The organism is Myceligenerans cantabricum (assembly GCF_054777735.1).
Window position 1 is genome coordinate 57672 of record NZ_BAAHAJ010000011.1, and the last position, 230686, is coordinate 288357.

The following is a 230686-nucleotide window of genomic DNA, read 5'->3' on the forward strand; positions in this document are numbered from 1 at the left end:
ACCAGACCCTGGCCACCAACACCATCGACCCCACCCGCAGCTACTGGCGCAACAACGAACGAGAGCCCGGCCGATGGCCGGGCCCTCGAAACAAACGACCCTGATATGAACGATGACGCGAGACATCTATGAACGATGTCCCGCGTCATCACAGGGTGGAGCTAGGGGGATTCGAACCCCCGACCTTCTCAGGCTGGGTCGAATCTCTTCACCTTCCGGGTGGGATCACAGCATGTTGGTGCGGTGTCTCTGGTGAGAGCGCTAGAACCCCGGAATGCTGCGGATTTCTGGCTCTCACGAGCCATTCTCACGTACCAGGCATTGGCCGTCAATTGCAGGCGTCACCGGTCAACGACCGTGTGGATCAGCCGTGGATTCAGGTATCTACGACCGCCCGTGTGGATGGATGGTGGATCGACTCGAACCGCAACCCTCAGATGCCCGACGGCCGTTCCCTTGCACGACGCCGAGGTAGGGAGCTGCTCCTCGGGGCGGTCTGCTCCGCTACTCATCGGCAAACCGTTCCACAGGGGCCACGGAGAAGGGGACCCGACGCACGGCAGAGTCCTGCTTCTTTCGGACCTGGGTCGCGACACGAGTCCACCGACGGACAGGTTCCGGCGCGTGCACAATCTGAGTCTGGAGGTTCGGATCATTGCTGGACGGAACGAGAGGCGCGGATGCACGTTCCGGACTCTGCGTCAGTTGGCAATGATCCCTTGATGATGGTCTCGCAGCCGCCAAATCGGCCATGCTTCCATCCGCTGAAGCCTTTCCGGTTGCATCTGGCCAGCCAGGTAGTCAGCCTCCTCAACTTCTCCGAGAAGGATAGCGCAGGCCAACTCGACCTCTTCCGCAAGTTCTTCCGAAGTAGCCGAAACAGTATGTTTGAGTTGGCGGATCTCATAGCGGTCCTGGGCAGTTAACATGTCATCTCGGTACTCAATCTGCCACCGGTTTACGAGATGGGTCGGCCCGCTGCCGTTCTTAGTGATGACCCACTCGTTCAATTGTTTCGCTCCGCGCAAGAACTCTTGCTTGCGCTCGGGGCATTCGTCTGCGGCTGTGATGAGATCAAGCACGAAATAGTTCGCTCGCGAGACGACTCGTTCGAAATCTGCTATCGCATCGTATGCGGGGACAGCTGATTCGAGACGTAGGTTGAGAATCGTGGGAAGGTTGTCTTTGTCGATGATGTCGTAGGCCGTGAGAATGTCGAAGCCTTGTTCTGGCGGCTCGCGATGCCCCCGAAATGACTGCGGAGCTTCCGAATCAAAGGGGTCGACAAGCCGCCAATGATTGGGCGCGTCGCCAGGTAAGGCAACAACCATTAGTTTCCATCGACCAACATTGATTACGCTCCAGCCTGTCTGGCCGTCATATTTGATCATCTGCGCGCCCTTGACGAAGACGTCATAGAGCATACGCAGCATGCGGCCCTGCTCGTCACTGATCTCGCCCAGGTCGATGAGTGCACCATCGACGCTCATAAGCACAAACAATTCATGCAGATTTCGCAGTAGCGCGAGATGTGCTCGAATTTCGGCTATCTCTTGCGCTGGGTATTCGTCGTCAGGTACGGATGTGAGGTCTACGAGATTCCCGTTGATCTCAAGCCGGTGGTTGTCGATGAGCGCGATCACGAAGGAGATCGCCCTATGACGCTCGGCGAAGTTGCTGTGTGGAGTGATGTCGATCTTGAATCTCTTCTCGTCTCCACTTGCCAGCACCAGGGCCACGCCTCCGATTAGCTTCACCTCAAATGTCTCGGAGTCGATGCGCCTGACAGTCGCGCGATCATAGCTGACCTCACCCGCTCGGAGGAAAACTTCAATCTCGTGCGCTACGTAGTCCGCTGGGAAAACCGAAAACTCACCAGGCATGGCCACCAGCGCCCCACTGGAGGTCGCCATCTCCAGGACGAAATCATTCTCCCCCGGGATGAGTTTTACGGGGGCGCTCCAGTCTACGCCACCGACAGTAGTGATCGATATACGCCGAGCATCGCTTGGCGCTATGGGCGTGAAGCCGAGCAAGGGGTTTTGATTTTTCCCCTTGAGTGCAACGAGTACAATTTGTTCAAATTCTGCAGCCCTCGTCGGCAATGGCTTTAAAGGCACCGAGATGTTCGCCTGCTTGGTCGAGGCTTTGCTCAGGAGGGCATCGATAGCGAACGGTGTGAGTAGCGCGTGATAAGGAGCCGTTTCCCCATTGCTCTTGACGAAAACGACAAAGTATAGGACCCCACGTTCCTGCTGATAGGCGAGAAGTTCCGTCCGGTTTATCGAGAACGACTTGCGCTTTTTAGGGTTACTCGGCGCCTTCCGCCCTTTCACTTGCACCAAAACGCGACCCATCCAGTCGTCTTTTTTCTTGCTTTCATTCCGGTACATTTCAATATGCCCGTCGGTGAAGGGAACCTTGTCCCCCAGCGCGATGAATGGCTGCAGACGTGGGCAGAGGGCGACCACAGATTGAACCGCGGACACAGCTAGCGCTTCGATATCCATGAGGCCACTTTTCCAGGGTCGTGCGACGACGCCAAGAGGCGCGCCGTGGATCACCCACGCACCCACGTAAGGATGGGCGACAACAAATGACGGTGACTCCCGCGGGGACCGCGCCGTCCGCGGTGCGCTCGCACCCGCGGGGCTTGCAGTGACGCGCGAAGGGCCGAGGTCTCGACGACCCACGCATGAGGCACGGCCCGCTCGTCCTGCTCGGCCAGAGAGCGCGGATCGGGGCGGCGGGGCAGGGCGGACACCTCTGGGATAACAAAGCCCGCCCTGCGCCAAGACCGGCACTGCCATCGTCCTGACGCTGCTCAGAGAGGTCGCCGGTCATGTCCGAAGCTCGTCCAACTGTTCGGCTGTCCGCGATCTTGCAGGAGACGCCCGGCCTGATCGGCACCACGCTGGAGCAGATCGAGTGGGCCGAGAGTGAGATCGACGCCGCCGTGGCGCGGCACCCGGACCATGCCGATCTCCTGTATCACGGGTTCGGCCTCCTGATACCCACGCATCGGTTGATGGCGACCGAGTTCGTGAGCCGTTCGCACTACCGGGAGCTCCTGGACCGGCTGGCATCAGGTCAGGACACCCGGCTCGGTACGGCGGCCGAGGTGTGCTGTGCGTGCTGCGAAGCCAGTCTGGTCGCTCCGTTGAGCTCGCCCGCTGCTGGCCTCTACTTCCGGATGTGGGAGGTTGCGTTTCCCGACATGCCGCCGGCCAGTGATCTGGCCCAGCACCACGAAGCGCTCGAGGGTTCCTCAATCGATGCCCTGGAAGCCGCCAGCAGGCGAACTCTGGCACGCAGCGATCGCATGGTCGGTGAGATCTCCTGCACGGGCATGCACCACGGGGAACCCGTGCCCTGCGCCTACGCCGCCACCGGTGCCGACGCCTCTGGGCTCACCGGACGCACACCGCCACCTCCAGATGCCCCGGCGCCTGCTGAGCACCCTGCGGCCCTGGTTTCGGACGGTGCGCCTGAGTTTCTCTTCGAACTGCCCGACGAGCCGAGTCCGGACGGCCTGGAGTTGTGAACCAACTCGCACGGAAGGGGCCCGGATGATCGAGCCGTACTACGCCGATGCGACCGTGATCCTGTACCACGGAGACGCGGCAGCGACACTTGCCCGCCTGGAGTCGCAATCGGCCGCCTGCATCGTGACGTCGCCACCCTATTTCGGGTTGAGGAACTACGAGGTAGAGGGACAACTGGGCGCCGAGGACTCGCCGACCGAGTTCGTTGCAGCGCTCCTCAGTGTCTTCCGCGAGGCACGGCGAGTGCTAGCCGATGATGGCACCTTGTGGCTCAACCTGGGTGACTCGTACGCCGGCTCCTGGGGCGCGCAGGGCAAGGCCCGACAGGGCCTGCACGGCAAGGTCACTGAGCGCGGTAGCAACCGTCTGCGCGCGTCGGGCACAGGCTCGATCCGCGCGGGTATGCCGTCGGCGAAGAACTTGATCGGTATTCCGTGGCGCGTCGCGCTCGCGCTCCAGGATGACGGCTGGATCCTGCGCAACGACGTCATCTGGTCCAAGCCCAACGGCATGCCGCACAGCGTGACCGACCGGCTCACCAACCGGCACGAGCACGTCTTCCTGTTCTCCAAGTCGCCACGCTACTGGTTCGACCTCGACGCGATCCGCGAGAAGTACGACGGAGACCGCACGCCATCGCGGCGAGCCCGAAGCGGTCACGCGAACAAGCCGAACACGATCGCTCGCCCCTGGGGCGGGGTCGCCGCGCCTCAGCCTCGTATGGAGGCGACAGGTGTCGCGCACACCGCGGTCCACGAGCGCGGCCGCAATCCCGGCGACGTGTGGACCATAGCCACCCAGCCATACGGAGAAGCTCACTTCGCCACGATGCCGCCCGAGCTGGCCAAGCGGTGCATTCTCGCCGGCTGCAGACCCGGTGGCACGGTGTTGGACCCGTTTTCCGGCTCGGGCACGACTGGCCTGGCCGCGACCGAGACGGGCCGACGCTTCGTCGGGATCGATCTGAACCTGGACTACCTCAAGCTGTCACTGCGTACGCGGCTGCAGCAAGGAGTACTGGATCTGGGCTCGGGCATGTGAGGACGGCAGGACGCCGCTGAAATCTGGCCGCGCCGAACGAGCCCGGCTCATGCACTGACTGGCCCCGTTCGCGTTCGGCGCCGTCGTCCAAGCAGGCGCCCGGCGACCAGGGCGACCACGCTGAGAGGTCCGGCAATGGCGAACTTGGCCATGTTCCACAGCCCCCAGAGCATCCCGAGGACGTAGATGTCGTTGCCGGTGGTCGCGTGCTCGAAGAGTGTCACGCACAGCGCGTAGAACATGCTGGCCAGCGCGGCAACGGGCATGCCCCAGGCCCGGTTCGGACGTCGGAACATCCACAGGACCAGCAAGGTCGACGGGGTCCACGCGACCGGCAGACGCACGGGTTTGCCGTGGTCGGCCCCACTGCCTCGGACGGGCTCGAGGTTCGCCCGTGTCTGGTAGGTCGGGAAGGTCGACGGCGGCAGGACTGCCGGTCCGGCGCCGGGGTGCGTCGCGGTGTATCTGGCCCATTGGGGTGTCATGGCTCCTGCCTCTTTCCGTCCGCGTGCCCGTGTTTGACGGTATGTGGATGTTCGCTGGGTGCGTCGCGGGTCGGCTCCGCGGCGCGGCGTGGCATCGCCGCTGTGCGCGGCCAGGCGGGAACGTCACGATGTACCCGCAGGACGTGTGCGCCTGACCGGGTGACTCTCCAGGCACCGCGGAGTCCGAGATCGGTCGTGGCGTAGCCGTACCCGGACGCGGTCAGTGCGTGTTCGACCTGCCGCATCGTCATCCCGACGGCAGCCGAGAGGTCTGCGGCCAGGCTTGCGGTCGGCCGCTCCCCGGTCGTGATGGCCAGCACACGGCACGCCGCGAGCCCATGCCCGCAGCCGTGGATGGCGTGGACGACGACGTCGGGCCCAGGCGGGATCTGGGCCATCGCTGCCCGGATCTGTGCGATCAGCGCGTGCAGGTCGGCCGTCCGGGTCATCACGGCGCCTCCCTGTCGGGGAGATCGAGTCGCACACGGAAGCTGTCACGATCGCGGACCAGGACGGCCGCCAGATCCTGGGTCCGCGGGGCTCCCGCTGCTCGCCATGCCGTCTCGAGTGCTCGCAGGCGGTCAGCGGCGTCAGCGGCCTGGGGCCGTGTGATCAGCCGCGTGCCGCAGAGCATCGCCACGTCTGCTCCCCTGCCGTCGTCGGTTGCGGTGTTGCCGAGGCCGATCCCGGTGCCGATCTCGGTGGTCGCGGTGAACAGGCCGACGGGGTTAGTGGCGATGATCCAGTTCTTCAGGTGCGGGTACTCGCCGGCGTCGTTGGTCCAGGTGGTGACCTGTCCGATGCGTAGTGTCGTCAGCCAGGTGCGGGTAGTGGCCGCGTCGGTGTGGGCGGCGAGGGCGTAGACGCCGTCTTGGACCTCCACGGTGCACGAGGGCGCGGCGGTCACGGGCTCGGCGTCGTACAGGTCGGCGAAGGCGACCACGTCGAACCGGCCCTCGGTTCGGGTCACGATGACGCGCACCTGCGTGGCGGGCAGGCCCGCGAGCGTGCACCGGGTCACCAGGTGACCGTTGTCGGACAACGCCGCCAGCGTCGAAGCAGGCAGGCAAGCCCCTCCTGGAGCCCGGCCGCCGGTGGCCGTGGCGCTCATAGTGTCGCCGCTAGATCTCGCAGGACCTCGACGGCGCCGTTCCGGTCGATCGGTCCGGTCACAACGTCGGCTGCTGCCTGGACGCGTTCGCCCGACTGGCCCATGGCCACGGCGGTGGCAGCCCATTCGAACGCGGACAGGTCGTTCAGGGAGTCCCCGACGGCGACGGTTGCTTCGCGTTCGACGCCGAGCGTGAGCCGCACCCGCTCCAGCGCGGCGCCTTTCGAGGCGCCCTTGGCGGTCAGGTCCAGCCAGTCAGGGTCGGCCGGGGTCACGGTTGCGCCGCAGCAGGACAGTTCGTGGACGAGTCCGTCGGCGTCGGTGGCGTGGACGACGGCGCGGGTGGTGGGAGTGTTCCACAGGTCGTGTTCCCACCGGGCGCGTCGCTGCCTGCCGTTCAGTCGCCCGCGGGGGAATTTCTGGCTGACCAGCCATCCGCCCCGGCCGATGTCCTCGACCGCGAGTAGTGCGTCGGGAGCGGCGCCCAGGGCGCGTAGCAGCACCGGCGCCGGGTCGAATCGGACCTGTTCCTCGACCACGAGCCGGGGACGACGCGTGAGCGGGGTCGTCTCGATGCGAGCGATCGAGGCGCCGCCCGACAGCACGACGAAGCCCTCGCGGAGTCCGAGTTGGCGTACCACGTCCAGTGCTCCGGCCGGGGACCGGCCCGTGGCGAGGACGAGGTGGTGGCCGGCGGTGAGGAAGTCCCGCGCCGCGTGGATGGTGACGTTCGGGACCCGGTGGCCGGTCTGCAGGATCGTGCCGTCGATATCGAGCGCCAGCATCGCAGTTGTCGCTGTGGCGAGTTTCGGTGTTGCCGAGTGCATGTGCCTTCTCCTTCACGGGGGAGTCGTCCTGCTCGGCGTCGGGGGCAGTGCCCGGCGTCGGGGCGGGTAGGAAGGTCCGCGACGCGGCCTGGCCTCCAGGTGTTCGGGTTTCGGGCCACCGCCACGAAGGCGGTGGGGTCTACGGCCGGGCTCGGGGGCGGTCTGGGTGAGCCCGGCCGCAAGCAGGAAGGGCCCTATGGGCGGGTGAGGGAAAGCTCGAATCCGGCCGGGCGTCCGTCGTCGCGGTCGGCATCGGCGGTGCTGCGCCACCAGGGTCGGCGTCGGCCCTCGACGCCACGCGGGTAGCCCAGCCCGGCATCGCGTGCTGCCTGTTCGACCTCGCGCATCGTGGCACCGCATCCGGCCCGTATGGGTGCGTGGCGCACCCAGCCGTGCTTGCGCAGGGCCCAGACCTCCGCCCCGGCCAAGTAGGCGTGGTCGCCGTGCCACACCCGCACCACCGCCCCCGGTTCGGAACCGGTCGCCGGTGCGGTCATCACGGCGGCGGTCAGTTGCGCCGCCAGCGGCGAGAGTCCGAGCTGGAGTGCCTCGGGTGGGACCAGCGCGGTGACACTCTCCTTGAGACTGTCACTGGCCGCGACGGTGGCGTGGACCGGGAGGCCGAGCCGGGCGCACACTGCGTCGTCGGCCGCGTTCCGTGACGCTTCCTGAGCGGTGACGTCGCACGAGTCAGGTCCTGTCGGGATGACCTTCAGACCGGTATTGGCGGCCAGCATGTCCGCGTACTCGCGGATACCCGGGGTATGCAGCCGCGCCAGACTCGTCGCCTTGCCCCGCGACCGGGTACGTGGCTGCTCGTGGGCTCCGCTCGGGAGCGCAGTGTCCAATCGTCGGTTGATCCGTCGGCCGGTCCCGACGTCCTCGGCTGCGACCAGGGTCCCGGCCGGAAACTGGAGGTCCTCCAGCGCCAGCCTCAGCACGGACAGGTCGAACGTGACCGTGTCCAACAGCTCGTACCCACCGGGCATCGCTGCATCCAGGCGCACGGCCAACGCCCCATGCGAGCAGAGCCCGAACCCCTCACGGACCCCGAACCCCCTGGCCATCTGCAGAAGCCCAGACAGCGACTGGCTCGTGGAGAGCACCATGTCGCACCCGGTCGCCAGCAGCAGCTCCAGCGCTTCCAGGACCCCGGCAGCATCCTCCCGGTCGCTGACCGCGAGGTCAGCATCCGCGTCCAGGACCACCGCCCGCACGGCGCTCCCGGGAGTCACATCGACGGGGACGGTCGCGTCGGCCCGGATCACCGGAAGGCTCCTGACCCGAGGTATCCCGGGCCGCGAGTGCCGGCCGGATCGCGCAGCTGCGACCGCACCTGAACCTCCAGCCCTTCGCGACGACCCGTCCACAGCGTGGAGCCGGGCACCGTCAAGCGATGGTCCAGCGGAGCATCGCAACCCAGCAGGCGAGCGATCCGCTCGCCATCGGACAAGTCATGCGGCTGCAGGCACAGCCAGCCGCGCGCGGTGGTCACCATCGCGACCCGGTCGCGACCAGCGATACGAACGAGTTGTGCCGCGGTCTCCAGCGACCGCAGCAACGCGTCGTCGGTTGGCTGGTCCTGCTCGTCGAACTTCGGTCTCATGCCGTCTCCTCCCCCGCTGCCCGACGCGTTGGTCAGGTCCTGGGTGCTGCCGTGCGGTCAGATGCGACTCGCGCTTCACCCACAAATCGGTCAAGCTCGAACCATTCGTTCCACTTATTGGTACGAGTGGCATGACCAGAGTGACCGGACTCATACGTCGTGTCAAGAGGTGCCGCGTATCCTCGGTCGTGTTGTGGCATCGACCAGCAGGAAGGAACCACTACGTGGCCCGGAACGCGACCTACCAGCGGATCGCCGATCAGATCCGTGACCGGATCACCACCGGGGAACTCGCCGAGGGGACGAAGCTGCCCAGCGAGTCCCAGCTCATGGAGGAGTTCGCGACCTCGCGCAACACGGTCCGCAACGCGCTGGGCGAGCTGGAATCCGAAGGGCTGATCAGCACTGCGCAAGGACGCGGCAGCTTCGTGCGTGAGTGGAACATGCTCACCTTCCGCGCCACCCGCGCCGAGCACATCGACCGGCCCGCCTCCTGGAGCCACGACTCCTTCGTCTCCGAGACCCGCGAAGCAGGGCACGCACCGTCGACCGAGTTCACGATGCGCATCGAGCCCGCCGTGCCCGAGGTCGCCGACCGGCTCAAGATCGAAGGCAACAGCCTGGTCGTGTTCCGGCGCGTGGTCCGCTACGCCGACAGCAAGCCCGTCTCCCGGCAGGACTCCTGGTACCCGATGGAGGTCGCCGAGACCGCCGGGCTGAACGTGCCGCACGACATCCCCGAAGGCACCGTGCGCGCCATGGCCAAGGCCGGGCTGAAAGAAGTCGGGCACTACGACGAGCTCACCGCGCGCATGCCCACGCCCGAGGAGTCCCAGACCCTCGACGTCCCCGTCGGCGTCCCCGTGATCGTGTATGTGCGCACCGCGTGGACCGAAACCGAGCCCATCCGCGTCACCCGCACCACGTTCCCGTGCGACCGGAACAAGATCGTCTACGAACTCGGGAGCCTCGACAAGATCACCAACCACGACGCATGAGGATCTACCGCGCCACGGAGGACGACGTCCCCCTCCTGTACGAGATCCGCAATGAGTCCGTTGCCTGGCTTGCCACCCTCGGCACCGACCAGTGGTCCAGCCACTTCCCGACCGAGGAGACGATGCTCAAGGGCTTCGCCGAAGCCGCCCGCTCCGGCACCGTCTGGCTCGTCGACGACGCCGACGGCCCGCTCGCGACCGTCACCCTCGATACCGTCGCCGAACCCGTCCTGTGGACCACCGAAGAGATCGCCGAACCCGCCCGCTACGTCCACCGCCTCACCGTCCGACGACGCGCCGCTGGGGTGGGACTGGGCAGCGAGATCCTCAACTGGTGCGGCAACCGCGCCTACCATGAAGGCGCCCGCTGGCTGCGCCTGGATGCGTGGACCACGAACACGGCCCTCCACCGTTACTACCTCGACGAGGGCTTCACACATGTCAGAACACGAGCACTGCCCGACTATCCGTCAGGCGCCCTCTTCCAGCGCCCCGCCGCACCGGCGGTCACGCCGCGACTCCACGAAGGAGGTTAGGGGCGCTCCTCGAGCGGCAGATCCGACCGTGGCTTCGAAGCTGCCACCACGTCCGATGCAGGTCAGCCCTGTTGCGGCGGCACTTGCACATACGGCACTCACCGCGCGCCCGACGTGATCTCAACCCCTGGGTGCGAGTTCGGCGACGGCTGGTGAACGGCTGCGATGCGCTGTACCTCTTCAGACACCGCGTCGGGGCCGTACGTCATCAGCGCATGCAACGCGGTAACCTTCCGGGCACCCCGCCAGATGCCTTCGGAAGGCGTCACGAACGGGATGACGGTTGTAGCTTGATCGGCGAACGGCTCGGGACGGAGGTACGTCATACCGCCGGGACCGCAGAGGTATCCATCTGCGTGAACAGCCTGTACCAGGTCAGCGAGCCGAAGTGAGCGTTCGGAACGGACGGTGAACTGGCTGCTGCGGACGGACCTGCCGGTCCATCCGAGGAGTTGGAGTAGCAGGCGGGTTGACGTTTCGGTGACAGCTGCGATCCGATCAGTGCGGTCCATGGGGTCTGTGACGGCGTCGAGGAGCGAGCACAAGTCCGGCCAGTAGGGGCTGGACCCGTACAGGTGGGCGAGCGTCTGGCGCATACGACGACGCGACCGAGCAGGGTCGACGAGGCGCGCCTGCCGAATGATGGTTGCGCGTCCCTGCGGCAGGTGGGTGGGCAGGGTCAGCCACTGGTGCTGTTCAGGATGGTCGAGCGAGGCGAGCCGGGCACGGTGTTGGTAGTCGCGGCGGGCGAACTGGACGTCGTCCAGAACGATCCAGCAGTCCGCCGCGAAGATCTTGGCGAGCGTGCTGAGCCGCGGGAACAGGTTGGGCTGGTGGATTGCACACAGCCGGAGACCCGGTGGTGCGTTAGGCGGCGATGAGTCTGCTGGTGAAGCCTTCTCGGATGAGGTACTCGTAGGCGGCATGCACGTCCTCCGGGATCGTCTGCTCGATGGCGAACCCGAGCGCGGGATACTCGATCACCCGCTGGAGGTCGCCCACGAGCATGTCGACGACGAGCTTCTCGTCGCCGATGCTCTTGAGATAGTCGTCGAGGTTGAGGGGTTCTGAGGTGCAGACGATGTCGATCTCGGGCCACACCTTGCGGGCGGTGGCGTAGGAGCGGCGCTCCATGTAGGGCTTCGAGATGAGCAGGACCGAGGCGGGGTGGATACCGGCTGCGGCGAGGGCATCGCGGGAGAGCTTGATGTTCTCGCCGGTGTTGCTCGCGTTCGGCTCGAGCAGAACGGCGTCCTCCGGGACTCCCAGCTCCAGGGCGTGTTCGCGGTAGTGGACGGCCTCGCCACGAGGGAAGCGTTCCGCGGTGGTGGGGCTGTTTCCGCCGCTGAACACCAGCACCGGGAACAAGCCCGCTCGATACAGTTCCGCGGAGTAGGTGGCGACCCCGAGGTCATGGCTGCCCAGGCCGAGGGCGACGTCTGTCGGCCGCACGGTGTGGTGCATCTGGTGGTAGTCCCAGATCAGTTCGGCCGCGTGCCACTGGTTCTCGCTGAGGGTCTGCTGCTGATCGGTCACTCTCGTCCGTCTCCCTGGTTCACTGTGCGGCGGGCACCCCCTGGCTGAAGGCACGGATTCCCTCGATGCTGCGTAGCTGGTGGGTCAGCCCGAATTCGGCAGCGACGCGCTGGGCGCTATCGAGGGTCCGCAGTCCATCTTCCAGGGTGCTCGGGGCGGAGACCAGGATATGGCCGTAGGCAGTGTCAAGACGTACTCGTTGCATGGGGGAATCGGCGACGCCGGCGCTTCGGGCAACGTCGATCAGGCGCAGCGCGCCGTCAAGGTCACCAACGCCCCGGGCTGCTAATGCGAGCTTCTGGTGCGCGACCGCCCAGTCGTCTGGTTCTGCGAGGTGCTCGAAGTCCTGGATGGCGGCTCGCATGGCCTGGGCTGCGTAGTCATACTCACCGTCCTTGCTCAACGCCGTGCCGACCCACAGCCGCGCCCTCGCACGGTCCCGGCCGGTCAGGCGATCATCGGTCGCGAGGTCTTCATAGCTGTGGGCCGCAGCATCCAGGTTGCCGCCCATCTCGGCGACGACAGCGAGCGAAAGGTCGAGCTGGCCGACGCGCCGGGGGATAACCAACTGATCGAAGATTGAACGGGCTGCCGTGTAGGAGCGTTGCGCCGACAACGGTCCGAGGACCTGCCCTCGATCGCGTCGGAGGTCGCCGAGCAGTGCCGTGGACCGCGCCAGGAGATAGAGGCCACGGTCGTCCAGGTCGGACGGCTTGAACCTGGGGGTCCACCGGCGTAACAGTTCCTCCGCGAAGGCGAACTTCTGGGAAGACAGGGCGACGATCACGCGGTCGAGGTCGTCTGTCCATTCCTCGTACTCCCATGCTCGTGGACGCGGAACCACGACGCGACGGGCTGTGCCTGGAGAGTCTGGCCCTGCTTGAGACAGGAACGTCTCGAGGCGTAGATGGACGGCCGCATCTGCCCTGGCCAACGCAGTGTCCAGGATCGCTTGGCTGTCGCCGTTGGGCTTGGTTTCCGCGAGAAGCTTCTCCCATTTGGAGACCGTGTTGATCGCAACTCCGAGGTCCTCAGCGAAGCGGCGAACACTCAGCCGGAGGGCATGGCGCAAGGCGCGGGCCTCCAGGCCCGTCCACTGATGCACCGTCGCCATATCCGTCTCCCTTCCTCTCGCTCATTCAAGCAACCCAGGCTCCGTCCAGGGGGTGGAAGTGGGACAGAAGTGGGACGCCAGTTGATTCCCTCAAATGCCAGGTCGCCACAGGCTTGTCCTACCGAGTTCGCCGATCTTCTGGACGGTCACGACCATGGATTCTCTTACCGAACAGAACAGCGTCGCCTGGCCGATCGTCTGTGGATACTTGCGGCCGGCGGGCCTGTCTACAGCAAGGAAACGAGCTCTTACCAGTGCCATAAGCCAATACTGCATTGACCACGAACTAGTACTCGGAGGACTGTTTTACGAGAATCGCGCGTCGCCTGACGTAGCTTTTCTCGGTCTCCTTCAAGCACTCGATTCACACCGTTCATACGGAGTCATCGTACCGGCGGCAACACACTTGGGGCCGAAGGGTGTAGCGCTCAACCGTCGGCGAATGATCGACGCCGCCGGGGCGCAACTCCTGCTCATGACTGGAAGGCGGCAGTTTCAAGCGACCGACCACGTCCGCAACCAAACCCATGCCCTCGGAGAATGATCACGGTTCCCCAGGTGTCGAGAAGACATAGACAAATCGGGCCCGGTTGACCGTCGCGCGGTCGCAGAGGGCATCTGGGCTAGCTGTCCCCGCGTTGGATCGGGGCGCGACGGACAACAGTCGTCAGGTCGCATAGGACGTGACGTTGCCAGGAGGTGCCGGGACATCGATCACTCTTCCAGTCGCTCCACCGAGCGTCAGCCAGACCAGGGTGACGGCCGATGGCCACCATGCGGCAGTGAAGCTCCAGCCATCCGCAAGCTCTCGAACTTCGATCGACCGGAGCACGACATGCTGACTCTCCTACACGGTCCCACTACAGGAGGCCCGACCCTGGTCAAGGCCGCACTCGCGATCTGGGCGCGCCGCCTCGAAGAGGAAGCTTTGGGCTCGTGCGAACTGTGGGGCCGGGGCGAGCGCAATATCAACTCGCGCTGGCGGCGCACTGGAAGCGGTCGTCTTTGCGCGGATGAGCCTCTAGGCAGCGGTGAGATCGCGGACGCGTTCGGCGTAGTCGGCTACGAGCCGATGCCCGCCGAATGTCTGCATACGGCGGTGGATGTCCAGGGCTGCTTCGACGGCGCGGGAGGACTTGACCTGCCGGGCGAGGCCGATCGTTCGTATGCCGGCGGCGTGTGCGGCGTCGAGGTCGCCGCGCTGCAGGTGGGAAACAGCGACGACGGCCTGGGAGAGCGAGCCGCGTCGTGCCCGCTTCTGGGCTCTGGCGTGTTGCATCGAGGTGCGTGCGTGCTCGGCTGCGGCTGCGGGATCGCCGAGGTCGCGGAAGGTGTGGCCGTACTCGCCGTGGAGGTAGGCGGGGTCGATGAATTCGGCCCAGGCGGGTTCTTGGTCGATGTTGACGCTGGCATGGGCGTTCTCGGACTGGACCACGGCGCGGGCGGCCGCGGTCTTGTCTCCGAGGTGGGCCAGGGCTCGTGCTTCGAGGCACCACAGGTCGGCGAGGCAGGCGGCCGAGTCGCCGCGGCTCAGGCCAAGGCGGCCGGCCTGAGCCAGGCGGCGTCCCTCAGCTGGATCTCCCAGCAGGGTGGCCTGGTCGGCCATTCCGGCCAGGACGTGCGCGCCCAGGGCGGTGTTGCCGGATTCCTGGGCCAGGCGCAAGGATTGGATCAAGTAGCGCTGCGCGATCCCATGCAAGCCGTCGTCGTAAGCCATCCAACCCAGGAGATACGTCTGTTCCGCGGCGGCCTCGCACAGCGCTGCGCGCACGTTCTCGGAGTGGGTGCGGCGCAGCAACGGGTATACATGATTGTTCATGTACTGAGCCAGGACGAGACGTCCGGACCCGCCGCCCTGCAAAACGTCGACGCGCTGGAACTCGCTGAACATGTTCTTCACGGCGGTCACGTCTTCCAGCCGGACGCGGGGGCCGGGTGCGGGCTGGGTGTCCAGGACGTTCATCAGCCAGTCTCGCGAGGGTCCGACGGTGGCGAGGACCGCGAACGGGGCGCCGGTCAACAGGGTGCGTCTGTCCACGTCTGCCTTTCCCAGGTCCGAGACGATGTCAACGGTCGTGCTATAGGACGGGTCGTAGCGCAGCGCCTTTTCCACGCTCTCGCTGGGGCCAAACCCAAGGTCTTCGGTGCCGACCCGGTAACCGGCCGCGTCGGAGAAGACCGCAGCGAGGATGTCGGGCACTGGAGGGCGGGGCTGCTGGCCCTCGAGCCAGAACCGTATACGTGTCGCGTCAGGGGCGATCTGTGTCTGGCCCCACTCGATGGCCTTGGCCCGGATGCGGCGCGCGAGTTCTTTGCGGCTCATTCCGGACCGTTCGAGCCATCCGGCGAACAGGTTGTTCGTCATGCTCAGCCTCTCTGCGACTCCGGGGCGCGCGAAAGCGACACCCTTCGACACCTCCCCGACCATACCGGTCACACCCCAATACCCGGTTCGCTGGATGCGGGACGTCGCAGATGCGTGACGCGGCGACCTCACCGGGCATGTCGCGGCAGTGACCACACCGCCACGGTCCGACATTCCGACCACACACCGAGATCGCGCATCACGACCAGGGAGGCGCCATGACGACACCCAAGCCAGTGGCACTGGCCTACCTGGGCGGACGCACTCAGCAGCACCGTTGCCGGCAGCACGCGCTGGTGGCCGAGTACGCGCGCGAAGAGGGCTACACGCTGGCTGATGACCTCATCGACGTGCGGGATCGCACGACGATCAGCGAACTGGCCACCTCCGCACTCCTGCAAGGCGCCTCAGCCGTGATCGTGCCCAGCGGGACCCGTATGGCCGGCGTCAGAGTTCGCCTCACTCAGGAGCTGGAGCCACACGGAATCAAGTGCCTCGTGATCGACGCCCCCAATGCCACCACGTCGGTGGCGACCACACGACTAGCCCGTGCACTGCCGCGAGGGCGCTCGGGTGCAGACATCGGACGGAACATCATGAACCACACCCAAGCCCACCTCCAGGGCGAAGTCAGCCAGTGGCTGGTCGGGCTCGACATCGACGGCACTATCACGACCGAGGGCTCGGTACACGTCCCAGTGCGGACCAGGAACGCAGTGGCCGCGGTGCGCGCTGCGGGCGGCGATGTCGCGCTCGCGTCGGGCCGGTCACTGGCCGGCATCCTCCCGGTGGCAGCCGCGTTGGGTCTGACTGAGGCCTGGGTGGTGGCGTCCAACGGCGCGGTGACTGCTCGTCTGACTCCGGGAATGCCGGGAGGGTATGAGGTCGTCACCGCCGACATGCTCGAGGCCGGTCCGGTCATCGGACTGGCTCTTCAGCATCTGCCCGGCGTCTGGATCGCTGTCGAGGATGTCGGCACCGGCTACTGGGTCTCGACAAGGTTCCCCGCAGGCACGATCAACGGTCGACAGACACAGCGGCCGATCACCGGCCTGATGAACACCGACACACCCCGACTGATCCTGCGGGCACCCGGCGTCGTCGACGTCCTGCTGGAGCGGGTGCGCGACCTGGGCGTGACGGCGCACGCGGGCACCGATTCGATCGACGTCACTCCGCCACTCTCGTCGAAAGGCACGGCTCTGGAGCTGGTCCGCGAGCGGCTGGGCGTTGCCAGGTCGCGGGTCGTGGCGGTCGGTGACGGCGCGAACGACCTCGACATGTTCGGCTGGGCCCGCGGCGGTGGCGGGAGAGCGGTGGCGATGGGCCATGCCAGCGAGGCTGTCCAGGAAGCCGCGGGTGAGGTGACCGGCGACCTGGCCGACGAGGGCGTGGTCGCGGTGCTGTACTCGCTGCTGGGGGCCGAACGAGGCGTGTTGGAGGTCGTCCGATGACCGAGTTCAACGCGGCGATCGGCGAAGCAGTCAAGGCGTGGGGTGTCCCGGGCCGGCAGCTGGTCATCCGCGTCACCTGTGCTCCGGATGCCCGCTCGACCCTGGCGACCTGTCAGTTCTGGTCGACCACACCACAGGGCGACTTCGAGCACCGCGCCGACATCCAGGTCAGCGGCACCGAGACCCGCCTGGAGGTCGCCCGCGCGCTGGTGGCGGCCGCTCACGGCTACCCGCTGACCAGCTCCGGCGAGCCGAGATGGCGCGTGGACGCCAACGGCACCACCACCTACATCCTCGACGTCCACCGGGGGAATCAATGACCCGCCACCACAAGGAGCGTCAGATGGCGCGCGTCGCCGGACAACGACCGCTCACGCTCACACCGCCCGTCGCGGCCATCACCGTACGGCTGACCAGACCGATCAGCTCGCGTATACGCCACCGGATCGCCCCGGATGAGGCAAGGAGCAGTGCATGAACGCACCAACCGGCACCACGGCGCTGGCCACCCGGCGGCGGCTGAGTGCATGGGGTCACGCTCGCTGGGAGCCGCTGTCTCTCCCGGAGGATCCGAGGGCCTGGTTCGAGCTGCCGTTGAACGTTCCCGCGGCTGGGCACGGCGAGGCCGCCTATGGCTTGGGGGTGGCGCGTTCATGCGTATGAGCAGGAGCACTGCGCGCACGGTCGGGGACCTGCACCGGCTACTGCGCGTCGCGGTGACCGGCCTCCCACCCGATGCCGCACCGAGGATTCGGGTGCGCCACGACCAGCGGGGGCAGGTGGACGCCTGCGAGCTGTGGGGAGTCGTGGGGCGCAATCCGAACCACCGCTGGCTGTGCGGTCTCACGGTGGGGATCGGGCTGTCGATGCAGTTGGTTGCGAATGCCGCCGAGAACGCCCGGCTCACCTACCCGATAGGCGACCCCCAGAGGCGTGGGCACTGGCGTCAAATCCAGCCCCTCCTGGACGGGAACCTCACAGCGTCGTGGTTCGACCTGGAGCTTGTCCTCCCAGACGTGCCGTCGAGCCGTGACAACCCGGCCCTGCAGTACCAGTGACCGAAGACCGCTACAGCAACGGAAGGCGACCCCATGACCACTTCTTCCACCCCCATCGTGCTCGACCCTGCCGGTCAGGATCTGCACGGCGAGATCGAGCGCGTCCGTGCAGCCGGCCCAGCAGCCCGCGTCGAACTGGCCGACGGGCTGCAGGCGCGGATGATCACCGACTACCACGCCATCGTCGCCGCGCTGAGGAACAACGACGTCTCCAAGGACGCACACCGGTACTGGGGCGACCTGGCCGCGGGGAAGGTGCCCCAGGACTCGCCGTTGCGGCCCTGGACGATGGACTCGTCGTTCTTCACCAAGGGTGGGAAGGCACACCGACGCGAGCGCGCGCTAGTGTCCGGCACATTCACCCGGTCCCGCGTGAGCGAACTGGAGCCGATGATCCACGACATCGTCAAGGAAACGCTCCAGGAGATGACCGCACACGCCGAAAAGCCTGCTGTCGTGGATCTGCGGGAGCAGTTCTGCTTCCCCGTGCCGATCAAGACGATCGGCGCCCTGATTGGCCTGGACGACGACCTGCTCCCAGCCGTGCGGGCAGGTGCCGACGCGCTGTTCGACGCGACGGTCAGCAAGGAGGAGTTCTTCGAGCGGTTCGGCAATCTGGAACTCGCGATCGCCGAGCTCGTCGACCGCAAGATGCACAACCCCGGCGGGCAGGACCTGACCAGCGCCCTGCTACGGACCACCTACCCTGACGGCAGCAGCTACCCCCGTGATGACCTGCGAGCCACAATCCGGGTCATCGTCGTCGCTGGCTACGAGACCACGGTCAATCTGATCGACATGTGCGTCTTCGCCCTGCTCACCCACCCAGAACACCTCCAGGCCGTACGCGAGGGACGGATCACCTGGGCGGATGTGATCGACGAAACCCTGCGCTGGGGGAGCCCAGCCGCCAACCTACCCCTGCGCTATGCGGCTGCAGGCATCGACATCGACGGCGACACGATCGAACCCCACGAGGCCATCCTCATCTCCTACGCAGGCGCCGGCCGCGACCCCAAGATCCATGAGCGTCCCGAGGTGTTCGACCCGACCCGCAGCGATAAGCAGCATCTCGGATTCGGGCACGGGGCGCACTACTGCCTCGGCGCGAACCTCGCCATCACCGAGACCGAGATCGCCCTGGCAGCCCTGTTCAAGGCCTACCCCGACATGAAGCTAGCCGAGCCCGCGGAAACGATCCCGGCGAACCTCGGCTACATCACCAACGGCCACGCCCGCCTCCTGGTGCACCTGGCAGGCCGGTAGACGCGCACCCCCCACCCCCCGTCCGGTCCTGCCTTTGTCTCTTCCGGGGGCAGGGCCGGACGGGGCCTCCGTGAAGAAGAGAAGGACCCCGTGTTTGCTACCGCCTCGACCAGTCCTCGGCTGGACGACCTGACTCACCTGACGCCCCTGGCCGCCGCCACCGCCGCACGCGACCCCCAGCCGATATACGCCGCGCTGGAGCGCGAGTGGGGCCCGGTGGTTCCGGTCGAACTCGAGCAGGGCGTTCCGGCGTGGCTGGTCCTGAAGTACGACGAAATCGTGAGCGTCTTGAAGGACCAGGTCACCTTTTCCCGCGACGTCACCTACTGGCGAGCCTTCTGGGACGGTCGCGTCAAGCCGGGATCCGGCCTGCACGCGTTCTTCGCGCCCAAGAAGAACGCGTACTTCAGCGACGGCGAGACCCACCACCGCTACCGGCGCGCTGTCGAGGATGCGTTCGACCGCGTCAACGAACGTCGCCTGGCTCGCGCCGTACGGCAGGTGTGTGACCACATGCTCAACCAAATCTGCGCTGACGGGGAGGCAGACCTTGTCGCCTCCTATACAGGCGTCGTGCCGTCGTTGGCGGTGGCAGCGATGTATGGGCTGGGGATGGACGAGGCGACCACGATGCTCCGCCTCGCGCACGACATTTTCTCCGGTACCGAGCGTGCCGCGCCTGCGTTCGTTGCGATGAACACCATGCTGGCCGACCTAATCGACGACCGCCGTCACCACTCCGGCCCGGATCTCCTGTCCTCCCTCGTGCACCACGACGCGAAACTCACGCAGGAAGAGCTGATCGACACCGCGCAGATGATCCAGTCTGCGGGCAACGAGATGGCCGTCGCGTGGGCCACGGCCGCGATCGTGCATCTGGTGACGGACGGGGACTTCGCTGGTCGGGTGACCGGTGGCCGGCTCATGGTCGACGAGGCCCTCAATACCGTCCTGATCCACCAGTCGCCCACCCAGCACACCCCCGCACGGTTCGCCACCGCCGACGCCGAACTGGCCGGACGCTTCATCAAGCAGGGCGACGCCGTCGTAACTGCCGTCGCCGAGGCCAGCGCGGCCAAGCACCGCGACGCTGACCCACTGGAGACCTCCGGCAGCCAGGCCCATCTGGCGTTCGGGACCGGACCTCACCGCTGCCCAGCCGCCCGCCTGTCCCACATCATCATCAAGACCGCCGTCACCCGCGTCATGGAACGACTGCCCGGCCTCAAGCTGGCCGTGCCCGCCAGCGACCTCGAGCGCGCCCGCACCCTGTGGTCCCGCTACGCCCCGAACCTGCCGGTCACGTTCACACCCACCCAGCCGTACGTACCCGCCAACCGGCCCGAGGGGATCTTCCACCTTTGATCCTTCCCGTTCGCGTCGCCTATGGCGTCTCGCGGAACGGGCAACGACTCCGTCGCATCCTGCGGCGGGCTGGACCGGAGGCTTCGCGATTGCCCCCGGGCCAGCGTGCAACACCACCTGAGAAACCCGAGAAACAGGAGGAACTGATGAGCAGCACGAACACCCGTGAGGGCGACCTGAACCTGAACGTGCGGATCGTGACCCGTGGTTCGGTGAACGCCGCTCTGCTGGGCGACACCGACGACGGCTGCGACACGCTCAAGAACGGCGACTGCTGACCGTAGCCAGTCCCTGGGTGCGGCCCCGTCATCGGGGCCGCACCCAGGCTCTGGACCTGACTTCGCAGCGAAAGGGGGGCGAACCACGATGGGATCCTGGGTGCCGGACATGCATTCTGGGGTGCTGCGCGCCAGCGCTCACCTCATCAACCGTGCCGACCTGGCCGAATGGCCCGGTAACGACGCCGGCTATGGGTCTTGGCGGGACTGGATCGCGGTGGCCTGGAAACAGTCAGAGATCAACACCGCGGTCAGGCTCGCCAGCCCGTCTCTGGCCGACCGGATCGAGGGTCTGCTGGCGGGTCAGGCATGCTCTCGGCGGGCTGCCCGCCGTGCCGCGACGTCCCTTGCCGGATACCTCCTGCGAGCTCATGGACGTGCCACTCCTTTCGGCCTCTTCGCCGGTACCACCACGGTCATGTTCGCCGCCGACGCGGCCTGGTCCTGGAACCCCGTTCACCCGGCACGCCTGCGTCCCGATGCTCGCTGGCTCTCCCACATCGTCCACCGGCTCGAGGCCGATCCCGGTGTCCTGCACCGCACTCGTGTCCAGGCCAGCAATCTCCTGATCGTCCGTGCCGGTGACATCGTGGTGTCCTGGCAGCCTCACCTGTCTGCACCGCCCGTGGACGGCCAGGAGGCAGACATCCATTTCCAGCGTCTGGACATCGTCGAGCGCATCCTGCACCTGGCGGCCGCTCCGATCCAGGTCGAGGACCTCACAACTCAGGTTGCCGCCAGCCAAACCGGCTGCACGCCGGAGACCGTTGGGCGGCTGGTCGCGCAACTGGTTGAGGTCGGTGCCCTGATCACCGCCTTGCGACCACCCGGTACTGTGACCGACCCGCTCGCCCACATCATGGATCACCTGACCCGGGCTGGCGCTGCACAGACGAGGACCGGGCGAGACCTGGATCGTGTACAGGCTCATCTGTCTGGACCGCTCACTGGCACGCTCGAGGATGCGGCTCGTGCCGCTGCCGCTGCAGAGGTAACGATGCGGGAACTCGCTCCGACGGCGCAGATCACGCCGGTCGGGGTCGATGTCCAGATCGGTGCGCAGGCGGTCCTCCCGGCTGCCGTCGCCGCGGAAGCAGCCGCCGCGGCCGAAGCGCTGGCGAGCGTCGCGCCGCCTGCCCACGCGGGATGGGACGCCTGGCGTGCTCAGTTCCTCGACCGGTACGGGCCAGCCACACCGATACCAGTGACCCGCGCGATCGATCCGGTCACGGGACTTGGACTCCCAGACCATTTCACCGCTCCGAGCACCTCGGTCGTGTCGCAGCGAGACGAGACGCTGCTGGCGCTGGCTGGGCAGGCCCTGCTGGACCGACAGCCCACGATCGAACTCGACACCGCGACGCGAGACACATTCAGGGCACGAGCCGGCGGGGAGGTGTCCGACGGCCTGAGCGCCGACCTGTGGGCCGATGTGCGATCACGGTCGCTACAAGCGCTGCAGGCAGGACAGTTCCAGCTCGGCGTGACCGGGTTCGGCCGCCGGACGGCGGCAGCCGGCCGCTTCGCAGACCTGCTCGACATCCAGCCCCACACGACGCCGACGCAGGACACGGAGGGCAACGACGAGAGCGGGCCGCTGATAGCGCAGCTGTCCTTCCCCTCCCGGGACCTGCGGACCGAGAACGTGCTGCGGGTGCCCCGGCTGTACGACCACGTGATCGCCCTCGGCGAGCACCGGCCACCCGACCGGCACGTTCTGGAGCTGGAAGACCTGGCCGTCATGGCAGACACGTCCGGCCAGCTCCACCTGGTCTCCTTGCGCCACCAGCGCCGGGTCGAGGCTCACATCCCGCATGCCGGCGCTCGGCACACCATGCCACCACTCGCGCGATTCGTCTTCGAGATCTCCCGGCTAGTCGGCCCTGCGATCACCGGGTTCGACTGGGGAGCCGCCACTGCGCTGACTCACCTGCCCCGCGTCACCTCCGGTCGTTCGATCCTGACTCCCGCGCGATGGCGGCTGCGCCTGCAGGGCGGTCTCGACGCCGTGGACGCGGCCCGTGACCGGTACAGACTGCCCCGGCATGTGGATGCCGGGAACGGCGACCAGTGCCTGCGGCTGGACCTGGACGCCGCCATGGACCGTGCACTGCTGCACGCCCGAGCGGTATCGGCCGGGGGCACGGTGCTGGTGCGCGAGGCGCCCGCGCCGGACGACTACGGCTGGTGCGACGGCCGCGCCCACGAAATCGTCGTCGCGGTGACCGCCCGCGGGCGCGCCCGGACCACACCTCCGGTCACGTCTGCAGGTCCACAAGCCGCCGACGTGCCGCGGGACGTGGTGTTCGCGCACCTGGCCGCGCCGCCCGAGATGCACGAGGAGATCCTCACGGGCCACCTCGCCGCACTGGTGGAGTCATGGCCGGCGGGCTCGTGGTGGTTCACGCGCGCACGCGACCGGTTGCGGCTTCGCGTGCACGACGCAGATCCTTCTGCCGTCGCAGGCCAGATCGTCGCCTGGAGCGGCCACCTGCGCGACCAGGGACTAGCACGAGCGGTCACCCTGGAGGAGTACCTTCCCGAGACCGGCCGCTACGGGACAGGCACCGCACTGGCCGCGGCCGAGGCGTTGTTCGCCGCCGACTCCCAGGTCGCGCTCGTGCTCCTGGAGCAGCTGCACACCAATCCCGGCATCCACCGCCGAGCGATGCTGGCTGTCAGCCTGGCTGACCTCGCCGCCGCATTGACCGGCGGGCGCGACGCCGGGATGCGGTGGCTGATCGAGCATCCAGGCCTGGCCGAGACCTCGCAGGCCCCCGAGCGGGCCACACGGTCCCAGGCCTTCGCACTGGCAAGTTCCACGTCGGACGACCGGCTCGCTGCCGCCTGGCATCAGCGCACAGCAGCGGCCCGTGCCTATATCGGGCAGTTGCATGCCCGCGACGTCCAGCTGGCGCCGGTGATCGGGTCCTTGCTGCACATGCACCATGTGCGCGTCGCGGGAATCGACCCGCAGGAATCGATCACCCACAAGCTGGCCCGCGCTATCGCGCTGAGGCACGCCGCAACCCAGGAGGCCGCCGGATGACGCTCCCGAACGACCCGGACCTCAAGACCCGGGCAGCCGAGCATGCGGCCCACATCATCACCGACCTGACCCGGCCGGTCCGGGTCGATACCGGCACCGATCACGGCCCGGCCAGCCCGCGCTGGCGAGACCAGTCCCTGTCCCAGGGCGCCGCCGGCGTCGCACTCGTGCACGGCATCCTCGCACGCGAGACCCGCGGTCCCGACGACGTCGCTATCGACTGGCTCAGGCAAGCCGTACGTGAGGAGCTGGCCGCCGGCCCGGGCGCAGGCCTGTGGTTCGGTGCTCCCGCCGTCGCGTTCGCCACTCGCTTCATTGGCACCACACAGCTAGCGGCCGTGTTGGACGACGCGGCCGTGGACGTGACCCGCCGCAAGATCGAAGCCGCCCACCGGCGCATGGACACCGTCCGCCGCCCTGTGCAGTTCGAGTTCGACATCACCCGCGGCCTGGCCGGGATGGGCGCCTACCTGCTGACCGCGCCACACCACCGGGGGCTGCTGCAACAGGTGCTGGAGTGTCTGGTGCGGCTGACCGAACCGGTCGACGCCGCCGACGCGGGCGGACGCGACGTCCCGGGCTGGTGGGTCACCGATCAGCCACGCACCCCTACCCGCGACCGGTTCACCCACGGGCACGCCGGTCTCGGCATGGCACACGGCATCACCGGAGTCCTCGCGCTGCTGGCCACATGCCTGCGCCGCGGCATCCACGTGGACGCACAAGTCGACGCGATCATCCAGATCCGGGACTGGATCGAAACCTGGCGGCAGCCCGGCACCGCCGGACCATGGTGGCCCGAACGGATCACCCTCGCCGAACTTGACACCGGCATCCTCGTGCAGACCGAGCCGCGTCGTCCGTCATGGTGCTACGGCACACCCGGCATCACCCGCGCCCTGCAGATCGCCGCCATCGCGCTGGGCGACACACGCCGCCAGCGCGCCGCCGAGACCGCGCTCGCCCGCTGCGTCACCGACCAAACCCAGCTTGCCCGCCTGACCGACACCAGCCTGTGCCACGGCTGGGCCGGCCTGGTCACCACCGTCCAACGCGCCAGCGCCGACACGATCACACCAGACCTTGCCTCGACGCTTCCATCCCTGACCAGCAGCCTCATCCACCACACCCAATCCCTCAAGGCCCGCAGCACGCCTGGACTCATCAACGGCGCCGCCGGAGCAGGCCTGGTCCTGCACGAGATCGCGACCACCGAACACCCCGACTGGGCGACCTGCCTCCTGATCGATTGAGCCGAAACAAAGGAACCGCGCCGTGACCAACGAACCCGCCTGGCACCAGCTCAACCTCACCTTCGAGACACCCGCCGCCGCCGAACGGTGGGCAACCCAGCACGCCCGCGACATCCTCGCGGCCGCCCAGACGAACGACACGATCGACTCGTGGTGGTACATCCGCAAGCACCCCGACTGGCGCATGCGGATCCACACCCCCACCACGTACCTGCCCGACGAACTCACCAGCGCGCTGACCACTCACGCCGCCGTACGGGAACACGCGGCCGTGATCTACGAGCCCGAGACCTACCGCTTCGGCGGCCCGGCCGCCATGGACGCCGCCCACCACCTGTTCGCCACCGACAGCGGCCACATCATCAACCACCTCGCCGACCACCCGAGCAGGGATGAATCCCGACCCGAACTGGCCGTGCGACTCATCACCCGCATGATGGACGCCGCCGGACTCGAACTGTTCGAACAAGGCGACGTATGGCAGGCCGTCGCCGAACGCCGCGAGACCGACACCACCCCCGACCCCACACCAGCCACCGTCAGCGCACTACAGACACTCATCACCGCGGCCGGCGACGCCCCCGACAGCCCGCTGACACGTAAGGCCTCGTGGGCAGACAGCTTCGAGGAAGCTGGCCGCCGACTGGCCCGCCTGGCCGCGACCGGGCACCTCACCCGCGGACTGCGCGCCATCCTCGCCGACCACGCGCTGTTCACCTTCAACCGATTCGCCATCCCCGCCAGCACCCAGGCAGTCCTGGCCGCTGCCGCCAGGACCTTCATCTTCCACCACACGCACACGACAACCGAACCGAGAACAGACAGGATGACCGGCATGCCCGACGTCTCACCCACCACCACCGACCCGGCCAGTCTGCGCGAAGCGCTCGTAGCCAAGATCGACAGCCTCGGCATCTTCCACTCCCCGGCCGTCCGCGACGCCTTCAGCACCGTGCCCCGCCACGTCTTCCTGCCCGAGGTCGACATCTGCGAGGCCTACGTGCCCCGCCAGGTCGTGACCAAGCGTGCCCCCGATGGCACTGCCACCTCCTCGGCTTCCAGCCCGAGCATCGTGGCGATCATGCTCGAACAGCTCGCCGTCCAGCCCGGACACGACATCCTGGAGATCGGAGCTGCCACCGGTATCAACGCCGCCCTGCTGTCCGAACTCGCTGGCGAGGCTGGGCACGTGACGACCATCGAGCTCGACCAGGACCTGGCCGACGGCGCCCGCGCCCACCTGACCACAGCGGGATACGAACGCGTCGAGGTCATCTGCGGTGACGGCGCCCTCGGCGCACCGGCCACGGCCCCCTACGACCGGATCATCGTCACCGCCGGGGCATGGGACATCCCCGAGGCGTGGTGGCAGCAACTCAAGGTCAGCGGACGACTCGTGATCCCCTTGAGCTTGCACGGCAGCGGACTGACCCGCTCACTGGCCTTCGAACGCACCGGCGAGAACACCATGGTCGCCACGAATGCCGCCACCTGTGGATTCGTCCCCATGCGCGGCAGTATCGAAGCTGGCGCCGGACACATCCGCCTGGCAGACGAGATCATCCTCAAGTGCGAGAACACCGACGACCAGCTCGAGACCAGGCTGGCCGCGCTGCTGGACCAGCCCGAGCGGCATACCTGGACCGGCCTGCACGTACGTCATGGTGAACCCGTGGCGAACCTTGACCTGTGGCTCGCCACCCACTGCAACGACAAGCAGTTGCGCTTCGGCAAACTCTCGGTCACCGAGACCGCCCGCCGCCTCCACCTGGCCGACCCGGCCCGCCGCTGGACCGGAGCTGCCCTCTACGCCGCAGACGGCACCGCGATCGCCTACCTGACCACCCGACCGGCAGGCGACGACAGCGATGAGATCGGCCTGGCAACACGCGGCCACGCACACATCACCGATGACCTTCAGGACCTCCTGAACACCTGGAACAAGACCCGGCCAGCGCACCCCACAGTCACGGCTACCCGCACTGACTCCGCACCCGCCCCCCGCAGCGGATGGCCGGTCCACCTCTCCTCCACCCGCTTCACCATTGACTGGTGAGAGCAGCACCCGGCTGAGCTGCGGAGCCCCGCCATCAGGGCTGGCCGCCGGATGCTGTCGCCAAGCGGGACGGACATCCACGCTTGCGGCCGCCACCAGCTTCCCGCGCGGGATACGACCGACTACAGCAGCATCTCCTGCACGCCGCTGTCGAGTTCGTCGCCGACGTCGTCTGCGGCGCGCGCGAACGCGGCCCGGCTGACGGCGGCCTGGGCGACATGGTGGTCGCGGCGCTGTCGGGACTGGTTCGGTGTGGTGCCGAGCGGTTCAGCACCGGTAACGCCGTAGGCGTCGCGGTAGGCGGCCACCGTCGCGACGGCACCCGCCCATGCTTCGCCGGCTGTCGGGTCGGCGGGCTGGGGTCCGAGGCGCCCGATCCAGTCGGCGTGGTCACGGATCGCGATCTCGGCCAGCGTGCGCGCGCGTTCCTCAATGAGCCGGGCGCATTCGTCCAGCGCGATGCGCGCGTCCGCGGGCATGTCCCCCACCGCGGGTGGGATGAGCCCGGCGATCAACGGGGCAGGGTGGCGGGCCGGGGTGCGGCGCGAGGTCGCGCGGGTCAGGCGGGTGTGGACGACGGCGCACACGTCGTCGGCGGTCAGCAGTTCACGCTGGCCGACGACCTGTGCGAGGAGCCGTTCGACGTCGTGCCCGGCGGCTTCCGTTCGACGCAGCTCGGTGCACAAGGACCAGAACGAGTCACGCCCGACGGCGCCATCGGTCTCCTCGAGCGTGAGCCGCCCGGACTCACGGAGGGTCCCGACGACGAGGCTCGTCCAGCGGTCGCGCTGGGCGAGCGTGGCGATGGTGTCGTACTCGTCGGCCAGGCGGGCGATGCCGGTCCAGTACTCGTGCTCGGCGTGCAGCGTCTGATGCGCCGAGAGCTCGGCGCCGGTGTGCTGGAGCACGCCGTACAGGACGGTGCGGGCGCTGTCGTGCTCGTCGACGGGCGGGGTGTGGTCCGGGCCGGGCTGGTCGAGCGCGACGTAGGCGTGGTTGGCGTCGCGGCCGCGGGTCATCGCGACGTACAGGTTCTCTCGTGTGGTGGTGCGGGTGACGAGCACGTGAGCGCTGTCGACGGTCAATCCCTGCGCCCGGTGGGCGGTCACGGCGTATCCGAGGTCGAGGTGCTCGGCGACGTAGTCGGCGGGCAGCACGACGGAGGCCGCCAGGTACTTGCCGGCACGGCGTACTTCGACCGACCCATCGTGTCGCACGTCGGTGATCTGCCAGCGGTCGCCGTTGCGCACGAACCCGCCGCGGATCGTGGTCAGGTCGCGATCGTTGCGGCGGGTGATGACGATGTCCCCCACCGAGGCGCGGTTCTCGTCGGCCAGCTGGACGTCGGGGCTCTGGCTGGTGCGGCCGGTCAGGATGCGTTCGGCGCGGGCGCGCTGGTTCAGTTCGCGGACGATGTCGGCCGCCTCGGCGACCAGCACGCTCGCCTTGCCATGCTCGGTGGCGTGCTTCCAGGTGGTGTAGGCGGCGTCGGTCATCTCGTTGGTGTCCCCCTGCTGGACGCGCCCTTCGGTGATGTAGGTGTCGATCACGTCGGGGTGGCCGTCGCGCAGGGCGAGGGAGGCGTGCTTCTCCCAGTCGTCGCGGAAGCGGTGCACCCCCGTGAGCGTCGGCGGGCCGTCCTTGTCCCCCTCGTTCCGGCAGGCGTCCACGAGCATGTCGAGTGCTCCCCCGGCGTCCACGGACTGGAGCTGGGCTGGGTCGCCGACCAGGAGGATCTTCGCACCGGCGTGCTCGGCCGCGGCGGTGATGCGGTCGAGCGTGCCGGTGCCTGCGAGGGACGCCTCGTCGAGGATCACGAGTTGCCCGGCCACGAAGTCGGCGTGCCCGTGCTGGTGGCTGGTCAGCCACCGGGCCACGGTGTCGCAGTCGATGCCGAGGTCGGCGGCCAGCACCTTAGCCGCCGCGGCCGACGGCGCAAGCCCCACGACGCTGCCGGGACCGTGCTGGTAGGTCCAGGCGGCAAGTAGGGCGCGCATTGCGGTGGTCTTCCCCGTTCCGGCCGGGCCGACCAGCATGTCGGTCATCCGTCCGGACATCGCGATGTGCGCGACGGCGTGCTTCTGCTCGCCGGACAGGTGATGGCCGCGGTAACGCCGCCGCAGTGCGGTGTGCAGGCCGACGTCGGTGGTGGTCGGCCCGGTCCGGAGTGCGGCACGGCGCAGGAGACGGTTCTCGGCCGCCATGACGAGGGCGCCCGAGTAGACGGCGTGGTGCTTGGGTCGCAGGGTGCTGGATCCGTCGCGGCGGGTCAGCATCCGCGGCGTCGAGGCGACCTCGTGCGGGGTCAGGCGCACGGAGCGGTCCTGCGCCTCGGCCACGATGCGACCGGTCAGGCGCTCACGGTCCTCGTGGGAGGCCAGGCGCAGTCCCATGGTCTGGCGGGAGGCTTCGGCCCACAGGTTCCAGTGCCGCCAGGTCGAGCGCTTCGCGGCGACGTTCGCGACCACGATGTCCGCGACCTGGGCGACCTGGTCCGCGGCGACGTCGTCGGCCACGAACGCCCCGGACAGACCGGCCGAGATCACCTGCTGTGCCCAGGTGGACGCCTCGCCCACGTGCTCGGCGGCGCGCTGGCGCCACTCGGAGGTCAGGTCCGCCAGCGAGCGCAGTTCTTTCTCGGGGCGGGTCTCGAGCGTGGCCTGTGAGCGCAGTCGCGTGATCGTGCGGGCGCTGGGGCGGCGTCCGTGCGTGGCTTGGTGTGCGGCGATGAGTTGGTCGGTGCGCACGTCGACGTCGCGTGATCGGGAGGAGAACTCGGAGACCAGTGTTTCGGGTACGCCCTTGATTTCCCAGGCCATGTTGCGGTTGCGGCCTCGATCGCGTTGTTCCCATTCGAGGCCGAAGGTGCCGGTGAGGCGGTCGGCGAGGACGGCGTTGTAGTGCTCGGAGATCCCGACGATCGCGTCGTGCAGGGCCCGGGAGTCCAGGGACCGCCACTGGCCATCGGTCAGGGTGCGGACCTTGTTGGAGACGACCACGTGGGTGTGCAGCTGAGGGTCGTGGGCTCGGGAGTCCCAGTGGTCGTAGGCGGCAGCCGCCACTCCGACGACCTCGGCCTGGACGGTGCCGTTGTGGCCCATGCGGGTAGCGGCGACCTCACGCTCGATGAACCCGACCGTCTCGCTGATGGCCGCGTGATGCGCCGCGACGATCATCGCCTGCGCCTGCCGGTCGGCCAGCCCCCACAGCACCGAGACCGACTTCGGAACCGAGAACGTCAAGTCGAAGCCCGCGGTGACCTTGCCGCGCGGCGCGATCTCGGCCATTTCCGGGAACGAGAGCCCCAGCGGCTGCGCCGTGACGGGATCCAGGCCCGCGCCGATCAGACGCTTGAGTTGCGTCGCGGTCACCGTGTCCCCCTGACCGACCGTGCCCGACCCGAACTCCGCGATCCCCGCGCCCAGCCACCGGCCCGGCGGTGTGCCGGCCTCCGCGTAGTACCGCAGCACCGCCTCCTCGTGGGCTCCCTCTCCATCCCCGCGCACCACCGACCGCAACAGGTACGCATACCCGTCCCCGGCCGAGATCGACTGAATCGACACCGTCATGCCGGACAGGTGTCCAGGCAGCGCCTGACAACAAGCAAACCTGCAGCAGTTCGACAATCATCCGCTACATGAGACGACCAAGACGCTCTAACAGCCATTGATGCCAGAGGTGTGAACGCTCGAAACAGTCAGCCTCGGAGGGGCGGTGGCGCCGACCAAGGCGGACATCTCGGGCGCCGTATGAGCGTGACCGAGAGCCGCTACGATGAGAACAGTTGTTCGAATGAGGGTGAGCATCATGCAGAGAGAGTCAGCGGTCAGGCGTCGTGAAGTTCTGGACCAGGTGCCGATGCGGGACCGGGCCGACGACGCTCCCCTTGAGGCGCGCGATGGTCAGCAGAGCACGACGGCGTCGTCCCCCATCCCGGTGCGGGTCTGGCTGAAGAATCCCCGGGGAGGGTTCCAGGCTGACGGTGAGGCGCTGTCCTGGACGAGCACTCAGGTCCGCGTCCGGTACATCGATATCCATGGTCGTGAGGGCTGGGCATGGGTGTGGGCGTCGGCGGTCACGCGGCGATGAGGGACGGAAGTTCTCGTGGCGCACGAGAAGGCCGGGGCACCCATCAGGAGGGTGCCCCGGCCTTCTGGTGCCGGATGGTCAGGCGGTGGCGGGTCGCGCCTTCCTGGTTGCCGGGGAGCGCTTCGGCTGCGAACGCTTGGCACCGGGCCTCACGGTGTTCCCCGCCGTGCCTGACGGCGACGCCGGCCGCGCCTTGGGCAGTCGGCGTGCCGCGACCTTGGCGACGCGCGTCGTCCCGTCCGTCGCCCTGGTCTTCGACGTGGTGGGCTTCGTCGGGGCATCGACGACGGGCTTGTCTCCGACGGCGTCGTCGCCCGTGCGGGTGGCCTCGCTGTTACCGGTCGGTGTGACCTTGCCGGTGGGCGTGGTCGTTCCGGTCGGCTTGGTCGTCGCCGGGCGGGTCGGCTTGACGGCCTCCTTCGTCTTCGTCGGCCGGGTCGCCTTGGTCGGCTGGGTGGCCTTCGTCGCCGTCTTGGCGGGGGCGGCCTTGCTCTGGCCTCGGGCGGTCTGCTCGATGTCGGCGAGGGTGTAGCCCCAGGTTTCCAGGGCGGTCAGGTAGCGGGCCTCGCTGCCGGGGTTGCGCCAGGTGAACTCGTCCAGGCGGGCCTCGATCGCGGCCAGGGCCAGGACGAGGGCGAGGTGCTGGGCGCGGGCGGGGGTGGTGCGGTCGATCATCTCGCGCAGCCGGTCGCGGTCGGTGAACCCGTCCTTGGTGGTCGCCCCAAGCCATTCGGCGGCCAGCGTCCAGCCCTTCGTGCTCGCCTTCTCCAGGGTGCGGGCTTCGGTCAGGACCGTGGTGGCGTAGAACGCGGCGGCGTCCTTGGGGGCGGTGCGCCGCTTGGCGAAGCCGGCCAGCCATCCGCGACGCACGACCTGAGCCGACCGCCACGCGGCGTTCCCTTCTCGCACCCGGGCCTTCTCGGCCCGCGCCTTCTCTGCCTCCTCGGGTGAGACCGGCTTGGCAGGCCGCCCGGAGCCCAGGGGCGTGTGCTTGTTCGCCATCCACGCGTCGCACACGAACACGGGTCTGAACGCCTCGTCGTTGTAGGAGCGGCGCACGTAGGCGGCGTGTCCGGGGCAGTCCTTGTGAGACTCAGGCGTCAGGACGGTCCCGGCAGCGTCGGTCAGGTCCGCCAGGCTGCGGACCTTCTTGTCGTCGAACTTGGGCGCCGGGATCTGGCGGACACCGGCCTCCTGCAGCGTCTTGACCACGACGACCTTCTTCGCCTCCAGCTCGCGCCGGTCGCGCAGCTGCTGGGCGACGTGGTCGAACTGGCCGGGGTTCTCCCTCGCGGTCACCGCCAGCGCCTTGACCGCCTCGGCGTCGCCGTCGAACTCCGCCACGACGGCGGCCTGCGCCAGGTCCAGGTCGTACTTGCCCTGCACGGCGGTAGCGACCTTCGACTTCGCGACGCCGAGCGCGGTCGTGACGTCGGCCTTCTTGTGACCGGTCTTCTTGGCGATCTGCGCGGCCGGGAGCCCCAGCAGAGACAACTGCTCGAACGCCGCGCCACGGTCCGCGTCACGCAACTGCAGTCGAGCGTCATTCTCGACGAGCTGATCGATGATGAGCTGCGCCTTGTCGCCGTCGTCGGACACGATGCGTGCCGGGATCGTGGCGATACCCGCCTCGATCGCGGCCAGCGTGCGCCGCTGCCCGGCACGCACCGCCAGGCTCCCGTCCCCGGCGCGCTGGACCACGATCGGGGTCTTGACCCCGTGCATCCGGATCGACTCGACGAACCCCGCGTCGAGGCCCACCTCGCGGCGCACGTTCGCCTCGATCGTCAGCGTTCGCGGGTCCAGGTGGGCGAACTCGACGTGACCCTCGGGCGGGTTGCCACCCTGCTTCTGGTTGGCGTTCTTCTCGCTCATGATGGTCGGCTCCATTCTTGCCGTTGCACTCAGGGCTGATCCCCGAGCCGTTACCACCATTCTATTTCACTATCAGCGAGAAACCGCGCCGTAAAGCATTGTAATTCTACGCTTTCGAAGCGTTATCCACAGGCCCTGCCCCGGGCTCGCGTGCTCCCTCCGGGGTGCCGCCAAGGGCGTCGAACTCCGCCCGTGTCCCGATCCGCGTACCCGGCACGCGCGCGGCGGCTCGTGCCGCCACGGCTCGCCACCAGCTGACACCGAACCGCTCCACGTTCGCGCGCTTTTCGGGCAGGGGCTCATGCTCCTGGCGGTACACGACGATCCTCGGTGCGCGCTCCGTGCGAAGCTCGGCGATCAACTGCTCCACGGTCTCGTCGGTGACGGCGGCGATGGCCGCCAGCTCTTCGCGGACTGCGACAGGGATCGGGTCCTTGCCGACTTCCCAACGTCGCACCGTGGCCTCGCGGACCGACAGCAGCCGCGCCAGATCCTCCCGCAGCAGCCCGAGCCGCTCGCGCTCCGCCCACAACTCGCTGCCCGTCATCCGCTCCATGACGGTCGATCGTAGATGCGCCTGCCGAGCCCGAACGGATGGCACGCGCGACAGCGACTTCCTGCCCATCTCAGGAATCTCATCATTCGAGCGCCGACCGTCCGCGCCTGTCATGACTGGAGGAGTTTTTCGGAGGCACCTCAGAGCGACGATCCGGGACCCGAAGCGCCATACATGGACGATTGTCCAAGAAAGCGGTCGATCGAGTTGGGGGACACCAGTCCACCAGCACCGATGCGCCCTACACAGGGTGGGGGACACCACCCTGGGGGACGTCACGGAGGACATCGGGCTGGCACTGTCAGAGCCATGCACACACGAATGCACGGCGAAGCCCGGCAACGATTTCTCTTGCGCGCCACGCGAACGGGTGTCACAAAGGTGAAGGCCCCTCACACGGATGGCGGCCCTCGCGGCATCCCCCGCTCCGCGCGAGGAAGGGAGACCCAGATGCGTCGAGGCAGGCAGGCCGGTCTCGCAGCAGCGCTGCTGTCCGTCGTCGTACTGGGCGCGTGCACTGACGCGGGCGCGGCCGACCCGACACCACCGGCCGAGACCACCGACTCCGTTTCGCCAGGCCCCGAGCCCTCGCCGAGTCCGACCTCGACGATGGACATCGCGGCCGTCAGCGCCGAGAGCCTCGTACGCGAGTTCTACCGCGTGAACGACGTCGTCCGCTCGAACCACGATGTCCCCCTCAACCGGCTCCAAGAGGTCGCCGTCGGCGCGACACTGAAGGGCTATCGGGGCCTGTACGAGCGCGAGCGCCAGGACGAGCGTCACCAGACCGGCACCACTCAGGTCGTGGACCTGGCCGTGCAGTCGGTCAGCCTGGACAACTCCGACCCGGAGGTCGGAAAGGTGCCCACGGTCGTGGTCGACGTGTGCATCGACATCCGCGACGTCGACGTCGTGGACAAGGACGGTGCGTCGATCGCAGACCCCGACCGTCCCGAGACCTTGTGGGACCGACACCACGTCGCCAACTACTCCTGGGACGACAACCTGGAGAATGGCTGGCGCGTGGTGTCCAGCGAGACCCTGGACAAGACGCCATGCGCCGCCGAATGACGCCGAGCCTCGGGCTGGTGGCCCTGGTGGCGAGCGTCGTGGTCGTGCTCAGTGCGCCGTCTGCTGAGGCCGACGTCAAGTGCCTCAAGCTGGATCCGCTCACGGGCGAATGCCTCATCTCGGCTTTCGACCCCGGTTCCCCGCCCGGTGATGGCGGTACACGCACAGGTGACGGCGGGTCTTCAGGTACGTCTGCCGAGCCGGCCGCAGATCGTCCTGGGAACTCCGGGCCGGGGAACCCGTGCTTGTACGAGCCGATCGTCAGGGGTGCGGACCACGCGAGGTTCGAGGACCCCGAGCCCGTGGACTGCTCGTTGGACGGCATGCCCTGGTCGAACCAGTGGCAGTGCTACGTGGCCCCTGCGGCTCCGCAACCGCCGGCGTCGGATGCTGTGTGGGAGGGCCGGGACCCGTCCGAGGGCGGCGCGATCTACGACTGTCACAACACCTCCGGCAGCTACATCGGCAGCGTTTGGCTGGCCAACCCGCCCGAAGCGGCCGCTGATGGACCGACCCCCGCCGAGGTGGCGCAACGCGCCGTGGAGGCCATGGGTCTTCGAGCGATCACCATTGGTTCCAGCATCGAACCGGGCGAGGTCGGGATCGTCGGGGTCCCGGTGTGGCTGTGGGTCGCTGATCCCGCCGAGTCGACGTTCGGCCCGAACACGCAGACCGCGACAGCGGGCGGGGTCAGTGTGACGGCCAGGGCGCACGTGGACCGGATCGAGTGGGAGATGGGCGAGGGAAGTTCCGTCATCTGCCACTCGCCCGGCACCCCGTGGACGCCGTCGAACGGCCTGGAGCCGTCGCCCGACTGCGGGCACACCTACCAGCGCGAGTCGGGCGGCCTGCCCGGGGGCGCGTTCACTGTCACGGCCACGTCGTACTGGGTCGTGGACTGGGAGGGAGCCGGGCAGACCGGCACCCTCACCCTCGACGGCCTGGTCGCCGAGACCGAGGTCACGATCGGAGAAGCGCAGCTTCTCGTGCAATGACAGCGCGCCTGACAGGGGGAAGCGCAGATGACCACGACAGCAGCTGAGGGAACGACGCCGGTTCCGGTGCCACAAGTACCGGTTGTGCCTCCGCCGAAGCTCCGACGACGACGCTGGCTGACCGGTGCGGCGATCCTCGCCTTCGCCGTCGGCGGCGGGCTGGGAGCCGTGGCGTGGACGACGGCGTCCACCAGCGACCAGGTGCTCGTGGCGGCCCAGGGGATCGAGCGAGGCGAGCAGATCACGGCATCCGATTTGACGCGTGCAAGTCTCAACCCCGACCCCTCGGTTGCCACCATTCCAGCCGGCCAGCTCCAGGACGTCGTCGGGCAGCGGGCTGCCGTCAGCATCCCGGCCGGATCGCTCCTGGCCCCTGGGGCGGTCACGAGCGACCTGGTGCCGTCGGCCGGGCGGGCGGTCGTCGGCGTCGTGCTGCCCGCCCCTGTCGCGCCGGGCACTGCCCTGCATCCCGGGGACGAGGTGCGCGTGATCGTCACCCCGTCCGGTGGCGAGGGTGAGCCGGCCCTGCACGAGGCGAGCGTGGTCGCCGTGCACGCCGACCCGACCGGGCAGGCCGGTGTCGTGGTCGACGTCGAACTCCCCGAGCTGGAAGCAACAGCTCTGGCGACGGATCTGGCCACGGGGACCGCGACCGTCGTCCTGGGTTCGCGGGAGGCATCATGAGCGTCATCGCCCTGTGCTCGGCCTCGGGTGCCCCGGGGGTGACGACGACCGCCGTCGGGCTGGCGCTGCTGTGGCCTCGGCCGGTGCTGCTGGTGGAGGCAGATCCCGCCGGGGGCAGCATCCTGGCCGGATGGTTCCGGGGACAACGCGAGTACACGCACGGGCTGCTCGACCTGGCGTTCACCGCGCTACCCGTGGATGACGCGCTGCGCGACGTCGCCCAGCCGCTGTGGCAGCCCGCGGACGGACCGGGTCCTGCCCTCGATGCAGCGGTGAGCGAAGCGCGCTTCGTCGCTGGCCTGCGGTCCCACGCCCAGGCCGCGGCGCTGCGCGACCTGTGGCAGCCACTGGCCGACGCGCTCGCGGGCCTCGAGGAGACGGGGCAGGACGTGATCGTGGACGCCGGCCGCCTCGGCCATCCCGGCCCACGTCGCTTGCTATCGGCGGCGGACCTGACACTGCTGGTCACCACCGGGAGGCTGCCTGCCCTGGCGCATGCGCGCGGCTGGGTCGACACGGTCACGGCCGCCGACGGTGGATCCCTGGGCGAGGCGGCGCCGTGGCCGCATCAGGGGGTGCTGCTGATCGGTGCCGGGGATCCGTACCCGGCACGGGAAGTGTCGAAGGTTCTGGGTCTGCCGGTCGTGGCTGGGATCGCGCGCGATCCCGATGGTGCGGCGGTCTATTCCGACGGAGCGCGCCCGCCGCGCCGGTTCGCCAACGGCTCGTACGTGCGCTCGCTACGCGCCGCAGCTGCCGGCCTGATCGACCGTGTCGAAGCCGACCGCCGCGTACTCGGCCGCCCCCGGCTGGTACCGCCGGCCGTACGTGAGGTGTTCGCCCAGGGAGGTCCGCGATGACGGCCGAGGACCTCCGCACCACATCCGGCGAGCGGCCGACGTCCGAGACCAGTTCCGCTGGAAGCTCTGACGCGAGCCCTGCCTCGCTGCCGTACTTCCTGCAGTCGGCATCCCACGAGACGACACCGCGGGCCGCGCCCGCTGTTCGACGGAACCCTTGGGTCGGCCCTGGCCTGTCCGACGACGGCGACGTGGGCCGCCGGCAGAAGGCGGCAGGTCCGGTCGTCATGTCTGGTGGGGTGGCACTGCCGTCCCGTGCGGTTCTATCGGTCGACTGGGCGCTGGTGGCCGAGTTGCGCACGCAGGCGTCCGGGCGGTTGTCCGCAGCCGCGGGCGCGGACAGGGGCATGTCGGAGGAGAGTCAGGAGGAGTTCGGCCGCACGGTCATTCTGGACTTGATCGAAGCGCACCTGGCCGAGCAGGCCGCCGCCGGCATCCCGGCCATGCCACAACCTGCGCAGCGGGAGCTCGCGGGCGCAGTGTTCGACAGCCTGTTCCGGCTCGGGCGCCTGCAGCCGCTGGTGGACCTCGAGCAGGTGGAGAACATCCGGATCACCGGAAGTGAACCGGTGATCCTTCAGCTGCCCGACGGGAGCGAAGTGGCCGGGCCGCCGGTGGCGGACTCCGACCAGGAGCTGATCGACTTCCTGGTGTTCGTGGCCTCGCGTTCCCAGGTCAACGCCCGCCCGTTCAGCCAGGCCCATCCCTACCTTGACCTGCGTCTGGACGGTGGGGCGCGCCTGACGGCCTGCGCGTGGGTGACCCACCGCCCACAAGTGGTCATCCGTCGTCACCGGCTCGTGAAGGTGACGCTGGAGGATCTGGTCGGCCTGGACATGCTCTCCCCGGTCGCATCGTCGTTCCTGGCCGCTGCCGTGCGGGCGCGCAAGTCGATCGTGGTCTCCGGAGCGGCTGGGGCGGGCAAGACCACACTGGTGCGCGCCCTGTGCCACGAGATCGGCGCGGCCGAGCATGTGGGCACGTTCGAGACGGAGTACGAACTGCACCTGAACGAGCTGCGCGACAACGTGATCGCCTGGGAAGGTCGCCCCGGGTCTGGGGAACGCACCAGCGACGGTGGTACGGCCGGGGAGTCAACCATCGACGAGGCCCTGTACCGGTCCTTCCGGTACGGCCTGTCCCGGCAGATCGTCGGCGAGGTCCGCGGCGCGGAGATCTGGGCCATGATCAAAACAATGGAATCCGGCACCGGCTCCCTGTCCACGACCCACTCCACCGACGCGGTCGCGGCCATCCGCAAACTCACCACGTGCGCCATGGAGGCCGGCTCCCACGTCACCCACGAACTGGCCACCTCCAAGCTCGCGGCCACGATCGACCTGGTCGTGCACATCGACCTGTCCTACGACCCCGGCGCCACCGGGCCGCGGCGTCAGGTCACCGAGATCGTCGCGGTCGACCCGGGCGAGCACGCCACCGGATTCGCCACCACCCACGTCTTCGCACCTGACCAGCACGGGGCCGCCCTCCCGGCCGTGCTGCCGGACACGTACCGGGAACTTGTCGGGCACGGGTTCGACCTGGCCGGATTTGTGGCCCGCTCGCAGGGAGCGCGCTGATGCTCGCCGCGACTCTCGCCGGCGGGTTCCTCGCCGTCGGACTCCTGCTCGCCGTCGCCGCCGTGCGAGGTATCCCGGCCGACCAGGACGGTCCGAGCCTTCGGCGGCGCCGGTCATCTCGCCCGCGCATCTCGCGTCGTACCGCCCTGCTGCTGGCCGCGGGACTGGTTGCCGGAATCCTGGGGTGGCTGATCACGGGTTGGGTACTGCTCATTCTGGCCGGGCCAGCCGCCAGCGTGGTCGTGCCAGCGTTGCTGTCCGGGCGGGACGCGGCCGAGCGGATCGCCCGGGTGGAAGCGATGTCGGAGTGGACCCGGTCCCTCGCCGGGGTACTGACCGTGGGGGTCGGGCTCGAGCAAGCACTGGTCGCCTCACAGCGGTCCGCTCCCCCAGCCATCGCCCCGGAAGTCGGGCGCCTGGTGGCCCGACTGCATGCGCGCTGGCCTGCCGAGGCCGCGATCCGTACGTTCGCCGACGACCTGGACGACGCCACCGGAGACCTCATCGCCGCCAACCTGCTCCTGGCCGCCCGACGGCGCGGCGCCGGACTGTCCGCGGTCCTGGAGTCCCTGGCGGACTCGGTCGCCGCCGAGGTCCGTGGTCGTCGCCAGGTCGAGGCCGACCGCGCCAAACCCCGCGCGGCCGCACGCTGGACCACCATCATCTCCGCCGCCGTCCTGACCATCCTGGCCCTCACCGGCACCTACACCGACCCATATCGCACCCCGCTCGGGCAGGTGATCCTGGTGGTGCTGCTGGCCGGGTACGTGGCGGTCCTGGTGTGGATGAACCGCATGGCCCGCGGCACACCTCCGCCTCGCCTGCTGAGCGAAGACCGCCCGCACGGAAGCGTGTCGGCGTCCCGGCCCGGCGCCGTGACGCGATCCCTGGCACGAGTACAGGGGGCATCATGACGGGATTGCAGGTGGCGCTGCTGAGCGGCGGGCTGATCGGTCTCGGCGTGGTGCTGGTGGTGGCGCGGCTGATTCCAGCGCGCCCCGACGCCGCCGATGTGGTGGCCAGGGTGGGGCCCACCCGGGCTTCGGGACCATCGAGCAGGACCGGGCCGGTGACGCCGTCGGGCAGCCTGGAACGAGCCGGGGCATGGGCGCTGCGCACGCTCCCCGACGGCGTGTGGACGCGCACCCCGCGGCGGGAGCTGGCGCTGCTGGGCACGCCGCTGACCCGGTACTGCGGGGAGAAGGTCGCCTACGTCCTCATGGGCCTGGTCGCCGGACCGAGCCTGGTCGCCATCGTGACCGTGCTAGGCCTGGACCTCCCGTTCGTCGTGCCCGCCGTCGCGTCGCTTGCGTTGGCCGGGGTGCTGTTCTTCATCCCTGACTACAACGCCATCGAGGACGCCAAGACCGCCCGGACACAGTACCGGCGGGCACTGACCGCCTACGCCGACCTCGTGGCGCTCGAACGCGCCGGCGGGTCCGGGGTACGCCAGGCCATGGAGAACGCCGCGGCCGTCGCGGACGCGCCGCTGTTCGACCGGCTCGCCGAGGAACTGGCGCGCTCACGCTGGTCGGGCATGCCGCCGTGGGACGCCCTGGAGGCCCTGGCCGACGAACTGGGCCTGCCAGAGCTGAACGATTTGGCCGGGATCTTGCGCCTGTCCGGCACCGAGTCCACCGCGATCTACGAGTCCCTGCGCGCGCGCTCGTCCGCGATGCGCACCGCGATCATCAACGACGACCTGGCCGCGGCCAACGCCGTCGGGGAGCGCCTGTCGCTGCCAGCCTCCGCGCTCGTGATCGTGTTCATGGCCCTGCTCGTCGCACCGTCCGTCCTGCGGCTCCTGGGACACACCTGAACCCCGGGAAGACTCGCACACCACGCCGCATCACCGACCGGAGAGGAGGACGTTCTGTCAGGCCACCGCCGTGAGAATTCCCATCGCTGGAAAGGACCCCATTCCATGTTTCCTCTTCTGTACGCCACCCTGACCCTCGCTTCCACCCACGCCGCCGAACGAGTCCACCAGGCCGTGCGCCGCGCGGCGGGTGAGCGCGGCGGCGTGTCGATCGAGGCCGTCGCGATCACCGTCGGGCTGCTCGTCATCGCCGGCGTAGTGCTGGCCGCGATGAACACGTTCGTCGAGGCCGAGACCGGCCGCATCCTCAGCCCCAACGACTGACATGCACCCCACGTACACCAGCGACCGACCGCACACCCTCACCTCCCGCGCCCCCCGACGGTCCAGGTTGCGGCAGGGCGAGGCGGGGTCGACGTCGATCGAGATCGTCGTCATCTTGCCGGTCCTGTTCGGCCTGATCTTCGCCGGTGTCCAAGTCGCCCTCATCCACCACGCCCGCTCGATCGCGCTGAGCGCTGCTGCTCAAGGTGCCCGGGCCGCGGGCGCAGAGTCCGGCACGGCACCGGCGGGGGAAGCAGCCGCACGGGCCTACCTCGAAGCGGTCGGCGGCGACGCACTCACCGCCACCACGGCGCACGGTGACCGGGACGCGGCCGAGGCGAGCGTCACGGTCTCGGGAACCGCGCTCTCCGTGATTCCCGGGTGGGAGCCACGCGTGGAACAGAGCTCCACGGTTCCCGTCGAGCGGCTCACCGTGATCCCTCCTGAACTCGCGGGAATCGAGGGAGGCAGCCCATGATGCGACGCCCTCCCCCACGGTGCCGAGCCTGCGAGGCCGGATCGGCATCGATCGAGGCCGCCGTGCTCCTGCCGGCAATCGGGCTGCTGGTCCTGCTGGTCACGCTCGGCGCCCGCGTGGCAATCGCGGAACAGTCGATCCAGACCGTCGCCGCGGAAGCCGCACGGGCAGCCTCCATCGCCCGCACACCTGCAGCCGCCGAGCACGACGCGGCTACGGCCGCCGCCGCTTCGCTCGCTGGCCAAGACCTCGAGTGCGCCGAGACCTCCACGCTCGTCGACACCAGCCAGGTCGCCCAAGCCCCCGGAGTGCCCTCACTCGTGTCAGTCACGGTCACCTGCGTCGTGCGGCTGGCCGACCTCGGCATGCCAGCCGTCACCGACCACACGATTTCCGCCACCATGACCAGCCCCGTGGACCAGTGGGTGAGCAAACCATGAACCACACCTCCCGCCGACGTCTCGCTCGTCCCTCGCGCAGTGCGGCGCGAGGAAATGTCGCCTCGCTCCCTTCGCAAGCACACGCCGGGCACAGCGAGTCCGGCTCGGTCTCAGCCTGGACCGTGGTGATTTCAGGCGTGCTGATCGTCTCGGCAGGACTCGCCGTCGACCTCGGCGGGCAAGCCACCGCACACCAACGCGCCTACGACCTCGCCGCCCAAGCAGCCCGCACCGGCGGACAAGCCATCGCCGCAACCGCCGCCGGAGGCGATGAGCTCGCCCTCGACCCGTCCGCAGCCCTCACGGCCGCTGACGGTTACCTGAGGGCGGCAGGCGCCGACGGGCACGCCACCGTCACCGGCCCGGCGACAGTCAGCGTCACTGTCACAGAGACATACGAGCCGGTCCTGCTCAGCATCCTTGGCATCGACACACTCACCGCGACAGCGACCGCCGACGTACGCCTGGTGCGATCCGTGGGAGGAAGCGAGAGATGACCACCACTGAATACGCCGCCCCGAGCACCCATCACCGGCTCGGTGGGCTGCTGGCTGCCGCAGGGCTCCTCGCGCTGGTGGCCGGCGTGCCCGTCCTCCTGGTCGCCGTCGGCCGCCTGTTCTGGCTCGGCGATCTGACGTGGACCTCCTTCGAGCTCCTGGTGACCAGCCCGGACGACGGGACGCTGCTACTGATGGCCATGATCGTGACCGGCTGGGCGGTCTGGGCCTGGCTCACCGCCGCCGTCGGCATCGAAGCCGTCGCCCGACTACGGAACGTCCGCGCACCCAGGATCCCCGCACTGCCGCAGGGCTTCGCCGCTCGCGCGCTCGGAGCGGCCTGGGCGGTCGGCGCCGGTGCCCTCACCGCATCACAGGCCGCAGCCGCCCCCACCATGGCAACCTTCGCCGCCTCTACATCCCCGATCGATGCGACGGCGACCGGTGACGCGGCAGCTCTCGACGGAACCGACGCCGGTGGCAACGCCGAGACGGCCACCGACACCAGCACGCCGTCGTCGACGAACGAGTACGTCGTAGCTCGCGGCGACAGCCTCTGGAAGATCGCCGACCGGCTCTGGAGCGACGGAACCCGCTGGCGCGAGATCTTCGACCTCAACCAGAACCGGCTCGGCCAGCCCGACTTCATCCTGCCCGGCACCCGGCTCCAGATCCCCACCCCGACCGAGCCCAGTCCCCCGGCCCAGCCGGACATCAAGACCTACACCGTCCAGCACGGCGACACCCTCACCGGGATCGCCCGCGATATGCTCGGCGACCCGAACCGCTACCCAGACATCGTCGCCGCCTCCAAGAACACCACGCAGCCAGACGGCCGCCGGCTCACCGACCCCGACCACATCGAACCCGGTTGGACGCTGACCATCCCCGCGCCCGACGGCGGCGTCGAACCCACCTCCTACGAGCCTCCGAGCGACTCGCCCAAGACCGATCGCACCTCGAGCCCCGTCGAGATCAGGCAACCCGCCGAGGATGCCCCCGCTGACCAAGCGGGTCCGTCGAACACCGCGCCGGACACGCCCTGGAGCAAGCCGCACACAACAGCCCCGGACCGCACTCCGGCCGACACCAGCGGGCCTGAGACCGAGCCGGCGCAGCGTGGTGCTCGCGACGCAGCAGAAGAGGAGTCCGAGCTCGACGTTCCGGGTGCGCTCGTGCCCGGGCTGACCGGTGCTGGCGCGATCCTGGCCGCCGGGCTATGGCTCTCTCTGCGACGCAAACGCGCCCTCCAGCTCCGTTACCGGCGTCCCGGCCGAGCTATCCAGCCCGGCCTGTCCACACCGCTCCCGGTCGAGCACACCCTGCGCGCCTCGGGCGCGCCAGTCCTGCCCGACGTCGAACGCCTCGACCGGCTACTGCTCGCCCTGGCCGGAGTCACCGAAGACACCACCACGCCCCGCCCGCCACTGACCGCTGTCGAACTCACGGAGGCCGACGCGATCCTGCATTTCGCCGAGCCCGTCGACCTCCCCGAGCCCTGGACCGGCCAGAACACCCGCTGGACCACGTCCCTGGCCACGGCCGACGATCTACCGCACCACCTGCCCGGCTACCGCCCCTACCCAATGCTGGCCACACTCGGGCAGGACGAAGCCGGACACCTCTGGCTCCTGGACCTTGAGCGCACCCGCCACCTGCTCGTGACCGGTGATCCCGACCAGGCCACCGACCTCGCACGCGCGATCGCGGCCGAACTCGCCGTCAACCCCTGGACTCAGAACCTCGCGTGTCACCTGGTCGGCTTCGACCACGCACCGACGAACCTCGGCTTCGACGCCACCCTCCACTCCCACGATCCTGCCGATCGGACATGGATCGACCAGATCACCGAGAACGTCCAGTGGCACTACGACGCCACCGGTGACGACCGCGAGGAATTCCACGCCGTGATCGCCACCGGTAGAGCCGCATCAACACCCGCGATCGCCAGCCTCGCCACGGCCCTTGGGGAGCATCCCGGACGGCCCGGCGGGGTGGTCATCACGATCGGTGCCACCCCCGATCCGGGCGACACCGTCGCCCACGTCACCGCTGGGCGCGTACGGTACGCCCCGCTCGGCCTCGACCTGACCTCGACCGGCCTGACCGAAGCCGAACTTGCCGCCGCCACCGCCATCGCCTCGCTCACACAGAAGACGTTCGAGGACGTACCCATGCCTGTCGGGGAGGCCGCCGACGGCCCTCCGGTCACCGACGTCGCCGGTGCCCCTGCGCCCGCCGTCGTCGAACCTCGGCCCGAGACCCCTGACGAGCCCGCTGGTCCTCGGTCGATCCTGCCCGCGCCCGGCGCTGAGTACGAGGCCACCGGGGTGACCGATGCCGAGGAGCTCGACCGCATCGCTCCCATCGTGGCGTCCAATACCGCCGAGACCATGGCCGGGAGCGATCCGCAGCTGAACGACGACGTCGACGAGTGGCTCGGTGGCCGGATCATCCGCCCACGCCTCATGCTCCTGGGACCGGTCGCTCTGCACGTCGCCGGCGGCGTGACGGAGGACGCCGCCCGCCACAAGGCGCGCCTGATCGAATACGCCACCTACCTGTGGCACCACCCCCACGGCACCGCCACCGAACGACTCTCCGATGCCCTCGGCATTACTCCATCACGCATCCGCAAGGACATCGGCGACCTGCGCAAATGGCTCGGTAACAACCCCCGTACCGGGCAGCCCCGTGTCCCCTCAGCCCGCCAGGGGGACACCTACCGCGACACCGGGAACACCGGCTACCAGATCCACGACCTCCTGGTCGACGCCGACCTCCTGCTCCGCCTGCGCAAGCGCGCACACGCCCGCGGAGCCGACGGAATCACCGACCTCCACACTGCACTCCGCCTCGTCCGCGGCCGTCCCTACGACATGCTCCGCACCCACGGCTGGTCATGGCTCCTCGACGGCGAACGCCACGACCTCACCCTCACCCACGCCATCACCGACATCGCCCACACCGTCTATCTGCAGGCCATACACGACGGCGACCACGACCTCGCACGCCACGCCTGCAACGTCGGCCTCACGGCTGTTCCCGAAGACGAGATACTCCGGCTCGACCTCGCCAACCTCGAGAACACACTCGGACATACCGACGCCGCCGAACGGATCGTCCGCGACGACATCGAAGGCTGGGAACACCACGGACTTGCTGGCACCGACCTACCCGCGCGCACCAGCCAGGCGCTGAGTCGCAGACGGGGCACGTGGGACGCCATGGAGTAAAGCTCGGGGCGTTAGGGGGTACTCGCTCGTGCAGGCGACCATGCGCGGCAGCAGCGCCAAGGAGCGTATGGCCCGCCACGCTGCAGCCTTTAAGTGCAGCGGTCGGCCGCTAGGTTCCTACTGCACTCGGGCCACCCGGCCCGGCAGTCCGAGGGAATTACAGGTGATCAGGGCCGAGCCACTACGGTATCGACATGGCCGACGTCCCAGCCTCGAGCTCGGGGCCCCCTGCATCGGCGGACCCAGGGACTAGGGCGACATCGGGGTCGTCGGTTGCCGGGCTCTTCCTGTACTTGGCAGGGCTCGCGACCGCGACCGTGGCGGCCGAGTTCGGCTCGTCCACTCTTCTACGCCTACTTGCCCCAGTCATGGCACTGCTCGGTGTCACGATCGTCGCCCGAGCTGACGCGGCGTTCCATCGCGACCGGCTCCGCGACGCCCGGTGGAAGCTATGGGTGGCCTGGGGCGCAACCGCCGCACTCCTCGTGATCTACTTCGCGCTCACCGTATGGGCCAGTCAGCAGGATAGATTCTGGCTCACCTTCTTCACGGCAGCTTGTCTCACCGTCGCGGCGACCATCAGCCTACGGACCGTACTACCCCTCGCCCAGCCCTCGATGGCACCATCGTGTCCCTCACATTCCTGCTGTTCGGCGTCGCGATACTGCTGCTCGGCATCGACGGGGAACCTACGCCCGACGTCAACCCGAACGTACGAACCGACGTGTTCCCGTTATCCAGGGCAACAAACCTGCTCCTGGGGGTCGCGGTTCTACTGGTCGGAGCCGCGATCCTTGGTAGGGCTGGCCGGAAGCTGCTGCTCCGAGGTGCAATCCTGATCAGCAGCCTCGCAGCGCTGCCGGGCGGCGCTGTGTTCCTGGTCGTCTGGAACCTGTCGGGGGACGTGGGTCAACTGCTACGTGGCGTCGCGCTAGTGCTAGTCGGTGGTTCAATCTTGCTCGCTGGGATCGGACTTCAGACCGATCGAAGGCTGCTGGCCAGCATCGGGTATCTGCTGGCCGGAGTCGCGATTCTGACGATCAGTGGCACGTTCCTGTCATACGGGCGCCTGCTGTTGGCTAGCTCAGTCCTCCTGGGCGGCGTCGCGATCCTGCTTGCGGGCGTCTCTACGCTGCCCGGTGTCCACCGGAAGCGACTGCCCGGCATGGTGATGCTGCTGGCGAGTGGCGCAATGCTAGTTGGAACCGCGGGCCTGGTTGAGGAGAGCCTGTTGGGGGCAGTTGCGACCCTGCTGACAGGTGTCGCCCTCCTACACGTCGGACTCGTGCTTCTGACCGATCGCGGACCCGCTCTCAACTGGACTCGGCGTGTCGCCCGGTATCTACAGGCACCTGTTCGCGTCGACAACGAGCCCTCGGAATGAGCACCATATGGCACCGGACGAGACAGTCACGTCCAGGCCGAGACAACTGTGGCGCGGGGCACGGTGAAATTGCCACGTAGGGACGGATGGCGGCGACGCACAACGCGAACGCTCGAATTGCTTGAGTTCACCGAAGATCAAATCAGTGGACTGCAGACTCGCGAGTTGACGCGTTTGGCCCGCTGGGTCGCGCCCATGCCCTATCGAAACTTCATGATCGCTGGCGCCGTCTTTGGCACTCTGCTTGCAACGGCCGTCTTCGTCCGCCGTACGAGCGGAACGCGGGACCTCCCCGAAACCGTCACGGCTTCAACCGTCGCCGCCGGCTTGGGCCTCTACCTGTTCGCTTTCGTGGGCCCGCTGCTCGCCTACTGGCTGAAGTGCCTCCTGGACCGGTCCCACGCGTTCGGCGACGCGGGGGCGAAGATCCTGCGCTGGTTGAAGCATCCCGTCACGAGCCGGCTCTTCCGCAAGGAGCAAGCCATCCAGCTTACGCGCCGGTGGAGTCGCGAAGGCCGCAGGAACGGTGTCGATGTCGCGTGGAGGGAACAGCGTGTCATGGACCTTCTTGGCGGTCACCTGACGGAGACCGCGATCGACGAGATCCATGACCTGATCCGCGGTTCTCTCCTTCGTGCCGCGAGCGGCGACATCGACCCACGGGCCTACGAAGTGGGTGGTCGGTGGACCGCACGTGGCTCGTTGCGGCTCGCAGCCGAGGTGACTGCATCCATTGTGCTTGTCGCGCCTGCCCTCTACTGGCTCGGCAGCATTCTGACCGCGTGGCTCCGGGGAGAGGCGTGAGGGGCCAGGCCCACGAGAAGTTGGGGGACACACTTTGACCTGCGCTGAAGCCATGTCCCCCACCGTGGGGGACATGGCGATGGGGGACCTCGCGAGGTAACTGTCAGCTTCATGGTCGGGGCATGGACATCACGTCTCGCCTCGACCTGCGGCCGCTGGCCGTTGTGCATCGTGCCGCCTCCTCCAGGACGACGGGTGAGGCCGCTCGCGGACTGGCTGACGCGGGTGTGCCGGTGTTCCCGTGCGTGCCCACGACCAAGCGGCCGGTAACGACCCATGGCTTCCGTGACGCGTCGACGGACCCGGATCGGGTGGCGTGGTGGTGGCGTCGTTGGCCGACGGCGAACGTCGCGATCCCCACTGGCGCCACCTCTGGGATCGACGTGGTGGACATCGACGTCCACGCCGACGGGAGCGGCTTCCCTGCCGCCCGTCGAGCACGCGACGAAGGTCTGATCCCCGGGTGGAGTCTCGCGGTTGCTACCCCCAGCGGCGGGATGCACTTGTACTTTCCGCATGCCCCGGACTCGGAGCAGCGGTCGTGGCAGTGCCCTGGGGTTCATGTCGACTTCCGCGGTGACGGCGGGTACGTGGTGGTGCCGCCGTCACTCGTCGTCGATGACGACGGTCGCTTGGGCACGTATCGCGTGGCCGTGACCTCTCGTGAGGCGCCCGCGCCTGTGGATGCTGCCCAGTTGCGCCAGTTCCTGGATCCGCGCCCCACAGCTCCGCCCGCCCGCAGGAGCTCCCCTGTGCCGTCGGAGGCCAGTGCGGATCCTGACCGTCTGGCTGACTGGGTCGCGACCCGGCGTGAGGGTGGTCGGAACGCGGGGTTGTTCTGGGCGTCGTGCCGGATGGTCGAGGCCGATTTCGACTACCACTCCACCCTCGGCTCGGTCGGATCGGCCGCCGTCCAAGCCGGGCTGGGCGAGCGAGAAGTGGTCCGGACCGTGCAGTCCGCATACCGGCGAACGCAGCCCCGCGACCCGAGCCTGCACTCCCCGTACCCCGACGGCGCCTCCGGTGACGCGTCGGATCTGTCTCTGTCCGATCCCGGTGACGACGAGAGTCATCCGAGCGATGAGGTGGTGAGCATCTGATGCAACGTCTCCCGCGCGAGCACGGCCCGCGCTACGAACCCCCGCAACAGCCCATAAGTCCTCCCGAGGGCCCTGACCCGATGGCATTCGACGATCCGTCTCGCCGTGAGGACAACTCCACAAAGCCTGACGATGGCCGCGACCCGGGCCGCCTGACGTGGGTGCGCGCTCGCGATCTGCCGGCCCAGGTCACGAGCAGGAAATTCGTGACCCGTGCGGTCCGGGCCCACGACCAGGCGATGCGTGCGCTGCCGCGACTGCCGTTCAAGGCCGCGGAGTGGGCACGTACGAAGCACGACCAGAGAGCCGCCGCCCGCGAGGAACGCACAGCCGTCGAGCTCGACCCGTTCAGCACCTCGGATGCGGTCACCGACCCGTCTGCCGACCCGGAAGGAATCGACCTGCCATGAACACCCTCACCACGGCCGCCACGACCAGCCCGGCCGACTCCCCCGAGTCCGAAAGCGGCGTGCTGGACTTCCGGACACCGCACGGCTTGCGCCGGCTGCTCCTGCGCCTGCACATGGACCAGCAAGAGGCCCTGGACCGCAAGAACGACACGGACGGCAAGAAAGACGCGGACGACAAGGACGACGGTGCCGAGGAGAAGGTCTGGGTGCACGACGACGAGGTCGCCGACCTGATGCGGTACTGCATGGACAAGTACGGGCACCTGGCGCGCAAGTACCGGCAGACCCCGGAGGATGCTGCGGTCGCGGCGTTCGAGGTGCTTCGTGCCCGGGCGACGGTCGAGGCCGACGACCCATGGGGGTCGGTCACCCGTGGCGTGAAGCTCAGGCTGATGGCCGAGGACCGCGCCGACGGGCTGCTGTGCGACCAGTCCCGGGCTCGTCGTCTGCTGACCTCGGACCTGCACGAGGCGACGCGGTTCAGCGAGTACGAGATGGACGGGGCCCGCTCGGTGGACACCATCGCCGTCGACCCGGCCTGGCTGGACACGGTCGACGCCGAACCTGCCACCAGCGCAGCCCGTCCGGGCGACGTCGCCCCGCGCGAGACCCGGATCGCGCTGGAGAACGCGACCGCGATCCTGGTCCAGCTCGGCTGGGACGAGCCCGCGGCGCGGGCGTGCCTGGAGTACATCTGGGAGCGCCTGGCCGACGCCGGCGACACGGCGCGTGCGTTCGAGAGCCTGCGGCGCGACAAGACGCCGCAGGGTAGGTTCGACATCACCCAGCGGCGATGGACGGCGCTGTGCTCGGTCGTCCTCGGCCACGCGCACCATCCGACCTACGCGGTGCGCGATGGTCTCCTGCAGCGCCTGATTCGCGGGGACCGCGTCAGTCAGCTCATGGCCGATGACCGCCTCGTGCGCGCGCTGCTGGCCACCTGCCCCCAGGTCGCCACGGTCACGAGGCTGGGGGTGCGCTGTGCCTGAGCAAGCGGCCCGGAGCCTGGATGAGAAGGCCGGCTACCTGCGCCTGGACATGGCGGTCGATGCGATCGTGGTCGGTGCCCGGCACCGCCGCGACCTGGGCGACATCGACGAACTGGCGGGGTCGATTGACCAGTTGGGGATGCTGCAGCCGATCACCGTCACGCCCGACGGCGTCCTGGTGTGCGGATGGCGCCGGCTGGAGGCGATCCGCCGGCTGGGCTGGGCGACGGTGCGCGTGTGGGTCCGGCAAGGCATCTCCGACCGCCTGCACGGAGTCCTGGCCGAACGCGACGAAGAGGCCCTGCGCAAGCCCCTGGACGACGTCGAAGCAGCATCGCTGTACCGGGAGGTCAAGCAGCTCCTGGCCGAGGACGCCGCCCGCCGCCAACAAGCCACCCAGTTCCAGGCCCAGAACAACCCATCGGGCACAGCCACGCCGCCCGTCACCGAACCGGGAAGCGACGGGGACGATCCGGACACCCGCGGTGGTGCCAATTTGGCACCACCGTCCGACCAGCGACGACGTTCCCGGGACCAGGCGGCCCGGCTCGTGACGGGCAGGAAGTCGTACACGCGCCTGGAACGGGTCAACGCTCTGCAGGACATTGCCAAGGACGCCGCCCGCCCGGACCGGATCCGCGCGATGGCCACCGATGCGTTGGCGCGGATCAAACGTGGCGAGTCGGTGTTCAGCCTGTACGACCAGGTCAAGGCCGAGCTCGCGGCCACCGACCCCGCCGCCCAGGCCGTCGAGCCAGTCACCACCGAGGACGTGGCAGACGTCGTGGCCGCCGCCGTCGACCGCGTCACCAACGGGCAAGCGACCCCTCCCACCGAAGCCGAAGACGAAGCCGAAGCCGATAGGCCGGAGGCGGCGCGGCCGGGCCGTCGGCATTCGCTGCGGGCCTGGGTCCTGCTGTGGGAGGGGATGGACGGCTGGTGGGAGCACTACGACCCGGCCGACGTCGCCCACGGCATCGACGAGGACGCCTGGGAGACCTTCGAACGCGTTCTTGCTCACACCGACGCGTTCGCCACCACTGCCCGCGCGGTGCGCGACCGGGCCGCCGCCGCAGCCCGGGATGCCGGGAAGGAGTGAGGACCATGCGAACCACGATCGCCACGCTGTTGAGACGACGCCGACTGCTCGTCGCCGTGCTCGCCCTCATCGGCCTCGTCGCCGCCGGGCTCATCATCGCGCGCTTGACGTCGCCGTCGGCAACGGAGCACTCCCCGGCGCCTCGCTCGTCCTCGAGTCCGGCGCCGTCGGCCGACATCCCTACCCCTGCCCCTCACCGGCCAGAGCCCACGGACACGGCGGAGCTGAACACGAGCGATCCGGACGAGTTCGCCGCCGCCGTCGCTCAGGTACTACTCAGCTGGGACACCACCGCCGTGGACGAACGACCGGACCTGACCCTGCGGCTCCTCGACGTCGCTGACCCGACCGGAGCCGAGACACCCGGGCTCCTGACAGACCTGCGTACATGGCTGCCCGACGACGCCACGTGGGCGCAGTTGCGCGAGTTCGAGACCCGGCAGTGGGCCGAGATCCGTGAGGTGATTGTGCCCGCGCAGTGGTCCGAGGCGGTGGCAGCCGCGCCCGAAGGATCGATGGCCCCAGGGATCACGGCGCGCACCGTGACGGGCGCGCTCCACCGCGCCGGCTTCTGGGAAGGCGAGCCGGTGGCCCGGCAGCACGACGTCGCGCTGACCATGTTTCTCGCGTGCGAGCCCGCTTTCGATTCCTGTCGTCTGCTGCGCCTGTCTGCACCCGGACAGCTACTGCACTGAGGAACAGGAGAACGGGATGCGGTACGTGATCCTCGCCGGCGTCTTGGCCGTCCTGTTCGGACCCGCCACGCTGCTGACCGGCTACGCGGTCTGGAGCCAGTACGCCTGTGCCCCGCAGGGGGACATCGCCCTCGGGGAGGTTCCGGACGGGCTGAGTGCCCGGACTTCGGATGGAACCGTGGTCGAGCTCGAGGCGACCCAGATGGGGCACGCGGCCACGATCGTGGCCGTCGGTGCCCGGACCGACGGGGTGGGTCGGGACGGCGTGATCGTGGCGGTCATGGCGGCGCTAACCGAATCTCGGCTGCGGATGCTGGCCAACGCGACCGCCTACCCGGACTCAGCGTCCTACCCGCACGACGGCGACGGGTCCGACCACGATTCCCTCGGGCTGTTCCAGATGCGACCCGCCGCTGGCTGGGGAACGGTCGCCCAGCTCATGAATCCCGAGTACCAGGCCCGCGCCTTCTTCGGCGGTACGACCGGTCCGAACCACGGCTCACCACGCGGCCTCCTGGACATCCCCGACTGGCAGGCGCTGCCCAAGGGTGTCGCCGCTCAGGCCGTGGAAGTCTCCGCCTTCCCCGACCGGTACGCCACGTTCGAACCCGTGGCCGAAACCGTCGTCGACGCTCTCACAGCCAAACCGGAGCCCGTCGGCGGTCCTGACACGTCCGTGAGCGATGGGCCGAGCGGGTGGCTCACCGTCGCTGCGGAGGGCGATGAGGCTCGCGACCCCTCTGCTCGGCGCGCGAAGCCAGCTCGTGGAGGCAACGGCCAGGCCGCAAGACATGGTGCAGCAGCCGCTGAGCAGGTGGTGTTCCCACTCCCCGAAGGCACGGGGACGAGGACGTCAGGGTTCGGATACCGGGTCCATCCGGTCACCGGCGAGCATGCCCTGCACGCCGGAGTCGACTACGCAGCCCCCGAAGGCACGCCAGTACTGGCACTGGCAGCCGGCGTGGTCACCTACGCCGGACCCGACCCGCTCGCGGGGAACCTGCTCGTCATCGAGCACACCATCGACGGCGAACTGATCGCCTCGGCCTACGCACACCTGGTCGACGGCACGATACGGGTGTCCGCCGGGGACCGGGTGGTCGCCGGGCAGCATGTGGCCGCCGTCGGCAGCACCGGCAGATCCACCGGCCCCCACCTCCACCTCGAACTCCGCCCCGGAGGATTCGACCGGCCCGCCATCGACCCGGAACCGTGGCTTCAGACCCACCGGGCGGCCCATCTCGACCAGGCCGCTGTAGGTTCTCATCCAACCTGTCGGTTTCTCAGTGATTTGTCGGAGTAGTTGTCATTTCCGACATTTCGTTGAGAATCTGCGGCGTGGCTGCAGGTGGCGGGAGGACCTGCTGAGGATGATCGTAGGCGTGTCGATGGCCTCCGATCGATTTGACTCGCTGCAGCTGACGTACTGCGCGGCAAACGGGGAGCGGGTCGAGACCAGCCTGGGTCGGGTCGCTGTGGCGGAGCTGGTGGCGGCGGGGCCGGTTCGGCAGTTCCGCTGGTACAAGGGCCGCACGTTCTACTCGGGCTGGTACTGGTCGTCCACGACGGGCGCGATGGTCGTCTACGAGAGCCGCCTGGAGCTGGCGCGAATCTTGCTGGCCGACTTCGATCCGGGCGTGCATGGCATCGTCGCGCAGCCGTTCCTGATGCGAGGACAGGTCGGTGGCCGGGAACGCAGCCACGTCCCTGACCTGCTGCTGTCGCACGCCGACGACGGCGTGACGGTGGTCGATGTGAAGCCGGCCCACCGACTGTCGGACCCGAAGGTGGTTGAGGTCTTCGACTGGACGGCGGCAGCGGTCGGTGGGCGCGGCTGGGCGTTCGAGTCCTGGTCAGGGACCGACCCGGTGCTGCTGGAGAACGTCCGGTTCCTGGCGGGGTACCGGCGCCGGAGCGTCATCGATCATCGGCTCAGCGATGAGGTAGTGGACCTGGTCGGCGAGCAGTCCACCCTGGGCGGGGTTGAACGCGCCGCCGAGCCCGCCGGACCACCGCAGCGAGTTCGGCCGCTGCTGTTGCATCTGCTGTGGGCGGGCGTGCTGGCGACCGACCTGTCGCTGCCATTGGGAACCGGCTCGCCGGTCTGGCGGACGCAGACGGGGATCGGCTGATGGGCGGACAGAGTGGGAACGTGATCGACCTGCGGGTCGGCGCACAGGTGGTGTTCGACGGTGACCTGGTGCAGATGATGGAGCTGGACGGTGCGGCGGCGGTGATCCGTAACGAGCGCACGGGCCAGTTCACGTCGGTGACTCTGGGGCGCTTGGTAGCCGGCTGCGTCGCCGCGGCGGACCCCTCAAGCGGGACGGTCGGGCCCGTCAGCGTGGGAACGACCCTGGCCGGGCTGTCCAGGCTGCAGCGCGAGCAGGTCTCCCAGCGCGCCGGACACGTTCGGCAAGTGCTGGCCGGTGACGGGTCCTCGCTGCAGGAGCGGATCGGAGCCAAGGCCGCCGAGCTGTCGGTCACAACCAGGACGGTGGAGAGGTGGGTCGCCGCGTATCGTCGCGACAGCGAGGCCGGTCTCGTCGATGCCCGGGTGATCCGCGGCCGAGGCAGCAGGGTCGATCCACGCTGGGATGACGCGGCCCGCACGGTGATGGCCGAGATGGTGAGCGACTCGACACCGAGCCGGGCGGCGTTGCTGGCCCGCGTGTCGGCCCGGCTGCTGGATGAGCACGGACAGGGCGTGGTCCCGGAGCCGTCACGCGCGACCGCGTACCGCCGCCTGGGCGAGCTGGCCAAGGGCACGAACGCGGTCGCGGGCAGTGCGAAGGCCCGCCGTTCGATCGCCGACCGGCCCACCGGCGTCTACGGCAGACTGCGGGCGACCCGGCCGGGTGAGTACGTGGTGCTCGATACCCAGGATCTGGATGTGTTCGCGATGGAGCCAGTGACGGGCCGGTGGGTGCGTGCCCAGCTCACCGTGGCGCAGGACCTGTTCACGAGATGCATCGTGGGTCTGCGGGTCACCGCGGTGTCCACGAAAGCGGTCGACGTCGCCGGCGTCCTCTACGAGGCGGTGGCAGGCCGGGCGGCACCACCGTCGTGGCCCAAGGAGGCGACCTGGCCCTACCACGGGGTCCCGGCCTACGTCGTCTTCGACGAGGACGGGCCGGCGTTGACGGGGCCGGTCTGCGCTCCGGAGACCCTGGTCGTGGATCACGGCAAGGTGTTCTTGTCGACGCACGTGATCTCCGTGTGCACCCGGTTGGGGATCTCGATCCAGCCCGCGCAGCCGCACAAGCCGACCGACAAGCCGACGGTCGAGCGGTTCTTCCGCACCCTGCGTGGGGGCCTGATCCAGCATCTGCCCGCCTACAAGGGACCTGATGTGCACTCACGGGGACAGCGGGTGCAGGACGAGACGTTCTTGTTCCTGAACGAGCTGGAGGACGTGATCCGGGAGTGGGTGGCAGGGGTCTACCACCTGGCCAAGCATGACGGGCTGACGGTGGCGCAGGTGCCGTACGTGAGGCTGTCCCCGGCCGAGATGTTCGCCGCCGGGGTCGCTACCGCCGGAGTGCTCCGGATCCCGTCGAGTCCCGATCTGGCGTTGGACTTCCTGCCGGTGATGGCCCGGACCATCCAGCACTACGGGGTGGAGGTGGGCGGGCTGCGTTACAACGGGCTCGCTCTGGACGGATACCGCAATGCGGCCAGCCCCTACGGCGGCGCGTTGGCGGGCAAGTGGCCGATCCGGGTCAACCCCGACGACGTGCGCCACGCCTGGTTCCAGGACCCGCACGACGACACCTGGCACCGGCTGGACTGGGAGCACAGCCCGCTGCTGGAGGCCCCGTTCTCCGCCGACGCGGCCGCATACGCCCGCCGCCTGGCCACCGCGGACCGACTCGACACCGCCCAGGCGTTGGCAAGTCTGCTTGGGCGGTGGAAGCGCGGGCTGGTCACCGACCGGCGAGAACGACACCTGGCCGTGCGTCTGTCGGCCGAGTACGCCGCGCTCCCGCTTCCCGGTGACGTCACCAGCAGCGACGCGCCCGCAGCAGACCACGACGCAGGTGCGCCGATCGACGCCCCTGTTGTGGTCGGCGAGGACGACGACGGCGACGATCTGGACGAGGCGACGGACGAGGACTACTACGAGGACGCGTTCGAGGTGCTCCCGTGAGCGGCCTCTACACGCTCTCGCGCAAGGAAGGCTGGCGGCGGTGGACCGACGCTCCCGCGCGAGTACGGCCCGAGCCGTTGAGCAAACTGCAGATCAGGCGGCTGAGTCAGGATGCCCGGGAGGATTACGACGATGCCCGGGCCGACTGGCATGCGAACTTCGGCACGATCAAGACCCCGCAGTTGGCCGCGATCCACGACGAGCTGGACCAGATCGTGGAAACCAACCGGCAAGACCCCGACCGGGTCCGCGGCGCAGCGGTCATCGACGCGTTGCCGGGCCTGGGCAAGACCACGATCGCGAACACGTTCGCCCGGGACGTCGACCGCGCCCAGCGGCGTCGGCACGGACCGGTCACCGACGAGGGCCACGAACGCCTTCCCGTGTTCCGGGTCGGGCTGACGTCGCGGACCACGCTGCGCACGCTGAACCGGATGATCTGCGAGTTCTACGGGCACCCCGGTACCGAACGTGCCAGCGCCGCCCAGCTGGCCAGCTGGGCGGTGGACTGCGTGCTGTCCTGCGACACCCGGGTCGGGGTGATCGATGACCTGCACTTCGTCGACCCGCACCGCCGCGACGGGATCGAGGTCGCCAACCACCTCAAGTGGCTAGCCAACGAGCTGCCCGTGACGTTCCTGTTCGCCGGCGTCGGGCTGTCCGAACGCCGGTTGTTCGCCGAGGGTCTGACCGGCGACAGCGCGGTCATGGCGCAGACCGCCCGGCGGTGGACGCGGCTGGAGCTGCCGCCGTTCACCGTGACCGACGAGTCCGGCAGGCGCCAGTGGCACAGCCTGCTCAAGTCCACCGAGCGGCAACTCGTGCTCGGTGCCGCACGCCCGGGGATGCTCACCGGCCTGGGCGACTACCTGTTCGCGCGCACCGGCGGCCACATCGGCTCGTTCATCACGCTGATCACCCGCGGATGCTACAAGGCCATCCGCACAGGCGCCGAAGAGCTCACCCGTGACCTGCTGGACACGATCCGGATCGACGAAGCATCCGAAACGGTCAGGGCGCAGCTGGAGGCCGCGTTCACCGCCGGTCGCCTCAGGTCCACACCACGCAAGCCGGCCGCGTGACTGATGCCGAGTGAGGTGATGCCGCTGGCACCGGTGCCGGGATGGCCGCGAACCCTGCCGTTGCGGGTCCGGCTCGCCCCAGGTGAAGCGCTGGACTCTTGGCTGCTGCGCCTGGCGCACCGCAACCGTGTCCCGCTGCGGCGGCTGGCGCCCCCGCTCGGGCTGGACGACTGGCTACGGATCTGGCGCAACTACGCCCTCACCAGGGGCATCCCGTCTGCGACGCTGCGCCGCATCGAGACACAGACCGGCCTGGTCGCCGGGACGCTCGATAGGGCGGTGCTGGACCAGTTCGACCCCCTGGGCTGGTCGCCGATCCCCGGGTCCCGGTACTGCCCCAGATGCCTGGCGCAGAACGGCGGGTGGTGGCCGCTGCGCTGGCAGCTGCCGCACACTTTCGCCTGCCTGACCCATCGTTGTCTGCTGGTCGCGGTCTGCCCTGTCTGCCACCGCACCCCGCACTCCCGGGTCTCGGACCGGTCCGGGCTGGCAGGCTCGACCCGGTGCGCCCTGGGCGCCACCCGCCACGGCCGGCCCTGCGACGCCGACCTGTTGTCTACCGACTGGCCAGCGCCCCTGCCCGACGACGACCCACGGCTGGAGGCACAGGCCTGGATCAACCAGCGCCTGGACCGCATGGACCCGGCCGCGGTCACCGACCTGCGGGACCTGGACGCCATCACCGGCTGGCTTCCGCAACGCGTCACGCTGAACGAGCTGGAGCACCTGGGGCCGGCGACCCTCGCCGCCGTCAGTTCGCACCGCGAACACAACAACGCCCTGAAGCGACACAACCCCGCCGCCTGTTTGGTGGCCGCGGCGATGGCGTGGCGCGCCATCGACATCATCGCCTTCGACCCCTCGAACGGGCGCCCGGCGACGTTGGCACCGCTGATCCGGGACGTCCACTACAAGCATCGGGTCGGGCAGGTGCCCACGAAGGGCGGCGTGAGCATCCTGTCGGTGAAGCGGCTGACCACCCTGTCGCCGCCGCTGCAGCGCAAGGTGCTCCACGGAATCGACCAGGACCTGGGTGTCTCGGAACGGCTTCGCTACCGCACACGCACCGTCTCCCCGCGCCCACCGGACCAGAATCCGGACGCCGCCGCCGATCGGGCTCGACATCTCCCGCAGCGTCTCTGGCCGGACTGGCTCGTCCGATTCCACCCGACCCACGGGGCGAACGCTGACGAGGTAGCGGTCACGATCGCGGGCGCCCTACTCATCCCGGGGAACCCGGAACGCAACACCCACGCCGCCACCGAGCTCACCACGTGGCGCCCCCACATGAGCAACTTCCTGAGCACGCTGGCCCGAGAGCACGCCGATGTCCTGACCGCGATCTGCAACATCGCCGAGCATCTGGACGACCACCTCGCGCCGATCGACTACCGCCGGCGGCGCGAGGTATTCGCCACCGTCGACCTCGCCGACAGCGAGTGGGAAGCCCTCTGTGTCGCCGGCCGGTACCCGCCCGGACGAGGTCCGCGACTGCTGCAAGCCCGACGCCACCTGTTCGCGCTACTGACCGGTGCCGACCTGGGCGACCCTCGACACCACCTCGCCCTGACCAAGGCGGACGATCGCGTCGGCTACCAGGCGTTCGGACTGCAGATCCCCACCGCGCTACGCGCCGCGCTGCACGACCACGCAGCCAAGCTGCTCACCGCCGCCGGTATCGACGAACCAGTGACCTGGAGCCCGCCCGCCAGCTGCGCTGCCGGACTGGCACTGCCCGGCCGAGAGCCCGACGACATCGACACCGCGTCACTGCGGAATCTGATCATCGGCGGCGGCGTCAGCCCCAGCGCTGCCGCCGACCTGCTCGGGGTCAGCACAGAACACGTCCGCTACGCGATCGGCCGACTGCACCTGCCCGCGCTGGAGCACCGGCGTGAGGGCCCGCATCGTCCGACCAAGAAACGTGCCCGGGCCGAACAGCTCCTGACCGCCGAGTTCTTCCATCGCGAGCACGGCCAGGCAGCCAAGGGCATCGCGACCCTCGCGGCCGAGACCGGGTTCTCCCGCACCATGATCAACCAGTACGCCAAGCGCGCAGGCGTGCAGCTCGCCTTCCGACGAATCAGTGACCGGATCACGAACCACGACGCGGCCCGCGATGACGGCATCGACCCCGACTGGCTCCACGAACAAGCCGGAACACTGCGCCGCACCAACACCGACATCGCTACCGAGCTCAGGGTCAACCAGGCGACCATCGCCAAGCTCCGAAGAGACCTCGGTATCCCACCCCTGCGCCCTGGCACCTACAGCGACCGGCTCTACCCCACCCTGCCCACCGAGATCCGCCGCGCGGTGGAGGGCAACCGCGCCGGCTGGCAACGACTGCGCCGCTTCGAAGAAGTCGTCGATCACCACAGCATCAAACGCGCCGCCGCCACCCTCGGACACCACCACCAGAACCTCAACCGGCAGATCCGCAGGCTCGAAGCCGACCTTGGCGCCCCGCTGCTCGTCCCCGGGCACCGCTACAAGCCGCAGACCACCACCCCGCTCGGACAACGCGTCCTGGAACAGCTCCTGCGACTCGAAGTCCGCGCGCTCCTCGACACACACGCGCCGCCTGGCGCGCACCAGCACCGTGAACCCCTGAATCGGCGCAGCCAGCAGCACGATCGCTGACGCGTTGGTCGTCCACAGCCACCCTCAAGACGATCCACGCCACGGAAGCAGTCACACGGGCGGCGGCCACAGTCCCCGGCGCAAGGGCGGGTGGGGAGGCGGCGGCCGGGCAGTGCCCTGGGCCGGGTTCAGCGCTGGCGGGTGAGGATGTGGCAGATGTCGGTGTCGGTGCAGTCTGCGGGGTCGAGGTCGTGGCTGCGTTCGATGAGCTGTTCCAGTTCCTGTTCTAGGAGGGCGAGCTCGGCCTGTCGGGCGTGGACGGCATCAAGCTTGGTGTGCAGCACGCTGGTGACGTGGGTGCAGGGCCGGTCGCCGTTGTCTCGGAGGTCGACGATGCTGCTGATCTCGACCAGGGTCAGGCCGGCGGCCTGGGCGGTGCGGATGAACCGGACACGGGCGAGGGCCGTGTCGTCGTAGGCGCGGTAGCCGTTGGCCTGGCGGCGCGGCTGGGGTAGCAGGCCCTGGCGTTCGTAGAACCGGATGGTCTGGGCGGGCAGGCCCACGGTGTCGGCGAGTTCTCCGATCAGCATCTGTTCAATCTACGCCCTTGACCTTGTAGTGCGGTGCAAGGTTTACGGTCCTTGGTATGGAGATCGTGCTGCAGTACTTCGACGGGTGCCCGAACTGGAAGGTCGCCCAGGAACATCTCGAGGTCATCGCTGCGGAACGGCCGGATGTCACGGTGACTCGTCAGCTGGTCGAGACGTTCGACCAAGCCGAGCGGGTCGGTTTCCGCGGGTCGCCGAGCATCCTGGTCGACGGCGCCGATCCTTTCGCGGACCCGGATGCCGGTGTCGGGCTGGCGTGCCGCATCTACCAGACGCCGGACGGCCCGGCCGGTGCCCCCACCATCAACCAGCTCCGGGCGGCACTCGAGCGTCCCTGAGATCCCGCCACCGCCGACCTCGACGGTGTCGCCGGTGCGCCGCCCGGACCCGGGGTTGTCGGAGCAAGGAGAAGCCGTGACCACGAGGTATGACCTGATCGTGATCGGTGCCGGGATGGCCGGGATCGCCGCGGCGCACAAGTGCGCGTCGCAGGGTTGGCGGGTGGCGATCGTCGACGTGCTGCCCTACGGCGGCACGTGCGCGTTGCGGGGCTGCGACCCGAAGAAGATCCTGCGGCGTGGCGCCGAGATCATCGACGCCGCCGCTCTGATGCGCGGCAAGGGCATCGACACCGCCGGCCTGTCGATCAACTGGGGTGACCTCGTGGGGCACAAGCACGGGTTCACCGACCCGGCCCCCCGAAAGGCCGAGGACGGTCTGGCGCGCAACGGCGTGACCACGCTGCACGGCCCGACCACGTTCACCGGCCGGAACCGGGTCGAGGTCGACGGCATGCCATACGACGCGACCCACTTCCTGGTCGCCACCGGAGCGCGCCCCCGGCCGCTCGACTTCCCGGGCCACGAGCATCTGGTCGACAGCACCGGCTTCATGGAGCTGGCGGTGCTCCCGCGGCGGATCCTGTTCGTCGGCGGCGGGTTCGTCTCCTTCGAGTTCGCGCACATCGCCGCGCGCGCCGGGGCCAGCCCGGTGATCATCGATCGTGGTCCGCGGCCGTTGAAGGGGTTCGATCCCGACCTGGTCGAGCTCCTCGTCGCCCGCGGCGCCACTGCGGGTGTCCAGGTGCGGCGCTCGACGACCATCACGCGGATCGACAAGACCCCGGTCGGTTACCAGGTCACCCTCGACCGGGCAGGCAACGCCGAGACGGTCGAGTACGACCTGGTGGTGCACGGCGCGGGACGGATCCCCGAGCTGTCCCGGCTTGCCCTGGACGCTGCCGGCGTCGCTTGGGGCGAGCGTGGCATCACGGTGGCCGGTCACCTGCAGAGCACCACCAACCCCGCCGTCTACGCCGCGGGAGACTCGGCGGACACCCCGGGGATGCGGCTGACCCCGGTCGCGGTCATCGAGGGCAAGGTCGCCGCGTCCAACCTGCTGAAGGACGCCATGACGGTGCCCGATTACACCGGGATCCCGACCGCGGTGTTCACGATTCCCGAGCTGGTCCGGGTCGGCCTGCTCGAACACGAGGCCCGGCAGGCCGGTCTGGACCTCGAGGTCCGCTACACCGACACCAGCGGCTGGTACTCCAACTACCGGACCGGGGAGACCACCGCGGCCAGCAAGATCCTCGTCGACCGGACCACCGACCAGATCGTGGGCGCGCACCTGCTCGGGCCCGGGTACGGAGAGCTGATCAACACCCTCGGGCTGGCGATGAAGCTCGGCCTGACCACCCGTCAGCTCAAGTCGACCACGGCCGCCTACCCCACGGTCGGGTCCGACCTCGGCTCCATGCTCTGACAACGCCTCGACGCCGGCCACGCAGATGCGGCCGAGTACACGTAGGACAAGGCAGGTACGACTGCACGGGTAGGACAGAACGGGAAGGACACAGGGAGGACGGCGATGACGAGCAGCGTGCTCCAGGACCACATGACCGTCGGTGAGCTCTCGAGCCGCACCGGCGTGTCGGTCAAGAACCTGCGCCAGTACACCGACTGGGGACTGATCTACTCCGTCGGGCGCTCCGCGACCGGGTACCGGCTCTTCGACGACCAGGCCCTGTGGTGCGTCGAGCTGATCGGCCTGCTGCGCGGGCTCGGCCTGACCATCGCCGAGATTCGCGACCTCACCCACACCCTGACCCACCCGCCGCATCGGGGCCAGGGTGCCGGGACGCTGCTGGCGCGGCGTCTGCACGAGTCCCGGTCACGCATCGATGGCCGGATCAGTGACCTGCAGCAGACGCTGGCGCGGATCGACGCCTACGAGAGCGACCACCAGGCCGAGCTGACCGGGCAGGCCGAGGCCTCCTGGGCGCGTGGTCCCCGGTCGTGCCCGGACTGTGCGTGACGTGCTTGACCCTCACCCCGGGGGCAGACCGTAGCGTCGCGGTCACAGGAACAGCACGACGGGAACAGCACGACAGCTGACACAGTCCAGGAGGGTGATCGAAGTGAGCGACGAGCAGATCCAGGCAGGCGTGCAGAAGCTGACCGGGGTCGTGAACGCGAATCTGGGGATGACGGACATGTTCGTCCGCCTGTGGCGGCTGCTGGCCGAGACCGGTGAGCCGGTGTCCGTGGCGCGGCTGGCCGGCGACGGCGGGTGGCCTGTCGAGAAGGTTCAGGCCGAGCTCGAGAGTCAGCCGGGGACCGACTGGGCCGAGGACGGCCGGGTCGCGGGCTTCGGGCTGACACTGCAGCGCACACCGCACGCGTTCACGTTCGAGGACCGGACGGTGTACGGGTTCTGCGCCACCGACGTGGTCAACTTCCCCGTCATCCTCGGCCGCGCCGGCACCATCGAATCCAGGTGCCCGGCCACCGGGCAGCCCATCCGCATCGAGCTCAGCCCCGACGGGGTGCTCGACGTGGATCCGCCCGAGGCGGTCGTGTCGAAGGTGCACCTGACCCAGGCCGTGGCAAACATCCGGGACCTGTGCGACCTGGGCCACTTCTTCAGCTCACCACAGTCAGCCGCAGACTGGCTGACCGCGCACCCCGACGGCCAGATCGTCCCTGTCGCCGAGGAGTTCGAGGTCGGCCGGCGCGCGATGGACGAGCTGGGCTGGATCGCACCTGCGACAAACCGACCCTGATCAGCGCCGGCTCCGCCGCGCTTCGACAGCAGGCCGACCCATCGGCCTGCTGTTGTGCGTGCCGCACATGCGCGAAGCCGGTAGCGACCTCCAGCAGCACCCCGCCACCGTTCAGGAAGCTTCTCCACGGAACCTGTCGGCAGATGGGTGGCCGCGAGGTGCCGATACCTGCGGGCTCATTCTTTCGGTCGTTCCTTCTGGCCGTCCTGGAGCAGGCGAACGACCTCGGCGATCCGCACCGGGCGTTGGTCGGGGCGGCGCTTGGTGGCCTCGATCCAGCGCAGGTAGGCCTTGCGGTAGAACTGGGCGAGCGAGTCGAAGAAGGCACCGGCGTCGGGGGCAGCGTCCAGGGCCGCGGCGAAGTCCGCGGGTAGGTCGGTGCGTTGCGGCCCCTCGGGGACAAGGACCACCTGCACCTCGTCGCCAGTAGTCAGCCGCGCGTCCCGGCACCACGCGGGCCCCAGGACGAGCACCGACCTGTCCGTGGTCTGGTCGAGCACGCCCCGCAGCCCGAGCCCGTTCAAGGTCCCGGTGACGTGATGACGTGGCTTGGCACCCCAGGCCGTGTCTGGCTCGAACGGAAGAGGCACATGGGTGCGCCCGCGCGCATCGATCCGAACGACGGCCGTGAACTGCATCGCTCGCACTGTTCCCACCGGACCCACGGTATCCGGGCCACCATGTAGTAGCCGCGCCAGCCCACCCGCGCCGGGTCCCGACGGCGTGGATGGTCGCCGTCGAAGAGCAGCGGCACGCGCAGTGCCTCTGGTCTCGTATCGATCGCGCAGACCTGGTCCGCACGCTGTTCGTCGCCGCGCGCGCGGTGGCCGTCGCGTTCGGTCTTGACCTGGCCGTGGCCGACGGTCCCGGTCCTCGCGCTGGTCGGGCTGGTCGGGCTGGTCGTGGGCTGATGGCCGATCCTGGTCGAAGCGTGGGGGAACCTACGGGCCCGGCGGATGAGCATGGAGCTGCCCGTGTTCATCGCGATCGTCGCCGCAGCGATCCGGGAATGGTCACGGCTCTGGCGATCACTGCCTTCGTCCTGGCCGTGGAGATGCCACCGACGTACCGCGCGGCGCCGTTGATGGCGCTCCGCGGGGATCGGGCAGTAGTGCGTGTGCGCGTCCAGCCTGTCCGGTGCCGATCACGACGCGATCGTGGTCGGTACCGACGCTGCGGGTTACAACAGCGAGGAGATGTGGGACAAGGTTCCGGACTCGAGCAGGATGTACACGCCGAGGCCGATGAACACTACGGGCACGAGCCAGTGCTCGACCTTTTCTAGTGCCTCGGTGACCTTCTCGTGGGTGCCGATCGTCTTGGCGAGCAGGCACCACCCGGCGAGCAGGACGAGGAAGACCACGATCGTGACCAGTGCGTCGGTGGTGGACATGGTGCGGAACACCGGGGTGTAGATCGCGATGTTGTCCCCGCCGTTGGCGATCGTGATCCCGGCGACCCCGAGCAGCCCGACCGCCTTGAGCGCGGACTCGGCCTCATCGTCGTCGTCCTGCCCACGCAGCGTGCGCACCAGGGCCAGGACACCGATCGCCAGCGGGATCAAGCCGAGCAGCCCGACCCACTCGTCCGGCACGATCGTCAACCCCAGGGCGGCCAGGAAGCTGACCGCGATCAGGGCGATCAGGCCGAGATACTGCCCGGCCACGATCTGCCAGCCACGCAGCCGTGACGATCGGGCCGAGGCGGCGAACAGGACCGTGAGGACCACGATGTCGTCGATGTTGGTCGCGACGAACAACCCGGCCGCGGCCGCGATCGTGCTCAGCATGCCGAGCCCTGCGCGTCCACGCCGTACGTCGGGCACAGCGCCACCACGCTGCCGGTGGCCGCGAGCAGCGTCTCGGCCGCTGCGAGCAGGTCCAGCAACTCCGGGCGCGCCAGGGAGTAGAACACCCGCCTCCCGTCCATCCGCCCGGTCACCAGCCCACAGTCCTTCAAGCACGCCACGTGGGCGGACACCGTCGACTGCGCCAGACCCAGGTCTGCCGTCAGCTCCGCGACCCGCGCCTCACCCGAGGCGAGCCGGCGCATGATCGCCAGCCGCGCGGGATCGCCCAATGATCGGAACAACGCGACCGCCGGCTCGATGTCCACCGTGCTCGCCGCACGCACTTCCGTCTCGATGATCGTCATGGAACGATAATACCCGGTAACTGGCGATCATAAGCACCAGCGGCATCGCGCTTGAGTCGAGAACGCTTCGGTATCACGGCCGACGGCGGCCGGGCTCGACACGGAAAGTCGGCGTCACGGACGCCGCCGCACACCTAAGGCACGACGCAGCAGGCCCACTACAACCAGGCCAGCCAAAGCGCGAAGTCCGAGGGAAGCGACAGATCGGTGAGACGAGATGGCCGACAAGACGTTGAGAAAACCCTTCGAGACTCACGTCCCCCGGCCTGTCGACCGACAAGTGCGACGAGAACCTACAGCCGCCGTCGTTGACGCCCTGCCCGGCCGGGCGTGCTGGGCAGGAGCGCGGCCATGATCGCCGTCGTCGACGATCGTGCAGCCGGGCTCTTGGCGAGCGATGTTGCGCCAGACTTTCGCGCGGTGGGCGGCACCGAGTTCAGCGAGGTGGTTGGCGCGCTGCTGACGTACGGGCTGCTGACCTCGGTGGTGATGCTGGTGGCGTGCGCCGCCGGATGGGCGCTGGGTGCCGCGGCCGGAGACTGGCAGAGCACGACCCGGGCCCGGGCCGGCGTGCTCGTGGCCCTGGGCGGTGCGGTCCTGACCGGTGGGGCGCTGGCCTGGACCGGCTGGCTGATCGACCTCGGCTCCCGGCTCTGACACCGCCTGTCGCGGCGCTAACCGTGATCCGCCGTCGGTCTCCCTCGGTGCACCTACGTCGCGACAGCAGCCGCACGCGTTGGAGGCTCCCATGCACAGTCAGCCCCAGGCCCCGCAGCCCGACCCCCGCGTCGGCCCGGACTACGAGACGATCCTGAACGCAGCGCCCGAAGACGCCCTCACGCTCGGCGTGGACGGCCACGACATGCGGGCGAACGCCCAGCGGGCGCAGATCGCCGCCAGGCTCGACGTCGAGTTCCAGCGCCGCGAACAGCGCGCGTGGGCGGATGCAAGGCGCCCCCAGGCACCAGATCTCCTCATGCCGTTCGGTGCTGGGCTGGTCGCCGATGCCGCAGGAGACCTGCGCCACGTCCTGGACACGCACGAACCCGAACTGATCCGCCAGGTACTGCACCGGCAGGGCAAGTACCGACAGTACGTCGACGTCGAAGGGGACGGTTCGATCCGGGATAGGGTGCCGTCCGCTGAGGAACGACGAGTCGCGGAGCGGGAAGTGGCTCGGGTCCGCGCAGTCCTGGCCGAGCGCGGTGCGCTGGGCCCTGAACGCCAATCCGCCGAGCGCGCAGCAGTGACCACTCAGCCGGCCTGCCGGGCCTATCACCCGCCCGGCGCCGACCCGTACCAGTCGCCCGGCAGCGTCAGCGACGAACCCTGGGCCTACCCGCAGTATGGGCACGCCGACGAGGCTCACGACGACGCCGAGATCGATCCACCGTTCTGATTCCCGTGGCGCTCATCTGCTGCTCTTCACGGCGGCAGGTGTAGCGCACCTGCCGGGTATGAACACGAACCTCGCGACACGGTCTGCGGCCGGTCAGATCGACATCGATCCCAACACGGATGGGCTGCCTGGTATCACCCAGCTCGAAGAGATCGTCGGTGCCATTATGACCATCGGGCTGATCCTGGCCGTCCTGGCGCTGATCGTCTCGGCGATCGTGTGGGCCTTCGGGTCCAACTCCTCCAACCCGCACCTGGCCTCGCGCGGAAAGTCCGGCATCCTGATCGCCGCGGCGGCAGCCCTTCTGTGTGGGGCGGCAGTGGCGCTGGTCAATTTCGGGTGGGATCTCGGTCAGACGATCGCGGCAGGTGCCTGATTGTAGGGATCCATCGAAGATGTCACCTGGAGCGGGACACTTGTCATCGAGTTGTCCCTCGAGCGCTCCTACTCGTCACTTTCGGCGCGTCGCACTGGGTGATTTTCCCCGTTTGGACATGTTGATGGTTTCCGCCGTGCTGGTGGGGTCCTAGACGGGGAGGGCTGGCCATGAGTGCTGGCAGCACGGTCAGCTTCAGAGACGGCTCGGGCCGGCACGCGGGACTCCGGTCTCGTCGATCTGTGGAGCGACCGATTCCATCGGAGCTCCGTACTGCCTTGCCACAGGCCTGGCGGTTCGGCGTGTCGCCGACGACACACCCGTCCCCGGAAAGGCTCACCGTGATTCATGGACGAGCCGGGCATCTACGCAGGAGAATCCGCCTGTGCAGTCAACGGTGCAGTCGGGAGTCGAGCAAGCACTCGAGCGATCACTTGAGCGTCAGCGCTGGCGTGTTGACGGTGCAAAGGTAGTGGTGGTCTTCGCGGGTGGCGCGGGATCCACGTTCGTCACCGCTGCGTTGCAGAAGCTCGGCGCTACTGAGATGACCGTCGCGTCCCTGGCGGTGCTTGCGGTGTCGGTGGCGCTCCTCATCGCGTCATTCTTCGCGGATCGGCTCCACGAACCAGATGTGCCAGGCGTCCTGGCTGAGGCGACGTTGCTCGACTGGGATGGTGAGCTGACGTCGACCGAGCTGCTGGTTCGTCTCTACAGATCCGTACAATTCAATGAGTGGATCGTTCGCCTGGTGCTGGGGCTCAGCCTCGCCCAGGTGATGATGGCCGTTGTTGCCTCTGGCCTTGCGGGTCTGGCAATGCTCAGCGCTTGATTCCCGGGAGGTTTACCGATGCGTGACGGATTGAGGGCAACGGGGTGGGGGCCAATCGCGATACCTGGCGAGAAGGCCCGGTTAGCGAAGGTCAACGAGGAGGTCGCCGAGTTTCTTCGCGGGCTCGATCGGGATGTCGGTGACCATCCCGACTCGGCGGGAGCGGCGGAGGACGTCGGCGAGGCAAGACCTCAAGCAGTATCCGATGAATATGCGATTGGATCCAATCGCCGCCCGACTGATGCGAAGAGCGTCTGGGACATTGATGCCAATGCAGTAGTCCCCGACCCGACGGCCAGCGTTTCAGCATACCTACGTCTCGTTCCAACTCGAGAGCACGACCTTGTTCGCGATGGCGAGGTGCTCTATTTAACCCAGGGCGCGCCCCTGAGTGACGAAGCGATCCCTTGCGCGGCAGATCCTGATCTCTGGTTTTCCGAACACCCCTCGGCCATTGAGGAGGCGAAGCGCCGGTGCCAAGACTGCCCCCTGCTGCACCCCTGCCTGCAGGGGGCCCTGGAACGCCGCGAGCCTTGGGGCGTGTGGGGTGGCGAACTCGTTGTAGACGGCGTGGTACGAGCGAAGAAGGCTCGCAGGGGGCGGCGGAGACCTGCGTCCTGAGTGGAAGGAGAGGCGCAGTCGTCCTGGTCCGAAAACGGCATGAGCAGCGGATCCCGCCGGCGGCAGCAACATCAACCGGCACGCCACAGGCGGCCGACACCCCTCACAGTTGCCCCAGCCGCTGCGCGACGCGCTCCGCGGGACAGGCGCCCTGCTCCGCCTCGAGCGCTTCGTGACGCTGGCCCACCAGCCCAGCATCAACCAAGCCGCCCAGGTCCTCAGCTGCACCGGGCCGAACCTGCTCCATCAGCTGACCCTCCTCGAACGCGCCAGCGGAGGACGACTCCTGCAACGAAACGAGAACCGTCGAGGCGCGACCCTCACACCTCTCGGTCAGGACCTGTGCCACCAAGCACAAGAGCACCTCGGGATCACGCCGATCCGCCCGACGACATGAAGAGAACCGCTCATGGCCGAGGAAAGTGACAACTTCGATGCACGCTCCACGCCAGCAGACCTTCCAGAACTGGGCCATCAGCGGCCTACCGGCCAGCTACTGGGTGACAACAACGCAACAGAAGGGACAACTCGGTGGACTTCCTACACTGATGAGTCCGTGCGACCTGCCGATCGTGTCCGGCGTCTGCCTCGGCTCCGAGGCAGACGCGGACACCTGGGGGCCTATGCAGTGGCTGGCCGACCTAGTAGGTGGCGGTGCCGAGCTCGTGGTGCAGGTGATGTGGGTGCTGCTGGACTCCACCACGTTCGTGGACGTCACCTCGGGCCACTACACGCGCGTGTACAACCTCGTGTTCGGCATCGCGGTCCTGGTGATGCTGGTCTTCTTCCTGCTCCAGGTCATCACCGGGATGCTGCGCCGCGAGCCGGGCGCGCTGGCGAGGGCTGCGCTGGGGCTGGCCAAGTCCGTACTCGGGAGCTTCCTGGTGATCACGCTGACCGCGCTGCTGCTGGAGATCACCGACCAGCTGTGCATCGGGATCGTGCGCGCGGCCGGCACCACGATGGAGCAGATGGGCGCCCGCCTCACCGTCATGGTCGGCTCGGTCACCGGCGCATCCCTCGCCCCAGGCGCGGGGGCGCTGATCCAGCTGTTCTTGGCCGGTCTGGCGATCGGGTCGGCGTTCATCGTGTGGATGAGCCTGTTGGTGCGCAAGGCGCTGCTGCTGGTCACGATCGTGCTCGCCCCGCTCGCCCTGGCCGGCGCGTCGTGGGACGTCACCCGCGGGTGGGTGGGCAAGTGGCTCTCGTTCGTCGTCGCGCTGATCCTGTCCAAGCTCGTGCTCGTCGTGGTGTTCCTGGTCGCCACCGCCCAGGTCGCCGCCCCCATCGACACCGACCTACGCCCGATCGCCGATCCCGCCGCCGGGATCGTACTCATGCTGATCGCGGGCTTCGCCCCCTACATGACGTACAAGCTGGTCAGCTTCGTGGGCTTCGACATGTACCACGCCATGTCGGTCGAGCACGAGGCCAAGGACGCCCTCAACCGGCCGGTGCCCATGCTGCCCGGCGGGTGGAAGCACGGAACGGCCTCCGGCGTCCTCGACGGCGACGGTAGTAAGGACGGCAGCCCGCGCGCAGGCATCGATCGGCCGGCGAGCCCGGCCCCAGCATCGGCAGCAGCCCGAACGCCAGGTGCGGCGCAACCTGGGCTGGCTTCGAGCCCGACGCCGTCCTCTACGGCTGGTGCTGCGGCGCCGGTCGGTGGGGCCAAGGCCGCCGGTGCATCGGGGGCGGCCGGCGCGGCAGGCGGTTCGGGCGCGGCGGCTGCGGTCGCACCGGCCGCGGTTCCTCTGATCGCCGTCGCCGCCGGGAAAGCTGCGGCCACAGCTGGGCCGAAGGCGGGCCGAGCGGCCGGCGCCCAGGCCGGCCAGACGAGCGATGCAGCAGGAGACACCGATCCCGGGAGGGGGGCGTCGTCGGGCGCGGGGCGGCGTGGCCGGTCGGCCCCGGCTTCGGCGGGCGGCAGTCAGCCTGCCGCAGCTGTGCCGGGCATCCTCGATGAGCCGAAGCGGAGGTGAGCGGTCATGACGGACTCGGCCCATGGCGCCGTGGGACAGCTGGCGCCGGTGAAGTTCTCCCGGCTGTCGCGGCGCGGCGTGATCCTCGGGTTCACGGCAGCCCAGCTCATCACGATCGGGGTCGGCGCGATTCCGGTCCTGGCTGCCCTGTACCGGGGTGGCGGCCTGGAACTTGCTCTGCCGGTCGCCGCCGTCGCAGTCACCGTCGCCGTGGTGCCCGTCGGCGGACGGCCTCTCATCGACTGGCTGCCGGTCCTTGCTTCCTGGACGTGGCGGATCCTGACCGGGCAGCTGGAGTTCCGCGCGCGCACGACCCGGCCGCGCCCCGCCGGGACGCTCGCGCTGCCAGGAGACGCCGCCGCGCTGCGCCAGTACGTCGACCCGGTCACCGGTGCGGTGCTGGTCCACGATCCGCATGCCGCCACCGTGACGACCTTGCTCGAGGTGACCCATCCCGCGTTCGCCCTCCAAGACCCGGCCGACCAGCAACGCCGCGTCGCTGGATGGGGACGGGTGCTGGCCACGGTGTGCCGGTCGGGACACCTGGCCCGGATCCAGGTCGTCGAACGCACCCTGCCCGGATCGGGCTCCTCTCTGGCCGACTGGTGGCACACCCACGGCAACGATGACGGCTCCTGGGCCGCCAACGCCTACAAGGACCTGATCGCCCGTGCCGGCCCTGCCGGGGAGCAGCACGCCACCACCCTCGCCCTCACACTCGACATACGCGCCGCAGCACGCACCGTGCGCGCCGCCGGCGGGGGCGTGACGGGAGCCGCGGTCGTGCTGCGAGCCGAGACCGACACCCTGACCACCGCCCTGCGAGCCGCGGACCTCACACCGTCGCCGCCGCTCGGGCCCGACGAGCTGGCGATCACGCTGCGCACCGCCTACGACCCATCCATGGCCCCCGCGCTGGACCGCCACCCCGACGTCGGCCGCGACCTCGCCACGGCCGGACCCATCGCCGTGGCAGAGTCCTGGGGAATGCTCCGCTCGGACGGCGCCTGGCACTGCGTCCTGTGGATCGCCCAATGGCCCCAAGCCGGGGTCCATCCAGGATTCCTCGCACCACTCCTGCTGACCTCCGGCATCCGACGCACCGTCTCCCTGACCTACGAACCCGTCCGGGCCGACGCCGCCGCCCGCGACCTGCGCCGACGACGCACCGGACACCTGGCCGACCGCGCCCAACGCGCCCGACTCGGCCAACTCACCGACGCCGCCGACGCCGCCGAACTCGACGACGTCCTCACACAAGAAGCCGACCTCGCCGCAGGCCACGGACTCCTACGCGTCACCAGCCTGATCAGCATCACCGCCCACGACCCCGACGAACTCGAACGCTCCGTCGCCGCCGTCGAACAAGCCGCGATCCAAGCATCCTGCGACGTCAGACGCCTATGGGGACAACAGGCCCAGGCATTCACCGCCGCGCTCCCCCTGGGCCGGTCTCGCTGAGCAGCAGCGTGCATACCTGAAACCGCGTCTACCTGATCCGTCGTGCTCGCTACTCGCCGACACCTGCACCGGCCGAGGTGCTCGCGCCGCCAGCCACCACACCCTCCCGAAGTGTGAACGACTGTGAACAGCGAACTCCTTCCCAGCTGGGAGACCAGTCGACAGAGTTGAAATGTGACGACACGGGACACTACCGACGATCCGGCTGGACAGAGCGGCGAGCCAGACATGGAGCACGATGCCTTGCTCAACGTGTCCAAGCGCCTTGCCGCGTCAAACGAGCATCTTCGGGCAATCGCCCGCCTGCTCGGCGAGCACCTCCAACACACCAAGGGTGAGGTAGCTACGGCCCGATGGCTCCAGCGCGCAGAAATTGAAGATGCCAATGCGGAACGCCGACGCGCCACACGGAACGAGGTCGGCATGTGGGTCGGAGTCGGGCTTGCCGCGGTCAGTGTTGCAGCAGCGTTGCTCGGACGTTGATGAACGAGCCGGTGGCCATGGCACACCTGAAGCCCGAACATCTCGCGTTCTGAGGAGGACCCCATGCCGACCGACGACAGCATCGCGACGCATGCCGTCGCCGCGAATGAGGCGATGCAGGCTCTGGCTCGTCTCACGCGGGAGATGACCGACCCGAACGACATGGAGCTCCTGGTCGGCACGCTCGCCGGCACGGTGCGCAGCCTGCGCGACGTGCTGCGGCAGACCGCCGACGCCTACCAGTGGGAGGGCAGCCAGGAGGTCCGTCTCGGCCGGCCGACGAGCGTGCGCTATCCCGAGGACACCGAGGTTTGGCTGCGGCAGACCGCGGACCATCTGAACAACTCCCAAGTGTTCCTGGAAGCGCGCGTGATGGCGGTCGAGCACTCCGCGCAACAGACCGCCGCGTCGCCGCCGGATGTCCTGGACACCCCGGCCGAGGTCACGCCGGACGACTTCATCGAGCTCTGAGGGGAGGCCGTCATGCCACGGTTCAACAGCATCGCCGACGACGCCGAGGAGTCCTACCAGGCGATGCGCGCCACCGCGCACCAGACGGTCACGGTCGACGATCCGGCCGAGCTGTACTGGCTGCTGGGCACCCTCAACGGGACTGCCCGCCTGCTACAGCAGGTGCTGTACCAAGCCGCCACCGCACACCGCCACCATGCCGGAGCCGCGTTCACCCATTCCGGCGACCACGAGGTGGGACGCCGGCACGCGACCAACGCCGCCCGTGAGATCCGCCAGGCTGCCGGACTGCTGACCCGCGTGCAGTCGCACCTGGACAAGTCGCAGACCCACTCGGGCACGATCGCCTGGCACCCGCCGCAGACCGTCGACACCGACCGCCCCAACACCCTGCCCGGTCCGCCCAACCCGGACGATGATGCGGCCGGACGCGAGGCACCACCTGAGGACCGGGTCGAACCGTGAGGGCCGTGGGAGAGGTGTGCCCGCGATGAGACCGCGCATCCACACCGCACCGTTCGTGACCAGGCCCGACGACGGCTGGCGGGCACGACGCCAGCGCCGCCGGGCAGCCCATGATGCGGCCCTCCATGCCCGCGAGGGCACGGACTCGCTCGCGCACGGCCGACCAGACTCCGGTGAAACCACCAGTTCGCCAGCCCGCTACCTGCCGCGCTCAGGTGAGCGGGGTCCTGCCACGTTGCGGACCTCGATCCGGTTCCGTCTGCCCAAGCATCAGGACACCTCGGCCGTCTGGCAGGGCGCCTACCCCTTCCTCGCCGAAGGCGGCCTCGGCACGGATGGGCTGTTCATCGGGCGTGACCTGTACTCCGGGTCCTCGTTCGTGTACGACCCGTGGGTGCTCTACCAACGGGGTCTGATCACCGCGCCCAACGTCGTGGTCGCTGGGATCGTGGGGGCCGGGAAGTCCGCGCTGGCCAAGTCGCTGTATGTCCGGTCGCTGCCGTTCGGGCGGCGCGTGTACATCCCGTGTGACCCCAAGGGCGAGCACACCGCCGTGGCGCGCGCCGTCGGCGGCACGGTGATCGCGCTCGGCCCGGGGATGCCCGCCCGCCTCAACCCGCTGGACGAAGGCCACCGGCCCGCCACCGTCACCGACGCCGAATGGGCCGCGCAGGTCACTGCCCGGCGACGCAGCCTGCTCGGTGCGCTGGCCGAGACGATGCTGGAGCGACACCTGTCCGCTGTCGAGCACACGTGCATCGACACCGCCCTCACCACCGCCACCAACACGGCCGGCGGGACGCCGGTACTGCCCGCAGTCGTCGACCGGCTCCTCGAACCCGACCCTGCCGCCGACAGCGGCGTTGGCGCGCGCCTCACCGAGGACGGCCGACACGTCGGCCACGCGCTGCGGCGCCTCGTGCACGGGGACCTGGCGGGGATGTTCGACGCGCACTCGACCGTCGCGTTCGACGCGTCCGCGCCAATGCTGAGCCTTGACCTGTCGCGCGTGGCCGAGAATGCCACCGCCATGAGTGTGCTGATGACCTGCTGCTCGGCCTGGATGGAAGCTGCCCTGGCCGACCCCGACGGCGGGCAACGCTGGGTCGTGCACGACGAAGCCTGGCGCCTCATGGCACAGCCCGCGCTCCTGCGCCGCATGGACGCCCACTGGCGGCTCGCGCGTCACTACGGCATCGCGAACATGCTGATCTTCCACAAGGTCACCGACCTGGACAACGTCGGCGACGCCGGATCCGCCAACCGCGCCCTCGCCACCTCACTCCTCGCGAACGCCGAAACCCGCATCATCTACCGGCAAGAGACCGACCAGCTCAGCCCGACGGCCACTGCCCTGGGGTTGACGGGCACCGAACGCGCGCTGCTGCCCGGACTCGGCGTCGGCCAGGGCCTGTGGCACATCCGCAACCGAGCCTTCGTTGTCCAGCACCAGATGGCACCCATCGAAGCCGAACTCTTCGATAGCCGCCAGCGTATGCTTTGAGTTTCCCGTGAGCTCAGCAATTCATGATCGGGGATCTGGGGCATGCGAGTGTTCGTCTGCCTCGGACCGACCCTGCGGGCCTCCGAACTTCTATTCTGTGGATAACGGTGGGCTAGTTGTGGATAACCCGGCTGCTTGTCGTGGACCGCCCGTACCCTGGACCCATGCTGATCGCGCACGTGGACGAGTCCTACGAGGGGGACCTCTACTGCATCGGGGCTGCGGTCGCTGAACAACGCGTCTGGGAGACGGTCGAAGACGGGTTCGAGAAGCTGCGCCAGCTCAACAACGACCTGCACGGGACGCCGCTCGATGCCGAGTTCCACGCGCATTGCATCATGAACGGCAGGGCCGACTGGAAGCCGTTGCGCGGTCGCCACCGCGAGGCCACGCAGCTTTACAAGTCCGCGCTGGAGGTGGCCCGGGACGCCAACGTCACCTACATCCTCCGCGGCATGAACGTAGCCCGCCAGAAGGCTCGGTACCGCTACCCGAACCCTCCACATAGCGTAGTCCTGGGACACCTACTCGAACGGATCAACGACTACGCCAAGGCGACTACCCCTGGCGAGCAATGCATCGTCGTCGCCGACGACATCGCTTCCAAGCAAGCGCACCTGCGCGAGTTCGAGGAGTACCAACGGATCGGCACCGGCGGGTACCGGACCAGCAGACTCGAACAGATCTCAGCGCCGTTCACCTTCTCGGACTCCCGCCGAGTCGATGGAATCCAGGTGGCAGACCTCGGCGCCTACATCTTCCGACGCCACAGCGACCCGACGCCCGTGCACCCGAAAGCCAAGAAGGCTCAGCGGATGCTCTGGACAGTCATCGCGGAGACCTGCACTCATAGCAACATCTGGCTTCCATAAGAACTGAGGCCCCGCAACGCGGGGCCTCAGGCTGACAACGTTCCGCAAGCGGCCCGTCGTACTTTCACAGTACCCAGTTCATTGTCCTACGACAACCAGCCACGCTGCTGCGAGTTGTCAACGGACAAGTCACCAAAGGTCGCCCGTCTCCGCAGCACCCTTCCCCGACCCGAGCGGGTCCCGCGCACCTTGCACGCATGGACACCAACGAAGCGCTCAGTTTCCGCCAGCGCGCGGGCACCCTAGCCCTGACAATCTGGTACGACGGTGAGGACATCAACGAGGCCGGTGGCTTCCGCCGACGGTACGGGCTGAGGATCTTCGACGCGGACCAGCCCGATCGCGTATACGAAGCCAACGATCTGCGCTCGGGCGTCGGGGCGGAGATCGACCTCATCGACACGATGCGATCCCTGTGCTCGTTCCTCGCAGCCGCCGCCGACGCCTACTGGGCGACGACAAGCCGTCCCGGCGTGTACTCGGACAACGTGCGCATGTTCCCGGACTGGCTCAACGAGGCGGCCTATCTCAACTCGGACGAGATCTCGATGCTGGGCGCAGAGCTCGACCTTCCCGACGAGGTCGACCCGGAGGCCGGCTTCAGGGCGGCGATCGAGAGCAACGACGACGTGACCGGTCCGAAGCCGGATGACGCGGCAGCCCCGGTTCGATGGTTCTCGGTGGTCTTCCAGCAGGACGGAGATGCCGACGAGACTCTCGCGATCATCGACCGGGATGGTGTGGATGCAGGCATCGATCATCTGGCCCAGTGGGACTTCGGCGACGAGACCGAGGACGCGGCGCGCATGCTCGGGCACGTCTACGACTCCCCACCCTCGGGCAGCATGGACCGTGAGCATCAGCGCGGTGACTATCTCCTGTCCTACAACCACGCGCTCGGGCACGCCGGCCTGATCCGTCGTTGCACGTCGCCCGACTCGGAGCCGTCGACCGCCGCGATCGATGCGGGAGCGTCGACGACGCAGTCGGTGAGTACCGACGAGGATCCAGATCTCGAACAGGACAGCGTCGAAAGTCCATAACCCAAGCCCGGCAAGTCCGCTCCCCCGCACTGACGAGACCGAGCGCGTTCAGGTTCTGTCGTCGCGCCGATGTCCGGATCCTCGCGCCTTCACGGCAGCTGGACCGCACCTCCCGGGCAGACCACGACGCCGGGAGGTACCCATGTCCGAGCATCCAGTCCGCAGCGATCTGCACGCACTGCGCGAGCATGATGGGACGCCAGCCCGCGCCGGGCACCGGCTCCTGGCCGGGAAGGTGTGGCCGATGCTGCGGGATCTCGGTGTGGCCGGCGGGCGGCTGTTGGCCTCGGGGAACGAGGCGGGGGTCTTCACTGGCCCGCAAGTGTCTGGTCGGCACAGCATCCAGGCGGGTGAGTACACCGCCGCGATCCCGGCGCAGCCGGCCGAGCAGGTGCCCGTTCACCGCTGGCCGCAGCGACAGGCCCCGGGACGGTTCGACGTGGTCGTGCTGAACCTGCCGTACGCCGATCTGCGGCTGCACGACCCGCACAGCGCCCAGACGCTCCTCACGCTGCAGAACAAAGCTCTGCTACGCGGCCTGGACCAGACCAAGCGCGGCGGAATCCTGACGGCGGTGGCCTCGCACGAAGTGCTCGACGATCCCGACGACCGTGCCCGGCTGGAGACGCGGGCACGGGCCGACCTGGTCGGGGCCGTCCGCCTGCCTGAAACGCTGCTGCGCAACGATCTGGACCGTGCCGCACCGATAGACCTGCTGGTCCTGCGCCGCCGCGAGGCCCGCTCCCACTATCGGGGGCAGCCGTTCACGGATATCGAGCCGGTGCTTGCCGGGGACGACGCCGGGTTCGTGAACGAGTACTTCGCAGCCCACCCTCAGCATGTCGTCGGCACCCAGTACTTCGAAGCCAGGCCGGACGGCATCCAGGACTTGAAGGTCATCGCGTACCCCGACGAGCGGGTGGTACCGAAGCTCGACCGGGTGCTGTCCCAGATCGTCAAACACGCACGCATGTTGGACCTGACCGTCCGGCCATCAAGGTGGGAACCGCTCGGCCCGGAGCACCCGGTCGACGAGCCCAGCGCCCCGACCGCTCCCGTCGACGACGCAGGCCCGCGGCCGAACACGCCCGACGTCGACTTCTCTCCTGATCTTCCCGAGGACGACGACGCCGTGGACCTGTAACAGCGTCCCGCCGTCGGCGTCTGGCACTGCACGCGCACCTTCCGGGCAGAGACCTGCTGGGAGGCCGTGATGCGTAAGGACACCCGCTCTTTGGAGCAGAAGAAGGCTGACCGGGACGCGAAGCTGGAGGCTCTGCAGCGCAAGCTCACCGGAGCCGTGGAGAGTCTCGTCACCGGCCAGGACTGGCAACGCGCCTTAAGGTTCGCCGCCCGGTTCCGGGCCCGCTCGTTCGGCAACACGCTGCTGATCTGGGTCCAGCATGCCGCCGCCCACGAGCAGGGTCTGGTCCCCGACCCCGACCCGACCTACGTCGCCGGGTTTCAGCGGTGGAAGGCCCTGGGCCGGCGTGTCATGAAGGGACAGCCGGGCTACCAGATCATCGCGCCCGTGACCGCCCGCATGGCGGGACGTGAGGACGACCCGGGCTCCTGGCGCCGCCTGGCCCGCGGGGAGAAGCCGGATCCGGGAGAGGTGGTGCGCTCCCGGATGGTGGGCGTGCGGCCGGCCTATGTGTGGGACATCAGCCAGACCGACGGCGCCCCGATTCCCGAACGACCACAAATCGAGCTGCCTGCCGGCCAGGCACCGCCGGGACTCTGGGACGGCCTCGCCGCCCAGGTCGCCGACCTCGGCTACGACCTACGCCTGGTGCCGAACGCCGCCGCACTCGAGGGAGCCTACGGGCGCACGACCTACTCCGAACACCTCGTCGAGGTCCGCGCCGACCTCGACGACGGCGCACGCACAGCCGTCCTGGCGCATGAGCTCGCGCACGCCATGCTGCATGCCCCGGGCCGCGACACCGCGCCCGACGACGGCACCACGGTCGAGCCCGGGCAGGAGGGCCGTTCCCCGCACCGCGGCATCCGGGAGGTCGAGGCCGACTCGGTGGCGTACATGGTCTCGGCCGCTCACGGCCTGGACCTGGCGGACTCGACCGTGCCCTACGTCGCAGGCTGGGCGTCCTCGGTTCGCGGCAGCAGCCCAGTCGAGACGATCCAGAACACCGCCACCCGCGTGCGCTCGGCCGCCGTGACGATCCTAGACCGGCTCGACACCCGCCAGGTACCCGACGGCAACCCCCCTGACCTGGCCCGCCACGACGCACACCCAGAGCCCCAGACCACGCCGACAGTAGACCCCACCGCCGAGCCACCCGACGGGCCGCTCGCCGATGGGCCCGACGTCACCGACGATGAGGGCGTGGAGCTGTGAACGGCCACGCAGCAGGCGTTCCGGCCGTGTTGCCGCGGGTGCGGGTCGACGTCGATGACAACGGGCAACTCGCGGTCCAGGCCGACGGCCGGCCATGGACGCCTCCCGCATCCACATCGGCCCCGGGCAACAACGACGCCTCGCCACTGAGTCGGGGCGACCTCCCGAGGATCGTGACCCAGGTAGCTGAAGCGCTGGGCTCACCGATCCGCGTCGAAGTTCACGACTCCGGCCACACCTACGCCGACGTCGTCGTACCCGCAGCCCCCGCGACGCCCACCGCCCTGCACGAGACCGCCGACGACGGCCGACCTCTGACCACGCCGTTGCCCATGCAAGCAATGACCGGCGCTCCTTCCACTTCTGCGCTGCGGGGGCGCGGGTTCGCGTCCGAGGAACCGGTCGCGATCGCCGTCGTGGTGGCAACCACCCAGGCAGACGCAGAAGGCAGTGTCCAACTGCGGATGCCACCCGCGCTGCGCGGCCGTGCGACGAGCTTGCTCCTGTACGGCACGCGCAGCGCGCAGGCGCGATACCTCCCACCGGCGCACAACCCGCATGTCGACCCGGGACACGCTCCCGAGCCTCAAAACTCGCAGCCGGCAAGGACCGCGGACCGCGATTCCAGTCCGACGACGGACCCTCTGCAGCCGGTCGACGACGCCGGGCTCGCCGACGAGACCGCCCTGAGCGACGAGGAGGTCGGTGCCCCGTGAACGCCCGACAGGCGCGACCGGTCGGTGACGAGCTGACCAACGCCGGCCTCTGGCTACTGCTCGCCCTCACCGGGCTGGCCGTGGTGCTGCGGCTGGCCGGAACCGTCGCCGCGGTCCTCACCGGGGTCGATCCACCCGACGGCGGACCTGCCACGGGCCTGCGGGTACTGGCCCGGCCGGGCGAGCCGGGTGAGGCGCTCGGTGCCAGTGACCTGGGTCCGGTGGCGTACTGGCTCACCGTGATCGTGCTCCTCACGCTCACAGGCGCGCTGGGCCGGAGCATCTGGTGGGTATGGCGCTCAGATCGCCGTCGGACCGACAACAGCGCGGACCCGATGGCTGGGACCGCCACCAGAGCCGACGTCGCCAAGACCGCTTCCCGGCTCGCCCTGACCCGCCGGTCGCGCAACCTACGCCCGTCCCTACGCCGGGCCCGGCCGGAACAGGTCGGCTACCTGCTCGGGCACGCGCACAGCAGGCAGATCTGGTCCTCGGTGGAGGACTCCACGATGGTGCTCGGCCCACCCCGCTCCGGAAAAGGCCTGCACCTGGTCATCAACGCCGTGCTCGACGCGCCCGGCGCCGTCGTCGCGACCGGAACCCGCCCCGACACGCTCGCGATCACGATGAAGGCACGCGAGAAAATCGGCCCGGTCGCCGTGTTCGACCCGCAGCACCTGGTCCAGGGCGTCCCAGCCGGCGTGCGCTGGTCCCCGGTGCGGGGATGTGTGGATCCGCTGACCGCGATGATCCGCGCCAAGGGATTCGCCGCCGGCACCGGCCTGTCCAAGGGCGGAGCCGAGAACGGCACCTACTGGGAGAACCAGACCGCCATCGTCCTGCAAGGCATGCTGCACGCCGCCGCCCTCGAAGGACGCAGCGCCCGAGACCTGTTCACCTGGTCCAACTCCCCCGCCGCCGCACGCGACGCCGCCGCCATCCTCGCCTCCCACCCCGACGCCACACCCGGCTGGGCCCAAGCCCTCGAGGCGCGGATCAACGCCGAACCCCGCAACCGGGACTCCACCTGGTCCGGCGTCCAGCAAGCGCTGTCCTGCCTGGCCGACCCCCGCGTGCTGGACGCCGTCACCCCGGCGCCGGGCGAGCAGTTCGACCCGGCCACGTTCCTGCGCGAGAACGGCACCCTGTACATGCTCGCCACCGCTACGGGGTCGACCACCTGCGGATCCCTGATCGCCGCGTTCATCGAAGACCTGGCCGAAACCGCCAAGACCCTGGCCGCAGCCTCACCCGGAGCCCGGCTCGACCCGCCACTCCTGCTCGCCTTGGACGAGATCGGGAACCTCGCGCCCCTGCCCTCCCTGCGCACGCTCATGTCCGACGGCGGCGGCACCGGCATCACCACCATGCCCGTCCTGCAGTCACTCGCCCAAGCCCGAGCCGTCTGGGGAGCAGAAGAAGCCCAGGCGATCTGGGATGCCGCGATCGTCAAGATCGTGCTCGGCGGAACGTCATCGGCGGGCGACCTGCGCGACATCTCCGCGCTCATCGGCGAACGCGACGAACACGCCGACACCTACACCACCGGCGACCACGGCACCCGCTCCATGCAACGCACTCTCCGCCGCGTCCCGGTCATGCCACCCGAACGCATCCGCACCATGCCCTTCGGCACCGGACTGATCCTCCTGCGCTCCGCCCCACCCATCGTCACCCGGCTGCGCGCCTGGCCCGACCGCCTCGACGCCGACGACCTCACAACGGGCAAGACGGCGATCGAGCACATGATCCGACGACCTGGGACCTAGCGCTAGAGGCCGGTCCTCGACACTCGGCGCCGCGTAGCAGAACTCAACCACGTCCAGGCACGTGATGCGCACCTGACATTCGAGCAGCGCCCGTCGTCCAGACGGACGCATCGAGGCAGGGAGCACGCGATGACCAGCAGAGCCAAGATCCCCGTCGAGCAGGGCCTTGAAGGGATGCTCGAGACCGACCTGACGTGGTCCGAGACCCGCGACGGCACCGCGATGCTGCGTGGACGGGTGCGTGTGGAGCGGTGGCGCGCCAGCTCGGGAGGGCCACCGCACCGGTTGCCGCCGGTGTTCTGCACCCTGGTGGTCTTCAACGAGCACACGCAGAAGGCGCGCGCCCACTTCCAGGCCGGGGACGCGATCCTCGCGTCCGGACGCCTGCGCGCCTTGCCCTCCGACGAGCAGGGCAAGGAACGCCACGTGTTCGTTGCCCGCCGCCTCGGACACGACGCCGCCCGCACCCGCTACCAGGTCGTGCGCACCCTCGCACAGGCCCGGGCGAGGCGGGCGGCAGCGCGACGCCGTCGGGGAAGCCTGCAGGCTGCGACCGGCCTGTCTGAAACCGCCGGGAGCACGTCATGAGCGCCGCGCCCGATCGCGGTCTCGACGACGTCCCGCCGCACGTCGTGAACTGGGCGACCCTGCCGCCCCACCAGGCGGCAGAGGAGTGGATGCTGCTGGACCAGTGGGTGTACTGGCTGCGCGACACGTTCGGCCTGACCCCGCAGGAACTGCCCCCGCTGTGGCACCGTCACTCCGAGCTCGTCTGGGAACTGTCCGCACTGCACACCGCGTTCCAGGCCGCACACGCTCCGAAGGCAAACCCGGGTGCCTCACTGGTGTGGATGCGCGATTTCGCCGCGACGCGCACCCGGCTCAAGCGCTGGGTCCAGGACTGCGGCACCGAGCTCACCCAGGACCGCGAGACCCGCCTCACCACCTGGCCCGGCGAACCACCTGCGCCCAGCCCCGCCGTGGTCCCGGTCACCGACCGTGCCGCCGACTTCCACGCCCACGTCGCCCACGACGTCGCCGCGCGCCGCGCCGCGCAGGACAGCGAATCGAACGGGAGCTCGACATGAACACCTGGCCCGGACCGGAAGCGGCCGAGGTCGCCGATCGGGTCGCCATCCACGACCACACGCACACCCCGGCCAGCGACGCCCACGAGATCCTCGCCAAACGCATCTGGACCGCGATGTACGACCTGGGCGCAGGTCTGCGCCCCGGCAGCCAGTGGATGACGCTGGGGGTCGACGCCGAGATCTTCGCCGGCGCACCCGCCGGCCAGCGAAGCTACCCCACCGGCGCCGTGGAGGCTTTCATCGGGCAGATCCCTGTCACCACGAGCTGGCCACCGCACGACACCCGAGCCCGATCACTCGACGCCCTCACCGCCAGCGACGACGTCAACTGCGACGTCGTCATCGTCAATGCCCCGCACAGCGACGTCGACCTGCACACCCCCGAACGCCGCGCCGACCGCCTGCGCACGGACACCGAAGGAATCTCCACAGGACTCATCACCACCCGGCCAGGCGGAATGCTCGCCGCCGTCGTCTCCACCGACTGGCTCGACTCGCCCAACCCTCGCCTTCGCGCAGCCGTGGCCGACCACACCGACTTCCTCGGCGCGGTCCGGCTACCGGGCGCAACACTCCGGCAGGCCCCCGGAACCGATCGACCCGTCGACCTGATCCTGCTGCGCCACCGGCCTCACGACCGCAAACCCCAGCACGGCCCCACGATCCAGCCGTTCCAGAACACCTACCAGATCCCGCTCGACGGGCACCAGGTCCTACTCAACGAGTACTTCGACGCCCACCCCGAGCACATCCTCGGACGCCTGACCAGCGAACACACAACCTGGTCCGACGAGGCCCGCACCACCGTACTCGCCGAAGGCTCTCATCCCCTTGGCGCCCGGTTGGAGATCGCGCTCGCGCACATCGTGCACGTCGCCCACCGCGACGACCTCGCCATCCCCTTCGACGCCACGCCCACGATGCAACCCCGCCCGGACCGCCCGCCCGACGACGGACCCGAGCAACTGACTGAAGCCGATCGAGACGTCATCCGCGCCCTGCACGCCAAGCGACACGACCTCGGCCCGGACCCACTGCTGCCCGACGATCCGATCCACGGCGGCCCCGGCCACGACGACGGCCCCGAGGCAGTCGAGGACGACTCGCCCAGCCTCTGACCGGCTCCGCCAGGATGTGCTCCCGCACAGCCAGGACGGAAACCGTGCCGAGGCTGTGGACAGCCCCACTGATGAACAGCCCGCGACCGCCCCCATGCGCGTACCTCAACGACAGGACCAGGCTGCCAGCGCCCGGTGTCGCACCCACGAGCAGGTTGCCTCGCCGCGGGCAACCACGTCGACGCTCCTCATGACCGAGTCGACGCCGCGATTCATGACCGACCGCAGGAGGCACCCATCATGACCAGCCACCCCACACCGCACCGGGACCCCGACCCCGGCACGACGCCCGCCGCCCCGACGCCGCCCGAGGGAACGCCTCTCCCCGTCCGGCACTACGACACCTACCAGGCAGCACGATCCCACCTGTGGGCGCTGGCCGTCTCGCTTCCGCCCACGATCCCGCATGGCTATTGGGACGTACTGGACCGGCTCGACGACCTGCACGCCCCTCTGTGCCGGCCACCGATCGACGCCGACCCACCCCCGCCCCGAGCCGAGCACTACGCCGCTGCACGCAAGTCCCTGGCGGCCCTCGCCCGCCTGTCCAGCGCCCCGCCGGGAATCGGCCACTGCATCGAGATGCTCCAGGACTGCTGGAGGCACGACCCGGGCCGCGTCACCGCCCCCAGTCCGCAGGACGAGCCGTGACCTACGGACAGGCCGCCGCCACACTGCGGTCGGCGATGACGCACCTGCTCAGCGGACTCGGGCTCGACGACATCACGATCGCTGCGGCCGACGGAACCGGGCAGGTCGAGGCGATGAAACGCTACCGGGCCGAGGTGCACAAGTACGCTCTCGGCCTGATGACCTTCGTCCACGGCGGAGTGACCCATGAAGGCCGGGTGCTGGTGGAGCGGACGCTTACCGAGTTCGGCCAGGTGCAGAAGGCCGGGACCTCCTGCACCGCAGAACAGCTCGCGGAGCAGCAGACCAACCCGCTGACCGAGGCATGGCGGCAGGCCGCTATCGCCGCCGTCGTCGTCCGCGAGCGCGAGCTACCCCACCTGGCCGACATCTCCGTCGAGGAACGCCTCCTGCTGACGATGGACGCCACCAACCTCGTCAACGCACTCCTGCTGGCCGACGCACGATTCATCCGCATTCCGGGCTGGCAACCGATCGGCGGCGACGTTCTCCTGCGCCGGGTCCAGCGGGGCAAGGATCCCCTGCGCAGCAGGGTCTACCACTCGGTCGCCCAGGCGCTCGACGAGTGTTCCCAGTGGGCTCGATCGAGGATCACGGCCGCGTCGTACCTCGTCGACGATCGCGGCTACCGCCCCGGTCCACCACTGCACCCTATGCCCGGCGCCAGCGCAGGCCCGTGCGATCAAGCGGCGTCGCTGGTTCAGGAGGCCGCAAGCAGGCTGCGTAATGAGTACCCGGACGCCCACCACCTCGCCCTGCTGCTCAGCACCAACCAGTTCCTGACCGCGCACGGCGCGCGGCTCACGAAGGACTCCGGCCCCAAGCCGCGCGCCGACGCCTTCGCCACGCGTGCCGTGACCTACCAGGTACTCGCCGCGACGTTCCGCGCGAACATCACCGGCCGACGCTCCCAGGACGTCTCCCCCGTCTCACTCGCCCAACGCGCGCTCGCCTTCCTCCAGAACGTCCCGCGTGCCTCGCGAGAACAGCTCCGCAAGCTCGACGACGCCTTCGACCAGATGGACCGCCACGTCGCTACCACGATCCAGCGCGGCATCCAGGAGGCCCGCTACGTCACCTCACGACGCAAGCGGCTCGCTCACGTCCCCGGAGGCGGCGCACGCACCCACTTCGTGCCGGTCTACGAGGCGATCACCGACGAGACCCACCCAGACCTGCTGCGTCGCGCCCGCCAGATGGGACAGGAGAAGAGCAACGACTGGTTCCGGGCCAAGCCCGGACGAGTCCGTTCGGACTCCGTCGTGGAACGCCTCCAGTTCGACGCCCTCGTCGCCGGCCGCCTCCGCCGCTCCGAACACCCCGCAGGCGCCCTCCAACCACACGTCGAGATCCTCAGGGACGACGCCTCAGTCCTCGACACGCCAGACGAGTGGCCGGGCCTCGAGATCTAGCGAGCCGACTGGCTGGCCACGAGCGGAACGGCGCTCGGTCCCGTCAAGACACTATTAGGGCTGAGCCCGACCGCGGCCACAGGAGTTTCGCAGGTCAGAACCTGCGCCTACCAACCGGTGCTGTCCTCGACGGCACCAATCGCGGCGTGCGCCATCTTGTCGGTGTCGCTTCCGGCAACGCGGGTCTCCTCGTTCGACTTCTGGTACTCAGCATCCCCGATCTCGACCATCTCCTGCAGCACGGCAGACGTGTCCGGCGCCAGGCGCAACCGATCGATGTAGTGCCGTGCCGTGACCCCGGCATCGATCTTGTGCCCCAGCAGGGCGGCGGCATCAGCCAGTCTCATCTTCCGGGCGACGCGCGTCGCGACGGTCTTGCGCAGCAGGTGCGGGTACACCTCGCCGGTCATTTCGGCCTTGTCCAATGCCATGCGCAGCGTCCGGCGGATGTTGTGCGGCGTCTGCGCTCGGGTCGCGTTACGCCCGTCCCGGAATCTCCGGGAAGGGAACACCGGCATGTCCGCGGTGGTCACCGCTGGACGGATCGAGACCAGAGCCTCCGCGACGAACGGCGGCAGAATGATCACCCGGTCGCCGGCGTCGGTCTTCGGCTTGGGCTGCCTGACGGTGCCCTGCCCCTTGACGTCCGTCAGCGTCGCCTCGACTGCGATCGTGGGCAGCCCGTCCGGGGACAGGTTGACCTCGCCCCAACGCAGCGCCATCACCTCGCCGATCCGCATCCCCGTGCCGAGCATCACGTCGACCACAGCGGGCAGGTGCCCCGTCGGCCTCGGTCCTGGTTGCCCTTCCCGAGACCTCTCCCAGGAACGCACGGCCGCCCGCAACCGGCCGATGCCGAACACCGTCATCGCCTTCGGTTCGGGCCGCTTCTTGGAGGGCGCCTGCGTCTTGCGTGCGGGATTGTCCCGCAGCGCGTCATGCACGACGGCGCGGTCGAGCACGCTGATCAGGTTCCCGCGCGTGGCTGCCGTCGTCGTCACCATGTCGTGCGGGCCGTCCTTGCCCCGCTCGATCATCCCGTCGATCCACGCCTGGATGATCGCCGGCGTGAGCTCCCGTAGTCGCCGCTTCCCCAGGTGCGGAACCACGTGACGTCCGAGGTTCCGCTCGTACTCGTCCACCGTCTGTGGACGAACCGGCGGGTTCGGCCACGCCTGACGCACCCGCAGCTCGTTGATCCACTGCCGACATGCCAGCCCGACCCGCGAATCCGGCTTGAGCGCCTCCGAGCCACGCGGTGCGCTGAGCAGGTCGGTGGCGGCCTTCAGCACGCGGTTGCGAGCCTCTGTCTTCGTGTCGGCGTTACGGCCCGGCTGTTCCTCCGAACCGTCGTAGAGGCAGACACGCACCCGTGCCTGCCACACGCTCTTCCCCCGCGCACCGGTCCCCTTCAGCGGGATCTCCCGGTAGGAGACCTCGCCTACGTCGCCAGGGCGCAGCTTCCGCCTAGTCATCACTCACCACCCCCACGACGAGGCGTCGGAGTCATCGCCGGTGTCGATGGACCCGTCGCCGTCCGAGGCGCGCTGCTCGAGCCAGGCCCGCACGTCCGACTCCTCGAACAGCAGGTGCTTGCCGATCTTGTAGGCCCGCGGCGCGACGCCGTGCTTGCGCCATGTGTAGACCGTCTCGCGTGTGCAGTGCAGCTTGCGGCAGAGGTCGTCCAGCGTCCACATCGGACCGCGGTCCAGCGGGGTATCACGCGAGTCACTCATGCTCGACAGGTGCTCGAAACACGCCTGCGGACGAGTCCTCAGACAGGCGTTGCGAGGCGTTCTCGGTCGAACGCCGTGAGGATTAATGCGTGCACTCAAGGGTGTCACCTCTCAGGTTCGGGTGACCCCTCCGGGAAGCAAGAAGGCCGCTGACCTGGCGTGATGCCAGATGCAGCGACCCTCAATCGGTGGAGCTAGGGGGATTCGAACCCCCGACCTTCTCATTGCGAACGAGACGCGCTACCAACTGCGCCATAGCCCCGAGTGCTGGAACAGATTAGCACTCCACCGGCCGGGGTCCGCAAATCAGAACGGGTGGTACGCACCACACAACGCCAGGCCACAGGCCGATCGGCGGCTGACCGGCCGCCAGGCGACGGCCCGTCGGCCGCCACCCGGCACAGCCACCCGGCCCAGCCGACCCGCCCAGCCGACCGGCCCACCGCAAGCCCGATCCGGTCATCCCGCCGCGCGGCGGCGCGCCAGGATCCGCTCCAGCGGCTGGGCGAGCGTCTCGTCCGGGACGCGCGGCGCCGGCCGCATCAGCTCTTCCTCGTCGGGGTGCGCCGCCGAGTCCGATGACGCCGCCCGCGCACGCTCGGCCGGCTCGTCGCCCGCAGGCTCCTCGCTGACGTGCTTCTCTCCCGTCGACATCCCGGCCGATGCGCGCATGGCGGCCGCCAGCCGGGCCGAGGCGTCGTCGGTCCGGTTCGCACCGGCCCCCTCGGTGGCAGGCTTGCCCGCACCGGCTCCCCCGGCCCGGACCCCGTCGCCCCCCGCGCCGCTCTTCCGGGCGCCGTCCGACGCCCGCGCGCTGACGCTCCCCGACGTCACCCGTGGCGCCGCCGGCTTGGTCACGTACGTGGGTAGCGGCACCGGGACCGGGTCCCAGGCGCCGCCTCCGACACCGGGGCTCTCCTCGCCCGCGCCGTCGTCGTCGGCCCGCTCGGCGGCCGGGGCGCCGCTCTCGTCCACGACCTTCGCGCGTACCGGCTCGGGCACCGTCAGCAGCTCGTCGAGCACACCGCCCTTCTTCGTCGCGAGGACCACCTCGTCCGTGGCCTCCGTGACCCGCATCCGGTTGCGCGGCGCGTACGGCCCGCCGTTCGCCAGGGCGCGCGCCTGCGTGGCCCGCTGCCGCGCCGCGCGGCGGCCCGCCTCGACCGCGTCCTCGGCCCGCCGGGCCCGGATCGCGGCGCGCCGCCCCAGCACCAGCGCGGTGACCAGGACCGCGGTCGGAACCACTCCGACCACCCAGTGCAGCGGAACGGCGACCACGGCGGCCCACGCTGCGAGAGAGGCCAGGAGAAGAAAGAGGGTCAGCACGAACCGCCGTCGGGCACGGACCGCCCGGCGGGCACGCTGCACCGCCAGGACCCGGCGCTGCGCCGGGGTCTCCATGTCCTCCGGGTCGAGCGCGAGCGGAGCCGGGCGCGCGCCGGTCAGGCGCGAACCACCTGTGCCGGTCGTCATGGCTCCTCCTCGTTCCTGTCCGGTGGGTCTCGTGCTGAAGACCGTGCCGCCGCTGACCGCGACGACACGCAACCCACCGGAGAACCGGTCGCCGGCCCGTGCGGCCGCAAGCTCCGTGCGGTCACGGATCAGGTGCGGTGCCCAGTACCCCAGCCACAGGACGAACAGCGCGACGACTGTCACCCCTGCGGCCGATTCCACAACACGACGTTAGGCGCTCGTCAAGGAACGTCCCCGGCGACACGCCCGGGCATCAGGTAGTGCCCGATATGCCATACGGATCGGTCAAGATGCGGTGGGCTCCTCACGATGTCCGACGACGGCGCCGACGGCCAGCCAATATCGCCCCGGTTCCGCGCCCTCACGCGGCCAGGAGCTCCGCCGGCGGGATCGGGAAGTTCGACCGGAACACGTTCGACGGGTCGTACAACGCCTTGATCTCGCGCAGCCGCGAGAGCGCCGGCTCGGGGAACGCCTCCAGCAGCCGCTCGGGCCGGGTGTCGGTGTCGAAGGACAGGTACGTGCCGTCCTGCACCGGGCCGATCACCGCGTCCCACACCTCGTCGATCGTCGCCTGCCTGGCGGACAGGCCCGCGAGCGCGAAGTTCTGGTGCCGGTGGGCGTAGGCGGTGGCGCCGGGGTCGACGTCGTGGGCCGCACCGCCCGTGGCTCGGATCGCCGTGAAGTGCGAGGCACCGGAGGCGACCAGCTTCTCGATCCCGCGGCTCGTGTCCCGGTCGAGGTGCGTGAGCAGGCCTGACCGCGACGCCGGGCTCCCTCCGCCGGAGTGGTGCCGGGACTGCCGGGAGACGACGGCCGAGTACGGCAGGAGCTGGGCCTGGTGGCCGAGCAGCGGACCGGCGTCGGCGAGTGTCTCGAGCGCGGCGACCGCGGCCTCCGGATCGACGTCCGCGCCCTCGGCTGCGTACATGCTCATGAGCTGCGCCACCGGGCCCTGGTCTGCGCCGGCGGAGCCGAGGATCAGGAACGACGTGAGCTCTCGCGGCGCCGCCTCGACGGCCGCGCCCCACTTCTCCAGCAACCCTGCGGTGTCCGTCGCGTCGAGCACCATCTGCGAGAACACGACGTCGCCCACGGCGCCGGCCTCGATCTCCAGCCACGTCACCACGCCCATGTTCCCGCCGGCGCCGCGCAACGCCCAGAACAGGTCCGGGTTCTCGTCGGCGGACGCGCGCAGGACGTCGCCCGCCGCGGTGACCACCTCGGCGGCGACCACGCGGTCGATGGTCAGGCCCTGCAGCCGTCCGAGGAACCCGATACCGCCGGTGGTGGCGAGACCGCCGACGCCGACCCCGCCGTAGTCCCCCGACGTGATCGCCCAGCCGCGCGGCGCCAGGGTCTCCGCGACCTCGCCCCAGGTGGCTCCCGCGCCGATCCGCACGCGGCGGGTCGCCTCGTCGACCACCTCGACGGAGCGCAGCGCTCCCAGGTCCAGGACGATGCCGCCGTCGTTGGTGGACCGGCCGGAGATGCCGTGCCCGGCCGACCGCACGGCGAACGGCACCGCCTGCTCGCGCGACCAGTCCAGGGCGGCGACGATCTCCCCCGCACGACGTGGCCGGAGCACGACGCCGGGCGCTCCGGCGCGCAGGTAGTTGTGCCGCACCGACTCGTACTCGCGATCTCCGGGCTCCACGGCGCGCTCGGCGAGGTCGGCGGGCAAGGACTCGTAGTCGATACCGGGACGGCGGGCGGCGAGCGCCTTCGTGCCACGCCGGGCCGACGCCGGGGTGGTGCCGCCCGCGCGCCGCTCCGCGGCGACCGCCTCGCGCACGGCGGGTGCGATCTCGTTCCCGAGGGTCTCGATCAGCTTCGGGTCGTCGCCCATGACGATGAACGTGCCGATGCCGTCCTCCAGCGCCAGCCGCGTGAGCTGCTCGACCCACTGGTCCACCGGACCCTGGAGGAACCCGGCGCTCGTGGCCTGGATCCGGCCGCCGAGGTTGAGCAGGCGGCGGACCTCTGCCGGGGCGCGCCCCGCCTCGGTGGCCGACTCGTCGATGACGGCGTTGCCGCGCGCCAGGTCACCGTCCTTCAGGTAGGGCAGCGAGGGCAGCCAGCCGTCGGCCTCACGGCCGATCAGCCGCAGCATGCGCGGCTTGTAGGCGCCGAGCCACACGGGGATGTCGTGGGCGGGCGCCGGGCCGCGCTTCGCACCCGCGACGCGGTAGTGGTCGCCCGCCACCCGCAGCGGCGTGCGTTCGTGCGGGTCCCAGATGCCACGCATGATCTGCAGCGCCTCCTCGAGCGCGGTGACCGACTCCCCCGCCGTGCGGCGCGGGCCGCCCATGGCGGCGATCGGGTCCCAGAAGCCGCCCGCGCCGAGACCCATCGCGAACCGGCCGCCGGAGAGCAGGTCCAGGCTGGCCGCGGCACGAGCGAGCACGGCGGGCTGGCGCAGCGGCAGGTTGAGCACGTTGCCCGACACGGTGATGCGCTCGGTCGCTGCGGCGACCCAGCTCAGGAGGGTCCAGGTGTCCAGGAAGGCCGCCTGGTACGGGTGGTCCTGGAACGTGGCCAGGTCGAGCCCGGCGCGCTCGGTGAGCCGCGCCAGCTCGACCGGTACCTGCGGGTCCGCGGCGGTCGGGGTGAGGAAGGTGCCGAACTGCAGCTCGTGCCCGTAGTCCGTCATGGTGAGGTGCCCTGCGATTCTCTCGGTGGTGTCCGGTGGCGTGGCCGTCCCACGGCCACCGGAAATCGTCTGTTCTACAGACGATATCAATGACAACTCATCTGGTCGACCGCTGATTCCGGTAGGCTGGTCACATGTCCACGTCCACCCCCGCCGGCGACGTGCGCGAGCCCGCCGCGCGAGCCTCGCAGCGCTCCCCGCGACGCGAGCGCACGGCAGGTCCGACGATCCCGGACCCGGGCCTCGGCCTGAGCTGGTCGCTCGTCGCGCTGCTGCGCGAGTGGAGCGTGCGCGTCGATGCCGCGACCGAGGATCTGCCCCACGGCATGCGCGGCTACCAGGTGCTCCGCGTCGTCGTGCACGACGCACCGCCCACGCAGGCCTCGCTCGCCGCGCGGCTCGGCATCGACCGGACCGTCATGACCTACCTCATCGACAGGTACGTCGAGTGCGGGTTCGTCGAGCGGCAGCAGGACCCGTCGGACCGCCGTGCACGGCGCATCGTCGCCACCGCGCACGGTCGGGAGATGCTCGCCGACGTCGACGTCCGGGTCGCCGCCGCCGAGGAGGACCTGCTGGCCGGCCTGCCGCCGACGGACCGGGTTCGGTTCCGTGACCTGCTAGAACGCGCCGCCCGTGGTGTCACCGAGGACGATGACCCGTGTGGCGTGGTCGCCCGCGCGGTGACGCCCGTCGAGCAGGGCTGACACCGGCGCACCGTCTACCCCTCACGCACCTGCTGCCACCTGCCCAGCAGGCCGCCCGGGACGTCCTCCGTGGTGAGCGCGAACGTGCGGTGGTCGCGCCAGCCGCCCTGGATGTGCAGGAACCGCTCGCGCACCCCCTCGTCACGGAACCCGAGCTTCTCCACCACCCGCAGGCTCGGCCTGTTCTCGGGCCGGATGTTGACCTCGATGCGGTGCAGCCCCAGCACGAACCAGCAGTAGTCCGTCGCCATGGCGACGCCGGTCGGGGCCACGCCCCGCCCTGCCACGTGCTCGGAGACCCAGTACCCGATGCTCGCCGAGCACAGCGACCCGTAGGTGATCGACGCCACGGTGAGCTGGCCGACCAGCTCGCCGTCGAGCTCCACGCCGAACGGCAGCAGCGTCCCGGCCCGCGCCTGCGACGACAGCGAGCGCACGTACTCGCTGAACGACGCCACCGTCATCCGGTTCTCACCGGTGACGGGCGACGTCGCCTCCCACCGCTCGAGCCAGCCGGCGTTGTCCGCGCGCAACTGCGCCCAGACCTTGCCGTCCCGGCGCCGCAACGGTCGCAGCACCACCACACCGCCCGGCGTGTCCTCCCGCAGCGTCACCGGCCATGGCTTGGACACGGTCCATCCCTTCACGACGAGTCCCGTCGTCTCCGACATTCGTTCCCTCACCCAGTTGTGCCCGCCGACCTGGCGCCGCGGTCCGTCTGCAGTGGGTCTACCACGAGCGGCCGCCTCTGACCTGCCGAAGCACGCGGCGCCGGGTCATCCGGGGAATCCTGGAACAATAGCGCTCATGAAGGGCGCTCGGATTCCGACATCGCAGCCGTACCCGGTCCAGACGGGAATGGACCCAGAGGACGCCAAGGAGGAGCTCCGCCGCGCCATCCGTCAGCAGCGCAACGGCCGGACCGTGAAACAGCGGACGCAGGCCGAGTCGGCGTTCGCCGACGTCGTGTGGTCGATCCCGGAGGTGCGGGAGGCCGCCGTCGTCGGCATGTACGCCGCGCGCGCCGCCGAGCCCGCGACGGGGCAGCTCATGGATCGCCTCGCGGAGCGCGGGACCCGCGTGCTGCTCCCGGTGCTGGGGGCCGGCCTGGCCCGCGACTGGGCGGACTACACGGGCCCCGAGGACCTTCTCGAGCGTGCGCCCGGCCGGCCGCCGGAGCCGGGCGGGCCCACGCTCGGCCAGGACGCGCTCAAGCTGGCCGACGTCGTCGTCGCGCCCGCGCTCGCCGTCGACTCCCGTGGCGTCCGGCTCGGCCAGGGCGGCGGCTGGTACGACCGCGTGCTCACCTACGTCCGTCCGGGCGCGATGGTCGTCGCGGTCGTGTTCCCGGAAGAGGTGTACGACGCCGCGGAACGCCCCCTCCCGTCCGAGCAGCACGACATCGCGGTGCACGCCGTGGCGACCACCGACACCTGGCACCACCTCGCCCCCTGACCCCCGACGGGGCAGCCACGTCAGGTCACGTCAGGTCAGGTCAGGTCAGGTCAGGTCAGGTCAGGGGATGAGCGTCAGCTCTTCGTCGGTGGCCTCTTCGACGGCGTCGCGGGTGAAGGGCCAGGAGAAGGTCTCGCCGTCGACCCACTCGTCGAGCTGGTCGTCGTAGTGCTTCGAGGCCGGGTGGCCGGACACGCCGGTCACGGTCACCCAGGTCGAGGCGTCCAGGTCGGCCATGTCCACGACCATCCGCATGGACGGCCCGGACGTCACCGTGAAGCTGCCCGACGCCGCGTCCCACGACGTCGCGTTCACGATCGAGCTGCCACCCGCCACGCCGTACGGCGCCGGGTTCATGTAGGTGCTGACGGCCAGCGGGGCCTCGGAGCCGCCCAGCGTCGCGTGCTCCAGCTCGAGCTGGTGCAGCATGCCCCAGGACCAGTCGCCCGGGTCCTTGCTGATCTCGACGGTCATGTCCTGGCGGGCGCTCGTGAGCGCCCGGGTCAGGATCTCGTCCCGGCTCTCCCGCACGGCGACCGTGGACGCGTCGTCCCAGAAGGCGTTGTTCGGGTCGTCGAGCATGCCCTGCATGACGGCGAGCCAGCGGTCCCCGCCGTCGGGCCACATGCTCGCCGGGAGCTCGTCCTGGAACGTCGCCTCGAGCAGGTTCCGCCACACGGCGGCGAAGTAGGCGGCCGCGGCCGAGTCCTTCTCCATCCGGAAGTCCCAGTCGCGCAGCAGTTGCTGCCCGTCCGAGTCGTAGCCGTCCTCGAGCTCGACCTCGAGCAGCACTCCCACGAGGGTGTCGGCGAACGCGCTCCAGTCGTCGTTCTGGATCTGTGACATGTCGTCGGCACTGAACTGACGGCCCGAGTCGATCTGCTCGGTGAGCAGGGTGCGGATGCGCTGCGACCGGAAGCCGTAGTCCCAGTCGCGGGAGAGGCTCGGGCCGGAGTCGCTGGGCAGCACCGCCTGGTTGGCCGCCACGACGAAGCCCTCGCCCGGGTCCTGCACGCGCGGCATGTTCTCGGGCTTCACGTAGCCGGTCCAGTCGTACCGCTCGTCCCAGCCGGGCCGGGGCCAGGAGCCGTCCGAGGCGACGGGGCCCGGGACCTCCGCGCGCACCGGGATCTTGCCCGGCGCCTGGTAGCCGATGTGCCCGTCCGTGGTCGCGTACACGACGTTCTGCGCCGGGACGTCGAACAGTGCCGCCGCCTTGCGGATGTCCTCGGCGTCGCGCGCGGTGTCGAACGCGAAGACCGCGTCGGCGGTACGGCCCGGTTCGAGCGCGGTCCACTGGAGCGAGATCGCGTAGTCGCCGAGCTCGGTGCCCTCCTCGGTGGGCGAGTGCACCATCGCGTCGACGTCGGACTCGCCGGCCTTGTCGTCGCCGAGCACGTCGGAGATCAGCGGGCCGTGGACCGTGCTGCGGACCGTGAGGTCCTCGGGCGAGCCGCCGCTGACGCGGACGGTCTCCTCCCGGGTCTCCAGGTCCACCCACTGATCGCCGCGCTTGTAGGTGTCCCCCCGCACACGTTCGATGAAGAAGTCGGTGACGTCGGCGCCCATGTTGGTCAGGCCCCAGGCCAGATCGGCGTTGTGGCCGATGATGACGCCCGGGAACCCGGAGAACCCGAAGCCGGCCGTGTCGAACGGGCAGGCCTCGGTCACCTCGTTGCAGTGCAGGCCGACCTGGTGCCAGACGCCCGGCGCGGCCAGGCTGAGGTGCGGGTCGTTCGCCAGCAGCGGCAGGCCGGACTCGGTGTGGTCGCCGGAGACCGCCCACGAGTTCGAGCCGGTCCCCTCCCCCTCCGCGATCTGCGTCGGGACGGCGTCGAGCGCCTCCTGCGTCGCCACGACGGCGTCGCGCAGGTCCTGGTCGAGGTATGCGCCGCCCTCCACGGTGGCCGACGTCGTCGTGGCCGTGGTCGTGCTGGTCTGCTCCGTCTCCGAACCGCCGGTGGTGGTGGCGCCCGTCGTCCCCGTCCCGGTCCCGGTCCCGGACGCGGCCGACTCCGTGAGGATGGTCTGGTTGCCGGCCGTGCGGTACTCGGGGAACAGCTGCGCGACCCGGGCCGGGTCCTCCAGCGTGCTGTAGGCCAGGGCGCGGTCGAGCTCGTCGTCGTAGTTCGAACGCAGGTCCCAGGCCATCGCCTTGAGCCAGGCGAGCGAGTCCACGGGGTCCCACGGCTCCGGGCGCTCCAGGTCGACGGTCGTGCCCAGCACCGTGTACTCGACGCCGAGCTCCGACGGTGACCGCTCCGCGAGATAGGCGTTCACACCGTCCGCGTACGCGCGCAGGTACTCCTGCGTCGCGGGGTTGAGGAGGGCGAGCTCCTGCTCCGCGACCTGCCGCCAGCCGAACGTCCGGATCAGCTTGTCCGCGGAGAGTGCCGACTCGTTCGCGCCGACCAGCTCGGAGAGGCGGCCCGCGGTGACGTGGCGCCGGAAGTCCATCTCGAAGAAGCGGTCCTGCGCGTGCACGTAGCCCTGCGCGCGAAACAGGTCTCCGGCGTCGTCGGCGTAGACGTGCGGGACGCCCTGCTCGTCACGGAGCACCCGGACGTCCGCCGACAGGCCCTCGACCTGCGCCGTTCCCGTCGTGTCGGGCAGCGCTCGGTGCCCGATCGCCCAGGTGAACGTGGCGCCCGCAGCCAGCACGAGCACGAGCACGATCGCGATCCCGATCGCCACCTTGCGCAGGCGGGACATCACGCGACGGGTGGGCTCCGCGGCATCGGCCGCGTCGGGTGTGACGGTCTCGTGGGACGTAGGCGCTGACACGCAGGTGAGACTACCGGTTGTCCCTGACGCTCCCGAACCCGAACGGGCGGTGTCGGCCCGCCGTTCCGCGGTTCGCACGCACGGAAGGAATGTCGGGCCGACGGCGTTATGATTGGCACTCGCCAATCCTGAGTGCCAGAGGAGACCCCGTGCCCACGTACGCGTACCGGTGCACCGAGTGCGACCACGCCTTCGACATCCACCAGGCGTTCACCGACGACGCGCTGTCGGCCTGCCCGGAGTGCTCCGGTCGCCTACGGAAGGTGTTCGGCTCGATCGGCGTCTCGTTCAAGGGATCAGGTTTCTACCGGAACGACTCGCGCAGCTCGTCGTCGACCGTGCCGAAGTCGGGCGGTTCGTCGTCGAACGGTTCCGGCTCGGGCGGCTCCGGCTCGGGCGGCTCGAACGGTTCGGGTTCGAGCGAGTCGAAGTCCGGCAGCACGGCGGGGTCGGGCTCGTCGTCGGGCAGCACGCCTGCCGCGAAGACCGCCTCTTCCTGACGCGCGCCCGCCGCGGGCACGTCCGCGCGGAGCCGCAACGGTCCGACGCCGACCACAGGGGGCCGTGCGGGCCTCTTGTGCACAGCCCGCGCCGGAGCGCCCGGCACGGCGCGGAGCGCAGACCTAGCGTCGAGGCATGACCTTTCTCGGCAACCTCCTCCGGCGCGGCGCCCCCGGCCCGCGCGGCGCGATGCGGTTCGCGCGTCACGCCCGGCGTCTCGTGTGGCGTCACCGCGTCCTGCTCGCCGCGATCTGCTGCGGGCTCGCGGCCATGAGCACGGTGCAGGCGCTGCGTCCTGCGCCGCCGCCGGCGTCCCCGGTGCTCGTCACGAGCCGTGCGATAGCTGCCGGAGCCCAGCTCACCAGGGACGACGTCGTCCTGAGGGACATCGCGGCGAGCCTCGCGCCACCGGCCGCTCTGGGCGGCGCCCCCGAGGCGGTGGGATTGACCGCCGTCGTCGGGCTGCCCGCCGGCGTGGCTCTGCACCCGGGTGTCCTGTCCGAGGGCGGTCTCCTCGCCTCCGCGCCGCGCGGCACGGTCGTGGTCCCGGTGACGCTCGCCGACGACGGCGTGGCCGCCCTCCTGCGTCCCGGCGACCGGGTGGATCTCCTCGCACCGAGCTCGGCCGTCGGGGCGGGCTCGGCCGGCTCCTCCGTGGGCGACCCGGTGCCCGAGACGTCCTACCTCGCGCGGCGCGCCCTGGTCCTCCCGACCCCCGCAGAGCGTCCGCCCGACGCCGCAGGGGCCGCCGGGTTGCTCGGGGGAGGGGCCGATCCACCGTCTGTCACACTCGTGGCGGTCGCTCCGAGCGACGCACCGGACCTATCGTCGATAGCCGGAATGAGCGCTGTGTCGGCTGTTCTCGTCCGTTGACAGACTAGGGCGAACAATCGGCTTTGCCTGGTTCAAGATGCGCGAGCCGAGATTCACCCCCAGAATCTCCTCCGGGCACCGGTGCGGCGCCGGTTCCGCGGCTCGCCCGGCACGGTACAGCACCGGGCCGGAGCACCCGGCATACCCCTGGCAACAACGACACGGAGGACTTCACATGCGCGAACAGCTCAACGGTTTCAAGGAATTCATCACCCGGGGCAACGTGCTCGACCTCGCGGTCGCCGTCGTCATCGGCGGCGCGTTCACGGCCGTGATCAGCGGCCTGGTCGACGGGATCATCATGCCGCTGATCGGCTGGCTCGTCGGCGCGCCCGACTTCACGAGCATCGCCTTCGACGTCCCCAACTGGCAGGGCGGCGAGACGACGTTCCAGGTAGGCCTGCTCATCCAGGGCGTGCTCATGTTCCTGCTGATCGCGTTCGCGGTGTACTTCTTCGTCGTCGTCCCGGTCCAGAAGATGTCGGCGCTGCGCAAGAAGCCCGAGGAAGAGATCGAGGAGACCCTCGAGAAGGACGTCGAGCTGCTCACCGAGATCCGCGACCTCCTCCGCGCCCAGAACGCCAGCCGCTGACGGCGGCCCGCCTCACCAGTGCGGCGGCACGTCCCGCAGCAGGCGCTCGTCGTTGCCGCCGTCACCGGGGGCCTCGCCCCACCCGTCGGCCCGCTCGTCGCCGCTGACGCCGGGCACGGTCTCCCGCTCGTTCCCGCGTCGCACCACCCGCCGGCTCCTCCGGCGCGGCCGCACGTCCTCGTCACCGGCCGCACGGCGAGCAGCGTCAGCGCCACGGTGCCCCTCACCGTCGCGCTCCCCGGAAGCCGAGATCTCACCCACAGCACCATTCTCCACCACGCGGGCCCGTCCCCCGTGCCCTCACCGCCGGACCGCCGCGACGGGCGAGGGCCGGGGAGCGTCACTCGTCCACGACGAGCGGAACCCCCACGGCCTCCTGCACGTCTCCCACCCGGCTGTCCCGTACGCCGAGCACCACCTGCCGCACCCGCTCCGCCTCCGCGTCCGGGTCCAGGAAGGCCGCGGCCGACCACACCTGCGCCACGACCCACCCCAGCCGCTCCAGCCGGTTCGCGAGCTGCCGGTCCCGCACGCGGATCGAGGGCTCGGCCACGTAGGCGGCGTCGTCGGTCAGCACGGCGACCAACAGCTCCCCGGGCACGTCAGGATGTCCCACGGCGAGCGGGATCCGCTCCCCGTCCCCGATCCCGTAGTCGGTCTCGACGACGAGCCCGGCCTTCCAGAGCCGTTCGCCGAGGTCCCCCACGAGGCGGTCCGGCTCACGCGCGACGTCCACCCCGTTGCCGAGCTCGACGTCGTCCGCCGTCCCGTTCCGCGCGGCCGCGAACGCGAGGACCTCGCGCAGGAGCTTCGGACCGGGGCCGCGCAGGCGCTCCGGGTCGACGTCGTCGGCCCCGAAGCAGGAGACCACGTGCAGCCGCCGGCGCGTGGCGCCCAGTGCGCCGACGAGCATCCCGTCCCCGCCCGCCTCGCCGAGCACCCCGAACCGGTGCAGCACGCGCCCGTGCGGCGTCCGCCCGAACCCGAGCGTGAAGACGATCGTGTCGCGCTGCAGCCCGGCGACGCCGGTCACGTCGGCGACGACCACGGGCTCGGGCCGCTTCCCGGAGAAGAACGACGTGAGCGCCGGGTTGGTCCGAACCTCGGCCAGCAGGGCCTCGCGGATCCGGTCCGCGTGCGCGGCGGTCACGGTGACGACCCCGAACGTCTCCTCGGGCCGGGTCATCGCGTGCTCGATGGCAAGCTCGACGACGAGCTCCACCTCGGCGCGCGTCGACTCCACCGTGCCCGACGCCGGGTCCGGCATCCCGGTCCCGTCGACGAGCCAGTGATGCACCAGCGCCTCCGTGCGCGGCACGGGGGCGGGCCGCAGCACGCCGTCGTACCCGTGCTCGGCGAGCAGGCCCGTCAGCGCGGGGTCGCGGCGGCTGGGCTCGGGGACGAGCGAGACCCTGGGCAGCAGGTCGGACAGCACCCGGACGGCCGTGCCCGACGCCGATCGCGGGTCCCCCACCACCATCACCTGCCGTCCGCGCGCGATCGCCGGGACGACCACCTCGAGGGGCACGTGCTGGACTGCGTCGAGCACCACGAGGTCGACACCGCGCTCCGGCGCCAGCAGGTGCGGCACGAGCGTGGGCGTGGAGATCATCGTGGGGCGCAGGCGGCGGGCGACGGCGCCGTGGCGCGTCACCATGTCGCGCACGGAGGTCAGCTTGCCGTCGATCAGCTCGGTGTACAGCGCCTCGGCGTCCTCGCGCTCGTCGCGCATCGCCGCGCCGAGGTGCGCGCGCGCCGCGGCCCGCACGGGCCCGGGGAGCGCGTCCACGTGCCGCACGTCCAGCTCGCGGAACCGGCCCGCGAGCGCGTCCAGCCCGGCGCCGTCCTGCGCGGCGAGCGCCGGCTCGGATGCCAGGATCTCCTCGAAGACGGAGCTCCACCAGGCCAGCTCCAGCTCGGCGCCCACCTGGGCGCTCTCGACCCGCCGGGTGGCGAGGTCGTCGACGAGCCCGGCGAGCCCGGCGCCGCGCGCCCGCAGCAGGATCGCAGTGCGCTCGGGAAGGTTCTTCAGGGCTTCGGCGTCGGCCGCCAAGGACTCGAGGCGCTGGAGCAGGGCGTCCAGGTCGAGCACGGCGAGGCCGCCACCGGCGTGCGATCCCGCGACAGCCGGCTCGAGCGCCTCGACGTCGATCCGGACCGCCTCGTACGTCTCCTCGATGGCCGAGAATCCCTCGGGAAGGGTCGGCCAGCCGCCGCGCGGGCACTGCGCCTGCCACACCTCGCGCTGCTCCTGCACCTGGAGGAGGGCCTCGTGCATGGCGGGCACACGGATGCCGGGCCGCACCATCTCGCGGGCGCGCTTCCGGTTCCGGCGACGTTCCAGCCAGCCCGACTCGACGCCGTGCTCGGCCCGCCAGCGGCTCGACGCCGTCGCGTGGACGAGGTCCTCGACGGTCCGCTCGAAGACCATCGGCTGGAAGACGTCGAGGGTGCCGCGCATCCCGCTGAGCATCGCGAGCTGTTCGGCCCACTGCTCGAGGCTGGCGGCCGGCACGAGGCCGGTCACCTGGACGACGTACTCGATCTGCTCGCGCAGGCGGGGCAGGGTCTTCTCGCGCAGCCGCTTGACGCGGGTGAGCGCGTCACGTGCGGCGCGGCCGGTGGTGATCTGTGCGCCGAACCACGGCGAGGAGGACGACTTGAGCGAGAAGGCGCCCAGCTCGGCGGCCCGCGCGAGGTCGCGGGCGTGGCCGGCGCGCTTCTCCTCGGTGAGGCCGAGGATCGTGTCGGACGGCAGCCGCACGGTGGTCGACGGCGCCGGCTTCTGGGAGGTGAGACGCGCGAGCGCCTGGAGGGCGTCGTAGGCGCTGGTCCGCCACGGCTCGCGGATCTCGTGCAGGGCGTCGATGTACCCGGCGAGCTGGGAACGGGCACCGATCAGCGCATCCCGCACGCGGGCGTCGGTGTCGGTGTCGACAGGGTCGGCCTCGTCGGTGATGGCGGTCAGGAGGCGGTGCGAGACGATCTTGCGCCAGGAGGGTGTCGGGGCGACGTCGAGCAGCAGCCCGCCCAGCCCGAGCATCTCGAGCCGCGCGGTGAGCGCGTCGGCGGCGCGGCGGTGCCCGGGGACGTACAGCACGGACCGGCCCGACGCGTTGGCCTCGGCGACGACGGCGGCGAGCGTCCCCGCGACGTCCGATCCCACGGGCGCGTCCACGAACAGGTGGTTACCGGTGGCCAGCGCGTCCACGACGTGCCGCTGCAGCGGGTCGAGGTCGCCGACGCCGCGTTCGCGCGCCGGGTTGGCGTCGCCCACCCGGGGCTCGGGCAGCTCGAGCGCGCCGAGCCGGGTCACGGCCTCGTCGATGCCGCCGGCCGCGGCCACGACCTCGTGCCGGTCCAGCGTGGGCGCGAGCTCGTCGAGATCGTCGACCAGCACCTGGCCCGGGTGCACGAACGTACCGACCAGGACGCGGCGGTCCAGCCGGAACTGCTCGAGCACCGCACCGCCGAGCGAGGAGATCCGGTCCAGGACGTCCGTCGGGTCGAAGCCCGCGGCGGTGAACGACGCCTGCGCCAGGGCGGCGGGGTCGATCAGCGCGCCGTGCGCCCGCAGCGTGCGGGCCACCACGGGATTGATCTCGGCGGCTGCCTCGAGGGTGATGTCGTAGTCGGCCTCGGCGTCGCCGCGGGGCGTCAGGGTCACGGGCCGCAGCAGCACGGGCGCCCGCACGACGCGGGCCTCCCCCTGCTCGCGGCTCGTACCCGACGGCGTCCGCGGCGCCGGTCCCGACGACGGCCGGTACGCCCCGGCGGCGACGGTCGCCACGGAGACAGGTCCGGTGAACGCGCGCGCCGGCCGGACCGCGCCGCCGGGCGAGGCCGCGCCGGGCACCGCCGTCGTCCCCGGGCCGGCCGGGACGCGGCCGGTGACGCGCGCGAGGGCTTCCATGTCGTCGCCCACGCGGCCGGGCGCGGGCCTCTCCTCGAGGTGCTCGGTCCAGGTCGCTACGCCGATCGCCAGGTAGGTGGGCGCGACGCCGTAGCGCTGCGCGTGCTCGGCGGACCGGGCAGCCACCGCCTGTGCCCGACGGCGGGCGGCGGGCAGCGCCCCGGCCTCGCGCACCAGGTTGGACAGGCGGGTCGGCCGGCCCGCGAAGAGCTGTGCGACACCGGACGGGTGGGCCGCCGACAGGTCGATGACCGCCTCGCCGAGGAGGCCGACGTCGGCCAGGGACGAGCCCCCGGCCAGCTCGACGAGCCCGGCGCGCCAGCCGGCGATCGCCTCGGAGAGGTCCGGGGTCGCGCCCTCCGGGCCGTCGGTGCCGGGCTCCGGCTCGCCGCCGCCCGGGCGCATCTCCGCTGCCGCGAGCTCGTCGGCCGATCCCGCGAGGTCCTCGGCGAGGGCAGCCGTGATCTGTCCGGACAGATCGGCGTCTGCCGCGAGATCCCGGGCGGCTGCGGTCTGGCGTCGTGCAGCGTTCACTCCAGCAAACTAACCGCCACGACCGCTCGCGACGGTGCGACACACCGGCCAACACACCGGAGACCCCGTCGCGACGGCGCGCCACGGCGGCCACGCCGCGGCCGGGCGTCGCGGCGTCGCACCCCCTGCGGCCACGGCATCGCCCGACATGGCGGGCGTCCGGCCCCCCCGCCGACCGTTGTCCGATTTATGGCTGGAAGGGGGTTCTGGTACATCGAATGCGCCCGAGGCGGACCCGACCGACACTGGCGATGGTGCGGATTTCATCCGCTCCGCAGAGAAGGGGACCGTGATCATGGATCGAAAGATCCTTCGCATTCGCATCTCTGTCGCCGCGACGGTGAGCGTTCTGGTGCTCTCGGCCGCCGCGTGCGGCCCAGGGCTGGACAGCGCGATCGGGGGCGATGACGCGGACCTCCGCGTGCTCGTCGGCCCGAGCGACGCCGCCGAGACGAGGTCGGTCCGCGCGGCCGTGCTGGACTGGAGCCGGGGCTCGGGGCGGGGAGCCGGCGTCGGCGTGTCCGCCGACCTGCCCCGGCAGCTCTCCCAGGGGTTCGCGCGCGGCAGCCCGCCCGACGTCTTCGCCGTGAGCACCGACTCCTTCGCGAGCTATGCCGCGGACGAGCTGCTGCAGCCCTACGGCGACGAGCTCGGGAACACCGACGACTTCTATCCGACCCTCGTGGACACGTTCACCGTCGACGGCGAGCTGGTCTGCGCACCGAAGTCGTTCTCGACGCTGGCCCTGATCATCGATGAGCAGGCCTGGCACGACGCCGGGCTCGCTCCCGGCGACTACCCGACCACGTGGGGCGAACTCCGCGACGCGGCCGCCAGCCTCACCACGAGGTCCCAGGTCGGGCTCACCTTCCCGCCGGAGTGGCAGCGCATCGGCGCGTTCGCCGCGCAGTCCGGCGGCCGGCTCGTCGACGAGGCGCTGCGGCCGGGCGCGGACAGCCCCGAGAACTTCCGCGCGCTCGCGTTCGCCAAGGACCTCCTCACGTCCGGCTCCGCGAAGTTCCCGTCCGACATCGGCGCCGACTGGGGTGGCGAGGCGCTCGGAACGGGTGCGGCGGCGATGACCGTCGAGGACAACCGGGTGGTCCCCGCGCTGCGTGACGGCTACCCGGACGTGGACTACGCCGTCGTCCCCCTGCCCTCCGGGCCGGCCGGACCGGGGACCCTCCAGTTCACGGAGTGCTGGGGGATCGCGGCCGACGCCGCCGACCACGACGCCGCCGTCGACCTGGTCCGGCACCTGACCAGCACCGCACAGCAGACGGCGTTCGCCGAGGACTTCGGGGCGATGCCGACCGTGCGGTCGGCCGCGGCGGCATGGGCCGAGGCGAACCCCAGCCAGGAGGCGTTCCTCGACGGCGCGCGGTATGCCGAGGGCGTGCCACCCGTGGTGGGACTGCCCGACGCGCTCGCCGGCGTCGACGCCCTCCTGGAGGACCTCCCGCACGACGACCCCGGGAAGATCCTCACGGCGGTGCAGTCCGCGCTCGCCACGGTCGGCGAGTAGGAGATGGTGCGCCTCTGTGAGTCGCTTTCAAACACAGACGGGTGCAAAAGTGAAGGTTTGAAAATGCCTGATTTGGTACGCTTTTGCAACTCTCTTTCAAACAGAAGCGGACCCCTGTTTCGCCTGCTCAAGGCCGTGGATGATGTGGGCGGCCTGGAGAGACTACAGGCGAGCGAAGCTACTGTGGACGCACTCATAGGGCAGACGGGAGCGGATCGCAGTGCGGTCCGGCTGAAGATCAAGGAGAACCGGAAGTTGTCCGCGGCAGAGATCACTGAGCTGGTGGAGCGCTACGAAGCCGGGACCACGATCCGCTCACTCGGCGATACGTTCGGCATGCACGAGCAGACGGTACGGGCGCACCTGCGGCGCCAGGGTGTGACCCTGCGCCCAGTCTGCTCCCTCACTCCCGAACAAGACGTCGAGGTTGAGCGACTGTATGTCGCGGAGAACTGGACCATGGCCGAGCTCGGACGGAGGTTCGAGGTGGATGCGTCTTCGATCCGGCGGGCGCTGGTGCGACGGGGCGTGGAGCGTCGGCCACAGAAGAAGAGGTGACCTCGGCACAGGACATCGGGCATGAGCCTGTCGTTGGGCGAGGCGCGCACAGAGGTATCAGACGCGGCCCGGTAGCGACGACGAAGAGCCCCAGTCCAAGGTGGACTGGGGCTCTTTCGTGCCTTGGCGGGTGCGGGAACGGCTCGACGGAGAGACGCTGAAGCATGGTCAAGAACCCAGAGACGCCCGAGTGGTGGACGTGTAACAGCGAGCAGTGCGCTGGCCAGTGCCAAGAGTTCAGGGTCTTCAACACCGGGGCGGTGAAGACCTACATCTGCCAGGAGTGCGGGTCATACGCGACGGCCTTCAGGAAGTGCTGACTGCGCGCCGGCCGGACAACATGCATGCTGGGGCGATGGCCAGGAAAACCCGTCTCGTCCAGAAGAGCGAGAAGACCGAGCCGGAGCCGGTTCGTGAGCTGCGCCCGCACCCGAGGGTCTGGAAGGCCGCCCTCGAGCGCGTGGGCGGTGATGCGTCGCGGCTGCATGCCGTCGAGGACTTGGACGCGGCCGACGGGGTGACAGTCGTCGTACTCCCCGACGACTCAGGCAGTTAGAGTCGGCCGTCCTCTTCTACGAGCCTCCTCGTCGAGGAACAGAAGGAAACTGCTCACGAAGAGCACGGCCTGCACGGCGTTGCGGCGCGAATATTGCTTGGCGCTCACCGCGTGCACCGAAGCGTGCCGGTTGAACGTGGTCGGTATCGGATCACCCTCCTCTGGCCTGGATCGTGCAGGTTTAGTCACCCCGTAGCCGGTCGAGGATCTCGCGCGCTGCGGGGGTCAGGTCGGGCTGGGCGGTGAGTTCGTGGCCGGCGATCTCGATGACGGCGGTGTGCAGGGGTCGCAGGGTCTGGACGATCTTGCGGATCGTGACGCCGGTGACGGTCTGGAGGTGGCGGGCCACGGCCAGTGCGGTGAACACGATGGTGAGGTGGGCCTCGATCGCGTCGCGCTGGTGGTGGAACACGGGCCGGGCCGCGAGGTCGTTCTTGGCCATCCGGGAGGAGCGTTCGACCTGGTAGAGGTCGTGGTAGGCGTTGATCATGGCCTGCCCGTCCATGACGTCGGGGGCGATGTTGCTGACGTACCCCTTCAGGCCGGCCAGGTCCCGGGCGCGCTGGACGAGGTCCCAGTCCACGCCCCGGCTGGTGTCGTCCATCTTGACGAACCGGTCCTTCTTGAGCGGCTTGTCACCGGCGGCGACCTTCTCCGCGCGGGTGACCTGGGCGTTGATGGTGCGCTGGTCGCGCTGCTGACGGGCGAACAGGTACTGGTAGACCACCCGCCGGGTCCGGGCGTTCTTCCCGGCGCCCATCACCCGGGTGGACTCCAGGATCTCCTTGTCCTTGAAGTAGTTCCCGTGCCGTTCGAAGTGGTCGGCCAGGTCGTAGGGCGCCTTGGTGATCCGGGAACCGACGATGAACTTCAGGCCAGCGTCCTCCAGCTCGTTGAGGTTCGCCGCCGAGAGCATGCCCGCATCGGCGACCACGACCATGTCGCTCGCCCCGAGCGAGGCCAGTAGGTCGGTGACCACCGGGATCAGGGTCTTGGTCTCCGCCTTGTTCCCCTCGAAGCAGTGGATCGCCAGCGGGAACCCGCCCGCGTCCACGAGCAGCCCGACAAGGATCTGAGGATCGACGCGCCGCTCCTTGCTCATCCCTACCCGGCGCAGCGCGTCCTCGTGCTCGGCCTCGAACCACAGCGTGGTGCAGTCGTACATGACCAGACCGAGCCGCCCGCCGGCCCGCGCGGTCGCATGCTGCACGCAGGCCGCGCCGACCTCGGCCCGGTAGTCACGCTCACCGCAGCGTTTCAGCGCATCGAAGATCGTCCGCAGTGCCGGGGCCGGCACACCGACGTCGTCCAGGACCCGGATCGTGTCGGCCTTCGAGGTCGGCTCGATGATCCACGCGAGCACGACCTTGGCGAACACCGCATCGCCGATCCGGTCGAACCCGAGGTCCCGATAGGCCTGCTCGAGCACGTCCCACAAGATCTGCGACCTCGCGCCGAGCATCCGCGGGGAGCCGCCCACCGGCGATCTCCCGGGATCCTCCACCTCCAGGACGCCCTGGCCGGGATGATGCAGCCACTCGGTCGCCACCTGCCGCAAGACCGCGAGCTCGGCGTCGTCGTGCGCGGACCCGATGCGATCGATCCCCACGACCCGCCGGCCCTGCTTGTGAACGATCTGCACCGCCCGAGCGCCCGAAGCGGTCGGCACATCCCGAATGAACGACACCACCGCTCGACGCTACGACCCAGCCCCCGATTAGTCACCCCGAACAGGCCCCACCGAGACCATCACCGCAGATCACCGATCAGCCGATAACGACACCCCGCTCAACCTGCACGATCCAGGCCGGATTCAGCGCGTGGCTGCACCTGGACCAGGGCAACCACGGTGCAGCGCGCATCCAGTACCTGACCGCAGTCGGTCATGCCGAGCGCGCAGAACATCAGTTACTGACCGCGTACATGCGGGCCTCGCTCGGCGCATTCGCGACCGAGGCCGGTGACGCCAGGGCCGGACTCGCACTGCTGGAACACGCCAGGACCGAGGTGGGACCGGACGTACCCGCACCCGCGCACGCGTGGCTGTCCGCACAACTCGCCGTCGCCCACGCCATGCTCGGTGAGCACCGGGCGGCCCGCGCCGAACTGCGCACGTGCGAACGCCTCGCCGCAAGTAGCGACGAACAGGCACAGTGGCCATGGATGTTCCGGTTCGACGCGGCCAAGGCAGCCCGCTACGGAGCGCAAACACTCGGGGCGCTCGGCGACGTCGCCGGTGCGCGAGAGACCTACGCCCTCGCCGCGCCATCACTGACGGCGCCCAAGGCGCGGGCCGTCGCGCAGGTGGGCCACGCCGCAGCGCTGGCGGACGCCGGTCACCTGGCCGAGGCATGCACACTGGCCACCGACGCCGTTCGCACCGGGCGGCGGTTCAGCTCGGAACGGATTATCGGCGGTGTACGCCGCTTCCGGTCAGGGCTCCCGACACGGTGCACGGCCGCCACCGACCTCGACGATGCCCTGGCGGGTCTATACGCAGGGTAGATACGCTCCAGCACCATGACTCACGTCGCGTTTACCGGCCACCGAGGACTACCCGACGACGTCGTTCCCCTCGTCGACAGTGCTCTCCGCCAGGTGCTTGCGCGGTACGACAGCGAACTGGTCGGGATCTCCTCGCTCGCCGACGGAGCGGACACGCTCTTCGCCCGCGCCGTGCTCGACGCCGGCGGCCGGCTTCCGGCCGTCATCCCGGCGATAAACTACCGCGAAGCGCTCCCCGCCGAGCACCGTCCGGTCCTGGACGACCTGCTCGCCCACGCTACCGACGTTGTCCACCTCGACTACCCCGACTCGACCAGCGAATCCCACATGCCCGCCGCCGAGCGGATGCTCGACGACGCCGACGAACTCATCGCCGTCTGGGACGGGAAGCCCGCACGCGGCTACGGCGGAACCGCCGACATCGTCACCGAAGCACGGCGACGGAACGTCCCGGTGGAAGTGCTGTGGCCAGAAGGGGCACGACGCGATTGACAAAGGGCGCGAACGGAGCAGGAGCGCTGCGGTGTGGTTCGAGGTGACCGAGGGACAGTTCCGCCCTGACGACGCGGACACCTCGACAGCGACCTCAGAAACTAATTTGCTCCCGCACGGGGTGCGCGACAAGGTGCAACCCTCCGACGTAAGGAGATGAAAAGCGCTGTGAACCGTATGCATATCGAGGCTCTCGACGATTCGTCCGACGCTAGGGGGCAAAGCTTCTCTATCCTTAATTCCCTGCTCCGGGCCATCGGCCCCGCTCGGGATATTCACATAGGCGAAGTTCGCCCCGGCAGCATTCGAGGAAACCACTTCCACTCCAGCCGCAGGGAACTGATCGCCGTAGTCTTCACTGATCAATGGTCCCTCCATTGGGACACCGGCCCCGAGACTGCTGTTCATGTCAGGAAGTTTTATGAGCCCGGAGCAGTGGCAGTACGTCCGCCGCTCGATTGGTCACACGCCGTCAGGAACGACGGCAGCGAATCGCTGTGGATCGTTGCTATCAGTGATCAGCCCTATGATAGACACGAATCAGATCCTGTCCTTCGAGACGCGGTCAGGCGACCGGTAGTGGGTCATGAGCGACAGCCCTGAGGGCGACATCTTCCGAACCTTTTGCCACATCAGTGATTACGGCGAGGCCGGATACGAGAATCTACATCGGATGCTCGCTGCTAGCGCGCCGCTGGTTCTTTGGTCTCCTTCAAGCGTTCAGATCGAGTCATCAGCCTGCCGACTGGCACCTAGAGAGTTCATCAATCTGGTTGAAGCAGGGGCAATCAGGGTCATCGGGCGGGAAGACTGGATTCTCAGCCGACCGTTTCGGAACAACCACCGATGGGCTGGCGCTCGATGGGTGCCAGAGATCGACGAAGCCCTCAAATCTATTGCCACGAATGATCAGTTGCTACCCGTCCACGGACGTAGGGTCGCACTCGCCGAGAACGAGCAAGGCTCGGCCTGGGCAGACCGACACCTTGAGAAGAACCCGATCCTGACGGATCAAATCTACTCCGCAATCACTGCACCTGGCGCCACGTCTCACTTCCCTCCGGGCGTTACAGAAAAGGCTCTAGCTGCGGCCGAGGACGCCACATCCGTCGTGAGGCGCGTTGTACGAGATGCGTATAATCACGACGCTGCAATTGCTCTATCAGGGACGCGAACCCCGTTCCTGCTCACACCAAGAGAAGCGCGCTTTCATCAACTCCTAGAATCTGTTCGGATATCGTCCGATACGCAGTTTCCCCCGACCCAACCAGTGGATGACCTAAATCCAGAAGCGTTTAGCGACCTTACAGCTGAAGTGCTCAAGGTGCTTGAACATCTTGAAACATCCGGAGCGACAAAGCTTAGCACGTTCATGCGGAGCGGAGGCCAAGAACAACTCGCCAGATGGATGGAGGTCGTTTGCGAATCCCTAAATCGTACTGACGCGAAGAGTGTTCGGGGCGAAGTTATAGCCAGACTTCGGAGCGAGTTCGACAGTGGAAGGCTCCACGATAATTGGAGTGACATTTTCGCAACACATCACTCATTGGTTGGTTCATTTGGGACGGGCATCGGGACAGCTGAAGCCGTAGCCAGTGAATTGTCAATCTACGGAGCGCTCGGGCTCGCAACAGGAGCATACGCAATCGGACATGGGCTCGCGCAGAAGCTGGGCTACGCCGAGGTCGACTACAGCGGCCCACAGTGGGCGTTCATCTACGCATTCGGCCGAAGGGCGTCAGGACGGCGGAAGGCCCGGATGCAACAAACACTTGACTTGTTGACCCCCGATTGATGGACATCCATGCGCTGGTACCGGTGTGTCACACCGGCGTGACCGCATCGAAGGATACGGCGGTGCGTGCGCTGTTGGTCGGGCGAGGTCGCTGCGAGATGGCCACTCGCGGCTTCGCCTGGACCGTGGGGGTTGTCACCGACCCCTACGGGAGGGAGCCCGCCCATGTCCCCCACGACCTTGAAGAACCACATCCAGATGGTGTCGTTGAGCGAAGCCGCAGACACCTTCGGCGTCTCGGTCAAGACCATCCGCCGTCGGATCGCCGACGGGACGATCGCCGGCTACCGGATTGGACGGCTCATCCGTGTAGACATTGGCGAGGTACGCGACCGCCTCGCCATCCCGATCCACACGGTCCGCTGACAGTCGACGACGGTGCACATATGGTGCACGCGGCAGCGGGCCAGGTCAGAAATACATTCTGACCTGGCCCTTTGCTGTGGGCGCGACTGGTTCGCACCGGTCGCCATCGGAGGAGGTGAGGAACGCGCCTACGCATCCTCATCGAGCCGGAGCGAGCCGTAGCGGGCGTTCTCTCCCGTACGGCCCCGGAAGCGGCGGTGTACTGGACACGGGCGGTGTAGCGGGGCGTGGCGGCCCCTCCGTCGTACGTATACCCGTCGTGCTCGTGCCCGAGGAGGATCGCAAGGACACCTGTGGTGACGGAACGCACGCGAGCCCCAGGCTTCGTGGAGCGGGTCACATTGCGAGCCGGGCTCGCAACGCTGGCGTCCATCGGGTCGGCCCTCGACGCGTCGTACGCTGCCGTGTGGGCGGCACACAGCGTCGAACCTGGCGCCGCTTCGGTGGTGCAGGCATCCTCGCCGCACTCGTAGGTGGTGTTTATGGTCGAGCCCCGAGTCCGTGGAAGGCACGGAGGGGGCATGCCCTAGAAGCAAGCAAGGCCCCTTACCGGCGTTGTCGCAGGTAAGGGGCCTATTCTGCTGGTGCGCCTGATTGGATTCGAACCAACGACACCCGCTTTAGGAGAGCGGTGCTCTATCCACTGAGCTACAGGCGCTCGGGCACACAGCCTAACGTGCCGTGGCCTCTGGGTGGGGCCATGTTTCTCAGGCCTGGACGAGGACCGGCACACCCGCCGGGAGGTCCTTGACCGCCTCGAAGCCCTCCGGCGTGAGCCGCACGCAGCCGTTGCTGACCTCCTGGCCCTGCCCGACACCCACGTGCAGCGCGGTGGCGGCGTAGTTCACGCCCGCGAACGTGTCGAGCGACTCCGACTGCACCGACAGGAACAGGCTCAGCCCCGTGTTCGAGGCCATGGTCACCGTCATGACCTGCCCGACGCCCTGGGGTGTCGGCGTGCTCGGGGCCCCGACGCCGGCGGGGACCGTGGTCTGCCCGCCGTCGGTGGTGACGACCACCGTACGGTCCGAGAGATCGACGACGATCGACCGGCCCTCCTTCTCGAGCCGCACGGCTTCCTTCCGTACCCACCCGGCCGTGCCGTTCACGGATCCCGGGTCGGTGGACGGGAGCCCTCCGCGGCCGTACGGCAGGAGCACCTTGGCCCACTCGTCGTCGGTCTCGAGCACGAGCCAGCGGGCGGCGGTGTCGTACTGGTTCGCGCCGAGCGCGAGCCGTGGCTCCTTCGACACGTCCGGCTTCGCCCAGACCGGCGTGCGCTCGTTCCGGGGCACGGCCACCACGCCGGGGAGGTCGTCGAGGGTGGCCACCTTCGAGCGCGGCATCCCGGGCAGGACCGACTCGATGGTCGGCACCTCGAGGGCGGCCAGGTCGAACGTCGCCGGAGTGGGGCTCGGCGTCGGGGACGACGTCGGGCTCGGTGACCGGGGCGTCGGGCTCGGTGACCGGCTCGCCGGGGCCGCCTCGGCCGCCATGCGCGCGCCCGGGTCGTCGCGGAGCACCGTGATCGCACCCAGCACGGCCAGCGCGAGCACCACCAGCACGCCCACGACGAGCGCCGCGATCCCGCCCGGCCGCAACGTGCCGGGCGGTGCCGTGCCGAGCGCGCCGAACGCGTCGGTGCCCTGGTCGGGCTGCGGTTCTCCGGATGAGCTCATCCCCCGTCACCTCCGTCCGAGGTTCATTGTGCCGGAGGACGCGTCACCGGGCCCGCGCGAAAACGGAATGTCACACACGTCCGATATCTTTCTGCCTGCCCCTACGTGTACCCGCCTGCCCCCAGCGCCTCAAGGAGAGCCCCGTGCCCCCGACACCGCAGCAGCTCCGCTCCCGCGGACTGGTGCTGACCGCCGCCGTATCCGTCGCACTCATCTCCACCGGCTCCGCCTATCTGGCGATGGTCGCCTTCGGCATGGACGTCCTGGCGATGAACGCCGGCACCGCCTATGCGACCGCCGGCGTCTTCGAGCTGTCCCTCGTCACGGTCGCGCTCCTGGCCCGCGAGGCCGCCAAGGACAACCGTCCCGGCGGCACGCTGCTCAGCCTGACCTGGGCGCTCTCCTCCGCATCGGGGGCGTTCGCCGCATGGCACGAGATCTTCATCGAGCACCCGCTGGGTGCCGCCATCTTCCGCTTCCTGGTGCCGCTGCTGGCCGCCCTGATGTGGCACCTCGCGCTGATCGGGGACCGGCACCTCGCCACCGGCATGTCCTGGTCCGGCCTGCGCCAGGCCCGGCGGATGCATGCCCTGTTCCTCACCACGGAGGACCTGTTCCGCGCCCAGAGCCTCCTCGACGGGTCGCGGTCCTCCCGCCGTCGGCTGGTCCGCGCCGAGGGAGCACGACGCCAGGCCCGGTCCGTCGCGCTGCGGACCGTCCCGCCCACGGAGATGCGTGCCCAGGTCGCGGCCTGGTGCGAGGCGCTGGCCGCGGTCGGTGACGGCACGGCCGACGTCGCCCGCCTGCACGCCGACGACCGCCGGCGGCTCGCCGGGGCCCAGCTGGCCGAGACCGCTCCCACCGTGCCCGAGTACGAGCGGCGCGCGGCGGACGCCGTCGCCGCCGAGCTCGCACCGGGCGCGACCCGGCTCGCGCCCGCCGACGCCCGCGGTGGTCGCGCGATCGAGAGCGCCTGGACACCATCGCACGGCCCCTCGGCGGTCGACGGACAGGTCCAGGAGCCTGCGTCGGTCCACGAGCGGCGCCGGCCGCCGGGCGCGGGTGCGGCAGCCGCCGTGGCAGCGCTGACCGGTGCCGCTCCGCACGCCGCCGGGGTGCGACCCATCGGCGCGCCGTCGCCGAGCGACCCGCCTCCGGTGCGCCCGCCGACCGGGTCGATCCCGATCGCGACCGTCGCGGCTGCCGCGGCCGAGGCCGTCGACCGCCGTCGTCCCGCGGCACGCGAGGAACGGCGCACCGAGGTGCGGTCCTCCGCCCCGACGGCGGCGCCGGCGCAGCCCTCGCAGTCTCAGCAGGAGTCGGGACGTGCCCAGCAGGAGACCCGGCGACGCGGCCGGAACGCCGCACCACCGGAGCGCCAGCCGGGCATGCGGCTCGACGGGACCGCGGTCAACCGGATCATCGACCTGTTCGCGCAGGGCTCGACGGTGAAGTCCATCGCCGAGGAGATGAAGGTGAGCGAGTCGACGGTCCGCAAGCGGCTCAGGGACTTCGAGGCGACGGGCTCGATCCCGGTCGTGCGCACCTGACCTGACCCGGGGGCGGCTCAGTCCGCCTCCGCGTGGGCGATGTGCCCGAGGGCGCGCCAGATCAGGGCGAGCGTGATCCCGGCTCCCACGAACCCGAACCAGAAGGGCGCCGTCAGGCCCCACTGCTCGGCGATGACCCCGCCCAGGGCGTTGCCGAGCAGGATCCCGCCGAAGACGGCCACCATGTTGAGCGAGCCCACCCGGCCCTGCAGCTCGATCGGCGTGGCCCGCTGCCGGACGGCGTTCGAGATGGCGCCCCACATGAACGAGTAGACGCCGAACGCGAACATGGCGGCGAACGCGCCCCACTCCGTGGTGTTGATCGCCAGCACCAGGTGCCAGAGGACCTCGCAGCTCAGCACCACCCGCATGATCGTGGCGAACGCGAACCGGCGCTGCACCGTGTCGAACACGGCGGTGCTGAGCAGGCCGCCGAGCGCCATCGCGGTCGTCAGCAGGCCGAACTCCAGGTGGCTCATCCCGAGGTGCTCCGTCGCGTAGAGCACCAGGACGCCGATGGGCATGGCGTACGTGACGTTGAACGTGAGGATCGTGAGCATCAGCGTGCGCACGGCGGGGGCGTGCCAGGCCCAGCGCAGCCCTTCGGCGATGTCGTGCCGGAGGTATGTCCCGACGTCGCCGCGGGGCGAGCCGGAGGGCGTCACGACCTTGGCGATCAGCACGATCGCGAGGGAGACCATGATCGCCTGGGCGAGGAACGGCCACACCATGCCGGCGGCGAACAGGAAGGCGCCGATCGGCGGTCCCGCGAGCTGGTTCGCCGTGAGGAATCCCGCCTGCAGCCGCGCGTGGCCGATCGCCAGGTCCTTCCTGGGCACGACCATGGGCAGGAGCGTCTGGCTGGTGGTGTCGGCGAACACCTCGGCGACGCCCAGGGCGAGCATGGCCGCCAGGACGACGGTGATGTTCACCGCCCCGGTCACGATGAAGGCGCCCAGGGCGGCGATGACGAGCACCCGCAGCGCGTCGGCGACGATCACCAGGCGACGGCGGTCCACCCGGTCCGCGACGGCTCCGGCCCACAGCCCGAACAGCAGCCACGGCAGCTTGTTGAGCAGTGCCGCGAGGGCGACGAGGAACGGTGAGCTCGTCTGGGAGGCGACGAGGAGCGGCCCGGCGGCCATGGCGATCCCGTCCCCGATGTTGCTCACCCAGGAAGAACCTGTCAGCCACCTGAACGAACGTCCCATACGTTCTGGGAACACCACTTCGACGAACTTGCTCACGAGTCGGTGATTCTAAGGAGGAGGCGTTGGGGACGCATAGTTGTTTTCCTCCTCAGTGGTCGGCCAGGCGCCGTCCAGCGTTGCGCTGTCGCAGGTCACAGCCCACGTTTCCCACCCCGCTGCCCTATCGGAACCAGAGAACATGGACGATCGTCCAATGTTGTGTTGACGCACGCCGGGATCCGGTGCAGACTTCTGGGCAGACGGTGCGCATCGCCCGCCCCCTGCGCGGTGCGCACCGTCATACCCCATCGGGCTACGGCCCGATCGTGACGCCCCTTCGGACCCCCTGCCGGAGGGGCGTCCGCATGTCCGGAGCCGGCCGGCACGGCGGGTCACAGCCACGCCGCCGGTGCTGCCAGGACTCCCCGCAGCACCTCCCGCGCGCCTCCCGTGAGGGCCGCCTGCGTACCGGCCCGGGCCGCACGGACCTCCAGGTCGACGAACGGCGCAGCCAGCACCCGCTCCGCGAGCACCGCCTCGACCTCGGGCCGGAGCCACGGCAGGAGGTCCGTGTAGATCCCGCCGAGCACCACGGTGTGCACGTCGACCAGGTTCACGAAGTCCGCGAGAGCCGCGCCCAGAGCCCGCCCCGCGCGTCGCAGAGCGGCGTGGGCGGGGAGGTCCGCGGCCGGGGCCCGGCCCGGTGGGAGCGACGCCGCCCCGGCGTGCGCGGGCCCTGGCGTCGCCGTCTGCGGGCACTCCTGCCCGAGGAGGGCGAGGAGCGCGGCGAGCGGCGCGTCCGCCGCGAGGCCGGCGGCGGCGGACAGCGCCTCCTTGCCGGCGAACTGTTCGAGACAGCCGTGCGCCCCGCAGGAGCAGCGCGGCCCCGCGGGGTCGACGACGACGTGCCCCACCTCGCCGTTCCACCCGCGCTCGCCGAGGAACAGCTCGCGGCCGACGACGATCGCCGCGCCGATCCCGACGTCGCCGGAGACGTAGAGGAACGACTCGGGGACGTCGGACACGACACCCGCGCCCCTGGCGGTGGCCTCGGGCGCGGCCCACGCCGCGCCCGCACCGGCCGCGCCCGCACCGGCCGCGCCCGCACCGGCCGCGCCCGCACCGGCCGCGTCTGCGCCGGCCCTGTCGGCGTCGGCGTCTGCGTCGCCCGTGCCGGCGTCGGCGGCAGCTCGGTCGGCGTCCGTGGCACCCGTGTCGACGCCCCCCGCGCCCGGTCCGCCGAGCTCGGCCAGCGCGGCCAGCTTCGCCTCGTTGGCGACCTCGACCGCCACTCCGGGGAGCCGGAGCAGCGGCACCGGCTCGACGGAGGACCAGCCGAGGTTGGGGGCGACGTCGAGCATCCCGGCACGGCTGTCGACCAGGCCGGGCAGGGCGAGTCGGGCGCCTGCGAGCCGCATGCCGTCGTCGTGCGCGGCGTCGGCGAGGTCGCGCGCGATCCGGCCGAGAGCGCCGAGCACCTCGGCGGGGTCGCTGTCGTGGAAGGCACCCGGGACCACCCGCTCCGCGATGATCGCGCCGGTGAGGTCGACGAGGCGCGCGCCGAGGTAGTCGACGTTCACCTCGAGCCCGAGACCGACGATCGAGCGCCCGGCGGGCACGAGCGGGACGGCGGGCCGCCCGGCCCGGCCGTCGGCGACGGCGGGCAGCTCGTGCACGAGCCGCGCGCCGATCAGCTGGTCGATCAGGGTGGACACGGTCGCGCGCGTGAGGCCGGTGGCGGAGGCGACGTCCGCGCGAGAGGGCGGCTCCAGCGCCGCGAAGACCGCGCGCGCGACGAGGCCGAGGTTGCGTTCACGCAGGGTGTACTGGCGGGACGCCACCGTCGTCGTCACGCCTTGACTGTAGCGGAACCTCGGGGGATAGTTCATCCGTACAACAAATAAGGCTCGCGACGCCGCGAGGGCTCAGCATCACGGCGTTCCGCGGGCCGACTCGACGAGGAGACCCACGTGAGCGACATCAAGTACTCCTTCGGCCTGTGGACCATCGGCTGGAATGCTCAGGACCCGTTCGGCGCGGCGACCCGCCCCGAGCTCGACCCCGGCGAGTCCATCCGCAAGCTCGCCGACCTCGGCGCGTGGGGCTTCACGTTCCACGACAACGACGTCTTCCCGTTCGACGCCGACGCCGCGGCCCGGCAGTCCCACATCGACTCGGTGCGGAAGGCGGCCGCCGAGACCGGCATGGTCTGCGAGATGGTCACCACGAACACCTTCACGCACCCCGTCTTCAAGGACGGCGCCTTCACCTCGAACAACCGCCAGGTGCGCCGCTTCGGCCTGCGCAAGGTGCTCCGGAACGTCGACCTCGCCGCCGAGCTGGGCGCCTCCACCTTCGTCATGTGGGGCGGCCGCGAGGGCACCGAGTACGACAACTCCAAGGACCTGGTCTCGGCACACGCACGCTACGCGGAGGGCATCGACACCGTCGGCGCCTACATCAAGTCCCAGGGCTACGACCTGAAGATCGCCCTGGAGCCGAAGCCGAACGAGCCGCGCGGCGACATCTTCGTGCCGACCATCGGGCACGCCATCGCGCTCATCGACACGCTCGACAACGGCGACATCGTGGGCATCAACCCGGAGACCGGCCACGAGCAGATGGCGGGCCTCAACTACACGCACGGCCTCGCGCTCGCGCTGTACTGCGGCAAGCTGTTCCACATCGACCTGAACGGCCAGCACGGCCCCCGGTACGACCAGGACCTGGTGTTCGGCCACGGCGACCTGCTCTCGGCGTTCTTCACCGTGGACCTGCTGGAGAACGGCTTCCCGAACGGCGGGCCGCGGTACGAGGGCCCGCGCCACTTCGACTACAAGCCGTCGCGCACCGAGTACCTGGACGGCGTGTGGGAGTCGGCCAAGGCGAACATGGCCACCTACGACATGCTCGCGGCGAAGGCCTCGGCGTACCGGGCCGACCCGGAGGTCCAGGCCGCGTTCGAGCACGCCGGCATCTTCGAGCTCGGCGAGCCGACGCTGGCCGCGGGCGAGACCGTCGAGCAGTTCGTCGCGAACGACGAGAAGTACGATGTCGACGCCCTGGCGGAGCGCGACTACGGCCTGGTCAAGCTGCACCAGCTTGCGCTCCGGCACCTGATCGGCTGAAGCACCTGACAGGCTGACCGGCCGCCTGCCGCAGCCCGCACCAGCCCCACCACCGGCCTGGTCGGTCGACCCCTGACCGACCAGGCCGGTGGCCCCGTTCCGCCCCTCCCGCCTCCCACCATCCTCAGGAGCACCGATGCCCCTCGTCGCCGGCGTGGACACGTCCACGCAGTCCTGCAAGATCGTCGTTCGCGACGCCGAGACCGGCGAGCTGGTCCGGTCCGGGTCCGCCAAGCACCCCGACGGGACCGAGATCCACCCCGATCACTGGTGGACCGCGTTCACCGAGGCGGCCCTGGCCGCCGGCGGCCTCGACGACGTCGCCGCGATCGCCGTCGGCGGGCAGCAGCACGGCATGGTCGTGCTCGACGGCGAGGGCCGCGTGATCCGCGACGCCCTCCTGTGGAACGACACCCGCTCCGCGGCCGCCGCGGAGACCCTCGTCACCGAGCTCGGCGACGGCGACCGGGAGACCGGCGCCCAGGCGTGGGCGGACGCGATCGGCTCCGTGCTCGTCGCGTCCCTCACCGTGACCAAGCTCCGCTGGCTGCACGACGCCGAGCCGGACAACGCCGCCCGGGTCGCCGCCGTCGCGCTCCCCCACGACTGGCTGTCCTGGCGCATCGCCGGCTACGGCCCGGCGGACGACCCGAGCGCGCCGCTCGGCCCGGACCTCGGGGCCCTGTGCACGGACCGCTCGGACGCCTCCGGCACCGGCTACTACGACGCGCAGGGCGACGGCGGCGCCGGCGAGTACCGTCCCGACCTGCTGCGCATGGCGCTCGGTCGCGACGACGTGATCCTGCCCCGGGTGCTCGGCCCTGCCGAGGCGGGCGGCGTCGCGCACCCGTCGGTCGCCGGATCCGGCGTCGACGGCGGGGCCCTCGTCGGCCCGGGTGCCGGCGACAACGCGGGTGCCTCCCTGGGGGTCGGCATGACGCCGGGCGACGTCGCGATCTCGATCGGCACGTCCGGGGTCGTCTCCGCGGTGGCGCCGCGGCGCACCGCCGACGGGTCCGGCGCCATCAACGGCTTCGCCGACGCCACCGGGAACGCCCTGATGCTCGCGGTCACGCTGAACGCGGCGCGCGTGCTCGACGCCGCCCGCGACGTGCTCGACGTCGACTTCGACGAGCTTGCCTCCCTCGCGCTGGAGGCACCCGCAGGCTCCGACGGCCTGGTCCTGGTCCCCTACCTCGAGGGCGAGCGGACCCCCAACCGCCCCGACGCCACCGGGACGCTGCACGGCATCCGCCTCGCGACGTCGACCCGCCCGCACCTCGCACGCGCGTACATCGAGGGCATGCTGTGCGGTCTCGCGGACGGACTCGACGCCCTGAAGGCGCAGGGCGTGCCGGTGGAGCGGGTCATGCTGATCGGCGGCGCGGCCCAGTCGCCCGCCGTGCAGCAGATCGCGCCGCAGGTCTTCGGCCTGCCGATCGCCGTCCCGGAGCCTGGCGAGTACGTCGCCGACGGCGCCGCCCGACAGGCGGCGTGGGTCCTGGCCACGGGCACGACGGCGGGCAGCGCGGGCACGCTCCCCCGCCCGGCTCCCCCCGCCTGGTCGACGACAGTCTCCGTGACCCTGGACGCCGACCCGCAGCCCCTGGTCCGCGCACAGTACGCGGCGGTGCGGGACCTGGTCTGACCGCCACACCCGTCGGACCCGTCACACCCGCCGGTAGGCGGCGTGAAAGGTCCGTCCCGGGACGGCGGGCTCGCAGAACGCCTGGGCCTGGACAGCGAGCGTGCCGTCCGGTGCCCAGGCGAGACGCAGCCGCCACGTGGTCAGGCCCTCGCCGTGCAGCGCGCAGCGAACGTCCAGCAGGCCGGGACCCGGCCGGCCCGCGGTGACGACCGCGGGATCGCCGGAGATCCGGGTGCTGACCGGTCCGTCGAACCGCAGCTCGATGGCCCAGCCGGACGCGCCGTCGCCGGACGTGGCGGTCAGCCGCCCGCCGTCGTCGTCGAGCGACAGGACAAGCTCCGCCGGCCCCGGCCCGTCCGTGACGTTCCGGTAGGTTCCGGCGGCTCCCGGTACGGGCGCCGCCACGTGCCGCGGCGTCGGCCAGTCGAGGACGGCGGCGGCGGGACCGTCCGCGCCGTCGGAGGTCGCCTCGCCGGAGGCTGCTGCCCCGTCCACCGTGCCCGACGGCGCGCCGGGCGGGTACGCCGTCCCGCCGTCGGCCCGCGGAGCGCCCGGCCGGGAGCTCTCGCGGTCGATCCACGCACCGAGCGGCTCCACCACGTGCTCGACGACGTCGTCGAGCAGGCGCTGGTCCCCGCCCGTGCACGCCTGCGCGTCGGCGGTGACGACGACGGCGAGGTCGCGGCCGGGGTCGCCGTACACGATCTGGCCGCCGAGCCCGAACATCAGCCAGCCGCCCCGGGCCGGGAGCCACGTCTGGTAGCCGTAGCCGCCACGCAAGGTCTCACCCCAGGTCAGCCGGGTTGTGTCGGCCTGCGGGCGGAGGGTGTCGCGCAGGTGGTCGGGCGGGACGAGGCGGACGCCGTCGTGCACGCCGTCGGCGAGGAGCAGGTGCGCGAGGCGCAGCAGGTCCCGCGGCGTGCAGATCAGGCCGGACCCACCGTGCGAGATCCCCTCCGGCCCGGTGAGGAACCGCAGCTCCTGCCCGATGCCGAGCGGGTCGAGCAGCCGCGGGCGCAGGTAGTCCGCGAGCGAGGCGCCCGCGAGGCGTTCCACGAGCGCCGAGAGCGTGTAGGTGGCGGAGGTGTCGTAGGTGAACAGCGTGCCCGGGGGATGCGTCGGCGGTACCCGGAAGTACGACTCCAGCCAGCCGCCCTCGGACGGCGTGTACGTCGTGGAACGGTGCGGGCCGCGCATCGTGAGCAGGTGCCGGATCGTGGTGGACCCCAGCCACGGGTGCACCGGCGCCATCTCGGGGAAGTACCGGACGACCGGGTCGTCGAGGTGCAGCGCGCCCTCGGCCGCCAGCAGACCGACGGCCAGGCTCGTCACCGACTTCGACACCGAGTACATGCGCTGCGGCACGTGCGGGCCGAGCGGCGCGCAGGCGGCACCCGCCACGATCTCGCCGCCGACGCCGACCTCGATCGTGTGCAGGGCGATGTCGAGCGCGTGCGCGCGCCGCGCGAGCCCGTCGATGGCCTCGGCGGCGACCGGCCCTGCCGACGAGGCCAGGCCCGTGGCGGCTCCCGTCGCTGCGGTCAGCGTCGTCGTCCTCACCTCCGTCAGTCGTAGGGTCGGGCTCTCCTCGACGGCGAACCCCGGACCGTCGCACCCGTCGACGCGGACGCGACGCACGTCCGAGTCCGCCACGTACCCCAGGTGGAAGCCCTGTCGCACCATGAGCTCCACGCCGTCGGCCATCGCCGGGCGGGCGGCGACCGCGTCGTCGGCGAACGAGACCGCGATGTCGTCCAGCGTGAGCTCGCTGACCGGCTGCTCCGGCAGCCCGTACACGTGCGCGGCCGCGGCGTGCACGCCACGCGCGGTGAGGTGCGTGACGTGGATGCGGCGGAAGAGGGGCGTCGTGCCACCGACCGGGTGCGGGAACCGATCTGCGACGTGCGGCTCGTCGCCGCCCGGCCCGCAGAAGTAGAAGGGGTTGATCACGAGCGGGCACATCACGTCGCTCATCACGACGTTGCTCACGCGCACGTCCTCGACGACGCCGCCGCGACCGCGCCGCGCCTTGATGCGGATCCCGCGGTCGGTCCCCTGGAAGACGCAGCCCGTGATGACGACGTTCCGCACGCCGCCGCTCATCTCGCTGCCGATCACCACGCCGCCGTGGCCGTGCACCATGGTGCAGCCGGTGACGGTGATGTTCTCGCAGGGCACACGACGCGGCGAGGCCTCCGTCCCCGACTTGATCGTGACGCAGTCGTCGCCGACGTCGATGTGGCAGTCGCTGATCCGCACGGTGCGGCACGACTCCGGGTTCACGCCGTCCGTGTTCGGCGAGTCCGCGGGGTTGTGGACGCGGATGCCGGACACGGTGACGTCCTCGCACAGCAGCGGGTGCACCGTCCACGACGGGGAGTCGGTCAGCGTGACGTCGCGGACCGTGACCCGGTGGCACTCGTGCAGCCCGATGAGCGTCGGGCGCGGGTGCTCCAGGTCCGCCGGGGCGTTGCGGAACGTGTCCCACCACCGCGGTCCCCCACCGTCGATGGTGCCGAGGCCGGTGACCGCCACGCCGGTCTCACCGTTCGCGTACAGGCACGGTGAGTGGACGACGGCGGGTGCGCCCTCCCAGCGGGCCTCGACCGGCGGGTAGAGCGCCGGGTCGGGGTCGAACTCGAGACGCGCGCCCGCCTCGAGGTGCAGCTCGACGTGGCTGCGCAGGCGCAGAGCGCCGGTGCGGTGCACACCCGCGGGGACTGTCACGGTGCCGCCGCCCGCCCGCGCGGCGTCGTCGATCGCCGCCTGGAGAGCGGCGGTCTCCAGGCCGCCGTCGCCCGCCGGGTTCGTCGCTACCACCACCGGTGCTGCCCTTCCGATCGCCGTCGAACCGCGTTCCCGCCCACCTCGGACACATGCTAGCAACCGGTTTCCCACGAACGTGCCCGACGGGACGGCCGCACCACGAGAACGTCCGGCGGGCGATGGACGGTGCGCTCCGCGAGCCCGACCCCGACACGGGCCGGCGACGGCCGCGCACGGATGTGAGACCGGCGCTGCGGCGCGCTCCCCGCGGACGGGGTCCGCGGCGGCCGCGCCGCAGCTCGCTCATCGGCCCGGCAGCATCCGCTCGTAGCGGACGTGGCGGTAGCGCAGCGTGCCCGGACCCGACGACGTCCGCCACTCACCGACGCCGACGGCCCGCCATGCCGCCGGGTCGATCTCCGGGGCGAAGGTGTCCCCGGCGACCTCCAGGTCGACCTCGGTGACCTCCAGCCGGTCGGCGGTCCCGACCGCCTCGGCATAGACGCGCGAGCCGCCCATCACCCAGGCCTCCTCGCCCCCGGGAGCGTCGGCCGCGAGCGCCAGCGCCTCCTCGAGCGATCCTGCGACCTCGACGGTGGTGGCCGGAGCGACGGGGTCCGCACCGAACGTGGACGGAGCCACCATGCCGATCACGGCCCCGAAGCGGGTGATCACCACGTTGGTGCGGCGCGGCAGGGGACGTTTCGGGAGGGACTCCCAGGTGAGGCGGCCCATCACGACGGGGTGCCCGGACGTGGTCGCCTTGAAGTGCGCGAAGTCCTCGGGGATGCGCCACGGGATCGTGCTGTCCGCGCCGATCACGGGCCGCCCGGTGGCATCGCGGGCCTGTGCCCAGATGAGGCCGACCATCGACGGTGCCGTCCGTCCCCGGCGACCGGTGTCGTCCCCGGACCGCCCGGGCCCGGTCCCGTCGGCGGCCGTCGTCGTCCGCGGTGCTCCGGTCATCTCAGACCGCGATCGGGGCCTTGATGCCCGGGTGGGAGACGTAGCCGAGGACCTCGACGTCGTCGTACTCGTAGTCGGAGATCGAGTCGCGCGGTGCGAGCCGGAGCGTCGGGTACGGGTACGGGTCGCGCGTGAGCTGCTTCTCGACCTGCTCGACGTGGTTGTCGTAGATGTGCACGTCGCCGCCGGTCCACACGAAGTCGCCGACACCGAGACCGGACTGGGCCGCGACCATGTGCGTGAGCAGCGCGTACGAGGCGATGTTGAACGGCACCCCGAGGAAGAGGTCTGCCGAGCGCTGGTACAGCTGACAGCTGAGCTTCCCGTCGGCGACGTAGAACTGGAACATCGCGTGGCAGGGCGGCAGGGCCATGCTGTCGACCTCGGCCGGGTTCCAGGCGGTGACGACGTGCCGCCGCGAGTCGGGATCGGTGCGGATCTGCTCGATCACCCGGGCGATCTGGTCGATCTGCTCACCCGACGGTGTGGGCCACGACCGCCACTGCACGCCGTAGACCGGGCCGAGGTCGCCGTTCTCGTCGGCCCACTCGTCCCAGATCGTGACGCCCCGCTCTTGCAGCCAGCGCACGTTGGAGTCGCCCCGGAGGAACCACAGCAGCTCGTGCACGATGGACCTGAGGTGCACCTTCTTGGTGGTGATCAGCGGGAACCCTCGGTTCAGGTCGTACCGGAGCTGCCGCCCGAACACGCTCCGCGTCCCGGTACCCGTGCGATCGCCCTTGCGCGCGCCGCCGACGAGCACGTCGCGCAGCAGGTCCTCGTACGGGGTGGGGATCGCGTCCATACGGCCAACCCTACGGCCCCGCCACCGGGCCCTGCCCGACCCGCTCCCCCGTGTCGCCGCCACCACCGACGGCGGCCCCCGACGCTACGCCGCGGGTCCGGTGCCCTTCAGGTCCCTGAGCCGCCTTCCCCGGTGCCTGAACCAGACGACCAGGCCGGTGAGCACGAGCGCCAGCACGCCGCCCACCAGCGTCCCGGTCAGCGAGCCGCCACGGAACGCCGGGGCGTCCACGTCCATGATGCGTTCCCCCGCGTGCGCGGCGTTCGACGACCCCAGCACCACCGCCACCGTCAGCAGGTTCGGGGCCGCGCACAGCACCCCGAGCACCAGGAGCGCGACCCGGGCCGGCACCGCGCGCCGTCCCGGCCAGGCCGCCAGCCCCAGCAGCACCACGGGCACCGCCGTGAACACCGCCCCGATCAGGAAGCCCCACCACGCCCCGGCCGCGAACGAGCCGTCCACCGCGTTGCCGATCGTCTGCGCCCACCAGCGCGGCAGGAACGCGGCGAGGAACTGGTACACGAGCCACACCGCGACGAGCACCCCCGCCGCGACGAGGAGCCGCGTGACCCAGCCGCGCCAGTCCAGCCAGACGCTGCCCGACGACGGCGCGACGGTTCCCTCTGCCGGCTCCGTGCTCTTCTTCGCGTCCTCCGCATCGCTCATGGGTGTGATCATCGACCGGGAACGCCTTGACCGCACGCCGCGTTGTGCGGGATGCGGCCCGGGCCGCGGCGGTTCTCTGCCACGGTCTGCGCCGTGTTCTTCGGCGATGTCAGACAGTGATGGAAGGATCAGGCCCATGAGCGAGACGACCGAGCAGACCGACGCAGCCGTGACCCCCTCCCCCACGGACGCCCTGTGGGTGGAGCGGAACGGGGTGCGCACGTACACGGGGTTCTCGGAGCGCGGCGCCCGCGTCGAGATCGGCCCGGCCGAGGCCGGTGCCGTCTTCACGCCCGGCGAGCTCCTGAAGATCGCCGTCGCGGCGTGCGCCGGGATGAGCAGCGACCGCGCGTTCGCGCGGCGCCTCGGCGACGACTACGCGGCCACGGTCCGCGTCGAGGACGCCAAGGACATGGCCGAGGACCGGTACCCGGTCCTCACCGAGAAGTTCGAGGTGGACCTGAGCGAGCTCGACGAGGCGGACCGCGACAAGCTGCTGACGATCGCCCAGCGCGCCATCGACAAGGCCTGCACCGTGGGCCGCACGCTCAAGGCGGGTGCCGAGGTGCCGCCCGCCCAGTTCGACCAGCCGGGGCAGCCCGGAAGCTGATCCCAGCCCTCACCCAGAACCGCACGTCCCCGACACGTGCCGAGAGGACCGCATGGCCAAGGACGAGCAACAGACGGACCGCACTCAGAGCCCTCCGGACACCAGCACGTCCGATCCCACCCTGGGGAAGGAGGTGCTCAAGCCGGACAACTCCATCGAGGTCACGCCCGCGGACTGGGTCAACTACAAGCCCGACAGCCCGCTCGACCACCTGATCGACAAGGCCGTGACGGTACCGTCCGTCGCGATCCGCCGGCACGTCGACAAGCTCCGTGCCCGGAACCCGTACGCGTCCCCGGCGGAGATCATCACGCTGCTGGAGAAGGAATACCTGCGGGTCATCGAGACCACGGGCGGCGCGGTCGGCGCCGCGGCTGCCATCCCGGCCGTGGGGACCGCGACGAGCGCGGCGCTGTCCACCAGCGACGTCGCCACGTTCTTCGCGTCGTCGGCGGTGTTCTCGCTGGCCGTCGCGGACGTGCACGGCATCTCCACCGAGGACGTCCCACGCCGTCGCGCCCTGCTGCTGGCGACGGTCCTGGGCGACAAGGGTGCACAGGACGTCGAGAACGCCGTCGGCGGCTCGGGCGTCGCATGGGGCAAGGTTCTGCTCACGAGCATGCCGCGCACCACGCTGACCCGCGTCAACAAGGCCCTCACGCACAAGTTCGTGCAGAAGCAGCTGGCCAAGCAGGGCAGTCTGCTCCTCGGGCGCATCCTGCCGTTCGGGGTCGGCGCGGTGGTGGGCTGGTTCGGGGCACGCGCCCTGGGACACACCGTGATCTCCCAGTCGCGGATCGCGTTCGGCCCGCCGCCGGACCACTTCCCGCGCGAGATCGAGGACCCGGGCACGAAGAAGCTCGGGGGCCGGAAGCGGCGCGGCCTGCTGGGGAAGAAGCGGAGAGAGCTGGAGCAATGACCGGTAGATAGCAGGCGTTCCGGCCAGAGCCGACCTACGCTCGTCGCCATGGAGGAACCACGACCCACCGTCGAGAAGTCCGCTCTGGCCCCGAACGAGGACCCGCTGCCGATCACCGTCTCACGCGCGCAAGGCGCCTACGTGTGGGACGTGGACGGCGACGCCTACCTCGACTTCCTCGCCGGCTACTCCGCGCTCAACTTCGGCCATCACCACCAGGCGCTGGTCTCGGCGGCGATCGGCCAGCTCAAGCACGTGACCCTGACCTCGCGCGCGGTCGGGCACGAGCTGCTGGAGCCGTTCGCCCGCCGAGCGGCCGACGTCGTCGGGCCGCTGACGACGGGCGGCCGGGACAGCCTCGTCGTCCCGATGAGCACGGGCGCCGAGGCGGTCGAGACCGCCGTCAAGGCCGTCCGCAGGTGGGGCTACGACGCCAAGGACGTGCCCGAGGACCAGGCGAACATCGTGGTGGCGTCCGGGAACTTCCACGGCCGCACGACGACGCTGTCCGGCCTCTCGGACGACCCGGCGGCGCATGACGGCTTCGGGCCGTTCGCCCCCGGCTTCCGCCCGGTACCGTTCGGCGACGCCGACGCCGTGGCGGGCGCGATCGACGACGCGACGGTCGCCATCCTCATGGAGCCCATCCAGGGCGAGGCGGGCGTCCGCGTCCCCCCGGACACCTTCTGGCCCCGCCTCCGCGAGCTCGCCGACCGGAACGACGTCGTCCTGGTCGCCGACGAGGTCCAGTCCGGCCTGGGCCGCACGGGCCACATCCTGGCGTGCGAGCTCTGGGGCACGCGGCCCGACCTGGCAGTGCTCGGCGAGGCCCTCGGCGGGGGCATCGTCCCCTCCTCGGCGGTGATCGGCCGGGCGGACGTCCTGGAGGTCCTCACCCCGGGAAGCCACGGCTCCACGTCCGGCGGCAGCCCGTTGGCCTGCGCCATCGCGATCGCCGTCCTGGACCTCCTGGAGCCGGGCCAGTACCAGGCCCGCGCCGCCCAGCTCGGCGACGAGCTCCGGCACAGCCTCCAGCGCCTCACCGACCAGGGCCTCGTCACGGGCTTCCGCACGGCGGGGCTGTGGGCGGGCGTCGACATCGACCCGTCCCTCACGCCGCACCGCGACGACCCGGCCCGTGCCCTGGCGGAGGAGCTCCTGGAGCGTGGCGTCCTGGCCCGGGAGACCCACGGCAGCACGCTCCGTCTCTCGCCCCCGCTGTCGATAGCCCGCCCGGAGCTCGACCACGCCATGGAGCTCCTGGAGCTCGCCCTCCGGGACCTCGCCCAGGCCACCTCCCCTGCCCCGGCCGGGCCCGGGGCCTCGGCGGCGCACGGACCCGACCCGGACGCCACCGCTCCCGAGACCGACGACACGGCGACGACCGCCTGAGACGCACGGCGCCGGCTCCTCCGGGCCGGCGCCGTGCGTCCCTTCCCTACTCCCCGGCGACCGCCTCGGCAGCCGCCAGCAGCACACAGGTGGCGACGCCGTCCATCGCCGAGACGATCTCCGCCAGCGGCGGCATGGACGGCGCGAGCCGGAGGTTCGCGTCCTCGGGGTCCCGCCCGTACGGGAACGTCGCCCCGGCCGGGGTCAGCGCGATCCCGGCCTCCTTGGCCAGCGCCACGACCCGCGCGGCAGTCCCCGGCACGACGTCGAGCGACACGAAGTAGCCGCCCTTCGGGTCGGTCCAGGACCCCACCCCGTACTCGCCGAGCCGCTCGTTCAGGATCGACGTGACGGCGGCGAACTTGGGCGCGAGGATCTCGCGGTGCCTGCGCATGTGCTCCCGCACGCCGTCGGCGGACCCGAAGAACAGGGCGTGCCGCAGATGGTTCACCTTGTCCGGCCCGATGGACGCCTTGGCGAGGTGCTTCTTGTACCAGGAGACGTTCGCCGCCGACGCGGCGAGGAACGAGACGCCGGCGCCCGCCCAGGTGATCTTGGACGTGGAGGCGTACATGACGACGCGGTCCGGGTTGCCGGCCTCCTCGGCGAGCCGGAGCGCCGGGGCGGTCCGCGTCTCGGTGTCGGTGAGGTGGTGCAGCGCGTAGGCGTTGTCCCAGAGGATGCGGAAGTCGGGCGCGGCGGTCGGCATGGAGACGAGGGCGCGGGCGACGTCGTCGGTCACGACCGAGCCGTCGGGGTTCGAGTACGTCGGGACCACCCACATGCCCTTGATGCTCGGGTCGCCGGCGACGAGCCGGGCCACGGCCTCGGCGTCCGGACCGTCGGCGGTCATGGGGACGGTGATCATCTCGATCCCGAGCTCCTCGCACACGGAGAAGTGCCGGTCGTAGCCGGGGACCGCGCAGATCCACTTCACCTTCTCCTCGCGCGACCACGGCGCGGGGGACTCGGGGAAGCCGAACAGCATCGCCCAGGCGACCGTGTCGTACATCAGGGTGAGCGACGCGTTGCCGCCGGCCAGCAGCTGCGCGGCCGGGACGTCGAGCAGCTCCGCGAAGATGGCGCGCAGCTCGGGCAGGCCGTCCAGACCCCCGTAGTTGCGCACGTCCGTCCCGGCCGCGTCGTGAGATCGCGTCCCCGGCAGCGCCAGCATGGCGTCCGAGAGGCCGAGCTGCTCGGCGGACGGCTTGCCACGCGTGAGGTCCAGTTTCAGGCCCTTGGCCTGGAGCGCCGCGTAGGCCTCACGCAGCTCGGGAAGGGCCGCGGAGAGCGCGGCGGCATCGGGGGACGACGTCATAGTGGTCACCCCGAGAACCCTACGCGCCAGTCCGGTACGCCCGCATCGTCAGTCCGCGAGCGAGGTCCGCGGACCGGGCGGCAGGGCCTCCGGCAGGCCGCCACGGCCCGGCTCAGCCGTCCTCGTGGCAGTGGCGGTTGACCACCAGGACCGGGCACGCGCTGTGGTGCAGCACGGCCTGGCTGGTCGAGCCGAGCAGCAGGCCGCGGAAGCCGCCGCGGCCCCGGGACCCCACCACGACGAGGTCCGCGGCCGTGGAGAACTCGGTGAGCAGCTCCGCGCCGGTGCCGTCCAGCACGATCCGGCGGATGCGCATCCCCGGGTGCAGGGCCTCGTGCTTGTCGACGATCGCGTCGAGCCCCGCGGAGATGTCGGCGAGCACCTGCTCGTGGTCGATGTTCGACGGCAGCCACGCCAGCAGCCCGGCCCCGGACCCCACCGGCACGCCGGCCACGGCCGACAGCTCGGCGCCCCACGCCTGCGCCTGCTCGATCGCCTGCGTGAGCGCGGCCTCGGCCTGCGGCGACCCGTCCACACCGACGACGACGCGCCGCACCCCGGGGCCGTCGCCCTCGGTCTCCCGCGCGTCCCCGCCGTCGTGCCCGGCGGAGGTACGGCGCCCGTCGGCGTTCTCGGCCCGGGCGGCGGCGTCGGCCCCGGACCACATGGCGTGCTCCCCCGAGCTCAGCGGGACCACGACGACCGGGCAGTGGGCGTGCGCGGGCAAGGCCGAGGACACCGTGCCGAGCAGCCGTTCGGTGAATCCGCCGCGCCCGCGCGTGCCGACCACGGCGAGCCCGTGGTCCGCGGAGAGCTCGACGAGCACTCCCGCCGCGTCGCCGGTGGCGACCGACGTGGTGACCCGGGCGCCGGCGGCGACGGCACGCTGCTCGGCCTCGTCCAGGACGGCCTTCGCGCCCTCCGCCATGGAGGCGTCGTCGAACGCGGCGTACCCGCCGTCCAGCGAGGCGGCCGTGAAGGAGGGCAGGGTGTAGCTGCTCACGAGGTGCAGGGACCAGCCCACCTTCTCGGCCCAGGCCACCGCCCAGTCGAGCGCATGCATGCTGGCGGCCGATCCGTCGACTCCCACCAGCACGACCTCTGACCGAGTCATCCGCGTCCTCCTCGTCGGCGCGTGCATCGTCGCGGACCCACGCTATCGCAGACGCACGAGAGCCGGGCAGGGACCATGGCCCCTGCCCGGCTCCGCGGGAGGTGTCGGTACCGCGTGGGCGGAAGGATCAGTACCGGATGAAGATCGGGTTGCTCATCCAGATGGTGCGGAACTGGACGGTGTCGCCCGGCTTCGGGGCGTCGATCATGGTGCTGCCGCCGGCGTAGATGCCGACGTGGCCCGGGGCGTAGACGAGGTCGCCGGCCACGGCCTCGGAGGCCGACACCTGCGTGCCGCCGGCCGCCTGGGACGAGGACGAGTGCGGGAGCGAGATGCCCACCTGCGCGTACACGTACGCGGTGAAGCCGGAGCAGTCGAAGCCGCTGGGGGTCGTGCCGCCGGACACGTAGGGCGTTCCCACGTAGCGCGACGCGATCGAGATGATCTCGCTGCCGTTGGCGGATGCCGGGGCGGACGAGGTCTCCGTCGTGGTGGTCGCCGTGGCGGCAGCCTCGCCGGCGGCCTCCTCGGCGGCTGCCGCCGCCGCGGCCTCTTCCGCGGCCTCCTCCTCGGCGGCGAGCTGTGCCTGGTACTCCTCGTTCTCGGAGGCAGGTGTCACGGAGACGACGCCGGACTCGGCGGCCATCTTGGCGTCGCGGGCGACGGTGACGACCGGGGCGGCATCGACGACCGCGCTGGCCTCGCTGCTGAGGGCACCGAGGTCGAGGGCGCTGAGCTTGGTGAGGTCGTCCTTCACGGTCTCGCCGGGCGCGGCCTGCGCGGCCGCGGCGCCGAAGGTCGAGACGAGGATCCCGCCGGCTGCGGCCGCGACGGCGGTGCGTCGGCCGAGCTGGGAGTTCTGCACGAGATCGGTGAGCGGAGTCACGGGACGACGCGCGGAGCGGTGGCGTCCGGCGGCAGTGCGTGCTGTCACGAGTATCTCCAGATCGCCTACGAGGTCAGCTGTCGGGTTCGAGTGGGAGAACACCCGGCCGCGTGTCCCGAAGGCCACGCCGCTTCACCCCAAGGACGCACCCTGGCGCCCAGAATCGGGTCCCCCGCCCCTGTCATACGGATCGTGGGGTCCCCGACCGGTGACAGGGTTCGGCGTCCGCCCGGGGGCTCGTCGACCTTGAGCCGTCGAGCGTGCCGAACCTACCCCAGCGCCGACGGGAATGTCACGCTCCGGCAACGGAAATAGGCCCCACCGACCATTATCGCGACAGATTCCACACATCCGTGACGACGTCGCCCGGTGCCGCGAGCCGCGGCGCACGCCCCGGCGTCAGCCTCGCAGCCGCTCCACCACGTGGTCCACGCACGCCGTGAGGGCCGCGACGTCGTCCGGCTCGACGGCCGGGTACATGCCCACGCGCAGCTGGTTGCGACCCAGCTTGCGGTAGGCGAACACGTCCTGGATCCCGTTCTCTCGCAGGACCGCGATCACCTCGCCGGCATCGACGGTGTCGTCGAGGTCGACGGTGCCCACCACGGTGGAGCGCTCCTGGGGCCGCTCGACGAACGGAGTCGCCCACTCGCGCGACTCGGCCCATCCGTAAAGATTCTGGGCAGACGTCGCGGAGCGCTTCACGGCCCAGTCGAGCCCGCCGTTGCCGAGGATCCAGTCGAGCTGGTCCGCCAGCAGGACCAGCGTCGCGACGGCGGGCGTGTTGAGCGTCTGGTCCTTGCGGGAGTTCTCGACCGCCGCCGTGAGGGAGAGGAACTCCGGGACCCAGCGCCCGCTCGCCTCGATCCGGCCCGCCCGCTCGACGGCCACAGGCGACAGGACGGCGAGCCACAGACCGCCGTCGGCCCCGAAGACCTTCTGCGGCGCGAAGTAGTACGCGTCCGTCTCGGTCAGGTCCACCGGCAGCGCACCCGCGCCCGACGTCGCGTCCGTCAGCAGGAGAGCGCCGTCGCCGGCCCCCGCGACGCGACGGACCGGGGCCATGGCGCCGGTCGACGTCTCGTTGTGCGGTGTGGCGTACGCGTCGACACCCTCGGCGGCGGCGAGGTGGGCGACCGTGCCTGGCTCCGTCTCGATCACCTGCGAGTCCTCGAGGAAGGGGGCGCGCGACGTCGCCTGCGCGAACTTGCCGCCGAACTCGCCGAACACGGCGTGCTGCACGCGGCGCTCCACGAGGCAGAGCGTCGCCACGTCCCAGAACGCCGTGGCCCCGCCGTTGCCGAGCACCACCTCGTACCCGTCGGGCGCGCCGAGCAGGTCGGCCACGCCGCTCCGGATCCGGCCGACCAGGCTCTTGACCGGATCCTTCCGGTGGGAGGTGCCGAGCAGGCTCGGCGTGTCGAGGAGGCGACGCACCTGCTCCTCGCGCACCTTGGAAGGACCGGAGCCGAACCTGCCGTCGGCGGGAAGCAGGTCGGTGGGGATCGTCGTGGCCATCTCTGAACTGTAGTTCGGGACGCCGACACGACCACGGGGTGTTCCACGTTCACGGATAGGCTTGGTCCGGGGCTGAGGCAGAGAACATGGAGTTGACGTGACCGATCTGATCGACACCACCGAGATGTACCTCAAGACGATCTACGAGCTGGACGAGGAAGGCATCACACCGCTGCGCGCGCGCATCGCGGAACGACTCGGGCACTCCGGGCCCACGGTGTCGCAGACGGTCGCACGCATGGAACGTGACGGCCTCGTCGTCGTCACCGGTGACCGGCACCTGGAGCTCACCGAGTCCGGGCACGACAAGGCGATGCGCGTGATGCGCAAGCACCGCCTGGCCGAGCGCCTCCTCACGGACGTCATCAAGCTCGACTGGGAGCACGTGCACGTCGAGGCGTGCCGGTGGGAGCACGTGATGAGCGAGCTCGTCGAGGAGCGCCTGATCGGCCTGCTCGACCATCCCCACGCCGACCCGTACGGCAACCCGATCCCCGGGCTCGCCGAGCTGGGCGAGAACTTCTCCGAGCCGCCGTACCTCGAGGGCGTGGCGGCCCTGCCCACCCTGTTCGAGTCGGCGGCGAAGAAGGGGGAGCCGGGGCCGTCGTCGGCCACGCTGGCGCGGATCGCCGAGCCGCTGCAGGTCGACGTCGAGCTGCTCGCCCGCCTGTCCGACGCCCGTATCCTCCCGGGCGCACGGGTCACGCTGGCGTTCGCGGACGGTATCTACACCGTCGGCGCCGAGGGCGCGGAGACCGTGCTCGATCTCCCGGAAGACCTCGCAAAACACCTTTTCGCGGCCGTATAACAAGTTTCCTGGACGACGACGGCGCGAGCGCGATACGGTCCGCACTCGCGCCGTCGCCATGCTCCGAAGAGGATGTGAACGTGCACATCAACCGGACCTATCGAAATGAAACGACCACTCCATGTTTTGTGGTGAAAACTTTCGATAGTGAACCCTGGTCGCTATTGTCCGTTCGGAGCAGCATCGGTAACGTTGCGATAACGACCCGCCCCCCGGAAGACCGGGTCGAGCACAGGAGGGCCCTGCGTTCAGCAGGGCCCGCGTCTGTCCCCCAGACGGGCGGCCGCTACGAGGAAACTCTGAGAGGCCAACAACTGAACATGTCCATCACCGATCACCTCGCCTACGGGTTCATCACTCCCGTTCTCGCGTTCCTGCTGTCGTGCACGGGTTGCGCCGTAGGCCTGTCCTGCACCTCCCGTTCTCGGGCCGCCTCCGGCTTCGCCCGTGCCTCGTGGCTGATCCTCGGTGCCGTCGCCATCGGCGGGACCGGCATCTGGGTCATGCACTTCGTCGCCATGCTGGGCTTCGCCCCGCAGGGCGTGTCCGTCCGTTACGACGTCCCGCTCACGCTGCTCAGCGCCGGTGTGGCGATCGTCGTCGTCGGCGTCGGGCTCTTCATCAACCAGATCGGCGGGCAACGGCTGCCCGGCATGCTGATCGGCGGGTTCCTGGCCGGCGCCGGCGTGGCCACCATGCACTACATGGGCATGGCGGCCATGAAGATGAACGCCACGATGTCGTTCGACGGCACCTACGTCGTCGCGTCCGTGATCATCGCGATCGTCGCCGCCACGGCGGCGCTGTGGTGCACCACGCACATCCGCGGCGCCATCGCGACCATCATCGCGACCGTGGTCATGGGCGTGGCCGTGACCGGCATGCACTACACCGGGATGATGGGTGTGCGCGTGTCCGGCTCCACGGACGTGGTCCCCGAAGGCGTCTCCACCGGCGAGCTGCTGGTCCCGCTCGTCATGGCCGTGTCCGTGGTGACGCTCCTGCTGGTGCTCGTCGTCGGTCTCTGGCCCACGGAGTCGGAGCTCCGGGCACAGGTCGAGTTCGAGAAGCGCCTGAAGGAGAGCCAGGAGCGGGAGAGCACCCGCTCCAGCGGCGCACCGAGCCTGTCGGCCACGGCCGAGGCACTCCGCGCCGGCCACACCACCGCGGGCGCGCACGCGGCCTACCACCGGGAGGACTCCGGACAGGGAAACGACCCCGACGACACGTCCAAGCTCCGCCCACGCTCGATGCAGTTCCGCTAGCCGCACGGCGGTCCACGGCGGACGGCCCCGGCCCACCCGTCAGGACCCGGACGTGCGGACGCACGGCAAGCACCATCTCCCCCCAGAGAAGCGACGCCCCCGGGCGCCGCACGAAGAGGTCGACGACTCATGGCACGACGCCCCAAGCCCCCGGACGAGGCGTCCGCGGACGCACCGCACACCGCTGCCCGCCTGCTCACGCCGATCCTGACCCTCGCCACAGCGCTGGCACTGTCCGCCTGCTCCGTCACGCTCAACCCGGGACCGGGCGAGGCGGCGTTCGGAACGGGCGAGCCACAGCTCGGCGAGGCCTCCGCCCCGGTACGGAACGCGGTCGCGGCAAGCAGCGAGCCCGGCGTGAAGAACCGGACTCCGCCCGACAGCCGCGACGACGCGTCGGTGGTCGGCGTGGAGACCGAGAGCGGCACCATCGACGTCCGGCCCGCCCCGGAGCCGTCGCCGGACGAGGAGGACGGTGACGGCGGTTCGACGCCCGGCCAGGGCGACGACGCCGACGACACCGGGGACGGCGGGGCAGGCGGCGACGACGACGGCGGCGACGGCGGGTCGGGCGGCGACACCGGGGCGGAGCCCGACCTCAGCGAGGCCGTGCAGTACGCCCAGGTGCTCGAGGACGAGGTGAACCAGCGCCGCGAGGAGAACGGCCTCGCGGCGCTGGTCCACGACGACTGCGCCTACGACGTCGCGCTCGAACGGGCCGAGGCGATCCGGGGGCAGGAGCTCGCACACGCTCCCCTGGAGCCGATCTTCGATCGCTGCCCGACCTCGACGGTCGGGGAGAACCTGGCCCGGGGCGGCTGGAGCCCGGCCGAGGCCGCGGACGGCTGGATGAACTCCGAGGGGCACCGCGCGAACATCCTCAACGCGGGCTTCACCCGCGGCGCCATCGCGTGCATCAGCGAGGACTCGTCCTACGGGCCGCAGATGACCTGCGCGCACGTCTTCCTGGGCTGACTCTGTTCTCCGGTGCCGCCGGGGCAGCGGGTCGTGGGCCCGCTGCCCCGGCGGCACCGGAGGACAGGAGTCAGATGCCCAGGGCCGTGCCGATCGGGCCCTGGAGGAAGTAGACCAGGAACAGGGCCGCCGTCACCCACAGCAGCGGGTGGACCTGCTTCGCCCTGCCGACCGCGAGCTTGATGACCACGTAGGAGACGACGGCAGCGCCGATGCCCGCCGTGATCGAGTAGGCGAACGGCATGAGGATGATCCCGAGGAACGCCGGCACGGCGACCTCGAGGTTCTTCCAGTCGATCCCGGTGATCTGCGCGACCATGAGCAGGCCGACCACCACGAGCGCGGGCGTCGCGGCCTCGTAGGGGATCACCTTGACGACGTCCACGAAGAACATCGACACCAGGAAGCACAGGCCCGTCACGACGGACGCGAGACCGGTCCGCGCGCCGTCACCGACACCGGTCGCCGACTCGATGTAGCTGGTGTTGGACGAGACCGAGCCCGCACCGCCGGCGGCCGCCGCGATCGAGTCCACGATGAGGATCTGCTTGGTCTTCGGCGGGTTGCCCTGCTCGTCGAGCAGCTTCGCCTCCGCGCCGACGGCGACCATCGTGCCCATCGTGTCGAAGAAGTCGGCGATGAGGAGCGTGAACACGAGCAGGAGCGCGGCGACGACGCCGATCTTCTCGAACGAGCCGAACAGCGAGAACTGGCCGAGCAGCGAGAGGTCGGGAAGCCCGAACCAGCTGTCCGGCACGGCGGGCACGTTCAGCCGCCACGCGGTCGGCACGGGCTCGTCGGGCGTGGTGCCACCGGCGCCCACGACGGCCTCGACGACGACGGCGAGCACCGTCGCGGCCACGATGCCGATCAGGATGGCGCCCTTCACCTTGCGCACCATGAGCACGATCGTCAGCAGCAGCCCGACCACGAAGACCAGCAGCGGCCACGACCCCAGCGAACCGCTGATGCCCAGCTCGACCGGCGTCGCCTGGGAGGCGGGGATGCGCACGAAGCCGGCGTCGACCAGGCCGACGAACGCGATGAAGAGGCCGATGCCGACCGAGATCGCGACCTTGAGGTCGTGCGGTACCGCCTTGAACACGGCCTCCCGGAGGCCCGTGAGGACGAGGATCAGGATGACGAGGCCCTCCAGCACCACGAGCCCCATGGCGTCGGGCCAGGTCATGCCCGGCAGGGCCGCGATCGAGAAGGCGACGACGGCGTTCAGCCCGAGCCCGGCGGCGAGCGCCATCGGGTAGTTGGCGACGACGCCCATGAGGATGCTCATGACGCCGGCCACGAGCGCGGTCGCGGCGGCGACGGCGGCCAGGTTCGGCGCGGAGCCACCGCCGAGGAAGCTCCCCTCGAAGCCGTCGTCCTGGACCGTCCCGATGATCAGGGGGTTCAGGACGAGGATGTAGGACATCGTGAAGAAGGTGACGAGGCCGCCGCGGATCTCGGTGGCGACGGTGGAACCGCGGTCGCTGATGCGGAAATACCGGTCGAGCACTCCGGGTGCCTCCGGTGCTTGCTTGGACGCCATGACGTGGTGATCCTCCGTGTGCGTGGTCGTGCTGCAGCCGGAAATCTACGTCAGGAATGTTTCGCGGAGGGCTCTACCCGGGAACAGTTCAGACAAGCTCTGCCATGTCCTCGGTCACCTCGTCGGCCCCGGCCTCGAGCAGGATCTTGACCTTGCCGGGGGTCCGGGCGAAGCCGACGGCTGGCACGCCGGCGGCGCGCGCGGCCCGCATGTCGCCGGCGGAGTCGCCGATCATGACGGCATCCGCGGCCGGGATGCCGATCCGGGTGAGCGCGCCGCGCACCATGAACGGGTTCGGCTTCATGAGGTCCGGGCGGCGCGGCGGCCGGCCGATGATCAGCTCGACGTAGCCGGCGAGGTCGACCCGGTTCAGGAAGGCTTCGATGGCCTCGGGAGCGTTGTTGCTGATGATGACGACCTCCTGCCCGCGCTTGGCGGTGGCCTTCAGCATCTCGCGGGCGCCGGGGGTGGGTTCGGACCTGGCGGCGGCCGCAACCTCGGCCTTGATGCAGGCGTCGTCCGTCATGCGGATGGCGACGCGGTCGAGGGTGCCGGCGTGGCGCAGCACCTCGAGGTGGTCCTTGGTCTTGTCGAGCGAGCGGGGGACCGGTACGGCGGCATTGAAGAGACCGCGCCGGGCGTCCTCGGCGGCGTCGGCGGCGACGCTCGGGGGCATGAGCCTGGTGACCGGACCGTCGAAGTCGAGCAGGATCGCCGATGCGGCCTTCACGATCTTCGATGCTTCAGGCATGCCTCGCAGTGTTTCAGATCGGTCCCGTTCGTGCAGGTTGACCTGGAGCGCGGCGCGCTCCCGGCTGCCCGAAGGCGAGGGACAGGACGGTGGCGAGCGCCACGGTGTACAGCACCTCGTTGTGGGTCGAGTAGAACGACGTCGCACCGACGAACCCGACCAGGAAGAGCGCGAACCCCCACTCGCGACGCCGGAGGAGCGCGACGCAGGACGTGGCGAGCACGATGACGTAGAGCCCGGCGACCCAGAGCGGGAACTCCAGGGCGATCGATCCGATCGACGAGTGCATCGGCGCGGTCCCGGCGACGATGTCGTTGATCGGCAACCGGTACCTGGACAGGTCGACCTCGCTGGCTGCCAGCGTGCCGGCGTACCCGCCCGGTGTGACACCCAGGACGAGGTTCTCGATGCTCTCGACCTTCAGCTCCCCGCCGGCCAGCAGGAGGTCGAGATGGCTCTCTGTCGACGCCCGTGTCACGTCCTCGGGCTCGAAGACGCGGCCGAACCCCGCACGGAACATCTCCCCGTTGCGGAGGACCATCAGGGTCGGCGCTGCGGCGAGGGCGAGCAGCAGGAGGTGGGCCAGGTACACCTTCCACGGCTCCGTCGCCTGGCGGCGGATGCCCCGGTACTCCACGAAGAACGCCACGGCCAGGAACGGCACGAGCAGGTAGGGCAGCCGGGAGGGCGTGACCAGCGCGATCCCGAGGAACACGAGCGCGACGAGCAGGCGACCGCGCCCTCGCAGGAACCGCAACGAGGCGAAGGCGAGAAAGGCGGCGGCGAGGGACCCGTGGGACTTGTCGTCGAAGCCGAGGGTGGGGTACTGCGCGCCCTGCGCGATCTCGAGGGCGTAGGTGGCCAGCAGGAGGACGAGGCACACCGGGATCGCCCGGCGCAGCCCGTCATGGAAAGCACCCGTCGCCCCGAAGTGACGACATGCCCGGTATATCGCGATCAAATACACGGCAGTGACGAAGAAGTATCCGGAGTGGAACACCGACATCGTGTATCCGTACTGCAACGACACGGAGGCCGACGCGAGGGCGACGGACGCGACACCGAGCAGCAGCAGGAGAATGTCCTTGGTGCGCAGCAGTCGCGGAAACGCGGCCAGCAGGGCCAGCGTCCCGACGAGCTGCGCGAGGTTCGAGACGGCGAAGCGCCCGGTGAGCTTCATTCCGAAGAGCATGCCGACCACCATCACCACGGTCGACCCGACCACCAGGAGACGGGCCCGGCGAGAAAGGCCGTCCGGCGCGGGCACGGTGTCCGGAGCAGCACCGACCGCAGCCTCCGTCCGGAAGCCCTGGTCGGGAAAGAGCAGCGTCATGGTGATGCGGTTTCCTCGCGAGCTCGCGGAAGGGTCGGCTTCACGATAGTCACCGGTCGCACAACCCGCAGCGTCACCGAGCACCGTCGAAATCCGCGCGTTATGGTGTGCACGTCGGACCGGTATGGCCGTGATGTAGCACCATCAGACGCTCCGGCATCAAAGGGCCGCCGAAACGTTCGAATCCGACGTGTCGGAATGTCGAACCGTGGTTCACCGGACTCATCTTTCGAATTCCCCTGCCTGCTGGCACGTTTCGACCGGGAGGAATCGTGGCGCACGGCTCCACCTTCACGCCGACGCGAAGCCTCGGCCGGAGCGCCGCGCACGGAGGTGCCGTCACCATCGGTGGCCAGGCGGCACGGTTCGCGCTGCAGCTCGCGTCGCTGGCGGTGCTCGCCCGGATACTGAGCCCGGCCGCCTTCGGATACGTCGCGATGGTCATGGCGGTCGTCGGCATCGCCGAGCTGGTCCGCGAGTTCGGGCTGTCCAAGGCAGCGATCCAGGCGCCGGTCCTGACACGGGGACAACGGGACAACCTGTTCTGGCTGAACGCCGGGCTCGGCGTGGCGCTGTCGGCGGCGACGTTCGCCGTCGCGCCGCTCGTCGCGGCCCTGTACGGCGAGCCGGTCCTCGAACCCGTCACCCGCAGCCTGTCCGTCGTCTTCCTGCTCAACGGGTTCGGAGCGCAGTTCCGCGCCGCGCTCCAGCGCGACCTGCGGTTCACGGCCATGGCGGTGTTCGACACGGTCGGCCCCGCGCTCGGGCTCGCCGGCGCCGTGACCGTGGCGCTCCTCGGCGGCTCCTACTGGGCGCTCGTCGTGCAGCAGCTGCTCACGGCGGCGGTCGTCGCCATCGGCCCGGCGTGCGTGGCGGGATGGTGGCCCGGACGTCCCCGGCGGACGGAGTCGGTCCGGCCGATGATCGGGTACGGCGTCAACCTGTTCGGCACCCAGGCCCTGACCTATCTCGGCAACAACGTGGACACCGTCGTCATCGGCATGACCGTCGGGCCCACCGCGGCGGGCCTGTACAACCGGGTCTACCAGCTCGTGAAGCTGCCGGTGAGCCAGCTCAACGCGCCCGTCGCCCGCGTCGCGCTCCCGGTGCTCTCCCGCATCCAGGACGACCCGGACCGGTACGCCCGGTACCTGGGACACGGCCAGCTCGTGCTGCTGAACGTCCTCGTCCCCGCCCTCGCCCTGGCATGGGCCGTGGCGGAGCCACTCGTCCTGGTGGTGCTGGGCGACTCGTGGCACGACGCCGTCCCGATCTTCACCCTCCTCGTGCTCGGCGGAGTCTTCCAGGCGATCGGCTTCGTCCAGAACTGGGTGTTCACCTCGTCCGGCAGGACCGGGCAGCAGCTCCGCCTGAACCTGGTGACGCGGCCGGTGTTCGTGCTGGCGGTCCTGGTCGGGAGCATGTGGGGGGTGACCGGCGTCGCCGCGGGGTACGCGCTGGCGGCGGCGCTGCAATGGCCGTTCGCCCTCTGGTGGGCGGGGCGGGTCGTGCCCGCCGCACGGGTGGGCCGGCTGTTCGGCAACGCGCTGCGCGCCGTCGTGACGTACTTCGTGGCCGCGGTCGCCGCCCACCTCGCGGTCGGGGCAGCGGGGTTCGCCGGCCCGTGGCCGTCGCTGGGGCTCGGTGCGGCCGTGCTGCTCGCCGTGCTTGCCATCGAGGCGGCCGTGCTGCCCGCATACCGCCGTGACCTGGTGCAGTGCGTCGCTGCGGTCCAGCTCCTGCGTACGGGACGCGGCGAGAGACGCCGTGACCACACCGACCGGAAGAACGGAAAGGACTGATCGTGCAGGCCTACGAATCCTTCGCCTACCTGGACGTGCAGAAGACCGGGTCGTCGTTCCTCACGAGGCTGTTCGAGAGACAGGTCGCCGAGCGGCGGACCCGGTACCGCATGCACGGCCCGCTCGAATGGTTCCCGCCCCGGGGGCGCATCCACGTGATCTCCGTCCGCGACCCGGTGGAGGCCTATACCTCGCTCTACGCCTTCGGGTGCATGGGCCGCGGGGCCATGTACGGCTCGATCACCCGGTCCGGGAACGGCGCGCTGTACACGGGGCAGCCTGCGGGCTTCGGCCGCTGGCTCGAGTTCGTGCTGGCCGCGGCCGGTGCGCGCTACCTGGATCCGCGGTCCTACCGGTGGTCCGGCGCTCACCGGTGCGCCGGGATCATGTCCTACCGTGTCGCGCGGCTGGCCGTGCCGAACCCCGTGCTCAGGTTCCGGCGAGCCCGGACCCCCGACGAGTTCCTCGCCGTCTACGACCGGTACAGCGTCGTCGACGAGTCCCTCCGCCTGGAGCACCTCCGCGAGGACCTCGAGGCGTTCGTGCGCAAGTACGAGGACCGCATCCGGTGGCGCCGTCCGGTCGACAAGGTCATCGCCGCACTGTGGCGGGAGGGCCCGCGCAACATGAGCGCCGGGATGGACCGTGCCGAGCTGCGCCAGGCCGGTGAGGAGCACCGGGCAGAGATCCTGGCCCGAGAGCCCCTGCTCGCCCGGCGCTTCGGCTACGGGGACACGTAGCCCGACCGAGGCCCGAGGCCGTGACCGACCGCCGAGCACGACCGGCGCACGCAGCGTCCGGGCACAGTTGCGACAGGGCGTCCCGGTCGACGTGCGGACCCGGACGGTCGCCGTCAGGGTAGGAAGCATGTCGATCGTTCCCTCGCCCTGGGAGTCCCACCGCCTGGTGTTCATCGGCGGGATGCACCGGAGCGGCACCACGCTCGTCGCGGACGCGCTCGGGTCGGTACCCGGCAGCTCGGGGCTCCGGAACACCGGCGTCCCGATGGACGAGGGGCAGCACCTGCAGCGGACGTACGTCGGCGCGCTGGGGCGGATGGACCGGTGGGCGTTCGCGCCCGAGGCGCACCTGACCGAGGACGACGCGTTGCCCGACGCCGCCTGGCAGCTCTGGGACGCCTGGTCCCCGTACTGGAACCTCGGCGCGCGCTTCCTGGTGGAGAAGTCCCCGCCGAACCTCACCAAGATGCGGTACCTCCAGGAGCTCTTCCCGGACGCGCGGTTCATCGCCGTGACCCGGCACCCGGTGGTGCAGTCCCTGGCGATGCGGAAGTGGGCCGGCCTGCGCACCGGCCGCTACGGTGTCGGGCTGCCACGGCTGATCGAGCACTGGGTGCACGCGCACGAGGTCTTCGCGGACGATGCCGAGTGCATCGAGAACCTCCTGGTGGTGCGGTACGAGCACCTGATACGCGAGCCCGGGGAGGTGCTGTCGCGGGTGGCGGAGTTCCTCGGGGCCCCGCCGATCCCGGACGACGGCGTCGACGTGCGCCGCAGCGACACCTACGAGCGCGCGTGGTGGGCCTCGGCGTCGGGCGTGGTGCCGCGCGCGGTCGAGCACGTGCGCCGGGCCGGGCGCCGTCCCTGGCGGGCCAGGCACCCGGTGGCCCGGGAGATCGCCGACCCGATCCTCCTGCCCAGGTACCGGCGCGAGGTGGCAGAACGGTTCGGCGCCCGGATCGCCTCCCTGGGATACGACGTCGACGCCCTGCACGACGCGGCCCCGTGGGGCTCGCCCGCGCACACCGCGGAGCCGCGTCAGGAGCGGTTCTGGCGACCGCTGCTCCACGACTGACAGGCGGGCGTGCGCGCCGACACTCCCTCAGGCGTACGAGCTGAAGTCCGGGGTGAACAGCGTCTCGCGGTGCGGGAAGAACCGGCGGCGGACGACCTCGTTCGTCTCCGCGTAGCGGTCGTAGAAGGCCATCGCCTCGTCACGGCTCACCACCGGCCCGCCACCACGGAAGAGGCGCTCCACCGCGCGCGCCACCGGCGCCCGTACCGGGTTCTTGCGGCCCAGCACGAACCGCGGCAGCACGGCGTTGATCGTGCCGAGCACCCGCAGCCCGCGCGGGCTGAGCGAGGGGTTCGCCCGCCGGACCGGCCGGCGCAGCGCCACCGGGAGGTCCGCCACGTCCCGGAAGTCGTCGACGATGCTGCCGCCCACGAGCTCGTCCCGCTCGTAGGTACGTACCCGCACGCAGCGGTCCCCGAACACCTCGGCCCACCGCTCCACGAGCGCGCCGTAGTCGAAGAAACCCGGCTGCGCCGGCCTGCCGGACAGCGGGTCCCCCGCCGGCAGGCCCGCCTTGAGCCGGGTGCTGTACAGGCTGAGCGCGGCCTCGTGCTGCGGGCGGAGGTAGACGACGACGGTCACCTCGTCGCAGAACCGCCCGAGCAGGTCCCGCAGCGTGGCGACCTCCGCGACGCTGCGCAGCCGGCTCTGGCAGTGCTCGCTGCTCAGCAGCAGCACCTCGGGCTCGCCCGACGCCGCCAGCTCCTCGGCCAGCTCGCGCTCCACGGCCCGGCGGTGCGCGGCGGCCTGCTCCGGGCCCGTCACGTTCGCCCAGCGGCGCAGGTCGTCGACGCGGGCCGGGTCCGCCGCGTACGTGACGAGCCTCGTGTGGCTCACGACGCGGCCGGGACGCAACGACGACGGGTAGCAGACGCGGTGCCGCCGTAGCTCGGCGGCCTGGTCGACGAGGGCCGTCTGGATGGCCGTCGTACCGGTCTTCTCCGCGCCGATGTGCAGGATGCCCCGGGGAATTCGGCCCATGTCCGACGACGTTACCCACCGATCCGCGACGGCGCGCCCTGGGCACCGTCCGCACCCGGCGACGCATCGTCCGCGCACTGCGGATGCCCGAAGCACCTGGCCACGTGAGACTTGATCCGATGAACCTCCACGAGCAGCGCCGGGAAGCGGTCTTCGTCGTCGGCTCCGGCCGCAGCGGGACGAGCACGTTCGCGGGCGTCCTCCGCCGCCTCGGGCTGCACGTCCCCGCCCCGGAGGTGGTGGCCGACCGGAGCAACCCCCGGGGCTTCAACGAACCCCGTTGGATGGTGGACCTGCACGACGACGTCCTCCGGCGCGCGCAGGTGGCCGTCGCCGACCCCCGACCGGGTGCGGGCGCCGAGGCCGAGCTCGCCGCCGCCCGCGCCCGCACCGTCGACGCGGCCACCGTCTGGCTCGACGAGCACTTCGCGGCCGCCGACCACCTCGTGCTCAAGGACCCGCGGCTGATCTGGTTCATCGACCCCTGGCGCCACGCCACCGGGGCGGCCGGGGCGCGGGCGTCCTTCGCGACGTTGCTCCGCTCGCCGGCGGAGGTGGTGAGCAGCAAGTCCACCTACTACGGGCCGCAGCAGGCAGCGGACGGCATCGCGATGTGGGTCAACGGGATGCTCCGCACGGAGCTCGTGACCCGCGGCGCACCGCGCGCCTTCGTCCGCTACGAAGAGCTGCTGACCAACTGGCGGCCACCGGTCCGCCGGGCCGCCCGCACGCTCGGGATCGAGCACGCGCTGCGGGACGACGCCGCCGCGACAGCCGACGTCGACTCCTTCGTGGACCCGCACCTGCGGCGCGTCTCGGCCGGCTGGGAGGAGCTCGCCATCCCGCCGTACCTGCGCGACGTCGCCGAGCGCACCTGGGACCATCTGTCCACGCTGGCCTTCCCGGACGCGGACACTCCCGGCGCCTATCCGGCGGCCGACACCCTCCGCGCCGACTTCGCCCGTGCCTGGACCCGCCTCGACGACGCGTCCACCTACCGCCGTGCTCGCAGGCTGCTCCCCCGCCGGGCGCTCGGCATCCTCCCGCCGCGCCTGCGCAGCCGCCTGGGCCGCGCCGCTCGTCGTCTGATCACCGACCGGGTCTGACCCGGTCGGTCCCTCAGAGGCAGAGCGTCCGTTCGCGCCAGCTGCCCACCACCCGGCCGGCGCGGTTCGCCACGAGACCGATGCCGCGCCGCCGCTGCACCCCACCCTGCCCCCCGACCAGGATGAAGACGAGCGCGCCGCCCACCACGAGCGGGAACCGCCACGGCGCCGGGCGCGGCATACCGTGCCGCCGGAACTTGCTGAGGAGCTTCGCCCGGCCCTTGCCGTAGTTGAAGTACTGCCGCGCGATCGCCCGCACGCCGTCGCGCTCCACGTAGCGGACCGCCGCGCCCGGCACCGCCGTCGTCGCGAAACCCGCGAGGTGCGCCCGGAAGAAGAAGTCTGACTCGTCTCCCCCGCCCCGGAACGACTCGTCGAAGCCGCCGAGCCGCTCCCAGACCTCCCGCGCGAACCCGCAGTTCGCGCCGAACGGCCGGGGCACGTCCGGCCAGGTGACGCGTTCGACTCCGCTCTCCCGGACGGTCACAGTGCCGTCCGGCAGCTCACGGATCAGGTCTCCCCCGACGCACGGGCGGCCGTCCGCGCGGGCCCGGTCCATCGCCGCGAGCCAGCCCGGCTGCACCTCGTCGTCGCAGTCGCACAGCAGGACGAACGCGCCGCGGGCATGTTCCACCCCGATGTTGCGGGCGTGGTTGATCCCGCGCACCCGGCCGGCGTCGGCGCCCCGGACGCGCGGGTCCCGGGCGGTGTAGCCGGCGACGACGTCGCGGCTCGCGTCGGTGGACCCGTTGTCCGCGACGACGATCTCGAACGCGCTGTCGACCTCCTGCGCCAGGAGCGCGTCGAGCTGCCGCGGGAGGCTCTCGGCGCCGTTCAGGCAGGGGATGACGACGGAGATGACCGGCTCCTCGCTCATACGCCGATCGCCTCCCGGGTGCCGGCGACGACGTCGGCCAGCGCGCCGAAGTCCGCCCGCTCCTCGCGCAGCCTGCTCGACGTCGTCCGCCGGGCGAGCTCGAGCGCACGCGGGCTGCGGGCCAGCTCGCAGGTCTCCAGCAGCCCTTCGAGTGTCTTCGCCGGGTGCAGCGCCAGGTCCTCGTAGCGGACGATCTCGTCGACCGCGTCGCCCGCGGCGAGGATCGAACGCATGCCCAGCGCCCACTCGGCGGCGGCCTTCTCCGCCGGGCCCGCCGCGCGGCCGGTCGACGCCAGCGCCGCGTCGACCGCCGCGTCGGCCGGGACCAGCTCGGCGCGCATGTGGTCCCACTTGCTGTCGGCGACGCCCCACCAGTCCTGGCCGTCGTGGGCGTTGCGCTCGTTCCAGGCCAGGACCGAGCTGACGAAGTCGTCCGGGCGGCGCACGATCGCGACGATCTTGCAGTCCGGGAACACGGCCCGCAGGAACGGGATGCGGTAGGTCATCTCCGGGTACTTGTCGACCAGCCGGCCGGCCCGGACCGTGGCCAGGAAGTAGCCGAACAGGTTCTCGGCCCGCTCCCGGACCTCCGGCGTCGCATCGTCCCCGTCGAGCCGGAACCGTCCGCGCGGCGCGTAGAAGCCGCTCACATCCTCGCCGCCGTGGACCAGGTTCCAGATCATCTTCGGCTCGTTCAGCCACGCCACGTCGCGGTGCGCGCTGAGCAGCCGGCTCAGGTGAGTCGTCCCGGACCGCCCGATCCCGACGACGAACACCGGCCGGTCTACCGTCCCGCGGAGCCCGAGATGCAGCCCCACGTCGAGGTTCGTCCGGACCGCCGGGTTGAACCACTGCCCGCGCACCACGGCGGGACGGCCCTCGAAGAACACGTAGGCGGCGAGCCGGCGCAGGGCCGGGGAGAACCCGGCGGTCCGCACGTACTCTCGATCGATCTGCGCAATCACTCTGCTGCTCCTTGCTCGCCTCAGTGGGGAGAGTTCACGGGCGGCCACGGAAGCCGGCCCGGCAGACTCTTCGCCCACGGGCGCCGTGCCGGCCACGCGCGGGCGGCGGCGGCGTCGTCGGCCGCCCGCTCCGCCGTGGTGGCGCGGCCCACCGCCCTCGCGTCCACCGCCCGCCGCGCGGCCTCCGCCGCCCTGCTCGCGGCGCCCGACGCCCGGCTGCCGACGGGGTCCTTCACGGCCGGAGCCGCCCGGCCCGTGCCATGACCCGCCGGGCGCCGGACGGCGCGGCGCCCGAGCCGCCCCAGGCCGGCGAGGCTCGGCAGGCCGAGCACGCTCTCGCGCTCGTCGCCGAGTTTCCCGCCCGACGGCGAGTCGTCGTCGCTCGAGTAGTACTGGTACCGATAGCTGGACCGCTCGGCGACCTCGCTCCGGTTCAGGACCGTGCCGACCAGGTCGGCGTCGACGGTACGGAGCGCTCCGGCCGCCTCGTGGACGTGCGCCTTGTGGGCGACGCCCGCGCCGACGACCAGGATCGCACCACCCGTCATCTTCGCCAGGATCGCGCCGTCGGTCACCGGCAGCAGCGGTGCGGAGTCGATGAGGACGACGTCGTACTGCTGCGTGAGCCGCTCGATGGTCCGTACCATCTGCACCGACCCCAGCAGCTCGCTCGGGTTCGGCGGGATCTGGCCCGACGGCAGCACGTGCAGGTTCTCGTTGCCCCACGGCTGCATGGCGTCCTCCAGCTCCACCTTGCCGATCAGCACGGTGGTGAGACCCACGGAGCCCTCCAGCCCGAGGTACCGCGAGACGCTCGGGCGGCGCAGGTCGCCGTCCACCACCGCGACCCGCGAACCGGCGTCGGCCAGCGCGATCGCCAGGTTGATCGACGTCGTCGACTTCCCCTCCCCCGGCAGCGCCGAGACGACGACGAAGCACCGTGAGCTGCTGCCGACCTCGAGGAACTGGAGGTTCGTCCGCAGGCGCCGGAACGCCTCGGCGCGCTGGCCCTGCGGGCTGTCGGAGACGATCAACGGCCGCGTGGACGTCCCGGCCTCGAACGGGATGGTGCCGATCACGGACGCGCCGGTGATCGTCTCGACGTCGTGCGGGGTGCGGACCCGGGTGTCGAGCAGGTCGCGCAGCACCGCGATCCCGATGCCCACCACGAGGCCCGCCAGCAGTCCGAGCACGATGTTCAGCGCCGGGCGGGGCGAGGCCGGCACCACAGGCGACGTCGCCTCACGGATCGTGCTGACCTCCACCGGGGAGGTGCTGCTCCCCTCCTCGGTCTCGAGCTCAGCCACCACGGTGGCCAGGCTGTCCGCGATGCCGTTCGCCACGCTCGCCGCGATCGACGGTGACTCGTCGTCGACGGCGATGTTGATCAGCACCGTGTTCTTGGGCCGGTCGGACGAGACACGGGACGCGAGCGACGCGGGGGTGTCCGCGAGGCCGAGCTCCTCGATCACGGGTTCGAGCACCCGAGGGCTGGTCACCAGCTCGGTGTACGACGTCACCTGCTCGGCCGAGAAGTTCCGGCCGGCCACGAGCGCGTTCACCGAGTCTTCTCCGCCCCGCACGGAGACGAAGACCTGGGACGACGCCTGATAGCGCGGCGTCGCCAGCATCGTCACGACCACGGCGAGCACGAGAGCCGCCGCAATGGTCGCCACGATGGTCATCCAGTACTTGCGGAGAATGCCGAGATACTCAGCCAGTCCCATGAGGCCTCCGGGCCCGGAGTAGACAGAAGAATCCGACGGGAGCGCCTTTTTCCGCGCGGCGCAAAAATCGCCCGCCTCCCGCTGGGGAGCGTATCCCGACAGGTTCGGGACCGCGCGTCGACAAGGCGTTGCGCACCGGCCCCGACCACGCCGACGGTGACCCACGCCTTCGCGAGGAAAGCACCCGAGGAGGAATTCCTTCCGGCATCACACCCGTCCGATCCTCGATGCATTTCTGCCGGACGCGACGCGCCGTGCCCGACCGATCACGGGCACTCAACGGTTGGTGCGGCGCCAGGCCCGGCCCGCCGGGTAGCCGAGCATCTTTGCCACGTCGCCCGTGAGGACCACGGCCGGGACCGCCGCCAGGAGGCGGAGCGTCCCGAGCACGCCGTGCGGGCGCCGCCGCCAGGCGCGGCGGAAGTACCTGGCGCAGTATCCGAGGAAGCCGAGCACGAGCAGCGGGCGGGCCACCAGGGGGTGCGGGGCGAGCAGACCCACCATCCCGGTGGCGTACGCCCCGTAGCGCAGGGCGTGCCGCTTCGGCCAGAGGCCGGCCTTCCCGTCGCCGCGCGCGTACCTGTAGTACTGCTTCACGTACCCGCGCCAGGTGTCACGGGCGGCCCAGCGGGCGACCGCGGCGGGCGCGAAGACGAAGCGGAGCCCGGCGCGCTTCATCTCGAGGTCGAACACCAGGTCCTCGCAGTAGTCGAGCCACTCCGGGTAGCCCTGCGCCACGCGCCACGCGTGCCGGGTGACGAGCAGCGAGCGGCTGGACGGGAGGAACGTCTCCGGGTCGATCTCGTCGGGCAGCGGCATCAGCACCGTGGCGAACAGCCGCTCGTGCCACGAGCTCCACACGGGCTCGAAAAACCCTGAGACGACGTCGACGTCGTCCGTCCTCGCCGCGAGCAGCGCGCCGAGCCAGCCCGGGTCGAGCCGGGTCCCCGCGTCGGTGACGGCGATCAGGTCGTGCTGGGCACGCTCGATCGCGAGGTTCCGGCCCTCGGAGATGTTGGCTCCCGCGGACTCGACGAGGGTCAGCTTCACCGTCGCGGTCTCGCCCCAGGCCTGCAGGAGGGACATGGTCGCGTCCGTGGACCCGCCGTCGACGACGACCACCTCGTCGGGCAGCATCGTCTGCGCGGACAACGACTCGAGGAACGCCGGGAGGCTGCGCTCCTCGTTCAGCACGGTCATCGCGAGCGACACCAGCGGGACGGCGTTCCGCCGCCTCCGGGCCGCGCGGCTCTCCCCCGCACCGGCGGTCATGCGCGCGCCCCGACGAACGGGCCCGCGGAGTCGACCCGGTGCAGCTGCTCGGCACGCCGGCCGACCGGGACGAGGCAGTACGGGTGCTTCCGGTAGAACCGCCAGGCGGCCGCGACCTCGAGCCGCCAGGCCCGCGCCGAGAAGCCCCGCCCGGTCTCGCGCCCCCAGCCGTGCTGCCAGCGCACGTCGCCGTCGATGCGCACACCCAGCCCGTTCTGCCAGGCCCGCACGCCCAGGTCGGCATCCTCGTAGTAGACGAAGAACCTGTCGTCCCAGCCGCCGAGGGCCTCGAACGCGGACCGCGTGATCGCGATCGCGGCGCCCATCGCCCACACGACGCCGACCAGCTCGCCCCGTCGCGCGAAGCGCTGGTACCGCGCGTCGGGCAGGCGGAGGAGGTGCTTCGCCTTCCGCGTGAGGAAGGGCGTGCCCCGGCCGTTCTCCTGCAGCGTCCCGTCACCGTTGACCAGCTGCGGCGCGACGATGCCACCGTGCCGGCGGGCGCCGTCGGCGAGCGCGGCGATCCCGTCCTCGGTGACCGTGACGTCGGGGTTGCAGAAGATCAGCACGTCGGCGTCGGCCGCGGCGGCGCCGAGATTGTTGGCCGCGGAGAACCCGCGGTTGGCGGGCAGCTCCAGCACACGCGCTCCCATCGCCCGGGCGATCCGCGCGGAGCCGTCCGTCGACGCGTTGTCGACGACGATCCACGGGTAGCGGCCGAACGGCCGGTCCCGCCAGAACTCCGTCAGCGTGCGCGCGCTGTTGTAGGTCACGGTGATCAGGGTGACGTCGCCGTCAGGGCCCACGGACTCACTCCTCTGGTCTCTGCTGGATCACACCGGCGCCCGGACGGGCACCAGGGCGCGGGGCGCCAGCGGCCCCGGTGCGGGGCGCCGGCCCCCGGTCAGTAGGCCCCGCTCGGCAGGAAGACCTCCCGCGCCGTACGCAGGAGGATCCCCACGTCCCCGAGCAGGGACCAGTTCTCGACGTAGTACAGGTCCAGCCGCACGCTCTGGTCGACCGGCAGGTCGTTCCGCCCGCTGACCTGCCACAGCCCGGTCAGCCCGGGCTTGACGAACAGCCGGCGCTTCCACATGGCGTCGTACTGCCGCACCTCGTCGGCGACCTGGGGGCGCGGCCCCACGAGGCTCATGTCGCCCTTGAGGACGTTGACGAGCTGCGGGAACTCGTCGATCGAGTACTTGCGCAGGAAGCGCCCGATCGGCGTCACGCGCGGATCGTCCTTCGGCTTGTAGAAGACGCCCGCCTCCGCGCCGAGCGTCTCGGTCAGCTGCCCCTCGGCGCCCTGGCGCATGGACCGCAGCTTGTACATCGTGAAAGGCGCGCCGTTCAGTCCGATGCGCTGCTGCTGGAAGAAGGCCGGCCCGCGTGAGGTCAGCCTCACGAGCGCGGCGCAGACGGCGAGCGGCACGAGCGCGACCGCCAGGATCAGCACCGCCCCGGCCAGGTCGAAGGCACGCTTGGCGGCGTGCTGCAGCCCGGTGTAGCCGGGATGCGTCAGCTGGACCATCGGCGCACCGTCCACGGGCGTGACGACGAGCCGCGGGGCCGCGACGTCTGCCAGCCCCGTCACCACCACGAGGTCGGCGCTGGTGGACTCCAGGTCCCAGGCGAGCTGCTTCAACGCGGCGGGAGTCGCGTCCTCGTGGGCGGTCACCGCCACCGCGTCTGCCTCGACGCGCGCCGCGACCTCGGCGGCCTGCCCGACGCTGCCGAGCACCGGCACGCCGTCGAGCGGCGACGCCGACCCGACACCCCCGCGCACGCACACACCGACGACCTCGAAACCCGCGCTGCTCGCGCGCTCGATCCGCCGCCCCAGGTCCCGGACGGCCTCGCGCGACCCGACCAGCACGGTGCGGCGGCGGCACTCCCCGCGCCGGCGTCGCTCGTGCAGGCGCCGCTGCAGCAGCCAGCGTCCGAGCAGCACGAGCGCGAGCCCCACCGGAAGCGTCACCGCCACATAGGAGCGCGCCAGGTCGAACTTCGCGAGGAAGCAGATCACCGCCAGCAGCCCGAACAGGGCGAGCGACCCGCGGACCACGCGCACATACTCCTCGCGGCCCGACCCGAGGACCTCCGGCCGCCGCGACCCGGCGAGGCCGAGCGCGAGTGCCCACCCCTCCACGAGCACGACGCTCAGCAGCACGTACAGCCCGCCGCGCGGTTCGAGCAGGTCCACCTCGACGGCCCTGTCGAACCGCAGGAAGTATCCGAGGCCGACGCCGAGGCTCACGGCGATCAGGTCGTGGAGCAGCGCCCGGGCGTTGAGGCCGTCCTGCCAGCGGGCGGCCGCACCGCGCCGCGGGCGCGGGATGTCGATGTGGAACGCGTCCGGGCTCTTCGTGTGCACCGGTGGCGCCGGGAACTGTTCCTTCAGCACCTTCGTCGTGCGATCCACGGCGGAGACAGGCACGGCGTCTCTCTCGATCGTCACGTTCTTCCCCGAGATCACTCGCTACGGGTCACCGGGCCGTGCGCTACGCCCCTGGCAGGGGGAGACGGCGCACGGCCCGGTGAGGGATTCCATCGGTCGGCCGGGCGACGATCGCCGCGGCCCTGCGGTCGCGGTCAGACCTTCTTGCGTGCCCTGCGCGTCACGACGAGAGCGGCGATACCGGCCACCAGGAGGCCGCCGGCCACGGCCAGGTACGGCACGCCCGTCGCACCGGTGGCGGCGAGCTCGCCGGCACCCGGCGTCCAGCCGTCGTGGTCCGACGGCATGGCAGTCACGGTCAGGCTCGCCGGGTCGGCCAGGTCTTCCCAGTCCTCGTCGACCACCCGGATCGTGTAGTCGCCCGGAGCCAGGTCCGAGATCGTGAACATGGCGGTCTCACCAGCGGCGACGTCGAGGTCCGCGCTGTCGATGGTGTCACTGTCGGCGACACTCCGGTGGACGACCGCGGACAGGGCGCTCCGGGTGGTGGCGGCCATGTCCGCACCCACGAACAGCGCGGTCCGTACAGCGGCGGCGGCCACGTTCGCACCTGCGAACCCGGCGGACTCGCCCGCCGCGAAAGTGGTGCCCGCGGTGTCCGCGCCGGCGGCGTCGTCAGAGGCGCCGTCGTCAGCGGTGAGGATGATCGTGCCGGTGGTGTCTTCGGTGCAGGTCACCGTCGCGGTGACGGTGGACCCCTCCTCGACGACCCCGTTGGGCAGCTCGATGGTGCATGGGTACTCGTCCGGGCCGTATTCGCCAGCGATGGCGCTGGTCGCACCGACGGGCATGATGAGGGCCGCGAGCGCGAAGGCAGCGGCGATAATGCGTCGAAGCATTGCTCTTTTCCCCTGTGATTGCGTTCTGCTGCGTGAAGGTGCGTGATACACCTGACCTCGGGCCCAGAAAGAATGGCCGGCACCCGATCGACGTCATTCAGCTTTGCCCGGAACGCGGTTCGAGATCGTGATATCTGCGGGCCTCGGGCCCGGAGTTACACGAAGAATGACATCTCCGGACTGATGCTTCCCGGTGATCATGACATAGGACACCGATGATGTCGCGCCGGGCGAAAGGTCAATGTTTCGGGAAGCCACCGAGAATTCGCCCTGCTTCTTAGGGGTAAGTCCGATTTCCTCATCACCAGAAAAGGCACCGGCAATCCATCCGCCCGCCGGGGCGTAGAGCAAGGAGCGCACCCGGATCTCCCCGGGCTTCTCCTCGTCGCGTCCGAGCACGTGCTCCGGCATCTCCGCGACGCCGCCCTCCGGCACGATCGACGTGTAGGTCACGGTGACCTCGAGCTCCCGGGAGCCGTCCTGGCGCTCGTCGGCCACGGTCACGTCCACCTCGGTGTCGAGGTAGTAGGCGATCTTGGCCATGTTGACCCCCTGCGTGAACACGCCCACCACCGGCGAGTCCCCGCGGACGCCGGTCAGGGACCCGTCGAGGACCGTTCCGGCCAGCCGGCGGTTCACCGCCTCGTCGCTCGACCACACGAGCAGCCGCCCCTGGCGCGCCGCCTCGGCGAGCGCGTCCACCATGCCCCCGTCGCCCACGTCCTGGCCTGCGGCGAGCCGGTCGAACGCCTGCTCCGCGACCGCCGCGAAGATCTCGTCCTGCGCCCGTGGGTCGTCGTACTCGAAGTACACGTCGTTCAGCAGGTAGTCCGCGAGCTTCGGCGGCGCGACCTGCACGCCCGGCGCGACGTCGACCGGCCCGGTGTCGCGCAGCAGGGCGGCGAGCGCCACCGGGTCGACCGTGAGCACCCCGTCCACCTGCTGATCCGTCTCGCGCAGCCACATCTCGCCGGCCAGCGCGGCCGCGCGCGGGAAGTCGGGGGTCATCGTCACGTTCTGCATCCAGCGCCCCACCTCGCCACGGCTGCCCAGCACACCCAGCTCGTCGGCGGTCAGCGGGAGCACGGGCTTCTCGTACGGTCCGAGCATGCCGCCCGGCATCTGGTCCTCGAGAGTCACCGTGCCGCCGTCGGCGTGCAGCACGAGCACGGTTCCCGGGATGCCTCCCAGTGCCCGGGGCTCGGCCGGGTTCTGCACCAGGACCAGGTAGTCCCGCGGCCCGTCGCCACCGAGGAGGGGCGGAAGGACGTCCGCCGCCCGCGCCGCCGTCGCCGTCGTCGACCGGAGGGCGTCCAGCTGACCGCCCAGCTCATCGACGGCATCGCCGACCTGCGGAAGCATCGCCCCGTCCAGCCGCTCGACGCGCTCGGCCGCGAGCCCCACGGACTCGTCCGCGCGCACCACGTCGGGCGCGACCGCCCGCAGCGGCCTCAGGTCGATCCGTCCTTCCTGCGGGGCGAAGGTCGCCGGGTCCGTGAGCTCCACGCTCCGCGCGAGATCGGGTAGCGCGCCGCGTGCCAGCTCGTCGACCACCTCGGACATCGTCGAGATCGCCTCGACCGTGGGGCCGGCCACCGGCAGCTCGCGCGCCACGGACCAGTGCGGACCCCGGGTGGCGCCGCGGGCCTGCTCCGCGTCCTTCTGCAGGGCCGCCACCTGCCGGTCGAGCCTGTCGGTCCGCCCTGCCAGGGCGTCCTCGCGCAGCGTCGCGACGCCGTCCGCGGCGTCGGTCAGCGCGGCGCGCGCCCGCAACGCGTCGACCGCGACCCACGCGACCACGAGCGTGAGGACGAGCACGACCCCCGCCGCCGCCCACAGCGCGGCGCGCAGTGCTCTCCTGCGGGCCGGGCTCCAGAACCGTACCGGTTCGACCGGCGGCCGCACCCAGCGCCCGCCCGACGGCGGCCGCCGGTGACCGGGCCTTTCTCCTGGGGCCCCGGACTCACGGCCCGGTTCTGCGATGAGCTGTGGCGCACCGGCCCATTTCTCGCCCCATCCCGGATGTGTCACAGGCCCCCCGCCCGGAATTCGGACATTCAACTGGATACCTCCGGCAGAATATGCCGGTACGCGATACGTTACCCGCGCGTCGGCAGCCGGTCCTGCGCAAGTGTGATAGCACCGACATGCACGGGTTTCACAATCCGAAGAACCACCCGTCGATGCCGAATCCGAAGAATAGGCCTGCGCACCATGCCCTACAACGTGCTCACCGTCTGCACCGGGAACATCTGCCGCTCCCCCGCCGCCGCGGCATTGCTGAACAGCCGCCTGGACGATTCCGTCCGGGTGACGAGCGCGGGCACGAGCGCGCTCGTCGGCCGGCCCGTCCCCGACCAGATGGCCCGGCTCGTCTCCGCGGCCGGTGCCGACGTCTCCCGGTTCGCCGCTCGCCAGGCGACCCCCGAGCTGATCCGCGAGGCGGACCTCATCCTCGCACTCACCACGCGGCACCGCGCCTGGATCGTGGACCAGCTCCCCGTGGCGGTCCGCCGCACCCTCACCCTGCGCGAGCTCGGCCGGCTCGCGAGCACGGTCCCGCCCGGCACGTTCGACCCGTCCGCCCTGCCCGACGACGCCGCCCGGCTCGCCACGCTCGTCCCGCTGGCCCTCCTGGAGCGCCCCCGGCACGCCGGCCGGCGGCACGACGACGACGTCGTCGACCCCTACGGCCAGTCCGGCTCCACCTATCGCGCCTCGTTCGACCAGATCGTCGGCGGCCTGGCCCCGACCCTGCGGGCGATCTCCCTAGACTGATCCTGTGCCCACCATCATCGAGCTCCTGGCGCACCCGGAGCGCCGCCACCCGAGTCCCCCCGCCCCGCGCACGCATCTCACGCGCGTGCTCCTGGGCGGCATGCTGATCTGGACGACCGGGCTGGTCGTGGCACTCGTCATGGTCTTGGCGGGCGCCGGGAGCTGGTCCGCGGTCGCCGTCTGCGCCACGGGGCTCGCCCTGGGGGTGCCGGGCCTTCTCTGGGCCCGCAGGCACGGGGGCTGAGTCAGTCCTCGGCGGCGACCGCCTCGACCGCGCCGTCGTCCAGCAGGGGCGCCTGGTCCGGCCAGTCGCTCGGGCGGGCCTCGACGTCGGTCTCCGAGTGGGCGCCGCAGCCATGGTCGAGCGAGACGACCTTGCCGTCGTCGGGCGACCACTCGTTCGCGCACACCCCGAACAGCTGGCCCATCGGGCCGGCGAGCGGGATGAGGAAGCCGCAGCTCAGGCAGTCGGACGCGGAGGCCACCGCGCCGGCCGACGTCGGGCCGCGCGAGCCGCGGTACCACCGCTCGGCCGCCGCGTCGCGTCCCTCGGGGGCCAGGACCCGCGCGCGGGCGAGCGCGAGCTCGTCGATCGCCACCTCGTCGATCTCCGGGTCCCCGCTCGGCCGGTAGCCGGGCTCCAGGCGCGGGTCGTCGGCGCGGAACGGCAGCACGTCGCCCGAACCGACGTCCCCGGGACGCAGCCGCTCGGACCACGGGACCCAGGCGGGGGCCAGGATCGCCTCGTCGCCGGGGAGGAGCTCCACCTCGGAGACCGTCGCGTTCCGGCTGCGCGGCACGCGGGCCACGGTCACCGTCCAGTGCCAGCCGCGGTAGCCGCGCATCGCCGCGGCGAAGCGGTGCGAGACGACACGGTCGGCGTCCAGGGACGTGCCCAGATGCTCCCCGACGTCCGACGGGTGCTCCGCGACCTCCTCGGCTGCGGCGCGTGCCAGCTCGACGGCGCCGTTGAGCACGGCGTCGCGGCTGGTCCGGATGGTGCGGCGGGTCGAACCACGCCGGGCGGGTGCTGTCGTCGTCACTGTGGGCCTCACGGGTGGTCGGTCAGGCTGCGAAGTCGTCCGCGACCTTGCGCAGCATCTTCGCGATCTTCTCCGAGTTGGCGGGGTAGCGGCCCTTGCGCAGGCTGGTTGCCGCGGCGTCCAGGACGGTGAGCAGGTCGCCGACGATCACGGACATGTCGTCGGGCGACGTCCGCTTGTTCTTGGCGACCGACTGCACCGGCGCGTCCAGCACGCGGACGGCCAGGGCCTGCGGCCCCTTGCGACCGTCGGCCACGCCGAACTCGACCTTGGCGCCGGGCTTGGGTGCCACGCCCTCGGGCAGCGCGGAGGCATGGAGGAACACCTCACCGCCGTCGTCGCTTCCGATGAAACCGAAGCCACGATCGGCGTCGAACCACTTGACCTTGCCGGTGGGCACCTGAACCTTCTCCTGCTGCGCGGCGAGCGGACCCGCCATACGGACCTGGGGCGGCCGCAGCTCCCCGACGCGGGCGTGGAGAACTACAGGCCAAGGCTCAAGGTTACCGGTCCGGCGCAGCGCCCGTCGCATTCATACCGGGTGGAACCTTCCCGGACGACGCGGCGGCACCCGCGCGGCGCCCACGGAGGCCGTGGACGAGAGAAGACGCACCCGGCCGCCCGCTGTCCGAGCACCCGCGCCACCTCCCAGGTGCGCCACGTAGCATGGCTGCCAATGGCCTCATCGCTCCACGAGGCGCCCGCGTCGGCAACCCGGCGCTTCGCCGAGGACCTCCGGCAACGCTCGGACGCCGCGCTCGTCGCGTTGCTGCACGCACGCGGCGACCTGGCTGTCCCCTCACCCGCCACACTCCGCTCCCTGGCGGCCCGTGCGTCGAGCCACACGTCGCTGGAGCGGTCCCTGGCCCAGGTGGACGCCCTGGTCGTGCAGGTCGTCGAAGCCGTCACCGCCCTGGGCACGGTCTCCCGCGACCAGGTCCCCGCCGCCGTCGGCGCCGTCCCCCGGAACCCGCGCACGGACGACGGCGCCGCACCGCCAGACCCGTCCGCCGCCGGGACCACGGCCGCGCCCGACGTCACGACCGTCCCTCCCGCGACGCGGCAGCAGATCGACGTCGCCGTCGAGACCGCGCTGACGGCCGCGCTGCTCTGGAACGACGACGGAGTCCTGCGCGCGTCCCCCGGCCTCGACGAGGTCTTCGGGCACCACCCCGCGGGCCTCGGGCCCGCGCTCCGCGACACCGACGACGCCGCGGACCTCGCCGAGCAGGTCCGGGAGACACCGGCGGAGCAGCGCGCCGTGCTGGACGCGCTCGCCTGGGGACCACCCGCGGGGCGTGTCCCGCCCGGCGGCACCCGGCAGCGCGCGGCGGTCGACGCCCTGATCGACCAGGGCCTGCTGGCGCGCGCCGACTCGCAGCACGTCCTCCTGCCGAAGGAGGTGGCTCTCACGCTGCGCGACGGCCGTACCCACCGCTCGCCCGCGCTGCGCCCCGCGCCCACGGGCCGCGAGATCCCCGGCGCGACCGTCGCGGCCGAGTCCGCGAGCGCCGCGCTCGAGCTGGTCCGGCGGGTGACTGTGCTGCGGTCGGCCTGGTCGGACGATCCGCCGCGCGTGCTGCGGTCGGGCGGTCTCGGGGTGCGGGACCTGCGCCGTCTCGCGCTGCGGCTGGAGTGCGCCGACGCGGACGCGGCGTTCGTCGCGGAGCTCGCCGCGGAGGCGGGGCTGATCCGGGACGACGGTGCGGCGGCGGATCGTTCCGCGGGCCTGCAACCGTCGTTCGTCCCGGTGGACGCGCGCTGGGAAGACCTGGACGATGCCGGCCGCTGGGCCGTGCTCGCCCGGGCCTGGCTCGCGTCGCGCCGTACGGCGTGGCGCGTGGGGACGCGGGACGAGGGCGGCACGCTGCGGTCCGCGCTCTCGCCGGACCTGGAGCGCGGCTGGGTCCCGCGGTTGCGCACCGCGATCGGCCGGATCGTCGCCGCGACGGAGGGCGCTCTGTCGTCGGACGAGGTCCTGGCGGTCCTCACCTGGGAGTCTCCCCGCAACGCCCCGCCCGCCGACGCGGTGCGGGGCCTCCTCGTCGAGGCGGCCTGGCTGGGCGTCACGGGCGCGGGTGCGCTGTCCTCCTCGGGCCGTGCTCTGCTGAGCGGGTCGGGAGACCTGGCGGAGACGCTGCGCGGCGTGCTGCCCGAGGAGGTCGACGAGATGTTGCTGCAGGGGGACCTCACGGGGGTGGTGCCGGGGCGGCCGTCGGGGGACCTGGCGCGTCTCGTCGAGGTCGCGGCGGACACGGAGTCCCGTGGTGCCGCCACGACGGTGCGGTTCTCGGCAGCGTCGGTGACGCGCGCGCTGGACCGGGGGCGCACGGCTGACGACCTGCTCACGGCGCTCGCCCGGCACTCGCCGGTCCCGGTGCCGCAGCCGCTGGAGTACCTGGTGCGCGACACGGCCCGGCGGCACGGCGCCGTGCGGGTGGGCGTGGCGTCGTCGTACCTGCGCGCCGCCGACGAGGTCACGCTCGCCGGCCTGGAGCACGATCCGGCGCTCGCCCACCTCGGTCTCGTCCGGCTCGCGCCGACGGTGCTCGTGGCCGCGGTCGCGCCCGCCCTGCTGCACGAGACGCTGCGCGAGCGCGGGCTGGTCTCGGCGCTGGAGCGGCCGGACGGCCGGGTGCTGGACGTCCGGCGCACCGGCGACTCCCTGGTGGGGTCCGGGCGGCCGTCTTCCCGGTCGGCCCGCGCGGTCTCCCTGTCCGCGCGGTCGGACGCCGGCGCCCTGTCGCACGACGCGTTGCACACCCGTCCGCCGACCCGTTCGGTGCCGGACCTGTCCGTGCTGGTCGCGGAGCTGCGTGCGGCCGACGACGACGTGGCCTCCCGGGATCGGCCCCCGTCGGACCCGGGGGACGGCACGGGACGGACCCGGCCACGGCCGCCGTCGGACGCCGTGACGGGGGGCGGGCCGGGAACACAACCGCACGCCGACGGGTTGGCCCTCCTGCGTGAAGCGGTCCGGGACGGGCTGCTGGTCCGGGTCGACGTGGTCGGCGCGGCCGGGAAGCTGGAGCGCCGTACGCTCCGGCCGTTGCGGCTCGACGGTGGCAGGCTGCGCGCGCTGGACCCGGCCCGTGACGCCGAGATCACCGTGGCGGTGCACCGTATCGCCCGCGTCGCGGCCGCCGACGAGGCGCTGTAACGGGCACCAGCGGGACGACGCCCCGACGGCACCGGCACCGCGGTAGCACGGCCGGGCACCGCGGCACGACAGGTCGCGGCAGGACAGCCGGGCATCGCAGCACGACAGAACGAGAGGAAGCCCATGGCCGACGGTCCGCTCATCGTCCAGAGCGACAAGTCGCTCCTGCTGGAGGTAGACCACCCGCGGGCGGCGGACGCACGCCGGGCGATCGCACCGTTCGCCGAGCTGGAGCGCGCCCCCGAGCACATCCACACCTACCGGCTGACGCCGCTGGGGCTCTGGAACGCGCGCGCGGCCGGGCACGACGCCGAGCAGGTGGTGGACACCCTCATCGAGTTCTCGCGCTACCCGGTGCCGCACGCGCTGCTGGTCGACGTCGCGGAGATCATGGCGCGGTACGGCCGCCTGCAGCTGCACAAGCACCCGACGCACGGGCTGGCCCTCACGGCGACCGACAAGGCGGTGCTGACGGAGGTCCTGCGGAGCAAGAAGACCGCGGGCCTGGTCGGCGAACGGCTCGACGAGTCCACGGTGGTGGTGCATCCCTCCCAGCGGGGCCACCTCAAGCAGGTGCTGGTCAAGCTCGGCTGGCCGGCGGAGGACCTCGCGGGGTACGTGGACGGCGAGGCGCACCCCATCGAGCTGCTGCCCGTCACCAGGCCGCGGACGCCGGACGAGGAGCCGCGCGAGTGGGCGCCGCGGCCGTACCAGTCGCAGGCGGTGGAAGGTTTCTGGCACGGCGGGTCGGGCGTGGTGGTGCTGCCCTGCGGCGCGGGCAAGACGATCGTGGGCGCCGGCGCGATGGCACGCTCGGGCACGACGACGCTCATCCTGGTGACCAACACGGTCAGCGCCCGGCAGTGGCGCGACGAGCTGGTGCGGCGCACGACCCTGACCGAGGACGAGATCGGCGAGTACTCCGGCGCGAAGAAGGAGATCAAGCCGGTCACGATCGCCACCTACCAGGTACTCACCACGAAGCGGAAGGGCGTGTACACGCACCTCGAGCTCCTCGACGCCCGGGACTGGGGCCTCGTCCTCTACGACGAGGTGCACCTGCTCCCGGCGCCGATCTTCCGGATGACCGCCGACCTCCAGGCGCGGCGCCGGCTGGGCCTCACCGCCACGCTCGTCCGGGAGGACGGCAAGGAGGACGAGGTGTTCAGCCTGATCGGGCCCAAGCGGTTCGACGCCCCGTGGAAGGACATCGAGGCGCAGGGCTACATCGCGCCCGCGGACTGCGTGGAGGTACGGCTGACGCTGCCCGAGTCGGAGCGCATGACGTACGCGACGGCCGAGCCCGAGGACAAGTACCGCCTGGCGGCGTCGGCGGCGGGCAAGAACCGTGTGGTGGAGCAGCTCGCGGCGCGGCACCCGGACGACCAGGTCCTGGTGATCGGGCAGTACGTGGACCAGCTCGAGGAGCTGGCGGCACACCTGGACGCGCCGCTCATCACGGGGACGACGACGGTGCGGGAGCGGCAGAAGCTGTTCGCCGCGTTCCGCACGGGCGAGGTCTCGCGGCTCGTGGTGTCGAAGGTCGCGAACTTCTCGGTGGACCTGCCGGAGGCGTCGGTGGCGATCCAGGTGTCGGGGGCGTTCGGGTCGCGGCAGGAGGAGGCGCAGCGACTCGGCCGGATCATGCGCCCCAAGGAGGACGGGCGCACCGCGCACTTCTACGCCGTGGTCGCACGCGACACCGTGGACCAGGACTTCGCCGCCCATCGCCAGCGGTTCCTGGCGGAGCAGGGTTACGCCTACCGCATCGTGGACGCGGAGGACCTCGACCTCGGCGAGGAGGTTCACTGAGCGCCCGGCCGGGCGCCTTTCGGTGAGGTCCGACAACACCGCACCGCCGCCGCTGTGCGCTCGTACAAGGGTGAGGAGAAGCACGTAGCGCGGACTTCGCATATCGCCCTTTCCGATTTGCGGGCCCTGCGAGGCCGGGTGACCATCGGTGTTGTGACCGAGTCCTCCGCTCCTGCAGGCCATCCGGGAATTCCGGATCCCCCCGCCCCGACGGCGTCCTCGCGGCGCACCGTCCTCGCGGGCGTCATCGCCGGCGGCGTCCTCATCGGCCTGTGCAGCGCGACGGTCGCGGTGAACGGCACGATGCCGTCGGACCAGGCGGAGGCCGACGTCCGGGCCGACCACGACGCCACCCCGCTCCCCGAGCCGACGCCCACCGGCACGGCGCTCCTGTCCGCCAAGGTCCAGGCCGCGACGATGCAGGACATCCTGCCGTCGGCCATGCCCATCACGATCGAGGGCCCCGTCACGGACGACGAGGGCACGCTCTCCGACGACGAGCTCGACCGCGTGACCGACGCGGTCGCCGCCGTCGAGGAGGACACGGCCCTGCGGCTGTTCGTCGTGTACCTCGGGACGTTCGACGGGATCGCTCCGGAGGACTGGGCCGACGCGACGGCCACGAAGTCGGGCCTCGCACCCGAGGACCTCCTGCTCGCGATCGCCACCGAGGACCACGTCCAGGGCCTGTCCGTCGACGTGAACGGACCCTTGTCCAGCCAGGAGCACGCGCGCATCGTCGCGGCGTCCGAGGAGGCGGTGTCGGACGGCGAGTGGGCCGACGCCGGGACGGACGCCGCGGAGGCGGCACTCGCCACGCAGGACTCCGACGGATCGTTCTGGAAGGCCGCGCTCGCCCTCCTGGGTCTCGTCGCGCTTGGCGCCGCGATCGCCGTCGCCTCGTGGTACCTGCGCAACCGCCGGTCGCGGCACGAAGGGCCGGAGCAGGAGGAGCCGGCCCCGGCGGACGAGGGCATCCCGGTCTCCGACGCCGACGAGGAGGTCCGGACCGACGACCGCGACCGGGCCGACGCGGAGGCACCGGCCGACGCGGACGCCCGTGCCGCGGAGGCACCGGCCGACGTGGGGGCGACGGCTCCCACCGACCCGCCGGCACCCGCACCCGCCCCTGCACCTGCTCCGGCGCCCGCTGCCGCCCCGGTTCCGGTTCCCGCCGCGGCGTACGACGACGGCCACGAAGACCTGTCCGACGTCGAGCTCGCCGCGCAGGTCGACGACGCCCTCGTCGTCCTCGACGACGCCCTGCGCACCTCCGCCCAGGAGCTCGACGTGGCGCGCGCGGAGGCGGAGGGCGGGAACACGCACGACCTGGAGGTGGTGCTCGCTGAGGCGACCGCGCGGACGCGGTCGGCGTTCGCCCTGCGTGCCGACCTCGTCTCCGCCGACGACGACGCCCGGCGCGACCTCGCCCGCGCGGCCCTCGCGAGCTGCGCCGAGGCCTCCGCGCTGCTGGACTCCGGTACGACGACGCTCGAGGAGCTGCGCGGCCTGAAGCCCCGGGCGAACCAGGTCTTCGACGAGTGCTGGCAGCGCGCCGGCGGGCTCGACCGGCAGATCGAGCGGGCCCGCAAGGAGCTCATCACCCTGGCCGACGAGTTCCCCGCCGACAGCGTCGCCCCGGTGGCCGACAACGCGGAGCTGGCCGACCGTCTCGTCGCGGACGCGCGGCGGGCGATCGACACGGGTCGCGTGGCGAGCGCGAAGCGAGACCGGCCCTTCGCCGCCGCGGCCGCCCGCAGCGTGCAGCACACGCTGGACCTGGCCGAGCGGCTGCTCCAGCAGACCGACGCTGCCCGGGCCGACCTGACGGACGCCGCCCCGCGGCTGGACAAGGCCGTGGCCTCGCTCACCCAGGACGTGGCCGACGCCGAGCGGACCGCCGGCGGCGACCCGCGGGTCATGATGGCCCGGTCCGCGGCGCAGTCCGCGCTCAAGCAGATCGAGATCACCCGCCGGTCGGCGGATCCGTTCGCCCTGCTGGCGCGGGTCGCCGCGGCCGAGGGCGCCCTGGACCGCTCGCTCGCGGACCGCCGGGACCCCTCGGAGGTCGACGCCCGCGCGACCGCCCTGCTGCGCGACACGCTCAGCCGGCTCGACGTGCTGCTCCGCCGGGGGGACGTGCTGATCATGACCCGGCGCGGCGTCGTCGGGCCCGAGGCCCGCACGCACCACTCCGAGGCGGTCCGGCTCACGAGCGAGGCACGCACCGCCGCCCCGTCGGATCCCCGGACCGCCCTGGACCTGGCCCGCCGGGCAGACGTCCACGCGCGCCAGGCGGTCACGGCCGCGACCCGCGACGCGACGGCCGACGACGCACCCGAGGGCATGCCGCTCGCGGGGATCAACCTGGTGCTCGACGGCAGGCGCGGGCGCGGTGCCGGCGCCGGGGGCCGCGGCGGCGTGCTGGGTGTGTTCACCCGGTCCTCGGGCCGGGTGCGCACCGGCGGGATCGGCGGCGGCTTCGGAGGCGCCGGCTTCGGCTCGGGCCGCGACTGACCCTGGCGCGGCCCGGGCTGCTGCCGCGCGGCCCAGGCCTACTGCCGTGCGGCAGGGGCTACGGGCCGGAGCCCTGCGACGAACGCGTCGGCGAGGGCGTCACCGACGCGGGCCGCCGCGTCGGCGTGCTCCTCGATCTCGGCGGTCACCGCCGCGACGTCCACGTCGCCCGCCTGGGTCGCCCAGCGCGCCGCGAGCACCGGGCCTGCCTCGGGGTGGAACTGCACGCCGAGTGCCGAGCCCCAGCGGAACACCTGGTACGGGTAGGTGTCGCTGGAGGCTAGCCAGGTGGCGCCGTCAGGCAGCTCCACGACGGCGTCGGCATGCATGCTCACCGAACGGGTCAGGGCCACGGCGTCGGCCCCCGGGGAGCCCGGACCGGCGCCGATCGCTGCGAGCGCCGGTCCGGTGACCGGGTCGGCGAGCGCGGCCTCGCGCCAGGCGACCTGCACCGCTCCGGCTTCGCGCCCGGGAGGGGCCGCGACCTGTACCGCTCCTCCGCCCGCGACGGCGAGCAGCTGCGCGCCGAGGCAGATGGCGAGCGTCGGGACGCCGGAGCGCGCGGCGTCGGCGAGGAGGTCGCGGACGGCGGGGAGCCAGGGGGCGTCGTCGTCGGAGTGGGCCGACATCGTCCCGCCGAGCACCACGAGCGCGTCGCCGACGTCGTCCGCGATGGGGATGCTCTCGCCGGCGAAGGCGAGGACGAGCCGGACGTCCGGTCCCAGGCGCGCGGCGAAGCGGTCCATGGGGACGTCGGGGTCGTTCTGGATGACCGTGGTCCGCGGTGCGATGGGGTCCGCGGGGTTGTTGGTGAGCTCAGGAACAGGCACGGTGGCCCAAAGTACATCCACGGCTACGCTTGGTCCATGTCGGTTCCGTCAGCGCAGGCCACGCCGCGTCGCACTTATCTCATCGTCGACGGGGAGAACATCGACGCCACGCTCGGGATGAACGTCCTGAACCGCCGGCCCGCGCCGGAGGAGCGACCGCGCTGGGACCGTATCTCAGGCTTCGCGCAGAAGGTCTGGTCGCAGGAGGTGGTGCCGCTGTTCTTCCTGAACGCGACGTCGGGCCAGATGCCGATGGCGTTCGTGCAGGCGCTGCTCGCCATGGGGTACCGGCCGGTCCCGCTCGCCGCGCAGGGTTCGGAGAAGGTGGTCGACGTCGGTATCCAGCGCACGCTGGAGGCGCTGCGCGACCGCCCGGGCGACGTCCTGCTGGCGAGCCACGACGGTGACTTCCTGCCGCAGATCGAGGACCTCCTCGACGACGAGGACCGCCGGGTCGGCCTGCTCGGCTTCCGCGAGTTCGTCAACGCGCGCTTCGCCGAGCTGGAGGACGACGGCCTCCAGATGTTCGACCTGGAGGGCGACGCCGACGCCTTCACGACCATGCTGCCGCGCGTGCGGATCATCCCGATCGAAGAGTTCGACCCGCTCAAGTACCTGTAGTCGGCGTCCTACCGGGCCACCGGCCGTCACTCGCTCACGTCCAGCATCGCCTGCTTCTTGCGGAGGCGATGGAGCTCCGCGTCGACGTTCTGCCGCGCCGGGTCCTCCCAGGCCGCTCCCATCGGGGAGCAGAACAGGGACTCGCGCGCCAGCAGCTTGGACAGCACCTTGATCCGCGCGGTCAGGTAGTCCGGCAGCGGGATGTGCTCGTACTCGGCGCGTACCCGGGCCGTGTATTCCTTGTAGCGCTGCGGCTCGGCCGCGAGCATCGCCAGGTCGGCGTCGTTCAGCACGCACGCGTCGAGGTCCGTCACGTCGGGCGCGTGCCGCAGCAGCCCGTTGACCAGGTGTGCCACGCGGTCGGCGGACTTGGCCGCCACACCGAGGCCGGTCAGCTCGGCGCGCGCGAGCTCCGCGCTGGCCGACGTCTGCTCCCCGCCCTTGGAGGCGTACGCGGTCTTGGACGCGGCGTCGAACACGGCCCCGTGGTACCAGGCGGCCAGCCGGACGACGTCGGGCGAGTGCGTCTCCTCGGCGAGCTCGTCGACGCGGTGCAGCACGGCCCCCAGGTGCCGCAGGTCGTGGAAGTGGCGGTCCCCGCCGGACCAGCGCTCGACGAGGTCCTCCCCCACTCGCGCGACGTCGTCCGCGTCCGCCGTCGCACCGATGCCGACGGCACTGCGCACGAACGACGAGATATACCACTCCGGCGCCATGACGCCCATGTCCTCAGGTCCTTCGTCTCGGCTGTACGGAATGGGCCAGGTGTGTCTGACCTCACTCTTCAGCCTATTACCGCGCACCGGTGGATGGAGCCACGACGCCAGATCTCGGAACCCGGATCTCTCGCACCGGCCGGAGGCGGGACGAAGCCGGGAAGGGGCGCGGACGGCCGGCTCAGGAGCCCGCGCCCGGCAGCGTGATGCGGACCGTGAGTCCGCCGCCGGGTGTCGGGACGACGGCGATGTCGCCGCGGTGCGCCTCCACGATCGCGGAGACGATCGCCAGCCCGAGCCCGGACCCGCCCGACGCGCGGTTGCGCGACGAGTCCGCGCGGTAGAACCGTTCGAACATCCGCGCCGCCTGCTCGTCGGTCACCCCCGGCCCGTGGTCCCGCACCTCGATCACGACATCTCTCTCGGTCGCGTCCCCCTCGGCCCCGTCCCCGTCGGCTCCGGACCCGACGGCGATCTCCGCCGGCGACCCGACGGGCGTGTGCCGGGCGACGTTCCCGATGAGATTGGTCAGCACCTGCCGCAGCCGGTCCATGTCACCGTCGGTCATGAGGTGACCGACGTCGTCGGACGGGGACAGCCCGACCACGCGGACCTCGCGCGACGGGTCGAGGGCGCGAAGGTCCTGCGCGCTGTCCTCGACGAGGCCGACGACGTCGACCGGCGCGTTCGCGACCGGGCGGCCCTCGTCGAGCCGGGCGAGCACGAGGAGGTCGTTCACGAGCGTCCCCATGCGCCGGGCCGCGTCCTCGACACGGCCCATCGTGTCGGCGACGCGCTCGCCGTCCGGACCGTCGGGGCCGTCGAGCGCGCCCATCCGGTACAGCTCGCCGTAGCCGCGGATGGTCGCGAGCGGCGTGCGCAGCTCGTGCGACGCGTCGGAGACGAACTGGCGCATCCGGGCCTCGGACGCCTCGCGCGTGTCGAAGGCGGTCTCGATCTGCGCCAGCATCGAGTTGAGCGACTCGGCCAGCGATCCCACCTCGGTGGACGGCGGCGGGGCGGGGACCCGCCGGGACAGGTCGCCGGCGGCGATGGACGCGGCGGCGGTCTCGATCTCCCGCAGCTGGCGCAGGGAGCGCCCGATCATCAGCCAGGCCAGGAGGAGGCCGAGCAGCACGATCCCGAGGCCGGCGAGGATGAGCGTGCGGGAGAGGATCGTGACAGCGGCGTCGACCCGGCCGAGCGGAAGCGCGACGAACGCCACCTGGGGGGGCTTGCCCTCTGTCACCGTGCTCGCGTTCACCAGAGGATAGACGCGCCACCGGGAGGCCACGGCCGAACCGCCGGCCGCCCCGACGGTGAACTGCTCGCCGACGCGGTCGGCAACCTCGTCGTAGGTGAGGCCGGGAATCTCGGGCACACCGTACGCCTGGACCACGCTGTCCGTGCGCACCGAGTTGAGGTTGCCGTCGGCCCACTGGTAGGCGATGTAGTAGTCGCTCGGGAGGACCTTGGCCTGGTAGGTCAGGGCCTGGTCGGCGAGCGCTGGGCCCTCCCGCTCAAGCTGCGCGTCCACCTGGCTGATGAGGTAACGGCCCACGACGCCACGCGCGACGATCCCCGTCACGATCAGGCCTGCGGCCAGCAGGAAGGCCGTGATCGCCACGAGACGCATGCGCAGCGGGATCGCGGCGATCCAACCCGAGAGGCCACCGCCGGGCACCGGCTCGACATCCTGCACGGTGCCGGGGCCCGGGGCTTCCCCTGCCGGCGTGCCCTCCTCCACCGGGAGCCCGGCCCCGCTCACGACGCCGCACGCAGCAGGTAGCCGACGCCTCGCTTGGTGTGGATGAGCGCGGGAAGCCGGACCGGCCCGCCGGGCCCGTCGACGGTGAGGTGGTCGATCTTGCGTCGCAGGTACGAGATGTACGACTCGACGATGTTCGCGTCGCCGCCCCAGTCGTACTGCCACACGTGGTCGAGGATCTGCGCCTTGGACAGCACGCGGCCCGCGTTGAGCATGAGGTAGCGCAGCAGCTTGAACTCGGTGGGCGACAGGTCGATCTCGGTGCCGGCGCGGCGCACCTCGTGCGAGTCCTCGTCCATCTCCAGGTCACCGACCTTCAGGACCGCCTCGTCCTCGGGGATCGGGGTGCCCGTGCGCCGCAGCACGGCCCGGATCCGCGCCACGACCTCCTCCAGGCTGAAGGGCTTGGTGACGTAGTCGTCACCGCCGACGGTCAGCCCCTGGATCTTGTCCTGGGTGTCGTCGCGCGCGGTGAGGAAGAGGACGGGAGCCCGCTTGCCGGTGGCGCGCATGCGCCGCGTCACGGTGAACCCGTCCATGTCGGGGAGCATCACGTCCAGCACGACGAGGTCGGGGTCGAGGTCCCGGACCAGCTGGAGCGCGCCGTTGCCGTCGGCCGCGGCATGTACCTCGAACCCCGCGAATCGCAGGGACGTGGCAAGGAGCTCACGGATGTTGGGCTCGTCGTCGACGACGACGAGCCGCGCCTCTGGTGTCGCCATGAATCCAGTGTGCGACCGGAGTCTGACACTTTCCTGAGAGCGGCGTGAAAGTTCCGGGACCGTCGCGAGTGCGTCACGCGGATCCGACGCCGACCACAGCCCGCGGCCGTCCACAAGCCCCCGGCGGCTCGCGGGACGGACGCCGCTCGCACCGCCTAGCGTCGTCACCGGTCCCGGAGCATCGGGCGACGGGACGACGACGGCGGCCCGTGGCCGCGGACAGGGGGAACCATGCGTTACCAGGTGGACAGCGAGCAGATGGGCGCCGCGAGCGGCGCCGTGGCCGGATCCGTCACGGCGGTCCGGGCCGAGGTCGCGGCGATGATGCGGAACCTCGATGCGCTCCAGGGCACGTGGTCCGGCGGCGCGGCGACGGCGTTCGCCGGCACGGTGTCCCAGTGGCGGGCCGCACAGGCCCAGGTCGAGGGGGCGCTGGACGCGATCCAGACGGCTCTGGCCCAGGCCGCCCAGACCTACGCGGACGCGGAGACGACGGCGACCCGGATGTTCAGCTGACGCGGACGCGGCTGAGGCCGCCTCCCCTGGCGGGAGACGGCCTCGGCCGGTCAGGCAGCGGGGCTCAGAAGCCCATGCCGCCCATGTCACCCATGCCGGGGTCGCCGGCCGGAGCGGCCGCCTTCTCCGGCTTGTCGGCCACGACGGCCTCGGTGGTGAGGAACAGCGCGGCGATCGACGCGGCGTTCTGCAGCGCGGAGCGCGTGACCTTGACCGGGTCGTTGACGCCGGCGGCGAGCAGGTCCTCGTAGATGCCGGTCGCGGCGTTCAGGCCGTGGCCGATCTCCAGGCCGCGCACCTTCTCCGCGACGACGCCGCCCTCGAGGCCGGCGTTGATGGCGATCTGCTTGAGCGGGGCGTCGACAGCGGCACGCACGATCTGCGCACCGATGGCCTCGTCGTCCTCGAGGTCGAGCTTCTCGAACGCGATGGCGCTGGCCTGGATCAGGGCCACGCCACCACCGGCGACGATACCCTCCTCGACGGCCGCCTTCGCGTTGCGCACGGCGTCCTCGATGCGGTGCTTGCGCTCCTTGAGCTCCACCTCGGTGGCCGCACCGGCCTTGATGACGGCCACACCGCCGGCCAGCTTGGCGAGGCGCTCCTGCAGCTTCTCGCGGTCGTAGTCGGAGTCCGACTTCTCGATCTCGCTGCGGATCTGGTTCACGCGGCCCGAGATGAGCTCGGCGTCGCCCGAACCCTCGACGATGGTGGTCTCGTCCTTGGTGACGACGACCTTGCGGGCGGTGCCCAGCATGTCGAGCGTGGTGTTCTCCAGCTTGAGACCGACGGTCTCGGAGATGACCTGACCACCCGTGAGGATGGCGATGTCCTGGAGCATGGCCTTGCGGCGGTCGCCGAAGCCCGGAGCCTTGACGGCGACGGACTTGAAGGTGCCGCGGATCTTGTTCAGCACCAGGGTCGCCAGGGCCTCGCCCTCGACGTCCTCGGCGATGATGAGCAGGGCACGGCCCTGCTTCATGACCTGGTCCAGGACCGGGAGCATGTCCTTGACGTTCGAGATCTTCGACTCGACGATCAGGACGTACGGGTCCTCGAGCACGGCCTCCTGGCGCTCGGGGTCCGTCTCGAAGTAGCGCGCGAGGAAGCCCTTGTCGAAGCGCATGCCCTCGGTGAGCTCGAGCTCCAGGCCGAAGGTGTTGGACTCCTCGACGGTGATGACGCCTTCCTTGCCCACCTTGTCGAGGGCCTCGGCGATGAGCTCGCCGATGGCGAGGTCGCCGGCGGAGATCGCCGCCGTGGAGGCGATCTGTTCCTTGGTCTCGACCTCGGTGGCCGAGTTGAGCAGCTGCTCGGTGACCGCCTCGGTGGCCTTCTCGATGCCGCGCTTGACGGCGATCGGGTTGGCGCCGGCCGCGACGACGCGCAGGCCCTCCTTCACGAGCGCCTGGGCGAGCACGGTGGCGGTGGTGGTGCCGTCGCCCGCGACGTCGTCGGTCTTCTTGGCGACCTCCTTGACGAGTTCCGCGCCGATCCGCTCGTAGGCGTCCTCGAGCTCGATCTCCTTCGCGATGGAGACGCCGTCGTTCGTAATGGTGGGGGCGCCCCACTTCTTGTCGAGCACGACGTTGCGGCCCTTGGGGCCGAGCGTCACCTTGACGGTGTCGGCGAGCTGGTTGAGCCCGCGCTCCATGCTCCGACGAGCTTCCTCGTCGAACGCAATCATCTTGGCCATGGGGATGGATCCTCCGCTGGTGGCTGACGTGAGCCGGCTCGGCGCCCGCGACGGACGGCCTGCCGCCTGGACGATCACGTCTCGTCCGGGAAGCAGACCTCACCTGCTCGGCCCTGCTGTCACTCTCAGTGCGAGAGTGCTAAGACATTATTGGCACTCTCCCCCCGAGAGTGCAAGCAGACTCGTCACCGAGGCCGTCGATCTCCCACCCGGCGCCTACCGCGGCGGGCTCGGAGACAGGTCCGGCGGGCGACGGATCTCGAACTCGCGCAGGAGCACCCGCCGGGCAGCGTGCCAGCCCGACATCCCGTGCACCCCCGGCCCGGGCGGTGTCGCCGCCGAGCAGAGGTACACGCCCTCCACACCCGTCGCGTACGGGTCCCAGCGCAGCCCCGCCGGCGCGGGCACACCGAGCATCCGCGGCATGGTGGGCGCCCCTGCGCCGATGTCCCCCCCGACGTAGTTGGCGTTGTGCCCGGTCATCCGTGCGGCCGGCACGCACCGCGCGGCGACGACCACGTCGCGGAACCCTGGCGCGAACCGTTCGACCTGCGCGACGACGTCCTCCGTGACATCCCGTTCCGACCCCGCGGGCACGTGGACGTAGGCCCACAGCGGCCGCAGCCCGTCCACCTCCCGCGCCGGGTCGGTCACCGTCGGGTCGCTGAGCAGGCAGACCGGGTGGGGCGCGTGCCGTCCCGCGGCCACGGCCGCCTCCGCCCCGGCCAGCTGTGCGCGGGTCCCCCCGAGGTGCACGGTCGCCGCACGTCCGACGTCGGGCACGGACCACGGCACCGGACCGCTCAGCGCGAGGTCGACCTTGGCCGCTCCGGCCCCGAACCGGTAGCGTCCCATCGCCGCGCGGGACGACGGCGGCACCCGGTCCCCGAAGACCTGCCCGACGACACCGGGCACCGTGTCGAACAGGTACGTCCGGGCGGGCGGGAGGTCGGCCCGGGTGCGGACCGGGTGCGAGGTCTCGATCTCGCCACCGTGCGCGACGAGGTCCGCGACCAGGGCGTCGACGATCGCCTGCGACCCGCCGACGGGCAGCGCCCACCCGCGTGGCCCGTGCGCGAGCGCGCCGAGCAGCAGCGCGGTCCCGGCGCCGGCGAGCGACGGCAGCGGCGTCATGACGTGTGCGGCGACCCCGGTCAGCAGCGCGGGCGCGACGTCGCCGCCGAAGCGCCTGTCCCACAGCCCGCTCCCCTGCTCGACCAGCCCGGCCCCGAACGAGAGCGCGGCACGAACCCACGCGGCCATCCCACGGCCACCACGCGCCCCTTCGCCCCAGAGGCCGCCACCCCCGGGCCCACCACCCGCTCCTTCGCTCAGCAGGCCATCCTGGCGGGCAGAGCCTCCCACCACGCCGTCCTGCGGGGTGGAAGGGCTCCCACCCCGCACCGTGGCGTGGTCGACGGAAAGGCCGGGGTCCAGCAGGGTGGCGTCGGCGCCGAGAGGGTGTGCGGGGGTTCTCCTGTCACCCATCGCGAGCGCCGTGACCTCCGGCCAGCGGTCGGTCAGCGGACCGATGAGCGCCCGCCAGGCGGCGCCGTCGGGCCCGAGAGCGGCCACCGTCCGGTCGAGGTCGTGGAACGCGAGCCCGGCGCGCGGCGTGCCCGGGCCGGGAAGCGGGTCGAGCGGTTGCGCGTAGGACACCTCGGGCGTGCGGAGCTCGAGACGTTCGGCCAGGCCGAACGCCCGGAAGAAAGGCGACGCCCAGGCCATGGGGTGCACGGCGGAGCAGAGGTCGATCCGCAGCTCCGCGCCCGTCGCGCCGTCGGCCCCCAGCAGGGGCAGGCCGGCACCCCCGCCCGAGCCGGAGGTGTCCGCGGCGAGCTCGGCACCACTGAGCGTCCGCGCTCCGCCCCCGACGGTCGCCTGCGCCTCGAGAACCCGCACGGCCAGGCCGACGCGTGCGAGCGTGACGGCGGCGGCGAGGCCGTTGGGCCCGGAGCCGACGACGACGGCGTCCAGCGGGTGCATGTCTTCATGGAACCACGGGACCACCCGCTCGCGGGAGAGCGGGGCCCGGCCGCGGCAGGCCGCACGACCCGGCCGGGCGGGGTCGTGCGACCTCACTCCGGCGGAACGGCGCGACGGACGATCGACCCGCGGCCGCTTCGATGCGGCCGGGGCCGGTGTGACGGGAGGAGTGGCGAGCGGGTCTGGGCCGCACGCCGTACCGTCGATCGGAGGAACCGGCCAGGGGGGACAACCGGTCGGGGGACTCAGATCAGAGTGGACGGACCATCTCTGCCTGCGGGCCCTTCTGGCCCTGCCCCACTTCGTACTCAACCGCTTGTCCCTCGTCGAGGGTGCGGTAACCGTCGACCTGAATCGCGCTGTAGTGGACGAACAGGTCCTGCCCGCCGGAGGTCGGGGTGATAAAGCCGTACCCCTTCTCCGCGTTGAACCACTTGACGGTGCCCTGGGCCATGCACTTCTCCTTGCATCTCGCGCGGGCCACTCGGTTCGACCCGTGGTGATTCGAGGCTAGTGCGCCAAGTCACACTATGGAACCCCTAAATCCGAATTTAACGGATTCCGCGCAGGGCGAACGTGCAGGTCAAAGCGGTTCAAGTGATACGACGTCGGCCCTGTGGGCACGGAAACAGCCGTGCAGACAGCCTCTCGGTGGCGGATTTCATCGGCCATCCCCGCAGGTTTCGACAGACCCATTGGATTCGACCAATAAACCCAAGGTCACCCGTCTTCTACGGTTCGGCGATGGCCGGGGGACCGGGGTGCACCCTTGAGCAGGCCGTCGAGAATGCGCGCGGAAGCAGACGTGCCCGCCTCGGGAACCGAGGCGGGCACGTCACGAACCGGAGCCGGTGCGCACTACTCCGTCACGCGGGCGCGGTGAACATGAAGACCCAAGCAGCCTGGTCGGAACTGGTGACGGCGTCGTTCATCACGACATTCGAATCCGGAATACCGAGAACCGCGGCGAGCGCCTTGCCTTCCGCCTCACGGCCCTCGCCGAACCAGACCGTGTTGGCCGAGATCCCGCTGACGTCGACACCCTCGGGCGCCGGAGCGGTGCTCACCTCGGCGTTGCTGACTCCCGCCGCTTCGAGGTTGGTGACCGTCGTCGCCGCCAGCTGGTCGACCGTGGCGCCGGTGTTGTGCACCATGTACCCCGCGGTCGGGTCCATCGCCGCGACGAGGTCGGCAGTGCTCGGGCCCTCCGGCTCGGCACTCTGTCCGTTACCGGATCCGTCGCCGCCTTCACCGCCTTCCCCCTGATTCTGGCCGCCGCCCTCACCCTCAGCGCCCTCGCTGGGCTTCCCGGAGGCCTCGGGCGAGACGTTGGCGGTGGGCTCCGCGGCCGAGTCGCCGTCGTCCCCGCCGCCGGACAGGAGGGTGATGCCACCCCACGCGACGCCGGCGCAGACGAGGGCGACCAGCAGGAACGGCCATGCCGAGCTCCAACCGCTGCGCGGCGCGCGATGCACGCCGACCGGTGCGCCGCCGGGCACAGCGACGTCGAACTCGTCGGGCTGGTAGCGGTAGGTGCTGTTCGTCACGGCGGACAGGGTAGCCCAGACGGCTGGGCTTTCAGCCCTTCTCGTCCGCGAGCCGCCGGGCCGACCGCGCCCGCTGGCGTGTCGCGCGCATCCGGCGCAGGCGCTTTACCAGCATCGGGTCGTGCGCGAGTGCTGCGGGTGTGTCGATCAACGCATTCAACACCTGGTAATAACGAGTGGCGTTCATGTCGAACAACTCACGCACGGCTTCTTCCTTCAGCCCGGCGAACTTCCACCACTTGCGCTCGAATGCGAGGATCTCGCGTTCGAGGTCGGAGAGCTCGCCCGCGACCTCGCCCGACGACGGCTCCGCGACGACGCCACCCGCGGGGACGGCGTCGGACTGCTCCGTGGACTCGACCAGCAGCTTGCTCATGGGGGTCACACTACGACCAGGTGAACAGTTGTGTCATTTGTCCCGCGTGTCGCCCCGCTCCAGACACTCCCGCGCGGTCGGCCGACCGCGTCCCGCCATCGTCATTGTCGGTGACCCCGAGTAGTGTCGCGACGCGTGGAGACCATGACACCCGAAACCGACGAAGCCCCAGCTCGCAAGCCGTTGTCCCAGGTCATCGCGCCCGATTGGGCGGAAGCACTGGCCGACGTCGAGCCTCGCGTCCACGAGCTGGGTGACTTCCTGCGCGCGGAGAACGCCGCCGGCCGCGGCTACTTCCCGCCCGGCCCGAACGTGCTCGCCGCGTTCCAGAGGCCGCTGGCCGACGTCCGGGTCCTCGTCGTCGGCCAGGACCCGTACCCGCGGCCCGGCCACGCGATGGGGCTGTCGTTCTCGGTGCAGCCGGAGGTGCGCCCGCTACCGCCGTCCCTGCTGAACATGTACAAGGAGCTGGAGACCGACCTGGGGCTCCCCATGCCGTCCAACGGGGACCTGCGCCCGTGGGCCGAGCAGGGGGTCATGCTGCTCAACAGGGTGCTCACCTGTCAGCCCGGCAAGTCCGACTCCCACGCCGGCAAGGGCTGGGAGGACGTCACCGAGGCCGCCATCAAGGTTCTGGCCGCGCGGGGCGGCCCGCTCGTCGCGGTGCTCTGGGGCGCGAAGGCACGCAACCTGAAGAAGTTCCTCGGGAACGTACCGATCGTGGAGAGCGCCCATCCGTCCCCGCTGTCGGCCCGCAACGGCTTCTTCGGCTCCAAGCCGTACTCCCGCGTCAATGCCCTCCTGGAGGAGCAGGGCGCCGCACCGATCGACTGGCGCCTGCCGTAGGCCGACCGCCGAGGGCGGCGCCGTGACCGACGTACCGGTCGGCGCCGTCCGCCCGCGTGGCACGTCTCACCTCCGAGTACCTGGTACCGGACTGCACAGGTCCCCGCGTCCCGGACACAATGAACGACGTGACCGCGACTTCTCCCCAGCATCCCGAAGCTTCGCACGACGCGGGCCCCACACCCCCGCGCTGGACCCGGTACGTCGCCATCGGCGACTCGTTCAGCGAGGGGCTGTGGGACCCGTACCCCGGCCTGGAGGACACCCAGCGCGGCTGGGCCGACCGCCTGGCGACCTCGCTGAGCGAGCGGCGGACCGCCGCGGGCGCGCCCGCCCTCGAGTACGCGAACCTCGCGATCCGCGGGCGTCTCCTGCGCCGGATCATCGCCGAGCAGCTCGACGTCGCGCTCGGCATGCGGCCGGACCTCGTGTCCCTCGTCGGCGGCGGCAACGACATCCTGCGCCCCGGCGTGGACCTGGAGGGCATCTGCTCCGCGCTCGAGGATGCCGTCGTGGCGATCCGCGCCACGGGTGCCGACGTCCTCCTGGGTACCGGCTTCAAGGCCGGCGGCACCCTGTCCTGGACCAACACCAGGGTCGGCGTCTTCAACGCGAACATCTGGTCGATCGCGCGCCGCCACGACGCCCACATGCTCGACCTCTGGGGCACCCGGTCGCTCTTCGACCTGCGCATGTGGTCCGGCGACCGCATCCACCTCCTCCCGGAGGGACACGACCGCGTCAAGAACGCCGCCCTCGTCGGTCTCGGCCTGTCGCCTGACGACCCCGCCTGGGACGAGCCGCTCCCGCCGGCGCCACGTCAGGCCTTCGCCATCACCACGAGGGAGAACGCGGCCTGGGCCAGGGAGCACGTCGGCCCGTGGGTGAAGCGCCGCGTGACCGGCCGCTCGTCGGGCGACGGCCGCACCCCGAAGTGGCCGGCGACAGAGCCCTGGCCACGCGCCTGAGGGCCCGCGACGGAACAGCGCGCGACCACGCCACCCACCCGACGACGACGGCGGCGAGACGACTCCTGCCCGACGACGCGAAGAGGCCCGGAATCCTGAGGATTCCGGGCCTTCGTGAGCCGCCTGTCGGATTCGAACCGACGACCTTCCGTTTACAAGACGGGAGCTCTACCAGCTGAGCTAAGGCGGCACCGCTCGGGCCGGTCTCGGGCCCGGGCGGGATACAGCCTAGTGCACGTGAGACACGAGATGAGCGGGCGGCCGCCGCCACGCACCAGGGCGTCACGACGGCCGCGCCGCTCACCGCGGCTCGAGCCGGATCACTCGTCGGACGGCCCTTCGTCCGAACTCTTGTCTCGGACTCCTCCGAGCTGAAGTCCTCAGGCAGGAGCGCCGCGAGACGTCACAGTTCAGGTCGCGATGGTGTTGGTCTGTCCAAGCGGGCCAGACCTTTGATCCAACGAGCCGGCTGTCAGGTTCGACGAGCCAACGATCCACAGGCAGCCGTCACCTCACGGGTTGAGGAGTCGGATGTTGGCGCCTTGCACGGTCGAGTGCGAGCACTCCATGAACCACCGCGTGCTCTGGCCCCCTGCTGGGAACTGGATCGTCCTCGTACGGCCGCCCTCGACACTCCCGCAGTCGATGTAGGAACGGACGAAAGCGCCACCCGAACAGCTCGCGAGGAACTCGTAGCCGCGGTTGTTCTCCAGCTTGTACTTGCCGAGGGAGCTGCATGATGCAGTCGGGGTGGCCGCCGCCGGGGCAACTGCGACCATGCCGGCACCGCCGAGCATCCCCGCCGCCAGCACGAGACCAGCGACACGGGTCTTCCAACTCATGAGACCTCCTGACTACGGGTGTTTCGCCATGTTTGCGCCACGAATTTCTTGGGTGATCCACAAGTTAGCCCCGAGGATGAATCACCGCAAGAGGTCCACATCAGGAAATTATGGGCACCACCGCACACTGTTCGCGGGAAGCGCGTGACCCTGTCGATGACACGTCTTCGTGATCTTCGTCACGACAGCTTGCCCGACCCGACGGGTACCGAGCCGCACCGTGCGCAGCGCGAGGGTACCGGAGCCACGAGACCGCCCTCCGTCCCTGAGGGCGCAAAGAAATCGGCCGCTCAACCAGACCGGAGTCTGAGTTGAGCGGCCGATCGAAGGGCCTCTCCGGTTCACTCGGTGGAGGAAGAGTCCTCACCGGTGAGGGTCTCCTTGAGCACCCCTGGTGTCTGCCACTCGTTGTTCACGCCCCAGAGCTCACCCTCGATCTGGATGCGCGGCGTTCCGAACCCACGCTCGCCTGCGAGGTCCGGGTCACTCGTCGCGACGTCTGTCGAAGCTGCCACCCAGTCGCGATAGGTGTCCGTAGCAGTACCGTCGGAGATACCCTCCGCGACATCAGCAGGAACGCCGGCCTGCTCTGCGAAGGCTGCGAGCTGCGGGTCGGCGTGGCCCGCTCCGCCCTCCGCAGGCTGGTTGGCAAACAGCAGGTCGTGGTACTCCATGAACGACTGCGGCGCCTGGTCTGCCACCCACGCGACAGCTGCCGCGGCACGGGTCGAGTACTCACTGCCCTGGGACTGTCGATCCAGGATCGACACCGGGTGCACGACAAGGGCTACGTCGCCCTTCTCTCGCAACTCGGTGATGTCCTCACCGTTCAACGCCTCGAACTGCCCGCAGATGGGGCACATGAAGTCGACGTACACGTCGAGCCGGGGAGCGTCCTCGACCAGTGTCCCCGCTGCGCCGTCCTCGCCCACCGCGATACCCGTGTCGTCGACGACGCCCGCCGGCGCCGAGTCCACCTTCTCGAGCGGCTCCTTCTGCGACTCCGCGAAGATCAACCAGATCGCGACGCCCAGCCCGACGATGAGCAGACCGAGGACGCTGAGCGTGACGATCCGGGCCATCCGCTCGCGCCCCTGCGCCTTCTTCTGCATCGCAAGAGCCTCGGCGCGCGCGGCCTCGCGCCGCTGTGCCTTGGTCATGTTCGACATCGAGTCCTTCTCCTCGGTGCGCGGCCCGCCGGCCAGCATTTCTCCGGCGCCACAGTAGTGACGGCGGCCGACGGTCCGCCGCCGGCGCACGACAGCCTATCCACACAGCCCTGGGAGCGACCTGGGCATCGCATCACTATTCCGTGACGGTCGGTGCGGCCCCTGCGCACGCCGGACCACGCTGCCCGACGACGGTCGCGGACGCCGTCCCGTCACGCCGGGCGAATCCGCAGCACCGAGCCGGTCCGCCTCGACATCACCGCACGTCAGGCCGTTCGGCCAGGGGCCACCAGTCGATCACCAGCGGATCGGCCACGATCGCCGCCGCCCCGAGCCCGACCACCGCGATCGCGAGCACGACGACGACCGCGGCCCCGAACCAGCGGGGCGCCACCGTGGCCAGCAGCACACGGCTCCCCGCGCGTGTGGGCCGAGCCACTGGTCCCCACCAGGCGAGCAGCGTCGTGACGAGCATGGCCGCGGCCAGCACCCAGGTGTCGACCATCGGGTCGTTGGTGCCGCCGACCGAGCGGGACTCGATGTCGTCGAGCGGCAGGACGATGAGCCGGCCCGGAGCGAACAGCCAGAACCCGCCGAGCGCCACGATCGCCCCGACCGCGCTCGCGATCAGCAGCGCCGGCAGCACTCCGAACACGGACCGCACGATGTACCAGGGCAGCAGCAGGGCGGCCCGCCCGATGCCGCCCGTCGGCGTGCCGTGCCGCGCCCTCCGGCTCCACACGTCGTCGGCCGCGGTGCCGGACGTGCGGCACAGCACGCACAGCAGCACGAGCGCCGCGAGCGCCCACCCGGGCCGGGTCGCCCCGACCGCGACGAGGGCGCCGCCCACGGCAGTGAGCGTGCCGGTCCGCGCCGGGTACCGCGGCCGCTGCACGACGGCGGGCGTCGGCGCCGACGCCGCTCCCTGCGGCACCACTCCCTGCGGCACGGTGTCCTGGCCCGCCGGGACGGGCCTCCCCGCGCCAGGGGGCGCGGCACCCTGCGAGGCACCGACCGCATGGCTCCGCACCGAGCGTCCGCGCCCGGGAGCCGCGCCGGCATCCTGGCCCCCGGCACCGGCCCGGGGGCCGTCGCCCGCGGTGCCAGTTCCGGGGCTCTCCAGGGAGACGGCGCTGACCCGCAGGGGCGCCTCCCGCGTGCCACCGCGCCGTTCCGCACCGGTCCTGGTCTCCTGCGTGACCGCCTCGACCACGGCGGTCGGACCGGCCATCACCTGGGTCCGCCGGTCCCCGACGTCGTCGGCCGACGTTCCGGGGCCTGCCTCCGCCCGGGCGGCTGCCACGAAGCCCTCCGACGCCGCCTGCAGGGACCGCGCCACCTCCGTCGGCCCCCAGCGTTCCGCGGGCACCGGGCGCAGCGCGGCCCGCAGCGCCCGCGCGGTGCGCGGTTCGAGCCCCGCGAGGTCGGCGCCACCCTCGCGAGACCTGCGCAGCACGAGCTCCAGCGGCCGGACGCCGAACGGTGAGCGCCCGGTCGCGGCGAAGGCGAGCACGGCGGCCCAGCTCCACCAGTCGGTGTAGGGCGCGGGTTCGCCGCCGTCGAGCAGCTCCGGTGCGAGGTATCCCGGTGTCCCCATGACGAAGCCGGTGCGCGTGGCGCGTGCGTCGCCGGGGCCGTGCGCGAGCCCGAAGTCGATGAGCACGGGACCCGTGGGCGAGATGAGCACGTTCGAGGGCGTCAGGTCGCGGTGCACGACGCCGGCCGCGTGCACCGCCTCGAGCGCGTCGGCGAGCTGGTCGGCGAGCTCGTAGAGGTCCCGCGGGTCGAGCGGCCCGCGGTCGTCGACCTCCTGCTCAAGTGTGGGGCCCTCGACGAGCCGGGTGACGATGAACGCCTCGGTCGCGTCGAGCTCGACGTCGAGCACGGTCGCCACGGCGGGGTGCTTGAGCCGTTGCAGCGCCTTGGCCTCACGGCGGAGCCGCTCGCGCGCCCCGGCCTCGTCCTCCCGCCCGGGAGCGAGCAGCTTGAGCGCGACGGCGTTGCCGCCGTCGTCCGTCGCGCGGTAGACGGTGCCCATCGCACCGCTGCCGACCCGCCCGGTCAGCGTGTACCCGCCGACGACGGCACCCGTGGTGCGGTCACGCACGGAGGCGGTGACAGCACCGGCCTGCGGTTCGGCACCTCCGGCGGCCTCTGCTCCCATGGAGCACACGCTAGCTGGCGAAGGTGGCCATCGCGCGGCAACTCACCCGTGTTCACGCTTCTGACCAGCAATGCGGCGTGATTTTCACATCGCATGAGGTGATGGACATTACTGCGGGAACTGATGCGCCCTCGATATCCTGAGTCAGGCAAGCAACTGTCAATGCTGTCAATCCAGAGTTGAGGTGCAGATCGTTGCCAGGCAAAGACGGATACGACCTCGTCGTGGTGGCCAATCGGCTACCCGTCGACTTCTCGGTCAGTCCCGCGGGAGATCTGACCTGGCAACGCTCACCGGGGGGTCTCGTCACGGCCCTCGAGCCGGTGATGCAGCAGGAGGAGGGGGCCTGGGTCGGCTGGTCGGGCTCGCCCGACCTCGCCCACGAGCCGTTCGACGCCGAGGGGATGCGCCTCGTGCCGGTCACCCTGAGCGCAGACGAGCTCGAGCGCTACTACGAGGGCTTCTCCAACGACACGCTGTGGCCGCTGTACCACGACGTCATCGCGCCGCCCACCTACCACCGGCAGTGGTGGGACGCGTACCGGCGGGTCAACCAGCGGTTCGCCGACGCCGCGGCGGAGCAGGCCGCCCCGGACGGGACCGTCTGGGTGCACGACTACCAGCTGCAGCTGGTCCCGCGGATGCTCCGGGACCTGCGCCCGGACCTGCGGATCGGCTTCTTCGACCACATCCCGTTCCCGCCGGTGGAGCTGTTCGGCCAGCTGCCGTGGCGCCGCCAGATCGTGGACGGGCTGCTCGGTGCCGACGTGATCGGGTTCCAGCGCAACGGTGACGCCGCCAACTTCGTGCGCGCGGTCAGACGGCTCACCGACTACACGACGCGCGGCCCGGTCATCACGATGCCCGACGCCGAGGGCCGCCCAGGCCGGCACGTCCGCGCCCAGGCGTTCCCCATCTCCATCGACTCCCGCCGCTTCGACATGCTGGCCCGCACGCCCGACGTCCAGAACCGCGCCAAGGAGATCCGCGCCGACCTCGGCAACCCGGAGATCGTGTACCTGGGCGTCGACCGCCTCGACTACACCAAGGGCATCCGGCACCGCATCAAGGCGTACGGCGAGCTCCTCGAGGACGGCCGGCTGGACGTCACCCGCGCGACGCTGGTGCAGGTCGCCAGCCCGAGCCGGGAGAACGTCGGCGCGTACCAGGACCTGCGTGAGCACGTGGAGATCCTGGTGGGCCGCGTCAACGGCGAGTTCGGCGAGCTCGGTCACTCCGCGATCCACTACCTGCACCACTCCTACCCGCCCGAGGAGATGGCCGCCCTCTACCTCGCGGCGGACGTCATGCTCGTCACCGCGCTGCGGGACGGCATGAACCTCGTGGCCAAGGAGTACGTCGCGGCACGGAGCGACGAGCAGGGCGTGCTCGTGCTCTCGGAGTTCACCGGCGCCGCCGACGAGCTCTCGCCCGGCCCGCTGCTGGTCAACCCGCACGACATCGACGGGATGAAGGACATCATCGTCGCCGCCTCGGCGATGGACCCCCGGGAGCAGCGCCGCCGGATGCGCCGCCTGCGCCGCAAGATCATGACCGACGACGTCGCCAAGTGGTCCGAGTCGTTCCTCTCCGTGCTCTACGCGGTGCAGCCGCCGGTCTCCGCCGAGCCCCGCAGCATGGAGCCCACCGGCACCCTCGCCGAGTCGGTGCGGGCGTTCGCCTCCGCGCCCGCCACCCGCCGTCGCCGGAAGAACGCCAAGCCCGCCGTCGCCTGGCTGATCGCCTCCGACTTCGACGGAACCCTCTCCCAGCTGGTCGACGACCCGAAGGCCAGCCGGATGACTCCGGCCGCCCGCGCGGCCGCCGACCGGATCGCCGGCCTGGCCGACGACGCCCCCGTGCGCTTCGCCCTGGTCTCCGGGCGCGACCTGAACGACCTCGCGCAGGTGACCGAGGCCCCGCCGGGCACGTTCCTCGTCGGGTCGCACGGCGCCGAGACGGGCCGTGCCACGGACGAGGGCATCCAGTCGGTCCCGCTGCAGCTCTCCCCCGCCCAGCACACCCAGCTCGACTCCCTGGTCGCCGGGTTCGAGTCGACGGCCGCGGACCGCGAGGGCGTGTGGGTGCAGATCAAGCCGGGTGCCGCCGTCATCCACACGCGCCTGGCCGGGGCCGACGACGCGGCGGCGGTGACCGTCGCGGCCGACGAGGTGGCGGCGAACCTCGGCCTCCAGCCGATGCACGGCAAGGACGTGGTCGAGGTGTCGGTGGTGTCGACGTCGAAGGGCGAGGCGCTGCGGCAGCTGCGCGACGTCGTCGCCGACGAGACCGGGGCGCACGCCGTGCGGATCTTCTACTCCGGCGACGACACCACGGACGAGCACGCGTTCGCCGCGCTGGAGAACGGCGACCTCGCCGTCAAGGTCGGCACCGGGGACTCGCTCGCCCAGCACCGGGTGCCGGACGCGGACACGCTCGCCGTCGTCCTGGAACGGCTCGCCGACGCCCTGGACAGCGAACAGACCCAGCCATGACCAGCGGCGTTCCCGAGAAGGTCACGACTTGACCTGCCGATAGTGGCTCTGCCCCCTTGGCGGGGTACTATCACGCTGCAATCTGTGTCACCGCCGACACGCAAGTGGAAGCAACGACACCCGACACAACGGATCGTCCGGCACGTACCTGCCGGTGGAGGGAAGTCTTACCATGGCTACGGTCACCTTCGACAAGGCGACGCGCGTCTACCCAGGCACGGAGAAGCCTGCGGTCGATCAGCTCGACCTGCACGTGGAGGACGGCGAGTTCCTCGTCCTCGTCGGCCCCTCGGGCTGCGGAAAGTCCACGTCGCTGCGCATGCTCGCGGGCCTCGAGGACGTCAACGGCGGTGCCATCCGGATCGGTGACCGCGACGTCACCGACGTGCAGCCCAAGGACCGCGACATCGCGATGGTCTTCCAGAACTACGCGCTGTACCCGCACATGTCCGTCGCGGACAACATGGGCTTCGCGCTCAAGATCGCCGGCACCCCGAAGGCGGAGATCCGCCAGCGGGTCGAGGAGGCGGCGAAGATCCTCGACCTCACGGAGTACCTCGACCGCAAGCCGAAGGCGCTCTCGGGCGGTCAGCGGCAGCGTGTCGCCATGGGCCGCGCCATCGTGCGCCAGCCGCAGGTGTTCCTCATGGACGAGCCGCTGTCGAACCTCGACGCGAAGCTCCGCGTGCAGACGCGTACGCAGATCGCGTCGCTGCAGCGCCGTCTCGGCGTGACCACGGTGTACGTCACGCACGACCAGACCGAGGCGCTCACCATGGGTGACCGCATCGCCGTGCTGTCGGCGGGCGTGCTCCAGCAGGTCGGCACCCCGCGCGAGATGTACGACAAGCCGAGCAACGTGTTCGTCGCGGGCTTCATCGGCTCGCCGGCCATGAACATCGGCACCTTCGACGTCAAGGACGGCGTCGCGCAGGTCGGCGGCGCGTCGATCACCCTCTCCCGTCCGGTCGCGGACGCGATGACGCCGGCCGACGGCGGCAAGATCACCCTGGGCTTCCGCCCCGAGGCGCTCGACGTCGTCACCTCGGGCAGCGAGGGCGCGTTCGACGTGGACGTGACGCTGGTCGAGGAGCTCGGTTCCGACGCGTTCGTCTACGGCTCGCTGAAGAACGGCGGCAACCTGCACGCCGGTGACACCAACCAGGTCATCGTGCGCATCGACCCGCGGAACGTGCCGGACAAGGGCGACACCATCTCGGTGTCGATCAAGCCGGAGTCGATCCACGCGTTCAGCACCGCCACGGGCGAGCGCCTGGGCTGATCCCCTGAGCTGACCGAGGAGGCCGTCGTCTCGTCGGGCACGTGCTACCGGTCGGGTCCGCCACCCGGATCCCACCGATAGAGCGCGCCCGGCGAGGGGATGGCCTTCTTTGCCGCACACGTCCTGACCCATGCGGGAGGCCCCGATGACCCAGAACCTGCAGATCACCGCCGCACGGCCCGACCCCGCGCTGCTCGACCTGCCCTGGGACGTCCCGCTGGTCTCGTGGCCCGACGACGTGCTGGCCGCCCTGCCCCGCGGCATCTCCCGCCACGTCGTGCGGTTCGTGCGCCTGTCCGGACGCGTGCTCGCCATCAAGGAGATCGGCGAGACCGTCGCCTACCGCGAGTACGACCTGCTGCGCCGCCTGAACCGCCTGGACGTGCCGTCCGTGGTCCCCGTGGGAGTCATCACGGGCCGGCGCGACGCCGGCGGCGAGCGGCTCGAGGCCGTCCTGGTCACCGAGCACCTGCAGTTCTCGCTGCCCTACCGTGCCCTGTTCAGCCAGGCGCTGCGGCCGGACACCGCGACCCGCCTCATCGACGCGCTCGCCGTGCTGCTCGTCCGGCTGCACCTGGTGGGCTTCTACTGGGGCGACGTCTCGCTGTCCAACACTCTCTTCCGGCGGGACGCCGAGACGTTCTCCGCCTACCTGGTCGACGCCGAGACCGGTGACCTGCACCGCGAGCTCACCCGAGGTCAGCGCGACTACGACATCGACCTGGCCCGCACCAACATCATCGGCGAGCTCATGGACCTGGCCGCGGGCGAGATGCTCGACGAGGAGGTCGACGAGGTCGGTATCGGTGACGCGCTCGTCGAGCGCTACAACGAGCTGTGGAACGCCCTGACGGGCGCCGAGTCCTTCGCCACCGACGACCGCTGGCGGGTCGACGCGCGCATCGAACGCCTGAACCGGCTCGGGTTCGACGTCGGCGAGCTGGAGCTCACCACCGACATCGGCGGCACGACCGTGCGCATCCAGCCCAAGGTGGTCGACGCCGGCCACCACTCCAACCGGCTCTTCCGGCTCACCGGGCTCGACGTCCAGGAGAACCAGGCACGCCGGCTCCTCAACGACCTCGACTCGTACGCCGCCGCCACGGGCCGGCAGAACGACGGCGAGCAGCTCGTGGCGCACGACTGGCTGCGCAAGGTCTTCGAGCCGACCGTGAGCGCCGTCCCCCGCGAACTGCGCCGCAAGCTGGAGCCCGCGCAGCTGTTCCACGAGATGCTGGACCACCGCTGGTACGCGTCGGAGCGCGCCGAGCGCGACATCCCGCTGCCGGAGGCGGTCGCCTCCTACGTCGAGAACGTGCTGCGGCACCGCCCCGACGAGAAGGCGCTGCTCGGCCTCCCGCCGGGCGAGACGCCGTCGGAGGACGACCCCGAGTCGGACTACTTCCACCTGTCGACCTGACAGGCGGTCACCCGCTCACCCCTGGCGGCGCTGCCTGGCCACTTCGTAGAGCGCGACGCCGCCTGCCACCGCCGCGTTGAGGGACTCGCTGGTGGCCGCGATCGGGATCGAGGCCACGGAGTCGCAGGCCTCGCGCACGAGCCGGGACAGGCCCTTGCCCTCCGAGCCGATCACCAGGACCAGCGGGTCACCCGCGAACGCGACGTCACCCACCTCGGTGTCGCCGCCGGCGTCGAGGCCGACCACGAAGCAGCCGGCCTTCTTCAGCGCCTCGAGCTCCCGGGTCAGGTTCGTCGCCCGGGCCACGGGCACACGCGCGGCCGCGCCGGCGGAGACCTTCCAGGCCGACGCCGTCATGCCCGCCGCCCGGCGCTCGGGAACCAGCACGCCGTGCGCTCCGAAGGCGCCCGCGGACCGCAGGACGGCCCCGAGGTTGCGCGGGTCGGTCACGCCGTCGAGCGCGACGACGAGCGGCGGCTCGCCCGCGGCCGCCGCCGCGTCGAGCAGGTCGTCGGCGTCGGCGTACACGTACGGCGGCACCTGGATCGCGATGCCCTGGTGCGTCGCGTGGTCGGTCAGCCGGTCGAGCTCCAGCTTGGACCCCTCGACGAACTTCAGGGACCGGTCCGCCGCCAGCCGGAGGATCTCCTCGGTGCGGTCGTCGGCGTCCAGCCGCGACGCGATGTAGACGCAGTTCACCGGCATCTGTGCGCGGAGGGCCTCCAGCACCGCGTTGCGCCCGGCCACGATCTCGGTCGCGTCGCCGCGCCGCCGGGTCTTCGCGGCCGCGCCGCGCGCCGGGCCGCGCTGTCCCTGCCCGGCGACCCGCGGCCCTGCCGTGTCGCTGCGCCTCTCGGCCGCGATCTTGCGCTGGTGCGCCGGGTGGTACTCGCGGTCCTCCGCCTTGGGCGTGGGGCCCTTGCCCCGCAGCGCCTTGCGGCTGTGGCCGCCCGTGCCGACCTGGGCACCCTTCTTGCTGCCGGGCTTGCGCGTCGCGCCGCGGCGCTCCGAGTTTCCTGCCATGGTCCTGTTCCTTCCGGCCGCTGCGCGGCGGTGTTGCGACGGCCAGTCCCGTCCGGCGGGCGGTCCTGTCAGGACTCGGCCAACGCCCAGCGGGCGCCGTCGGCGGAGTCCTGCACCTCGATCCCCGCGGCCGTGAGCCGGTCGCGGATGGCATCGGCCGCGGCCCAGTCCTTCGCGGCCCGCGCGGCCACCCGAGCCTCCAGCTCGGCCGTCACCAGCGCATCGAGCGCCGCCGCGTGCCGGTCGCCGGCCGGCGAGGCCCACTGGGGGTCGGCCGGGTCGAGCCCGAGAACGTCCAGCATCGCACGGACGGCCACCAGCTCGGCGCGCGCCGCGTCGTCGTCGCCGGACGCCAGGGCGCTGTTCCCGGCGCGCAGCCGCTCGTGGACGACGGCGAGCGCCGCCGGGGTGTTGAGATCGTCATCGAGCGCGGCGGCGAAGTCCCCCGGGAGGTCCGCCTTGGCGACCTCGTCGGCGGGGACCGCGCCCACCGCCTCGGTGGCCCGGGTGACGAACCCAGTCAGCCGGTCCCACGTGGTGCGTGCCTCGTCCAGGGTGTCCGGCGACCACTCGAGCATCGAGCGGTACTGCACGGACACGAGGGCGTAGCGCACGACGGGGGCCGGAGCGTTCTCCAGCAGGTCGCCCACCAGCAGGCCGTTGCCCAGGGACTTGGACATCTTGGTGCCCTGCTGGGTCACCCATGCGGTATGGATCCAGGTCCGGGCGAAGCCGTCCCCGGCCGCGCGCGACTGCGCCTGCTCGTTCTCGTGGTGCGGGAACCTCAGGTCCAGGCCGCCGCCATGGATGTCGAACTCGGCGCCGAGGTAGCGGCGTGCCATGGCCGAGCACTCCAGGTGCCAGCCCGGGCGGCCGCGTCCCCACGGGGTGTCCCAGGACGCCGTCGCCGGCTCGCCCGCGTGAGGCGCCTTCCAGAGGGCGAAGTCGTGCGGGTTGCGCTTCTGCGCGGCGACGGCGTCGGCGTCCGCCGGCGGCGCGTCGTCGTCCTCGACACCGAGATCGTCGACCTTCTGCCGCGTGAGCTCGCCGTAGGCGGGCCAGGAGTGCACGTCGAACCAGACGTTGCCCTCGGTGGTGGCGTACGCATGGCCCGCATCGACCAGCTCCCGCATCAGGGCGACCATCTCGGGGACGTGCCCGGTGGCCCGCGGCTCGTAGGTGGGTGGCAGGACGCCGAGCGCGTCGTAGGCGCGTGCGAACACGCGCTCGTACCGTGCGGCGTGCGCCCACCACTCGACGCCGGCCGCGGCGGCCTTGGCGAGGATCTTGTCGTCGATGTCGGTGACGTTCCGGATGAGCGTGACCCGCAGGCCCTGGCGCGTGAACCAGCGGCGCAGCACGTCGAACGCGACGGCAGGGCGCAGGTGGCCGACGTGCGGAGCGCTCTGCACCGTCGCCCCGCACAGGTAGATGCCGACCTCACCCGGAGTCCTGGGGTGGAAGTCACGCACTTCCCGCGTGGCGGTGTCGTACAGGCGAATGTTCACCTGACCAGCCTACCGGCGGAGGCCCGGCGACGAGGCGCGTTTTCCACAGGTGTTGATCACCCCGGATCAGCGCGCCGCGACCACCAGCCGCGCCACGTGCCGGTGCCCGAGGGCCTCGTACCCCACCACGCTCACCGCGGGCGCCAGCATCACCAGGAGCAGGCACCACGCCATCCCCACCCCCGCGGCCGCCGCGGCCACGGCGGCCGCCAGCAGCACCGCCGCGCCGGCCACGAGCAGCACGTGCAGACGGTCCACGCTGTGGGACACCGCCATGAAGATCAGGTAGTCGGCCAGGATGAAGACGCCCACCGGCACCGCGACGGCCAGCACCGTCCCGGTCGCGTCCAGGTGGGACTCCCCCTCGAGGTAGTAGGCGGCGACGTGCAGCCCGGCCCCCACCGCCGCGAGCGCGGCGTAGACGACGATGTGCCCGTACCCCCAGACGAACGAGCGCTCCCGGTGCGCGTGGAGCATCTCGGCGGCGGGCGTGATCCAGTAGGTCCACCACAGGCCGAAGGTCAGGGCCATCCCGGCGAACGCGACGAGCGCGGCGTCGAGGGTCCAGCCCTGGTGCTCGACGACGGCGCTCAGCGAGGCAACCGTCCCGATGACTCCTTCGCCGAGGGTGATGATGGCGAGCAGCCCGTAGCGTTCCGCGATGTGGTGCGCGTGCCACGGCGTGCCGCGCGATCCCGCACGGTCCGGCTCCCTGCCTGCCCGCTCCGTGGCTGCCTGCTCCGCGGCCACCGGGATCACTCGCTCGGCGATCCACGGCCCGGCCATCTCGACCACCACGAGCGCCGCGCCGACCGCGAAGAAGGTCGCCGCGCCGGTGGGCGTGACCGCGAGGGCCACCCAGCCGGCCTGGGTCACCACGAGCGTCCGGACGTACCCGTAGCAGGACGCCCGGTGCTCGGGTGCCTGCCGCGCCGCGCGGAGCCACTGCACGAGCATGGCCAGTCGCATGACGACGTAGCCGGCCACCATGACCTCGTTGTGCAGGAGCCCGCCGGCATCGAGGCTGTGGAACATCTCGGGCAGCCCGAGGGCCAGCACCACGACGCCGGTCATCTGCACCATCGTGGTCACGCGGTAGAACCAGTCGTCGGTGTCGAAGGCGGAGGCGAACCACGTGAAGTTGATCCACGCCCAGCAGACGGCGAACATCGAGAAGGCGAACCCGATCACCGCCGTCCCCGTGTGCCCTTCCGCCATCAGGTGCGCGGCCTGCTCGCCGGCGACACCGAAGCCGACGACGAACGCCAGGTCGAACAGCAGCTCCAGCGGCGTCGCCGGGCGGTGGGACTCGTGAGGGTCACGTCCCCGCATGGGCCGGACGTGGTGATGAAGGGCCATGGCCACATCCTGCCCGCCCTGCGTGACGGGAACCAGCAGACGGGCCGGTCCCGTTCACGCCGCGACCCGTCAGCCGAAGTTCTTGCCCTCGCCGCGATATGTGGGGATCGTCCCGACGACCTCGTCGCCGCGGACCAGGTGCACCTCGTCGAACCGCTCCATGAGCTCGCCTGCCTTCGCGTGGCGGAACCAGGCGCGGTCCCCTGTGCGCAGCGGCTCCCGCTCCCCGGAGGGACCCCCGAGGCGGCGCCGGCGGGCCCGCAACGGGGTCTGGACCTCGCCGGCGCCCTCGGACCCGGTGAGCTCCCAGCCGGGCGTCACGACGCGCGGCAGCCGCGAGGTCGCCGCCGGACCGGAGGCGACGTACCCGCCCGAGAACGCCGTCGCCCAGCCGGGCGCGGGCTCCCGCACGACGTCGAGCCCGAAGAAGGCGGCGGGCCGCGGCCGGAAGGCCCGGTACGCGTCGAACAGCCCGGGCGTGAAGAGGCCCGAGCCGGCGGTCACCTCGGTGACGCCGGGCCCGGCCGCGGAGGTCTCGAGCGACCCGGTCCCCCCGGAGTTCACGAGGTCGAGGTCGTGCCCGACGGCGTCCCGAGCGGCGGCCAGGAGCAGGGGCCGGCGACGGTCGAGGTCCCGCACCGAGAGCCGCTTCACGAGGCGGACGGCAGGGCTCGAGTCGGGCAGGCCCGCGACCTGCGCCTCGTAGAACATCAGGCCGCGCAGGCGCAGGCCCGGAGCCTGGGCGACGCGGGCGGCCAGCCGGGCGACGTCGTCGGGCGTCCGCAGCGGGGAGCGCCGCACACCGAGGTGCGCCGGCCCGGCCCGCAGGCTCGCGTCCACGTCGAGGCAGACGCGCAGCGGCGGCGCCTCCCCGCGCCCGCCGCCCGTGCTCCCGGCACCGTCCGTCTCCGGGTCCCCGCCACCGGTCGCGCCGGGCACGTCCCCGTCCTCGGCGCGGGTCCCTCCGTGCCCGGCCCGGTCCACGCCGGCGACGACGTCGGCGATCAGCTCCAGGTGCGCCGCCGAGTCGATCATCACGGTCACGGCGGCCCGCGCGACCGGGTCCACGGCGAGCTCGGCGATCGCGGCCCGGTCCACGCTCGGGTACCCGACCAGGACGTCGTCGACCCCCTGCGCGGCGAGCCAGCGGGCCTCGCGCGGCGAGTAGGCCATCGCGCCGGCGAACCCGGTGCCGAGCGCGCGCTCGACGAGCGACCGGACGCGCACCGACTTGCTCGCCACACGCACCGGGACACCGGCGGCGCGGCCCAGCAGGTCGCGCGCGTTGGCGTCGAACCGGTCGAGGTCGACGACGGCGAGCGGGGCGGGCAGACCCGCCGTCGCCGCGGTCAGCCGGGTCGTGAGCGGTCCCATCAGCCGAGCACCCTCCGTGTGTAGCGGTTGTGGAACACGCCCTCCGGGTCGTGCTCGAGACGCACTCGTGCCGCGTCCTCGAAGCGAGGGTAGAGCGGGGCGAGGTCGCCGGCGTCGCGGGTGTGCAGCTTGCCCCAGTGCGGCCGCCCGCCGGCCGCGACGAAGATGCGCTCGGCGGCCTGGAAGTACCGCGAGTACGGCAGGCGCCAGTACTGGTGGACCGCGACGTAGGCGGTCTCGCGGCCGTGCGCGGTGGACAGCCAGACGTCGTCGGGCGCGGCGAACCGCACCTCGATGGGGAACGGCACGTTCTCGCCGGACGAGCGCAGCCAGCCGTCCACCTCGGTGATGACGTCGCGCACGCGCTCGCGCGGGATCGCGTACTCCATCTCGCGGAACCGGACCCGTCGCCGCGTGCAGAACACCTGGTACGAGGGTGCCTGGTAGGTCCGCACCGACAGGGCGCGCGCCGAGACCGCGTTGAGCCGGGGCGTCAGCCCGCCGAACGCCGCGGCAACCCGGTTCACCATCTCGAACGCGCCGTTGGACAGCAGCTCCTCGTCGAGGAACGATCGCGCCGCCCTGCCCGTCCGCGCGACCGGGCCCGGTGCCGCGGGCGCGACGCGCGTGTTCCGCAGCGTGAGCGCGCGCCCCGTGGCGGGGAAGAAGTACAGCTCGAAGTGGTCGCTGGCCGCGACGACGCCGTCGGGCCCGTCGAGCGACTCCAGCGCCGCGGCGAGCGGCACGGGCCGCTCCTCGGCGCGCAGGTCGTAGGCGGGCACCACCTCCAGGGTGACGGCGCTGAGGACGCCCGTGGTGCCCAGGCCGAGGCGGGACGCCTCGAAGAGCGGGTCACCGGGGCCGACGTCGTGCACCGAGCCGTCCACACCGACCACCCGCACGCCGCGCACCTGCGTGGCGAGGCCGCCGAGCCGGGCACCGGTCCCGTGCGTGCCCGTGGAGATCGCACCCGCGATCGACTGGCGGTCGATGTCCCCGAGGTTGCGCAGGGCGAGCCCGCGCTCGGCGAGCAGGCGGTTGAGCTCGTGCAGCCGCACGCCGGCCCCCACGGTGACCAGTGCGTTCCCGGTCTCGGGGTCGCGCTCCACACGTTCGAGGCGACTGACGTGGTCGAGGCTGAGCAGCATGCCCGACGTCGTCGCCGCGGGGGTGAACGAGTGGCCGCCGCCGACGGCGCGCACGGACCGGCCGGCCGCCGCCTCGCGTGCGACCACGTCGGCCAGCTCCGCCTCGGACCGGGGCGCGGCCCTGCCCGCCGGGCTGCACGTGGCTGTGCGGGCCCAGTTGCTCCAGGTCGGCCGGGAGGTCGGGGGGCGGTGAACGACGTCGGACACGGGGGCACTATTCCACGCCCGCGTGCCGGCGAACAGGGGCGACCGACGGGAGACGGCTGCCACGTCGGCCTCCGCCCCCGTCGGCGCCCGGGTCTAGGTGCGGTCGAACGCCGGTTCCATGTAGCCGAGCACGAGGCGCGCCAGCTCGTCGAACGCCTTCTGGGCCGCGTCGTCGTCCCGGTCCACGAGCCAGCCGATCTCGATCCCGTCGATCTGCTGCGCGACGAAGCGCGACAGGAAGTCGACGTCCACCGAGAAGCGGGAGGCGCTGCGGTCGGCGAGCCGGTCCAGGTACTCGCGGGTGAACCGGTAGCTCTGCTCCAGATGCGACTGGGCCACCTCCCGCAACACCCGGGAGCGGACTCCCGCCAGGGCGAACTCGAAGGTCAGCAGCCGCATGTGCTGGTTCTGCTTGAGGCCGTCGACCAGTGATCTCGCGGACGCCCGGACCAGCTCCTCCGGGTCGTGTCCCTGGTCGAGCGCGGCGAGCGCGGGCTCCGAGGCCGTCAGCGCGATCGCCCGCCCCATCGCGCGGAGCATCTCGGCCTTGTCCTCGAAGCAGTAGTGCACGGTGCCGAGGGAGATCTCGGCCTCCTGTGCGACCGCGCGGACTGATACCGCTTCCACTCCTTCACGAAGGGCCACGCGCAGCCCGGCCTCGACGATCTCCTGACGACGCTCCTCGAGCGTCTTGCGTCTCGCCCGCGGCTCGGTCATCTCCCCACCTCACGTGCGCGAGAGGCGTCGGCGGGAGACGCCACGACGGGGACCACGAGCGCGGTCGCGACCGCCGCGACGCCCTCGCCGCGGCCGGTGAGCCCGAGCCCGTCGGTTGTGGTCGCGGAGAGGCTCACCGGGGCGCCGGCGGCGGCACCGAGCACGGCGGCGGCCTCCGCACGTCGCGGGCCGATTCTCGGACGGTTCCCGATCACCTGAACAGACACATTCCCTATGGTGAACCCTGCGGAGCGAACTCGCCGAGCGGCTTCGGCAAGAAGCTTCGCCCCGGACGCTCCGGACCATTCGGGCTCGGCGGTTCCGAAGTTCGTCCCGAGATCCCCGATGCCCGCCGCCGCGAGGAGCGCATCGGCCGCGGCGTGCGCGGCGACGTCGGCGTCGGAGTGGCCGTCCAGGCCTCGTTCGCCGGGCCAGTGCAGCCCACCGAGCCACAGCTCCCGGTCGGAGCCGTCGGGGGCGAAGCGGTGCACGTCGGTACCGATGCCGGTGCGAGGGACGGGGTAGGGGGTCGGTATGTGCGGGGGCGCGGGTACGACGTCGTTCACGCCTGGTCCTCCAGCTCGAGAGCGGCAACGCGCAGGTCGCGCTCCGTGGTGATCTTGGCCGCCGCGGCGTCCCCCCTGACGATGTGCACCGGCTCGCCGAGCGCCTCCACGAGCCCGGCGTCGTCGGTGGCGGCGACCTTTTCGGAGCCGGACCGTTCCTGTCCGGCCTGGTGCGCGCGTTCCAGCAGCTCGCGCGCGAAGCCTTGGGGTGTCTGCACGGCGCGCAGCAGCACGCGGTCCGGAGTGCCGACGACGGGTTCGGCGCCGCTCCCCGGCACCACCTGCTTGACGGTGTCCGTCACGGGGAGCCCGGGCACCACGGCGTGGTGGCCGGCCCGGACCGCGGCGACGACGCGGCGGACGAGGTCGGCGGGAACGAGCGGGCGGGCGGCGTCGTGCACGAGGACGACGTCGTGGCCTGCCCCGGCCGCGGCGAGACCCGCGGCGACGGATGCCTGACGCGTCGGGCCGCCGTCGACCACCGTGACCGGGACACCGACGTGCGGGTCGGTCCCGAGCAGGTCGTCGACGACGTCCCGGAGTCCGTCGGGTGCGGTGACGACGAGCGCGTCGACGACGCCGGACCCGGCGAGCCTGCGCGCGGCGTGCAGCACGAGAGGAAAACCGCCGAGGTCGACGAGTGCCTTGGGCAAGTCACGCCCGAGACGTGCGCCGGATCCGGCGGCGGTGAGGATCGCGAGCGTGGTCATGACAGTAACCCCGCAGGCGGGGCGGCTATGTCGATAGTGATCAGCCGGCGAGGACCTCGTCGAGGATGGCCTCGGCCTTCTCCTCCTCGGTCTTCTCCGCGAGTGCGAGCTCAGAGATCAGGATCTGCCGAGCCTTGGCCAGCATGCGCTTCTCACCAGCGGAAAGGCCACGGTCCGCGTCACGACGGGACAGGTCCCGCACGACCTCGGCAACCTTGATCACGTCGCCCGACGCCAGCTTCTCGAGATTCGCCTTGTACCGGCGCGACCAGTTGGTGGGTTCTTCGGTGTACGGCGCACGCAGCACCTCGAAAACCCGCTCGAGGCCCTCCTGGCCGACCACGTCACGCACTCCGACGAGGTCGACGTTCTCCGCCGGGACCTCGATCGTCAGGTCACCCTGAGCGACCTTGAGCTTGAGGTACATCTTTTCCTCGCCCCGGATCTTGCGGGTCTTGACCTCCTCGATCAGCGCCGCGCCGTGGTGCGGGTAGACAACCGTCTCGCCTACTGTGAACGTCATCTGCAGATGTCCCCTTTCCAGGACACAAGGTTACCACGAAGCGGTTCCCGATTTTCTTGACCCTGCCCCGTTCCAGAGCCGGACGGTTCTTGAAGTTACTGCAGGTCACAGCGAGTTTTTCTCGGCCTTCGGCGAGCGCCGACGACGGGTTGGCGGCATCTTCGCATCGATCTGATCACGCACTCTTGACCCAAGTTTTGTTTCGCACAGAATGACGGTCGTCCTTTTCCCGGACAAGTCGCCGGGCGCGGACCCGTCGTCGCCCCCCGGGCCGGTGACACACACCACTGATCGACTGACCGGCGGGCCCTGCGGGGACGCACCGCGGCGCCCGCGGACCACTAGGATGTTGGCTGATCCACAGCCTTGACCTCCAGGGAGTAGACCGTGTCCCGTCGCACCACCGCCCTCCGACGCACCCGCACCGTCGCGGTCGCGGCCGTCACCGCGGCGGGTGCCGCCCTCCTGTCGGCATGCGCCCCCACCACCACAGCGCTCAACTACTCGCCGTCCGACGGCGTGATGGTGTCCGTGGGTGCGCAGGACGACGCCGAGTTCACCGAGCTGCGCGGTCTCAACCTCATGGTCGTCGCCGCCGAGGAGGGCGCGGCGGGCAACCTGCTCGGCGCGCTCGCGAACGGCACGCAGGCCGACACCACGTTCACCCTCACCCCCGAGGGCGCGGCGCCGGTCACCTTCGACGTCGAGGCGGGCGAGACCGTGTACATCGGCGGCGAGTCCGGCGACCCGGTCGTGCTCGACGCCGTCGCCGCCGGGCCCGGCGGCAGCATCCCGACGACGCTGGAGGCCGACGGCGAGACCCGGGAGTTCCAGCTTCCGGTGATCAACGGCGAGCTGCCCGAGTACGCGGACTACGTGCCGAGCGCGGCACCGTCGGCGACGCCGGACGACTCCGCCTCCTCCGAGGCGTCCGCCTCACCCGACGGCTCCGCCTCACCCGAAGAGTGAGCGGCGGTGCGGCTCGCTCCGGAGCGGGCGGCCCGGCCTCCGCGGACAATCGCATCGAATTGAAGGGCTCGACGTTGCTTCAGAGCACCCAGTCCCCCGCCGGCGCCCGTCGTGGACGCGCCGGACGGCGGTACGGCACGCGGCGGTTCTCCGCCGTCGTCGCCTGCGCCGCCCTGCTCACCGGCGCCCTCTCGGGGTGCTCGGCCATCGACGGCTTCCTGGACGACGACGCCACGGAAGCGCAGCGGGACGCGAACGGCGAGGTCACCGCAGCGGCCGATGCCGACGCGATGACCGTGGAGATCGGCGACTGCCTCGACATCGCCCAGCTCGAGAACCAGGCCACGTTCACGGACCTCCCGGTCGTGCCGTGCGGCGAGGAGCACACCGGCGAGATCTACGCCGAGAAGGACCTGGCCAACGGCGAGTTCCCGGGCAAGAAGGAGGTCGCCGACGAGGCCGACGCCTTCTGCGAGAGCGAGTTCGAGCCGTTCGTCGGCATGTCGTTCGCCGACTCGGAGCTGTACTTCTGGTCGTTCTACCCCACCGAGGAGAGCTGGGCCCAGGACGACCGCACGCTGCAGTGCGTCCTGGAGTCGGACAAGCCGGTGACGGCGTCGCTGGAGGGCGTCGAGCGGTAGCGGTTCACCGGCCGCGCGACAACGGCTCACCGGCACGACCACGAGGAGGGGCTGCCGGTCCTGGTACGGCCCGACCGGACGTCGGGCGCACCAGGGCCGGCAGCCCTGTGAATCAGGCCGTGCGGATCAGCCGAAGCGGCCCGAGACGTAGTCCTCGGTGGCCTTCTCCGACGGGGAGCTGAAGATCGTCGCCGTCTGGTCCATCTCGATGAGCTTGCCCGGCTTGCCGGTGCCGGCGATGTTGAAGAACGCCGTCCTGTCGCTCACGCGAGCAGCCTGCTGCATGTTGTGCGTGACGATGACGATCGTGTAGTCCTTCTTCATCTCCTGGATCAGGTCCTCGATCGCCAGCGTGGAGATCGGGTCCAGGGCCGAGCACGGCTCGTCCATGAGAACCACCTGGGGCTTCACCGCGATCGTGCGGGCGATGCACAGGCGCTGCTGCTGACCGCCGGAGAGGCCCGACCCGGGCTTCTCGAGCCGGTCCTTGACCTCGTTCCAGAGGTTCGCTCCCCGCAGCGACGACTCGACCAGGTCGTCGGCGTCGGACCTGGAGATCCGGCGGTTGTTCAGCTTGACGCCGGCCAGGACGTTGTCGCGGATCGACATCGTCGGGAAGGGGTTCGGCCGCTGGAACACCATGCCGATGTTGCGACGCACCGCCACCGGGTCGACGTCGGGACCGTAGAGGTCGACGCCCTCGAGCTCGACGCTGCCGTCCACGTACGCGCCGGGGATGACCTCGTGCATACGGTTGAGGGTGCGGATGAACGTCGACTTGCCGCAGCCGGACGGCCCGATGAAGGCCGTCACGGAGCGCGGCTCGACGGTCATCGAGACGCCCTCGACCGCGAGGAAGTCACCGTAGTAGATGTTGACGTCCTTGACGTCGATGCGCTGGGACATGGAGAAGATCCTTCGTGTGTGCGCTGGGCGAGGTGGGGTCCTGCGCGTCAGCGCAGCTTCGGGGCGAACCACCGGTTGACGAGGCGGCCCGTGACGTTGAGGAGCATGACGATGACGATGAGGACGAGGGCCGCACCCCACGCGTTCTGGTACGAGATGTCCGTGACGCAGTTGAGCTGGTCCTCCCGGCAGGTCGCCAGGCCCTGGCTGTACTGCCGGTAGATGAAGACCGGCAGCGTCGTCATCCGTCCTTCGAACGCGTTGACGTTGATCGAGTCGGTGATGCCCACCGCGACCAGCAGCGGCGCGGTCTCACCGATGACCCGGGCGACGGCGAGCAGGATGCCGGTCGTCAGACCTGCCACCGCGGTGCGCAGGACCACGCGGACGATCGTCAGCCACTTGGGCACGCCGAGCGCGTACGAGGCCTCGCGCAGCTCGTTCGGCACGAGCTTGAGCATCTCCTCGCAGGAGCGGACGACCACCGGGATCATCAGCACCGACAGCGCGATCGCGCCCATGATGCCGAACCGCGCCCCGGGGCCCAGGAAGATGGTCACCAGGGCGACCACGAAGAGGCCCGCGACGATCGACGGGATGCCGGTCATCACGTCCACGAAGAAGGTGACCGCGCGGGCCAGCGCACCCCGCCCGTACTCGACGAGGTAGATCGCCGTGAGCAGACCGACCGGGATCGAGATCAGCGCGGCCCAGCCCGTGATGATGAGGGTGCCCATGATGGCGTGGTAGATCCCGCCGGAGGGGTCGCCGCCGAAGATGCCACGCATCGAGTACAGGAGGAATTCGGCGCTGATCCGGCCGGAGCCGTTGACCAGGACCGTCCACAGCAGGGACACGAGCGGGATCATCGCGACGACGAACGCGGCCCAGATCAGCACGGTCATGAGCCGGTCCACGGACTTCCGGCGTGGTTCGGAGGACGTCAGCAGGGCGCGGGTGCGCTCCGTGGAGTCCATCGTGTCGGTGCTCATCAGTTGGCTCCCGAGAAGTCTTTGCGGCGCGCCACGATGGCACGGGCGATCATGTTCACGGCCATGGTGATCAGGAACAGCGCGAGGCCGGTCGCGATCAGCGCGTTGACCGCCAGACCGGTCGCCTCGGCGAAGTCCAGCGCGATGTACGCGGCGATGGTCTGGTGCTGGGCACCGGCCAGGATCTCCAGCGAGTAGACGAGAAATCCGGGGCTGATGATCATGAGCACGGCCATCGTCTCACCGAGGGCCCGGCCGAGCCCGAGCATGGCCGCGGAGATCACGCCGGACCGACCGAACGGGAGGACCGCGGTCCGCACCATCTCCCACCGGGTGGCGCCGAGCGCGAGCGCGGCCTCCTCGTGAAGCTTCGGCGTCTGCAGGAAGACCTCGCGCGACACGGCAGTGATGATCGGCAGGATCATCACGGCGAGCACGACCGAGACCGTGGCGAGCACCTTGCCGGTGGCCGACACGTCCCCCGCGAACAGCGGGAACCAGCCGAGGTTCTCCCCCAGCCAGGCCCAGATGGGCTTGACCACGGGCGCCAGGACCAGGAAGCCCCACAGGCCGTAGACGACCGATGGGATCGCCGCCAGCAGGTCGACCAGGTATCCGAGGACCTGGGCCAGCCGGCGGGGCGCGTAGTGGGAGATGAAGAGGCCGATCCCCATCGCCACCGGCGTGGCGAGCGCCAGGGCGAGGACTGCGGCGAGCAAGGTGCTCCAGATCAGAGGCCCGATGAACTCCAGGAGGGACGTGCCCTCCGGATACCGGCCGACGGCGCTGGAGAGCTCCTCGTCCGAGGCCGTGATCGCGGGCCAGGCGCGCAGGAGCAGGAAGAGTGCCACCGCGGCGAGGGTCGCCAGGATCAGGGCGCCCGCGCCGGTGGAGATCCACCGGAAGACTCTGCTGAAGCCGCGCTCGGTATCGCCGCTCCTGCGGCGTCGTGCAGATGCCCGCGAGGCAGGCTCCTTCTTCGGCGTCGCCGGGAGCTGCGGGCTGTCGGTCGTTGTCACGCGAGTTCCTCGCTACTCGTGGTCACTGCTCAATGATCGTCCATGAACAACCGTGCCGGTGATCGCCCGGCCCCGCTGTCACAGGGCCAGGCGATCACCGGCGGTGGCGTCCAGCTCGGACAGTCAGTCGACTCAGCCGGCGGCCGAGATCGCCTCGACCGCGGGAAGGAACTCGGCACGGAGCTCCTCGCTCACCGGCGCGGAGCCGGCGGCCTCGGTGCCCTGCGCCTGGCCCTCGTCGCTCAGGACGTAGGAGTACAGGCCCTTGACGAGGTCCGCGGTCTCCGCGTCCTCGTACGTGGAGCACGCGATGTGGTAGGAGACGAGCACGATCGGGTACGTCCCGGGGATGTCGCGGGCGAGCTCGTAGCTCCACACGGTCTCCGCCGTGCCCTCGGTCCGCGGCGACTCCGCGACGACGGCGGCAGCGGCCTCCGGGCTGTACGGGACGAACTCGTCGCCCACGCCGACGGCCACGGTGCCCAGCTCGCCGATCTGCGAGGCGTCGGCGTAGCCGATGGCCCCCTCACCCGAGGTGACGGTGGTGACCACGCCGGAGGTGCCCTGGGCGGACTCCTGGCCCTTGACCGGCCAGACGTCCTCGACCTCGAAGTCCCAGACGTCCGGGACCACGGTGCTCAGGTACTCGACGAAGTTCTCGGTGGTGCCCGAGGGGTCCGAGCGGTGCACGACGGTGATATCCGTGTCGGGCAGCTCGACACCCTCGTTGTCGGCGGCGATCGCCTCGTCGTCCCACGTCGTGATGTCGCCCTTGAAGACCTTGGCGATGGTCTCCGGGGACATGTTCACCGAGTCGACGCCCTCGAGGTTGAACGCGACCGCGACCGGGCTGATGTAGCCCGGGTACTCGATCACGTCGCTGGCGCAGGTCTCCTCGGCGGCGGCCATCTCCTCGTCGTCCAGCGCGGCGTCCGAGCCGATGAACGGGAAGGCGCCGGAGATGAAGTTCTCACGGCCCGTACCGGAGCCGGTCGGGTCGTAGTTGACGGTGACGTCCGGGTACTGGCTCTGGAAGCCGGCGCGCCAGGCCTCCATGGCGGACTCCTGCGACGAGGCACCGCCGCCGCTGAGGGTGCCGGCGAGCTCCATGCCGCCGTCGGTCGCGTCGCCGGTGCTCTCGCCGCCGGAGTTCGGGTCGGAACCGCAGGCTGCGAGGGTCAGCGCGAGCGCGCCGACCATGGCGACGGAACCAGCGCTGGTGAATCGGCTGAGCTTCACGTGTCTTTCCATCCTGTTCAAAGATCTGGGTCGGGCGCCGGCTCACGCCGACGTCACTCGGGACGGTAGGGAGACGGGATGACCTACCGCCCAGAATCAGGTGAACGGAGGATGAACAGTGCCGGGAATCCGGCGTGAGGTCGGACACGGACACTGCAACGCCCAGGTCATTGCCCGACAATGCCGCCACAGGTTTCACCCGCCGGAGACCGGCGCCCCTGCGTCGTCTCAGCCGAGGTAGATCGACTTCGACGCTTCCTCGACCCGGCGCTGCACGTAGTCCGAGATCGGTGCGCTGCCGGCGGCCTCCGCCGCCCGCTGCTGCCCCTCGACCGACGCGAGATAGGCGAGGAACTCCTTCACGAAGCGGCCCGTGGGCTTGTCCGTGTACCGGGAGCACACGACGGCGTACGAGACGAGCACCAGCGGGTAGACGTAGTCCTCCGTGGTCCTGCGGTCGATCTCGTAGGCGAGGTCGTACTTGGTGCGCCCCTCGACGATCTGGGACACGTCGACGGCCGCGGCGGCCGCCTCCGGCGTGAACGGGACGAACTCGGTACCCACCTGGATCGCCGCGTTGCCGAGCTTCGCCGTCCGCGACGCGTCCGCATAGGTGACCGCGCCCGGGTTCTGTGCCACGAAGCCCGTGACGCCGTCGGTCCCCTCCAGGGCCCGGCCGCCGTCGAGCGGCCACACGCCGTCCGCCTCGTGGGGCCACTGCTCGGGCGCGACCTGGGACAGGTAGTCGGTGAAGTTCTCGGTGGTGCCCGAGTCGTCGGAGCGGTGCACCGGGACGACTTCGGTCGCCGGAAGGACGACGTCGGGGTTGTCCGCGGCGATCTCCACGTCGTCCCACCGCGTGATCTCCCCCGTGAAGATCTTCGCGATCACGCCGGGACGGAGGTTGAGCCCGTCGATCCCCTCGAGGTTGAAGGCCACCGAGATCGGGCTGACGTACACGGGCAGGTCGATCCCGTTGCCACCCGAGCACACCTCCGTCGACGCCTCCAGCTCGGCCTCCGACAGCATGGCGTCGGACCCCGCGAAGGCCACCTTCCCGGCGAGGAACTCCTCCCGGCCGCCGCCCGACCCGATCGGGTCGTAGGAGATCTCGACGCCCGGGTGCTCCTCGACGAAGCCCTCGATCCACGCCGCCATGGCCTTCTCCTGGGCCGAGGATCCGGAGCCCGCGAACGAGCCCGTCACCTCGACCGGCGCGGGTGGCACGTACGTGCCGCCCACCAGCTGGCTGCATCCGGCGAGCGGAAGGACGAGGACGGTCGCGACGGTCGCGACGGCACGGGGGCGCAGGAGGGTCATGCTCCAGGACGCTAGGGACGCCAGGTAATCGACAGAACAGGCATAAGCGAACAGAAGGTGAACTCGGGCGACGATCTTCCCTACGCGGCGAGCCCGCGTCCGGGCGTGTCCCGGGCCCCGTCGCGGGCAGGCAGAAGGCCGCGCGGACGCCGTGGTACGGCGTCCGCGCGGCCTGGTACAGCGCCTAGTCCTCGGAGTCCGCCAGCTTGTAGCCCAGGCCTCGCACGGTCAGCAGGTAGCGCGGCCTGCCCGGGTCCGGCTCGATCTTCGAGCGGATGCGCTTCACATGGACGTCGAGCGTCTTGGTGTCGCCCACGTAGTCGGCACCCCAGACCCGGTCGATGAGCTGCCCGCGCGTCAGCACGCGACCCGCGTTGCGCAGGAGCAGCTCGAGCAGGTCGAACTCCTTCAGCGGCAGCGAGATCGTCTCGCCGTTCACGGATACGGTGTGCCGCTCGACGTCCATCGTGACCGGGCCCGCCTCCAGCACGCCCGCGCCGTCGTCGACCGACTGCTCCACCGGCTGACGGCGGCGCAGCACCGCGCGCATCCGGGCGAGCAGCTCGCGGAACGAGTAAGGCTTGGTCACGTAGTCGTCGGCACCGAGCTCCAGCCCGACCACCTTGTCGATCTCGGAGTCCTTCGCCGTGAGCATGATGACCGGCACGTCGCCGCGAGCGCGCAGTTCCCGGCAGACCTCCGTGCCCGACAGCCCCGGGAGCATGAGGTCGAGCAGCACCAGATCGGCCCCCTCCGCGTCGTAGGCAGCCAGCGCGGCGTTGCCGTCTGCCGCCTCGACCACCTCGAACCCCTCACGGGCGAGCTGGTAGGTCAACGGGTCGCGGTACGAGTCCTCGTCCTCGACCACCAGGATGCGCGTCACGCGCCTACCTCCTCGTTCGTGGCCGCCGGGTCTGTCCCGGCGTCTTCGTCACCTGCCAGGGGCCTGCCCCCCGGCTCGGCAGTCTTCGCGGCACGTCCCGCCGGAGCCACGTCGGTGCCCGAGGCCGGGCCCTCCCCCGGCTCGGCGTCGGACCACACCCCCTCGTCGAGCGGGACCGCACGGTGGCCGGCGGACGGGATGCGCAGCGTGAACGTCGACCCGCGGCCAGGCTCGGACCACATCGTGACGTCACCGCCGTGGTCGGCGGCGACGTGCTTGACGATGCTCAGCCCGAGGCCGGTGCCACCGGTGTCGCGGGAGCGCGCCGGGTCGACGCGGTAGAAGCGCTCGAACACCCGGTCCTGCTTGCTCTCGTCGATCCCGACACCCTGGTCCACGACCGCGATCTCGACGAGCCCGCGGCGCTCGGTCACGCCCACGCCCACGCGGGCGGCGGGCGCCGAGTACGCGACGGCGTTGTCGAGCAGGTTCCGCACGGCGGTGACCAGGAGGTTGTGGTCGCCGTACACGACGCTGTCCAGCGTGCCGCCCGTGGTGATCGCGATGTTCTTGGCCTGTGCCGCGGTCCGGGCACGGTCCACCGCCTCGTCGACCACCGCGCGCGCCGACACCGGCGTGTCCTTCTGCATCGCGCCCCGGGACTGGAGCCGGGAGAGCTCGATGATCTCCCGCACGAGCTCGGACAGGCGCTGCGCCTCGCGGTGCATGCGCTCCGTGAAGCGGCGGACGGCGACCGGGTCGTCCGCGGCGTCGCCCACGGTCTCGGCGAGCAGGGCGAGCGCCCCCACCGGTGTCTTGAGCTCGTGCGACACGTTGACCACGAAGTCGCGCCGGATGGCCTCGACGCGTGCGGCCTCGGTGCGGTCCTCGGCGAGCACCAGCACGCGGTCGCCCAGCGGCGCCACGCGGACCTGGAGCAGGACGGTGCCGCTGCCCACGGGGCCGCGCGGCAGCTCGAGCTCCTGCTCGCGGATCATGCCGTCCCGGCGGACCAGGGCCACCATCTCCCGGATCGCGGCATGGGAGATGGCGTCGTTGCGGACCACGTTGAGCGCGTAGGCCGGCGGTGAGGCGCGGATCACCTCGTCGTCGTCGTCGACCACCACGGCGGCGGAACGGAGGACGGACAGGACGCGGACGAGTCCGTGGTCGAGCTCTGCTGCCGGGGCCTCCGGGCCCGCGTGCTGCCGCCGGTCGGAGACCCGGAACGCGAGCGCGGCGACGACGCCGACGACGACGCCGACGACGCCCACGCCCAGCACCGAGACCCCCTGGATGAATCCGTCCACGCGCTCAGCCTATGCAGAGCCACCCCGCGACCCCGACCACGGAGGGGAGTTGCCGGATTGACGTCACCAGGAGTTCATCCCCGAACGGGGAGTCGTTAACCTGAGGGTTTACGTTCGGGTGCAACGCTTGTCGTCGCGCCGGAGGAACCGGCCGGCGTCGCGCCACGCGGGTCAGCCCGCGGTATGCCCGGCGCACACTGTGGAAGGAAAGCGATGCGACAGATCTTCGAGGCCGAGCTGCAGCAGGTCGGTGACGACCTCGCCGAGATGAGCCGACTCGTCGAGTCGGCCGTCAGCAAGGCCGGCAAGGCGCTGAGGGAGGCCGACCTGCAGCTCGCGCAGGAGGTGATCGCCTCGGACAAGACCATCGACCAGCTCGAGGCGTCGCTCGACGAGCGCTGCGTCCACCTGCTGGCCCAGCAGGCACCGGTGGCGACCGACCTGCGCATCATCGTCAGCGCGCTGCGCATGAGCGCCTCGCTGGAGCGCATGGGTGACCTGGCCCGGCATGTCGCCCAGGTGGCGCGGGGCCGGTACCCGGCCCAGGCGATCGTGCCGGCCGCCGCGGACATCTTTGCCAAGATGGACCGGGCCGCGGTGAGCGTGGCCGAGCGGACCACCCACCTCCTGGAGACACGCGACCTCGAGGTGGCGCAGTCCGTCGAGCGCGACGACGACCTGCTCGACGAGCTGCACCAGGAGACGTTCAACGCGCTGCTCGGCGCGGACTGGGACGGCTCGGTCCAGGAGGCCGTGGACATCACCCTCGTGGCCCGCTACTACGAGCGCTTCGGCGATCACGCCGTCTCGATCGCGAAGCGCGTCTCGTTCCTGGTCACGGGAGACTTCCCGGAGGACCACCAGTAAGGACCCGCAGCACGGCAGGGCCGGACGGCCCGCACGACGGCGCCGGCCCGGCAGGAACGTTCCTGCCGGGCCGGCGCCGTCCGTCGCGCGGGTCAGCGGCCCTGGTTGGCCACCGCGGCGATCGCGTCCTCGGCCGCGTCCGGGTCCAGGTAGGTGCCGCCCGGGTTGGTCGGCCGGAGCGAGTCGTCCAGCTCGTAGACCAGGGGGATGCCCGTGGGGATGTTCAGGCCGGCGATGGCCTCGTCCGAGACCCCGTCGAGATGCTTGACCAGCGCGCGCAGCGAGTTGCCGTGCGCGGCGACGAGCACCGTCTTCCCGGCCTCGAGGTCGGGCACGATCTCGGACTCCCAGTACGGCAGCGCTCGCTCGAGCACGTTCTTGAGCGCCTCGGTGCGCACCACGGGGGCACCCTCGTAGCGCGGGTCGGCGTCCTGGCTGTACTCGGAGCCGAGCTCGATCTCCGGCGGCGGCGTGTCGTACGACCGGCGCCACGTCATGAACTGCTCCTCACCGAACTCGGCGAGGGTCTCCTTCTTGTTCTTGCCCTGCAGGGCGCCGTAGTGCCGCTCGTTGAGGCGCCAGCTGCGCTTCACCGGGATCCAGTGGCGGTCCGCGGCGTCGAGCGCGAGGTTCGCCGTCGCGATCGCGCGGCGCAGCAGGGAGGTGTGCAGGACATCGGGCGTCACGCCCGCCTCGGTCAGCAGGGTGCCGCCGCGCGAGGCCTCCGCGATGCCCTTCTCGGACAGGGGGACGTCCACCCAGCCGGTGAACAGGTTCTTGGCGTTCCACTCGCTCTCGCCGTGGCGGAGCAGGACGAGCTTGTAGGTCATGGGCCCATCCTGCCCTGTCCACGAGGGCGTGCCAGCCAGTCCGCCCAGTGGTCACCCGAGGCTCAGCGGCCGACGTCGTCGCCCCGTCGCACCATGATCCGCTTCTCGGCGTGGTGCTTCCGGGCCGTCTCGTAGACCGCGAGCATCTCGTCCGCCGCGTGGTCCCAGCCGAAGCGGGCCGCCGACGCGCGGGCCGCGCGGGCCATCCGGGCCCGGCGCCGGTCGTCGGCGAGCAGGTCGTGCAGCGTCCGGGCCCAGCGGGCGGGGTCGTGGTCGGGCACGAGGACCCCCGACTCGCCGTCGCACACCACCGTGCGCAGGCCGCCCACGGAGGCGGCGACCACCGGCGTGCCCGCGGCCAGCGCCTCGGCCGCCACCAGCCCGAACGACTCGCTGTGCGACGGGACGGCCACCAGGTCCGCGGCCCGGAACCAGTCCACGAGCCGGTTCTGCGGCACGGGCGGGCGCACCAGCACGTCGTCGGTCACGCCCTCCTGCCAGGCGAGCGCCTCGAGCTCGCGGACGGCGGTGGCCGTGCCGCTCGCACCGCCGAGCACGGCGAGGAGCGGACGCCCGGCACGGTCGCCCGCGTCCGGCGACGGCGACCCGGGCCACGCACCCAGGGCGCGGACCAGCACGTCGGGACCCTTGAGCAGCTGGATCCGCCCGGCGAACAGCACCACCTGCCGGTCACCGGGCAGACCGAGCCGCTCACGCAGCGCGCGGAGCTCGACCTCGGGCGACGGGTCCGCCTGCCGTTCCGCGCGGGACGAGCCGTCGCCGCCGCGGCCGCCGGAGTCATGACCGTCAGTGCCGTGCCCTTCGGCGCCGTGCCCGTCAGTGCCGTGCCCGTCGGCGCCGGGCCCTTCGGCGCCGTGCCCGTCAGTGCCGTGCCCGTCGGCGCCGGGCCGTGGGAGCGGGGCGAAGAGGCGGGTGTCGACGCCCGGGGGCACGACGTGGACCCGGGACCGGTCGGCACCGTACTCCGCGACGAGGTCGTCGGCCTCCTGCTCCGTGTTGGCCACGAGCGCGTCGGCCTCGGTGACCACCTGCTCCTCGCCCACGATGCGCACCATGGGCTCGGGCGAGTCCCCGGGCGCGAGCGCCGCGTTCTTCACGCGTGCCATGGTGTGCATGGAGTGCACCAGGGGGACGTCCCAGCGCTCGGTCGACAGCCAGCCCACCTGGCCGGAGAGCCAGTAGTGGGTGTGGACGACGTCGTACCAGTCGACGGGACGGTGCGCCTCGGCGCGCAGCACGCCCGCGCTGAACGCGCAGAGCTGGGCAGGCAGGTCGTTCTTGTCGAGGCCCTCGAAGGGGCCCGCGGGGATGTGCACGACCTTGATCCCGGACTCGGCGTCGACCACCTTGGGCTGCGCGGACGACGTCGCCCGCGTGTAGATCTCGACCTCCGCGCCACGTCGCGCGAGCGCACGCGACAGCTCCAGCACGTACACGTTCATGCCGCCGGCGTCCCCGGTGCCCGGCTGCTCGAGCGGCGAGGTGTGCACGGAGATCATCGCGACGCGCATCAGGCTTCCAGCACGCACGCGGGCGGGACCGGGAACGGGAGCCGCGCCACGACCTCTCCCTGCCCGGACGCCCGGTCCACCCGGACCGTGACGAGCTCGCTCGTGTGCTGCGCGGCGACCACGACCAGGTCCGCGCTGGACCCGGCACCGGAGCCGGGTGCGGGGCGGACGACCGCGTGGTGGCGGGGCCAGGCGCCGGCGCCGAGCGCGACGTCCGCGGTGTGGCGGACCGTCCACCCGGACAGGCCGGTTCGTTCGAGGCGCAGGACGGCGAGCACGTCCGGGCCGCGGACCCCGACGTGGACGTACCGGCCGTCGGGCGAGAGCGTCAGGTGCGACGGGAAGCCGGGGCCGCCGTCGGGGCCCCAGGTCGCGGAGGTGATCGGGAAGGTGTCCGCGTGGCGGTACCGGGGCAGGTCCCGCGGGCCGGGCTCGGGGACGAGCAGGTGCAGGCGACAGTCCAGCTCGCCGGCGACCAGGAGCGCGCCGTCGGACAGCCGCACGATGTGCCGGGGGCCGGAGCCGGGCGGGAACGTCGCGGCGAGCCCGGAGGACCCGCTACCACCGCCGCGTCCGGCGCGGTGGGCCCGCAGCTCGTCGGCGCCGAGGTCGGCGACGAGCGCGGTGTCACCGTCGTCCGGGGCGGGGTGCGCGAAGTGCGCGTGCGGGCCTTCCTGGCGGTCCAGGACCGGGCCGGAGCCGTGGTGGCCGAACGGCTCGGGGGCGCCGAGAGCTCCGTCGGGGGTGGCCGGCCAGGTCGTGGCGACGCCGTCGCCGTAGTTGGAGACCCATACGCGGTCCGCGGTGGCCACGACGTGACACGGGTCGGAACCGCCCGAGGGGACGGTCCGCTGCGCGGTGAGGAATCCGTCGTCGCCCACGGCGAGGGCGGTCAGCGAACCGGGGCCGGTCTCGCCGACGGCGTAGAGCCTCCGCCCGGAGGGGTGCGCGGCGAGGAAGGAGGGAGACGGGAGCGCGACCGCGCGGACGACGTCGCTCAGCACGCCGGTGCCGACGTCGACGCCGGCACGGAACACTCCCTCTCCACTACCGGGATCGGCACCGGAGCGAGGGTAGGTGCCGATCCACAGCGCGCGGGTGCGTGAGCCTGGCTCCGAAGTCATGGGACCAGCCTAGGGCTCGCCCCACGACGGGAAGCGACCGCGTCAGCCGTTGGCCTTCTCGTAGGCGGTGACGATCTCGGCGGCGATACGGCCGCGGTCGCTCACCTTGTGACCCTGCTCACGGGCCCACTCGCGGATCGCGGCAGTGTTGTTCGCGCTGCGCGTACGGCGGTTGGCGCGCGCTGCCGGGGCCGACTTCGCCTTGCGGGCGGCACCGACCCACGGGCCGAACGCGTCGCGGAGCTCCGCGGCGTGCTCCTTGCTCAGATCGATCTCGTAGTTGGTTCCGTCGAGGCCGAAACTCACCGTCTCGTCCGCGACGCCACCGTCGATGTCATCCTCAAGCACCAGCTGAACCCTCTGGACCATTGTTCGCACGCCCTTTCCTTCAACAAAATCTCTGGGTGTTGTTGAAAGCATGCCGTACGGGCGTATCACTCGTCAAACAAAGCGGGCCGCGACGGGATTGTCCACACACAGGAACTTCACCGGCGACGTGCTCTCACCTGCGCTGCCGGAAAGTTCAGCGAAGAATCTCGCGGGCGGTTCCCGCTCAGGGCTTTTCGCCGGATACCGCGCCGCCGGAAGCAGAATCTGCCGGGGTCGCCGTAGAATCTGGCGCCGCAGCCACGTCCGGCCGCTCCATACGGTCCAGAGCCCGACGTTCGTCGCGGTCCGCACGCATGATCTTTCGCATGGCGAACCAGAACAGAACGCCGACGCCGATCGAGGGCAGGAGCCCTGCCATCACCGCACCGAAAGTGTCCACCACAGGATCCTCACAATCGCACCGGGTCAGGCCTGCGGCTTGACGAGCGGAAACATGATGGTCTCGCGAATACCGAGACCGGTGAGCGCCATGAGCAGGCGGTCGACCCCCATGCCCATTCCCCCCGCGGGCGGCATGGCGATCTCCATGGCGGTGAGGAAGTCCTCGTCGACCGGCATCGCATCCTCGTCGCCGACGGCGGCCATCTGCGCCTGCTGCTCGAAACGCTGCCGCTGGATCACCGGGTCGACGAGCTCGGAGTATCCCGTACCCAGCTCGAATCCGCGCACATACAGGTCCCACTTCTCGACGGCGCCGGAAATACTCCGGTGCTCTCGCGTCAGCGGAGAGGTCTCGACGGGGAAGTCGCGCACGAACGTCGGCGCATACAGCTTGTCGCCCACGTGATGCTCCCACAGCTCCTCGACGAGCTTGCCGTGATTCGCCTTCTTGGGGTCGAGAGAGATCTCCGCCTTGTCGGCGAGCTTGGTCAGGTGTTCAACACCGATCTCGGGCGTGATCTCCTCACCGATCGCCTCCGACAGCGACCCGTACATCGTGATCTGCGCCCACTCACCGCCGAGGTCGTATTCCTCGCCGTCCGGAAGGGTCACCACGGTGCTTCCCAGGACGTCGTTCGCAGCCGTCTGAACGAGATCCCGCGTGAGCGCGCCGATCGTGTCGTAATCGCCATACGCCTCGTAGGCCTCGATCATCGCGAACTCCGGGGAGTGCGACGAGTCCGCGCCCTCGTTGCGAAAGTTCCGGTTGATCTCGAAGACCTTCTCGACACCTCCGACGACGGCCTTCTTGAGGAACAGCTCGGGAGCGATCCGCAGGAACAGCTCCAGGTCGTACGCATTCATGTGCGTCGAGAACGGGCGGGCCGAGGCGCCGGACGCGACCGTCTGGAGCATCGGCGTCTCGACCTCCAGAAAGTCCCGGCGGTGGAAGTTCTCCCGCAGGGAGCGCATCACGCCGGCGCGCAGCCGGACCATGTCACGCGCCGCGGGCCGGGCGATGAGGTCCACGTACCGCTGCCGGACGCGCGCCTCCTCCGAGAGGTCCTTGTGCAGCACCGGGAGCGGCCGCAGCGCCTTGGCCGCCATGCGCCACTCGTCGGCGAAGATGCTGAGCTCGCCGCGGCGCGACACCCCGACCCGGCCGTGCACGAACAGGTGGTCGCCCAGGTCGACGTCGGCCTTGAAGTTCCCGAGCTCCTCCTCGCCGACGGCCTTCTGGCTGAGCATGGCCTGGAGGCGGTTGCCCTCGCCGTCCTGGAGCGCGACGAAGCAGAGCTTGCCGGTGTTGCGGAGGAAGACGACCCGCCCGGCGAGGCCTACGACGTCGTCCGTCTCCTCGCCCTCCCCGAGGTGGCCGTAGCCCTCGCGGATCTGCGCGATGGTGTGCGTGACCGGGACGTTCACCGGATAGGCGGCGTCCCCGCGAGCGAGGATGCGCTCCCGCTTCTCGCGCCGGATCCGGGTCTGCTCGGGCAGGTCGTCAGTCTCGGGCGCGGTCGGCTCGGCGGCACTGTTCGCGGCGGTCTCGGAAGTCACCGCACGATTCTATCGACGCCCCGCCGCGCTCCCGACCTCAGGGGCGCGACGCCGGCCGGGGCCGGGAGTCAGCGGGCGGCGCGGTCCGGGCCGCGGAGGTCGAGGGCCAGGTCCAGGATCGGGGCGCTGTGGGTGAGGGCGCCGACGCTGAGGTGGTCGACGCCCGTCTCCGCGACCTCGCGCGCCCGGTCCACCGTGAGATTGCCCGTGGCCTCGAGCTCGACGTGCGCCGGGACGCCGTCGCGGCCCTCGCGGGCACGCACGGCCGCCACGGTCTCGGCGAGGACCTGCGTGGTCATGTTGTCCAGCAGCAGGAAGTCCGCGCCGGCTGCGAGCGCCTCCAGGGCCTGCGCCGTGGTGTCGGCCTCGACCTGGATCTCCACCTCCGGGAACGTGGCGCGCACGGCCTGGACCGCGCCGGCCACGGATCCCGCCGCAACGATGTGGTTGTCCTTGACCATCGCGACGTCGTACAGGCCCATGCGCTTGTTGGTGCCGCCGCCCGCGCGGACCGCGTACTTCTGCAGGGCGCGCAGGCCCGGCGTGGTCTTGCGGGTGTCGAGCACCCGCGCTCCGGTCCCTTCCAGGGCCCGGGCGAAGACGCGGGTGGCCGTCGCGACGCCGGACGCGCGGGACGCCAGGTTCAGCAGGGTGCGCTCGGCGACCAGGAGGACCCGCGCCGGGCCGGACACGGTCGCGAGAACCTGGCCGCCGTCGACGTCGTCCCCGTCCTGGGCGGCGAACGTGACGTCCGGCACGGGGAGGCCGAGCCGGTCGGCCACCTGTCGCAGCGCCTCGGGGACGACGACGAGCCCGGCCACCGTCCCGGCCTCGCGCGCCACGAGGTCCGCCGTGCCGAGGGCCGCACGCGGGATCGTGGCCTGCGTGGTCACGTCCCGCCCGGGCGCGGGCCCGAGATCCTCGTCGAGCGCGACGCTGACGGTGCGCGAGATCCAGGCGGGATCGAGGCCGGGCTCGATGCCGGCCGGAACGACATCGGAAGTCCTCACCCCCAAAACCTACCCCTCCGCCACCCCCCGCTCCCCCACCCGATCCCCATCCACCCCCATCCCTCACCCATTACCCCTACTGAGTCTGGTTCAACAGGGATTCGAATCCATTCATGACGCTCCGAAAGGTCTCCGAGGCCCTGTTGAACCACTCTCAGTCGTCGGGAATGGAGCCGTTGGCGGGAATGGAGCCGTTGGCAGGGGTGGAGCCGTTGGCAGGGGTGGAGCCGTTGGCAGGGGTGGAGTTGTCGGTGGGGCCGAAGCCGCCGCCGCCCGGGGTCTCGATGACCAGGGTGTCGCCCGGGGCGAGCGCGACCGTGTCGCGGCCCGCCAGCGGTTCGGCGGCGTCGGCCCCCTCGCGGAGGACGGAGTTGCGGCCCAGCGCGCCCGGCGCGCCGTCGGACATGCCGTACGGCGGAACCGAGCGGTGGCCGGTGAGCAGGCTCGCTGTCATCGGCTCGCGGAACTCCAGGGCCCGCACCACGCCGTCGCCGCCGCGCCACCGGCCCGCGCCTCCCGACCCCGCGCGCACCGCGAACTCCCGCACCAGGACCGGGAAGCGCGTCTCCAGCACCTCGGGGTCCGTGAGCCGGGAGTTGGTCATGTGGGTCTGCACGGCGGGCGCGCCGTCGAACCCGTCGCCCGCGCCCGAACCGGAGGCGATCGTCTCGTAGTACTGGTGGTCCGCGTTGCCGAACGTGAGGTTGTTCATCGTGCCCGAACCCTCGGCCTGCACCCCCAGCGCCCCGTACAGCGCGCCGGTGATCGCCTGGCTCGTCTCCACGTTCCCCGCCACGACCGCGGCCGGGTACCGGGGCGACAGGAACGTCCCGGGCGGGATGACGATGTCCAGCGGGCGACGGCAGCCGTCGTTGAGCGGGATGTCGTCGTCGACCAGGGTGCGGAACACGTACAGCACGGCGGCGACGGCCACCGACGACGGCGCGTTGAAGTTGGACGCCACCTGCGCCGACGTCCCGGTGAAGTCGATCGTCGCCCGACGCTGCTCGTGGTCGGGCACCACGCGGACGGCGATCGTGGCGCCGTGGTCGGTCTCGTAGGTGAACTCCCCGTCCGACAGCCCGTCGACGACGCGGCGCACCGCCTCGGCCGCGTTGTCCTGCACGTGCCGCATGTACGCCTGCACGACGTCGAGACCGAAGTGCCGGATCATCCCGCCGATCTCCTCCACGCCCCGTGCGCCGGCGGCGACCTGGGCGCGCAGGTCGGCGAGGTTGGTCTCCGGGTCGCGGGACGGGTGGCGCGCCGTGGTGAGGAGCTCGCGGGTCTCCCGCTCCCGCATCCGCCCGTCGCCGACCAGCAGCCAGTTGTCGAGCAGCACTCCCTCCTCGTGGATCTCGCGGCTGGTCGCGGGCATCGAGCCCGGCGTGATGCCGCCGATCTCGGCATGGTGGCCGCGCGAGGCGACGTAGAACAGGATCTCGCCGCCAGGCTCGGCGCCGTCGGCCGCCGCGCCCTCCGCCTTGGCTGCGCCACCCCCGCCGGCCACACCCTCGCGGAACACGGGGGTGATGACCGTGACGTCCGGCAGGTGGGTGCCACCGTGGAACGGGTCGTTGACCGCGTACGTGTCACCGGGACGCATCGTCCCCCGACGGCGGGCGATGACCTCTTGCACGGTGGTGCCCATCGACCCCAGGTGCACCGGCATGTGCGGCGCGTTCGCCACGAGGTTGCCGTCCGGGTCGAAGATCGCGCAGGAGAAGTCCAGCCGCTCCTTGATGTTCACGGACTGCGCCGTCGCCTCCAGACGGGCGCCCATCTGCTCGGCGATCGACATGAACAGGTTGTTGAAGATCTCCAGCATCACCGGGTCGGCCGCGGCGGAGACGTGCGCGCCGGCGCGCGGCGCCGTGCGGTGGACCAGCAGGTGGCCCTCCGCGGTGGGCTCCGCACGCCAGCCGGGTTCGACGACGGTCGTCGCGTTCTCCTCCGTGATGATCGCGGGTCCGACGACGGCGGCGCCGGGGACGAGCCGCTCACGCTGCCACAGCGGCGCGTCCCGCCACTCGCTTCCGACGAACACCTGAGCCGCCGCACCGCCCGGCGTCCGGTCCTCGCCGGACAGACCTGCCACCGGGTCGGCACCCGTGTGCGCAGGCGGGCTCGGGTGCCGGTCGCTCACGGGGCCCCCGGCCGCGCCGGGCGGCAGACCGGTGTCCGCCGACGACGGCGCCACCGCCTCCACGGCCACCGCGTCCGCGATCAGCGGCCGGTCCAGCAGGAACGAGTACACGCTCCGGTGAGCGGCCTCGAACTCGGCGACCATCTCCCCGACGCCGCCGAGCCGCACGGGAACGGTGGTGTCGGTGCCGTCGTACCGCAGGTGCACGCTGCGCGTGACGACGGTCCCGCCGACCCGAGGCGGGACGTCGGCCACGGAAGGTGGAGCCGCGGCATCCGGAGCCACGGGATCCGGGGCCCGGCGAGCCAGGACGTCGGCCGCGGCACCCGCTGCCCCGGCCGGCGGCGCCGACACCGGCGAGCGCGGGGGCGGCGTCGCGCCCTGGTCCGTCAGGTCCGCTCGGGCCGCCCTCTCCAGGGTGTCCGCGATCTGCTCCAGGCCGGGCAGGGAGCCGGGAGAGAGCGTCGTCCCGACCGACTGCTCCCGCATCACCGTCGTGTCGGCCAGCCCGATGCCGAGCGCCGAGAGGACGCCTGCCATCGGCGGCACGAGCACCGTCTCGATCCCGAGGGCGTCCGCCACCGCGCACGCGTGCTGCCCGCCCGCGCCACCGAACGTGGTCAGGGCGTAGCGGGTGACGTCGTGCCCCTTGCGGACCGTGATCTTCTTGACCGCTCCCGCCATGTTGGCGACGGCCACGGCGAGGAACCCTTCGGCGACCTGCTCCGGCGACCGCCCGTCCCCGATCTCGCCCGCCAGCGCGGCGAACTTCTCCCGGACCACGTCCGCGTCGAGCGGCTGGTCGCCGTCGGGCCCGAACACGGAGGGGAAGTGCTCCGCCCGGATCCGCCCGAGCAGGAGGTTGGCGTCCGTGACGGTGAGCGGCCCGCCCCGCCGGTAGCACGCGGGCCCCGGCACGGCGCCCGCCGAGTCCGGGCCCACGCGGTACCGGCTGCCGTCGAAGTGCAGGATCGACCCGCCTCCGGCCGCGACCGTGTGGATGTCGAGCATCGGCGCGCGCAGCCGGACGCCGGCCACCTGGGCGTCGAACACCCGCTCCAGCTCGCCCGCGTAGTGGGAGACGTCGGTCGAGGTGCCGCCCATGTCGAAGCCGATGACGTGGTCCAGCCCCGCGCGCTCCGACATCCGCACCATGCCGACGATCCCGCCCGCCGGCCCGGACAGGATCGCGTCCTTGCCGCGGAACCGGTGCGCCTCGACGAGCCCGCCGTTGGACTGCATGAACTGCAGCGGCACGCCGGTCAGGCGCCCGGCCACCTGGTCCACGTACCGCCGCAGCACAGGCGAGAGGTAGGCGTCCACGACGGTCGTGTCGCCGCGCGGCACCAGCTTCAGCAGCCGGCTGACCTCCGCGGACCGGGACACCTGCGGGAACCCGACCCGCACGGCGAGGTCGGCCACCTGGTCCTCGTGGTCCGGGTACAGGTGGGAGTGCAGGCAGACGACGGCTGCCGCCCGGAACCCGTCGTCGTACGCGCGGCGCAGCTCCGGCTCGACGGCGGCCAGGTCCGGCTCGCGCAGCACCTCCCCCGTCGCGGTGACGCGCTCGTCGACCTCGACCACCCGGGTGTACAACGGGTCCGGCAGCACGATGTGCCGATCGAAGATGCGGGGCCGGTTCTGGTATGCGATACGCAGCGCGTCGCCGAACCCCCGGGTGATCACCAGGACGGTGGGCTCGCCGGTGCGCTCCAGGAGGGCGTTGGTCGCGACCGTGGTCCCCATCCGCACGGCCCGGACCGTGTCCGACGACGGCTGCGGGGTCCTGTCGCCTGGCCGGGACGTGCCGCCGCCTGGCCGGGAGGTGCCGTCACCGGACCGGGACGACGAACCGGTGGTCTCCGGGGATCCGGACTCCGGGTCCTCCTGCCGCAGGATCCGCTCGATCCCGGCCACTGCGGCGTCGTCGTACCGCTCCGGGTCCTCCGAGAGCAGCTTGTGCGTGCTCAGCGCCCCGTCCGGGTGCCGCGCGACGATGTCGGTGAACGTTCCGCCTCGGTCGATCCAGAACTCCCAGCCCATGCGCCGAGACTAGTTGACCGTCGGAGGAGGCCCGCCGGACCTGCCCGCGACCACCTGTCGCCGTCGACCACGCCATCGCGCACCGTGGGAACGCAGCCACGTCGCAGCATGGCGTGGCCGCTGTCGATCGACGGGCCTGCGGCACGGCCGGGGCCGTCAGGCCGGTGGTGCGGCGGCCGCCGTGACCAGGTCGCGGAGCGCCTCGACGACCAGGGCGTGGTCGTCCTGCTGCGCCAGGCCCGAGACCGTCACGACGCCCACGATGCCCACCCCGGCGACCCGGACCGGGAACGCGCCGCCGTGCGCGGCGTACTCCTGGAGCGGTAGGTCGTGGGTGGCGTTGAAGTCCCGGCCCTGCGCCCTGACCTTCAGCCCCACCAGGTACGACGACGCGCCGAACCGGTAGACCACCCGCACCTTGCGCTCCACCCAGGAGTCGTTGTCCGGCGTCGTGCCCGGGCGTGCCGCGTGGAAGACCTGCTGCGTCCCCGTGCGGATGTCGATCGTCACCGGAAGCTCCCGCTCGATCGCGAGCTCGGTGAGCCGGGTGCCCAGGCGCCAGGCGTCGTCGTGCGTGAAGGTGGTCAGGACCAGCTCGGCCTCCTGCTCGGTCACCTCGGCGATGGCTGTCTGCGCGTCGTCGTTCATGACGCCATCATGGCGGATCGCATCAACGAACCTGCAGAGTTCACCCCCCTGACCCTGACCGGCCCAGGGCCGAGGCGTTGGGGCACGCACGCACGTCGCCCACCCGGGACACCGAGATCCAATCAGGTCTCGCTGCACGATCTGGGAGACCACCGGCCACTTCTCGCATGAGATCGACGATAATCACCCTTTGCTTGCAGCATCTGGGATACATTGGCTTGATGCTCGTGCGCTTCGAGGTGAAGAACTACCGCTCCATCGCATCCGAGGTGGAACTGTCCATGGTCGCTGTCGACCGCGACCGCGAGGCGGCACACGATGCCCCGAATCTCGGCGAGAGCATCCTGACCCGCTCCGCCGTCTACGGACCGAACGCCTCCGGAAAGTCCAACGTTCTCGCGGCGCTCGTCTGGCTCGCAGATGCGGTGCGAGATTCGCTCCGGGCGTGGGAGGACGAGATTCCGATCGAGCAGTTCGCCTTCGCGAGCGAACCGAACCACTCCACGACCGAGTTCACAGTCGACTACTTGGTCAATGGGGTGCGGTTCGAGTACCTGCTCGAAGTCGACGCCACAGCCATCCTGCGGGAAGAGCTCTTCCACTACCCGAACAAGAAGTCTCGCCGGATCTTCGAACGCAACGGCCAGGGCGTCGAGCTGAACCGCGAGCTCGGATCGGCCCGGTTGGTCCTTGAACTCCTCACCCCCACCACACTCCTGCTGTCCCTTGCCGCTCGGTTCGACCTGACTGACGCGAAGGAGTTCGCGCAGGCGATCGCGCAGATCCGCGCGTTTGGCAAGCTGCCCGGGCGGAGTAGCCACTGGACCTCGGATCTGGGACACCGCGAGACACGGAAGATCTTCGACGTCGAACCTCCGGCGCCACACGACCAGCCTCCGTTGTTCGAGACAGATCGCTCGAACGAGCGCGATCAGGCGCTCGCCTTGTTGCGCCTCGCCGACCTTGGCGTCAGTGAAGTCGTCTTCGACCGCGAGGAGGTGCCGGCACTACTGGGAGACAGACCACCGAGAAGTCTCCTGCGTCCACGACTCATCCACCAGACCGCTGACGGACCGCTGCCACTTGACCTCTACCAGGAATCAGAGGGGACGCAGACCTGGTTCTCACTCATCGGTCCGGTGATCAGATCTCTCCGCTCGGGCACCCCGATCGTCTTCGACGAACTCGACGCGAGCCTTCATCCTGTGCTGTCAGCCGCGCTCTTGCGCATCTTCCGCGAGCGGACGACCAACCCGCACGGCGCGCAGCTGATCTTCACGTCGCACGACACGAGCCTGCTCAACCACTTGAACCGTGACGAGGTGTGGCTCACGCAGAAGCGTCCGGACGGGTCCACCGAGCTCGGGGCCTTGGCAGACTTCGCCGGCGAACGGGTCCGGAAGTCCGTCAACATCGAGGCGGCCTACTTGCACGGGCGCTACGGCGCGCTTCCTGAGATCGACCCGACTGAGCTGCGCGAGCTCGGCCTGATCGGTTGATCGCACCATGGGCAGAAAAACGTCTCTCCGGCGTTCGGCCGAGACCCGCACCGAACGGCGAACCATCCTAGTCCTCACTGAGGGAGACACGACCGAGCCGGCCTACATCAAGGCTCTGAAGCGCCTTGAGCGGGTCAGACGTCGCACAAGCATCACGATCGCCTCCGAACACGTCGTTCCCTACCCGCTTGTCGAGAAGGCGATCCAGTACGCGGGCGACGCGGAGATCGATGATGTGTGGTGTCTGTTCGATGTCGAGTCGCCGCAGCCGCACCCACGCTTGAGAGAGGCAGTGCATCTCGCCGCCGCTCACGACAAGGTCCACATCGCTCTCTCCAACCCGTGCTTCGAGATCTGGCTACTTCTGCACGTCGAGGACGTGAACGGCTATCTGTCCACCGACGCTGCGTGCCGCCGCGCGAACGAGCTCTCAAGCGTTTCAGGCAAGCATGTCGACGCAGAATCGCTCCTGCCCCTGCGCGCCGAAGCCGCCGCCCGTGCGCGCAAGCTCGAGCAGCGCCATGAGCGCGACGGCAGTTCGTTCCCTCATGACAACCCGTCCACAAGCATCTACCGCTTCATCGAGATGGCAGAGGACGGAGGAACTGGCGGCCGGGCGTCGGGCTAGGTATCACCGGCGACCGCCGACGTCAGCGCACCCGCACGGCGCCGTCGTCGTCCAGGCTGACCAGGACACGGCGTTCCCAGTCCGGGTCGGGTGCCGGGTGGTCGGCGCGGAAGTGGCCGCCGCGGGACTCCGTGCGGAGCCACGCCGCGCGGGTCAGCGCGCGCGCCACCTGGTGCACGTTCGTGGTCTCCCACTCGGCGGCCTGCGGTTCCGCGACCACCTCGGCGGCGACGTGCGCGTCCGAGCGCACCGCGGCCAGCCGCTCGTCCGTCCGGGCGAGCGACGCCGCCGTGCGGATCACCCCCGACCCGTCCGACATCGCCTTCTCCACCCGGGACCGCGCCACCGCCGCGACGAGCGCGGTGCCGCCGGGCCGTTCGGCCGGTTCGGGCACGGTGGACAGGTCCCCCGCTGCGTACCGCTCGGCGACGTCGTGCGCGGCTCGGTGCGCGAACACCAGCCCTTCCAGCAGCGAGTTGGACGCCAGCCGGTTCGCGCCGTGCACCCCCGTGCAGGCAACCTCGCCCACCGCGTACAGCCCGGGAACCGAGGAGCGTCCCGCCAGGTCGGTCACGACGCCGCCGGAGTGGTAGTGCTGGGCCGGGGCCACGGGCACCGGCTCCTCGGACCAGTCGATGCCGAGCTCGGCGAGCCGCCGCGTGATGGTCGGGAACCGCCGGGACAGGAACCCGCGCCCCAGGTGCCGCACGTCGAGCAGCACGTTGTCGGCGCCGGTCGCGGCGAGCTGCCGGACGATGGCGTGCGCGACGACGTCGCGCGGCGCGAGCTCCGCCATCTCGTGCACGCCGGGCATGAAGCGGTGGCCGTCGACGTCGAGCAGCAGCGCGCCCTCGCCCCGCACGGCCTCGCTGATCAGCGGGAGCTGCCCCTTCGCGCCCGACCCGAGCCACAGCACCGTCGGGTGGAACTGCACGAACTCCAGGTCGCCGACGACGGCGCCCGCCCGCAGCGCCGCCGCGATCCCGTCGCCGGTGGCGCCCGCCGGGTTGGTCGACGACCGGAACACCTGCCCGATCCCCCCGGTGGCAAGGATCACCACCGGCGCGAGAACGGCGCCCACCCCGTCCCGCGACCCCTCGCCCCGCACGTGCAGCGTCACCCCGGCCACACTCCTGACGCCCGCGGCCGCGGAGGCACCGGCAGCCCCTGTCGCGCCCGCGGCCCGGGGCGCGACAGGCTCGGCGGGCGCGACAGGGACGCCGGAGGCGACAGGCGCGGCGGCAGACGGCGCGGACGTGAGGATGTCCAGGACCAGGGCGTGCTCGATGATCTCGATGCCCGGGTCGTTGCGGACCGCCTCGATCTGGGCGACCAGCGCGCGAGAGATCTCCCGGCCCGTCGCGTCGCCGCCCGCGTGGGCGATCCGGTCGGCGTGGTGGCCGCCCTCGCGCGTGAGGGCGATGCCGCCGCCAGGCTCGGCGTCGAACACCGCGCCGCGCGCGACGAGCTCGCGGACCCGCTCCGGCCCTTCGGTGACCAGCACCTTCACGGCGTCGGGATCGGACAGGCCGCCGCCGGCAGCGAGGGTGTCCTGCAGGTGCGCCTCGGGGGTGTCCTCCGGGTCGAGCGCGGCGGCGATGCCGCCCTGCGCCCACACCGTCGAACCGCTGGACAGCTCCCCCTTGGTCACGAGCAGCACCCGGGGCACGCGCGTGCGCAGCTCGAGCGCGGCGGTGAGGCCGGCGATCCCGGACCCCACCACGACGGCGTCCACCCGGGTGGTCCAGCCTGGCTCGGGTGCGGCCAGGGCCCGCGCGAGCCGCGCGGTGGGGAGCGTCATGCGCGGGCCGGCGCGTCCGTCGTCACGCGCTGGAACGGCTCGATCGGCAGGCCGCTCTCGCTCAGGCCGTACCCGTCCGGGACATGGCCCGGCTCGTCGCCCTGCTCGACGATCCGGTTGTTCTCGTCCACGAAGACGACGTTCGGCAGGAAGGTGCGCGCGTCGGCGTCGGACAGCATGCCGTAGCCGATGATGATCACGATGTCGCCCGGGTCGACCAGGTGCGCGGCCGCACCGTTGATGCAGATCTGCCCGGAGCCCGGTGCACCGGGGATGACGTAGGTGGTGAGCCGGGACCCGTTGGTCACGTCGACGACGTCGACCTGCTGCCCCGGGACCAGGTCCACCGCGTCGAGCAGCTCGGCGTCGACGGTGATGGATCCCACATAGTGCAGGTCGGCCTGAGTGACCGTGGCGCGGTGGATCTTGGAGATCATCATCGGCCGCTGCAGCGATGCCGGACGGCGTGCGGGCGCCCGGCGCGGGGTGTCGTTCACGGTTCCATGCCTCCTGGACGACGGCGCCACCGCGTCCCTGATCACCTACGTGACCTGCGGCGACACCTCGACAGCCTGGTTGTCGATCAGTCTGGTCGTGCCTACTCGCGCGGCCACCAGGAGCAGCGCGGGACCCTTGTGGTCGGTGGGCACATCGTCAACGGTAGTCGGATCGACGAGTGCGAGGTAGTCCACCTGGACGCCCTCGGCGGCGTTCAGGATGTCCGACGCCGCGCGCCGCACCTCGGGCGCTCCCTCGGCCGCGGCCCCGGCCCCCGCCCGCAGCGCACGCGACAGGGCGAGTGCGCTCTCGCGCTCGTCGTCGGACAGGTAGGCGTTGCGCGACGACAGGGCCAGCCCGTCCGCGTCGCGGACCGTCGGGACACCGACGATCTCGACGTCCAGGTCCAGGTCCGCGGCCATCCGGCGCACGGCCATGAGCTGCTGGGCGTCCTTCTCCCCGAACAGCGCCACGTCGGGCCGCACCAGGTGCAGCAGCTTCAGCACCACGGTGAGCACGCCGCCCATGTGCCCCGGCCGGAACTCGCCCTCCAGGATCTCGCCGATCCGGCCCGCGGACACCCGCACGATCGGCTCCCCGAACGGGTAGACGACGTCGGGCCCGGGGGCGAACACGACGTCGGCACCCACCGACGCCAGCTTCTCGACATCGCCGTCCAGGTCGCGCGGGTAGGCAGCGAGGTCCTCGCCCTCGCCGAACTGCAGCGGGTTCACGAAGATCGTCACCAGGACCTGGCCGTTCGGCCCGGCCTCCGCGCGCGCCCGGCGCACGAGCTCCAGGTGGCCGTCGTGCAGCGCGCCCATCGTCATCACCACGGCGCGACGTGCCGGGGCGACGTCCCCGGCGAGGCTGCCCATCGGGGCCGACATCGTCCACCGCACCAGGGCCTCGCGCAGGTCCGCGCGCGTGCGGACCACCTGCGGGAGCGCGGGGGTGTCGTCGGTCGTCGCGGTCATCGGTGGTTGTTCCTCTCTGCGCGGGGGCGGTCCAGGGCGTCCAGGAGCGCGCTCGCCGTGCCGTCGCCGATGCGGTGGCTCGCGAGGGCTCGGCGCGCGGCACCGCGGGCCAGCTCGCTGTATCCGGCCGGGACGTCGGTGGCGCCGGTACGCGTCGCCAGGTCGGCCAGCACCTCCAGGTGGCGTTCCACGGTGCCGACGTCGCCCCGGGAGACCGGGCCGGTCAGTGCGGTGATCGCCCCCGGGCCCTCGTCGCCCGCGACGTCGGCCGCCCGCGTCGCCGACTCCAGGGCCGCGCCGAGCAGCGGCGCCAGCACCCGGCCGGGCGTGACGATCCCCGCCTCCTGCAACGCCTGCGCGGCCTGCGCCACGAGCACCACCAGGTGGTTCGAACCGTGGGCGAGCCCCGCGTGGTACAGCGCGCGCGCCTCCTCCGGGACGATCACCGGCTCCCCGCCGATCTCCACCACGAGCGCCTGCCCGATCGGCTGCACGGCCGCCGGAGCCGTGACGGCGAACGTGCAGCCCTCGATCCTGGCCAGGTCCAGGGACGTGCCCGTGAACGTCATCGCCGGGTGGATCGCGAGCGGGATCGTGCCGGCGAGGCGGGCGGGCTCCAGCACCGCCGTGCCCGACGCCCCCGAGGTGTGGATCGCCAGCTGCCCCGGCTGCCACGCGCCGGTGTCGGCCAGCCCGGCCACGAGGGGTCCGAGGGCGTCGTCGGGCACCGCGAGCAGCACGAGCTCGGCACGCTCCACCACCTGGGCGATCTCGAGGACCGGTACCCCGGGCAGCAGCGTGCCGATGCGCTCGCGCGACTCCTCGGAGATGCCGCTGGCGCCGACGACGGTGTGCCCTGCCGCGCGCAGCGCGCTGCCCAGGACCGCACCGACCCGTCCGGCGCCCACCACCCCCACGCCAAGCCTCCCCGGCCTGGTCGCGGGATCACTGGTCGGGTCGGGCGGTGTTCTCAACGGATCCCTCCATCCAGCGTTCGGGTCCTGCGTGGGCACGCGCCGTCCGAGCCCGCGCGGCCTGCTCCTCGAGCAGCTCCGCAGCGTCCGCGGCGGCAAGGTGGTGCACGGCCGGGCTGACCGGCCCCGGCGTGGTGTGCACCTGGAACGAGGCGAGCCCCAGCCGCCGCTGGAGCGGCCCCGCTTCGATCTTCAGGGACTGGGTCCGCTCGTGCGGCACCACTGCCAGGATGCGGTACAGCCGCCCGCTGCGCAGCAAGAGCGCGCGACCGGTCGCCGCGAAACCCTGCCGGCGCCAGCCGACCGGATCCACCCAGACGGCGCTCGGCGGGCTCCCGGTGAAGCGGCTGTCGGTCCGCGAGTCGCCGGTCAGCCCGTGCTCCAGGACCGCGCGCGGGTCGTCGACGCCCAGGTCCGGCAGGACGAGTGACAGCACGGTGAGGGCTTCGTCGCGGGTACCGACGGGCAGCAGCACGTTGGTGGTGTCCGAGCTGCCCTCGGCCGCGTACCCCGCGACGTTGACGTGCACGCGCCACCAGTCGCGACCCCGCCACAGCAGGCCCTGGGTGATCTGCACCGCCTGCACCCGCCCGGGCGGGATGGTCTGGGCGCGGGTCTCGAGCAGGCCGTGGCGCAGCCGGATACCGTCCGCGCTGATCGCGACCCGGAACGCGAACTCCGTGGAGAACCGGTTGAACAGGTAGCCGCCGACGCCGACGAGCGGCGCGATCACCGTGAAGAAGATCTGGGGCGTGCGCGTGACGACCATCGTCACGACCAGCCCGACGACGAAGAGGATCAGGAAGATCGTCACGCCGGTGCGCAGCAGCGAGAGGACCAGGCGCCCCATCTGGACCTCCAGGACGGGGTGCTCGGGTGCCTCCGGGGCGGCCGCGGGCACGTCCGGGACCGGCGTCGCTCCCGCGTCCCCGTCGACCGAGCCGTCCTCGCGGCCCAGGCCGGCGCCGGGCCCGACCGGGTGCTGCGCGGCGGCTGGCACGGGCGTGCCCTTGAGTCCCGCCGCCCGGGCGAGGAGCTCGTTGCGCAGCGCGCTCGCGTCGGCGTCACGCAGGTACCCGATGGCGATGCCGGAGTCCGAGCCGCCGGCCACCTCGAGCTTCAGCTCGCACAGCCCGAACAGGCGCGCCACGAGCGGCTGGCGCACGTCCACAGCCTGCAGCCGGTCGAGGCGGGCGTGCCGCTGCTGCCGGAACACGACCCCGCGGCGCAGGTGGACCGTCTCGTCGCCGACGGCGTACGTCGTCATCCGCCAGGCGAGCGCGGCGAACCCGAAGCCCACCAGGCCGACGAGGACCAGCCCCACCGGCACCGTCCACCAGTACGGGCTCGTGAGCAGCCCGATGATGCCGCCCTCCTCCGGGCCACCGTTGAACGTCTGCTGCCCGATGACGAAGATCGCACCGCCCAGCACGGCCCAGCCCCGGACCATGGGCGTGACGGGGTGCACCCGGCGCCAGTGCAGCGCGGCGTCGTGGTCGGGCACCGCGTCCGACGTCGTACCCGGCGTGTTCACAGCCCCGCCAGCCTCGCCTCACCGCGAGAGGCGAGACGGTCGCGCAGGCGGGCCGCCTCCTGGGGCGGCAGGCCGGGGATCTGCGCGTCGGTGCCCACCGACGCGGTGTGCAGCTGCACCTTCGCCAACCCGAGCTTGCGGTCCAGCGGACCGGCCTCGACGTCGACGTACTGCATGCGGCCGTACGGCACCACCGTGAGGGAGCGGAACAGGATGCCCTTGCGGATCAGCAGGTCGTCCTCCCGCTCCGCGTAGCCGATGGCGCGCACCTGCCGGGGCACGACGATCACCGTCCACGCCAGGAGCAGCACGGGGATCCCGGCGAGCAGCCAGAACCACGGCGAGACGGTCGCGGCGAGGATCGATCCGGCCAGGATCGGCACGGCGAAGGTGATCGTCGCAGGGATCAGGCGCGCCGTGGTGAGTCGGGGAGAGACCCGGCTCCACGTGACGTCGTCCGGGTCGAAGGGGCTGGTCATGGTGTCATCCTCGCACGCGGTATCCCGTCCCGACGCGAGCGGCCCGGCGTCATGCCGGGGCCGTCGAGCCGTTCGTGTCGCTCTCCTCGCCGTCCGGCGGGGGGAGCTGGCAGAACCGCTCCGCGAGCACCCCCACGACGGACAGCACCACCGAGCAGACGACCGCGATCACCGCCGCGACCGCCATCGCCCGGCGCGGCTCGATCCCCAGGTCCGGCAGCACGAGCAGCACCTGCGCGAGGTACCAGCCACCGAGCAGCGCGCCCGTCAGCGACGCCGCCTTGGCGAGGACGAGGGTCCGCGCCGCCCGGAGACCGTCCAGCGACGGCCGGTCCCCCTTCTGGTAGGCCCGCACCGTCCAGCCGAGCCAGAACACCGTCGTGGCCAGCGCCACGATCGCCACGTCGACGAGCCACGGGACCGGCGGCAGGTGGACGCCGTTGGCCTCCAGCGCGCGCAGCACCGGCCAACCGACGACGGCGACGCCGGCGAAGACCGCGACCAGGCTGAGGATCGACGTCCGGCGCATCTCAGCCGCGATGCCCGTTGTCCTCGGGGCGGACCGGCGCCCAGGCCGGCCGATCGCCCGCGAGCTCCGCCTGGTGCTCGCTCGGCGGCGGGTTCACCGGCGCGAACGGGACCTCGCCCGGCTGCGGCCGCACCGGGGAGAAGACCGGCTGCGCCTGCTGCACCGACTCGGGCGGGAACGGCTCCGCCAGGACCTCCTGGTGCGCGGTCTCGCGCACCGCCGGCGGGACCATCGGCGCACCGGGCGGCGTGTGCGGGGCCTGCGGCATCGGGGACGCCGGGGTGGCGACCGGCGCGTGCGGGGCCGGGACCAGCGCCTCCTCCGGCGGCGGCACGGCACCGGACGGCTGCGCCTGCGGGTGCTGCGGCACCTGCTCCGCGCCGAGACCCTGCGGTGCGGCGTCGTGCTGCTGCTGGAACGGGTCGGCTGCCGCGGTGGGCCCGCCCTGGAACGGCTGCTCGTGCGGCGACGGGCCCTGGTGCGCCCGCTGCTCCGGGACCTGCTGCTCCGGAGCGTGCTGGCTCGGCGCCTGCGACTCCGGGGCCGACGGCGGGTTGTACGGGCGGTGCGACGCGGTCGGTTGGGGTTCGACGTCGCCGGTCGGGTCGGCGCCCGAGTTCGACTCGGTCAGCCAGTCCAGCGCGAGCCAGCGGATGCCCTGCCGGTCCGTCGCCGTCGCCGCGAGCTGGGCGACGGGACCGCCGCCCAGACCGGGCAGCACCGCGTCCGGCATGAGCTGCGACCACGGCTCCAGCACGAACGCGCGCTCGTGGGCACGCGGGTGCGGCACCTCGAGGTCGTCGGCGGCCGCCGTGACGTGCCCGTACGTGACGATGTCGATGTCGAGGGTGCGCGGACCCCAGTGCTCCTCACGCGTGCGGCCGTGCGAGTGCTCGACCGCCTGGCACGCGTGCAGCAGCCCGCGCGGCGGGAGCGCCGTGCGGGCCACAACGACGGCGTTCAGGTAGTCGGGCTGCTCCGGCCCGCCGACAGCGGCCGTGCGGGCCAGCGGCGAGACGTCGGTGATCTGCAGGCCCGCGATGCGGTCCAGGTCCATCACCGCCGCACGCAGGGTCGCCTGCGGGTCACCGAGGTTCGCGCCGAGCGCGAGCACCACCTCGACCGGCTCGGCCGGCGTCTCGTCGAGACGGTCCGCGGGTGCCTGCCCCGGAGCCGGGGCGTACTGGTCCCCGTGAGTCTGCTGCTCCGCGTAGGCGACAGACGGTGCCTGGTCGGCGTACGGAGCCTGCTCGGCATAGGACGCCTGCTCGGCATGCTGCGTCTGCTCCGCGTACGGAGCCTGCTCGGCATAGGGCGCCTGTTCCACGTACTGCGCCTGGTCGGTGGTGTACGGAGTCTGCTCCGCGTACTGCGCCTGGTCGGTGTACGAGGCCTGCTCCGCGTAGGCCGCCTGCTCAGGCGCGAACTGCTGCTGGAGGTCCTGCTGGTACTCGGGCTGGTACGGCTCGGCGCCCGGCGCCTCGGCTGCCGGTGCGCCCGCGAAGCTCGACGGCGCCTGGGTCGCGGCCGGGTCGTAGGCCGGGCGACGGACCGTGGCCTCCTCGGCGACAGGACGCGCCGGCGCGTCCGCGTGCGGTTCGAAGACGGGAGCACCGGGCTCGGCCGGAGGCACGACGTCGATCAGACCGGATTCCCGCGGCCGCGACTGCTCGGCCGCGGTCTCGGCCGGCGCGGGGCCGCCGGACGGATCGGTTGCCGGAGCGCCGGGGTCCGAGGCCGGAGCGGCCGGCTCCGGCGCGAAGGCGGCAGGCTGCTCCTGGCGGGGCGACGGCAGGTCGTACCCGGCGTCACCGGACCGTGCGGCCCCGTTCGAGCCGACCGGGTCGATCCCCGGGACGACGAGGTCGCCGACGAGCAGGGGCGTCTGGCCACCGGTGGTCTCGACCGTGGGAGCGGCGGGCTCGTCGGTGGTCACGTCGCCGATCGGCGCGGTCAGCGGGTCGACGACCGAGGACGCGGGCTCGCCCGCCGTCGTCGGCCCCGAGGCCTCGGGCCGGGCCGGCCGCTCGCCGGCGGCGGCCTGCGTCACGTCCACCACGGGCGGGGCCGCCTCGCGGTCACGGCGGATCGTCACCACGACGTCGTCGAACGCCACCGGGATCGGCGCCTGCGGCTTGTGCACGCTCACGTCCACGGCCTGCACGGGCCGGTGCCGGAGCGTGACGGCGGCGATGCGCTCGGCGAGCGTCTCGACGAGGTCGACGGGCTCGCCCACGAGCACGTCGTACGCCTCCTGGGCCACCTCCGCGTAGCTGACCGTGGCGCGGAGGTCGTCACTGGCGGCGGCTACGCGCGAGTCGACGTGGAGCACGACGTCGGCCGCGAACTCCTGACCCGTCGCACGCTCGGAGGCGAGCACGCCGTGGCGACCCGTCCCCCTGATTCCCGTGATCCGGATCTGGTCCAGCGGCTGTCCGTCCTGACCTGCCACCGCCGCAAAGCTGTTGGTCACCGTGGGCTCCCCCCGTGATCGTCGCACGTCTCAGAATCCTGCCAGGTCGGCGCAAGTCCACCGACGTCCGTCCCACCGAAAGTGAGCGACTCCACGGACTTGTCCGCGGAGTCACCACTTCGGCGGGCTCGTCCCCACGCGGCCGCCACGCGCACGGCGTCCGCCGAGGCCCGTACCGCGTGCACGCGCACGCACCAGGCGCCCGCGGCGGCGGAGAGCGTGGACACGGCCGCCGTCGCGTCGTCGCGTGCGCGCGGGGGCGCCGGCTCGCCGCCGGGCTGCCCGAGCAGGTGCCCGAGGAATCGCTTGCGCGACGCCCCGACCAGCACCGGGCGCCCGAGCGCTCCGAGCGCGTCCAGGTGCGCCAGCAGCGGCCAGTTCAGCGCACCCGCCTTGGAGAACCCGAGGCCGGGATCCAGGATGATCTGCGCAGCATCCACACCTGCCCCGACCAGAGCATCCATCCGCGCGGAGAGTTCGTCACGAACTTCCGTCACGACGTCGTCGTACACCTCGAGGCTGTCCATCACGTCCGAGTGGCCGCGCCAGTGCATCGCCACATAGGGAACGCCCAGGTCGGCGACCGCGGGCGCCATGGCGGGGTCCGCGAGGCCGCCGGAGACGTCGTTCACGATCCGCGCCCCCGCCGCCACCGCACGCTCCGCGACGGCGGCCCGCGTGGTGTCCACCGACACGACCGCCCCGCGCGCGGCGAGCGCCTCGATCACGGGCAGCACCCGTGCCAGCTCCTGGTCCTGCGGGACGCGCCCGGCGCCGGGCCGGGTGGACTCCCCGCCGACGTCGAGGACGTCCGCGCCCTCGCCGAGCAGCTCCAGCGCGTGCGCGACGGCGCTGTCCGGCTCGTACCACTCGCCGCCGTCGGAGAACGAGTCGGGGGTCACGTTGACCACCCCCATCACCAGCGTGCGGCCGAGCCCGGACAGCTCGGGCAGCCCTGCGACCTCCGCGTCGCGCACGTTCGTCGTGGCGCCCATCGTCACTTCCCGATGATCAGGCTCATCGCCTCGGCACGAGTCACCGCGTCGCGCATCTGTCCGCGCACCGCCGAGGTGACGGTCCGAGCCCCCGGCTTGCGCACGCCGCGCATGGACATGCACAGGTGCTCGCACTCCACCACGACGATCACGCCGCCCGGCTCGAGGATCTTCATCAGCGAGTCGGCGATCTGGC

The 230686-nt window shown here is 70.9% G+C and carries 207 protein-coding genes, 3 tRNA genes, 1 pseudogene and 1 riboswitch (2 of these 212 only partly in view); of the genes and pseudogenes, 109 read left to right on the plus strand and 102 right to left on the minus strand.

All coding sequences use genetic code 11. The features are described 5' to 3' along the window. Window positions 1–104, plus strand: partial view of a hypothetical protein gene (locus tag ACYU96_RS14855; protein WP_460755002.1) — the final stretch only. It extends 445 nt beyond the left edge of the window; the window shows 104 of its 549 coding nt (coding positions 446–549); its start codon lies beyond the left edge, outside the window; it ends in the stop codon at window positions 102–104. A 597-nt stretch (window positions 105–701) separates the two neighbouring features. Here ACYU96_RS14855 and ACYU96_RS14860 read toward each other — a convergent pair. Further along, window positions 702–2510, minus strand: a complete 1809-nt coding sequence (locus ACYU96_RS14860) for a hypothetical protein (protein WP_460755005.1) — start codon at window positions 2508–2510, stop codon at window positions 702–704. A 332-nt stretch (window positions 2511–2842) separates the two neighbouring features. On the opposite strand from ACYU96_RS14860, the gene ACYU96_RS14865 reads away from it, so the two are divergent. Then, window positions 2843–3544 (plus strand): hypothetical protein, encoded by a 702-nt coding sequence (locus ACYU96_RS14865; RefSeq protein WP_460755008.1) that lies wholly within the window; start codon window positions 2843–2845, stop codon window positions 3542–3544. Between the two features lie 25 nt (window positions 3545–3569). Further along, window positions 3570–4586, plus strand: a complete 1017-nt coding sequence (locus ACYU96_RS14870) for a DNA-methyltransferase (protein ID WP_460755011.1) — start codon at window positions 3570–3572, stop codon at window positions 4584–4586. 47 nt (window positions 4587–4633) lie between these two features. Here ACYU96_RS14870 and ACYU96_RS14875 read toward each other — a convergent pair whose 3' ends face one another. The 5 genes from ACYU96_RS14875 to ACYU96_RS14895 all read right to left on the minus strand — a co-directional run bounded on the left by ACYU96_RS14875 (window position 4634) and on the right by ACYU96_RS14895 (window position 8615). Beyond that, the gene (locus ACYU96_RS14875; RefSeq protein WP_460755014.1) at window positions 4634–5071 is read right to left on the minus strand and encodes a hypothetical protein; all 438 of its coding nucleotides are present in this window, start codon (window positions 5069–5071) and stop codon (window positions 4634–4636) included. A gap of 448 nt (window positions 5072–5519) precedes the next feature. Continuing rightward, window positions 5520–6113, minus strand: a complete 594-nt coding sequence (locus ACYU96_RS14880; RefSeq protein WP_460755017.1) for a hypothetical protein — start codon at window positions 6111–6113, stop codon at window positions 5520–5522. A gap of 65 nt (window positions 6114–6178) precedes the next feature. After that, a complete protein-coding gene (locus ACYU96_RS14885) occupies window positions 6179–7009 on the minus strand; it encodes an HAD family hydrolase (protein WP_460755020.1) in 831 nt (276 codons plus the stop codon). A 194-nt stretch (window positions 7010–7203) separates the two neighbouring features. Further along, window positions 7204–8217 carry a hypothetical protein gene (locus ACYU96_RS14890; RefSeq protein WP_460755023.1) on the minus strand — a complete coding sequence of 338 codons (1014 nt, stop codon included), beginning with the start codon at window positions 8215–8217 and terminating at the stop codon, window positions 7204–7206. A 56-nt stretch (window positions 8218–8273) separates the two neighbouring features. After that, a complete protein-coding gene (locus tag ACYU96_RS14895; protein ID WP_460755026.1) occupies window positions 8274–8615 on the minus strand; it encodes a hypothetical protein in 342 nt (113 codons plus the stop codon). Window positions 8616–8839: 224 nt separating this feature from the next. Between ACYU96_RS14895 and ACYU96_RS14900 the strand changes: the two genes are divergently transcribed. Together ACYU96_RS14900 and ACYU96_RS14905 are read left to right on the plus strand one after the other, a co-directional pair. Continuing rightward, complete coding sequence (locus tag ACYU96_RS14900; protein WP_460755029.1) at window positions 8840–9613, plus strand: GntR family transcriptional regulator; 774 nt, start codon at window positions 8840–8842, stop codon at window positions 9611–9613. Then, window positions 9610–10149: a GNAT family N-acetyltransferase gene (locus ACYU96_RS14905; protein WP_460755031.1), complete on the plus strand. Its 540-nt coding sequence runs from the start codon at window positions 9610–9612 to the stop codon at window positions 10147–10149. Before ACYU96_RS14900 ends, ACYU96_RS14905 begins: the two co-directional genes overlap by 4 nt. A 98-nt stretch (window positions 10150–10247) precedes the next feature. Here the strand turns inward: ACYU96_RS14905 and ACYU96_RS14910 are convergent, their stop codons facing one another. The 4 genes from ACYU96_RS14910 to ACYU96_RS14925 all read right to left on the minus strand — a co-directional run bounded on the left by ACYU96_RS14910 (window position 10248) and on the right by ACYU96_RS14925 (window position 15164). After that, window positions 10248–11075: a WbqC family protein gene (locus ACYU96_RS14910; RefSeq protein WP_460755034.1), complete on the minus strand. Its 828-nt coding sequence runs from the start codon at window positions 11073–11075 to the stop codon at window positions 10248–10250. Further along, complete coding sequence (locus tag ACYU96_RS14915; protein ID WP_460755037.1) at window positions 11017–11685, minus strand: YdcF family protein; 669 nt, start codon at window positions 11683–11685, stop codon at window positions 11017–11019. Before ACYU96_RS14915 ends, ACYU96_RS14910 begins: the two co-directional genes overlap by 59 nt. A gap of 19 nt (window positions 11686–11704) precedes the next feature. Then, on the minus strand, window positions 11705–12799 hold the full coding sequence (locus ACYU96_RS14920; RefSeq protein ID WP_460755039.1) for a helix-turn-helix domain-containing protein: 1095 nt from the start codon (window positions 12797–12799) through the stop codon (window positions 11705–11707). 1021 nt (window positions 12800–13820) lie between these two features. Continuing rightward, window positions 13821–15164: a hypothetical protein gene (locus ACYU96_RS14925; RefSeq protein WP_460755042.1), complete on the minus strand. Its 1344-nt coding sequence runs from the start codon at window positions 15162–15164 to the stop codon at window positions 13821–13823. A gap of 218 nt (window positions 15165–15382) precedes the next feature. Between ACYU96_RS14925 and ACYU96_RS14930 the strand changes: the two genes are divergently transcribed. The 9 genes from ACYU96_RS14930 (at window position 15383) to fxlM (ending at window position 26943) form a co-directional block, all read left to right on the plus strand. Then, window positions 15383–16618 (plus strand): HAD family hydrolase, encoded by a 1236-nt coding sequence (locus ACYU96_RS14930; RefSeq protein WP_460755045.1) that lies wholly within the window; start codon window positions 15383–15385, stop codon window positions 16616–16618. Continuing rightward, window positions 16615–16938: a hypothetical protein gene (locus ACYU96_RS14935; RefSeq protein ID WP_460755048.1), complete on the plus strand. Its 324-nt coding sequence runs from the start codon at window positions 16615–16617 to the stop codon at window positions 16936–16938. Before ACYU96_RS14930 ends, ACYU96_RS14935 begins: the two co-directional genes overlap by 4 nt. 339 nt (window positions 16939–17277) lie before the next feature. Further along, on the plus strand, window positions 17278–17676 hold the full coding sequence (locus ACYU96_RS14940) for a hypothetical protein (protein ID WP_460755051.1): 399 nt from the start codon (window positions 17278–17280) through the stop codon (window positions 17674–17676). A 33-nt stretch (window positions 17677–17709) separates the two neighbouring features. Next, window positions 17710–18942: a cytochrome P450 gene (locus ACYU96_RS14945; RefSeq protein ID WP_460755054.1), complete on the plus strand. Its 1233-nt coding sequence runs from the start codon at window positions 17710–17712 to the stop codon at window positions 18940–18942. A 90-nt stretch (window positions 18943–19032) separates the two neighbouring features. Then, window positions 19033–20307, plus strand: coding sequence for a cytochrome P450 family protein (locus ACYU96_RS14950; protein ID WP_460755057.1), 1275 nt, complete (start codon window positions 19033–19035; stop codon window positions 20305–20307). A gap of 146 nt (window positions 20308–20453) precedes the next feature. After that, window positions 20454–20585 carry a hypothetical protein gene (locus tag ACYU96_RS14955; RefSeq protein WP_460755060.1) on the plus strand — a complete coding sequence of 44 codons (132 nt, stop codon included), beginning with the start codon at window positions 20454–20456 and terminating at the stop codon, window positions 20583–20585. An 88-nt stretch (window positions 20586–20673) separates the two neighbouring features. After that, window positions 20674–23634, plus strand: a complete 2961-nt coding sequence (locus tag ACYU96_RS14960; RefSeq protein ID WP_460755063.1) for a lantibiotic dehydratase — start codon at window positions 20674–20676, stop codon at window positions 23632–23634. Beyond that, a complete protein-coding gene (locus ACYU96_RS14965; protein WP_460755065.1) occupies window positions 23631–24887 on the plus strand; it encodes a lanthionine synthetase C family protein in 1257 nt (418 codons plus the stop codon). The genes ACYU96_RS14960 and ACYU96_RS14965 overlap by 4 nt, the downstream gene beginning before the upstream one ends. Before the next feature lie 22 nt (window positions 24888–24909). Continuing rightward, entirely contained in the window at window positions 24910–26943 is a 2034-nt protein-coding gene (gene fxlM / locus ACYU96_RS14970; protein ID WP_460755067.1) for a methyltransferase, FxLD system, read from the plus strand. Between the two features lie 122 nt (window positions 26944–27065). On the opposite strand, the gene mobF is transcribed toward fxlM, so the two are convergent. Then, entirely contained in the window at window positions 27066–30512 is a 3447-nt protein-coding gene (gene mobF / locus ACYU96_RS14975; RefSeq protein WP_460755070.1) for a MobF family relaxase, read from the minus strand. A gap of 238 nt (window positions 30513–30750) precedes the next feature. On the opposite strand from mobF, the gene ACYU96_RS14980 reads away from it, so the two are divergent. Beyond that, window positions 30751–31032 carry a hypothetical protein gene (locus ACYU96_RS14980; RefSeq protein ID WP_460755072.1) on the plus strand — a complete coding sequence of 94 codons (282 nt, stop codon included), beginning with the start codon at window positions 30751–30753 and terminating at the stop codon, window positions 31030–31032. A 78-nt stretch (window positions 31033–31110) separates the two neighbouring features. Here ACYU96_RS14980 and ACYU96_RS14985 read toward each other — a convergent pair whose 3' ends face one another. Together ACYU96_RS14985 and ACYU96_RS14990 are read right to left on the minus strand one after the other, a co-directional pair. Continuing rightward, complete coding sequence (locus ACYU96_RS14985; protein ID WP_460755075.1) at window positions 31111–32907, minus strand: ParB/RepB/Spo0J family partition protein; 1797 nt, start codon at window positions 32905–32907, stop codon at window positions 31111–31113. A 106-nt stretch (window positions 32908–33013) separates the two neighbouring features. Next, window positions 33014–33463 carry a helix-turn-helix transcriptional regulator gene (locus ACYU96_RS14990; RefSeq protein WP_460755078.1) on the minus strand — a complete coding sequence of 150 codons (450 nt, stop codon included), beginning with the start codon at window positions 33461–33463 and terminating at the stop codon, window positions 33014–33016. Window positions 33464–33913: 450 nt separating this feature from the next. Between ACYU96_RS14990 and ACYU96_RS14995 the strand changes: the two genes are divergently transcribed. From ACYU96_RS14995 to ACYU96_RS15110, 24 genes are all read left to right on the plus strand, one after another. After that, on the plus strand, window positions 33914–34534 hold the full coding sequence (locus ACYU96_RS14995; protein ID WP_460755080.1) for a hypothetical protein: 621 nt from the start codon (window positions 33914–33916) through the stop codon (window positions 34532–34534). A gap of 245 nt (window positions 34535–34779) precedes the next feature. Then, window positions 34780–35529, plus strand: coding sequence for a hypothetical protein (locus tag ACYU96_RS15000; RefSeq protein WP_460755083.1), 750 nt, complete (start codon window positions 34780–34782; stop codon window positions 35527–35529). An 84-nt stretch (window positions 35530–35613) separates the two neighbouring features. Then, window positions 35614–36213, plus strand: a complete 600-nt coding sequence (locus tag ACYU96_RS15005) for an SAF domain-containing protein (protein WP_460755085.1) — start codon at window positions 35614–35616, stop codon at window positions 36211–36213. Then, the gene (locus ACYU96_RS15010) at window positions 36210–37073 is read left to right on the plus strand and encodes a hypothetical protein (RefSeq protein ID WP_460755088.1); all 864 of its coding nucleotides are present in this window, start codon (window positions 36210–36212) and stop codon (window positions 37071–37073) included. The genes ACYU96_RS15005 and ACYU96_RS15010 overlap by 4 nt, the downstream gene beginning before the upstream one ends. Before the next feature lie 347 nt (window positions 37074–37420). After that, window positions 37421–38653 (plus strand): CpaF family protein, encoded by a 1233-nt coding sequence (locus ACYU96_RS15015; RefSeq protein WP_460755091.1) that lies wholly within the window; start codon window positions 37421–37423, stop codon window positions 38651–38653. After that, on the plus strand, window positions 38653–39567 hold the full coding sequence (locus tag ACYU96_RS15020; protein WP_460755093.1) for a type II secretion system F family protein: 915 nt from the start codon (window positions 38653–38655) through the stop codon (window positions 39565–39567). Before ACYU96_RS15015 ends, ACYU96_RS15020 begins: the two co-directional genes overlap by 1 nt. Beyond that, the gene (locus ACYU96_RS15025; protein ID WP_460755096.1) at window positions 39564–40472 is read left to right on the plus strand and encodes a type II secretion system F family protein; all 909 of its coding nucleotides are present in this window, start codon (window positions 39564–39566) and stop codon (window positions 40470–40472) included. The genes ACYU96_RS15020 and ACYU96_RS15025 overlap by 4 nt, the downstream gene beginning before the upstream one ends. Before the next feature lie 105 nt (window positions 40473–40577). After that, on the plus strand, window positions 40578–40796 hold the full coding sequence (locus ACYU96_RS15030; RefSeq protein ID WP_460755099.1) for a hypothetical protein: 219 nt from the start codon (window positions 40578–40580) through the stop codon (window positions 40794–40796). A 1-nt stretch (window position 40797) separates the two neighbouring features. Beyond that, window positions 40798–41274 (plus strand): TadE/TadG family type IV pilus assembly protein, encoded by a 477-nt coding sequence (locus ACYU96_RS15035; RefSeq protein ID WP_460755102.1) that lies wholly within the window; start codon window positions 40798–40800, stop codon window positions 41272–41274. Further along, window positions 41274–41714: a TadE/TadG family type IV pilus assembly protein gene (locus tag ACYU96_RS15040; protein ID WP_460755873.1), complete on the plus strand. Its 441-nt coding sequence runs from the start codon at window positions 41274–41276 to the stop codon at window positions 41712–41714. Before ACYU96_RS15035 ends, ACYU96_RS15040 begins: the two co-directional genes overlap by 1 nt. Window positions 41715–41851: 137 nt before the next feature. Further along, entirely contained in the window at window positions 41852–42211 is a 360-nt protein-coding gene (locus ACYU96_RS15045; RefSeq protein ID WP_460755105.1) for a pilus assembly protein, read from the plus strand. Next, a complete protein-coding gene (locus ACYU96_RS15050; RefSeq protein ID WP_460755107.1) occupies window positions 42208–45447 on the plus strand; it encodes a LysM peptidoglycan-binding domain-containing protein in 3240 nt (1079 codons plus the stop codon). Before ACYU96_RS15045 ends, ACYU96_RS15050 begins: the two co-directional genes overlap by 4 nt. A 628-nt stretch (window positions 45448–46075) precedes the next feature. Next, window positions 46076–46831, plus strand: a complete 756-nt coding sequence (locus ACYU96_RS15055) for a hypothetical protein (RefSeq protein WP_460755110.1) — start codon at window positions 46076–46078, stop codon at window positions 46829–46831. 117 nt (window positions 46832–46948) lie between these two features. Further along, on the plus strand, window positions 46949–47635 hold the full coding sequence (locus ACYU96_RS15060; RefSeq protein ID WP_460755112.1) for a hypothetical protein: 687 nt from the start codon (window positions 46949–46951) through the stop codon (window positions 47633–47635). Window positions 47636–47757: 122 nt separating this feature from the next. Then, the gene (locus ACYU96_RS15065) at window positions 47758–48735 is read left to right on the plus strand and encodes a bifunctional DNA primase/polymerase (RefSeq protein WP_460755115.1); all 978 of its coding nucleotides are present in this window, start codon (window positions 47758–47760) and stop codon (window positions 48733–48735) included. Between the two features lie 206 nt (window positions 48736–48941). Further along, a complete protein-coding gene (locus tag ACYU96_RS15070; RefSeq protein ID WP_460755117.1) occupies window positions 48942–49145 on the plus strand; it encodes a hypothetical protein in 204 nt (67 codons plus the stop codon). Then, window positions 49142–50134, plus strand: coding sequence for a hypothetical protein (locus ACYU96_RS15075; protein WP_460755120.1), 993 nt, complete (start codon window positions 49142–49144; stop codon window positions 50132–50134). Before ACYU96_RS15070 ends, ACYU96_RS15075 begins: the two co-directional genes overlap by 4 nt. Next, window positions 50127–51233: a ParB N-terminal domain-containing protein gene (locus tag ACYU96_RS15080; protein WP_460755123.1), complete on the plus strand. Its 1107-nt coding sequence runs from the start codon at window positions 50127–50129 to the stop codon at window positions 51231–51233. The genes ACYU96_RS15075 and ACYU96_RS15080 overlap by 8 nt, the downstream gene beginning before the upstream one ends. Window positions 51234–51238: 5 nt before the next feature. Next, entirely contained in the window at window positions 51239–51928 is a 690-nt protein-coding gene (locus tag ACYU96_RS15085; RefSeq protein ID WP_460755126.1) for a hypothetical protein, read from the plus strand. Between the two features lie 16 nt (window positions 51929–51944). Beyond that, window positions 51945–53231: a M23 family metallopeptidase gene (locus ACYU96_RS15090; protein ID WP_460755128.1), complete on the plus strand. Its 1287-nt coding sequence runs from the start codon at window positions 51945–51947 to the stop codon at window positions 53229–53231. A gap of 85 nt (window positions 53232–53316) precedes the next feature. Next, the gene (locus tag ACYU96_RS15095) at window positions 53317–54060 is read left to right on the plus strand and encodes a TnsA-like heteromeric transposase endonuclease subunit (RefSeq protein ID WP_460755876.1); all 744 of its coding nucleotides are present in this window, start codon (window positions 53317–53319) and stop codon (window positions 54058–54060) included. Continuing rightward, a complete protein-coding gene (locus ACYU96_RS15100; protein WP_460755131.1) occupies window positions 54060–56078 on the plus strand; it encodes an integrase in 2019 nt (672 codons plus the stop codon). The genes ACYU96_RS15095 and ACYU96_RS15100 overlap by 1 nt, the downstream gene beginning before the upstream one ends. Next, a complete protein-coding gene (locus tag ACYU96_RS15105) occupies window positions 56075–57160 on the plus strand; it encodes a TniB family NTP-binding protein (RefSeq protein WP_460755134.1) in 1086 nt (361 codons plus the stop codon). The genes ACYU96_RS15100 and ACYU96_RS15105 overlap by 4 nt, the downstream gene beginning before the upstream one ends. Before the next feature lie 18 nt (window positions 57161–57178). Next, window positions 57179–59803, plus strand: coding sequence for a TniQ family protein (locus tag ACYU96_RS15110; RefSeq protein WP_460755137.1), 2625 nt, complete (start codon window positions 57179–57181; stop codon window positions 59801–59803). A gap of 128 nt (window positions 59804–59931) precedes the next feature. Here the strand turns inward: ACYU96_RS15110 and ACYU96_RS15115 are convergent, their stop codons facing one another. Further along, entirely contained in the window at window positions 59932–60333 is a 402-nt protein-coding gene (locus ACYU96_RS15115) for a heavy metal-responsive transcriptional regulator (protein ID WP_460755139.1), read from the minus strand. Between the two features lie 56 nt (window positions 60334–60389). On the opposite strand from ACYU96_RS15115, the gene ACYU96_RS15120 reads away from it, so the two are divergent. The 4 genes from ACYU96_RS15120 to merB all read left to right on the plus strand — a co-directional run bounded on the left by ACYU96_RS15120 (window position 60390) and on the right by merB (window position 63418). Then, complete coding sequence (locus ACYU96_RS15120) at window positions 60390–60689, plus strand: thioredoxin family protein (RefSeq protein ID WP_460755142.1); 300 nt, start codon at window positions 60390–60392, stop codon at window positions 60687–60689. A 76-nt stretch (window positions 60690–60765) separates the two neighbouring features. Beyond that, complete coding sequence (locus tag ACYU96_RS15125) at window positions 60766–62118, plus strand: dihydrolipoyl dehydrogenase family protein (protein ID WP_460755145.1); 1353 nt, start codon at window positions 60766–60768, stop codon at window positions 62116–62118. 105 nt (window positions 62119–62223) lie between these two features. Beyond that, the gene (locus ACYU96_RS15130; RefSeq protein WP_460755148.1) at window positions 62224–62670 is read left to right on the plus strand and encodes a MerR family transcriptional regulator; all 447 of its coding nucleotides are present in this window, start codon (window positions 62224–62226) and stop codon (window positions 62668–62670) included. Between the two features lie 94 nt (window positions 62671–62764). Continuing rightward, window positions 62765–63418, plus strand: a complete 654-nt coding sequence (gene merB / locus ACYU96_RS15135) for an organomercurial lyase MerB (protein ID WP_460755151.1) — start codon at window positions 62765–62767, stop codon at window positions 63416–63418. Between the two features lie 176 nt (window positions 63419–63594). On the opposite strand, the gene ACYU96_RS15140 is transcribed toward merB, so the two are convergent. From ACYU96_RS15140 to ACYU96_RS15150, 3 genes are all read right to left on the minus strand, one after another. Beyond that, window positions 63595–64074, minus strand: coding sequence for a YdeI/OmpD-associated family protein (locus tag ACYU96_RS15140; RefSeq protein ID WP_460755154.1), 480 nt, complete (start codon window positions 64072–64074; stop codon window positions 63595–63597). Window positions 64075–64598: 524 nt separating this feature from the next. Then, on the minus strand, window positions 64599–65207 hold the full coding sequence (locus tag ACYU96_RS15145) for a cadmium resistance transporter (RefSeq protein WP_460755156.1): 609 nt from the start codon (window positions 65205–65207) through the stop codon (window positions 64599–64601). Continuing rightward, window positions 65201–65572 (minus strand): ArsR/SmtB family transcription factor, encoded by a 372-nt coding sequence (locus tag ACYU96_RS15150; RefSeq protein ID WP_460755159.1) that lies wholly within the window; start codon window positions 65570–65572, stop codon window positions 65201–65203. The genes ACYU96_RS15145 and ACYU96_RS15150 overlap by 7 nt, the downstream gene beginning before the upstream one ends. A 351-nt stretch (window positions 65573–65923) precedes the next feature. Here ACYU96_RS15150 and ACYU96_RS15155 point away from each other — a divergent pair, with 351 nt between their 5' ends. From ACYU96_RS15155 to ACYU96_RS15265, 23 genes are all read left to right on the plus strand, one after another. Beyond that, entirely contained in the window at window positions 65924–66229 is a 306-nt protein-coding gene (locus ACYU96_RS15155) for a DUF6112 family protein (protein WP_460755162.1), read from the plus strand. A gap of 91 nt (window positions 66230–66320) precedes the next feature. Further along, a complete protein-coding gene (locus ACYU96_RS15160) occupies window positions 66321–66971 on the plus strand; it encodes a hypothetical protein (protein WP_460755165.1) in 651 nt (216 codons plus the stop codon). Between the two features lie 58 nt (window positions 66972–67029). Continuing rightward, window positions 67030–67347 carry a DUF6112 family protein gene (locus ACYU96_RS15165; RefSeq protein ID WP_460755169.1) on the plus strand — a complete coding sequence of 106 codons (318 nt, stop codon included), beginning with the start codon at window positions 67030–67032 and terminating at the stop codon, window positions 67345–67347. A gap of 385 nt (window positions 67348–67732) precedes the next feature. After that, complete coding sequence (locus tag ACYU96_RS15170) at window positions 67733–68176, plus strand: hypothetical protein (protein WP_460755172.1); 444 nt, start codon at window positions 67733–67735, stop codon at window positions 68174–68176. Between the two features lie 18 nt (window positions 68177–68194). Then, complete coding sequence (locus ACYU96_RS15175; RefSeq protein ID WP_460755174.1) at window positions 68195–68797, plus strand: WhiB family transcriptional regulator; 603 nt, start codon at window positions 68195–68197, stop codon at window positions 68795–68797. 172 nt (window positions 68798–68969) lie between these two features. Further along, entirely contained in the window at window positions 68970–69194 is a 225-nt protein-coding gene (locus ACYU96_RS15180; RefSeq protein ID WP_460755177.1) for a LysR family transcriptional regulator, read from the plus strand. A 151-nt stretch (window positions 69195–69345) separates the two neighbouring features. Continuing rightward, window positions 69346–70779, plus strand: coding sequence for a conjugal transfer protein TrbL (locus ACYU96_RS15185; RefSeq protein ID WP_460755179.1), 1434 nt, complete (start codon window positions 69346–69348; stop codon window positions 70777–70779). A 6-nt stretch (window positions 70780–70785) separates the two neighbouring features. Continuing rightward, complete coding sequence (locus tag ACYU96_RS15190; RefSeq protein WP_460755182.1) at window positions 70786–72240, plus strand: SCO6880 family protein; 1455 nt, start codon at window positions 70786–70788, stop codon at window positions 72238–72240. Window positions 72241–72468: 228 nt separating this feature from the next. Next, on the plus strand, window positions 72469–72723 hold the full coding sequence (locus ACYU96_RS15195) for a hypothetical protein (protein WP_460755185.1): 255 nt from the start codon (window positions 72469–72471) through the stop codon (window positions 72721–72723). A 63-nt stretch (window positions 72724–72786) separates the two neighbouring features. Next, window positions 72787–73194, plus strand: coding sequence for a hypothetical protein (locus ACYU96_RS15200; protein WP_460755188.1), 408 nt, complete (start codon window positions 72787–72789; stop codon window positions 73192–73194). Between the two features lie 12 nt (window positions 73195–73206). Further along, window positions 73207–73659: a hypothetical protein gene (locus ACYU96_RS15205; RefSeq protein WP_460755191.1), complete on the plus strand. Its 453-nt coding sequence runs from the start codon at window positions 73207–73209 to the stop codon at window positions 73657–73659. Window positions 73660–73684: 25 nt separating this feature from the next. Beyond that, complete coding sequence (locus ACYU96_RS15210) at window positions 73685–75163, plus strand: ATP-binding protein (protein ID WP_460755194.1); 1479 nt, start codon at window positions 73685–73687, stop codon at window positions 75161–75163. 164 nt (window positions 75164–75327) lie between these two features. Next, on the plus strand, window positions 75328–76035 hold the full coding sequence (locus ACYU96_RS15215) for a DUF3800 domain-containing protein (RefSeq protein WP_460755197.1): 708 nt from the start codon (window positions 75328–75330) through the stop codon (window positions 76033–76035). A 197-nt stretch (window positions 76036–76232) separates the two neighbouring features. Next, window positions 76233–77078 (plus strand): hypothetical protein, encoded by an 846-nt coding sequence (locus tag ACYU96_RS15220; RefSeq protein ID WP_460755199.1) that lies wholly within the window; start codon window positions 76233–76235, stop codon window positions 77076–77078. 142 nt (window positions 77079–77220) lie between these two features. Further along, complete coding sequence (locus ACYU96_RS15225) at window positions 77221–78222, plus strand: hypothetical protein (protein ID WP_460755202.1); 1002 nt, start codon at window positions 77221–77223, stop codon at window positions 78220–78222. 69 nt (window positions 78223–78291) lie between these two features. Further along, complete coding sequence (locus ACYU96_RS15230) at window positions 78292–79437, plus strand: ArdC-like ssDNA-binding domain-containing protein (protein WP_460755205.1); 1146 nt, start codon at window positions 78292–78294, stop codon at window positions 79435–79437. Window positions 79438–79610: 173 nt separating this feature from the next. After that, entirely contained in the window at window positions 79611–80153 is a 543-nt protein-coding gene (locus tag ACYU96_RS15235) for a hypothetical protein (protein ID WP_460755208.1), read from the plus strand. Next, complete coding sequence (locus tag ACYU96_RS15240; protein WP_460755211.1) at window positions 80150–81922, plus strand: type IV secretory system conjugative DNA transfer family protein; 1773 nt, start codon at window positions 80150–80152, stop codon at window positions 81920–81922. The genes ACYU96_RS15235 and ACYU96_RS15240 overlap by 4 nt, the downstream gene beginning before the upstream one ends. A gap of 129 nt (window positions 81923–82051) precedes the next feature. After that, window positions 82052–82510, plus strand: coding sequence for a single-stranded DNA-binding protein (locus ACYU96_RS15245; protein ID WP_460755214.1), 459 nt, complete (start codon window positions 82052–82054; stop codon window positions 82508–82510). Continuing rightward, window positions 82507–83010 (plus strand): hypothetical protein, encoded by a 504-nt coding sequence (locus ACYU96_RS15250; protein ID WP_460755217.1) that lies wholly within the window; start codon window positions 82507–82509, stop codon window positions 83008–83010. The genes ACYU96_RS15245 and ACYU96_RS15250 overlap by 4 nt, the downstream gene beginning before the upstream one ends. Next, window positions 83007–84131 carry a hypothetical protein gene (locus tag ACYU96_RS15255; protein ID WP_460755219.1) on the plus strand — a complete coding sequence of 375 codons (1125 nt, stop codon included), beginning with the start codon at window positions 83007–83009 and terminating at the stop codon, window positions 84129–84131. Before ACYU96_RS15250 ends, ACYU96_RS15255 begins: the two co-directional genes overlap by 4 nt. Window positions 84132–84371: 240 nt before the next feature. Further along, on the plus strand, window positions 84372–84782 hold the full coding sequence (locus tag ACYU96_RS15260) for a hypothetical protein (RefSeq protein WP_460755222.1): 411 nt from the start codon (window positions 84372–84374) through the stop codon (window positions 84780–84782). After that, entirely contained in the window at window positions 84779–86194 is a 1416-nt protein-coding gene (locus ACYU96_RS15265; RefSeq protein WP_460755224.1) for a hypothetical protein, read from the plus strand. Before ACYU96_RS15260 ends, ACYU96_RS15265 begins: the two co-directional genes overlap by 4 nt. 107 nt (window positions 86195–86301) lie before the next feature. Here ACYU96_RS15265 and ACYU96_RS15270 read toward each other — a convergent pair whose 3' ends face one another. From ACYU96_RS15270 to ACYU96_RS15290, 5 genes are all read right to left on the minus strand, one after another. Then, on the minus strand, window positions 86302–87669 hold the full coding sequence (locus ACYU96_RS15270; protein WP_460755228.1) for a tyrosine-type recombinase/integrase: 1368 nt from the start codon (window positions 87667–87669) through the stop codon (window positions 86302–86304). 3 nt (window positions 87670–87672) lie between these two features. Next, on the minus strand, window positions 87673–87930 hold the full coding sequence (locus ACYU96_RS15275; RefSeq protein ID WP_460755230.1) for a helix-turn-helix domain-containing protein: 258 nt from the start codon (window positions 87928–87930) through the stop codon (window positions 87673–87675). Window positions 87931–88119: 189 nt separating this feature from the next. Next, window positions 88120–88192, minus strand: a tRNA-Ala gene (locus tag ACYU96_RS15280). 197 nt (window positions 88193–88389) lie between these two features. Then, window positions 88390–89604, minus strand: coding sequence for a hypothetical protein (locus ACYU96_RS15285; protein ID WP_460755232.1), 1215 nt, complete (start codon window positions 89602–89604; stop codon window positions 88390–88392). 160 nt (window positions 89605–89764) lie between these two features. After that, the gene (locus tag ACYU96_RS15290; protein ID WP_460755235.1) at window positions 89765–92056 is read right to left on the minus strand and encodes an LLM class flavin-dependent oxidoreductase; all 2292 of its coding nucleotides are present in this window, start codon (window positions 92054–92056) and stop codon (window positions 89765–89767) included. A 134-nt stretch (window positions 92057–92190) separates the two neighbouring features. On the opposite strand from ACYU96_RS15290, the gene ACYU96_RS15295 reads away from it, so the two are divergent. Further along, window positions 92191–92763, plus strand: coding sequence for a MarR family winged helix-turn-helix transcriptional regulator (locus ACYU96_RS15295; RefSeq protein ID WP_460755238.1), 573 nt, complete (start codon window positions 92191–92193; stop codon window positions 92761–92763). A gap of 14 nt (window positions 92764–92777) precedes the next feature. On the opposite strand, the gene ACYU96_RS15300 is transcribed toward ACYU96_RS15295, so the two are convergent. Next, window positions 92778–93395: a GNAT family N-acetyltransferase gene (locus tag ACYU96_RS15300; RefSeq protein WP_460755240.1), complete on the minus strand. Its 618-nt coding sequence runs from the start codon at window positions 93393–93395 to the stop codon at window positions 92778–92780. A gap of 226 nt (window positions 93396–93621) precedes the next feature. Between ACYU96_RS15300 and ACYU96_RS15305 the strand changes: the two genes are divergently transcribed. Continuing rightward, entirely contained in the window at window positions 93622–94218 is a 597-nt protein-coding gene (locus ACYU96_RS15305) for a 5-formyltetrahydrofolate cyclo-ligase (protein ID WP_460755243.1), read from the plus strand. Between the two features lie 60 nt (window positions 94219–94278). Here ACYU96_RS15305 and ACYU96_RS15310 read toward each other — a convergent pair whose 3' ends face one another. Further along, window positions 94279–97002, minus strand: coding sequence for a penicillin acylase family protein (locus ACYU96_RS15310; protein ID WP_460755246.1), 2724 nt, complete (start codon window positions 97000–97002; stop codon window positions 94279–94281). 89 nt (window positions 97003–97091) lie between these two features. On the opposite strand from ACYU96_RS15310, the pseudogene ACYU96_RS15315 reads away from it, so the two are divergent. Continuing rightward, a pseudogene (locus tag ACYU96_RS15315) lies at window positions 97092–97292 on the plus strand (FmdB family zinc ribbon protein); the annotation flags it as partial. A gap of 14 nt (window positions 97293–97306) precedes the next feature. On the opposite strand, the gene ACYU96_RS15320 reads toward ACYU96_RS15315, so the two are convergent. After that, the gene (locus tag ACYU96_RS15320; protein WP_460755910.1) at window positions 97307–97558 is read right to left on the minus strand and encodes a hypothetical protein; all 252 of its coding nucleotides are present in this window, start codon (window positions 97556–97558) and stop codon (window positions 97307–97309) included. Between the two features lie 80 nt (window positions 97559–97638). Between ACYU96_RS15320 and ACYU96_RS15325 the strand changes: the two genes are divergently transcribed. Together ACYU96_RS15325 and mscL are read left to right on the plus strand one after the other, a co-directional pair. After that, window positions 97639–98376, plus strand: coding sequence for an SAF domain-containing protein (locus ACYU96_RS15325; protein WP_460755248.1), 738 nt, complete (start codon window positions 97639–97641; stop codon window positions 98374–98376). 175 nt (window positions 98377–98551) lie between these two features. Next, window positions 98552–98968, plus strand: coding sequence for a large conductance mechanosensitive channel protein MscL (gene mscL, locus ACYU96_RS15330; RefSeq protein ID WP_460755252.1), 417 nt, complete (start codon window positions 98552–98554; stop codon window positions 98966–98968). A 12-nt stretch (window positions 98969–98980) separates the two neighbouring features. Here mscL and ACYU96_RS15335 read toward each other — a convergent pair whose 3' ends face one another. Continuing rightward, window positions 98981–99229, minus strand: coding sequence for a hypothetical protein (locus ACYU96_RS15335; RefSeq protein WP_460755255.1), 249 nt, complete (start codon window positions 99227–99229; stop codon window positions 98981–98983). 79 nt (window positions 99230–99308) lie between these two features. Then, window positions 99309–103415, minus strand: a complete 4107-nt coding sequence (locus tag ACYU96_RS15340) for a hypothetical protein (RefSeq protein WP_460755258.1) — start codon at window positions 103413–103415, stop codon at window positions 99309–99311. Between the two features lie 295 nt (window positions 103416–103710). Here ACYU96_RS15340 and ACYU96_RS15345 point away from each other — a divergent pair, with 295 nt between their 5' ends. The 3 genes from ACYU96_RS15345 (at window position 103711) to ACYU96_RS15355 (ending at window position 106054) form a co-directional block, all read left to right on the plus strand. Then, entirely contained in the window at window positions 103711–104940 is a 1230-nt protein-coding gene (locus ACYU96_RS15345) for a sugar ABC transporter substrate-binding protein (RefSeq protein WP_460755878.1), read from the plus strand. Between the two features lie 63 nt (window positions 104941–105003). Beyond that, the gene (locus ACYU96_RS15350; RefSeq protein WP_460755262.1) at window positions 105004–105498 is read left to right on the plus strand and encodes a hypothetical protein; all 495 of its coding nucleotides are present in this window, start codon (window positions 105004–105006) and stop codon (window positions 105496–105498) included. A 355-nt stretch (window positions 105499–105853) separates the two neighbouring features. Beyond that, window positions 105854–106054, plus strand: coding sequence for a hypothetical protein (locus ACYU96_RS15355; protein ID WP_460755265.1), 201 nt, complete (start codon window positions 105854–105856; stop codon window positions 106052–106054). Between the two features lie 181 nt (window positions 106055–106235). Here ACYU96_RS15355 and ACYU96_RS15360 read toward each other — a convergent pair whose 3' ends face one another. Continuing rightward, a complete protein-coding gene (locus tag ACYU96_RS15360; RefSeq protein ID WP_460755268.1) occupies window positions 106236–107744 on the minus strand; it encodes an IS1634 family transposase in 1509 nt (502 codons plus the stop codon). 233 nt (window positions 107745–107977) lie between these two features. Here ACYU96_RS15360 and ACYU96_RS15365 point away from each other — a divergent pair, with 233 nt between their 5' ends. From ACYU96_RS15365 to ACYU96_RS15385, 5 genes are all read left to right on the plus strand, one after another. Next, a complete protein-coding gene (locus ACYU96_RS15365; protein ID WP_460755271.1) occupies window positions 107978–108559 on the plus strand; it encodes a hypothetical protein in 582 nt (193 codons plus the stop codon). 15 nt (window positions 108560–108574) lie between these two features. Further along, entirely contained in the window at window positions 108575–109051 is a 477-nt protein-coding gene (locus tag ACYU96_RS15370; RefSeq protein ID WP_460755274.1) for a hypothetical protein, read from the plus strand. 177 nt (window positions 109052–109228) lie between these two features. Further along, window positions 109229–109654: a polysaccharide biosynthesis C-terminal domain-containing protein gene (locus ACYU96_RS15375; RefSeq protein ID WP_460755881.1), complete on the plus strand. Its 426-nt coding sequence runs from the start codon at window positions 109229–109231 to the stop codon at window positions 109652–109654. Further along, window positions 109638–110846, plus strand: a complete 1209-nt coding sequence (locus ACYU96_RS15380) for a hypothetical protein (protein WP_460755277.1) — start codon at window positions 109638–109640, stop codon at window positions 110844–110846. Before ACYU96_RS15375 ends, ACYU96_RS15380 begins: the two co-directional genes overlap by 17 nt. A gap of 165 nt (window positions 110847–111011) precedes the next feature. Continuing rightward, entirely contained in the window at window positions 111012–111212 is a 201-nt protein-coding gene (locus ACYU96_RS15385) for a helix-turn-helix domain-containing protein (RefSeq protein WP_460755280.1), read from the plus strand. A 582-nt stretch (window positions 111213–111794) separates the two neighbouring features. On the opposite strand, the gene ACYU96_RS15390 is transcribed toward ACYU96_RS15385, so the two are convergent. After that, window positions 111795–111870: transfer RNA gene (locus tag ACYU96_RS15390), tRNA-Arg, on the minus strand. 49 nt (window positions 111871–111919) lie between these two features. Continuing rightward, window positions 111920–112891 (minus strand): L,D-transpeptidase, encoded by a 972-nt coding sequence (locus tag ACYU96_RS15395; RefSeq protein WP_460755282.1) that lies wholly within the window; start codon window positions 112889–112891, stop codon window positions 111920–111922. Between the two features lie 143 nt (window positions 112892–113034). Between ACYU96_RS15395 and ACYU96_RS15400 the strand changes: the two genes are divergently transcribed. Beyond that, the gene (locus tag ACYU96_RS15400) at window positions 113035–114441 is read left to right on the plus strand and encodes a helix-turn-helix domain-containing protein (protein WP_460755285.1); all 1407 of its coding nucleotides are present in this window, start codon (window positions 113035–113037) and stop codon (window positions 114439–114441) included. A 17-nt stretch (window positions 114442–114458) separates the two neighbouring features. Here the strand turns inward: ACYU96_RS15400 and ACYU96_RS15405 are convergent, their stop codons facing one another. Beyond that, window positions 114459–115652, minus strand: a complete 1194-nt coding sequence (locus ACYU96_RS15405) for an MFS transporter (protein ID WP_460755883.1) — start codon at window positions 115650–115652, stop codon at window positions 114459–114461. Window positions 115653–116023: 371 nt separating this feature from the next. Continuing rightward, entirely contained in the window at window positions 116024–117484 is a 1461-nt protein-coding gene (locus ACYU96_RS15410) for an ROK family transcriptional regulator (RefSeq protein ID WP_460755287.1), read from the minus strand. Between the two features lie 117 nt (window positions 117485–117601). On the opposite strand from ACYU96_RS15410, the gene xylA reads away from it, so the two are divergent. Beyond that, a complete protein-coding gene (gene xylA / locus ACYU96_RS15415) occupies window positions 117602–118759 on the plus strand; it encodes a xylose isomerase (RefSeq protein ID WP_460755290.1) in 1158 nt (385 codons plus the stop codon). 136 nt (window positions 118760–118895) lie between these two features. Further along, on the plus strand, window positions 118896–120407 hold the full coding sequence (locus tag ACYU96_RS15420; protein WP_460755292.1) for a xylulokinase: 1512 nt from the start codon (window positions 118896–118898) through the stop codon (window positions 120405–120407). A gap of 21 nt (window positions 120408–120428) precedes the next feature. Here ACYU96_RS15420 and ACYU96_RS15425 read toward each other — a convergent pair whose 3' ends face one another. From ACYU96_RS15425 to ACYU96_RS15440, 4 genes are all read right to left on the minus strand, one after another. After that, the gene (locus ACYU96_RS15425; RefSeq protein ID WP_460755295.1) at window positions 120429–123230 is read right to left on the minus strand and encodes a glycosyl hydrolase family 28 protein; all 2802 of its coding nucleotides are present in this window, start codon (window positions 123228–123230) and stop codon (window positions 120429–120431) included. A 246-nt stretch (window positions 123231–123476) separates the two neighbouring features. After that, window positions 123477–124139: a dihydrofolate reductase gene (locus tag ACYU96_RS15430; RefSeq protein WP_460755298.1), complete on the minus strand. Its 663-nt coding sequence runs from the start codon at window positions 124137–124139 to the stop codon at window positions 123477–123479. A gap of 1 nt (window position 124140) precedes the next feature. Further along, a complete protein-coding gene (locus ACYU96_RS15435; protein ID WP_460755300.1) occupies window positions 124141–124944 on the minus strand; it encodes a thymidylate synthase in 804 nt (267 codons plus the stop codon). 84 nt (window positions 124945–125028) lie between these two features. Next, window positions 125029–125610, minus strand: coding sequence for a hypothetical protein (locus ACYU96_RS15440; protein WP_460755303.1), 582 nt, complete (start codon window positions 125608–125610; stop codon window positions 125029–125031). 136 nt (window positions 125611–125746) lie between these two features. Between ACYU96_RS15440 and ACYU96_RS15445 the strand changes: the two genes are divergently transcribed. From ACYU96_RS15445 to rocD, 3 genes are read left to right on the plus strand one after another with little or no spacing between them, the layout of a single operon-like run. Beyond that, window positions 125747–126220 carry an OsmC family protein gene (locus tag ACYU96_RS15445; RefSeq protein ID WP_460755305.1) on the plus strand — a complete coding sequence of 158 codons (474 nt, stop codon included), beginning with the start codon at window positions 125747–125749 and terminating at the stop codon, window positions 126218–126220. 52 nt (window positions 126221–126272) lie between these two features. Next, complete coding sequence (locus tag ACYU96_RS15450) at window positions 126273–127139, plus strand: hypothetical protein (RefSeq protein ID WP_460755308.1); 867 nt, start codon at window positions 126273–126275, stop codon at window positions 127137–127139. Between the two features lie 48 nt (window positions 127140–127187). Then, window positions 127188–128531, plus strand: coding sequence for an ornithine--oxo-acid transaminase (gene rocD, locus ACYU96_RS15455; RefSeq protein WP_460755310.1), 1344 nt, complete (start codon window positions 127188–127190; stop codon window positions 128529–128531). A gap of 46 nt (window positions 128532–128577) precedes the next feature. On the opposite strand, the gene ACYU96_RS15460 is transcribed toward rocD, so the two are convergent. The 4 genes from ACYU96_RS15460 to serC form a co-directional block, all read right to left on the minus strand. Then, entirely contained in the window at window positions 128578–129849 is a 1272-nt protein-coding gene (locus ACYU96_RS15460) for an aminotransferase class I/II-fold pyridoxal phosphate-dependent enzyme (protein WP_460755886.1), read from the minus strand. A gap of 112 nt (window positions 129850–129961) precedes the next feature. Next, window positions 129962–130963 (minus strand): universal stress protein, encoded by a 1002-nt coding sequence (locus ACYU96_RS15465; RefSeq protein WP_460755313.1) that lies wholly within the window; start codon window positions 130961–130963, stop codon window positions 129962–129964. A 127-nt stretch (window positions 130964–131090) separates the two neighbouring features. Beyond that, window positions 131091–131897, minus strand: coding sequence for a C40 family peptidase (locus tag ACYU96_RS15470; protein WP_460755315.1), 807 nt, complete (start codon window positions 131895–131897; stop codon window positions 131091–131093). After that, window positions 131897–132083: riboswitch (cyclic di-AMP (ydaO/yuaA leader) on the minus strand. It overlaps the preceding gene by 1 nt. 165 nt (window positions 132084–132248) lie before the next feature. Beyond that, window positions 132249–133367 carry a phosphoserine transaminase gene (gene serC / locus ACYU96_RS15475; protein WP_460755317.1) on the minus strand — a complete coding sequence of 373 codons (1119 nt, stop codon included), beginning with the start codon at window positions 133365–133367 and terminating at the stop codon, window positions 132249–132251. A gap of 97 nt (window positions 133368–133464) precedes the next feature. Here serC and ACYU96_RS15480 point away from each other — a divergent pair, with 97 nt between their 5' ends. The 3 genes from ACYU96_RS15480 (at window position 133465) to ACYU96_RS15490 (ending at window position 136415) form a co-directional block, all read left to right on the plus strand. Further along, entirely contained in the window at window positions 133465–134175 is a 711-nt protein-coding gene (locus ACYU96_RS15480) for a metal-dependent transcriptional regulator (RefSeq protein WP_460755319.1), read from the plus strand. Between the two features lie 320 nt (window positions 134176–134495). Then, on the plus strand, window positions 134496–135440 hold the full coding sequence (locus ACYU96_RS15485) for an MHYT domain-containing protein (protein WP_460755322.1): 945 nt from the start codon (window positions 134496–134498) through the stop codon (window positions 135438–135440). A gap of 129 nt (window positions 135441–135569) precedes the next feature. After that, on the plus strand, window positions 135570–136415 hold the full coding sequence (locus ACYU96_RS15490) for a CAP domain-containing protein (protein ID WP_460755325.1): 846 nt from the start codon (window positions 135570–135572) through the stop codon (window positions 136413–136415). 70 nt (window positions 136416–136485) lie between these two features. On the opposite strand, the gene ACYU96_RS15495 is transcribed toward ACYU96_RS15490, so the two are convergent. The 3 genes from ACYU96_RS15495 to ACYU96_RS15505 form a co-directional block, all read right to left on the minus strand. After that, window positions 136486–137961, minus strand: a complete 1476-nt coding sequence (locus tag ACYU96_RS15495; protein WP_460755328.1) for an NCS2 family permease — start codon at window positions 137959–137961, stop codon at window positions 136486–136488. 88 nt (window positions 137962–138049) lie between these two features. Then, window positions 138050–138712: an HAD family hydrolase gene (locus ACYU96_RS15500; protein ID WP_460755331.1), complete on the minus strand. Its 663-nt coding sequence runs from the start codon at window positions 138710–138712 to the stop codon at window positions 138050–138052. 13 nt (window positions 138713–138725) lie between these two features. Further along, window positions 138726–140045 carry a hypothetical protein gene (locus tag ACYU96_RS15505; RefSeq protein ID WP_460755333.1) on the minus strand — a complete coding sequence of 440 codons (1320 nt, stop codon included), beginning with the start codon at window positions 140043–140045 and terminating at the stop codon, window positions 138726–138728. 272 nt (window positions 140046–140317) lie between these two features. Here ACYU96_RS15505 and ACYU96_RS15510 point away from each other — a divergent pair, with 272 nt between their 5' ends. The 3 genes from ACYU96_RS15510 to ACYU96_RS15520 all read left to right on the plus strand — a co-directional run bounded on the left by ACYU96_RS15510 (window position 140318) and on the right by ACYU96_RS15520 (window position 143662). Next, window positions 140318–141847: a lipopolysaccharide biosynthesis protein gene (locus tag ACYU96_RS15510; RefSeq protein WP_460755336.1), complete on the plus strand. Its 1530-nt coding sequence runs from the start codon at window positions 140318–140320 to the stop codon at window positions 141845–141847. Window positions 141848–141849: 2 nt separating this feature from the next. Further along, the gene (locus ACYU96_RS15515) at window positions 141850–142587 is read left to right on the plus strand and encodes a hypothetical protein (RefSeq protein WP_460755338.1); all 738 of its coding nucleotides are present in this window, start codon (window positions 141850–141852) and stop codon (window positions 142585–142587) included. A gap of 127 nt (window positions 142588–142714) precedes the next feature. Next, a complete protein-coding gene (locus ACYU96_RS15520; protein ID WP_460755341.1) occupies window positions 142715–143662 on the plus strand; it encodes a sulfotransferase family protein in 948 nt (315 codons plus the stop codon). Between the two features lie 27 nt (window positions 143663–143689). On the opposite strand, the gene ACYU96_RS15525 is transcribed toward ACYU96_RS15520, so the two are convergent. Further along, entirely contained in the window at window positions 143690–144643 is a 954-nt protein-coding gene (locus ACYU96_RS15525; RefSeq protein ID WP_460755343.1) for a hypothetical protein, read from the minus strand. A 119-nt stretch (window positions 144644–144762) separates the two neighbouring features. Between ACYU96_RS15525 and ACYU96_RS15530 the strand changes: the two genes are divergently transcribed. Beyond that, entirely contained in the window at window positions 144763–145749 is a 987-nt protein-coding gene (locus tag ACYU96_RS15530) for a sulfotransferase family protein (RefSeq protein WP_460755346.1), read from the plus strand. A 13-nt stretch (window positions 145750–145762) separates the two neighbouring features. Here the strand turns inward: ACYU96_RS15530 and ACYU96_RS15535 are convergent, their stop codons facing one another. The 8 genes from ACYU96_RS15535 to ACYU96_RS15570 form a co-directional block, all read right to left on the minus strand. After that, a complete protein-coding gene (locus ACYU96_RS15535; RefSeq protein ID WP_460755349.1) occupies window positions 145763–146626 on the minus strand; it encodes a glycosyltransferase family 2 protein in 864 nt (287 codons plus the stop codon). Then, window positions 146623–147591 (minus strand): sulfotransferase family protein, encoded by a 969-nt coding sequence (locus ACYU96_RS15540; RefSeq protein ID WP_460755351.1) that lies wholly within the window; start codon window positions 147589–147591, stop codon window positions 146623–146625. Before ACYU96_RS15540 ends, ACYU96_RS15535 begins: the two co-directional genes overlap by 4 nt. A gap of 20 nt (window positions 147592–147611) precedes the next feature. Beyond that, a complete protein-coding gene (locus ACYU96_RS15545) occupies window positions 147612–149318 on the minus strand; it encodes a tyrosine-protein kinase domain-containing protein (protein ID WP_460755354.1) in 1707 nt (568 codons plus the stop codon). Window positions 149319–149594: 276 nt separating this feature from the next. Continuing rightward, complete coding sequence (locus ACYU96_RS15550; RefSeq protein WP_460755357.1) at window positions 149595–150590, minus strand: glycosyltransferase; 996 nt, start codon at window positions 150588–150590, stop codon at window positions 149595–149597. After that, window positions 150587–151396: a glycosyltransferase family 2 protein gene (locus tag ACYU96_RS15555; RefSeq protein ID WP_460755360.1), complete on the minus strand. Its 810-nt coding sequence runs from the start codon at window positions 151394–151396 to the stop codon at window positions 150587–150589. Before ACYU96_RS15555 ends, ACYU96_RS15550 begins: the two co-directional genes overlap by 4 nt. A gap of 98 nt (window positions 151397–151494) precedes the next feature. Next, window positions 151495–153048, minus strand: a complete 1554-nt coding sequence (locus tag ACYU96_RS15560) for a sugar transferase (RefSeq protein ID WP_460755362.1) — start codon at window positions 153046–153048, stop codon at window positions 151495–151497. A 134-nt stretch (window positions 153049–153182) separates the two neighbouring features. Further along, window positions 153183–153887, minus strand: coding sequence for an LPXTG cell wall anchor domain-containing protein (locus ACYU96_RS15565; RefSeq protein WP_460755365.1), 705 nt, complete (start codon window positions 153885–153887; stop codon window positions 153183–153185). A 93-nt stretch (window positions 153888–153980) separates the two neighbouring features. After that, the gene (locus tag ACYU96_RS15570) at window positions 153981–155792 is read right to left on the minus strand and encodes a DUF4012 domain-containing protein (protein WP_460755368.1); all 1812 of its coding nucleotides are present in this window, start codon (window positions 155790–155792) and stop codon (window positions 153981–153983) included. 309 nt (window positions 155793–156101) lie between these two features. On the opposite strand from ACYU96_RS15570, the gene ACYU96_RS15575 reads away from it, so the two are divergent. Continuing rightward, window positions 156102–156665 (plus strand): arsenate reductase/protein-tyrosine-phosphatase family protein, encoded by a 564-nt coding sequence (locus tag ACYU96_RS15575; protein WP_460755371.1) that lies wholly within the window; start codon window positions 156102–156104, stop codon window positions 156663–156665. A gap of 4 nt (window positions 156666–156669) precedes the next feature. Next, on the plus strand, window positions 156670–156909 hold the full coding sequence (locus ACYU96_RS15580; protein WP_460755374.1) for a DUF2530 domain-containing protein: 240 nt from the start codon (window positions 156670–156672) through the stop codon (window positions 156907–156909). 1 nt (window position 156910) lies between these two features. On the opposite strand, the gene ACYU96_RS15585 is transcribed toward ACYU96_RS15580, so the two are convergent. After that, window positions 156911–157720, minus strand: a complete 810-nt coding sequence (locus tag ACYU96_RS15585; protein ID WP_460755377.1) for a DUF3027 domain-containing protein — start codon at window positions 157718–157720, stop codon at window positions 156911–156913. Between the two features lie 10 nt (window positions 157721–157730). Then, a complete protein-coding gene (locus tag ACYU96_RS15590; RefSeq protein ID WP_460755889.1) occupies window positions 157731–158108 on the minus strand; it encodes a cold-shock protein in 378 nt (125 codons plus the stop codon). A 276-nt stretch (window positions 158109–158384) separates the two neighbouring features. Between ACYU96_RS15590 and ACYU96_RS15595 the strand changes: the two genes are divergently transcribed. The 3 genes from ACYU96_RS15595 (at window position 158385) to ACYU96_RS15605 (ending at window position 165197) form a co-directional block, all read left to right on the plus strand. Beyond that, window positions 158385–160868, plus strand: a complete 2484-nt coding sequence (locus tag ACYU96_RS15595) for a helicase-associated domain-containing protein (RefSeq protein WP_460755379.1) — start codon at window positions 158385–158387, stop codon at window positions 160866–160868. A 123-nt stretch (window positions 160869–160991) separates the two neighbouring features. Next, on the plus strand, window positions 160992–162680 hold the full coding sequence (locus ACYU96_RS15600) for a DNA repair helicase XPB (RefSeq protein ID WP_460755382.1): 1689 nt from the start codon (window positions 160992–160994) through the stop codon (window positions 162678–162680). 153 nt (window positions 162681–162833) lie between these two features. Next, window positions 162834–165197, plus strand: a complete 2364-nt coding sequence (locus ACYU96_RS15605) for a TPM domain-containing protein (protein ID WP_460755385.1) — start codon at window positions 162834–162836, stop codon at window positions 165195–165197. A 38-nt stretch (window positions 165198–165235) separates the two neighbouring features. Here ACYU96_RS15605 and ACYU96_RS15610 read toward each other — a convergent pair whose 3' ends face one another. Then, window positions 165236–166027 (minus strand): type 1 glutamine amidotransferase, encoded by a 792-nt coding sequence (locus ACYU96_RS15610; RefSeq protein WP_460755388.1) that lies wholly within the window; start codon window positions 166025–166027, stop codon window positions 165236–165238. A 36-nt stretch (window positions 166028–166063) separates the two neighbouring features. On the opposite strand from ACYU96_RS15610, the gene ACYU96_RS15615 reads away from it, so the two are divergent. Beyond that, entirely contained in the window at window positions 166064–166648 is a 585-nt protein-coding gene (locus ACYU96_RS15615) for an NYN domain-containing protein (RefSeq protein WP_460755390.1), read from the plus strand. Window positions 166649–166674: 26 nt separating this feature from the next. Here ACYU96_RS15615 and ACYU96_RS15620 read toward each other — a convergent pair whose 3' ends face one another. The 3 genes from ACYU96_RS15620 to ACYU96_RS15630 form a co-directional block, all read right to left on the minus strand. Continuing rightward, complete coding sequence (locus ACYU96_RS15620; protein WP_460755393.1) at window positions 166675–167373, minus strand: HD domain-containing protein; 699 nt, start codon at window positions 167371–167373, stop codon at window positions 166675–166677. 172 nt (window positions 167374–167545) lie between these two features. Then, window positions 167546–169132, minus strand: coding sequence for a sensor histidine kinase (locus tag ACYU96_RS15625; RefSeq protein ID WP_460755396.1), 1587 nt, complete (start codon window positions 169130–169132; stop codon window positions 167546–167548). Then, entirely contained in the window at window positions 169129–169854 is a 726-nt protein-coding gene (locus ACYU96_RS15630) for a response regulator transcription factor (RefSeq protein ID WP_460755399.1), read from the minus strand. The genes ACYU96_RS15625 and ACYU96_RS15630 overlap by 4 nt, the downstream gene beginning before the upstream one ends. A 231-nt stretch (window positions 169855–170085) precedes the next feature. Here ACYU96_RS15630 and ACYU96_RS15635 point away from each other — a divergent pair, with 231 nt between their 5' ends. Next, complete coding sequence (locus ACYU96_RS15635) at window positions 170086–170370, plus strand: WXG100 family type VII secretion target (protein ID WP_460755402.1); 285 nt, start codon at window positions 170086–170088, stop codon at window positions 170368–170370. A 64-nt stretch (window positions 170371–170434) separates the two neighbouring features. On the opposite strand, the gene groL is transcribed toward ACYU96_RS15635, so the two are convergent. The 5 genes from groL to ACYU96_RS15660 form a co-directional block, all read right to left on the minus strand. Beyond that, complete coding sequence (groL, locus tag ACYU96_RS15640) at window positions 170435–172066, minus strand: chaperonin GroEL (RefSeq protein WP_460755405.1); 1632 nt, start codon at window positions 172064–172066, stop codon at window positions 170435–170437. 216 nt (window positions 172067–172282) lie between these two features. Next, window positions 172283–174052 (minus strand): phytoene desaturase family protein, encoded by a 1770-nt coding sequence (locus tag ACYU96_RS15645; RefSeq protein ID WP_460755407.1) that lies wholly within the window; start codon window positions 174050–174052, stop codon window positions 172283–172285. 250 nt (window positions 174053–174302) lie between these two features. Further along, window positions 174303–174506, minus strand: a complete 204-nt coding sequence (locus ACYU96_RS15650; protein WP_192861768.1) for a cold-shock protein — start codon at window positions 174504–174506, stop codon at window positions 174303–174305. 412 nt (window positions 174507–174918) lie between these two features. Further along, entirely contained in the window at window positions 174919–175599 is a 681-nt protein-coding gene (locus ACYU96_RS15655) for a hypothetical protein (RefSeq protein ID WP_460755410.1), read from the minus strand. 31 nt (window positions 175600–175630) lie between these two features. Then, window positions 175631–175975, minus strand: coding sequence for a DUF3263 domain-containing protein (locus ACYU96_RS15660; RefSeq protein WP_460755413.1), 345 nt, complete (start codon window positions 175973–175975; stop codon window positions 175631–175633). Between the two features lie 144 nt (window positions 175976–176119). Between ACYU96_RS15660 and ACYU96_RS15665 the strand changes: the two genes are divergently transcribed. Next, entirely contained in the window at window positions 176120–176821 is a 702-nt protein-coding gene (locus ACYU96_RS15665; RefSeq protein ID WP_460755415.1) for a uracil-DNA glycosylase, read from the plus strand. Between the two features lie 119 nt (window positions 176822–176940). Beyond that, a complete protein-coding gene (locus ACYU96_RS15670; protein WP_460755418.1) occupies window positions 176941–177789 on the plus strand; it encodes an SGNH/GDSL hydrolase family protein in 849 nt (282 codons plus the stop codon). A gap of 117 nt (window positions 177790–177906) precedes the next feature. Here the strand turns inward: ACYU96_RS15670 and ACYU96_RS15675 are convergent. The 4 genes from ACYU96_RS15675 to ACYU96_RS15690 all read right to left on the minus strand — a co-directional run bounded on the left by ACYU96_RS15675 (window position 177907) and on the right by ACYU96_RS15690 (window position 181964). Then, window positions 177907–177979, minus strand: a tRNA-Thr gene (locus tag ACYU96_RS15675). A gap of 322 nt (window positions 177980–178301) precedes the next feature. After that, window positions 178302–178631, minus strand: coding sequence for a hypothetical protein (locus tag ACYU96_RS15680; protein WP_460755421.1), 330 nt, complete (start codon window positions 178629–178631; stop codon window positions 178302–178304). A 341-nt stretch (window positions 178632–178972) separates the two neighbouring features. Further along, a complete protein-coding gene (locus ACYU96_RS15685) occupies window positions 178973–179791 on the minus strand; it encodes a DsbA family protein (RefSeq protein ID WP_460755423.1) in 819 nt (272 codons plus the stop codon). Window positions 179792–180056: 265 nt separating this feature from the next. Beyond that, window positions 180057–181964, minus strand: a complete 1908-nt coding sequence (locus tag ACYU96_RS15690) for a serine/threonine-protein kinase (RefSeq protein WP_460755426.1) — start codon at window positions 181962–181964, stop codon at window positions 180057–180059. A 224-nt stretch (window positions 181965–182188) separates the two neighbouring features. Between ACYU96_RS15690 and ACYU96_RS15695 the strand changes: the two genes are divergently transcribed. The 3 genes from ACYU96_RS15695 (at window position 182189) to ACYU96_RS15705 (ending at window position 187161) form a co-directional block, all read left to right on the plus strand. Beyond that, entirely contained in the window at window positions 182189–184459 is a 2271-nt protein-coding gene (locus ACYU96_RS15695; protein WP_460755428.1) for a bifunctional alpha,alpha-trehalose-phosphate synthase (UDP-forming)/trehalose-phosphatase, read from the plus strand. Between the two features lie 172 nt (window positions 184460–184631). Continuing rightward, the gene (locus ACYU96_RS15700; RefSeq protein ID WP_460755431.1) at window positions 184632–185741 is read left to right on the plus strand and encodes an ABC transporter ATP-binding protein; all 1110 of its coding nucleotides are present in this window, start codon (window positions 184632–184634) and stop codon (window positions 185739–185741) included. 145 nt (window positions 185742–185886) lie between these two features. Further along, entirely contained in the window at window positions 185887–187161 is a 1275-nt protein-coding gene (locus ACYU96_RS15705; RefSeq protein ID WP_460755434.1) for a DUF4032 domain-containing protein, read from the plus strand. A 15-nt stretch (window positions 187162–187176) separates the two neighbouring features. Here the strand turns inward: ACYU96_RS15705 and rlmB are convergent, their stop codons facing one another. The 9 genes from rlmB to ACYU96_RS15750 form a co-directional block, all read right to left on the minus strand. Further along, entirely contained in the window at window positions 187177–188184 is a 1008-nt protein-coding gene (gene rlmB / locus ACYU96_RS15710; RefSeq protein WP_460755437.1) for a 23S rRNA (guanosine(2251)-2'-O)-methyltransferase RlmB, read from the minus strand. 68 nt (window positions 188185–188252) lie between these two features. Then, window positions 188253–189692 carry a cysteine--tRNA ligase gene (gene cysS, locus ACYU96_RS15715; protein WP_460755440.1) on the minus strand — a complete coding sequence of 480 codons (1440 nt, stop codon included), beginning with the start codon at window positions 189690–189692 and terminating at the stop codon, window positions 188253–188255. 66 nt (window positions 189693–189758) lie between these two features. After that, a complete protein-coding gene (locus tag ACYU96_RS15720) occupies window positions 189759–191051 on the minus strand; it encodes a low temperature requirement protein A (protein WP_460755443.1) in 1293 nt (430 codons plus the stop codon). A 69-nt stretch (window positions 191052–191120) separates the two neighbouring features. Then, window positions 191121–192425 (minus strand): type III PLP-dependent enzyme domain-containing protein, encoded by a 1305-nt coding sequence (locus ACYU96_RS15725; protein ID WP_460755445.1) that lies wholly within the window; start codon window positions 192423–192425, stop codon window positions 191121–191123. Then, entirely contained in the window at window positions 192425–193780 is a 1356-nt protein-coding gene (locus ACYU96_RS15730; RefSeq protein WP_460755448.1) for a D-arabinono-1,4-lactone oxidase, read from the minus strand. The genes ACYU96_RS15725 and ACYU96_RS15730 overlap by 1 nt, the downstream gene beginning before the upstream one ends. Before the next feature lie 93 nt (window positions 193781–193873). Next, the gene (locus ACYU96_RS15735) at window positions 193874–194497 is read right to left on the minus strand and encodes a TetR/AcrR family transcriptional regulator (RefSeq protein WP_460755450.1); all 624 of its coding nucleotides are present in this window, start codon (window positions 194495–194497) and stop codon (window positions 193874–193876) included. Further along, window positions 194494–195063 carry a 2-C-methyl-D-erythritol 2,4-cyclodiphosphate synthase gene (ispF, locus tag ACYU96_RS15740; RefSeq protein ID WP_460755452.1) on the minus strand — a complete coding sequence of 190 codons (570 nt, stop codon included), beginning with the start codon at window positions 195061–195063 and terminating at the stop codon, window positions 194494–194496. The genes ACYU96_RS15735 and ispF overlap by 4 nt, the downstream gene beginning before the upstream one ends. Beyond that, window positions 195060–195773 carry a 2-C-methyl-D-erythritol 4-phosphate cytidylyltransferase gene (gene ispD, locus ACYU96_RS15745; protein ID WP_460755455.1) on the minus strand — a complete coding sequence of 238 codons (714 nt, stop codon included), beginning with the start codon at window positions 195771–195773 and terminating at the stop codon, window positions 195060–195062. Before ispD ends, ispF begins: the two co-directional genes overlap by 4 nt. A gap of 40 nt (window positions 195774–195813) precedes the next feature. After that, on the minus strand, window positions 195814–196296 hold the full coding sequence (locus tag ACYU96_RS15750) for a CarD family transcriptional regulator (protein WP_192861750.1): 483 nt from the start codon (window positions 196294–196296) through the stop codon (window positions 195814–195816). Window positions 196297–196683: 387 nt separating this feature from the next. Here ACYU96_RS15750 and ACYU96_RS15755 point away from each other — a divergent pair, with 387 nt between their 5' ends. Both ACYU96_RS15755 and ACYU96_RS15760 read left to right on the plus strand, forming a co-directional pair. Continuing rightward, complete coding sequence (locus ACYU96_RS15755) at window positions 196684–197265, plus strand: hypothetical protein (RefSeq protein WP_460755458.1); 582 nt, start codon at window positions 196684–196686, stop codon at window positions 197263–197265. Between the two features lie 74 nt (window positions 197266–197339). After that, window positions 197340–197906 (plus strand): septum formation family protein, encoded by a 567-nt coding sequence (locus tag ACYU96_RS15760; protein ID WP_460755461.1) that lies wholly within the window; start codon window positions 197340–197342, stop codon window positions 197904–197906. Window positions 197907–198032: 126 nt separating this feature from the next. Here ACYU96_RS15760 and pstB read toward each other — a convergent pair whose 3' ends face one another. From pstB to ACYU96_RS15795, 7 genes are all read right to left on the minus strand, one after another. Beyond that, window positions 198033–198812, minus strand: a complete 780-nt coding sequence (gene pstB / locus ACYU96_RS15765) for a phosphate ABC transporter ATP-binding protein PstB (RefSeq protein WP_460755464.1) — start codon at window positions 198810–198812, stop codon at window positions 198033–198035. A gap of 47 nt (window positions 198813–198859) precedes the next feature. Next, window positions 198860–199804, minus strand: coding sequence for a phosphate ABC transporter permease PstA (gene pstA, locus ACYU96_RS15770; RefSeq protein ID WP_460755467.1), 945 nt, complete (start codon window positions 199802–199804; stop codon window positions 198860–198862). After that, window positions 199804–200823: a phosphate ABC transporter permease subunit PstC gene (gene pstC, locus ACYU96_RS15775; protein ID WP_460755470.1), complete on the minus strand. Its 1020-nt coding sequence runs from the start codon at window positions 200821–200823 to the stop codon at window positions 199804–199806. The genes pstA and pstC overlap by 1 nt, the downstream gene beginning before the upstream one ends. A 132-nt stretch (window positions 200824–200955) precedes the next feature. Further along, window positions 200956–202062, minus strand: coding sequence for a phosphate ABC transporter substrate-binding protein PstS (locus ACYU96_RS15780; protein WP_460755472.1), 1107 nt, complete (start codon window positions 202060–202062; stop codon window positions 200956–200958). Window positions 202063–202290: 228 nt separating this feature from the next. After that, window positions 202291–203382, minus strand: a complete 1092-nt coding sequence (pstS, locus tag ACYU96_RS15785; protein WP_460755475.1) for a phosphate ABC transporter substrate-binding protein PstS — start codon at window positions 203380–203382, stop codon at window positions 202291–202293. Between the two features lie 184 nt (window positions 203383–203566). Then, window positions 203567–204265, minus strand: coding sequence for a response regulator (locus ACYU96_RS15790; RefSeq protein WP_460755478.1), 699 nt, complete (start codon window positions 204263–204265; stop codon window positions 203567–203569). Continuing rightward, a complete protein-coding gene (locus tag ACYU96_RS15795; protein ID WP_460755481.1) occupies window positions 204262–205575 on the minus strand; it encodes a sensor histidine kinase in 1314 nt (437 codons plus the stop codon). The genes ACYU96_RS15790 and ACYU96_RS15795 overlap by 4 nt, the downstream gene beginning before the upstream one ends. Window positions 205576–205788: 213 nt before the next feature. Between ACYU96_RS15795 and phoU the strand changes: the two genes are divergently transcribed. Next, window positions 205789–206442, plus strand: a complete 654-nt coding sequence (gene phoU / locus ACYU96_RS15800; protein ID WP_460755484.1) for a phosphate signaling complex protein PhoU — start codon at window positions 205789–205791, stop codon at window positions 206440–206442. Between the two features lie 92 nt (window positions 206443–206534). Here phoU and ACYU96_RS15805 read toward each other — a convergent pair whose 3' ends face one another. The 9 genes from ACYU96_RS15805 to ACYU96_RS15845 form a co-directional block, all read right to left on the minus strand. Next, window positions 206535–207272 carry a phosphoglyceromutase gene (locus ACYU96_RS15805; RefSeq protein WP_460755487.1) on the minus strand — a complete coding sequence of 246 codons (738 nt, stop codon included), beginning with the start codon at window positions 207270–207272 and terminating at the stop codon, window positions 206535–206537. A 62-nt stretch (window positions 207273–207334) separates the two neighbouring features. After that, window positions 207335–208804 carry a glycosyltransferase gene (locus ACYU96_RS15810; RefSeq protein WP_460755489.1) on the minus strand — a complete coding sequence of 490 codons (1470 nt, stop codon included), beginning with the start codon at window positions 208802–208804 and terminating at the stop codon, window positions 207335–207337. Next, the gene (locus ACYU96_RS15815; RefSeq protein WP_460755492.1) at window positions 208804–209928 is read right to left on the minus strand and encodes a lactonase family protein; all 1125 of its coding nucleotides are present in this window, start codon (window positions 209926–209928) and stop codon (window positions 208804–208806) included. The genes ACYU96_RS15810 and ACYU96_RS15815 overlap by 1 nt, the downstream gene beginning before the upstream one ends. Window positions 209929–209970: 42 nt before the next feature. After that, window positions 209971–210348 carry a histone-like nucleoid-structuring protein Lsr2 gene (locus ACYU96_RS15820; protein WP_460755495.1) on the minus strand — a complete coding sequence of 126 codons (378 nt, stop codon included), beginning with the start codon at window positions 210346–210348 and terminating at the stop codon, window positions 209971–209973. 133 nt (window positions 210349–210481) lie between these two features. Further along, on the minus strand, window positions 210482–210697 hold the full coding sequence (locus ACYU96_RS15825) for a hypothetical protein (RefSeq protein ID WP_460755497.1): 216 nt from the start codon (window positions 210695–210697) through the stop codon (window positions 210482–210484). A gap of 26 nt (window positions 210698–210723) precedes the next feature. Further along, complete coding sequence (gene lysS, locus ACYU96_RS15830) at window positions 210724–212256, minus strand: lysine--tRNA ligase (RefSeq protein ID WP_460755499.1); 1533 nt, start codon at window positions 212254–212256, stop codon at window positions 210724–210726. Window positions 212257–212324: 68 nt separating this feature from the next. Then, complete coding sequence (nadC, locus tag ACYU96_RS15835) at window positions 212325–213266, minus strand: carboxylating nicotinate-nucleotide diphosphorylase (RefSeq protein ID WP_460755501.1); 942 nt, start codon at window positions 213264–213266, stop codon at window positions 212325–212327. A 154-nt stretch (window positions 213267–213420) separates the two neighbouring features. Continuing rightward, window positions 213421–217455 (minus strand): hydantoinase B/oxoprolinase family protein, encoded by a 4035-nt coding sequence (locus tag ACYU96_RS15840; protein ID WP_460755504.1) that lies wholly within the window; start codon window positions 217453–217455, stop codon window positions 213421–213423. Between the two features lie 156 nt (window positions 217456–217611). Next, on the minus strand, window positions 217612–218103 hold the full coding sequence (locus ACYU96_RS15845) for a heme-degrading domain-containing protein (RefSeq protein WP_460755507.1): 492 nt from the start codon (window positions 218101–218103) through the stop codon (window positions 217612–217614). A 221-nt stretch (window positions 218104–218324) separates the two neighbouring features. Between ACYU96_RS15845 and ACYU96_RS15850 the strand changes: the two genes are divergently transcribed. Further along, window positions 218325–219602: an AAA family ATPase gene (locus ACYU96_RS15850; RefSeq protein WP_460755510.1), complete on the plus strand. Its 1278-nt coding sequence runs from the start codon at window positions 218325–218327 to the stop codon at window positions 219600–219602. Between the two features lie 7 nt (window positions 219603–219609). Then, window positions 219610–220230, plus strand: coding sequence for an RloB family protein (locus ACYU96_RS15855; RefSeq protein ID WP_460755513.1), 621 nt, complete (start codon window positions 219610–219612; stop codon window positions 220228–220230). Between the two features lie 22 nt (window positions 220231–220252). Here ACYU96_RS15855 and ACYU96_RS15860 read toward each other — a convergent pair whose 3' ends face one another. From ACYU96_RS15860 to folE, 10 genes are all read right to left on the minus strand, one after another. Further along, window positions 220253–222031, minus strand: a complete 1779-nt coding sequence (locus ACYU96_RS15860; protein WP_460755516.1) for an L-aspartate oxidase — start codon at window positions 222029–222031, stop codon at window positions 220253–220255. Further along, on the minus strand, window positions 222028–222471 hold the full coding sequence (gene panD, locus ACYU96_RS15865) for an aspartate 1-decarboxylase (protein ID WP_460755892.1): 444 nt from the start codon (window positions 222469–222471) through the stop codon (window positions 222028–222030). The genes ACYU96_RS15860 and panD overlap by 4 nt, the downstream gene beginning before the upstream one ends. Window positions 222472–222573: 102 nt before the next feature. Then, window positions 222574–223506: a pantoate--beta-alanine ligase gene (gene panC / locus ACYU96_RS15870; protein ID WP_460755519.1), complete on the minus strand. Its 933-nt coding sequence runs from the start codon at window positions 223504–223506 to the stop codon at window positions 222574–222576. Continuing rightward, window positions 223503–224480, minus strand: a complete 978-nt coding sequence (locus ACYU96_RS15875) for a Rossmann-like and DUF2520 domain-containing protein (protein WP_460755521.1) — start codon at window positions 224478–224480, stop codon at window positions 223503–223505. Before ACYU96_RS15875 ends, panC begins: the two co-directional genes overlap by 4 nt. Next, complete coding sequence (locus ACYU96_RS15880) at window positions 224452–226014, minus strand: PH domain-containing protein (RefSeq protein WP_460755524.1); 1563 nt, start codon at window positions 226012–226014, stop codon at window positions 224452–224454. The genes ACYU96_RS15875 and ACYU96_RS15880 overlap by 29 nt, the downstream gene beginning before the upstream one ends. Further along, the gene (locus ACYU96_RS15885) at window positions 226011–226493 is read right to left on the minus strand and encodes a PH domain-containing protein (protein ID WP_460755527.1); all 483 of its coding nucleotides are present in this window, start codon (window positions 226491–226493) and stop codon (window positions 226011–226013) included. The genes ACYU96_RS15880 and ACYU96_RS15885 overlap by 4 nt, the downstream gene beginning before the upstream one ends. Before the next feature lie 49 nt (window positions 226494–226542). Next, window positions 226543–227022, minus strand: coding sequence for a DUF3180 domain-containing protein (locus tag ACYU96_RS15890; RefSeq protein WP_460755530.1), 480 nt, complete (start codon window positions 227020–227022; stop codon window positions 226543–226545). 1 nt (window position 227023) lies between these two features. Further along, on the minus strand, window positions 227024–229495 hold the full coding sequence (gene folK / locus ACYU96_RS15895; RefSeq protein ID WP_460755532.1) for a 2-amino-4-hydroxy-6-hydroxymethyldihydropteridine diphosphokinase: 2472 nt from the start codon (window positions 229493–229495) through the stop codon (window positions 227024–227026). Further along, on the minus strand, window positions 229492–230490 hold the full coding sequence (gene folP, locus ACYU96_RS15900) for a dihydropteroate synthase (RefSeq protein WP_460755895.1): 999 nt from the start codon (window positions 230488–230490) through the stop codon (window positions 229492–229494). The genes folK and folP overlap by 4 nt, the downstream gene beginning before the upstream one ends. A gap of 2 nt (window positions 230491–230492) precedes the next feature. After that, window positions 230493–230686 carry the final stretch of a GTP cyclohydrolase I FolE gene (gene folE / locus ACYU96_RS15905; RefSeq protein WP_460755535.1) on the minus strand. The gene runs 430 nt beyond the window's last position, so only the last 194 of its 624 coding nucleotides appear in the window; its start codon lies off the right edge, out of view — the gene reads right to left on this strand; it ends in the stop codon at window positions 230493–230495.

Excerpts from the sequence above, each read along its gene's own strand:
- ACYU96_RS14860 (WP_460755005.1), bottom strand. The coding sequence starts at position 2,510 with ATGGATATCGAAGCGCTAGCTGTGTCCGCGGTTCAATCTGTGGTCGCC.
- ACYU96_RS14865 (WP_460755008.1), top strand. The coding sequence starts at position 2,843 with ATGTCCGAAGCTCGTCCAACTGTTCGGCTGTCCGCGATCTTGCAGGAG.
- ACYU96_RS14870 (WP_460755011.1), top strand. The coding sequence starts at position 3,570 with ATGATCGAGCCGTACTACGCCGATGCGACCGTGATCCTGTACCACGGA.
- ACYU96_RS14875 (WP_460755014.1), bottom strand. The coding sequence starts at position 5,071 with ATGACACCCCAATGGGCCAGATACACCGCGACGCACCCCGGCGCCGGA.
- ACYU96_RS14885 (WP_460755020.1), bottom strand. The coding sequence starts at position 7,009 with ATGCACTCGGCAACACCGAAACTCGCCACAGCGACAACTGCGATGCTG.
- ACYU96_RS14895 (WP_460755026.1), bottom strand. The coding sequence starts at position 8,615 with ATGAGACCGAAGTTCGACGAGCAGGACCAGCCAACCGACGACGCGTTG.
- ACYU96_RS14905 (WP_460755031.1), top strand. The coding sequence starts at position 9,610 with ATGAGGATCTACCGCGCCACGGAGGACGACGTCCCCCTCCTGTACGAG.
- ACYU96_RS14910 (WP_460755034.1), bottom strand. The coding sequence starts at position 11,075 with ATGCCGCCTACGAGTACCTCATCCGAGAAGGCTTCACCAGCAGACTCA.
- ACYU96_RS14920 (WP_460755039.1), bottom strand. The coding sequence starts at position 12,799 with ATGGCGACGGTGCATCAGTGGACGGGCCTGGAGGCCCGCGCCTTGCGC.
- ACYU96_RS14925 (WP_460755042.1), bottom strand. The coding sequence starts at position 15,164 with ATGACGAACAACCTGTTCGCCGGATGGCTCGAACGGTCCGGAATGAGC.
- ACYU96_RS14930 (WP_460755045.1), top strand. The coding sequence starts at position 15,383 with ATGACGACACCCAAGCCAGTGGCACTGGCCTACCTGGGCGGACGCACT.
- ACYU96_RS14935 (WP_460755048.1), top strand. The coding sequence starts at position 16,615 with ATGACCGAGTTCAACGCGGCGATCGGCGAAGCAGTCAAGGCGTGGGGT.
- ACYU96_RS14940 (WP_460755051.1), top strand. The coding sequence starts at position 17,278 with ATGAGCAGGAGCACTGCGCGCACGGTCGGGGACCTGCACCGGCTACTG.
- ACYU96_RS14945 (WP_460755054.1), top strand. The coding sequence starts at position 17,710 with ATGACCACTTCTTCCACCCCCATCGTGCTCGACCCTGCCGGTCAGGAT.
- ACYU96_RS14955 (WP_460755060.1), top strand. The coding sequence starts at position 20,454 with ATGAGCAGCACGAACACCCGTGAGGGCGACCTGAACCTGAACGTGCGG.
- ACYU96_RS14960 (WP_460755063.1), top strand. The coding sequence starts at position 20,674 with ATGGGATCCTGGGTGCCGGACATGCATTCTGGGGTGCTGCGCGCCAGC.
- ACYU96_RS14965 (WP_460755065.1), top strand. The coding sequence starts at position 23,631 with ATGACGCTCCCGAACGACCCGGACCTCAAGACCCGGGCAGCCGAGCAT.
- mobF (WP_460755070.1), bottom strand. The coding sequence starts at position 30,512 with ATGACGGTGTCGATTCAGTCGATCTCGGCCGGGGACGGGTATGCGTAC.
- ACYU96_RS14980 (WP_460755072.1), top strand. The coding sequence starts at position 30,751 with ATGCAGAGAGAGTCAGCGGTCAGGCGTCGTGAAGTTCTGGACCAGGTG.
- ACYU96_RS14985 (WP_460755075.1), bottom strand. The coding sequence starts at position 32,907 with ATGAGCGAGAAGAACGCCAACCAGAAGCAGGGTGGCAACCCGCCCGAG.
- ACYU96_RS14990 (WP_460755078.1), bottom strand. The coding sequence starts at position 33,463 with ATGGAGCGGATGACGGGCAGCGAGTTGTGGGCGGAGCGCGAGCGGCTC.
- ACYU96_RS14995 (WP_460755080.1), top strand. The coding sequence starts at position 33,914 with ATGCGTCGAGGCAGGCAGGCCGGTCTCGCAGCAGCGCTGCTGTCCGTC.
- ACYU96_RS15010 (WP_460755088.1), top strand. The coding sequence starts at position 36,210 with ATGAGCGTCATCGCCCTGTGCTCGGCCTCGGGTGCCCCGGGGGTGACG.
- ACYU96_RS15015 (WP_460755091.1), top strand. The coding sequence starts at position 37,421 with ATGTCGGAGGAGAGTCAGGAGGAGTTCGGCCGCACGGTCATTCTGGAC.
- ACYU96_RS15020 (WP_460755093.1), top strand. The coding sequence starts at position 38,653 with ATGCTCGCCGCGACTCTCGCCGGCGGGTTCCTCGCCGTCGGACTCCTG.
- ACYU96_RS15025 (WP_460755096.1), top strand. The coding sequence starts at position 39,564 with ATGACGGGATTGCAGGTGGCGCTGCTGAGCGGCGGGCTGATCGGTCTC.
- ACYU96_RS15030 (WP_460755099.1), top strand. The coding sequence starts at position 40,578 with ATGTTTCCTCTTCTGTACGCCACCCTGACCCTCGCTTCCACCCACGCC.
- ACYU96_RS15035 (WP_460755102.1), top strand. The coding sequence starts at position 40,798 with ATGCACCCCACGTACACCAGCGACCGACCGCACACCCTCACCTCCCGC.
- ACYU96_RS15040 (WP_460755873.1), top strand. The coding sequence starts at position 41,274 with ATGCGACGCCCTCCCCCACGGTGCCGAGCCTGCGAGGCCGGATCGGCA.
- ACYU96_RS15050 (WP_460755107.1), top strand. The coding sequence starts at position 42,208 with ATGACCACCACTGAATACGCCGCCCCGAGCACCCATCACCGGCTCGGT.
- ACYU96_RS15065 (WP_460755115.1), top strand. The coding sequence starts at position 47,758 with ATGGACATCACGTCTCGCCTCGACCTGCGGCCGCTGGCCGTTGTGCAT.
- ACYU96_RS15075 (WP_460755120.1), top strand. The coding sequence starts at position 49,142 with ATGAACACCCTCACCACGGCCGCCACGACCAGCCCGGCCGACTCCCCC.
- ACYU96_RS15085 (WP_460755126.1), top strand. The coding sequence starts at position 51,239 with ATGCGAACCACGATCGCCACGCTGTTGAGACGACGCCGACTGCTCGTC.
- ACYU96_RS15090 (WP_460755128.1), top strand. The coding sequence starts at position 51,945 with ATGCGGTACGTGATCCTCGCCGGCGTCTTGGCCGTCCTGTTCGGACCC.
- ACYU96_RS15095 (WP_460755876.1), top strand. The coding sequence starts at position 53,317 with ATGGCCTCCGATCGATTTGACTCGCTGCAGCTGACGTACTGCGCGGCA.
- ACYU96_RS15100 (WP_460755131.1), top strand. The coding sequence starts at position 54,060 with ATGGGCGGACAGAGTGGGAACGTGATCGACCTGCGGGTCGGCGCACAG.
- ACYU96_RS15110 (WP_460755137.1), top strand. The coding sequence starts at position 57,179 with ATGCCGCTGGCACCGGTGCCGGGATGGCCGCGAACCCTGCCGTTGCGG.
- ACYU96_RS15115 (WP_460755139.1), bottom strand. The coding sequence starts at position 60,333 with ATGCTGATCGGAGAACTCGCCGACACCGTGGGCCTGCCCGCCCAGACC.
- ACYU96_RS15120 (WP_460755142.1), top strand. The coding sequence starts at position 60,390 with ATGGAGATCGTGCTGCAGTACTTCGACGGGTGCCCGAACTGGAAGGTC.
- ACYU96_RS15130 (WP_460755148.1), top strand. The coding sequence starts at position 62,224 with ATGACGAGCAGCGTGCTCCAGGACCACATGACCGTCGGTGAGCTCTCG.
- ACYU96_RS15145 (WP_460755156.1), bottom strand. The coding sequence starts at position 65,207 with ATGCTGAGCACGATCGCGGCCGCGGCCGGGTTGTTCGTCGCGACCAAC.
- ACYU96_RS15150 (WP_460755159.1), bottom strand. The coding sequence starts at position 65,572 with ATGACGATCATCGAGACGGAAGTGCGTGCGGCGAGCACGGTGGACATC.
- ACYU96_RS15155 (WP_460755162.1), top strand. The coding sequence starts at position 65,924 with ATGATCGCCGTCGTCGACGATCGTGCAGCCGGGCTCTTGGCGAGCGAT.
- ACYU96_RS15160 (WP_460755165.1), top strand. The coding sequence starts at position 66,321 with ATGCACAGTCAGCCCCAGGCCCCGCAGCCCGACCCCCGCGTCGGCCCG.
- ACYU96_RS15165 (WP_460755169.1), top strand. The coding sequence starts at position 67,030 with ATGAACACGAACCTCGCGACACGGTCTGCGGCCGGTCAGATCGACATC.
- ACYU96_RS15175 (WP_460755174.1), top strand. The coding sequence starts at position 68,195 with ATGCGTGACGGATTGAGGGCAACGGGGTGGGGGCCAATCGCGATACCT.
- ACYU96_RS15185 (WP_460755179.1), top strand. The coding sequence starts at position 69,346 with ATGAGTCCGTGCGACCTGCCGATCGTGTCCGGCGTCTGCCTCGGCTCC.
- ACYU96_RS15190 (WP_460755182.1), top strand. The coding sequence starts at position 70,786 with ATGACGGACTCGGCCCATGGCGCCGTGGGACAGCTGGCGCCGGTGAAG.
- ACYU96_RS15195 (WP_460755185.1), top strand. The coding sequence starts at position 72,469 with ATGGAGCACGATGCCTTGCTCAACGTGTCCAAGCGCCTTGCCGCGTCA.
- ACYU96_RS15200 (WP_460755188.1), top strand. The coding sequence starts at position 72,787 with ATGCCGACCGACGACAGCATCGCGACGCATGCCGTCGCCGCGAATGAG.
- ACYU96_RS15205 (WP_460755191.1), top strand. The coding sequence starts at position 73,207 with ATGCCACGGTTCAACAGCATCGCCGACGACGCCGAGGAGTCCTACCAG.
- ACYU96_RS15210 (WP_460755194.1), top strand. The coding sequence starts at position 73,685 with ATGAGACCGCGCATCCACACCGCACCGTTCGTGACCAGGCCCGACGAC.
- ACYU96_RS15215 (WP_460755197.1), top strand. The coding sequence starts at position 75,328 with ATGCTGATCGCGCACGTGGACGAGTCCTACGAGGGGGACCTCTACTGC.
- ACYU96_RS15220 (WP_460755199.1), top strand. The coding sequence starts at position 76,233 with ATGGACACCAACGAAGCGCTCAGTTTCCGCCAGCGCGCGGGCACCCTA.
- ACYU96_RS15225 (WP_460755202.1), top strand. The coding sequence starts at position 77,221 with ATGTCCGAGCATCCAGTCCGCAGCGATCTGCACGCACTGCGCGAGCAT.
- ACYU96_RS15230 (WP_460755205.1), top strand. The coding sequence starts at position 78,292 with ATGCGTAAGGACACCCGCTCTTTGGAGCAGAAGAAGGCTGACCGGGAC.
- ACYU96_RS15245 (WP_460755214.1), top strand. The coding sequence starts at position 82,052 with ATGACCAGCAGAGCCAAGATCCCCGTCGAGCAGGGCCTTGAAGGGATG.
- ACYU96_RS15250 (WP_460755217.1), top strand. The coding sequence starts at position 82,507 with ATGAGCGCCGCGCCCGATCGCGGTCTCGACGACGTCCCGCCGCACGTC.
- ACYU96_RS15255 (WP_460755219.1), top strand. The coding sequence starts at position 83,007 with ATGAACACCTGGCCCGGACCGGAAGCGGCCGAGGTCGCCGATCGGGTC.
- ACYU96_RS15260 (WP_460755222.1), top strand. The coding sequence starts at position 84,372 with ATGACCAGCCACCCCACACCGCACCGGGACCCCGACCCCGGCACGACG.
- ACYU96_RS15270 (WP_460755228.1), bottom strand. The coding sequence starts at position 87,669 with ATGACTAGGCGGAAGCTGCGCCCTGGCGACGTAGGCGAGGTCTCCTAC.
- ACYU96_RS15275 (WP_460755230.1), bottom strand. The coding sequence starts at position 87,930 with ATGAGTGACTCGCGTGATACCCCGCTGGACCGCGGTCCGATGTGGACG.
- ACYU96_RS15290 (WP_460755235.1), bottom strand. The coding sequence starts at position 92,056 with ATGACGGACTACGGGCACGAGCTGCAGTTCGGCACCTTCCTCACCCCG.
- ACYU96_RS15295 (WP_460755238.1), top strand. The coding sequence starts at position 92,191 with ATGTCCACGTCCACCCCCGCCGGCGACGTGCGCGAGCCCGCCGCGCGA.
- ACYU96_RS15305 (WP_460755243.1), top strand. The coding sequence starts at position 93,622 with ATGGACCCAGAGGACGCCAAGGAGGAGCTCCGCCGCGCCATCCGTCAG.
- ACYU96_RS15325 (WP_460755248.1), top strand. The coding sequence starts at position 97,639 with ATGACCTTTCTCGGCAACCTCCTCCGGCGCGGCGCCCCCGGCCCGCGC.
- mscL (WP_460755252.1), top strand. The coding sequence starts at position 98,552 with ATGCGCGAACAGCTCAACGGTTTCAAGGAATTCATCACCCGGGGCAAC.
- ACYU96_RS15345 (WP_460755878.1), top strand. The coding sequence starts at position 103,711 with ATGGATCGAAAGATCCTTCGCATTCGCATCTCTGTCGCCGCGACGGTG.
- ACYU96_RS15350 (WP_460755262.1), top strand. The coding sequence starts at position 105,004 with ATGCCTGATTTGGTACGCTTTTGCAACTCTCTTTCAAACAGAAGCGGA.
- ACYU96_RS15355 (WP_460755265.1), top strand. The coding sequence starts at position 105,854 with ATGGCCAGGAAAACCCGTCTCGTCCAGAAGAGCGAGAAGACCGAGCCG.
- ACYU96_RS15365 (WP_460755271.1), top strand. The coding sequence starts at position 107,978 with ATGCGGGCCTCGCTCGGCGCATTCGCGACCGAGGCCGGTGACGCCAGG.
- ACYU96_RS15370 (WP_460755274.1), top strand. The coding sequence starts at position 108,575 with ATGACTCACGTCGCGTTTACCGGCCACCGAGGACTACCCGACGACGTC.
- ACYU96_RS15375 (WP_460755881.1), top strand. The coding sequence starts at position 109,229 with ATGCATATCGAGGCTCTCGACGATTCGTCCGACGCTAGGGGGCAAAGC.
- ACYU96_RS15380 (WP_460755277.1), top strand. The coding sequence starts at position 109,638 with ATGAGCGACAGCCCTGAGGGCGACATCTTCCGAACCTTTTGCCACATC.
- ACYU96_RS15385 (WP_460755280.1), top strand. The coding sequence starts at position 111,012 with ATGTCCCCCACGACCTTGAAGAACCACATCCAGATGGTGTCGTTGAGC.
- ACYU96_RS15395 (WP_460755282.1), bottom strand. The coding sequence starts at position 112,891 with ATGAGCTCATCCGGAGAACCGCAGCCCGACCAGGGCACCGACGCGTTC.
- ACYU96_RS15405 (WP_460755883.1), bottom strand. The coding sequence starts at position 115,652 with ATGGGACGTTCGTTCAGGTGGCTGACAGGTTCTTCCTGGGTGAGCAAC.
- ACYU96_RS15420 (WP_460755292.1), top strand. The coding sequence starts at position 118,896 with ATGCCCCTCGTCGCCGGCGTGGACACGTCCACGCAGTCCTGCAAGATC.
- ACYU96_RS15430 (WP_460755298.1), bottom strand. The coding sequence starts at position 124,139 with ATGACCGGAGCACCGCGGACGACGACGGCCGCCGACGGGACCGGGCCC.
- ACYU96_RS15435 (WP_460755300.1), bottom strand. The coding sequence starts at position 124,944 with ATGGACGCGATCCCCACCCCGTACGAGGACCTGCTGCGCGACGTGCTC.
- ACYU96_RS15440 (WP_460755303.1), bottom strand. The coding sequence starts at position 125,610 with ATGAGCGATGCGGAGGACGCGAAGAAGAGCACGGAGCCGGCAGAGGGA.
- ACYU96_RS15445 (WP_460755305.1), top strand. The coding sequence starts at position 125,747 with ATGAGCGAGACGACCGAGCAGACCGACGCAGCCGTGACCCCCTCCCCC.
- ACYU96_RS15450 (WP_460755308.1), top strand. The coding sequence starts at position 126,273 with ATGGCCAAGGACGAGCAACAGACGGACCGCACTCAGAGCCCTCCGGAC.
- rocD (WP_460755310.1), top strand. The coding sequence starts at position 127,188 with ATGGAGGAACCACGACCCACCGTCGAGAAGTCCGCTCTGGCCCCGAAC.
- ACYU96_RS15460 (WP_460755886.1), bottom strand. The coding sequence starts at position 129,849 with ATGACGTCGTCCCCCGATGCCGCCGCGCTCTCCGCGGCCCTTCCCGAG.
- ACYU96_RS15465 (WP_460755313.1), bottom strand. The coding sequence starts at position 130,963 with ATGACTCGGTCAGAGGTCGTGCTGGTGGGAGTCGACGGATCGGCCGCC.
- serC (WP_460755317.1), bottom strand. The coding sequence starts at position 133,367 with ATGGCCACGACGATCCCCACCGACCTGCTTCCCGCCGACGGCAGGTTC.
- ACYU96_RS15485 (WP_460755322.1), top strand. The coding sequence starts at position 134,496 with ATGTCCATCACCGATCACCTCGCCTACGGGTTCATCACTCCCGTTCTC.
- ACYU96_RS15490 (WP_460755325.1), top strand. The coding sequence starts at position 135,570 with ATGGCACGACGCCCCAAGCCCCCGGACGAGGCGTCCGCGGACGCACCG.
- ACYU96_RS15495 (WP_460755328.1), bottom strand. The coding sequence starts at position 137,961 with ATGGCGTCCAAGCAAGCACCGGAGGCACCCGGAGTGCTCGACCGGTAT.
- ACYU96_RS15500 (WP_460755331.1), bottom strand. The coding sequence starts at position 138,712 with ATGCCTGAAGCATCGAAGATCGTGAAGGCCGCATCGGCGATCCTGCTC.
- ACYU96_RS15505 (WP_460755333.1), bottom strand. The coding sequence starts at position 140,045 with ATGACGCTGCTCTTTCCCGACCAGGGCTTCCGGACGGAGGCTGCGGTC.
- ACYU96_RS15520 (WP_460755341.1), top strand. The coding sequence starts at position 142,715 with ATGTCGATCGTTCCCTCGCCCTGGGAGTCCCACCGCCTGGTGTTCATC.
- ACYU96_RS15525 (WP_460755343.1), bottom strand. The coding sequence starts at position 144,643 with ATGGGCCGAATTCCCCGGGGCATCCTGCACATCGGCGCGGAGAAGACC.
- ACYU96_RS15530 (WP_460755346.1), top strand. The coding sequence starts at position 144,763 with ATGAACCTCCACGAGCAGCGCCGGGAAGCGGTCTTCGTCGTCGGCTCC.
- ACYU96_RS15535 (WP_460755349.1), bottom strand. The coding sequence starts at position 146,626 with ATGAGCGAGGAGCCGGTCATCTCCGTCGTCATCCCCTGCCTGAACGGC.
- ACYU96_RS15545 (WP_460755354.1), bottom strand. The coding sequence starts at position 149,318 with ATGGGACTGGCTGAGTATCTCGGCATTCTCCGCAAGTACTGGATGACC.
- ACYU96_RS15550 (WP_460755357.1), bottom strand. The coding sequence starts at position 150,590 with ATGACCGCCGGTGCGGGGGAGAGCCGCGCGGCCCGGAGGCGGCGGAAC.
- ACYU96_RS15565 (WP_460755365.1), bottom strand. The coding sequence starts at position 153,887 with ATGCTTCGACGCATTATCGCCGCTGCCTTCGCGCTCGCGGCCCTCATC.
- ACYU96_RS15575 (WP_460755371.1), top strand. The coding sequence starts at position 156,102 with ATGCCCTACAACGTGCTCACCGTCTGCACCGGGAACATCTGCCGCTCC.
- ACYU96_RS15595 (WP_460755379.1), top strand. The coding sequence starts at position 158,385 with ATGGCCTCATCGCTCCACGAGGCGCCCGCGTCGGCAACCCGGCGCTTC.
- ACYU96_RS15600 (WP_460755382.1), top strand. The coding sequence starts at position 160,992 with ATGGCCGACGGTCCGCTCATCGTCCAGAGCGACAAGTCGCTCCTGCTG.
- ACYU96_RS15615 (WP_460755390.1), top strand. The coding sequence starts at position 166,064 with ATGTCGGTTCCGTCAGCGCAGGCCACGCCGCGTCGCACTTATCTCATC.
- ACYU96_RS15620 (WP_460755393.1), bottom strand. The coding sequence starts at position 167,373 with ATGGGCGTCATGGCGCCGGAGTGGTATATCTCGTCGTTCGTGCGCAGT.
- ACYU96_RS15630 (WP_460755399.1), bottom strand. The coding sequence starts at position 169,854 with ATGGCGACACCAGAGGCGCGGCTCGTCGTCGTCGACGACGAGCCCAAC.
- ACYU96_RS15635 (WP_460755402.1), top strand. The coding sequence starts at position 170,086 with ATGCGTTACCAGGTGGACAGCGAGCAGATGGGCGCCGCGAGCGGCGCC.
- groL (WP_460755405.1), bottom strand. The coding sequence starts at position 172,066 with ATGGCCAAGATGATTGCGTTCGACGAGGAAGCTCGTCGGAGCATGGAG.
- ACYU96_RS15645 (WP_460755407.1), bottom strand. The coding sequence starts at position 174,052 with ATGCACCCGCTGGACGCCGTCGTCGTCGGCTCCGGGCCCAACGGCCTC.
- ACYU96_RS15650 (WP_192861768.1), bottom strand. The coding sequence starts at position 174,506 with ATGGCCCAGGGCACCGTCAAGTGGTTCAACGCGGAGAAGGGGTACGGC.
- ACYU96_RS15660 (WP_460755413.1), bottom strand. The coding sequence starts at position 175,975 with ATGAGCAAGCTGCTGGTCGAGTCCACGGAGCAGTCCGACGCCGTCCCC.
- ACYU96_RS15665 (WP_460755415.1), top strand. The coding sequence starts at position 176,120 with ATGACACCCGAAACCGACGAAGCCCCAGCTCGCAAGCCGTTGTCCCAG.
- ACYU96_RS15670 (WP_460755418.1), top strand. The coding sequence starts at position 176,941 with ATGAACGACGTGACCGCGACTTCTCCCCAGCATCCCGAAGCTTCGCAC.
- ACYU96_RS15680 (WP_460755421.1), bottom strand. The coding sequence starts at position 178,631 with ATGAGTTGGAAGACCCGTGTCGCTGGTCTCGTGCTGGCGGCGGGGATG.
- ACYU96_RS15685 (WP_460755423.1), bottom strand. The coding sequence starts at position 179,791 with ATGACCAAGGCACAGCGGCGCGAGGCCGCGCGCGCCGAGGCTCTTGCG.
- ACYU96_RS15690 (WP_460755426.1), bottom strand. The coding sequence starts at position 181,964 with ATGGGAGCAGAGGCCGCCGGAGGTGCCGAACCGCAGGCCGGTGCTGTC.
- ACYU96_RS15700 (WP_460755431.1), top strand. The coding sequence starts at position 184,632 with ATGGCTACGGTCACCTTCGACAAGGCGACGCGCGTCTACCCAGGCACG.
- ACYU96_RS15705 (WP_460755434.1), top strand. The coding sequence starts at position 185,887 with ATGACCCAGAACCTGCAGATCACCGCCGCACGGCCCGACCCCGCGCTG.
- rlmB (WP_460755437.1), bottom strand. The coding sequence starts at position 188,184 with ATGGCAGGAAACTCGGAGCGCCGCGGCGCGACGCGCAAGCCCGGCAGC.
- ACYU96_RS15720 (WP_460755443.1), bottom strand. The coding sequence starts at position 191,051 with ATGGCCCTTCATCACCACGTCCGGCCCATGCGGGGACGTGACCCTCAC.
- ACYU96_RS15725 (WP_460755445.1), bottom strand. The coding sequence starts at position 192,425 with ATGGGACCGCTCACGACCCGGCTGACCGCGGCGACGGCGGGTCTGCCC.
- ACYU96_RS15735 (WP_460755450.1), bottom strand. The coding sequence starts at position 194,497 with ATGACCGAGCCGCGGGCGAGACGCAAGACGCTCGAGGAGCGTCGTCAG.
- ispD (WP_460755455.1), bottom strand. The coding sequence starts at position 195,773 with ATGACCACGCTCGCGATCCTCACCGCCGCCGGATCCGGCGCACGTCTC.
- ACYU96_RS15750 (WP_192861750.1), bottom strand. The coding sequence starts at position 196,296 with ATGACGTTCACAGTAGGCGAGACGGTTGTCTACCCGCACCACGGCGCG.
- pstB (WP_460755464.1), bottom strand. The coding sequence starts at position 198,812 with ATGTCCCAGCGCATCGACGTCAAGGACGTCAACATCTACTACGGTGAC.
- pstA (WP_460755467.1), bottom strand. The coding sequence starts at position 199,804 with ATGAGCACCGACACGATGGACTCCACGGAGCGCACCCGCGCCCTGCTG.
- pstS (WP_460755475.1), bottom strand. The coding sequence starts at position 203,382 with ATGACCCTCCTGCGCCCCCGTGCCGTCGCGACCGTCGCGACCGTCCTC.
- phoU (WP_460755484.1), top strand. The coding sequence starts at position 205,789 with ATGCGACAGATCTTCGAGGCCGAGCTGCAGCAGGTCGGTGACGACCTC.
- ACYU96_RS15805 (WP_460755487.1), bottom strand. The coding sequence starts at position 207,272 with ATGACCTACAAGCTCGTCCTGCTCCGCCACGGCGAGAGCGAGTGGAAC.
- ACYU96_RS15810 (WP_460755489.1), bottom strand. The coding sequence starts at position 208,804 with ATGCGCGTCGCGATGATCTCCGTGCACACCTCGCCGCTCGAGCAGCCG.
- ACYU96_RS15815 (WP_460755492.1), bottom strand. The coding sequence starts at position 209,928 with ATGACTTCGGAGCCAGGCTCACGCACCCGCGCGCTGTGGATCGGCACC.
- ACYU96_RS15820 (WP_460755495.1), bottom strand. The coding sequence starts at position 210,348 with ATGCTTTCAACAACACCCAGAGATTTTGTTGAAGGAAAGGGCGTGCGA.
- ACYU96_RS15840 (WP_460755504.1), bottom strand. The coding sequence starts at position 217,455 with ATGGGCTGGGAGTTCTGGATCGACCGAGGCGGAACGTTCACCGACATC.
- ACYU96_RS15845 (WP_460755507.1), bottom strand. The coding sequence starts at position 218,103 with ATGAACGACGACGCGCAGACAGCCATCGCCGAGGTGACCGAGCAGGAG.
- ACYU96_RS15850 (WP_460755510.1), top strand. The coding sequence starts at position 218,325 with ATGCTCGTGCGCTTCGAGGTGAAGAACTACCGCTCCATCGCATCCGAG.
- ACYU96_RS15855 (WP_460755513.1), top strand. The coding sequence starts at position 219,610 with ATGGGCAGAAAAACGTCTCTCCGGCGTTCGGCCGAGACCCGCACCGAA.
- ACYU96_RS15860 (WP_460755516.1), bottom strand. The coding sequence starts at position 222,031 with ATGACGCTCCCCACCGCGCGGCTCGCGCGGGCCCTGGCCGCACCCGAG.
- panD (WP_460755892.1), bottom strand. The coding sequence starts at position 222,471 with ATGATGATCTCCAAGATCCACCGCGCCACGGTCACTCAGGCCGACCTG.
- panC (WP_460755519.1), bottom strand. The coding sequence starts at position 223,506 with ATGACCGCGACGACCGACGACACCCCCGCGCTCCCGCAGGTGGTCCGC.
- ACYU96_RS15885 (WP_460755527.1), bottom strand. The coding sequence starts at position 226,493 with ATGACCAGCCCCTTCGACCCGGACGACGTCACGTGGAGCCGGGTCTCT.
- ACYU96_RS15890 (WP_460755530.1), bottom strand. The coding sequence starts at position 227,022 with ATGCGCCGGACGTCGATCCTCAGCCTGGTCGCGGTCTTCGCCGGCGTC.
- folP (WP_460755895.1), bottom strand. The coding sequence starts at position 230,490 with ATGGGCGCCACGACGAACGTGCGCGACGCGGAGGTCGCAGGGCTGCCC.